General features: G+C 63.9%; 211 protein-coding genes, 3 tRNA genes and 3 rRNA genes (2 of these 217 cut by a window edge). 69 read left to right on the forward strand and 148 right to left on the reverse strand.

What is annotated here, in order from left to right; genetic code table 11:
* Nucleotides 1-137: the 3' end of a ribonuclease E activity regulator RraA gene (gene rraA / locus ACU4IU_RS02270; RefSeq protein ID WP_139907421.1), read on the forward strand. It extends 331 nt beyond the left edge of the window; 137 of the gene's 468 nt are visible here — the last part of the coding sequence; its start codon lies off the left edge, out of view; the stop codon is at nt 135-137.
* 12 nt (nt 138-149) lie between these two features.
* Here rraA and ACU4IU_RS02275 read toward each other — a convergent pair whose 3' ends face one another.
* The 14 genes from ACU4IU_RS02275 to ACU4IU_RS02340 all read right to left on the reverse strand — a co-directional run bounded on the left by ACU4IU_RS02275 (nt 150) and on the right by ACU4IU_RS02340 (nt 15203).
* Entirely contained in the window at nt 150-665 is a 516-nt protein-coding gene (locus ACU4IU_RS02275; protein WP_446655786.1) for a hypothetical protein, read from the reverse strand.
* 108 nt (nt 666-773) lie between these two features.
* Complete coding sequence (locus ACU4IU_RS02280; RefSeq protein ID WP_446655787.1) at nt 774-2291, reverse strand: aldehyde dehydrogenase family protein; 1518 nt, start codon at nt 2289-2291, stop codon at nt 774-776.
* Nucleotides 2288-3049: an HD domain-containing protein gene (locus ACU4IU_RS02285; RefSeq protein ID WP_446655788.1), complete on the reverse strand. Its 762-nt coding sequence runs from the start codon at nt 3047-3049 to the stop codon at nt 2288-2290. The genes ACU4IU_RS02280 and ACU4IU_RS02285 overlap by 4 nt, the downstream gene beginning before the upstream one ends.
* Nucleotides 3046-4362 (reverse strand): NAD(P)/FAD-dependent oxidoreductase, encoded by a 1317-nt coding sequence (locus ACU4IU_RS02290; protein ID WP_446655789.1) that lies wholly within the window; start codon nt 4360-4362, stop codon nt 3046-3048. The genes ACU4IU_RS02285 and ACU4IU_RS02290 overlap by 4 nt, the downstream gene beginning before the upstream one ends.
* A gap of 1 nt (nt 4363) precedes the next feature.
* Nucleotides 4364-4684, reverse strand: a complete 321-nt coding sequence (locus ACU4IU_RS02295) for a 2Fe-2S iron-sulfur cluster-binding protein (protein ID WP_446655790.1) — start codon at nt 4682-4684, stop codon at nt 4364-4366.
* 65 nt (nt 4685-4749) lie between these two features.
* Nucleotides 4750-5496 carry an SDR family NAD(P)-dependent oxidoreductase gene (locus ACU4IU_RS02300; protein WP_446655791.1) on the reverse strand — a complete coding sequence of 249 codons (747 nt, stop codon included), beginning with the start codon at nt 5494-5496 and terminating at the stop codon, nt 4750-4752.
* Nucleotides 5497-5499: 3 nt separating this feature from the next.
* Nucleotides 5500-7386, reverse strand: coding sequence for a PEP-utilizing enzyme (locus ACU4IU_RS02305; RefSeq protein WP_446655792.1), 1887 nt, complete (start codon nt 7384-7386; stop codon nt 5500-5502).
* A 64-nt stretch (nt 7387-7450) separates the two neighbouring features.
* The gene (locus ACU4IU_RS02310) at nt 7451-8548 is read right to left on the reverse strand and encodes a PEP/pyruvate-binding domain-containing protein (protein WP_446655793.1); all 1098 of its coding nucleotides are present in this window, start codon (nt 8546-8548) and stop codon (nt 7451-7453) included.
* An 11-nt stretch (nt 8549-8559) separates the two neighbouring features.
* Nucleotides 8560-9828 carry a cytochrome P450 gene (locus tag ACU4IU_RS02315; RefSeq protein WP_062241641.1) on the reverse strand — a complete coding sequence of 423 codons (1269 nt, stop codon included), beginning with the start codon at nt 9826-9828 and terminating at the stop codon, nt 8560-8562.
* A 278-nt stretch (nt 9829-10106) separates the two neighbouring features.
* The gene (locus ACU4IU_RS02320; RefSeq protein WP_446655794.1) at nt 10107-10901 is read right to left on the reverse strand and encodes an IclR family transcriptional regulator; all 795 of its coding nucleotides are present in this window, start codon (nt 10899-10901) and stop codon (nt 10107-10109) included.
* 66 nt (nt 10902-10967) lie between these two features.
* On the reverse strand, nt 10968-11939 hold the full coding sequence (locus ACU4IU_RS02325) for a cyclase family protein (RefSeq protein ID WP_446655795.1): 972 nt from the start codon (nt 11937-11939) through the stop codon (nt 10968-10970).
* Nucleotides 11926-12192 carry a hypothetical protein gene (locus ACU4IU_RS02330; RefSeq protein ID WP_446655796.1) on the reverse strand — a complete coding sequence of 89 codons (267 nt, stop codon included), beginning with the start codon at nt 12190-12192 and terminating at the stop codon, nt 11926-11928. The genes ACU4IU_RS02325 and ACU4IU_RS02330 overlap by 14 nt, the downstream gene beginning before the upstream one ends.
* 30 nt (nt 12193-12222) lie before the next feature.
* A complete protein-coding gene (locus ACU4IU_RS02335; RefSeq protein ID WP_139469605.1) occupies nt 12223-13644 on the reverse strand; it encodes a TRAP transporter large permease subunit in 1422 nt (473 codons plus the stop codon).
* Nucleotides 13641-15203, reverse strand: coding sequence for an RraA family protein (locus tag ACU4IU_RS02340; RefSeq protein WP_446655797.1), 1563 nt, complete (start codon nt 15201-15203; stop codon nt 13641-13643). Before ACU4IU_RS02340 ends, ACU4IU_RS02335 begins: the two co-directional genes overlap by 4 nt.
* Here ACU4IU_RS02340 and ACU4IU_RS02345 point away from each other — a divergent pair.
* Entirely contained in the window at nt 15181-15915 is a 735-nt protein-coding gene (locus ACU4IU_RS02345) for an IclR family transcriptional regulator (protein ID WP_446655798.1), read from the forward strand. The two genes, ACU4IU_RS02340 and ACU4IU_RS02345, sit on opposite strands and share 23 nt — an antisense overlap.
* A gap of 103 nt (nt 15916-16018) precedes the next feature.
* Complete coding sequence (locus ACU4IU_RS02350; RefSeq protein ID WP_446655799.1) at nt 16019-16969, forward strand: VOC family protein; 951 nt, start codon at nt 16019-16021, stop codon at nt 16967-16969.
* Between the two features lie 92 nt (nt 16970-17061).
* Here ACU4IU_RS02350 and ACU4IU_RS02355 read toward each other — a convergent pair whose 3' ends face one another.
* Nucleotides 17062-19179: a heavy metal translocating P-type ATPase gene (locus ACU4IU_RS02355; protein ID WP_446655800.1), complete on the reverse strand. Its 2118-nt coding sequence runs from the start codon at nt 19177-19179 to the stop codon at nt 17062-17064.
* A 145-nt stretch (nt 19180-19324) separates the two neighbouring features.
* On the opposite strand from ACU4IU_RS02355, the gene ACU4IU_RS02360 reads away from it, so the two are divergent.
* The 9 genes from ACU4IU_RS02360 (at nt 19325) to ACU4IU_RS02400 (ending at nt 31607) form a co-directional block, all read left to right on the forward strand.
* Nucleotides 19325-20386, forward strand: coding sequence for a 2,3-butanediol dehydrogenase (locus ACU4IU_RS02360; protein WP_446655801.1), 1062 nt, complete (start codon nt 19325-19327; stop codon nt 20384-20386).
* Nucleotides 20387-20603: 217 nt separating this feature from the next.
* Nucleotides 20604-22049, forward strand: a complete 1446-nt coding sequence (locus ACU4IU_RS02365; protein WP_180345667.1) for a GntP family permease — start codon at nt 20604-20606, stop codon at nt 22047-22049.
* Nucleotides 22046-23452, forward strand: coding sequence for a four-carbon acid sugar kinase family protein (locus ACU4IU_RS02370; protein ID WP_248284049.1), 1407 nt, complete (start codon nt 22046-22048; stop codon nt 23450-23452). The genes ACU4IU_RS02365 and ACU4IU_RS02370 overlap by 4 nt, the downstream gene beginning before the upstream one ends.
* Before the next feature lie 65 nt (nt 23453-23517).
* Nucleotides 23518-24564, forward strand: coding sequence for a 4-hydroxythreonine-4-phosphate dehydrogenase PdxA (gene pdxA / locus ACU4IU_RS02375; protein WP_446655802.1), 1047 nt, complete (start codon nt 23518-23520; stop codon nt 24562-24564).
* Nucleotides 24565-24630: 66 nt separating this feature from the next.
* Nucleotides 24631-25356, forward strand: coding sequence for a DeoR/GlpR family DNA-binding transcription regulator (locus ACU4IU_RS02380; RefSeq protein WP_139469611.1), 726 nt, complete (start codon nt 24631-24633; stop codon nt 25354-25356).
* Between the two features lie 162 nt (nt 25357-25518).
* Nucleotides 25519-26976, forward strand: coding sequence for an amino acid permease (locus ACU4IU_RS02385; RefSeq protein WP_446655803.1), 1458 nt, complete (start codon nt 25519-25521; stop codon nt 26974-26976).
* A gap of 352 nt (nt 26977-27328) precedes the next feature.
* The gene (locus ACU4IU_RS02390) at nt 27329-28174 is read left to right on the forward strand and encodes a transporter substrate-binding domain-containing protein (RefSeq protein ID WP_446655804.1); all 846 of its coding nucleotides are present in this window, start codon (nt 27329-27331) and stop codon (nt 28172-28174) included.
* Nucleotides 28175-28476: 302 nt separating this feature from the next.
* The gene (locus tag ACU4IU_RS02395; protein WP_420097183.1) at nt 28477-29859 is read left to right on the forward strand and encodes an MFS transporter; all 1383 of its coding nucleotides are present in this window, start codon (nt 28477-28479) and stop codon (nt 29857-29859) included.
* 131 nt (nt 29860-29990) lie between these two features.
* Nucleotides 29991-31607 (forward strand): NERD domain-containing protein, encoded by a 1617-nt coding sequence (locus ACU4IU_RS02400; protein ID WP_446655805.1) that lies wholly within the window; start codon nt 29991-29993, stop codon nt 31605-31607.
* Between the two features lie 42 nt (nt 31608-31649).
* On the opposite strand, the gene ACU4IU_RS02405 is transcribed toward ACU4IU_RS02400, so the two are convergent.
* On the reverse strand, nt 31650-32294 hold the full coding sequence (locus tag ACU4IU_RS02405; protein WP_446655806.1) for a TetR/AcrR family transcriptional regulator: 645 nt from the start codon (nt 32292-32294) through the stop codon (nt 31650-31652).
* A gap of 230 nt (nt 32295-32524) precedes the next feature.
* On the opposite strand from ACU4IU_RS02405, the gene ACU4IU_RS02410 reads away from it, so the two are divergent.
* Nucleotides 32525-33691: an acyl-CoA dehydrogenase family protein gene (locus ACU4IU_RS02410; protein ID WP_139907414.1), complete on the forward strand. Its 1167-nt coding sequence runs from the start codon at nt 32525-32527 to the stop codon at nt 33689-33691.
* A 12-nt stretch (nt 33692-33703) separates the two neighbouring features.
* Here ACU4IU_RS02410 and ACU4IU_RS02415 read toward each other — a convergent pair whose 3' ends face one another.
* Nucleotides 33704-34675, reverse strand: coding sequence for an NADPH:quinone oxidoreductase family protein (locus ACU4IU_RS02415; RefSeq protein ID WP_139469617.1), 972 nt, complete (start codon nt 34673-34675; stop codon nt 33704-33706).
* Between the two features lie 176 nt (nt 34676-34851).
* On the opposite strand from ACU4IU_RS02415, the gene ACU4IU_RS02420 reads away from it, so the two are divergent.
* The 4 genes from ACU4IU_RS02420 (at nt 34852) to ACU4IU_RS02435 (ending at nt 39757) form a co-directional block, all read left to right on the forward strand.
* Nucleotides 34852-35874: a phosphotransferase family protein gene (locus ACU4IU_RS02420; protein ID WP_446655807.1), complete on the forward strand. Its 1023-nt coding sequence runs from the start codon at nt 34852-34854 to the stop codon at nt 35872-35874.
* Nucleotides 35871-36665 (forward strand): SDR family oxidoreductase, encoded by a 795-nt coding sequence (locus tag ACU4IU_RS02425; protein WP_446655808.1) that lies wholly within the window; start codon nt 35871-35873, stop codon nt 36663-36665. Before ACU4IU_RS02420 ends, ACU4IU_RS02425 begins: the two co-directional genes overlap by 4 nt.
* Before the next feature lie 82 nt (nt 36666-36747).
* Nucleotides 36748-37953 carry an acyl-CoA dehydrogenase family protein gene (locus ACU4IU_RS02430; protein ID WP_139469620.1) on the forward strand — a complete coding sequence of 402 codons (1206 nt, stop codon included), beginning with the start codon at nt 36748-36750 and terminating at the stop codon, nt 37951-37953.
* 85 nt (nt 37954-38038) lie between these two features.
* Nucleotides 38039-39757, forward strand: a complete 1719-nt coding sequence (locus ACU4IU_RS02435) for a class I adenylate-forming enzyme family protein (protein ID WP_446655809.1) — start codon at nt 38039-38041, stop codon at nt 39755-39757.
* A gap of 99 nt (nt 39758-39856) precedes the next feature.
* On the opposite strand, the gene ACU4IU_RS02440 is transcribed toward ACU4IU_RS02435, so the two are convergent.
* From ACU4IU_RS02440 to ACU4IU_RS02450, 3 genes are read right to left on the reverse strand one after another with little or no spacing between them, the layout of a single operon-like run.
* Nucleotides 39857-40090: a hypothetical protein gene (locus tag ACU4IU_RS02440; RefSeq protein WP_446655810.1), complete on the reverse strand. Its 234-nt coding sequence runs from the start codon at nt 40088-40090 to the stop codon at nt 39857-39859.
* A 54-nt stretch (nt 40091-40144) separates the two neighbouring features.
* Nucleotides 40145-42748 (reverse strand): ATP-binding protein, encoded by a 2604-nt coding sequence (locus ACU4IU_RS02445; RefSeq protein WP_446655811.1) that lies wholly within the window; start codon nt 42746-42748, stop codon nt 40145-40147.
* Nucleotides 42745-43878 carry a metallophosphoesterase family protein gene (locus ACU4IU_RS02450; RefSeq protein ID WP_446655812.1) on the reverse strand — a complete coding sequence of 378 codons (1134 nt, stop codon included), beginning with the start codon at nt 43876-43878 and terminating at the stop codon, nt 42745-42747. Before ACU4IU_RS02450 ends, ACU4IU_RS02445 begins: the two co-directional genes overlap by 4 nt.
* Before the next feature lie 122 nt (nt 43879-44000).
* On the opposite strand from ACU4IU_RS02450, the gene ACU4IU_RS02455 reads away from it, so the two are divergent.
* The 3 genes from ACU4IU_RS02455 (at nt 44001) to ACU4IU_RS02465 (ending at nt 48093) form a co-directional block, all read left to right on the forward strand.
* Entirely contained in the window at nt 44001-44825 is an 825-nt protein-coding gene (locus ACU4IU_RS02455; RefSeq protein ID WP_139469625.1) for an ABC transporter ATP-binding protein, read from the forward strand.
* Nucleotides 44826-44910: 85 nt separating this feature from the next.
* Nucleotides 44911-45954, forward strand: a complete 1044-nt coding sequence (locus tag ACU4IU_RS02460) for an ABC transporter substrate-binding protein (RefSeq protein ID WP_446655813.1) — start codon at nt 44911-44913, stop codon at nt 45952-45954.
* A gap of 3 nt (nt 45955-45957) precedes the next feature.
* The gene (locus tag ACU4IU_RS02465; protein WP_446655814.1) at nt 45958-48093 is read left to right on the forward strand and encodes an iron ABC transporter permease; all 2136 of its coding nucleotides are present in this window, start codon (nt 45958-45960) and stop codon (nt 48091-48093) included.
* Nucleotides 48094-48253: 160 nt separating this feature from the next.
* On the opposite strand, the gene ACU4IU_RS02470 is transcribed toward ACU4IU_RS02465, so the two are convergent.
* Together ACU4IU_RS02470 and ACU4IU_RS02475 are read right to left on the reverse strand one after the other, a co-directional pair.
* On the reverse strand, nt 48254-49618 hold the full coding sequence (locus ACU4IU_RS02470) for an SLC13 family permease (RefSeq protein ID WP_139469627.1): 1365 nt from the start codon (nt 49616-49618) through the stop codon (nt 48254-48256).
* Between the two features lie 70 nt (nt 49619-49688).
* Nucleotides 49689-50822: a PrpF domain-containing protein gene (locus ACU4IU_RS02475; RefSeq protein ID WP_139469628.1), complete on the reverse strand. Its 1134-nt coding sequence runs from the start codon at nt 50820-50822 to the stop codon at nt 49689-49691.
* Between the two features lie 113 nt (nt 50823-50935).
* Between ACU4IU_RS02475 and ACU4IU_RS02480 the strand changes: the two genes are divergently transcribed.
* The gene (locus ACU4IU_RS02480; RefSeq protein ID WP_139469629.1) at nt 50936-51856 is read left to right on the forward strand and encodes a LysR family transcriptional regulator; all 921 of its coding nucleotides are present in this window, start codon (nt 50936-50938) and stop codon (nt 51854-51856) included.
* Between the two features lie 69 nt (nt 51857-51925).
* Here ACU4IU_RS02480 and ACU4IU_RS02485 read toward each other — a convergent pair whose 3' ends face one another.
* A complete protein-coding gene (locus ACU4IU_RS02485) occupies nt 51926-52837 on the reverse strand; it encodes a LysR family transcriptional regulator (protein ID WP_139469630.1) in 912 nt (303 codons plus the stop codon).
* A 64-nt stretch (nt 52838-52901) separates the two neighbouring features.
* Here ACU4IU_RS02485 and ACU4IU_RS02490 point away from each other — a divergent pair, with 64 nt between their 5' ends.
* The 7 genes from ACU4IU_RS02490 to iadA all read left to right on the forward strand — a co-directional run bounded on the left by ACU4IU_RS02490 (nt 52902) and on the right by iadA (nt 61028).
* Nucleotides 52902-54383: a malate:quinone oxidoreductase gene (locus tag ACU4IU_RS02490; RefSeq protein WP_446655815.1), complete on the forward strand. Its 1482-nt coding sequence runs from the start codon at nt 52902-52904 to the stop codon at nt 54381-54383.
* A 212-nt stretch (nt 54384-54595) separates the two neighbouring features.
* Complete coding sequence (locus ACU4IU_RS02495) at nt 54596-56158, forward strand: ABC transporter substrate-binding protein (protein ID WP_139469632.1); 1563 nt, start codon at nt 54596-54598, stop codon at nt 56156-56158.
* 2 nt (nt 56159-56160) lie between these two features.
* The gene (locus ACU4IU_RS02500) at nt 56161-57273 is read left to right on the forward strand and encodes an ABC transporter permease (RefSeq protein WP_248284051.1); all 1113 of its coding nucleotides are present in this window, start codon (nt 56161-56163) and stop codon (nt 57271-57273) included.
* Nucleotides 57270-58202, forward strand: a complete 933-nt coding sequence (locus ACU4IU_RS02505; RefSeq protein ID WP_446655816.1) for an ABC transporter permease — start codon at nt 57270-57272, stop codon at nt 58200-58202. Before ACU4IU_RS02500 ends, ACU4IU_RS02505 begins: the two co-directional genes overlap by 4 nt.
* Entirely contained in the window at nt 58199-58990 is a 792-nt protein-coding gene (locus tag ACU4IU_RS02510; protein ID WP_139469634.1) for an ABC transporter ATP-binding protein, read from the forward strand. Before ACU4IU_RS02505 ends, ACU4IU_RS02510 begins: the two co-directional genes overlap by 4 nt.
* A complete protein-coding gene (locus tag ACU4IU_RS02515; protein ID WP_259356565.1) occupies nt 58987-59823 on the forward strand; it encodes an ABC transporter ATP-binding protein in 837 nt (278 codons plus the stop codon). Before ACU4IU_RS02510 ends, ACU4IU_RS02515 begins: the two co-directional genes overlap by 4 nt.
* Nucleotides 59824-59873: 50 nt before the next feature.
* The gene (gene iadA / locus ACU4IU_RS02520) at nt 59874-61028 is read left to right on the forward strand and encodes a beta-aspartyl-peptidase (protein ID WP_446655817.1); all 1155 of its coding nucleotides are present in this window, start codon (nt 59874-59876) and stop codon (nt 61026-61028) included.
* A gap of 6 nt (nt 61029-61034) precedes the next feature.
* Here iadA and ACU4IU_RS02525 read toward each other — a convergent pair whose 3' ends face one another.
* Nucleotides 61035-61901 (reverse strand): DUF6597 domain-containing transcriptional factor, encoded by an 867-nt coding sequence (locus ACU4IU_RS02525; RefSeq protein WP_446655818.1) that lies wholly within the window; start codon nt 61899-61901, stop codon nt 61035-61037.
* A 51-nt stretch (nt 61902-61952) separates the two neighbouring features.
* Between ACU4IU_RS02525 and ACU4IU_RS02530 the strand changes: the two genes are divergently transcribed.
* On the forward strand, nt 61953-62375 hold the full coding sequence (locus ACU4IU_RS02530) for a VOC family protein (RefSeq protein WP_259356562.1): 423 nt from the start codon (nt 61953-61955) through the stop codon (nt 62373-62375).
* A gap of 29 nt (nt 62376-62404) precedes the next feature.
* Here ACU4IU_RS02530 and ACU4IU_RS02535 read toward each other — a convergent pair whose 3' ends face one another.
* The 11 genes from ACU4IU_RS02535 to ACU4IU_RS02585 form a co-directional block, all read right to left on the reverse strand.
* Nucleotides 62405-62989: a hypothetical protein gene (locus tag ACU4IU_RS02535; protein ID WP_446655819.1), complete on the reverse strand. Its 585-nt coding sequence runs from the start codon at nt 62987-62989 to the stop codon at nt 62405-62407.
* A gap of 1 nt (nt 62990) precedes the next feature.
* Nucleotides 62991-64529, reverse strand: coding sequence for a sodium/proline symporter (locus ACU4IU_RS02540; protein WP_446655820.1), 1539 nt, complete (start codon nt 64527-64529; stop codon nt 62991-62993).
* Nucleotides 64526-64732 (reverse strand): hypothetical protein, encoded by a 207-nt coding sequence (locus tag ACU4IU_RS02545; RefSeq protein WP_139469641.1) that lies wholly within the window; start codon nt 64730-64732, stop codon nt 64526-64528. The genes ACU4IU_RS02540 and ACU4IU_RS02545 overlap by 4 nt, the downstream gene beginning before the upstream one ends.
* Before the next feature lie 166 nt (nt 64733-64898).
* Nucleotides 64899-66494, reverse strand: coding sequence for a molybdopterin-dependent oxidoreductase (locus ACU4IU_RS02550; protein WP_446655821.1), 1596 nt, complete (start codon nt 66492-66494; stop codon nt 64899-64901).
* Nucleotides 66495-66517: 23 nt separating this feature from the next.
* On the reverse strand, nt 66518-66844 hold the full coding sequence (locus tag ACU4IU_RS02555; RefSeq protein ID WP_446655822.1) for a hypothetical protein: 327 nt from the start codon (nt 66842-66844) through the stop codon (nt 66518-66520).
* 53 nt (nt 66845-66897) lie between these two features.
* A complete protein-coding gene (locus ACU4IU_RS02560) occupies nt 66898-68415 on the reverse strand; it encodes an aldehyde dehydrogenase family protein (protein ID WP_446655823.1) in 1518 nt (505 codons plus the stop codon).
* Complete coding sequence (locus ACU4IU_RS02565; RefSeq protein WP_446655824.1) at nt 68412-69308, reverse strand: dihydrodipicolinate synthase family protein; 897 nt, start codon at nt 69306-69308, stop codon at nt 68412-68414. Before ACU4IU_RS02565 ends, ACU4IU_RS02560 begins: the two co-directional genes overlap by 4 nt.
* Before the next feature lie 217 nt (nt 69309-69525).
* Complete coding sequence (locus tag ACU4IU_RS02570) at nt 69526-70308, reverse strand: Bax inhibitor-1/YccA family protein (protein WP_259356861.1); 783 nt, start codon at nt 70306-70308, stop codon at nt 69526-69528.
* Nucleotides 70309-70525: 217 nt separating this feature from the next.
* Complete coding sequence (locus tag ACU4IU_RS02575; protein WP_446655825.1) at nt 70526-72109, reverse strand: AbgT family transporter; 1584 nt, start codon at nt 72107-72109, stop codon at nt 70526-70528.
* 299 nt (nt 72110-72408) lie between these two features.
* Nucleotides 72409-73494 carry an inositol-3-phosphate synthase gene (locus ACU4IU_RS02580; protein WP_101545123.1) on the reverse strand — a complete coding sequence of 362 codons (1086 nt, stop codon included), beginning with the start codon at nt 73492-73494 and terminating at the stop codon, nt 72409-72411.
* 152 nt (nt 73495-73646) lie between these two features.
* On the reverse strand, nt 73647-75239 hold the full coding sequence (locus ACU4IU_RS02585; RefSeq protein WP_101545124.1) for a peptide chain release factor 3: 1593 nt from the start codon (nt 75237-75239) through the stop codon (nt 73647-73649).
* Nucleotides 75240-75401: 162 nt separating this feature from the next.
* Between ACU4IU_RS02585 and ACU4IU_RS02590 the strand changes: the two genes are divergently transcribed.
* The gene (locus ACU4IU_RS02590; protein WP_446655826.1) at nt 75402-75770 is read left to right on the forward strand and encodes a hypothetical protein; all 369 of its coding nucleotides are present in this window, start codon (nt 75402-75404) and stop codon (nt 75768-75770) included.
* A gap of 178 nt (nt 75771-75948) precedes the next feature.
* On the opposite strand, the gene hrpA is transcribed toward ACU4IU_RS02590, so the two are convergent.
* From hrpA to ACU4IU_RS02605, 3 genes are all read right to left on the reverse strand, one after another.
* The gene (gene hrpA, locus ACU4IU_RS02595) at nt 75949-80256 is read right to left on the reverse strand and encodes an ATP-dependent RNA helicase HrpA (RefSeq protein ID WP_446655827.1); all 4308 of its coding nucleotides are present in this window, start codon (nt 80254-80256) and stop codon (nt 75949-75951) included.
* 51 nt (nt 80257-80307) lie between these two features.
* Nucleotides 80308-81630 carry an Nramp family divalent metal transporter gene (locus tag ACU4IU_RS02600; RefSeq protein WP_446655828.1) on the reverse strand — a complete coding sequence of 441 codons (1323 nt, stop codon included), beginning with the start codon at nt 81628-81630 and terminating at the stop codon, nt 80308-80310.
* Nucleotides 81631-81816: 186 nt separating this feature from the next.
* Nucleotides 81817-82404: a DinB family protein gene (locus ACU4IU_RS02605; RefSeq protein ID WP_420097526.1), complete on the reverse strand. Its 588-nt coding sequence runs from the start codon at nt 82402-82404 to the stop codon at nt 81817-81819.
* 51 nt (nt 82405-82455) lie between these two features.
* Here ACU4IU_RS02605 and ACU4IU_RS02610 point away from each other — a divergent pair, with 51 nt between their 5' ends.
* From ACU4IU_RS02610 to ACU4IU_RS02630, 5 genes are all read left to right on the forward strand, one after another.
* Entirely contained in the window at nt 82456-82848 is a 393-nt protein-coding gene (locus ACU4IU_RS02610; protein ID WP_139469651.1) for a YidH family protein, read from the forward strand.
* The gene (locus ACU4IU_RS02615) at nt 82848-83195 is read left to right on the forward strand and encodes a DUF202 domain-containing protein (RefSeq protein ID WP_101545131.1); all 348 of its coding nucleotides are present in this window, start codon (nt 82848-82850) and stop codon (nt 83193-83195) included. Before ACU4IU_RS02610 ends, ACU4IU_RS02615 begins: the two co-directional genes overlap by 1 nt.
* A 140-nt stretch (nt 83196-83335) precedes the next feature.
* The gene (locus tag ACU4IU_RS02620; protein WP_229663872.1) at nt 83336-83653 is read left to right on the forward strand and encodes a hypothetical protein; all 318 of its coding nucleotides are present in this window, start codon (nt 83336-83338) and stop codon (nt 83651-83653) included.
* 161 nt (nt 83654-83814) lie between these two features.
* Nucleotides 83815-84741, forward strand: a complete 927-nt coding sequence (locus ACU4IU_RS02625) for an AEC family transporter (protein ID WP_172168657.1) — start codon at nt 83815-83817, stop codon at nt 84739-84741.
* A 68-nt stretch (nt 84742-84809) separates the two neighbouring features.
* A complete protein-coding gene (locus ACU4IU_RS02630) occupies nt 84810-85994 on the forward strand; it encodes a TIGR01906 family membrane protein (protein ID WP_446655829.1) in 1185 nt (394 codons plus the stop codon).
* 199 nt (nt 85995-86193) lie between these two features.
* Here ACU4IU_RS02630 and ppk2 read toward each other — a convergent pair whose 3' ends face one another.
* Together ppk2 and ACU4IU_RS02640 are read right to left on the reverse strand one after the other, a co-directional pair.
* Nucleotides 86194-87096, reverse strand: a complete 903-nt coding sequence (ppk2, locus tag ACU4IU_RS02635) for a polyphosphate kinase 2 (protein WP_139469655.1) — start codon at nt 87094-87096, stop codon at nt 86194-86196.
* Between the two features lie 66 nt (nt 87097-87162).
* Nucleotides 87163-88449 (reverse strand): MFS transporter, encoded by a 1287-nt coding sequence (locus ACU4IU_RS02640; RefSeq protein ID WP_446655830.1) that lies wholly within the window; start codon nt 88447-88449, stop codon nt 87163-87165.
* Between the two features lie 90 nt (nt 88450-88539).
* Between ACU4IU_RS02640 and ACU4IU_RS02645 the strand changes: the two genes are divergently transcribed.
* Nucleotides 88540-88616 (forward strand) — tRNA-Leu (locus tag ACU4IU_RS02645).
* Between the two features lie 65 nt (nt 88617-88681).
* Nucleotides 88682-89125, forward strand: a complete 444-nt coding sequence (locus ACU4IU_RS02650; protein ID WP_139469657.1) for a hypothetical protein — start codon at nt 88682-88684, stop codon at nt 89123-89125.
* 124 nt (nt 89126-89249) lie between these two features.
* On the opposite strand, the gene ACU4IU_RS02655 is transcribed toward ACU4IU_RS02650, so the two are convergent.
* The gene (locus ACU4IU_RS02655; protein WP_219922142.1) at nt 89250-89645 is read right to left on the reverse strand and encodes a winged helix-turn-helix transcriptional regulator; all 396 of its coding nucleotides are present in this window, start codon (nt 89643-89645) and stop codon (nt 89250-89252) included.
* A gap of 118 nt (nt 89646-89763) precedes the next feature.
* On the opposite strand from ACU4IU_RS02655, the gene ACU4IU_RS02660 reads away from it, so the two are divergent.
* On the forward strand, nt 89764-90369 hold the full coding sequence (locus tag ACU4IU_RS02660; protein ID WP_139469658.1) for an NAD(P)-dependent oxidoreductase: 606 nt from the start codon (nt 89764-89766) through the stop codon (nt 90367-90369).
* A 116-nt stretch (nt 90370-90485) separates the two neighbouring features.
* Here ACU4IU_RS02660 and ACU4IU_RS02665 read toward each other — a convergent pair whose 3' ends face one another.
* The 5 genes from ACU4IU_RS02665 to ACU4IU_RS02685 all read right to left on the reverse strand — a co-directional run bounded on the left by ACU4IU_RS02665 (nt 90486) and on the right by ACU4IU_RS02685 (nt 95169).
* Nucleotides 90486-91859, reverse strand: coding sequence for an NAD(P)/FAD-dependent oxidoreductase (locus ACU4IU_RS02665; protein WP_139469659.1), 1374 nt, complete (start codon nt 91857-91859; stop codon nt 90486-90488).
* Nucleotides 91860-91950: 91 nt separating this feature from the next.
* Complete coding sequence (locus tag ACU4IU_RS02670) at nt 91951-93195, reverse strand: S8 family peptidase (RefSeq protein ID WP_229663870.1); 1245 nt, start codon at nt 93193-93195, stop codon at nt 91951-91953.
* Complete coding sequence (locus ACU4IU_RS02675; RefSeq protein WP_181270301.1) at nt 93192-94139, reverse strand: Ppx/GppA phosphatase family protein; 948 nt, start codon at nt 94137-94139, stop codon at nt 93192-93194. The genes ACU4IU_RS02670 and ACU4IU_RS02675 overlap by 4 nt, the downstream gene beginning before the upstream one ends.
* Before the next feature lie 8 nt (nt 94140-94147).
* Nucleotides 94148-94675, reverse strand: a complete 528-nt coding sequence (locus tag ACU4IU_RS02680) for a DUF501 domain-containing protein (protein ID WP_139469661.1) — start codon at nt 94673-94675, stop codon at nt 94148-94150.
* The gene (locus ACU4IU_RS02685; RefSeq protein WP_172168647.1) at nt 94675-95169 is read right to left on the reverse strand and encodes an FtsB family cell division protein; all 495 of its coding nucleotides are present in this window, start codon (nt 95167-95169) and stop codon (nt 94675-94677) included. Before ACU4IU_RS02685 ends, ACU4IU_RS02680 begins: the two co-directional genes overlap by 1 nt.
* Before the next feature lie 487 nt (nt 95170-95656).
* Here ACU4IU_RS02685 and ACU4IU_RS02690 point away from each other — a divergent pair, with 487 nt between their 5' ends.
* Nucleotides 95657-96754, forward strand: coding sequence for a DUF559 domain-containing protein (locus ACU4IU_RS02690; protein WP_446655831.1), 1098 nt, complete (start codon nt 95657-95659; stop codon nt 96752-96754).
* A 446-nt stretch (nt 96755-97200) separates the two neighbouring features.
* Here ACU4IU_RS02690 and eno read toward each other — a convergent pair whose 3' ends face one another.
* The 5 genes from eno to mfd form a co-directional block, all read right to left on the reverse strand.
* Nucleotides 97201-98481 carry a phosphopyruvate hydratase gene (eno, locus tag ACU4IU_RS02695; RefSeq protein WP_139907336.1) on the reverse strand — a complete coding sequence of 427 codons (1281 nt, stop codon included), beginning with the start codon at nt 98479-98481 and terminating at the stop codon, nt 97201-97203.
* 76 nt (nt 98482-98557) lie between these two features.
* Nucleotides 98558-99400: a tyrosine-protein phosphatase gene (locus ACU4IU_RS02700; protein WP_446655832.1), complete on the reverse strand. Its 843-nt coding sequence runs from the start codon at nt 99398-99400 to the stop codon at nt 98558-98560.
* Complete coding sequence (locus ACU4IU_RS02705) at nt 99397-99846, reverse strand: MazG nucleotide pyrophosphohydrolase domain-containing protein (RefSeq protein ID WP_229663869.1); 450 nt, start codon at nt 99844-99846, stop codon at nt 99397-99399. The genes ACU4IU_RS02700 and ACU4IU_RS02705 overlap by 4 nt, the downstream gene beginning before the upstream one ends.
* Before the next feature lie 63 nt (nt 99847-99909).
* Nucleotides 99910-100104, reverse strand: a complete 195-nt coding sequence (locus tag ACU4IU_RS02710) for a CsbD family protein (RefSeq protein ID WP_139469666.1) — start codon at nt 100102-100104, stop codon at nt 99910-99912.
* 120 nt (nt 100105-100224) lie between these two features.
* Nucleotides 100225-103827, reverse strand: coding sequence for a transcription-repair coupling factor (gene mfd, locus ACU4IU_RS02715; protein WP_446655833.1), 3603 nt, complete (start codon nt 103825-103827; stop codon nt 100225-100227).
* Nucleotides 103828-103924: 97 nt separating this feature from the next.
* On the opposite strand from mfd, the gene ACU4IU_RS02720 reads away from it, so the two are divergent.
* Entirely contained in the window at nt 103925-105403 is a 1479-nt protein-coding gene (locus ACU4IU_RS02720) for an arylsulfotransferase family protein (protein WP_446655834.1), read from the forward strand.
* A 122-nt stretch (nt 105404-105525) separates the two neighbouring features.
* Entirely contained in the window at nt 105526-106242 is a 717-nt protein-coding gene (locus tag ACU4IU_RS02725) for a rhomboid family intramembrane serine protease (protein ID WP_139469669.1), read from the forward strand.
* 43 nt (nt 106243-106285) lie between these two features.
* On the opposite strand, the gene pth is transcribed toward ACU4IU_RS02725, so the two are convergent.
* The 6 genes from pth to ACU4IU_RS02755 form a co-directional block, all read right to left on the reverse strand.
* Nucleotides 106286-106885, reverse strand: coding sequence for an aminoacyl-tRNA hydrolase (gene pth, locus ACU4IU_RS02730; RefSeq protein ID WP_139469670.1), 600 nt, complete (start codon nt 106883-106885; stop codon nt 106286-106288).
* A 188-nt stretch (nt 106886-107073) separates the two neighbouring features.
* Nucleotides 107074-107718, reverse strand: a complete 645-nt coding sequence (locus ACU4IU_RS02735; protein WP_139469671.1) for a 50S ribosomal protein L25/general stress protein Ctc — start codon at nt 107716-107718, stop codon at nt 107074-107076.
* Between the two features lie 148 nt (nt 107719-107866).
* Nucleotides 107867-108883 carry an alpha/beta fold hydrolase gene (locus ACU4IU_RS02740; protein ID WP_446655835.1) on the reverse strand — a complete coding sequence of 339 codons (1017 nt, stop codon included), beginning with the start codon at nt 108881-108883 and terminating at the stop codon, nt 107867-107869.
* 144 nt (nt 108884-109027) lie between these two features.
* Complete coding sequence (locus ACU4IU_RS02745) at nt 109028-109999, reverse strand: ribose-phosphate diphosphokinase (protein ID WP_025777652.1); 972 nt, start codon at nt 109997-109999, stop codon at nt 109028-109030.
* Nucleotides 109992-111449 (reverse strand): bifunctional UDP-N-acetylglucosamine diphosphorylase/glucosamine-1-phosphate N-acetyltransferase GlmU, encoded by a 1458-nt coding sequence (glmU, locus tag ACU4IU_RS02750; protein WP_139469674.1) that lies wholly within the window; start codon nt 111447-111449, stop codon nt 109992-109994. The genes ACU4IU_RS02745 and glmU overlap by 8 nt, the downstream gene beginning before the upstream one ends.
* A gap of 32 nt (nt 111450-111481) precedes the next feature.
* Nucleotides 111482-111553, reverse strand: a tRNA-Gln gene (locus ACU4IU_RS02755).
* A 64-nt stretch (nt 111554-111617) separates the two neighbouring features.
* On the opposite strand from ACU4IU_RS02755, the gene ACU4IU_RS02760 reads away from it, so the two are divergent.
* Nucleotides 111618-112010 carry a hypothetical protein gene (locus tag ACU4IU_RS02760; protein ID WP_139469675.1) on the forward strand — a complete coding sequence of 131 codons (393 nt, stop codon included), beginning with the start codon at nt 111618-111620 and terminating at the stop codon, nt 112008-112010.
* A gap of 121 nt (nt 112011-112131) precedes the next feature.
* A complete protein-coding gene (locus ACU4IU_RS02765) occupies nt 112132-114681 on the forward strand; it encodes a UvrD-helicase domain-containing protein (protein ID WP_446655836.1) in 2550 nt (849 codons plus the stop codon).
* A gap of 189 nt (nt 114682-114870) precedes the next feature.
* Here the strand turns inward: ACU4IU_RS02765 and ACU4IU_RS02770 are convergent, their stop codons facing one another.
* From ACU4IU_RS02770 to purN, 4 genes are all read right to left on the reverse strand, one after another.
* On the reverse strand, nt 114871-115053 hold the full coding sequence (locus tag ACU4IU_RS02770) for an antitoxin (RefSeq protein ID WP_139469677.1): 183 nt from the start codon (nt 115051-115053) through the stop codon (nt 114871-114873).
* 136 nt (nt 115054-115189) lie between these two features.
* Nucleotides 115190-115531, reverse strand: coding sequence for a hypothetical protein (locus ACU4IU_RS02775; protein WP_446655837.1), 342 nt, complete (start codon nt 115529-115531; stop codon nt 115190-115192).
* 1 nt (nt 115532) lies between these two features.
* The gene (purH, locus tag ACU4IU_RS02780; protein ID WP_446655838.1) at nt 115533-117077 is read right to left on the reverse strand and encodes a bifunctional phosphoribosylaminoimidazolecarboxamide formyltransferase/IMP cyclohydrolase; all 1545 of its coding nucleotides are present in this window, start codon (nt 117075-117077) and stop codon (nt 115533-115535) included.
* A gap of 48 nt (nt 117078-117125) precedes the next feature.
* Nucleotides 117126-117749 carry a phosphoribosylglycinamide formyltransferase gene (gene purN / locus ACU4IU_RS02785; protein ID WP_446655839.1) on the reverse strand — a complete coding sequence of 208 codons (624 nt, stop codon included), beginning with the start codon at nt 117747-117749 and terminating at the stop codon, nt 117126-117128.
* A 102-nt stretch (nt 117750-117851) separates the two neighbouring features.
* Between purN and ACU4IU_RS02790 the strand changes: the two genes are divergently transcribed.
* A complete protein-coding gene (locus ACU4IU_RS02790; RefSeq protein ID WP_101545186.1) occupies nt 117852-118304 on the forward strand; it encodes a hypothetical protein in 453 nt (150 codons plus the stop codon).
* 166 nt (nt 118305-118470) lie between these two features.
* Here the strand turns inward: ACU4IU_RS02790 and ACU4IU_RS02795 are convergent, their stop codons facing one another.
* A complete protein-coding gene (locus tag ACU4IU_RS02795) occupies nt 118471-119805 on the reverse strand; it encodes a cell division protein PerM (RefSeq protein ID WP_446655840.1) in 1335 nt (444 codons plus the stop codon).
* Nucleotides 119806-119920: 115 nt separating this feature from the next.
* On the opposite strand from ACU4IU_RS02795, the gene ACU4IU_RS02800 reads away from it, so the two are divergent.
* Complete coding sequence (locus tag ACU4IU_RS02800) at nt 119921-121729, forward strand: hypothetical protein (protein WP_446655841.1); 1809 nt, start codon at nt 119921-119923, stop codon at nt 121727-121729.
* A 137-nt stretch (nt 121730-121866) separates the two neighbouring features.
* On the opposite strand, the gene ACU4IU_RS02805 is transcribed toward ACU4IU_RS02800, so the two are convergent.
* From ACU4IU_RS02805 to clpS, 10 genes are all read right to left on the reverse strand, one after another.
* On the reverse strand, nt 121867-123285 hold the full coding sequence (locus ACU4IU_RS02805; RefSeq protein ID WP_446655842.1) for an amidase: 1419 nt from the start codon (nt 123283-123285) through the stop codon (nt 121867-121869).
* 49 nt (nt 123286-123334) lie between these two features.
* Nucleotides 123335-125224, reverse strand: coding sequence for a dipeptide ABC transporter ATP-binding protein (locus tag ACU4IU_RS02810; protein WP_446655843.1), 1890 nt, complete (start codon nt 125222-125224; stop codon nt 123335-123337).
* Nucleotides 125175-126128: an ABC transporter permease gene (locus ACU4IU_RS02815; protein ID WP_446655844.1), complete on the reverse strand. Its 954-nt coding sequence runs from the start codon at nt 126126-126128 to the stop codon at nt 125175-125177. Before ACU4IU_RS02815 ends, ACU4IU_RS02810 begins: the two co-directional genes overlap by 50 nt.
* The gene (locus ACU4IU_RS02820; protein WP_446655845.1) at nt 126125-127072 is read right to left on the reverse strand and encodes an ABC transporter permease; all 948 of its coding nucleotides are present in this window, start codon (nt 127070-127072) and stop codon (nt 126125-126127) included. Before ACU4IU_RS02820 ends, ACU4IU_RS02815 begins: the two co-directional genes overlap by 4 nt.
* 12 nt (nt 127073-127084) lie before the next feature.
* Entirely contained in the window at nt 127085-128590 is a 1506-nt protein-coding gene (locus tag ACU4IU_RS02825) for an ABC transporter substrate-binding protein (RefSeq protein WP_446655846.1), read from the reverse strand.
* 126 nt (nt 128591-128716) lie between these two features.
* Nucleotides 128717-129322, reverse strand: a complete 606-nt coding sequence (rdgB, locus tag ACU4IU_RS02830) for an RdgB/HAM1 family non-canonical purine NTP pyrophosphatase (RefSeq protein WP_139469688.1) — start codon at nt 129320-129322, stop codon at nt 128717-128719.
* Complete coding sequence (gene rph / locus ACU4IU_RS02835) at nt 129319-130041, reverse strand: ribonuclease PH (protein WP_139469689.1); 723 nt, start codon at nt 130039-130041, stop codon at nt 129319-129321. The genes rdgB and rph overlap by 4 nt, the downstream gene beginning before the upstream one ends.
* A gap of 58 nt (nt 130042-130099) precedes the next feature.
* The gene (locus ACU4IU_RS02840) at nt 130100-130921 is read right to left on the reverse strand and encodes an MBL fold metallo-hydrolase (RefSeq protein WP_446655847.1); all 822 of its coding nucleotides are present in this window, start codon (nt 130919-130921) and stop codon (nt 130100-130102) included.
* Nucleotides 130918-131496: a DUF2017 family protein gene (locus ACU4IU_RS02845; RefSeq protein WP_446655848.1), complete on the reverse strand. Its 579-nt coding sequence runs from the start codon at nt 131494-131496 to the stop codon at nt 130918-130920. Before ACU4IU_RS02845 ends, ACU4IU_RS02840 begins: the two co-directional genes overlap by 4 nt.
* A 3-nt stretch (nt 131497-131499) precedes the next feature.
* The gene (gene clpS / locus ACU4IU_RS02850) at nt 131500-131805 is read right to left on the reverse strand and encodes an ATP-dependent Clp protease adapter ClpS (RefSeq protein ID WP_101545203.1); all 306 of its coding nucleotides are present in this window, start codon (nt 131803-131805) and stop codon (nt 131500-131502) included.
* A gap of 52 nt (nt 131806-131857) precedes the next feature.
* Here clpS and ACU4IU_RS02855 point away from each other — a divergent pair, with 52 nt between their 5' ends.
* Nucleotides 131858-133177 carry a nicotinate phosphoribosyltransferase gene (locus tag ACU4IU_RS02855; RefSeq protein WP_139907319.1) on the forward strand — a complete coding sequence of 440 codons (1320 nt, stop codon included), beginning with the start codon at nt 131858-131860 and terminating at the stop codon, nt 133175-133177.
* Nucleotides 133178-133289: 112 nt separating this feature from the next.
* Here ACU4IU_RS02855 and ACU4IU_RS02860 read toward each other — a convergent pair whose 3' ends face one another.
* Nucleotides 133290-135083, reverse strand: a complete 1794-nt coding sequence (locus ACU4IU_RS02860; RefSeq protein WP_139469693.1) for a DEAD/DEAH box helicase — start codon at nt 135081-135083, stop codon at nt 133290-133292.
* On the reverse strand, nt 135084-135338 hold the full coding sequence (locus ACU4IU_RS02865; RefSeq protein ID WP_035320920.1) for a DUF3039 domain-containing protein: 255 nt from the start codon (nt 135336-135338) through the stop codon (nt 135084-135086).
* Between the two features lie 31 nt (nt 135339-135369).
* Between ACU4IU_RS02865 and ACU4IU_RS02870 the strand changes: the two genes are divergently transcribed.
* Nucleotides 135370-135885 (forward strand): flavin reductase family protein, encoded by a 516-nt coding sequence (locus tag ACU4IU_RS02870; protein WP_139907318.1) that lies wholly within the window; start codon nt 135370-135372, stop codon nt 135883-135885.
* A 278-nt stretch (nt 135886-136163) separates the two neighbouring features.
* Here the strand turns inward: ACU4IU_RS02870 and gdhA are convergent, their stop codons facing one another.
* A complete protein-coding gene (gene gdhA, locus ACU4IU_RS02875) occupies nt 136164-137510 on the reverse strand; it encodes an NADP-specific glutamate dehydrogenase (RefSeq protein WP_139907317.1) in 1347 nt (448 codons plus the stop codon).
* A gap of 195 nt (nt 137511-137705) precedes the next feature.
* Between gdhA and ACU4IU_RS02880 the strand changes: the two genes are divergently transcribed.
* Nucleotides 137706-138302 carry a GNAT family N-acetyltransferase gene (locus tag ACU4IU_RS02880; protein ID WP_420096493.1) on the forward strand — a complete coding sequence of 199 codons (597 nt, stop codon included), beginning with the start codon at nt 137706-137708 and terminating at the stop codon, nt 138300-138302.
* A 152-nt stretch (nt 138303-138454) separates the two neighbouring features.
* Here the strand turns inward: ACU4IU_RS02880 and rrf are convergent.
* The 4 genes from rrf to ACU4IU_RS02900 all read right to left on the reverse strand — a co-directional run bounded on the left by rrf (nt 138455) and on the right by ACU4IU_RS02900 (nt 145067).
* A 5S ribosomal RNA gene (gene rrf / locus ACU4IU_RS02885) occupies nt 138455-138573 on the reverse strand.
* A 186-nt stretch (nt 138574-138759) separates the two neighbouring features.
* Nucleotides 138760-141875: ribosomal RNA gene (locus tag ACU4IU_RS02890) — 23S ribosomal RNA — on the reverse strand.
* Nucleotides 141876-142293: 418 nt separating this feature from the next.
* A 16S ribosomal RNA gene (locus tag ACU4IU_RS02895) occupies nt 142294-143821 on the reverse strand.
* The 16S, 23S and 5S rRNA genes sit together here, the layout of an rRNA operon.
* Before the next feature lie 571 nt (nt 143822-144392).
* Nucleotides 144393-145067, reverse strand: coding sequence for an SOS response-associated peptidase (locus ACU4IU_RS02900; protein ID WP_446655849.1), 675 nt, complete (start codon nt 145065-145067; stop codon nt 144393-144395).
* Between the two features lie 52 nt (nt 145068-145119).
* Between ACU4IU_RS02900 and ACU4IU_RS02905 the strand changes: the two genes are divergently transcribed.
* The 5 genes from ACU4IU_RS02905 to ACU4IU_RS02925 all read left to right on the forward strand — a co-directional run bounded on the left by ACU4IU_RS02905 (nt 145120) and on the right by ACU4IU_RS02925 (nt 149907).
* Nucleotides 145120-145635 carry a MarR family winged helix-turn-helix transcriptional regulator gene (locus ACU4IU_RS02905; protein WP_139468528.1) on the forward strand — a complete coding sequence of 172 codons (516 nt, stop codon included), beginning with the start codon at nt 145120-145122 and terminating at the stop codon, nt 145633-145635.
* A 134-nt stretch (nt 145636-145769) separates the two neighbouring features.
* Nucleotides 145770-146936, forward strand: coding sequence for an acyl-CoA dehydrogenase family protein (locus ACU4IU_RS02910; RefSeq protein ID WP_446655850.1), 1167 nt, complete (start codon nt 145770-145772; stop codon nt 146934-146936).
* Between the two features lies 1 nt (nt 146937).
* Nucleotides 146938-147993, forward strand: coding sequence for an enoyl-CoA hydratase/isomerase family protein (locus ACU4IU_RS02915; protein WP_446655851.1), 1056 nt, complete (start codon nt 146938-146940; stop codon nt 147991-147993).
* On the forward strand, nt 147990-148766 hold the full coding sequence (locus ACU4IU_RS02920; RefSeq protein ID WP_139468531.1) for an enoyl-CoA hydratase: 777 nt from the start codon (nt 147990-147992) through the stop codon (nt 148764-148766). The genes ACU4IU_RS02915 and ACU4IU_RS02920 overlap by 4 nt, the downstream gene beginning before the upstream one ends.
* A gap of 169 nt (nt 148767-148935) precedes the next feature.
* A complete protein-coding gene (locus ACU4IU_RS02925; protein WP_229664274.1) occupies nt 148936-149907 on the forward strand; it encodes an NAD(P)H-dependent flavin oxidoreductase in 972 nt (323 codons plus the stop codon).
* A 109-nt stretch (nt 149908-150016) separates the two neighbouring features.
* On the opposite strand, the gene ACU4IU_RS02930 is transcribed toward ACU4IU_RS02925, so the two are convergent.
* Together ACU4IU_RS02930 and trpS are read right to left on the reverse strand one after the other, a co-directional pair.
* Nucleotides 150017-151066 (reverse strand): App1 family protein, encoded by a 1050-nt coding sequence (locus ACU4IU_RS02930; RefSeq protein ID WP_139468533.1) that lies wholly within the window; start codon nt 151064-151066, stop codon nt 150017-150019.
* A gap of 2 nt (nt 151067-151068) precedes the next feature.
* Nucleotides 151069-152067 carry a tryptophan--tRNA ligase gene (gene trpS / locus ACU4IU_RS02935; protein ID WP_139468534.1) on the reverse strand — a complete coding sequence of 333 codons (999 nt, stop codon included), beginning with the start codon at nt 152065-152067 and terminating at the stop codon, nt 151069-151071.
* A 243-nt stretch (nt 152068-152310) separates the two neighbouring features.
* On the opposite strand from trpS, the gene ACU4IU_RS02940 reads away from it, so the two are divergent.
* Together ACU4IU_RS02940 and ACU4IU_RS02945 are read left to right on the forward strand one after the other, a co-directional pair.
* Complete coding sequence (locus ACU4IU_RS02940) at nt 152311-154533, forward strand: carbon starvation CstA family protein (protein WP_446655852.1); 2223 nt, start codon at nt 152311-152313, stop codon at nt 154531-154533.
* Nucleotides 154530-154766, forward strand: a complete 237-nt coding sequence (locus tag ACU4IU_RS02945) for a CstA-like transporter-associated (seleno)protein (RefSeq protein ID WP_139907309.1) — start codon at nt 154530-154532, stop codon at nt 154764-154766. The genes ACU4IU_RS02940 and ACU4IU_RS02945 overlap by 4 nt, the downstream gene beginning before the upstream one ends.
* Before the next feature lie 109 nt (nt 154767-154875).
* On the opposite strand, the gene ACU4IU_RS02950 is transcribed toward ACU4IU_RS02945, so the two are convergent.
* The gene (locus tag ACU4IU_RS02950; protein WP_139907308.1) at nt 154876-155691 is read right to left on the reverse strand and encodes an exodeoxyribonuclease III; all 816 of its coding nucleotides are present in this window, start codon (nt 155689-155691) and stop codon (nt 154876-154878) included.
* Nucleotides 155692-155777: 86 nt separating this feature from the next.
* Between ACU4IU_RS02950 and ACU4IU_RS02955 the strand changes: the two genes are divergently transcribed.
* The gene (locus tag ACU4IU_RS02955; protein WP_139468538.1) at nt 155778-156266 is read left to right on the forward strand and encodes a GNAT family N-acetyltransferase; all 489 of its coding nucleotides are present in this window, start codon (nt 155778-155780) and stop codon (nt 156264-156266) included.
* A gap of 93 nt (nt 156267-156359) precedes the next feature.
* On the opposite strand, the gene ACU4IU_RS02960 is transcribed toward ACU4IU_RS02955, so the two are convergent.
* Nucleotides 156360-157241, reverse strand: a complete 882-nt coding sequence (locus ACU4IU_RS02960; protein WP_446655853.1) for a bifunctional methylenetetrahydrofolate dehydrogenase/methenyltetrahydrofolate cyclohydrolase — start codon at nt 157239-157241, stop codon at nt 156360-156362.
* The gene (gene glyA, locus ACU4IU_RS02965) at nt 157241-158515 is read right to left on the reverse strand and encodes a serine hydroxymethyltransferase (RefSeq protein WP_446655854.1); all 1275 of its coding nucleotides are present in this window, start codon (nt 158513-158515) and stop codon (nt 157241-157243) included. Before glyA ends, ACU4IU_RS02960 begins: the two co-directional genes overlap by 1 nt.
* A 168-nt stretch (nt 158516-158683) precedes the next feature.
* Here glyA and purU point away from each other — a divergent pair, with 168 nt between their 5' ends.
* The gene (purU, locus tag ACU4IU_RS02970; protein WP_420095749.1) at nt 158684-159535 is read left to right on the forward strand and encodes a formyltetrahydrofolate deformylase; all 852 of its coding nucleotides are present in this window, start codon (nt 158684-158686) and stop codon (nt 159533-159535) included.
* A gap of 119 nt (nt 159536-159654) precedes the next feature.
* Nucleotides 159655-161175 (forward strand): sodium/proline symporter PutP, encoded by a 1521-nt coding sequence (gene putP, locus ACU4IU_RS02975; protein ID WP_434594469.1) that lies wholly within the window; start codon nt 159655-159657, stop codon nt 161173-161175.
* Nucleotides 161176-161640: 465 nt separating this feature from the next.
* Here putP and rplQ read toward each other — a convergent pair whose 3' ends face one another.
* The 6 genes from rplQ to infA form a co-directional block, all read right to left on the reverse strand.
* The gene (rplQ, locus tag ACU4IU_RS02980) at nt 161641-162189 is read right to left on the reverse strand and encodes a 50S ribosomal protein L17 (protein WP_139468543.1); all 549 of its coding nucleotides are present in this window, start codon (nt 162187-162189) and stop codon (nt 161641-161643) included.
* A 23-nt stretch (nt 162190-162212) separates the two neighbouring features.
* The gene (locus tag ACU4IU_RS02985; protein WP_025777903.1) at nt 162213-163211 is read right to left on the reverse strand and encodes a DNA-directed RNA polymerase subunit alpha; all 999 of its coding nucleotides are present in this window, start codon (nt 163209-163211) and stop codon (nt 162213-162215) included.
* Nucleotides 163212-163364: 153 nt separating this feature from the next.
* On the reverse strand, nt 163365-163769 hold the full coding sequence (gene rpsK, locus ACU4IU_RS02990) for a 30S ribosomal protein S11 (RefSeq protein ID WP_025777904.1): 405 nt from the start codon (nt 163767-163769) through the stop codon (nt 163365-163367).
* Between the two features lie 51 nt (nt 163770-163820).
* A complete protein-coding gene (rpsM, locus tag ACU4IU_RS02995) occupies nt 163821-164189 on the reverse strand; it encodes a 30S ribosomal protein S13 (protein WP_025777905.1) in 369 nt (122 codons plus the stop codon).
* A gap of 212 nt (nt 164190-164401) precedes the next feature.
* Nucleotides 164402-164515, reverse strand: a complete 114-nt coding sequence (rpmJ, locus tag ACU4IU_RS03000; protein ID WP_009884960.1) for a 50S ribosomal protein L36 — start codon at nt 164513-164515, stop codon at nt 164402-164404.
* A gap of 58 nt (nt 164516-164573) precedes the next feature.
* Nucleotides 164574-164795: a translation initiation factor IF-1 gene (gene infA, locus ACU4IU_RS03005; protein ID WP_009379245.1), complete on the reverse strand. Its 222-nt coding sequence runs from the start codon at nt 164793-164795 to the stop codon at nt 164574-164576.
* Between the two features lie 367 nt (nt 164796-165162).
* On the opposite strand from infA, the gene ACU4IU_RS03010 reads away from it, so the two are divergent.
* Nucleotides 165163-166308 (forward strand): MalY/PatB family protein, encoded by a 1146-nt coding sequence (locus ACU4IU_RS03010; protein ID WP_376906952.1) that lies wholly within the window; start codon nt 165163-165165, stop codon nt 166306-166308.
* 58 nt (nt 166309-166366) lie between these two features.
* Here the strand turns inward: ACU4IU_RS03010 and ACU4IU_RS03015 are convergent, their stop codons facing one another.
* Nucleotides 166367-167251, reverse strand: a complete 885-nt coding sequence (locus ACU4IU_RS03015) for a PaaX family transcriptional regulator (protein WP_446655855.1) — start codon at nt 167249-167251, stop codon at nt 166367-166369.
* A gap of 78 nt (nt 167252-167329) precedes the next feature.
* On the opposite strand from ACU4IU_RS03015, the gene ACU4IU_RS03020 reads away from it, so the two are divergent.
* Entirely contained in the window at nt 167330-167569 is a 240-nt protein-coding gene (locus tag ACU4IU_RS03020; protein ID WP_139468546.1) for a hypothetical protein, read from the forward strand.
* 9 nt (nt 167570-167578) lie between these two features.
* On the opposite strand, the gene map is transcribed toward ACU4IU_RS03020, so the two are convergent.
* From map to rpsL, 27 genes are all read right to left on the reverse strand, one after another.
* On the reverse strand, nt 167579-168415 hold the full coding sequence (gene map, locus ACU4IU_RS03025; protein ID WP_446655856.1) for a type I methionyl aminopeptidase: 837 nt from the start codon (nt 168413-168415) through the stop codon (nt 167579-167581).
* Nucleotides 168412-168978 (reverse strand): adenylate kinase, encoded by a 567-nt coding sequence (locus ACU4IU_RS03030; RefSeq protein ID WP_446655857.1) that lies wholly within the window; start codon nt 168976-168978, stop codon nt 168412-168414. The genes map and ACU4IU_RS03030 overlap by 4 nt, the downstream gene beginning before the upstream one ends.
* A gap of 49 nt (nt 168979-169027) precedes the next feature.
* Nucleotides 169028-170329, reverse strand: a complete 1302-nt coding sequence (secY, locus tag ACU4IU_RS03035) for a preprotein translocase subunit SecY (RefSeq protein ID WP_446655858.1) — start codon at nt 170327-170329, stop codon at nt 169028-169030.
* A 348-nt stretch (nt 170330-170677) separates the two neighbouring features.
* Entirely contained in the window at nt 170678-171130 is a 453-nt protein-coding gene (gene rplO / locus ACU4IU_RS03040) for a 50S ribosomal protein L15 (protein WP_101546948.1), read from the reverse strand.
* A gap of 1 nt (nt 171131) precedes the next feature.
* Nucleotides 171132-171314, reverse strand: a complete 183-nt coding sequence (gene rpmD, locus ACU4IU_RS03045) for a 50S ribosomal protein L30 (RefSeq protein WP_025777914.1) — start codon at nt 171312-171314, stop codon at nt 171132-171134.
* On the reverse strand, nt 171314-171997 hold the full coding sequence (rpsE, locus tag ACU4IU_RS03050) for a 30S ribosomal protein S5 (RefSeq protein WP_446655859.1): 684 nt from the start codon (nt 171995-171997) through the stop codon (nt 171314-171316). Before rpsE ends, rpmD begins: the two co-directional genes overlap by 1 nt.
* Complete coding sequence (gene rplR / locus ACU4IU_RS03055) at nt 171994-172374, reverse strand: 50S ribosomal protein L18 (RefSeq protein WP_092015640.1); 381 nt, start codon at nt 172372-172374, stop codon at nt 171994-171996. The genes rpsE and rplR overlap by 4 nt, the downstream gene beginning before the upstream one ends.
* A gap of 2 nt (nt 172375-172376) precedes the next feature.
* The gene (rplF, locus tag ACU4IU_RS03060; protein ID WP_025777917.1) at nt 172377-172913 is read right to left on the reverse strand and encodes a 50S ribosomal protein L6; all 537 of its coding nucleotides are present in this window, start codon (nt 172911-172913) and stop codon (nt 172377-172379) included.
* A 17-nt stretch (nt 172914-172930) separates the two neighbouring features.
* Nucleotides 172931-173329 carry a 30S ribosomal protein S8 gene (rpsH, locus tag ACU4IU_RS03065; protein WP_025777918.1) on the reverse strand — a complete coding sequence of 133 codons (399 nt, stop codon included), beginning with the start codon at nt 173327-173329 and terminating at the stop codon, nt 172931-172933.
* A 67-nt stretch (nt 173330-173396) separates the two neighbouring features.
* Nucleotides 173397-173966 carry a 50S ribosomal protein L5 gene (gene rplE / locus ACU4IU_RS03070; RefSeq protein WP_039206325.1) on the reverse strand — a complete coding sequence of 190 codons (570 nt, stop codon included), beginning with the start codon at nt 173964-173966 and terminating at the stop codon, nt 173397-173399.
* Entirely contained in the window at nt 173966-174334 is a 369-nt protein-coding gene (gene rplX / locus ACU4IU_RS03075) for a 50S ribosomal protein L24 (RefSeq protein WP_139468550.1), read from the reverse strand. The genes rplE and rplX overlap by 1 nt, the downstream gene beginning before the upstream one ends.
* A 2-nt stretch (nt 174335-174336) precedes the next feature.
* Nucleotides 174337-174705, reverse strand: a complete 369-nt coding sequence (rplN, locus tag ACU4IU_RS03080; protein ID WP_025777921.1) for a 50S ribosomal protein L14 — start codon at nt 174703-174705, stop codon at nt 174337-174339.
* 144 nt (nt 174706-174849) lie between these two features.
* Nucleotides 174850-175137 carry a 30S ribosomal protein S17 gene (rpsQ, locus tag ACU4IU_RS03085; RefSeq protein ID WP_139468551.1) on the reverse strand — a complete coding sequence of 96 codons (288 nt, stop codon included), beginning with the start codon at nt 175135-175137 and terminating at the stop codon, nt 174850-174852.
* Nucleotides 175137-175388 carry a 50S ribosomal protein L29 gene (gene rpmC, locus ACU4IU_RS03090; protein ID WP_025777923.1) on the reverse strand — a complete coding sequence of 84 codons (252 nt, stop codon included), beginning with the start codon at nt 175386-175388 and terminating at the stop codon, nt 175137-175139. Before rpmC ends, rpsQ begins: the two co-directional genes overlap by 1 nt.
* A 2-nt stretch (nt 175389-175390) precedes the next feature.
* Nucleotides 175391-175807, reverse strand: coding sequence for a 50S ribosomal protein L16 (gene rplP, locus ACU4IU_RS03095; protein ID WP_025777924.1), 417 nt, complete (start codon nt 175805-175807; stop codon nt 175391-175393).
* Between the two features lie 3 nt (nt 175808-175810).
* Entirely contained in the window at nt 175811-176626 is an 816-nt protein-coding gene (gene rpsC / locus ACU4IU_RS03100; RefSeq protein WP_139468552.1) for a 30S ribosomal protein S3, read from the reverse strand.
* Nucleotides 176626-177012: a 50S ribosomal protein L22 gene (rplV, locus tag ACU4IU_RS03105; RefSeq protein ID WP_025777926.1), complete on the reverse strand. Its 387-nt coding sequence runs from the start codon at nt 177010-177012 to the stop codon at nt 176626-176628. Before rplV ends, rpsC begins: the two co-directional genes overlap by 1 nt.
* A 42-nt stretch (nt 177013-177054) precedes the next feature.
* Nucleotides 177055-177336, reverse strand: a complete 282-nt coding sequence (gene rpsS, locus ACU4IU_RS03110; protein ID WP_025777927.1) for a 30S ribosomal protein S19 — start codon at nt 177334-177336, stop codon at nt 177055-177057.
* A gap of 15 nt (nt 177337-177351) precedes the next feature.
* On the reverse strand, nt 177352-178188 hold the full coding sequence (gene rplB, locus ACU4IU_RS03115) for a 50S ribosomal protein L2 (protein ID WP_025777928.1): 837 nt from the start codon (nt 178186-178188) through the stop codon (nt 177352-177354).
* Nucleotides 178189-178218: 30 nt separating this feature from the next.
* Nucleotides 178219-178518: a 50S ribosomal protein L23 gene (gene rplW, locus ACU4IU_RS03120; RefSeq protein ID WP_025777929.1), complete on the reverse strand. Its 300-nt coding sequence runs from the start codon at nt 178516-178518 to the stop codon at nt 178219-178221.
* Nucleotides 178515-179168: a 50S ribosomal protein L4 gene (rplD, locus tag ACU4IU_RS03125; RefSeq protein WP_139468553.1), complete on the reverse strand. Its 654-nt coding sequence runs from the start codon at nt 179166-179168 to the stop codon at nt 178515-178517. Before rplD ends, rplW begins: the two co-directional genes overlap by 4 nt.
* Before the next feature lie 5 nt (nt 179169-179173).
* Nucleotides 179174-179848 (reverse strand): 50S ribosomal protein L3, encoded by a 675-nt coding sequence (gene rplC / locus ACU4IU_RS03130; protein ID WP_101546942.1) that lies wholly within the window; start codon nt 179846-179848, stop codon nt 179174-179176.
* Nucleotides 179849-179859: 11 nt separating this feature from the next.
* Nucleotides 179860-180168, reverse strand: coding sequence for a 30S ribosomal protein S10 (gene rpsJ / locus ACU4IU_RS03135; RefSeq protein ID WP_009379191.1), 309 nt, complete (start codon nt 180166-180168; stop codon nt 179860-179862).
* A gap of 511 nt (nt 180169-180679) precedes the next feature.
* A complete protein-coding gene (tuf, locus tag ACU4IU_RS03140; RefSeq protein ID WP_139468554.1) occupies nt 180680-181873 on the reverse strand; it encodes an elongation factor Tu in 1194 nt (397 codons plus the stop codon).
* Nucleotides 181874-181989: 116 nt separating this feature from the next.
* Nucleotides 181990-184095 carry an elongation factor G gene (gene fusA / locus ACU4IU_RS03145; protein ID WP_172173599.1) on the reverse strand — a complete coding sequence of 702 codons (2106 nt, stop codon included), beginning with the start codon at nt 184093-184095 and terminating at the stop codon, nt 181990-181992.
* A gap of 99 nt (nt 184096-184194) precedes the next feature.
* Nucleotides 184195-184665: a 30S ribosomal protein S7 gene (gene rpsG / locus ACU4IU_RS03150; protein ID WP_039206341.1), complete on the reverse strand. Its 471-nt coding sequence runs from the start codon at nt 184663-184665 to the stop codon at nt 184195-184197.
* Nucleotides 184665-185039: a 30S ribosomal protein S12 gene (rpsL, locus tag ACU4IU_RS03155; protein ID WP_025777935.1), complete on the reverse strand. Its 375-nt coding sequence runs from the start codon at nt 185037-185039 to the stop codon at nt 184665-184667. Before rpsL ends, rpsG begins: the two co-directional genes overlap by 1 nt.
* 556 nt (nt 185040-185595) lie before the next feature.
* Between rpsL and ACU4IU_RS03160 the strand changes: the two genes are divergently transcribed.
* Nucleotides 185596-186072, forward strand: coding sequence for a Fur family transcriptional regulator (locus ACU4IU_RS03160; RefSeq protein WP_446655860.1), 477 nt, complete (start codon nt 185596-185598; stop codon nt 186070-186072).
* Between the two features lie 120 nt (nt 186073-186192).
* Nucleotides 186193-188400, forward strand: coding sequence for a catalase/peroxidase HPI (katG, locus tag ACU4IU_RS03165; protein ID WP_139468557.1), 2208 nt, complete (start codon nt 186193-186195; stop codon nt 188398-188400).
* Nucleotides 188401-188498: 98 nt separating this feature from the next.
* Here katG and ACU4IU_RS03170 read toward each other — a convergent pair whose 3' ends face one another.
* The 5 genes from ACU4IU_RS03170 to ACU4IU_RS03190 all read right to left on the reverse strand — a co-directional run bounded on the left by ACU4IU_RS03170 (nt 188499) and on the right by ACU4IU_RS03190 (nt 195117).
* Nucleotides 188499-189311, reverse strand: coding sequence for a hypothetical protein (locus tag ACU4IU_RS03170; protein WP_446655861.1), 813 nt, complete (start codon nt 189309-189311; stop codon nt 188499-188501).
* Between the two features lie 91 nt (nt 189312-189402).
* Nucleotides 189403-190938, reverse strand: a complete 1536-nt coding sequence (locus ACU4IU_RS03175; RefSeq protein ID WP_446655862.1) for a sensor histidine kinase — start codon at nt 190936-190938, stop codon at nt 189403-189405.
* Nucleotides 190935-191651 carry a response regulator transcription factor gene (locus ACU4IU_RS03180; RefSeq protein WP_139468560.1) on the reverse strand — a complete coding sequence of 239 codons (717 nt, stop codon included), beginning with the start codon at nt 191649-191651 and terminating at the stop codon, nt 190935-190937. Before ACU4IU_RS03180 ends, ACU4IU_RS03175 begins: the two co-directional genes overlap by 4 nt.
* Before the next feature lie 15 nt (nt 191652-191666).
* A complete protein-coding gene (locus ACU4IU_RS03185) occupies nt 191667-193859 on the reverse strand; it encodes an ArnT family glycosyltransferase (protein WP_446655863.1) in 2193 nt (730 codons plus the stop codon).
* Nucleotides 193852-195117: a glycosyltransferase gene (locus ACU4IU_RS03190; RefSeq protein WP_446655864.1), complete on the reverse strand. Its 1266-nt coding sequence runs from the start codon at nt 195115-195117 to the stop codon at nt 193852-193854. The genes ACU4IU_RS03185 and ACU4IU_RS03190 overlap by 8 nt, the downstream gene beginning before the upstream one ends.
* Nucleotides 195118-195264: 147 nt before the next feature.
* Here ACU4IU_RS03190 and ACU4IU_RS03195 point away from each other — a divergent pair, with 147 nt between their 5' ends.
* Complete coding sequence (locus tag ACU4IU_RS03195) at nt 195265-195951, forward strand: DUF1707 SHOCT-like domain-containing protein (protein ID WP_446655865.1); 687 nt, start codon at nt 195265-195267, stop codon at nt 195949-195951.
* Nucleotides 195948-196973 (forward strand): ATP-dependent 6-phosphofructokinase, encoded by a 1026-nt coding sequence (locus ACU4IU_RS03200; RefSeq protein ID WP_139468563.1) that lies wholly within the window; start codon nt 195948-195950, stop codon nt 196971-196973. Before ACU4IU_RS03195 ends, ACU4IU_RS03200 begins: the two co-directional genes overlap by 4 nt.
* 170 nt (nt 196974-197143) lie before the next feature.
* On the opposite strand, the gene ACU4IU_RS03205 is transcribed toward ACU4IU_RS03200, so the two are convergent.
* The 3 genes from ACU4IU_RS03205 to ACU4IU_RS03215 form a co-directional block, all read right to left on the reverse strand.
* Nucleotides 197144-201016 carry a DNA-directed RNA polymerase subunit beta' gene (locus ACU4IU_RS03205; RefSeq protein ID WP_446655866.1) on the reverse strand — a complete coding sequence of 1291 codons (3873 nt, stop codon included), beginning with the start codon at nt 201014-201016 and terminating at the stop codon, nt 197144-197146.
* A gap of 68 nt (nt 201017-201084) precedes the next feature.
* Nucleotides 201085-204564: a DNA-directed RNA polymerase subunit beta gene (gene rpoB, locus ACU4IU_RS03210; RefSeq protein WP_139468565.1), complete on the reverse strand. Its 3480-nt coding sequence runs from the start codon at nt 204562-204564 to the stop codon at nt 201085-201087.
* A 226-nt stretch (nt 204565-204790) separates the two neighbouring features.
* On the reverse strand, nt 204791-205849 hold the full coding sequence (locus ACU4IU_RS03215) for a GNAT family N-acetyltransferase (RefSeq protein ID WP_446655867.1): 1059 nt from the start codon (nt 205847-205849) through the stop codon (nt 204791-204793).
* A 99-nt stretch (nt 205850-205948) separates the two neighbouring features.
* Between ACU4IU_RS03215 and ACU4IU_RS03220 the strand changes: the two genes are divergently transcribed.
* A complete protein-coding gene (locus ACU4IU_RS03220; RefSeq protein WP_446655868.1) occupies nt 205949-206749 on the forward strand; it encodes an MBL fold metallo-hydrolase in 801 nt (266 codons plus the stop codon).
* Between the two features lie 64 nt (nt 206750-206813).
* Here ACU4IU_RS03220 and ACU4IU_RS03225 read toward each other — a convergent pair whose 3' ends face one another.
* From ACU4IU_RS03225 to ACU4IU_RS03305, 17 genes are all read right to left on the reverse strand, one after another.
* Nucleotides 206814-208031: a hypothetical protein gene (locus ACU4IU_RS03225; protein ID WP_446655869.1), complete on the reverse strand. Its 1218-nt coding sequence runs from the start codon at nt 208029-208031 to the stop codon at nt 206814-206816.
* Nucleotides 208028-208837, reverse strand: coding sequence for a hypothetical protein (locus tag ACU4IU_RS03230; RefSeq protein WP_446655870.1), 810 nt, complete (start codon nt 208835-208837; stop codon nt 208028-208030). The genes ACU4IU_RS03225 and ACU4IU_RS03230 overlap by 4 nt, the downstream gene beginning before the upstream one ends.
* Complete coding sequence (locus tag ACU4IU_RS03235) at nt 208837-210072, reverse strand: hypothetical protein (RefSeq protein WP_446655871.1); 1236 nt, start codon at nt 210070-210072, stop codon at nt 208837-208839. The genes ACU4IU_RS03230 and ACU4IU_RS03235 overlap by 1 nt, the downstream gene beginning before the upstream one ends.
* Nucleotides 210073-210285: 213 nt before the next feature.
* Nucleotides 210286-210672 carry a 50S ribosomal protein L7/L12 gene (gene rplL, locus ACU4IU_RS03240; RefSeq protein ID WP_101546927.1) on the reverse strand — a complete coding sequence of 129 codons (387 nt, stop codon included), beginning with the start codon at nt 210670-210672 and terminating at the stop codon, nt 210286-210288.
* A gap of 59 nt (nt 210673-210731) precedes the next feature.
* The gene (gene rplJ, locus ACU4IU_RS03245; RefSeq protein WP_062244493.1) at nt 210732-211265 is read right to left on the reverse strand and encodes a 50S ribosomal protein L10; all 534 of its coding nucleotides are present in this window, start codon (nt 211263-211265) and stop codon (nt 210732-210734) included.
* Nucleotides 211266-211621: 356 nt separating this feature from the next.
* Complete coding sequence (gene adhP, locus ACU4IU_RS03250; RefSeq protein ID WP_139468571.1) at nt 211622-212641, reverse strand: alcohol dehydrogenase AdhP; 1020 nt, start codon at nt 212639-212641, stop codon at nt 211622-211624.
* A 128-nt stretch (nt 212642-212769) separates the two neighbouring features.
* The gene (exaC, locus tag ACU4IU_RS03255; RefSeq protein WP_172173627.1) at nt 212770-214293 is read right to left on the reverse strand and encodes an acetaldehyde dehydrogenase ExaC; all 1524 of its coding nucleotides are present in this window, start codon (nt 214291-214293) and stop codon (nt 212770-212772) included.
* 145 nt (nt 214294-214438) lie between these two features.
* Nucleotides 214439-215716 carry a helix-turn-helix domain-containing protein gene (locus ACU4IU_RS03260; protein ID WP_139907286.1) on the reverse strand — a complete coding sequence of 426 codons (1278 nt, stop codon included), beginning with the start codon at nt 215714-215716 and terminating at the stop codon, nt 214439-214441.
* 227 nt (nt 215717-215943) lie between these two features.
* Entirely contained in the window at nt 215944-216639 is a 696-nt protein-coding gene (gene rplA / locus ACU4IU_RS03265; protein ID WP_101555448.1) for a 50S ribosomal protein L1, read from the reverse strand.
* Between the two features lie 64 nt (nt 216640-216703).
* Nucleotides 216704-217141, reverse strand: coding sequence for a 50S ribosomal protein L11 (gene rplK, locus ACU4IU_RS03270; protein WP_025776636.1), 438 nt, complete (start codon nt 217139-217141; stop codon nt 216704-216706).
* A 425-nt stretch (nt 217142-217566) separates the two neighbouring features.
* Nucleotides 217567-218433, reverse strand: coding sequence for a transcription termination/antitermination protein NusG (nusG, locus tag ACU4IU_RS03275; protein ID WP_446655872.1), 867 nt, complete (start codon nt 218431-218433; stop codon nt 217567-217569).
* Nucleotides 218434-218515: 82 nt separating this feature from the next.
* Nucleotides 218516-218794, reverse strand: a complete 279-nt coding sequence (gene secE, locus ACU4IU_RS03280) for a preprotein translocase subunit SecE (RefSeq protein WP_101547325.1) — start codon at nt 218792-218794, stop codon at nt 218516-218518.
* Between the two features lie 95 nt (nt 218795-218889).
* A tRNA-Trp gene (locus tag ACU4IU_RS03285) sits at nt 218890-218962 on the reverse strand.
* A gap of 122 nt (nt 218963-219084) precedes the next feature.
* Nucleotides 219085-220734, reverse strand: coding sequence for a metallophosphoesterase family protein (locus ACU4IU_RS03290; protein ID WP_446655873.1), 1650 nt, complete (start codon nt 220732-220734; stop codon nt 219085-219087).
* A 10-nt stretch (nt 220735-220744) separates the two neighbouring features.
* The gene (locus tag ACU4IU_RS03295; RefSeq protein WP_446655874.1) at nt 220745-221854 is read right to left on the reverse strand and encodes a UDP-N-acetylmuramate dehydrogenase; all 1110 of its coding nucleotides are present in this window, start codon (nt 221852-221854) and stop codon (nt 220745-220747) included.
* On the reverse strand, nt 221851-222294 hold the full coding sequence (locus ACU4IU_RS03300) for a MaoC/PaaZ C-terminal domain-containing protein (protein ID WP_139907283.1): 444 nt from the start codon (nt 222292-222294) through the stop codon (nt 221851-221853). Before ACU4IU_RS03300 ends, ACU4IU_RS03295 begins: the two co-directional genes overlap by 4 nt.
* The gene (locus ACU4IU_RS03305) at nt 222291-222740 is read right to left on the reverse strand and encodes an FAS1-like dehydratase domain-containing protein (protein ID WP_139468577.1); all 450 of its coding nucleotides are present in this window, start codon (nt 222738-222740) and stop codon (nt 222291-222293) included. The genes ACU4IU_RS03300 and ACU4IU_RS03305 overlap by 4 nt, the downstream gene beginning before the upstream one ends.
* A gap of 184 nt (nt 222741-222924) precedes the next feature.
* Here ACU4IU_RS03305 and ACU4IU_RS03310 point away from each other — a divergent pair, with 184 nt between their 5' ends.
* The 3 genes from ACU4IU_RS03310 (at nt 222925) to ACU4IU_RS03320 (ending at nt 226830) form a co-directional block, all read left to right on the forward strand.
* Nucleotides 222925-224649, forward strand: a complete 1725-nt coding sequence (locus ACU4IU_RS03310) for a biotin carboxylase (protein ID WP_258041904.1) — start codon at nt 222925-222927, stop codon at nt 224647-224649.
* Nucleotides 224650-224800: 151 nt separating this feature from the next.
* Nucleotides 224801-226030: a serine hydrolase domain-containing protein gene (locus ACU4IU_RS03315; RefSeq protein ID WP_446655875.1), complete on the forward strand. Its 1230-nt coding sequence runs from the start codon at nt 224801-224803 to the stop codon at nt 226028-226030.
* Nucleotides 226031-226233: 203 nt separating this feature from the next.
* On the forward strand, nt 226234-226830 hold the full coding sequence (locus ACU4IU_RS03320; RefSeq protein WP_139468578.1) for a hypothetical protein: 597 nt from the start codon (nt 226234-226236) through the stop codon (nt 226828-226830).
* 24 nt (nt 226831-226854) lie between these two features.
* Here the strand turns inward: ACU4IU_RS03320 and ACU4IU_RS03325 are convergent, their stop codons facing one another.
* The 5 genes from ACU4IU_RS03325 to ACU4IU_RS03345 all read right to left on the reverse strand — a co-directional run bounded on the left by ACU4IU_RS03325 (nt 226855) and on the right by ACU4IU_RS03345 (nt 230318).
* A complete protein-coding gene (locus ACU4IU_RS03325) occupies nt 226855-227310 on the reverse strand; it encodes a twin-arginine translocase TatA/TatE family subunit (protein WP_139468579.1) in 456 nt (151 codons plus the stop codon).
* Complete coding sequence (gene tatC / locus ACU4IU_RS03330; RefSeq protein ID WP_248283959.1) at nt 227298-228122, reverse strand: twin-arginine translocase subunit TatC; 825 nt, start codon at nt 228120-228122, stop codon at nt 227298-227300. The genes ACU4IU_RS03325 and tatC overlap by 13 nt, the downstream gene beginning before the upstream one ends.
* On the reverse strand, nt 228119-228292 hold the full coding sequence (locus ACU4IU_RS03335) for a twin-arginine translocase TatA/TatE family subunit (RefSeq protein WP_139468580.1): 174 nt from the start codon (nt 228290-228292) through the stop codon (nt 228119-228121). The genes tatC and ACU4IU_RS03335 overlap by 4 nt, the downstream gene beginning before the upstream one ends.
* Nucleotides 228293-228316: 24 nt before the next feature.
* A complete protein-coding gene (locus ACU4IU_RS03340) occupies nt 228317-229264 on the reverse strand; it encodes an intradiol ring-cleavage dioxygenase (protein ID WP_139468581.1) in 948 nt (315 codons plus the stop codon).
* Nucleotides 229265-229358: 94 nt separating this feature from the next.
* The gene (locus ACU4IU_RS03345) at nt 229359-230318 is read right to left on the reverse strand and encodes a squalene cyclase (RefSeq protein ID WP_139468582.1); all 960 of its coding nucleotides are present in this window, start codon (nt 230316-230318) and stop codon (nt 229359-229361) included.
* 280 nt (nt 230319-230598) lie between these two features.
* Between ACU4IU_RS03345 and ACU4IU_RS03350 the strand changes: the two genes are divergently transcribed.
* Nucleotides 230599-230686, forward strand: the 5' end (the start) of a protein-coding gene (locus tag ACU4IU_RS03350) for a hypothetical protein (RefSeq protein ID WP_139468583.1). Its footprint extends 92 nt past the window's final position; the window shows 88 of its 180 coding nt (coding positions 1-88); the start codon lies at nt 230599-230601; its stop codon lies off the right edge, out of view.

Here is a 230686-nt window from a genome sequence, read left to right on the forward strand (position 1 = left end):
CTCTGGCCAGCAACCCGCGCAAGAGCGCGAAAGACAGTGCCGGTGAGATCGACGTGACCGTGGAGATCGGCGGCGCGACGATCCGCCCGGGAGCGATGGTCTTCGCCGACGCCGACGGCGTTGCAGTCGAGAAGTAGGGCGGCAGAGACTCAGCGGTGAATGGTGTCGAAGCTCTGTTCGGCTGAGTCCCAGATATCGGCAACAGTGATCTGACCATCAGCGGTGAGCTCTTCGACAGTCGACCGGTCGTAGAGGTACGCCCACTCCCCTGCCGACACGACTCCGGTGACCACGAGGATGTCATAGTCGAAACCTGCCCGTGACGTCGCCTGGACGATGAACGCCGTGGCTTCCAAGTCTTTGACTCTGTCCTCGGTCGAGGCGAAGTGGACATGAAGGCGTTCGGGTTCGGTCTCCTGGTTGAAGTCGGGGTTCGTCTCGGATTCGAGACTCACCTCGACGCCGTCCAAGGACTGCGCCACATAATCCGAGAGCTCGTCGAGGGAATCGAAGCCCTGCTCCACGACATCCAGAGTCGCCGTCGGCGTCGTTTCGGGTTCCGACGATGAGCCGGAATCGGAGCCGCAGCCGCTGAGAGCGATGAATGCGGCGGTCAGGAGCCCAGCGACGGCGAGAGCAGGGGCGGACTTCGATTCGAACCTCATGGCACCAGCCTATCGGCGGGCGCGCGTTGGTACCGCATCGCCTCGGTCGTACCGTGGGCGCTCACACCGGGCCCGGTCGCACAAGGCACAGTCGCACCGTGCTCGGTCTCACCGCTTCCGGTGGATCGATTTGTACGTGATGTACTGACTGAGCCCTTCGACGCCGTATTCGACGCCGAGGCCGGAGTCATGACGCCCGCCGAAGGGTGCCGAATGATTCGAACCGAAGAAGTTCACTCCCACCGATCCTGAATCGACCTGTTCGGCTACTGCCTGAGCGGCCTCTGCGTCAGCGCCGAAGACGATGCCGCCGAGTCCGAACTCCGTGTTGTTGGCCAGGGAGACGGCTTCGTCGGGGCCCTGCGAATCGTCGTAGCGCAGGATCGAGATCACGGGGCCGAAGATCTCCTCCCGCGCAATGCGCATCTGCGGGGTCACCTCGGTGAAGACCGTCGGTTGGATGAACATCCCAGCTTTTCCGTCAATGTCGACATCGGCGGCAGCTCCCCCGGTGACGGGAAGAGCGCCCTCCTCGTGAGCGGAGGCGATGTATTCCATGACGGTCTTGTATTGGGACCGCGATGCCACAGGCCCGAACACTGTGTCTTCGGCGAGCGGATCCCCTTGCCGCCCCTCGGCGATCGTCCGTCCCACCACCTCAGCGACCTCGTCGTACCGGGAAGCCGGTGCGATGATCCGGGTGGAGATATAGCAGGTCTGTCCGGTGTTGCGCATGCACGATCGCACGAGCACCCGCCCCATCGCCTCCAGATCGGCATCGGGCAGCACGATCGCCGAGGATTTGCCGCCGAGCTCCAGCGTCACCGGGCGCAGCAGTTCGCCACAGGCAGCGGCGATGCGCCGGCCCACCGGGGTCGAACCGGTGAACGCCACCTTGCTGATTCCCGGGTGGCAGACGAGGGCATCGCCGAATCGTCCGGGACCGGTGAGCAGGTTGACCACGCCGGCGGGCATTCCGGCGGCGGCGACGGCATCGATGATGAAGCGAATGGACAATGGAGTCACCGACGCTGGTTTGATGACTACGGCGCACCCGGCCAGAAGCGCGGGAGCGAGCTTGACGACGACGAGGTTGATCGGGAAGTTCCACGGTGCGATCAGTGCGCAGACTCCGATCGGATCCTTGCGCACCACCGAATAGGAGTCGGCGGCGGCAGGGAAGTCACGAATGTCCTCATCGTCGATCCACGCGGACAAGGTGGCGAAATGGCGGAAGATTCCAGCCGCATTCGCCGCCGCTCCCCGGGTCTCGGAGATCGGGGTGCCGTTCTCCAGTGTGTTCGTCCGTGCCAGGTCTTCGCTTCGCGCTTCGATCTCCTCGGCGATCCGTACCAGGTATTTCGCCCGCTTGACCGCGGTCAGGCTCGCCCATTCGTTCATCGATGCCTGGGCTGCGGTCACGGCTCGATCGAGTTCCGCCGAGGTCGCTGCCGGCACCGAGCCCCACACCTCGTCCGTCGCCGGATCGATGACCGGGTTCCGTTCGGAATCGGCGGCGGGCGTCCAGGCACCGTCGATGAAATGGTCATCGACGTGGCTGTAGGGCAGATCTCGGCGCAGGTCGGCTCGGGTCAGCGTCGGAGAGACGGTGTCGACGGTGCTCATCGGATGACCTCGGTGCGCAGCAGGTCCCGCTGACGGCGCAGGTCTGCTTCGGCCATGGTCACTGCTCCTTCGGTGATGAGTTCGGGGATGATCTCCCTCTCCAGCCGGTCGGTGTAGGTGGCCATATCCATGTCGAACCACGACGCGGACAGAGCGATTCCGGCCCTGTCGAATCGCCACTGACGGTCGGCGTCACGAACCAAGGCGTCCTCGAGGCTGAAGGCGACCGGGCGGGTGTCGTGGCCGTCGATGATCTCGCAGACGCGTTCGACGAAGTCCTCGGAATAGCCGAGGCCCGGCAGGACCCGGCGTGCGACGAGGCAGCCTTCCCGTTCGTGTTCGAACCGGATCGTGGCCTTGCGCCAGTCACCGCCGAAGCCTTCAGAGATGATCCTGGATTCGTCGACATGTGCCCAGCCAGTGTCGTGGAGGATGATCGTGACGAGCACGAGCTCACGGTCGGCCGAGGGGTAGGCGTCGCAGAGTCGCTCGGCATAGGCGGCCGAGATCGGCAGGTGCACATCGTTGCCGCGAGTGCGCGTCTCGGGTTCGATCTGCTTCCACAGCGCCTCGAATCCACTGCTCGGAGTCGAACAGATCGGCTGTGTGTCGACCGTCCCTTCCATCGGGATAGGGCGGACGGGGTAGTCGGTGGCGAAACGGACGGCTCGAGGGTCGTCGGCGGTGTCACCGGACTCCGCTGCCGCCCAGCTCGGATAGTCCTGTTCGCGGCTGCTGGTTTCGGTTCGGGTATTCATCGGGGATCCTCTCGGTCGACGGCGATGGATTTGAGCGTGACGCTCATATCGCCGGCCTGGTCGGCAGGTATCTGCTGGTTCTTGGCCAAAGCGGTGCGCACCGCCATGAAGTCCAGGGGAGCATTGACGCAGTCGGCTGCGATGATCTGGCCCTCGCGGTAGTACAAGACGCTGAACTTGCCTTTTTCGTCATCACGACGCACCACGGTGGAGTCGAAGCCCATCGACAGTCCGGCGATCTGCAGCTTCATATCGGCCTGATTCGACCAGAACCAGGGAATGCCGGCGTATTCTTCACGTCGACCTGAGACCGAATAGGCGGCGACCTTTGCATGTTCGATCGCATTGTTCACGCTCTCGAGGCGGATCCGCTCCCCCTCCGGCGCGTCCGGAAGCGGGTTGGGCATGTTCGCCACGTCTCCCACCGCGATGGTCGTACCATCGGAGGCGAGCGCATAGCGGTCGACGACGATTCCGTTCTCGGTCTTCAAGCCCATCTGCTCGGCCAGTCCGGTGTTCGGGATGACGCCGATGCCGACGATGACCAGCTGGGCCGGGACTACGGTCCCGTCGGCCAGTGCCACTCCGGACACGCGCCCGCTGCCGTCGTCGATCAGTGTTTCGACCCGGGAGTTGAGGATGATGTCGAGGTCCCGTTCTCGGTGCGCCTGGTAGAAGTACTCGGAAGTCTCCTCTCCGACGGCGCGCCCGATGAGGCGGGGGCCGTGTTCGAGCACGGTGGCGTTCTTGCCCATCCCGTGCAGGGAGCAGGCGACTTCGAGACCGATGAATCCGCCGCCGATGACGACGACATCGGTGAAGTCATCGAGGCTGCCTTTCAGCGACAGCGCGTCATCGGCGCTGCGCAGATAGGTCACTCCCGCAAGGTCGGCGCCGGGAACCTCCAGCGGTCTGGCTCGCGCTCCGACGGCGAGTGCCACACGGGCGAAGGGGTATTCCTCACCGTCGGTGGCGATGGCGACTCCGGAGCCGTCCGGGTTCTTGTCGATCTTCTCGATGCGCGTGTTCTTGACGAGTTCGATGTTGTGCTCGTCCCAGTATTCCGCGCTGCGGAAGATGAGGTTCTCTTTGTCGACTGTTCCCTGCAGAAACTCCTTCGACAGGGCCGGCCGCTGGTAGGGCCGATGGTCCTCTTCGCCGAGGAGGGTGATCGATTCGGTGAATCCGGTCCCCCGCAATGAGATCGCCAGCTGCACTCCGGCCTGGGAGGCTCCGATGATGAGCATCCCGGTCTGTGTGCGGGCCGGTCGATCCTGTGCGTCGGCCGGTGCCGTCTGCGTTGTCGTCGTCATGTCACACCTGGGTTTCCGGAGTGGTCACGTGCAGGTCGGTGTCATCAGTGACCTTGAGCTGGCAGGACAGACGGGAGTTGTCCTCCCGATCTTCGGTCGTGCCCCACAGCATCTCGTCTTCCATCTCCGACATCGGATCGAGCCCATCGAAGTCGGATTCGTCGACGAAGACGTGACAGGTGGCGCATGAGAGGGACCCGCCGCATTCGGCGACGATGCCGGGCACTCCGTTGCGCACCGCGGTCTCCATCACGGAGTCGCCGACTTTGGCGTCGATGTCGCGGGTGGTGCCTTCGGAATCGGTGAAATGTACGGTCGGCATGTCATTCCCTTTCCTACAGTGGTGCTGGTGGTCTGCGGTTGCGGTGTCGCCTGTGGCGTCAGTGTTCAGATGAACTGTCGGCCGCCGTCGACGACGAGTGTCTGGCCGGTGATGTATCCGGCGTCGGGTGAGGCGAGGAACATCGTGGCGCCGACGATGTCGTCGGGTTGGCTGGCACGGCGGATGGCGCCGCGGTCGACTCCGTAGGTCGCTGCATCGTCCATGAGCTCATAGCTGGCCTCGGTGAGCGTGAACCCGGGAGCGATCGCGTTGACCGTGATGTCCCTGGTGCCCAGTTCCTTTGCCAGCACCCTGGTGAGTGCGATGACTCCTCCCTTGGACGCCACATAGTGAGCCCATTGTGTGGATCCGGACATCACCGTGGCCGAGGACAGGTTGACGACTCTGCCGCCTGCCGGCAGATACGGGCTGACTGCCCGGGTCATCTGCCAGGGCCCCTTGAGGTTGACTCCCATCACGAGGTCCCATTCGTCTTCGGCGATGTCTTCGAAGGGAGATCGGGTGATCCCGGCGTAGATCGCGGCGTTGTTGATGACGACGTCGATGCTGCCTCCGCCGAAGTCGGCGGCAGCCTCGGCGAGGGCCTGCGTCGAGGCTCGGTCGGTGACGTCGACCTCGCATGCCAGGGTCTCCGCCGAGGCGGCGCGCAGAGACGTGGCCGTCTCCTCCGCGCCGGCGAGGTTGATATCGGCGACGATAACTCGGTCGCCGGCCGTTGCGAACCCTTCGGCGAAGGCGCGTCCCAGTCCCCCGGCGGCGCCGGTGATGAGCACGGTGCGTGGATCAGTCATCGTTCAGCTCGCTGCCGTGGCGTGGGCGTGGCTGTGGGCACCGGGGCCGCTGACTTCGGGGACCGAGTCCTCGAGGTCGAGGATCTCCACGGTGCCGCGGGTTCCGTCCACGCGCAGTCTCTGCCCCGTCCGGATCGTCGTCGAGGCATTGCCCGTGCCGGTCACGGCCGGCAGCGCGTACTCACGGCAGACGATGGCGGCGTGGCTCATCATGCCGCCGATGTCGGTGACGGTGGCCTTGAGTTTGCCGAAGATCGGCCCCCAGCTGGGTGCGGTGACCGGGGCGACGAGGATCTCGTCCTGTTCGATCTCGTGGATCTGTGACGCGTCCATGACGACGCGGGCCACTCCTTCGACGACGCCGGGTGAGGCGGCCATTCCGCGCAGACCGGTGACGTTGTCGGAATCGGCTTCGAGCCAGGACTGGACCTGCTCGGTGGTGATTCCCCACAGCATCCGTGTGAACGGTTCGGTGATGGCCTCCGGCGGGGTATTCAGCGCCGGCTGCGGACGAGCGGTCTTGAGGGCGGCGACGATCTTCTTGCGCTCTTCGATGATCGGCGGCCAGTAGGCCGGGGCGATCGGACCCTGTGGGGCGCCCACTCCCCACGCGGTGACGAGGTCGAAGAGGACATCACGGACTTCATTGCGGTTGAGGTAGAGGAAGTCGCCTGTTTCGGCGAAGACTCCGTGCTCGACGAGGGTCGCGGCGAGTTCGCGGACCTTGCGCCAGAACACGCCCATCGTCCAGTGCTCGATGTAGAAGTTATGGTTCTCCACATACGGGTAGGCGGTGGCGGCCAAGTGTCGTTTGGCTTCGAAGGTCGCACCCTGCTCGTCATCGAGAAGATCGCGATACTCGGAGACGATGCGCTCCTTCTCCTCGATGAGTGCTTCGGTCGGCCGCATGATCGTCTGCCCCTCGTCGAGGCGGCGAATGTAGTCGGCGATGAAGCCGAGCGGGATCGAGAAGTTCTCTTTCCAGTACTCGTCGTGGGCGTAGAAGCCGTTTCCGGTGGTGAAGTTGAACCAAGGGTCCTGAGCTTTCTCCCACTGGGCCAGCCATGCAGTGCCTCCATCGGCTGCGGCGATGGCCTCAAGCGTCGCCTCGGCGTCGTCGGTGTTGTCGAATGCAGCCTGCAGGCCGAGTTCGACGGCTGTGGTTGCCAGCTGTTTGAGTTCGTCGTCGGGGCGGAAGAGCTCCATGTCCACGCCCTGGACCATCGTTGCGATCGACTGGTCGGGAATGTCGGGGAAGATCTCCTTGCAGTAGTTGAAGAAGTCGAGATAGGCGATGTAGCCGAGGTTGAGGAACTCGAAGTGGTACTGCCAGTTCTGGTAGGCGAGCTGGATGAGGCGGTCGAAGTTCTCGAGCAGTCGCTCGGATCCGTCCTTGGCCTTGCCGGAGAGGATGTCATCCATGGGGACCATATCGGGAAGCTTCGAGAAGTCGAGCGCCTCTATCTCGTCGATGGTTCCCCGGACCTTCGTCTTCCACTGGTCCAGGAGCGGTTCCCAGTTGGCGAAGTAGTGGCCGATGCGGGCTTGGAACTCCGGCAGCCGAGCCTCGATCTGGTCTTCGGGCACGGGGATGGGCGACATGTAGAGGTAGCCCTGGTGGATGCGGAAGTCGATGCCGTTGGCATTGGGAATCATCAGGTGACGGGCGTTGTACTGGCCGAGACACTTGACGGCGAACTCTCCGCCGATGGTCTCGAACGGCTTGAACACGGTCGGCCAGTGCTGAGAATCGCAGAACCAGAACTTCTCGTCCTCAATCTCCTTCAGGCTGTCCTGGAATACGAGGTAGTAGGGGTAGATCCTCTCCCAGCCTTCGGCGCCGGCTGGGACGGGAAGATCGGAGGGACGGGGAAACGACTTCATTGACATTGTCTGCTCCATTGCATCGGTGGTTCGTGAGTTGGGTCGTAAGTGAGGTTCGCTGCGGCGGGGTTCAGCCGGTCTTCTTCATCAGGGAGGCAGTGATCGATCCGAGGTCGATTCCGCCGGTCGAGGCTGCCGCAGGCGCAGCCGGCTTCGTCGCGGCCGCGTGTTCTTTCTCGGTCTTCTTCTCTGCAGAGGAATGCACCGTCTCCGGTCGGGACTGCAGCAGGAGCAGGTTCTCACCCTCCGGCAGGTCCCGATCAATTGCCCATTCGATGTCCTGCGGGCATTTGTAGTGCTTCTCCGCCCGCTTGGCCAGGGTCGCCACTTCGGTGAGCTCCTCATCAGAGAGGCACCGGACTTCGGCGCGTTCGACCGGCACCTCGCGTTCGGCGAGCTCCCCGTCGGCGGGGACGAGTTCGATGTGCTTCTCTCCGATATGTTCGTTGACGACCTGGAGGGTGATTTTGTCCAGCAGAATGTTGTCGGGAGTGACGAGACCGGAGACGACGGTCTCTCCGACGCCCCAAGACGCGTCGATGGCGATCTTCGACCGGTCGCCGTTGGCGGGGTTCATCGTGATCGCCACTCCCGCGGTCTTCGCATTCACCATCTTCTGCACGACGACGGCCATCGACAGGCCCTCATCGGGAATGTTGTTCTTCAGCCGGTAGATGATGGCTCGGGACGTGTAGAGGGAAGCCCAGCACCGGCGGATGTGTTCGGTCACCGCCGCATATCCACTCAGCCACAGGTAGGTGTCCTGCTGGCCGGCAAAACTGGCGTCGGGCAGGTCTTCTGCCGTGGCCGAGGACCGCACAGCCATGGGTACTTCTCCCCCGCAGGCGGCAGCGAGCTCGTCGTAGGCGGTCTTCGTGGCGCTCCGAACAGCTTCGGGCACCTCGGAGCCGGTGAGCCGACGGCGGATGCGAGCGGAGATCTCGTCGACCTCAGTTACGTCATCGGGATTGAGAGCTCCGAGTTCGGTGACGATCTCCTCGGCGATGCCGGATTCGGAGACGAAGGAGTCGAAAGATTCGGTTGTGACGACGAATCCGGGTGGCATGGGCATTCCTGCCTGCGTCATGGTCACCAGCGAGGCACCCTTGCCGCCGAGGTCTTCCAGGCGGGGTTCGGACGTGGAGTCGAATGATTGTACGAAACTCATGGACTTCTCCTTCACCAGGTCACCGGGACGGTCTTGGGCACGCGGAACGAGAGGTTCTCCCGGAAGTCGATGTTCTCACCGTCGACGAGCTTGAGATTCGGTGCCAGGCGGGTGATCTCCTGCAGGCAGATCTTCGCCTGCAGCTTCGCGAGCATATTGCCCAGGCAGTAGTGGATGCCGAATCCGAAGGACAGATGTTCACGGGCGTTGGGTCGGTCGATGTCGAAGTCCTCTCCGCCGTCGAAGCGGGACTCGTCACGGTTGGCTGAGCCCATGAGCAGCAGCAGTTCGTCGCCCTCGGCGATCTTCACGCCTCCCACCTCGGCGTCCTTCAGCGCTTTGCGGCGCCAGCCGACGATCGAACCGGAGTACCTGAGGACCTCGTCGACCGCTTTGGGGATCTTCTTCTCATCGTCGATGAGCGCCTGCCATTGATCTGGATGGGCCAACAGCACTCGCAGGGTGTTGCCGATCAGCGTTGTCGTCGTCTCATGGCCGGCGAAGAGGAGCGAGTAGAGGACGGACGCGATCTCATGGTCGCTGATCTCCGCGCCTTCGGACTGTGCTGTGACCAGGTCGGCGGTCATCGAATCTCCGCCGTTCTCATGGGCGTCGGCGACGATGCTCAGACATTCCTGCCAATACTCGACGAGGTTGTGGGCGTGTGGGATCTGCTCCTCGTCCGACAGATCTCCCCACGTCATGGCGGCGCGGGAGTCGGACCAGCGTTTGTAGGTATCGACCTTGTCGATATCGGCACCGATGAGCGTGAGGATGGTGATGGTCGGGATGTCATAGGCGAGATCGCGGATTATCTCACCGTCTTTGTCAGGACGCGCAAGCATCGTTTCGATGCGGCTGACGACGTTGTCGCGGATCTCTGGTTCGAGCTTCTTGAAGCGTCGCGGCGTGAATGCCTTCTGCACGATCTCACGAATGCGGGTGTGCTCCGGCGGGATGCGTGCCGAGAGCCCGGAGTAGGCGGTGAAGCCTCCGTCTTTCATGATCTTCGTGGCCTGCGGTCCGCGTTTGCGCACCGGGGCCTGCGCGTTCTCCGAGGAGAAGGTCTCCCAGTCTTCGAAGACCGCTTTGATGTCGTCGTAGCGTGTCACGACCCAATAGCCGACTCGCTCATCGAACATCACGGGTTCTTCCTTGCGCATCTCGGCATAGGCCGGGAAAGGGTTCTTCATGTCGAAGGGTTCGTACCCGTGGTGAGAGCCTTCAGCCGCGCCGCTGTAGGGGCACTTGCCGGTCTCTGCTGCGGATTGCAAAGTCATTCCATCTCCTGTGATGCGAGTCACTGCTGACAGTGATGATCACCCTACAGGCACGAACGAGATTCTCGATGGCTCGGCTTCCATTCAACGGAAGCGAGTTGGAAGCGCCGAGTTTTCCACCCAGCGCAGCAGCGACTGCCCTTTTGACGAGGTCAGCGGCCTACCTTGGGAGTTAACGAAAAGTCTGCGAAGCCCATGTGGCCGATAGCGAGCGCAACCTCGGCGAAGCTACTGGCTGAGCCCCGGGGGTCAACAATGTGGCTTGCCGATCAGCACCCTCAGCGGTGAGAGCCCAGCAGCGTCTCGAGGGGGATCCTCGCGGTTGCCGCCTCGATGCGCTCACTGACTCCCTTGAGCGTCGCCAGATGGCGCGTCAGCGTACTGGCCTTCTCAGAGGCGACGACGAGGCCGATACTCGAACCGATGCGACCGGAATGGAAGACGGGGACCGCGATCGAGCAGGCACCGGGTCGCTGCTCTTCGTTGGTCACAGAGAACCCTTCGGTCCGGATCTGCTCGAGCTGCTCGGCAAGCAGCCCGGGATTCGTCACCGTCCGAGGCGCTACTTGGTCGAGTGGCTGCCGCAAGTAGGCCTCGGAGAGCCAGTCTTCTTCGAAGGCGAGCAGCACCTTTCCGACCGCAGTCGAATGCATCGGCAGTCGTCCGCCTACCCGCGAGGCCCGTGGGACCCTCTCGGTTCCGTAGACACGGTCGATGTAGAGCACCTCACGGCCGTCGCGGATGGCGAGCTGAGAAGTCTCGCCCGTGAATGAGTAGAGGTCCTGGATGAATGGTCGAGCCGTCTCTCGCAGCTGCCTGCCGACGTTCTGCCCCATCTCCCACAGTCGCAGGCCCAGCTGATACCGACCCTGCGGAGTGCGGGAGAGAAACTCCCAGTCGACGAGCTCGTTGACCAGTCGGTGCGCGGTGCTCAGGGGAATCTGCGCCGCCTCGGCGAGTTCGGTGAGCGTGAAGCTGCGCCGCGGCTCTTCGAAGGTCGTCAGCAGGCTGAGGACCTTGTGGGTGACGGTGCGGCCGTCCTTCGGCACCTCTGGACGCTGATTGTGCTCCATGACCGAGAATCTATCCGATCTGTCAACGATGCCATCGAGAAGATCACGGATGGCGGGTCGCCCGAATCACCGGATCGCAGTGGCGTTCGGAGGCGATCCGACTCCTCCGACGAGGTTGAGCGGCTTGATGATGCACATCGCATCCCAGCGGCCCGTCCGTTCGGAGTCCTTTAGCAACGACTCCAGGTTCCACAATTCCCCGAGCGGCACTCCGAGCTTGGCGATGAGCTCCTGATGCATCATCCCCTTGTCCTCGGGAGCCGATTCTAGGAAGTCGCTGTCGGCGACGACCGGAAGGACCTCAACGGCGAAGGTGTCGGTTGCGAAGGTCGCCACCTGGTGATCCCAGATCCATCGAGCCAGGTCCTTCGACTGCCGGAACCCCGTGGCCCTTCGCCCAGACCGCACCTCGTCGCGGACCTCGTTGGTGGATCCGATGAACCATGAGGACCAACCGGTGTGCACCATGACGATGTCGCCAGAACGAACGCTCACACCTTGCCGCGCACAGGCTCGCTCCAGGTGGTCGATCTCAAGGACGGGGCCGCCTCGGTGCTCCAGCGGTGTGCCCTCATCGGCGAGGAGGCCTGCGATATCGAGAAGGAGTCCCCGCCCGACGATCGGCCGTTCCGCCCAGGACTGGACACCGAGGTCGGGAACGCCGGCGCGGATCGATGCGTCGGCGACACCGTTGTAGAACCCGTAACCGGAGGCACGTCGATGTCGAAGACCATCGACCTGTGAGGTCGCCTGCAGGAAGAACTCATGGAGTACATCGTCGCGGGACTCCGAGTGCGTCGAGAGGATCTCGTGCTCCGGTGCGCGCCTGGCTCGAGCCATCGGCGGGTCGAACGCATTGAGTGAGTAGTCGAGGTTGAATACCTCTCCCCGGGTCACCGACGATGCTGCCTCACGGACTTCTGCATGGCCGGCGAAATTCGCCGTGCCCCGATCCGCGTCGGCGAAGACTCCCCACGATGATCCGGGCGGAGTGTGCGCCTCCAGTTGGGCGTAGGTCGGGTATTCAGTCTTCTCCATCTCTCGATGCTCCTTTGTGGAAATAGGTGAGGACGAAGGCCAGGAGCCCCGCGATCGAGGACACACCGAAGGCATACGGTCCGACCGCCTCGGCGACGTCCATAGCCATCAAGCCCTTCCCCACGACCATGAGGACGATCTGGCAGATGACAATCACAGCCCCGCCGAGGAGGAAGAGCACTGTCGAGGCGGCGAACAGATGAGAGCACACCGCCTCGAAGCGGCCGCGACTCTGATTCGTCGAAACATTCATTGTCCGATTCCTTTCTTGACTACTCGAGGCTCAGATCGGGAGGAACCCGAGGGCGATAAGCGTGCCGACGCCCAGCAACGGGACGCAGTAGTACTTGAGCAGCGGGACGAATGTCTTGCCGGGATTGACCTCAGCGATGCCCGCCGCCACGTAGATCGGAGCCCCTGAAGGCGGAGAGGCTCCCTCCGTCGAGGCGAAGATCAGGGCTGCCGCCGCTGCAACCGGCACGGGAATGCCCGTACTCGCCATCGTCATCACCGCGACGGGCCCGATCGCAGCCATGGTCGCGCTGGCGGTCAGCGGCACAGCAATGAGAATGATGATCACTCCGATTGCGATCGCCATCAGCCACTTCGGCACATCGAGATAGGACAGCAGCGCCTCGAGTTCGGCAGCCAGACCGATCTCCCCGAGGAGATTCGATGCGGAGAATGCCGCGAAGATCGTGATGCCGATGACGCCGAACGATGAGGCAGATCCCTCAATGAGCTTCCACCACCCCGAGGCCGATCTCGGCAGTGACTTGCGCCCGAGGATGAGCACGAAGACGATCATCAGCACCGGAATCCAGGTGAGCAGACTGACGACGTCCGGCATCGCCAGCGGTGTCGGATCAAGAACTGTGCCGTCAGCAAGAGTCTTGCCCGGTTCGGATTCTGCACTGACGCCAGTGAAGTCCGCGAGGAAATCCGCGAGCGGACCGAACGACAGGACCAGGGGAACGAAAATGGGAACCAGGAGCAGAATCGTCGTCCATCCCTGGGACAGACTCGTGCGGATGGGCAGTCGATCTTCAGACGGCACTGCCGGAATCTTGTATTTCCGAACTATCCAGAACGCCACGATCAGGCGGTAGACGAGCGCCCACAGCCCGGCGAAGAACAAGGGCATGACAATCTCATGGGACTCCATCGCTCCTTGCGCAACAAGGCCGCCGACGAGGATGAACATCGTTCCCGAAAATGGAAAGCTGACACCGAAGCCGGCAAGTCCCGATGCCACCGTAGCGGCGATCTCCGGTTTGACCCCGGACTTCTTCATCCAGGGAATCGTGATCGATCCGACTGCAGCGGTGATGGCAGCGCCGATATGTGCGATGGCGCCGAAGATCGCTCCGGCCACCGTGGTGGTGTAGAGGTGGCCTCCGCGGAATCGCCCTAGCAGGGAATTGAGCAGATCGACGAGCTTGGTGAGCACGGGAGTTCGCTCGAGCACATAGGACACGAAGACGAAGGCGAGCGCGGCGAACATGATCTCTTCCGTCAGAGCGTCGGAGACGGATGCCCAGATCATCGTCAGCACCGAGTCCTCGCCGGAGGGACCGGCGATGAAGGCGAAAACGCAGATGGAGAGGAAACCCAGAGTCATCGCCTCGCCGATGTTGCGACCGACGACGGCATTCCAGACGATGATGACGGCGATGAAGACGACGAGCGCGAGAACGGCCATCATGTCAGGTCACCTCCGATGATCTTCTGCCGCCGACCGGCTTCGTCCTCCTGGACGGCCAGCGCGAGGCCGAGAGTCTCGACGACCTCACCCCACGGCACGACGACGACACCGTCGTCATCGGCGACAACGAGGTCACCGGGTTCGACGACTACGCGCCCGATAGCCACGGGCACATCGATCTGCCCTGGACCATTCTTATACGGCCCTGCCGGATTCACCGCCCTGGCCCACGCGGGAAAGCCCATCTCTTCGAGGTCGCGAACATCGCGCAGAGCTCCGTCGGCCACGATTCCGACTGCGCCTCGCTTGCGGGCGCGCTCGGCCATCAGTTCTCCGAGCAGAGCGCGGTCGGCATGCCCCTGGCCGTTGACCATGAGGATTTCTCCGGGTTCGACCTCTTCGAGGGCTTGACGCAGAAGCAGGTTGTCTCCAGCAGGCACGATCACAGTCTTGGCTCGTCCCACTGCCCTTGCTCCAGGCCATAGTGCCTTGATTCCACCGTCGACCAGCCCCATCCGCTCGCGGGCATCACCGATATTGGCAGCTGGAACATTTGCATAGGCAGCCAGGATCTCGTCCGCCGGCATCTTCGACGAGGCAGCAATGAGCCGGTGCGAACGAGCGGCAGCGTGGGACATCGTTGACTGAACGCTGAGAGAGTCGATCATCTCCGCTGCTTCCGCCGCTTCGTGACCGCGCCTGTCGGCGTGCTTGACAGTGCCCGAAAAGAGCCGTTCAACGGCTTCGAATCCGCCCGAATGCTCAGCTGAGATCTGGTTGAGCGCCCAATCCCGGGCTCCCATGGCTTCACCGGCGCGCAGGGTTTCGACGATGAGTGCGCCGAGGCCTTTCATGAATGTGCTGCGAAGCAGTTTGCGCTTGGCCGCATCGCCTGGTTCGCCGCTGATATCTTCAACAGGCGCGCCGAGCTGGGAGAAGATCTTCGCCGCTGGCGCTGAGGCCTGACCACTGATGACCAGCGGGGTCCCTGCCCCGTGTTCGGGTACTGAGCCGACGACCGCAACGTCTGCGTAGCGGTGCGCCCCGACGCTCTCGGCGACTTCGTTCTTGACGGCGGCAGCGGCCGAGTTCATGTCGATGAAGATCGAATTCTCGGGCAGGAACTCCGCCACAGATTGCGCTGCGGGCACGGCGGCCCGTCCTCCGACCATGCACAACACCGCATCAGCGGTCTCCACCAGCGCTGCAGACGTCTCGGCTCGCACGGCTCCGAGTGGAGTCGGGACGTCCGCCGGGTCGTAACCGGTCACATCCCAACCGAGGGCCACAAGCCCCTGAGTGTAGAGCGCTCCTGCCTCACCCAAACCAATTACCGCTATATGCATCCTTGCACCCATTCTATGAGAATCTATATCGCAGTACGAAATATTGCAGGGCGCGAGAGTGATTGTCAACACCCGGAACTCATCAAATGAAAACGGAATATCATTTCCGGAAGGTAGAATCTCACTGCATGGGAGTCTGACGCACCCAACGGCCGACCGAAGGAATCGAATGCCCGCCCAGAAATCTCCGATGAGGTCACTCGAGAGAGCCATCGACGTCCTCGAGATCCTCGACAGTTCACGAGGACCGCTGCGCCTGAACGAAATCGCCCGGCGCGCCGGACTCCCGGTGGCAACGACTCAGCGAATCCTCGCCGTGCTCGAAGCCCGCGACAGAGTGGAGCGAGACAGCAACGGGTACCGCCCGGGCATCGCCCTCACGTTCGGCGCACATGCATTCTCAACGACAAACCCATTGATCCGCGCTGCCCGCCCCGTGCTTATCGAGCTCGCCTCAATCACCGGCCTGACCTCAACGCTGTATCGCGAGCACAATGGGCAGAGAGTCGCACTCTCCCGCGCAGGCATTGCCCGCAACTTCGGATACGAGCTCGTCGTCGGCTCCCGGCTCCCTCTCACCTCGGGCGGCGGCAAAGCCATCCTGGCCCAGCTCAAGGATGGCGACATCAAAAGCCTGCATCAGGAGCAGGAATCGAACTGCAAACAAGTTCCTGAGCTCGACGCTCTGATGCTCGACGTTGCCGGAATCCGAGATCGCGGCTATTCAATCTCGCGGGAAGAACGCGAGCCCGGGGTCGCCAGCGTCGCCGCCGCAATTCCGGGCGACTATGGAATCCTTGCCGCCATCCAGGTCACCGGAACAATCGACGACTTCCCCGAAGAGAAGACTCAATCGCTGGGCCGTCAGGTTCGACAGGCGGCAATCTCCATCGGCCACGGCCTCCCAGAACTACCGGGAAACTAGCCCGCTCCGACCTCCCGGAATAAGAACTACGGCATTATTGTTGAATGTTCAACTAACTAGATCTACACTGGATCTATCAGCACACCGTGTTCAGGAGAACCGCATGACCGTCACCGACACCCCCACTGCTACGACCGCCTCACCGGCCGCCAATGACACCACACTCAGCGCTGCCACCGGAATGGACGCTGTGACTTTGCGCGTCGGCGATCTCGAGAAGATGTCGAACTACTACTCGAACGCCCTCGCCATGGAGCCCCTCGAGGAGACCTCCCGCGACGGTGAGGTCCACCGCGTGCTCGGCCGCGGCACCACTCCCCTGGTCAAGCTCGTCGCAACCCCGGGCCTGCCCGGCGTCGACCCCAAGCAGGCCGGCTTGTTCCACACCGCGTTCCTGTTCGACACCAAGGAAGCCCTGGCAGCTACGGTCGCCCACGCCGCGCAGAACACCAACAGCACCTTCGTCGGCTCCAGCGATCACCTGGTTAGCCAGGCCTTCTACTTCACCGACCCCGAAGGCAACGGCATCGAGCTCTACATCGACCGAGCCCGCTCGGAATGGACTCACTCACTCGACGGTGAGGTCCAGATGGATACGCTCTACCTCGATCCGAACCGCTTCCTCGAACGCCACCTCAACCAGGACGTCCTCGCGAACACTGCCGCCGAACCCGGCATCGTCGGCCACGTCCACCTGCAGGTCGGCAATATCCCGCAGGCCCGCGAGTTCTACGTCGACGCCCTCGGCTTCGAACCCTCACTGTCGTCGATGCCCGGAGTCCTCTTCGCAGCGGCCGGCGGCTACCACCACCACGTGGCCATGAACACCTGGAACAGCCGCGGTGCCGGCCCCCGGGCGGCCAGCCTCGGCCTCGGGGATGTGGCGATCACCGTTCCCGGGCGCGAGGATCTGGATGCACTGGTCGCGCGTCTGCGTGCGCACAGCCTCGATTTCGCCGATGACGGACGTTCGGTGCGAGTCGTCGACCCGTGGGGCACGCAGGTCACTCTGGCCACCGGAACCAGCTCCATCGACGAGACGCTGGCGCGCTGACACTCCGCCGGTGCGAAGAGCTCCGCCGGTCAGAACACGCTGAGGCGGGTGATGCTCAACGGCATCACCCGCCTCAGTCGTCTCCGCCGAGATCAGCTCTTGAAATGCACTCGCTCGACAGCCGCCTGCGGATGAAGGTCGAGTCGACGCAGCAGCTGAGCGTTGAGGGCGACGACGATCGTCGAGATCGACATCAGGATCGCGCCCACGCTCATCGGCAGAACGAACCCGATGGGAGCGAGGATTCCTGCCGCCAACGGCACCGACAGCAGGTTGTATCCGGCCGCCCACCACAGGTTCTGCTTCATCTTCCGGTAAGCAGCGCGAGAGAGCTCGACGATCGAGAGCACTGAACGCGGATCGTCGGAGGCGAGGATGACTCCGGCAGAAGCGATGGCCACGTCGGTTCCCGCGCCGATGGCGATGCCGACATCGGCCTGCGCCAGAGCGGGCGCATCGTTGACCCCGTCACCGACCATCGCCACGCGACGCCCCTCCCCCTGCAGTTCGGAGACCTTCGCCGCCTTGTCAGCGGGATGGACACCGGCGTAGACACGGTCGATGCCTAGTTCGGAGGCAACGGACTGCGCGACCGCCTCGGCGTCTCCGGTGATCATCACGACCTGCGCACCGATGGCATGAAGCGCATCGACGGCATCGCGCGATTCCGGGCGGATCTCATCGGCCAGCCGCAGGGCACCGACAACGGCACCGTCGACGAGCACATGGAGGATGATGGCGCCTTCGGCCCTCCACGCTTCCGCGGCCTTCGCCTCGGGGGCGTCATGCGCCTCGAGCAGCCTGGGTCCACCGACCTCGACCGTTTCGCCTGCGATGACGGCTCTGACACCGACCGCAGGTGACGAGGAGAAGTCGGATGCACTCGGCACGTCGATCCCTCGATCAGCGGCTGCCTTGACGATGGCGGTGGCCAACGGGTGTTCGCTGTCGGCTTCGGCCGCGGCGGCCAGACCGAGCAATTCATCCTCGGTCCGCGCGGCCCCGTCGCTCGGTACAGCCTCGATGCCGGTGACTGTCGGCTCACCTTTCGTCAGGGTGCCGGTCTTGTCGAAGAGCACGGAATCGACCGTGCGCATCGTCTCGAGTGCGAGCCGGTCCTTGACGAGGACACCGGCACGGGCCGCGCGCTCGGTGGCGATGGAGACGACCAGAGGAATGGCCAGGCCCAGGGCGTGAGGACAGGCGATGACGAGCACGGTGATCGTGCGCACGACCGCCGAGTCAGGCATACCGATGAGCGACCAGACGACCGCGGTGATCACGGCAGCGCCGAGAGCGAACCAGAACAGCCAAGCCGAGGCCTTGTCGGCGATGCGCTGCGCACGCGACGAAGAGTTCTGAGCATAGGAGACCAGCTTCTGGATGCCCGCCAGCGTTGTGTCGTCACCGATCGCGGTGATCTCGACCCGGAGCCCGGAATCCGTGGCGACGGTGCCAGCCACAACGGCAGCGCCTTCGCCCCGTCGGACCGTGGCGGACTCTCCGGTGACCATTGACTCGTCCATATGGGCCGAACCGTCGATGATCCGACCGTCGGCGGGAACCGAGGAGCCGGGACGGACGAGGACGATGTCACCGACGACAAGCTCGCCCGGAGCGATGGCCACCGTCTCCCCATCGACGATCTTCTCCGCCTCATCGGGCAGCAGTGCGGCGAGACTGTCCAGCGCCGAGGTGGTCTGCGCCAGTGAGCGCATCTCCATCCAGTGACCGGCGAGCATGATCACGACCAGCAGGGCCAGCTCCCACCAGAAGTCGAGCTGCGGGTCGAGCAGGCCCAACGACGAGCCCCAGGAGGAGATGAAGGCGACCGTGATCGCCAAAGCGATGAGCAGCATCATGCCGGGGCTGCGCCCCTTGATCTCGTCGAGCCCGCCGGTCAGGAAGGGTTTGCCGCCCCAGACGTACATGACGGTGCCGAGGATCGGCGCGAGCCATCGGAGTGCACCGAGGATGCCGGTTTCGGGAACCTCATAGCCGACGAGGTGGCCGAACATCGGACTGAATGCGACGACGGGCACGGCGATGACGAGCATGATCCAGAACAGGCGGCGGAACTGCGCGACGTGATCGCCGTGACCCGCATGCCCTGCGTGCCCGCCGTGGCCCGAATGTCCGGAATGTCCCTCGTGACCAGAATGTCCCGGTTCATCGGGCCGCATATGCCGATGATTCTGCTGGTTGTCCATACCCCGAAGATATACCCCCTAGGGGTATAAATCAACGGTGAGTCCCCTCACGTGCAATCCCATGCAACCCTGGCTCTCATGTCGCAGGCGCTCTAGCGTCGAAGAACGCCGAACGGCCCATATAGGCCTCACGAAAGGACTCAACATGAGAGCAGCACGGTTCCACGCACGCAAAGACATCCGGATCGACGATATTCCAGAGCCCGAACTGCTACCGGGCACAGTCGCCATCGACGTGGCATGGTGCGGGATCTGCGGAACCGATCTCCACGAATATCTCGAAGGGCCGATCTTCGTCCCACCGGCGGGCCACCCCCACCCGATCTCCGGCGAATCCGCGCCGGTGACTTTGGGACATGAGTTCTCCGGCACGATCACCGAACTCGGTGAAGGTGTCAGCGATCTGGAGGTCGGCCAGAACGTCGTCGTCGAGCCCTACATCATCGCCGACGATGTCGACACCGGCCCCGGTCAGAGCTATCAGCTGTCCGAGAATATGAACTTCATCGGTCTCGGCGGTCGCGGTGGCGGGCTATCGGAGAAGATCGTCGTCCAGCGTCGCTGGGTGCACCCCATCGGCGACATTCCACTCGATCAAGCTGCACTGATCGAACCGTTGTCAGTCGCACACCACGCAGTTGTGCGATCTGATGCTGGAGCCGGCCAGATCGCCGTCGTCGGCGGCGCGGGTCCGATCGGCCTCCTCACCGCCGCCGTCCTCAAAGCCAAGGGGCTGACCGTCTACGTTTCCGAACTCTCTGAGGCGCGGAAGGAAATGGCCCTGTCGACAGGAGTTGCCGACGAGGTTTTCGACCCGCGTGAATCCGACGTCGCAAGTACCGTCCGCGAGCGCACGGACGGACGCGGAGCCGACGTGGGATTCGAATGCTCCTCCGTCCCCGTAGTGCTTGACATGCTCATCGACGCCGTCCGTCCCGGCGGAGTCATCGTCAACGTCTCCATCTGGGGACATAAGCCCGAAGTCGACATGCCGAAACTGGTCCTCAAGGAGATCGACCTCAGGGGGACGATCGGCTACTCCGGTGACCATCCCGAGACGATCAGACTCGCCTCCAGCGGAACCATCGATCTTTCGGCATTCATCACCGCACGCATCGGCCTTGATGAGCTCATCTCGGGCGGGTTCGACGAACTCATCAACAACAACGAGCAGCACGTGAAGATCATCGTCGACCCACGTGGCTGATTGCCCAATCAGCAAGGTCCAATCCCACGAACCCGACGCAGACTCGTTGGGACACTCCGCATACATTGCATAAATGCGCAGTTATGACACATACTTGCTCATACTGTTCAACTTCGATGCTGATCGTCGACTGCCCAACGGGCATCGCACATCAGGTCGAAGCCAATGAGAACCACACGCCCTGGCTCCCTGAGCCGGCCTCACTGCGGAGGACCATATGGACCTGCAACTCATCCTGGCGCTGGTCGCCGGAATCGCGACGATCGTCGTCATCGTGCTCGCGACCCGGCTCGACGCCTTCATCGCCCTGCTCCTGGCAGCGATCGTCACCGGCATCGTCGCCGGCCAGGACCTGCTCTCGATCGTCGACTCCATCACCACGGGCTTCGGCGACACCCTGGCCAGCATCGGCATCGTCATCGGACTCGGTGTCGGCATCGGCAAGATCCTCGAAGTCTCCGGTGCCGCCGACTCCCTTGCCCGCGCCTTCCTGCGCGCCTTCGGCAAAGGCCGTGAGCCCTGGGCAATGGGCACCGTCGGCTCCCTCGTCTCCATCCCCGTCTTCTGCGACTCCGGATACGTCATCATGAACCCGCTGGCCCGCTCGATCGCCCGCGTGAAGAAGGGCGGCTATGTCACCCTCGCCCTGGCTCTCGGCTGCGGAATGACGCTGACCCACCATATGGTGCCGCCGACGCCCGGTCCGCTGGCAGCCACCGGCATCCTCGGCGCCGATATCGGTGCAGTCATCCTCGCCGGTCTCGTGTTCACCGTCGTCCTTCTGCCCGTAGTCGTCGTCTACGCTCGCTGGATCGGACCGAAGCTCGAACCCGTCCTCAACGCCCAGGTCAAGCATGATGTCTACGCCGAGGCGGTCGCCGAAACCGCATCAGGTTCCGCCGGAGGCACCGTCCTCACCGCCGAAGGCGGAGACGCGACGGGACCCGATTCCGCTCCCGATTCGTCGAAAAAGCCGGGCGCCTTCCTCGGTTTCCTTCCGCTCATCGTCCCGCTCCTGCTCATCGTCGCCAACACCGTGAGCACCGCGATCGACAAGAACGCTCAGGGCGAACTTGCCGGAGACGCCTACGAGCCCTCCGCCTGGGTCGCACCTCTGGCCTTCCTCGGTAACCCCGTCGTCGCTCTGATCATCGGCCTCGTCCTCGCCGTCTACACGTTGCTGCCCCGCGTAACCCCACGCAACCAGGTGCAGAGTTGGCTGGCCGACGGCGCCGCCTCAGCCGGACTCATCCTGCTCATCACCGGCGCCGGGGGAAGCTTCGGACTGGTGCTGCGCGAGTCGGGCGTCGGTGATGCCCTCGCCGAGGCGATCGCCTCGATCAGCCTGCCGGCCCTCCTCGTCCCGTTCCTCATCGCCTCGCTCGTGCGTCTGGCTCAGGGATCGGGCACGGTCGCGATGATCACCGCCGCCTCGGTGACGGCTCCGCTCATCGCCCCGCTGGGACTCGACCCGCTGGTGGCCGTGATGGCCTGCACCGCCGGTTCGATGGTCTTCTCCTACTTCAACGACTCCTACTTCTGGGTCGTCACCCGGTTCACCGGCCTCGACGGAATCAATGCCATCAAGGGCTGGTCGGGAATCACCACCGCCGTGTGGATCTGTTCCCTTCCGCTGCTGTTCGTGCTCGACTTGGTCGTATGAGCGCCTCCCGAATGTCCGACTCCGAAACGACCGCAGCCGCCTCGGCCCAGGCGAGTCCGCGCATCCTCATCGTCGCCGACGACCTCACCGGCGGAAATGCGTGCGGAGCCCTGTTCGCCGAGGCGGGGCTGCGGACGATCACCGTCACCGATACCAGGCCGGCCGGCAACCTCGACATCAGCGGACTGCTCGATGACTTCGACGCGGTCGTCGTCAACACCGACTCCCGGCACCTGCCCGCACGGCAGGCAAGTGAGCTCTACACCGAGCTCATCGAAACCGCCGGGGCTGTCGACCTCGTAGCATGCCGAATCGACACCACCCTGCGCGGCAACGTCGGACCCGCCGCGGCCGCCGCCATCTCGGCCCGCAGACGATCTCTCGCCGCGACCGACGGGCCACGCCACCGCGTACTGGGCCTGTGCGTGCCGGCGTTCCCTGCCGCAGGCAGAACCACCGTGCAGGGGCGACAGCTGCTGGGCGGCCGACTGCTCGAACACACCGAGCTCGCCCATGACGTCCGCTCCCCCATGCGCACCTCCGTCATCGAGGACATCCTTGCCGCCGGCACGGATCTCAACAGCCGCCTCATCGATATCGCCACGGTGCTGGCCGGTCGGGATGCCGTACGCACCGCCGTACTCGACGCCATCGGCGAAGGAACGGACGTGCTCATCGCCGATGCCCTGACCACCGACCACATCGACCTCGTCGGGTCCGTCATCGCTGAGATCAGCCACGAGCTCGCCGAGGCGGCTTCCCCCGACATCCGCGACCGGGCAGGTCTGGCCGACGGTGAGCGGTTGGACTGGGTGACCATCGACCCCGGGCCCGGCAGCCTCGCCCTGGCTCAGTCTCGGCTGCCGGCTCGCGCCGACGGCATTCTGCTCGGCATTTCGGGATCGGCGACCGAGGTCACCCGTGCACAGCTTGCAGCAGTGGCCGAGGACCCCACGATCACGGTCCTGCGTGCACCTTTGGACGACGCGGGACTGCCCGATGTCGAGGCCGCACTCGCCCTCATCGATCGGACCGCCTCGGCGCGGGCGATCATCATCGCCACCGTCCTCGAGACCAGCGACCTGCGCGAACTCACCGACGCTGAATCCGAAGAGACGACACGGCGCCTGGCACTGATCGCCTCGGCGGTCATGTCCGCCATCCCGGTCTCCGGCCTCTACACCACCGGCGGGGACGTCACTGCCACGGTGATGCGCGAGCTCGGTGCGATGGGGATGGAGATCGACAAGGAGATCGTGCCTCTGGCCGTGGGCGGTCGCCTCGTCGGCGGAAGCGCTGACGGACTGCCGATCGTCACGAAAGGCGGGCTCATCGGTGACACCGGCACCGCCGTCGACTGCCTCGAATTCCTGTCGACGACTGCTCGCGTCAGGCGAGACTGAATCGTGCACGACGACCCCAGCACCCCACCCACCGACATCCATCCGAACCATCTGAGGAGACAGAAATGACAGCACCAGCACTCGCCGTGACCGTGGGTGACCCGGTCGGAATCGGACCGGAGATCACCGCCACGGTGCTTGCGGAGTTCGCCGGCAGAGACGATCAGCATGGAATCGCTGTGGCGGATCTGGCCGTGATGAAACGGGCCGTCGACGTCCTCGGACTCGACGTCGAACTGCGCTCCATCTCCGACTGGTCGACCCCGTCAGCCGGTGAAGGCGTCATCGACGTCTTCGATATCGGCGTTCTCGGGGAAGACCTTCCTGACTGGGGAGTCGTCGATGCCCGCGCCGGCAGGGCTTCGGTGGCCGCGATCGAGCTCGCCACCAAGGCGGCCATGGATCAGCAGGTCGCCGGCATCGTCACCGGCCCCATCAACAAGGAAGCCGTATGGAAGTCCGGTTCGCAGCACCTCGGGCACACCGAGATGCTCGGTGAGCTGACCGGAGTGACGAAGCAGGACACGATGTTCGTCGTGGAGAACACGAAGGTCCCCGACCACAAACTCCAGATCTTCTTCGCCACCCGCCACATGTCCCTGCGCAAGGCTCTCGACGCCCTGACCGTGGACACTCAGGTCGACTCCATCGAACGCGCCCATCGTGCCCTCCAGCTCTACGGCGTCACCTCGCCGAGACTGGCCGTCGCTGCTCTCAACCCCCACGGTGGCGAGAACGGCGCCTTCGGCGACGAGGAGATCGAGATCCTCCGCCCGGCCGTGGAGAAGGTCAATGCGGGTGGCGCCTTCGAAGTCGCCGGACCGATCCCGGCGGATTCCGTCTTCCACCAGGGGCTGACCGGCCGCTATGACGGAATCCTCTCTCAGTACCACGATCAGGGGCACATCGCATCGAAGACCTTCGACTTCGACGGCACCATCTCGGTCACCGTCGGATTGCCGATCCTGCGCACGTCGGTCGATCACGGAACCGCCTTCGACATCGCCGGTCAGGGAATCGCCGATGCGGGCACCATGCGCTCGGCCTACCGCGCGGCCATCGGCTACGCTCCGTTCGTCGACGGCATCCGCGCGGAGTACCTGCCGCAGTAGGCTGAGTCGTATCTCCGGCCGCGGCGTCGCTGCGGCCGGATCACTGCCGAATGAGAGGGAGAACAGATGGCGATCCGCTCAGGGACTCAGCGCCGCCGCGAAGCCATTCTCGGCCTGCTCAAAACCGGCTCGTGGAGCATACCTCGCCTGGCCGAGGCTCTCGAGACCTCGGAATCGACGATCCGCCGCGACCTGCGTGAGTTGGCCGCAGACGGCGAGATCATCCGCACCATCGGCGGAGCCGCAGCCGCCGGCTATGTCGAACCGCCTTTGGGCGAGCGCATGGAGCAGCAGGCGGAGGCGAAGGACACGATCGCCGCACGAGCGCTCGAACGACTCGACGACGCCCGAGTGCGCACCGTCTTCCTCGACGCGGGTTCGACGACCGTGCGTTTGGCCGAGCGGATCAGGGACCGCAAAGAGCTCACCGTGTTCACTCGCGGTCTCGAGATCGCGCTGGCCTTGGCTCATCCCGCCGGCCCCACAGTGATCATGGTCGGCGGCGAGGTCTCGACACTGTCGCACGGCACCACCGGCGCGCTGTCCGATCATGCGCTGTCGCGCATCCATGTCGACATTGCATTCCTCGGTGCCGATGCCGTGGATCCGGCACAGGGCCTCGGCGAACCGAGTCTCGACGAAGCACGCACGAAAGAGCTCATCGCCGAGCGGGCCGGAGCAGTCGTCGTCCTCGCCGACAGCTCGAAAGCCGGCCGCGATGTCGCCGCATGGGCACCGATGCCGCCCGGCTGGACGTGGATCGACGAGCACGCGTCCCACCGGCACGATTGACAATACTGCGCTGACAACTCCATTCGCCGACCACCGTGTGATCGACGACATCTGATTCTCGCGACTTCTGTGTAGAATCCCGGAGGCAGTTTCAACAGTGACTGCCTGGAGGCTCGGCATTCGTGCGAAATCCGAGCCCTGGTCTCACAAGGAGAAAGCTCTATGAGCGAACCCCACAACTCGGGTGCTGACACTGACAACGCCGCTGGGGGCGGCAAGCTGCGCAACCGGCACATCACCATGATCACGCTCGGCGGCATCATCGGTGCAAGCCTCTTCGTCGGATCCGGAAACGTCATCCGCTCGACTGGACCGGCTGCCATCCTCTCCTATCTCATCGGCGGACTTCTCGTCTTCCTCGCCATGCGGATGCTCGGTGAGATGTCGGCGCGACGACCTGCCGTCGGCTCCTTTATGGAGTACGCGAACGAGTCCTTGGGCGGGTGGGCCGCCTACCTCGTCGGCTGGCTGTATTGGTACTTCTGGGTCGGCGTCATCGCCTATGAAGCGGTCGTCGGCGGCGGAATCATGTCAGGCTGGTTCCCCGCGATTCCCACCTGGCTCTGGTCCCTCCTCCTCGTCATCGTCTTCATCGGCACGAACGTCCTCTCGGTCCGCGTCTTCGGTGAGGTCGAGTTCTGGCTCGCGAGCATCAAGGTCATCACGATCGTCGTCTTCCTCATCGTCGGTGCACTCTTCGTGTTCGGCGCCTGGCCCAACGCGACGAATTCCGTATCCAACCTGTGGGACCACGGCGGTTTCATGCCCATGGGCTTCAGTGCCGTGATGATCGGCGTGGCCACCGTCATCTTCAGCTACTTCGGCACCGAGATCGCTGTCATGGCATCGGCCGAGTCGGTCGATCCGGCTCGCGGCATCAACCAGGCCACTCGGACCGTCATCTGGCGGATCATGTTGTTCTTCGTCGGCGGCGTGCTCATCATCGTCACCGCGGTTCCCTGGGATGAGCTGCCCGATCCCGATACGATCGCTCCGTTCGCTCATGTCTACGGTCTCTTCGGTCTGCCGGGCGCCTCGGCGATCATGACGGTCGTCCTCTTCACCGCCGTCATCTCGGTGCTCAACTCCGGCCTCTATTCGGCCTCCCGCATGTTCGCTTCCCTGGCCGACAAAGGGTATGCGCCCGCGCTCATCCGCAAGCGCTCGAAGACGAACGTCCCAGTGGCCGCTCTCATCGCTTCGAGCCTCGGTGCACTGGCGGCAGTTGTCGCCAACTTCACCGTCCCGGCATCAGGGATCTTCGACTTCATCATGAACTCCGGCGGTCTCGTAGCCCTCTTCGTCTATGTCTTCATCGCCCTCGCCCAGTGGCGCATGCGTCTCAAACTCAGCCCAGCCGAGCGAGAAGCTCTGACCTTGAAGTCGTGGCTGACGCCGATCCTCAACATCTTCCTCATCATCGTCGTCATCGGCGTCGTCGTCATCATGCTCCTCAGCGAAGACGGCCGCGCGCAGGTGTGGACGAGTCTCGTCGCCACTGCGGTGCTCTTCGCCGTGTGGCCGTTGGTCAAGCGGCGTCTCAACGCTCGCGGGATCGATACGTCTCCGGCGATGGATCAGCGTGCAGCAGCCGCGGCAGAGGAATCTGCGGCATCCTGATCCAGCACCACCGTTCTGACACCTGAGCCATTCGGCCTGAGTCGATTGAGTGGAGGGACCGTGCATATGCGCGGTCCCTCCACTCATTCATCTGATCTCGACGTTTTCGATCCGATCTACGGCGCTCGGCGCAAAAACGAGGGTATCGTCCACCGGATGAGCCGGTGCAGGTGCCGTCGGCCGTCGGCTATGGGCACCGGCATCGGCGGAGGTGGGAACTGCCATGCGGATGAGATCGGTCGCCTTCCTGACCGCAGATAGACTAACCCGTCTCCCCGATGCATCGAGCTAGACTCTAATCACGCACGATCCTGCGAACCGACGCGCCCGCCTCACCTAGGACATCGAAGTCATGCAGTTCACAAGCAAATTCGCTCCCACCATCGCTGGAGTCTGTGCGATCTCTCTTGCACTTGCCGGGTGTACGTCAACCGGCGATTCCGATCAGAATGCTGCCGAAGGTCCGAAGCCGACAGAGTCGCACGGATCTTCCCCGACATTGAGCCGAATCGAATCGTCGGGAGTCGTGAAGATCTGTACTACCGGGGACTACCGTCCTTTCACCTATTTCGACCCGAAGGCGAAGGAATGGTCGGGCATTGACGTCGACATGGGTCGCACTTTCGCCGACGACCTCGACGCGAAACCAGAATTCGTCAGAATCGACTGGGACGAATTCCCATCTAAGATTCGAAAAGGCGCGTGCGACATAGGCATGGGAGGGCTCTCTATCACTACAGAGCGGGCCGCACAACTGTATATGTCGGATCCGACCACGCAGGACGGTAAGACTCCCATCACCCAGTGTGGGAAGGTGGACAAGTACGACTCGATTGACAAGATCAACGATGACGATGTTGAAGTCATCACGCCAAAAGGTGGCACCAACGAAGAGTTCGCCGCGGAGCACTTTCCCGAGGCCAAGGTCATCAAATGGGACGACAACAATACGATCTTCGACCAGATCATCAAAGGCAAGGCCGATGTCATGGTGACCGACGCACCAGAGACCAAGTGGGTAGCCCATGAAGAACCGGAACTCTGCGCCGTCAACCCGGACAAACCCTTGAACTTCAGCGAACAGGGCTATGCAATACGTTCAGGCGACGACCGGATGCTTGAATACCTCAACACTTGGCTGCGCATCACCCAGCACGACGGCACCTATGCCGGTGCCGAGAAGAAATGGTTCGGATAGCTCGAAAGAGAAGACTACTCTTTTCGCTTGCACAGACAAATTCGGTCATTGATTGAGTTTTCTGTCAACCCGATTGCCATAACGATAACTTCACTGTTCCCTGTGAAGACGACTTGCCGCGCCGATATTGGCGACGCAGAACGTTCCTCCAGGTCAGGTGCACCAGAACCGAATATTCTCCTAATGACACGCCGATGATTTGACAGGATTCTTCGATTGAGAAGCTGAGCACAGGCTCGTAACGTGGCTTCGGTTCGAAAGAAGGATCACTTCGACTGTGATCCGAATGACTGGAGGAATTCATGAGCATCCCCGATACCTCAGGATCCGCATCACCTGCTTCCCCGCCCGAACCCGATCTCAAGACGGTCCGCAAGGCCGTCGCCGCCTCCGCCCTGGGCAATGCGACGGAGTGGTTCGACTACGGTCTTTACGCCGTCTCAGTCACCTATCTCGCTCAGCACTTCTTCCCCGGCGAGCATGCTCAGCTGATGGCGCTGCTGACATTCGCCGTGTCCTTCATCTTCCGCCCTCTCGGCGGAATCATCTGGGGCCCGATGGGTGATCGCCTCGGCCGCAAACGCGTACTGGCGCTGACGATTCTGCTCATGGCCGGTTCCACCTTCTGCATCGCGCTGCTGCCGTCCTACGCCACGATCGGCGTCGCCGCACCCATCATCCTCGTTCTGCTCCGCGTCATCCAGGGCTTCTCCTCAGGCGGTGAGTATGGTGGTGCCGCCACTTTCATGGCCGAATACGCCCCGGACAACCGGCGCGGATTCTTCGGCAGCTTCCTCGAATTCGGCACTCTGGCCGGAATGGCGGCCGGTTCGCTGTTCGTCCTCCTTCTGCAGCTCGGGCTCGGCGAACAGACGATGACGGACTGGGCATGGCGGATTCCGTTCGTCTTCGCCGGTGTTCTAGGCGTCGTCGGCCTGTACCTGCGCTCGCAGCTCGACGAGTCGCCCGTCTATGAGGAACTTGATAGTGGCGACAACGACAAGACGGTCAAGGAAGTCTTCGCGACCCTGTTCGCGAATTACAAGAAGCAGCTGCTCGTCCTCGGCGGCATGGTCGTCGCGGTCAACGTGGTCAATTACACGCTGCTGTCCTACATGCCCACGTACCTGCAGGATCCCGTCGGCATGAGCGCGAACGCCTCGCTGACCGTGATGTTCCTTGCGCAGGCGTTCATGATGATCCTCATCCCGTTCGGAGGAATGCTTTCGGACAAGGTCGGGCGCAAGCCGGTCTGGTACTTCTCTCTCATCGGACTCTTCGTCGCGGCGATTCCGATGTTCATGCTCATGGCCAACGGCTTCGTGTGGGCACTCATCGGACTGGCCGTCCTCGGTGTCCTCTACATCCCGCAGATCTCGACCATCTCGGCGACCTTCCCAGCGATGTTCCCCGGACCTGTGCGCTTCGCCGGCTTCGCTATCTCTTACAACGTCTCGACCGCACTGTTCGGCGGCACCGCTCCGTCAATCAGCAGTGGCCTCATCGGTGCGACGGGCAACAACATCATTCCCGCCTACCTGGTTATGGCCGCTTGTACGATCGGCTTCGTCGCCACCATCTTCATGAAGGAGACAAAGGGTGCCTCGCTGCGCGGCTGCGGCCTTCCTGAAGAAGGTGCTGAAGTCATCATGGACGAATCGGAGCTCGTCGACGACGCGAAATGATCATCCTCAACGCTGACGCCCACGGCTGAGAGACTCGTCAGCCACGAGAAGGATGGCCGGCGGCACCGCAACGGAACTTCCGTTGCAGTGTCGCCGGTCTTCTGCGACCGAGTCTGGGTTAGTCTCGGATCATGGTCACGTTGATTCCCGAACAGCCAGATTTCAATGGGTCCACGGCCGAGGAGCTCGTGTGGAATGCTCTGTGCCGGCAGCTGCCCGATGCAGCGGCGATCATCCATGGTCAACGACTGACCGGCGATGACAAGGATGTCGAGATCGATTTCCTCATCCTGTGGCCGGGCGCCGGCATCGCCGTCGTCGAGGTCAAAGGCGGACGCGTCGACGTCGTCGACGGCGCTTGGTTCACCTCCGGCGCCCAGGGAAAGCGAAACCGACTGCCCACCTCTCCCCTCGAGCAGGCGATGATCGCCAAGCACACCCTCGTGGACTATCTGCGCCCGCGGCTCTCCCGCCTCCCCGGACCGATCAGCCACCTTGCGGTCCTCCCCTACACGGAACTGCCGAGCGACTGGGACCAGCCGGACGCGCCGAGGCGTCAGCTCGTCGACGGCACCGAGATCGGTTCCCTGGCATCGAAGATCGCCACTCAGCTGCGCTTCGACTTCGACCCCGAACGCCACGACCTCACGGCCGGCCACGAGTTCGTGCTGAAGAACCTCCGCAGGACCAACCAGGCGGTGGAGAATCTCAAGCTCAGAGCCTCCGAAATCTCTGACCGAGCCGATGCACTCAGCCGTGAGCAGGCGAAGCTCATCCGCATCCTCCGCCACCAGAATCGTGCCGAGATCAGCGGCGGTGCAGGATCGGGCAAGACCTATCTGGCCCTGCTCAAGGCCAGAGCGCTGACGCAGGAGGGGAAGAAGGTCGCCCTCATGTGCTATTCCCGCGGGCTCGGCCGCTTCCTCCAGCTCTTCACCGCACAATGGCCCGAAGTCGACCGGCCCGCGTTCGTCGGGCTCTTCCACGACCTGCCCATCAGCTGGGGTGCGCCCACCGGCAGCGACGACGACTCGGAGTACTGGGAACAGCGACTGCCCACGATGCTCAAGGAACTCGCCGACGAGCGTCCGCGCAAGAGACTCTTCGACGCCATCGTCATCGACGAAGGCCAGGACTTCAGCCTGCTGTGGTGGGAAGCCGTCCAATCCTGCCTGCGCAATCAGCTTGCCGACACCCTCTACGTCTTCACCGATGAGCGCCAACGGATCTTCGACCGTCACGGCGAATCACCGATCACGATGAACCCCATCCAGCTCGACGAGAATCTCCGCAATTCATCGCAGATCGTCGCCGGAATCGCCGACCTCGCGTTGGAACCGCCGATCGCACGCAACGGGCCCGGCGACGAAATCGAGTGGATCGACGTCGGCCTCGAGGATGCCGTAGCCGAAGCAGATGGGCAGGTCGAAGCACTCATGGATGCCGGGTGGAACGCCGGCCAGGTCGCACTGCTGACCACCGGATCCAGGCATCCGGAGCAGAAGAACATCGTGGAGAGCGAGGGGATCGCAGCCTACTGGGATCAGTTCTTCGCTGAAGAGGACGTCTTCTACGGGCATGTGCTCGGTTTCAAAGGACTCGAAAGGCCCGCCGTGGTGCTCTGCCTCAACGGGTTCAGAGACCCCCAGCGAGCCATCGACATGCTCTACGTCAGTATGTCGAGAGCGACGACTAAGCTCATCGTCGTCGGTGACCTGACCATCTTCGACGAGATCTACGGGAACTGATCGCTCAGGTTCTCACCGGGTTTCGTCGGTGGGTCTGCGATGTCAGTCCGGCGCCGCACCCAAGAGCAGGGTTCGCGCGGTCCGCTGCCAGGTGGTGAGCATCGGCTCCCGATGCGGGTCACGTCGGGAAAACATGTAGGTCACGGCCATTCCGCGCATGCTCGCGAAGATCATCGTGAAGACCTCATCGAACTCCGGGTTCCGCGTGACCGCCGGTCCGAAGAGCTCGCGGGCATTGTCCCTGACGCGTTCGAGGACGATCCTCTCGTGCTCACGGACGTTCCCGGCCAGTTCGTCGTCGGTGCGCGAAGCCGTCCACAGTTCGAGGGCAGAGAAGAAGCTGCCGTGCATCAGCCCCGTCCACAGGGTCCGAATCGTCCAATCGCTTCTGGCCTCGGCGTCGGCGGCGTCGGGTCGTTCCGTTTCCAGTATCCGACCGAATTCGTCGTCCTGGTCCTCCAGCCGTCGGCTGAGTCTCTGTTCGCCGAGGCGGCTGACTGCGGCCGTGAGCAGATCCTGCTTTGAGGGAAAGTGGTGGAGCAGACGCCCCCTAGTCACCCCCGCGATCGATTGGACTCTCACCGTCGTCGTCGCCGCATATCCTTCGCGCAGCAGGCATTCGATCGTGGCATCGAGGATGAGGTCGCGTGAGCGCGCAGTGCGTTCGGCCTGGTTGCCGGCATCCATCGCATCCCCTTCTGCCGTGTTCCGTTCTGGAGCTGTTCGACACCGCAGAACTGCGGTCGAAACGGGCTGCTTCCGACTATCTCACAGATCCAGTCTGTATTGACTGTTTTTCAGGCGGATGCCAGACTGAACGCACGCTCAGTGACCGAGCACACATCATCGCCTCGGCCCGAAGACCGGCCTGCCTACCCGCCCAGCGACAACCACTGCTTGAGAAGAGGACGCAATCGATGAAGAGGAATCTGTACAACGAGGATCACGAGGCATTCCGAGGATCGGTCGCTGCGTTCCTCGACCGCGAAGTCGTCCCCCACTTCGAGGATTGGGAGGAGAACCACCTCGTCGATCGGGAGATGTGGCGCAAGGCAGCGCAGTCGGGCATCATCGGCCTGGCCATCCCCGAGGAGTTCGGCGGTGGCGGCGTCTCCGACTTCCGGTTCGAGATGGTGCGAGCCGAAGAGATCGCCCGCCGTGGTGTCGGTGCGGCCACGAGCGGCTGGGGCGTCTCAGACGGAATCGTCCCCGGCTATCTCATGGAGTTGGGCACTCGGGCGCAGAAACAGAAGTATCTGACTGGACTGACCTCGGGCGCGATGATCGGGGCGATCGCCATGACCGAACCGGATGCCGGTTCGGATCTGCAGGGCATCACCACGAAGGCTGTCCGCGACGGCGACGATTGGATCATCAACGGCGCCAAGACCTTCATCACCAACGGCATCCACTGTGATTTCGTCATCGTCGTCGCCCGCACGAACCCGGAGGCGAAGGCGTCTCAAGGCACTTCGCTGTTCATCGTCGAGGCAGGCACACCTGGGTTCGAGAAGGGCCGCAAACTGAAAAAGCTCGGCCTGGACGCCCAGGACACCGCCGAACTCTCGTTCACCGATGTCCGGGTGCCGGCCGATGCCCTCCTCGGCGAACTCGATCAGGGGTTCATCCACCTCATGGTCAACCTCCCCACCGAACGCCTCCTCATCGGATCGGGAACCCTGGCATCGGCGCGGGCAGCGCTGGCATGGACGGCCGAATACGTCTTCGACCGCCCCGCTTTCGGTCAGACCATCGGCGACTTCCAGAACACTCGTTTCGAACTCGCCGAGCTCGAAACCCGCGTAGACGCCCTGGAGGCGTTCGTCGACCGCTGTGCCCTGGCTCTCAACGAAGGCGAACTCACCGCGGTCGACGCCGCCAAGGCGAAGTACTTGGGCTCGGACCTCGAGATCGAGGTCGTCAATCGCTGCCTGCAGCTCTTCGGCGGCTACGGCTATATGCTCGAGTTCCCCATCGCTCGCGCCTACAAGGACAACCGCATCCAGGCAATCTTCGGCGGAGCGAACGAGGTGATGAAGGAACTCATCGGACGCGATATCGCCAAGCGCAACCGCAAGAGGTGATAACGCCCGCGGCTACTCTCCCGCGACTTCGAGAACGACCTTTCCCATCACGGAACGGCCGTCGAGCTCCTTGATCGCCGAGGCAGCCTCGGTCAGCGGGTAGTTCGCGTGGATGCGCGGGTTGAGGTCACCTGCGGCAACGTGCCCGAGGACGACGTCCCACTGCTCGTGGATGAAGTTCGGGTGACCCCAGGCCGCCGCGCCCCAAGCGACGCCGTCGACAGAGATGTTCTTCAGCAACAGGCGATTGACCTTGATCGAGGGGATTTCACCGGCAGTGAAGCCGAGAACGAGAAGCCGACCGAACGGCGCGAGCACTCGTGTCGAATCGGTGAATCGGTCGCCGCCGACGGGGTCGAAGACGAAATCGACGCCGCCCGGACAGATCTCCTTCGCCGCGTCCTTGAAGCCGTCGGCGAGGACGACATGCGTGGCGCCGATCTCGCGAACCGCTTCAGCCTTCGCCTGGGTCGAGACGACGGCGATGACTTCGAGGCCCATCGCCAGACCCAGCTGCACTGCGGCCGAACCGAGACCGCCTGCGGCTCCGTGGACGAGGAGGCTCTGGCCAGGCTGGGCATTCGCGCGCACCCGCAGTGCGAAGTCAGCGGTGAGCACGTTCATCGGCATGCCTGCGGCATCGGCCAAGGAAACCGAATCCGGAACCTTCACGGTGGCCTCGTCACCGGCGACGAGGTATTCGGCGAAGGTACCCTTTCCGGTGATCGCAGCAACGCGGTCCCCGACGGAGTAGCGGGAGTCCGGACCCACCTCGGCGACGACGCCGGAGGCCTCGGAACCCAGAGTGAAGGGCAGGTCGTGCTTGACCTGGTACATTCCGCGAGTCTGCAGGACTTCGGGGAACGTCACGCCGGCATATGCGACCTTGATGAGCACCTGGCCCGGCCCCGGCGACGGGCGCTCCACATCGAGATGCTCCACATCATCGGGGCCGGTCAGAGCGGTGACGCGAATGGCTTTCATTGTTTCCTCGCTATCGTTGTGACGCACACGGAACACTCGAGCTCCGGTGTCGGCGGTCTTCTCACCTCTATCACACCGAGCGGCTATGACCGTGATCACTTTCACGGCTTGACTCCCCCGCTCGGGATGAATACTGTGAACTCTACTGAACGACTGTTCACTCGGGAAGGTCAAGGATGACACAATCACCGGCAGGGTTCGATGCGGACAGCATCGGCAGATGGATTGCGCGGAGATTCGGGATCAGCGATTTCGACGTCGAAGTGATGTCAGTCGGTCGGTCGAATCTGACGTTCACCATCCTCGTCGACGGCAACCCACGCTGGGTCCTGCGCCGCCCTCCCCTGGGCCACGAGGGCGGCAGCGCTCACAATGTCGCCCGCGAGGGCCGGATCATGGCAGCGCTCAATGACAGTGACGTTCCGGTGCCGACCGTCCTCGACATCGTCGACGACCCCGAGGTCCTCGACGTGCCCTTCGTGTTCATGGACCACTGCCCGGGATTCCCGATCAACACTCCCACCGAGTGGGAGTCCATCCCACCTGAGAACCGCCGCGACTGTGCATTCGGCATGGTCGACGCGCTGGCGGCGATCCATTCCGTCGACGTCGATGCTGTCGGATTGTCCGATCTGCGTCGACCCGGCGGACTCATCGACCGGCAGCTGCGTCGTTGGATCGGGCAGGTCGAGAAGATCGCGATGCGCGAGACTCCGATCATCCACGAGGTCCACGATGTCCTCCGGGAGGCCATGCCCGACCCTGCGGGCTCGCCCGTGGGAATCGCACACGGGGACTTCAAACCGAACAATATGATCTTCGCCCCTTCGGGGTCGGTCAACGCCGTCGTCGACTGGGAGCTGACAGCCATCGGCGAGGTGCTCACCGACCTCGGCTATTTCGTCGCCATGCTCACGGTGCCCGAACAGTACACCAGCATCTGGGTGCCCCGAGCCGACGACGGTTTCCCCACCACAGACGAACTCATCGACCGCTATCAGGAAGTCAGCGGGCACGAAGTCCACGATGTCAGCTACTACTCGGCGTTCGCGATGTGGAAACTGGCCTGTATCCGTGAAGGCGTCTACACACGACTGGCGACTGGCAAGATGGGCGACCTCGATCTCGACCCGGAAGAGGCCGGAGCCGGGGTCGAAGACCTCGCTCGCCAAGCCCTCGACCTGTTGGAGAGATCATGACCTCATCCCTGGCTGGCAAACGTGCAGTGGTCACCGGGGCCGCCGGTGGAATCGGCGCCGCCTTGGCCGCCGAGCTCATCGAACGCGGTGCGTCAGTCGTTCTCGCGGACCTCTCCCCCACGGTCGTCGACACCGCCGCCGAACTCGGCACCTCGGCATTCGCGTGGACGGGGGACGTGTCATCGGTCGAAGGAATCGGTGCGCTCATCGATTCTGCCGACGACCGCCTCGGCGGGATCGATCTGTACTTCGCCAATGCCGGAATCATCGGTCCGGCGATGCTCGGAGACTCCGACGCCGACTGGGACGCGATCATCGACGTCAACATGCGCGCCCATATCCGCGCCGCGCAGGCACTCGTCCCCCGCTGGCAGGAGGTCGGTTCCGGGTGTTTCGTCGCCACCGCCTCGGCGGCAGGACTGCTCACGCAGATCGGCTCGGCCGCGTATTCGGTGACCAAGCATGCGTCAGTCGGATTCGCGGAATGGTTGGCCATGACCTATCGCGATGACGGAATCCGCGCCTCGGTGGTCTGCCCGATGGGAGTGAACACGAATCTGCTCGACGACGCCGGATCCGCCGGCGGCGCCGCCCAGAAGGCCGTGACCTCAGCCGGAACCGTCCTGGAACCCGCCGAGGTGGCCGCCATCGTCCTCGACGCCGTCGAGAACGAGCAGTTCCTCATCCTGCCGCACCCCGAAGTCCTCGAGATGTACCGGATGAAAGGCAGCGACTACGACCGCTGGCTGCGCGGAATGTCCCGATACCAAGCCCGACTCAGCGAACAGTGACACCGATCCCACCACCGAGTGAGACTCACCCGAGACCAGACCTCACAGCAGTGTGAGACCCACCGAGAAGCAAGGAGCCCACGTGTTGGAAACCAGCGAACGCGGACGCGAGTATCAGGAGCGTCTGAACGCCTTCATGGACGAATTCGTCTACCCGGCCGAGCCGGTCTACGCCGAGCAGATGGCCGCGGCGGCCAGCCCCCACACACAGCCGCAGATCCTCGAAGACCTCAAAGCCGAAGCGAAGAAGCAGGGCCTGTGGAACCTCTTCCACCCGCACCCGGAATGGGGACCCGGGCTGACGAACCTCGAATACGCTCCATTGGCCGAGATCACCGGGCGCAGCCTGGAGATCGCCCCCGAAGCGATCAACTGCAATGCACCGGACACCGGCAATATGGAGGTCTTCACGGTCTTCGGCACGGATGAGCACAAGGAGAAGTACCTGGGGCCCCTGCTCGAGGGTGAGATCGCTTCGGCCTTCGCCATGACCGAGCCGGCCGTGGCCAGCTCCGATGCGACGAACGTCGAGATGAGCATGGAGCGCACCGACGACGGATTCGTGCTCAACGGCCGCAAGTGGTTTGCGTCGAACGCGATGCACCCGAACTGCCGGGTGCTCATCGTCATGGGCAAGACCGATCCCACCGCCGAGGTGCACCGTCAGCAGTCGATGCTCGTCGTGCCGATCGATGCCGCCGGAGTCACCGTGGTGCGCAACCTGCCCGTATACGGCTACGCCGACCGGGAGGGCCATGCCGAGATCATCTTCGAGAACGTGCTCGTGCCGTTCAAGGACATTCTCAAGGGCGAGGGCGAAGGCTTCGCCATCAGTCAGGCGCGACTGGGCCCGGGCCGCATCCACCACTGCATGCGTGCCATCGGAGCCGCCGAGCGCGCGCTCGAACTCATGGTCAAGCGCGCAGAATCTCGCGTGACTTTCGGTGAGAAGCTGTCGAACCGGGCGAACATCCAAGACTGGATCGCCGAGTCCCGGATCGAGATCGATCAGGCTCGGTTGCTGACCCTGCACGCCGCGGACATGATGGACAAGTACGGCAACAAGGTGGCGAAGAACGAGATCGCTGAGATCAAGGTCGTCGCACCGACGATGGCGCTGAAGGTCATCGATCGGGCGGTTCAGGTCCACGGCGGCGGCGGAGTCACCGAGGACTTCCCACTGGCCCGGATGTGGGCGCATATGCGCACCCTGCGTCTGGCCGATGGACCGGATGAAGTGCACAAGCGCTCCATCGCCCGCAATGAGATCAGGAAATACCGCGGCTGAGGTCGGCTCTTCCGCGATACAGTGAGACCCCACCGGGCCCGCAGCAGTGTGCACGGGTCCGGCACCGCCTGCGAAAGGATGTTCAATGACGAACAATTGGTTTGAGGATCGCCCATGGATCACCACTTTGGGCGATCTCGCTCAGGAGCCCTATGTGCTGCCGGATTCCACGCCCTTGGCCGACCTGGCTGCAACAGTCGACGCCCGTGGCGACGAGGAAGGCATCAACTACTACGGATTCACCCTGACCTGGGCGGAGTTCGACCGGTGGTCGACAGCTTTCGCTGCTTTCCTCTCGGCCCACGGGATCAAGTCCGGCGACCGTGTCGGCATCTATGATCAGAACACCCCCGCGTTCGTGATCTCCACCTATGGGGTCTGGAAAGCCGGAGGCACCGTCGTCCCCCTCAACCCCATGTACCGCGGCGAGCTCGAGCACATCTTCGCCGACTCCGAGGTCAAGGGACTCATCGTCTCTCAGGCTGCCTATCTCGACCGGGTCAAGGACTATACCTCGGACCTGCCGCTGGTTGTGCTCAGTGATGACCGGAGCTTCCAGACGGATGGCCCTGATGCGATCTATGCGATGTTCGACAAGCTGCCGCGCTTCGAGGACCTGCCGCCGGCCGAAGGACGTTTTGCGTTCGCAGAGGCGGTGGAGGACAACCTCGATACCGACTTCACCCCGTACTCCCCTGCTCCGTCGGACCTCGGTCTCATCGCCTACACGTCCGGCACCTCGGGACGGTCGAAGGGAGCGGCAGCGACTCATGCGAATATCTCGAGCAACTCGCGCTACTGCCTGCGCAACCCGATCCTGGGTCCCGGCGACGGCTACGTCTCACTGGCTCCCCTGTTCCACATCACCGGATTCATCTGCCAGTTCCTTGCGGCCGTGGCCGGTGGTGCCCGGCTCATCCTGAACTATCGTTTCGAACCCGGTTCGCTCATCGCTCTATGTGATCGGCAGAAGCCTGCGTACATGGCCGGCCCGGCCACGATATATACGGCGATGATGGCGCACCCCGACTTCAGCGCCGAGAAGTTCGCATCCTTCAAATCCCTCATGTCCGGCGGTGCACCGCTGCCGGAAGGACTGGTCAACAAATTCGAAGAGCGTGCCGATATCTATGTCGGTCAGGGCTACGGCCTGTCGGAGACCTGCGCCCAGGTCGCCACCGTGCCGCATGGATTCCAAGCCCCGGTCGACCCGGACAGCGGGAACCTCGCCTGCGGTCTGCCGCAGCCTGATGTGATGATCCGCATCCTCGATGACCACGGTCAGCCCATGGGCCCCGGGGAGGTCGGAGAGGTTGCGATCTCCGGACCGCAGGTGGTCTCCAGTTACCTCAACAACCCGCAGGCCACCGCGGAGCAGATCCCCAACGGCGAGCTGCACACCGGCGATGTCGGGTTCATGAATGAAGACGGGTGGCTGTTCATCGTCGACCGGAAGAAGGACATGATCAATGCCTCCGGCTTCAAGGTCTGGCCGCGGGAAGTCGAGGATGTGCTCTACATGCACCCGGCCATCCAGGAGGCAGCTGTCGTGGGCATCCCCGATGACTACCGCGGCGAGGATGTGTCGGCTTTCGTCACGCTGCAGCCCGGCACCGAGGCGACCGCTGAGGAGATCATGTCATTCTGCCGGCAGAAGCTCGCTTCCTATAAGGCTCCGCACCAGGTGACGTTCATCGATCAGCTGCCGAAGACGAGTTCCGGTAAGATCCTGCGACGGACCATCCGCGCCGATGCCGTCGAAGCCGCGCAGGCGGCGAAGCGGGCGGCCGCTCCCGCCGACTGAAGGCAGCTGCCTCGAGTCGCGAACGGTCCGTGCCGGATTCTGAGCAGAATTCGACACGGATCGTCCGCAACTCGATCATTCGGGTCACGTCAGCGTCCGTCAGGGGACGCGCGATGCCGGATACTTGTCTGCCTCGCTGATAATCTCCGGAGTCTGTTCGTCGTCCTCGACAATGCCTGCCATCTCCCATCGGCCGTGGACCGGGCAATATTGGAAGCGATACGCACCGAAGCGGATGGATTTGAATGACACCAGCGGAATCCAGCGAGTGCGGTAGTACCCGCCGCCGGAGCAGCGGACGATGACTTCATCGGCATAGGTCTTCTCGCTCATGACCCCCAGGTTAACGCATGCTTCCTTGTCGACGCCGAGACTGGACGCCGAGGTTCAGCCCAGGCTGACGGTTTCGGCGCCGCCGATGGAGGCGAAGCGGTCGGGCTGACAGGTGAGCAGAATGACCTGAGCCGTGCGGCCGACATTGCCGAGGATGACGTTGAGGGCGGCCAGGCGCTGCTCATCGGAGAAGCCGAAGGCATCGTCGAGGATGACCGGTGCTCCGGCTTCCGCATCGACGAGGGTGGCGACGGCGAGTCGGCCGATGAGCGCCAACTGTTCCTTCGTCCCACCCGAGAGCGCGTCGAAGGCCACGGTGCGTCCGTCGAGCGTGCGGGAGACGATTTCGAGGTTCTCGGAGATCTCCACCGACAGTCCCTGACCGAAGATCACCCGACCCAGCTTCTCGATCGCCTCCTTGAACGGGGCGACGTACCTCCGCTGAGCCTCTTCCTTGTGTGCGAGCACGGTGTCGCGCAGCAGTCGGATCGCATTTGCCTGCCGCTGCATGCGAGCCTGCTTCGACCGAATGGATTCCACGTTCTGCTCTGCAGCTTTGAGCTTGTCGTAGATGCCCTCGGCCGCACGGTCATCGATGAGAGCCGCGAGCTGATCGACCTCCTGCCGGTCCTTCTCCTGCTGCTTCTGTTTGCTGTCGACGAGCTGGAGAGCGTTCTGCAGTCGCATCTCGAGAGTCTCCGGATCGGCGGCCTCGTATGCGGAGCGTGCGGCAGCGGCTTCGTCCTCAGCCTGTGTCAGTGTCGCCGTGGCAGCGGTCAGTGCTTCGTCGAGGGACTCATCGGAGTTCGCTTCCCTGTCCGTGCTCAGGCGGGTGCTGAGGTTCTGCAGCGTCGTCGCCGCCTGTTCGCGCGTCGACTGTGCACGCACGGCTGCCACACGTGCCTCATCCCGGTCGGTGCGAATGCGTTCGAGCGTGGTTCTGGCCGTCTCGACTTGTGCGGTCGCATCGTCGACGGCTGCTGACGTCGATTCGACTCGTGCTTCGAGGTCGTCGATCGATGCGGCGGTTCCGCTCGTATCAGCGGGGTCCCCCGCCACGTGTTCGGCTCGGGTGAGCGCGGCATCGAGTCCGTCGCGGTCGTCGTCGCCGATGAGCACCCGCAGAGTCGATGAGGCTTCGGCCAGCACGGCCTCGGCATCGGTGCGCACCTCGCAGCGTTCGCTTGCCTGTTCTAGGGAGGTCACGCCGAGCCGGTCGAGTTCCGCGTCGAGAAAGGTCTGCGCGGAGTCGAGGGCCCGGTCGAGTTCGGCTGGTGACTGTCCCGGTCGCACAGTGATGTCGACGACGGAGTCGACGAGGATCTGCAGGTCCGAGGTGACGGCGAATTCCTCGGCGGACCCCTTGGGCACATCGGTTCCGTCGATGCTCACGGCGGTATCGCCGAGGCGGCGGGCGACGATCTGTGCGGCGGCCGCGGTCTTCGCGTTCTGCGCAATGCGCAGCTCGGTGAACAGTCCTCCGAGTTTCTCCACGTCTTTCGCGGTCACGGTGATCGACCCGATCGTCGCTTTCGCCTCGGCTGCTCTGCGTTCCTGGTCGCGGATGTCGGCCAGCCTCTTCCGCAGAGTGTCGACCTCTCTGCGTGCGCGGGCCCGAGCGAGATCGGCGGCTGCGGTCTTCGCTTCATCCTGAGCGGTGAGGAGTGCGGCCTGTTTGGCCTCGAGGCCCTTCTGCGCCTCGGCGAGAGACGAGTCCTCTTCCTGCTGTGCGGTCGTGACCGTCTTGAGTGCATCGTCGGCAGTCTTCACCGACTCTTCGGCCGCGGTGACCTCGGTGATGAGTGCCTGACGTCGGTCTCGCGCCTCCTCGGCACGCTGACGTTCTCTCTGTGCGACGCCCGCGCGTTCGAGAGCTCGATCGAGTTCGGTCTTGAGCCCGGACACGGACTGCACAGCCTGTTCAGCCTCTTCGCGTTCGGTCACGGCCGATGCCAGCTGAGTACGCCCATTCGTCAGCCGCTCGGCTGCTCGAGCATGCCGGTCGACGAGCCCGTCCATATCGGCGCTGCGAGCCTTCAGTTCACGATGCTGCTCTTCGGCGCCGGGGAGTTCTTCGGTGAGCCTTCGCAGCTCACCCGTCTCCTTGCCCTTTGCCGTGAAGAACCTCAGGAATTCGGTTTCGACTCTTTCGAGGAAGGCATCGTGGTCAGCCGGTTCCTTCCCGGCCTCGCCCAGAGCACCGTGCAGTGCCTTGATCTCGGCCAGGGAAGCCTGGTCGAGGCTCCGGCCCTGAGCGACGTCGAGAGCGTCGAGCAGGTCGACATCGACGGTTTCGTCGAGGATCGCCAAGAACCGCTCATGTGCTTCGCTGCCGCTGAGCTGTTGGGGGACAGGGTTGAGAATGCTCAGCTCGGTGAAGGGCTGTTTGATCCAGCGTTTGCGGTATCGGAGTTCGTAGTCCCCGGTGCTCAGGTGCAGTTCGACTTGCGGACCGACGTCGGAACCGACCGGTTGGGTGTCTTTGACGCTGGCCTTGCGGGAGCTGTCCTTGTCCTCGCGCAGCTGCGTGATGGCCTGATGGATCGAGGACTTCCCGACCTCGTTCGGGCCTTCGACGATCGTCACCCCGGAGCTGAAGTCGACGGTGGCGTCGCTGATCGCGCGGTAGTCGATGAGGCGGATGGAATGGAGTCTCATGAGCCGCTCCTGGCGAATCGGTAGAGCAGACCGAGTGCGTCTTGGGCCGTGACTGCTGAGTCGTCGTCTGCGGTGGCACGTGCGGAGAGTTCGTCAAGAGTCTCCTGCAGGTATCCGCTCAGTCCGAGATCGGCGAAGTCGTCGTCCGCAGCGACGACGGCCAGGTCCATGTGACGCTCCCAGAGTGAGACGAGCGCGAACAGGTCGGAGAAGTGGTCGAGCTGTTCGTCGAGTCGGGCCTTCGCCGCCGTCGGCAGAGTGCCGCGCAGGATCAGCCACACCGCCGTGCGGTCCTTGTCGGGAACGGCATTCATCCGCTCTTCGAAATCGGCGACATCCTCGGCGGAGTTGAGGTCGGCTTCGATGACTGTGAATGCCCATGTGCCGACGTGGACCTTCTCGACCTCGGCCCGGTGGGTGTCGGCATCGATGTCGACGAGGAGCACGTTGCCCGGATCGGTCTCCCGCCGAGAGGTCACTTCCGGTGCTCCCGGATACCAGATGCGGTCGGCGACCTCGAAGGTCGCGTGCCGGTCGCCGAGCGCGACGAACTGGGCCTGGTCGTCGCGCAGCAGTGCCTGCAGATGGTCGGTGTCGATGGTAGCCAGCGATTCCCGATCCGGGTCGAGGACGCTCACGGCTCCGTGGCCGGCGATGATCCGGATATCACCGGCAGCCACCTCGGCGAGGTCTTTCGTCGCTGTGGCGACGAGATCCCCTTGAGGATGTTTGGAAGACCAGGGGGCGCCGATGATCTCGACCCCGGAAACGACGGTGAACGGGTCGCTGCCGCGCAGGACATGCACATGCGAGGGCACCCGTGAGGAGAAGGCCGGGGAGTCATAGATCGATGCGGCGTCCAAGGGGTCATGGTTGCCGGGAAGCAGCACGACCGGCACGGTGAAAGCGTTGAGGACTTCGAAAGTCCGGGCGATGATCGCGCGGTCGAGCTGGTTGGTTTCGAACACGTCCCCGCAGACGAGGACGAACTCCGCGCCCGTCTCGGCGGCGAGCGCTCCGATGCGGGCAACGGCGTCGAGGCGGGCGCGGTGGAACCTGGGCCGGGCCTCGTCGCTGAGGTAGTGCGCGGTCATGCCGAGCTGCCAGTCCCCCGTGGCGATGAATCTCATCTGCTCCTCCTCAATCGGTCCCATCCTACGGTCGCAGGCCCACACTATCGGCAGGCACTGACGCGGGTGTTCTGCACCACACAGATACCCTCAACCGCTGACTTAGGTTAGGCTAAACATTTGTGAATGCGATTGCACTGACTGCCACCGGCCTCAATCTGGGCTACGACCGCACCGAGGTCGTCCATGACGTGAGCCTGACGATCGTCCCCGGACGGGTCACCGCCCTGCTCGGACCCAATGGGTCGGGCAAGTCCACCGTCCTGCGCTCACTGGCCCGGCTGCACCCGATCACCTCGGGCGACGTCGTCATCACCGAGGCCGACGCAGACACTCCATCAAGCACTCTGACGGCCAGAGAGTTCGCCCGGTTCGTCACCCTGCTGTCCCAGTCGCGCCCGCACCCGTCGGGCCTCAGTGTCCGTGAGATCGTCACCTTCGGCCGCCATCCGCACCGTAAGCGCTTCGCCGGGCTCACCGACGTCGATCGCGCTGCCATCGATCGCGGCCTCTCCCTCACCGGCACCATGGCGATGGCCGACCGTCCGGTCGACCAGCTCTCCGGCGGCGAGCTCCAACGCGTCTGGTTGGCGACCTGTCTGGCCCAGGACACCGGAGTCCTCCTGCTCGACGAACCGACGAACCATCTCGACCTGCGCTACCAGTCGGAGATCCTCGACCTCATGCGCGAACTCGCCGACGACCACTCCATCGCCGTCGGCGTCGTCCTCCATGACCTCGAACATGCCGCCACCGTCGCCGATCACGTGGTCCTGCTCGAACAGGGCCGCATCCGCTCGGTCGGCACCTGCGAAGACGTCTTCACCGCCGAGACGCTGAGCGAGGTCTACGGGCTGCCCATCTCGACCCGGATCGATGCCGACACCGGCCTGGTCCGGGTCGAAGCCCTCCACCGACGGACTCGTCGCCCGGCCGCAGCTCTCTGAGCACCCCACCGCACCTTCTGACAGTCACACCCAGAAATCGCACCACCTCATCTCCGATCGCCGATCGGTTCACAGAAAGAACACCATGACCAGAACACCTCTGTCACGCACCTCGTTCGCCGCCTTCGCCTCGGCAACGGCGGTCTGCGCACTGGCCCTGACCGGGTGCGGCACCACCGATACCGACGCCCCTGCTGATGCGAAGGGACAGACCTCCGCATCGTGCGCGGACGACTCGAGCACCACCTCGGCGGATCCGGTGACCGTCACCGACGACACCGGCCACGAGATCGAACTGGACAAGCCGGCGGCGAAGGTCGTCTCTCTCGAATGGCAGTACACCGAGGATCTTCTCTCGCTCTGCGTCGATCCCGCCGCCGTCGCCGATGCGAAGGGCTTCACCGCCTGGGACACGGCAGAGAAGCTGCCCGACTCCACCACCGACGTCGGCACTCGCCAGGAACCCAACGTCGAATCGATCCTGTCGGCCGATCCGGATCTCGTCATCATCGAAACGACGAACCGCAAGGACAAGATCGTCGGTCAGCTCGAGAAGCAGGGAATCCCTGTGATGGCAATGGCCGGCGCCGACGGCAAGGATCCCGTCAAGTACATGAAGGACACGTTCACCACCGTCGCCGAGGCGACCGGTCGCACCGAGCGCGCCGACACCGTGCTCGGCGATTTCGATGCGAAGCTCGAAGAATCGAAGAAGGCCATCGCCGAGGCGGACCCGGCCACCACCGAATTCGTCTACTTCGACGGCTGGGTCAACGGTTCGAATGTGGCGCTGCGTCCCTTCGGCCAGGGTTCACTCATCGGCGAACTCGGCGAGGAACTGGGCCTGAAGAACGCGTGGACCGGTGAGGTCGACCCCGCGTACGGACTCGGCCAGACCGATATCGAAGGCATCTCGAAGGTCGGTGACGCGAACTTCTTCTACACCGGGACCGAGGACCCTGAGTCCGAGGACTATGTGGAGCTGCTGAAGAAGAACGACATCTGGGCGAACATCCCCGCAGTGAAGGACGACCGCACCACGGCCTTCCCGGCAGGCATTTGGACCTTCGGCGGACCCAAGTCGTCCGAGCAGGCCCTCGACGCCTACGTCGACGCACTGACCAAGTAGACCGTGGCCTCTCCCCTGACCCGTCCGAACACCTCCCAGCAGACGGCTGCGGCACCGGAACCGACCATGGTTCCGGTCCGCGGCCGCGGAATCGTCGGTGCCCTGTCGACCGCCGCCGCACTGCTCGGCCTCATTGCCGTCCTCGTCATCGCCTCCGCCTGGCATATCACGCAGGGCACCTCGGGCATCGGCATCAGGGAACTGTTCACGGCCGTGACCGGCACGCTCTCCCCCGCCGAGGATGGCCCCAGTGCCCGTGACATCCTCCTCGGATCCCGGCTGCCGCGCGTGGGGGCGGGCATCCTCGTCGGCCTCGCCTTGGGTGTGGCCGGCGCCCTGTTCCAATCGCTGGCGCGCAACCCCTTGGCATCGCCGGACACGCTGGCGGTCACCGGCGGTGCGTACTTCGCCGTCACCGTGGTCACTGCCTTCGGCATTGCGATTCCGATCTGGGCCTCGGGAGGGGTCGCCTTCCTCGGCGGCCTGCTTGCCGCAGCCCTGGTCCTCGGCCTGGCCGGAGGCGCAGGAGCCTCGACGACTCGGCTCGTGCTGGCGGGCACGGCCACGGCGATGGCGCTGCAGGCGGCGACATCGACTCTGCTCATCCTCTTCGCCGAAGAGACGACAAGCCTCTTCTCCTGGGGTTCCGGCACTCTCAATCAGCTCGATGGCACCGCGGCCCTGCGCAGCATTCCCGTCATCGCCGTCATCGCCGGCGGTGCGATCCTGCTGTCGAGGCGTCTGGACCTGCTCGGTCTCGGCGACGACGCCGCCTCGGTGCTCGGGGTTCCGGTCAGGTCGACGCGGGCCATCGGGATCCTCCTCGCCGTCATGCTCACCGCCACTGCGGTGACCCTGGCCGGTCCGATCGGCTTCGTCGGCCTCTGCGCCCCGGTCATCGCCCGGCTCCTCGCCCGCGTCGTTCCGAGCCTCGGCCGTCATGCCGTGCTCTTTCCGACCGCCGGTCTCATCGGTGCGATCATCGTCATCGTCGCCGATGCCCTGCTGCGCGCGATCGTCGGCGCCACCGAGGCGATCACCCTCCCGTCGGGAGTGACGACGACTGTGCTCGGGGCGATCGTGCTCGTTCTTCTGGCGCGATCGATGCGCACGGCATCACCGGCCGCGGCCACCTCGGCGGCGAACTCGGCTGTGGTAGGTCCGCGACGGGCCGGCTTCGTCATCGGCATCGGCGTCGTGGTCCTCATCCTCGTCGCCGTGATCGGTCTGCTCACCGGGGAACGGTTCTACCTCCTCGGCGATGTGCTGCTGTGGTTCCAAGACCGGGCGGCACCCGTCATCGACTTCGCCTTCGACTCACGAGCGCCCAGGGTCACCGCTGCCCTGGCCGCCGGTGCCGCGCTGGGACTCTCCGGCACCCTTGTCCAGGCCAGTGCACGCAACCCCCTGGCCGAACCCGGCCTGCTCGGCATCACGGGTGGAGCCGGGCTGGGTGCCGTCTTCGTCGTCACCCTCATCCCCGGCGCCGGGGTCGGTCTCGTCTCCGGGGTCGGCATCGTGGGGGCCCTGGTCGCCTTCGCCATCGTCTACGGGCTCTCGTGGCGCGGCGGAATGAATACCGATCGTCTCGTCCTCATCGGCATCGGTCTGTGGTTCGGGTTCACCGCGCTGACCACACTGTTCCTCGTCCGCGCGAATCCCTGGGACACGCCTGCCCTCTTCACGTGGCTGTCCGGATCGACGTACGGAAGGGCGTGGGCGGATATCGCACCGGTCGCCCTCGCCCTGCTCCTCGCCGTACCGCTGGCGTTCGTGTGGACGCGCGAGCTCGACCTGCTCGCCCTTGATGATGACACCCCACGACTGGTCGGGGTTCCGCGTGAACCGGTGCGTCTGGCGGTGCTCATCACTGCCGCCGTGCTCGCTGCGGTGAGCGTATCGGCTGTCGGCGTCGTCGGATTCATCGGCCTCGTCGCCCCGCACGCTGCGCGCGCTCTGGTCGGCGCCCGTCATATCCGGGCCGTGCCCACGGCGATGCTGCTCGGTGCCGTGGGCCTTGTCGTCGCCGACGCCGTGGGGCGCACGGTCATCGCTCCGGCGCAGATACCGGCCGGTCTCATCGTCGCCCTCATCGGCGCCCCGTACTTCGTCTACCTGCTGGCACGCACCCGCGCCTGACATTGCGTGAGACTCGCAAGGTCCCGCGCTGCTCCTCGCCTGCCCGGTCGCCTTGCAATTCGATGTGCACTCTCCAGCCGATCCGAGTAACGATCAGCAGATGAAAGGTCGCCGCCGAGTCACGATGGCATTCGGCGGCGACCTGTGTATCGTTCGGTTGTCAGATGATTCCCGTCGGCACCAGCAGAGCCCACGCAAGAAGCGGGGCGATGAGGACGACGAACCCGGCGTAGATCATGAGGTCGCGCCAGATTGTTTTGGCTTCGCCGCCCTGTGTGTTGGCAATGATGAGCGCACCGTCTGTCGAGAACGGAGAGACATCGACGATCGTCGCCGATACCGCGAGCGCCGACATGACGGCTGTCGCGCTGAGGGCACTCTGCTCGAGCAGAGGGATGGACATCGGAATCAGGGCGGTGAGCAGCGCAGTCGAGGATGCGAAGGCAGAACTCACTCCGATGACGTAGCAGAGGACGATCGCGACGATGAGTGGAGCACCAATTGCCACCGCCATCTTCGAGAGCGAATCGATGACGCCGGCGTGGGTGAGCAGGCTGACATAGACGATCATGCCCGACACCAGAAGGACGGTCGACCACGAGATTCCTGAGACGAGGTTCTCGGAGCTCTTCAAGGAGGTGAACGCCAGCACGAGTCCGCACGCCAGTCCGAGGAAGCCGATCGGCAGCTCGAATCCGACCGCGCCGACAACCATGACGACGATGAGGCCTATGGTCAGCCACACCTGACGAGTCATCGGCGATGTCGCTGTGCGCACCTCGGTCTCTACTGCGACTGCCGTTCCAGAACCGCTTCCCTGCCGAGGCATCCTACCGTCAGAGTCGGGCCCTTTGCTTCCCACACCGGAGTCTCCATGAGCTCCCCAACTCTCAAGGTTGTCCGGGTCGGGCACTGTACGCAGTCGCCCGAGGGCCTTCATCACGACGACAGTGAGAATAGTGACCAACAAGTTGATGACATAGGCTGCGAGGAAGAGAGCCCCGCCGTTGATCTCGAAGCCATTGGCCTCGGCAATGTCACGAACAATGTTTCCGGACACGGAGATCGGTGAGAACCCACCGGCGTGTGCGCCGTTGATGACCATCGCTCCCATGACTACTCCGCTGTAGCCGGTCGAGGCACAGAAGCCCATGGCTGCCGGTGCCAGCAGAGCAACTGCGGCGGGAGAGAATGTGCCCATCGCTGTCAGCAGCGAGGAGACGACGAAGAAGATCCACGGCACGATATTGATACGACCCCGGACTGCGCGGATAGCCAGATCCACGAGGACCCTAATGGTCCCGTTCTTCTGGGCGATGCTGAAGAAGAAAGTCACGCCGACGATCGTCAGCACGATGCTCGCGGGAAACTCCTCAAGGATCTCCTTGTCATCCATGCCGAAAACGAAGGTGCCGAAGACGAAAGCCCCGACGAGGCCCATGATCCCGATATTGATGGGCCATTTGGTGGCGGCGATGAACATCACCACCAGCACCACGAGCATGAGTATCTGAACTAGGGACATGGGTGTTCCTCCAACTTCATTGTCAGCTGATCTTCCTTGAAAAGATTCAGGTATTCCTAGGGACGGTCGTTCATGAGACCAGGGGCAGATCTATGTCTGCGTGGGCAATCCGCCGCGCCACCCGTCTGACTCCGAGACGAGCGACTTGCCCCGACCCGGTGAGCTGAACTCGACAGACGATGACTCCGACGGGGGTGCCGATTCGGATAGCCACCTCGTCGTCGGCGTCGGTGTGCTGAAGAGCCCGCTTGTCGATGACGTCATTGACAAGACTTCCTTCCACGAATGAAGCCCGTGCCAGGGCGATCGCCGAAGTGATTCCGATTGCGGGATGCAGATCGAACATCGAAACCATCCGCGCAGAGATGTCGTAGTCTCCGGCGGAGATCCTCTCTCCGGAGATGCTGGTGTAGTCGGACGGCGGCGCGATGAGGCCCACCTTGGGTACGGCGGGGCTCGGCTCCTCGCCTTCGGCGCTCAGTCCCATTGACCTCGATGCGGCCGATCGAATCTCGACGAGCTCATTGAGTCTCAGACGGATCTCCGCGGTCGGCTCGGCCCCGGACAGTCCGAGCTCAGCGGCACTGACGAAGCAAGCCGGAGCACCGGCGTCGATGCAGCTGACGGTGATCGAAACTCCGTCGCAACTCACCTCGGTGGCTGCCTCTCCGGTCGGCAGCAGCTCGCCGGTTGAAGCACCGTCGACGTTTTCGAAGAAGACGTTGACCGGAATGCCCGGCATCGAGCTTCCCGGTATCGTTTCGGAGCCGTTCGATGGAATCTTCTTTCCGGGTGTAGCTACATGAGCGACCACGACGGAACGCGTATTCTCATTCACCATCCTCACCGGAGTGACTTCGCCGCCAGGTCGGACCAATCCGTTCTGGACCGCGTAGAGCGCGACAGCCGAAGCGCAATTGCCGCAGTTCGACGTGAACTCGACCGCCGACCGGCCGATTCCGACCTGCGCGAACAGGTAGCTGACGTCGATGCCGGGGATCGCCGACGGCGAAATGACGGCAGCCTTGGAGGTCGTCGAGGAAGCCCCACCGACTCCGTTGAGCTGACGGTCATCTCCCGACCCGAAGGCCGCAGACAAGGCTTGCGCGATCCCAGCTCTGTCCGCCGGCATCTCGTCATTGGCGAACAACCAGCACTTGGACGTTCCGCCTCTGTACCACTGTCCGTGGAGCTGACTTTCCACTCGCTTCTCCTTGGTCCATCGCCGCTGTCTGCGACGACGAACATCAAGTTTTCACATCGTCTAGTTAAGTTCAATCAACACTTGGTAACCTCTCTATAAGCTACGCTTAAACTATGAGTTCAGCGCCCTACAACGTCGACCGCCTCCTCCTGCTGCTTCTCGTCTTTCGGACAGGCAGCCTCTCCGCCGCCGCCGATGAACTCGCGTTATCGACCTCGGCTGTGTCGCAGCAGATCAGCAAACTGGAACGCGAAGTAGGCCTTCCGCTTGTCGTCCGTCACCCGAAGGGCATGCGCCTGACAGATGCCGGAGTCAAGCTCTCGTCTTATGCGGCGACCATCGACAATGCGCTCACGGCCGCAAGGAACGACATGTCCGCGTTTGCTCAGCTCGACCGAGGCGAAGTTCGGATTGCCACATTTCCGACCTTCGCCGCGTCGGTGATGCCGAAGATCCTTCAGCATTTCCATGAACTGCATCCAGACCTCGATGTGACGGTCAAGAGTTACCGTCTCGACCGCATCCAAGAGGCGCTCGAACGCCGCGAAGTCGATCTCGCGACAGTGTGGGACTACCCCTGGGCGCCGATCGACGACCAGATCCCCGTGACGACGACGCTGCTCAAAGAGCCCACGATGCTGCTTCTGCCATCAACTCACGCCTTGGCACGACGCAGAGTCGTGGAGCTCAAAGAGGTGGCGGACAATCCATGGATCACTCGCTCTTCCCACCCCGTGGCCTCGGTGCTCGGACGGATATGCAGTGATGCCGGGTTCGCGCCGCGCATCGTCTTCGAGGCCAATGACTACCAAGAGCTTCTGGGCATGGTCGCCGCCGGACTGGGGGTGGCCATCGCCCCTCGCCTTGCAGTCCATTTTCATAGCCCCGACGTGAAGGTCGTCTCCATCAGAGGAAATCCAGCGCCGAGACGCATCGTCCTTTCCCAACTGCCCGAACGAGTGCCATCACCGGCCGTGCTGTCTCTGGTTCGCGCATTCCGCAAGATCGCCAGCGCGAAGGAATGGCGGACCTAGCAGCTCCCTCCGACTCCAGGACCGAGCTTCCTCACAAGCGACGGCCTCAACGATGTACGCACTTTCGCTTCAGCCCCCGATTGCCCACGCGGCCGCGTGCTCGCGGATGAAATCACGCAGGCGCTCGACGACGCGGCCGGGCCGGCGTACAGCCGAACACAGCGCGATCTCACGCACGTATTCGGCCCCGTCCAGAGCCACCTCGGTGATTCCGTCGACCGGACGCACTGCGGGCGGGATCAATGCCACGCCCATTCCACGACCGACGAATTCGCGGATCGTCGAGAACTCTGTGACCTCGATCTTCACCTCCGGATCGAATCCGCTGGTCTGACACCAACGGTCGGTCAGCACCCGGAGGTTGTAACTCGCAGGGGTGGCGATGAATTCCTCGTCTGCCAGCCGATCCAGGGTGATGCTGCGGACACCTGCCAGCGGGTGCACATCGGGCAGCGCCGCGATGATCGTCTGTCGTGCGAGCACCTCGTGGCTGACCTCGGGCGGCGGCGGAATGATGATCGCCAGATCGAGAGTGCCCCGCTGCAGATCAGCGACGAGCTCGGCACCGTGGGCCTGTTTGAGATCGAGGCGGATGCCAGGATGAGCCCGGTTGAAAGCCGCGAGCAGGTCGGGCACCTCACCGGCGCCCATCGTCAGCGGAAATCCGAACCGAATCGTGCCGTGCTCGGGATCGGCCACCTCGGCGAGATCGGCTAGCGCCGCATCGATCTCCGTCAGCGGGGCACGCACCGCAGCCACGAGATCCAGCGCTGCCGTCGTCAGACCGATGGCGCGTCCGCGCGGAACGGTCAATGGCACCCCGAGGTGGCTTTCGAGGGCGCGGATACGTCGGCTCATCGTGGATTGGGGTATGCCGAGGGCGGCGGCGGCCTCGGTCAGATGCCCGTCCTGATCGGCCAGCTCGACGAGTTCCCGCAGCGCCGTCAGCGGCGCCGCGCGGGACTCGGATGATCGTTCCATATTCGGATCATACAGTTCCGATCGCGCATTGGACGGATGATTCATGGGGGCGCATGGTGAGAATATGACTGCGAACCCCAAGCACACCGACCAGCTGCCCGATGCCGATGTCGTCCTCATCGGCGCGGGCATCATGTCCGCGACTCTCGGTTCGATGCTGACTCTGCTCGATCCCGATCTGCGGATCCTCGTTCTGGAGAAGGCCGAAGACATCGCCGGAGAGAGCAGCGACCCGTGGAACAATGCCGGCACCGGGCATTCGGGGTACTGCGAACTCAACTACATGCCTGACCCCGCCGATGGCGCGAAACCGGCAGAGATCGCCGGACAATTCCACCTCACCCGCCAATGGTGGGCCCATCTCGTCCGACTCGGGCTCCTCGACCCAGCGGAATTCATCCACTCGGCCCCACACATGAACCTCGTCTTCGGGGACACGGACGTCACCTACCTGCGTCGACGCGTTGACACCCTGAAAGCCGACCCGCTGTTCTCCGCAATGGAGTACACAGAGGATCCGGACACTATCGCCCGGTGGGCTCCCCTGACGATGGAGGGACGAGCCGACAGCGACGAGCCCATGGCGGCGGCCCGTCACCCTCGCGGCACCGATGTCGATTTCGGCGCTCTGACTTCGGCACTGCTGAGCATCGGGTCCACCGAGGTGCGAGCGGGTCACACAGTGACCGGGCTCGAATCGCGCACATCGGGCTGGACGGTCAGCGGATCGACACCGGCGGGACCGTTCGCCGTGCACGCGAAGACCGTGTTCGTCGGGGCCGGCGGCTTCGCGCTGCGACTCCTGCAGAAAGCCAGGATCCCCGAAGTCCGCGGCTACGCCGTCCTGCCGGTCGGGGCCGCTTTCTACCGGTGTTCGACCCCGTCGGTCGTCTCCCGCCATGATGCGAAGGTCTATGGTCAGGCCGATGTGGGCGCCCCGCCGATGTCGGTGCCGCATCTGGACCGCAGAGTCGTCGACGGCAAGGAGCATCTGCTATTCGGCCCCTACGCGACCTTCAGCACGAAGCTGCTCAAGCACGGTCGCCTCTCCGACTTCTTCACGACGGTGCGGCCTGACAACCTGCATGTCATCGCGGCCGCCGGTCTGCAGAACCTCAGTCTCGTGTCGTTCCTCGTCAAGGAGCTCGCCGCCAGCCCGTCCCGGAAATTCGCGCAGCTGCGACGCTATCTGCCCCTGGCCCGACGCAATGAGTGGGCCCTGTTGCCGGCCGGGCAGAGGGCCCAGCTGGTCAAACCGGATCGGCAGAAGATCGGCGTCCTGCAGCAGGGCACCGAACTCGTCGTCTCCGCCGACGGCTCGATCGCGGGTCTGCTCGGGGCCTCCCCCGGAGCATCGACGGCGGTGCCGATCATGGTCGATCTGCTCAAGCAGGCCTTCCCCGCCCAATGGCACGACAGCTGGGGGTCCCAGATCGCCGAGGCGGTCCCCGACCTCGATCGCACCGACTGGACCGCCGAGGCGGTCGCTCGTTCCCACGCCACGACCGATGGAGCGCTCGGCCTGTCCCCGGTCAACTTCGCGTGACCCGCGCGGACTTCCGCTGCGCGTACTCGGCCAGCGGACGGCGAGGCAATCGCCTGTCGACATAAGCCGCAGATCAGAGACCTCATTCCACTGCTTGTGCCGTTGGCGGAAGTGCACAGTGGAAATCCGACAGCTTTGTGGCAGGTTGAATTGCATGGGAGGGCTTTCGACTCTAATGTGACTCACAACACTTACTGTTAGGGAGATCACACATGAGGCGTCTGACCCGCAATTTCGTCGCAATCTGCTCCACTCTCGCACTGACCGCCGGACTCGCCGCCTGCGGCAGCGGCTCCGACGAAGCCGGCGGCGCCGGCGACACGATCGTGGCCGAGACCGCCTTCAACCTCAAGACGATCGACCCGCATCGACAATTCGAGTTCACCGGTTCGACGATCGACAGCGCCATCTACCAGACGGCGCTCGAATTCGAGGACGGTGACCTCACCAAGCCCACCGATGGCCTCTGCTCATTCGAAATGTCCGAGGACAGCAAGGAGATGACGCTGACCCTCAAAGACGAGGATGCGAAATTCTCCAACGGCGATCCCGTCACCGCCGACGACATCGTCTTCTCCTTCGAACGCCTTCAGGGCATCAAGGGCAACCCCTCGTTCTTCCTCGACGGGGTCAAGGTGAAGAAGGTCGACGACAAGACGGTCACGCTTACCAGCGCAGAGCCCAACCCTGCACTGCCCTACATCCTCCCCAACTCCTCGATCGGCATCGTCAATTCGAAGGTGGTCAAGGAGAACGAGGGAACCACAGATGAGAAGGACGGCGCCGAACAGTTCCTCAATGAGAACTCACAGGGCTCGGGACCGTACAAGGTGGAGAAGTACGACGCCGACAGCCAGGTCGTGCTGACCGCGAACGAGCATTACAACGGTCCGGAACCGAAGTACAAGCGAGTGGTCCTGCGCAATGTCTCCGCAGAGACGCAGCTGACCGACATCCAGTCGGGCCAGGCGCAGGTCGCCTACGACCTCAACGCCGATCAGGCGAAGCAGATCGATGAGTCGATGGGCAAGATCTCCAGCCTGCCCTCGACTCGCAGCCTCTACATCTTCAACAACGCCGATGAGAAGATCGGCGGCCCCGCAGCGGACCCGAACTTCCGCAAGGCCGTCATGGCAGCGATCGACTACGACAAACTCATCGACCTCGCAGGGAAGGGATCCCAGCGCATGGCCAGTCTCGTGCCGAACGAGTTCGTCGGTGCCGTCCCGAAGGACGAGGCTCCTGAACGCGACCTCGAGAAGGCGAAGAAGCTGCTGAAGGAGGCTGGCTACGACGGAGAGAAGGTCCCCTTCCACTATTCGAGTGATCAGGCCGTCAATGGAGTCGACCTCGCACAGCTCGCCGAAACCCTGCAGGCGCAGCTGAAGGAGGCCGGCATCAACCTCGATCTCAAACCTGCTCCGAGCTCGACTCAGCTCGACGGCTTCCGCTCTGCCAAACAGCCGATGGGCATCGGAACCTGGGGCGCGGACTTCCCCGATCCGACGAACTACAACGTCTTCATTCCCGGCGGCGACGTTGCCGATCGCGTGAACTGGAGCGAGGACCCGAAGCTGAAGAAGCTTGCGGACGAAGCTGCCAAGGCGAAGGGTGATGCGCGCGATGCCGCCTACGCGAAGCTGTTCAAGGCGACCACCGACACCGCGGTGTGGATCCCGCTCGTCCAGCCGGTCAGCACCGTCGCCGTCGGTTCGAGCATTGAGAAGTTCGTCTCCAACGCCGACATCTCGTTCGACTTCGCAAAGGCAGAGTGAGGATGGCGGAAGCCACCACAGCGCCGCACGATACTGATGTCGCGTCCGCTTCTGGTGAGGCGGACGCGGCGCAGCGAGTCAGACCACCGAAGCTCCACCCACTGCTCCGGTTCATCCTCATCCGGATCGGGATTTCGCTCATTCTGATCTGGGGCGTGACCGTGGTGACGTTCCTGCTCACCAACCTCGTGCCCACCGATCCGGTCGCCGCCATCCTCGGTGACCGGGCCGCGGCAGATCCCGAGATCGTCGCGCAGACACGGGAGAAGCTCGGACTCGACCAACCGCTCCTCGTCCAGTACTTCACGTATCTGGGAAATCTGCTGCAGGGAGATCTGGGTGTCTCCAATCAGACCCGCACACCCGTGCTCGCCTCGATCGGACAGGTCTTCCCCGCATCGATCGAGCTTGGCATCGGAGCGATTCTCATCTCAGTGATCCTCGGACTGCTGCTCGGTCTGCTCAGTGCTCTCAAACAGAACAGTCTCGTCGACCACGCCATCCGCACCCTCAGCCTCATCGGCATCTCGGCACCGACTTTCTGGATCGCCACCGTCGCCTACTTCGTCTTCTTCTTCAGACTTCGAGTCGTCCCCGGCGCCGGTCGGCTCGACCCCTGGATCACCCCACCGCCGAAAGTGACCGGCCTCTACACGCTCGACTCGCTCTTGGCGGGTCAGATGGCGACTTTCGCCAATGCGCTGGGCCACCTCATTCTGCCGTCGTGCGTTCTCGCCCTCTTCACCATCGGCCTGCTCACACGTTTCAGCCGTTCGAGCGTCCTCGACATCATCAGGCTCGACTACGTCACCGCCGCCAAGGCGAAAGGGCTGCCGGCTCGGACAGTGGTCTTCAAATACATCTTCCGCGGCGCGCTGGTCCCGATCATCACCGTCGTCGGTCTGGCTTTCGGCTCCCTGCTCTCCGGAGCTGTGCTGACTGAGACCGTCTTCGCCTGGAACGGACTCGGCCAATATGCCTACCGGGGAGCGACAACGCTCGACCTGCCCGTCATCATGGGCGTCGGCCTCGTCATCGGCATCGTCTATATCCTCGTGAACTTCATCGTCGACCTGATCTACGGCTTCGTGGATCCGAGAGTGAGGGTGAGATGAGCATCGGCACCCCGAAACAGCCCGCCAATGCCCCCATCACCGAGGCGGCCCGCCGCGATCCCGTCGACCCCGGACTCAAAAGGTGGCAGATCCGCTTCCCGAAAGCCCTGCGCACTCCGCTGGGGATCGTGGGCGCTGGAATCCTCGTGCTCTGGCTGATCGCAGCGATCTTCGCACCGCTGCTGGCGCCGTTCGATGCTCTGGCGCAGAACTTTCCGAGGCTCTCGGCTCCCAACGGGGAGAATCTGCTCGGTACCGACACACTGGGCCGAGACGTGCTTTCCCGCATCCTCGTTGCTGCCCGCACCACCTTGCCCGCCGCGGTGTTCGTCGTCACCTGCTCTGCGCTGCTCGGCTCGGTCCTCGGGGCCATTGCCGGATACTTCGGTCGAGCCGTCGACGAGATCATCATGCGCATCGCCGATCTGGTGTTCGCCTTCCCCACGATCATCCTCGCCATGGTCATCGCAGCCGCCCTCGGTCCGGGCTTGAAGAACGCGATAATCGCGATCCTGCTCGTCTCCTGGCCGTCCTACGCGCGTGTCACCAGATCGCTGGTGATGACAGCGCGGGGCAGTGAGTACGTCATCGCCGGACGCCTGCTCGGATTCAGCGCGGGCAGATCACTGGCCCGCGAAATCGCACCGAACGTCATCTCTCCCGTCGTCGTGCTCGCCACCCTCGATGTCGGTTCGGCGATCCTCACCATGGCAGGACTGTCGTTTCTGTCTCTCGGTGCCGTTCCGCCGACCCCCGATTGGGGCGCAATGATCAGCGAAGGCGTCTCTCAGTTCGCTGCCTGGTGGATCGCCTTCTTCCCCGGCCTCTGCATCCTCACCATCGTCATGGCGTTCAACTTCATCGGCGACAGTCTGCGCGACACCCTCGATCCCCATACCGCCCAGGAAGTCGGTGAGACGACCTCATGAGCATGATCAGCATCAGAGACCTCAACCTGTCGGTCACTGCAGGCAAGAAGACCACTCATATCCTCAAAGACGTCTCGTTCGACCTCGAAGCAGGTCGCATCACCGGTGTCGCAGGTGCGTCTGGATCCGGCAAGACCCAGACCGGTCTGGCCGTCATGGGGCTCTCGCCCGCGGGCGCGGAACTGAGCGGAAGCATCGATTTCGACGGAGTCGAACTGGTGGGAATGCCCGCCAAGCAGCACAACCGCCTGCGCGGAGTGCAGCTGTCGATGGTCTTTCAGGATCCGGCCTCGGCGTTCCATCCCATGCTCACGGTCGGCGACCAGATCACCGACCACCTTCGACACCACCAGAAAGTGTCGAAGAAAGACGCCCTGGCCAAAGCCGTCGAGATCCTCGGCCGAACCAGGGTGCCGCACCCGAAGGAGGCGGTGAAGAAGTACCCGCACCAGTTCTCCGGCGGACAGCTGCAGCGAATCGCTTTCGCCTCGGCGATCATCTGCGATCCGAAGGTGCTCATCGCCGACGAACCGACCACAGCACTCGATGTCACCGTGCAGGCAGGCATCCTTCGGCTGCTGCGTGAACTCTGCGACGATCTCGACCTCGCCGTGCTGCTGGTCACCCACGACTTCGGAGTGCTCTCCTCGGTCGCGGACACCATCGTGGTCATGAAGAACGGCGTCGTCGTCGAAACCGGTGAACGGGAGGCGGTCATCACTGCTCCTCAACACGAATACACGCGTTCGCTCATCGAATCGCTGCCAGGAGCGGAGGTCTCCCCATGACATCGATCGACCAGGCCCCGGCCGCCGCCACCGCTCACTCCCCCGCAGCAGGGGCTCCGCTCCTGGAACTCGATTCCGTGGCATGCGAATACAAACTCGACGGCGGCGGCCGCTTCCGAGCCGTTAACGGAGTGTCTCTGCAACTGGGTCGTTCGGAGGTGCTCGGGCTCGTCGGCGAATCCGGCTGCGGCAAATCGACGCTGGCCAAACTCATCTGCGGGTTGGAGAAGCCGGCAGACGGCACCGTCACCTTCGACGGTCATCCGGTCAGAGCGCTCGGGCTGAAGAAGAGAGCGAAGGAACTGCTCGGCATTCAGATGGTCTTCCAGAACCCCTACGCGTCGCTCAATCCGCGCAGGCGGATCCGCGACCAGCTCGACGATGCGCTGGCCCTCAATCCTGACGGCGGTTGGACCGTCGAATCGCTGTTGGACGCCGTCGACCTGCCTGCCGACTCCGCACAGCGCTATTCGCATTCGTTCTCCGGCGGACAGAGGCAGCGCATCGCCATCGCTCGTGCCCTGGCGGCGGGTCCGAAAGTGCTCGTCGGTGATGAACCCATCGCCTCTCTCGATGCGTTCCTCCAAGCGCGGATCGCTCGGATGATGCGCGACCTCGCCATCGACTCCGGTGCCTCGATGATCTTCATCAGCCACGATCTCTCGGTCGTTCGCGATATCGCAGACAGGGTCGCAGTGATGGAAGCCGGACGCATCGTCGAAGTCGCCCCGACCGACCAGATCTGGAACGATCCGCAGCACCCGTATACGAAGAAGCTCCTGGCCGCGATTCCCCAGGTCGACGGCAAGGGAATCATCCCCGGCGGCGACTGATCTGCCAAGCAGCCGGCGGTCCCGAGCGACATCGAAAGGACACGAGAGTCATGGTCATCCTGATTCGCGGGGCGGAGATCTGTGCCCCCGAGCCGCTCGGAATGCGCGACATCCTCGTGGAGGGCTCACGTATCGCCCACCTCGGCCAGGTGGATCGCGACATAGTCGCGCAGTTGCCGGCTTCGGCAGTCATCGATGCCGACGGCCTGACTGCTGTGCCCGGTTTCATCGACCCCCATGTGCACATCATCGGAGGCGGAGGCGAAGGCGGATACGCGACCCGCACTCCCGAGATCGACATCGGCGACATCATCCGCGCAGGAGTGACCACTGTCGTCGGCTGCCTCGGCACCGACTCCATCACCCGCTCTCACCGCGGCCTCCTTGCCAAAGCACGAGGCCTCGAGGAAGAGGGCATCACGACATTCGTCTACACCGGCAGCTACCAGCTTCCGGCACGAACTGTCACCGGTTCCGTCGCCGACGACATCGTCCTCATCGACAAAGTGATCGGGGCCGGCGAGATCGCCATCTCCGAAAGGCGGTCGTTCCAACCGACGATCGAAGAACTCGCCGACATCGTCAGCCAATGCCATGTCGGCGGACTGCTCAGCGGAAAGGCCGGTGTCACTCACTTCCACGTCGGATCGCATTCGACTCGGCTCGCACCCCTGCATCGTCTCCTCGACGATTATCCGATTGCCCCGCCCGCCGTGTATGCCACCCACATCACCCGTGATGACGAGCTCATCGCCGAGGCGGTCGACCTCGCGGCCAAAGGCGCCTTCGTCGACATGACCGCCGGAGCGTCCACCGTCGAAGCGGTGAAGAAGTTCGTTGAATTCGGCGGCCATCTCGACCGACTCACCCTGTCCTCGGACGCCAACGGCAGCCTGCCGAAGTTCGATGCTCACGGACGTCTGACGGAACTCCAGGTGGCATACCAGACGACGCTGTACGACCAGGTGTGGGCGTGCGCTGATTCCAGCGGCCTGCCCCTGTCGCAGGCTCTTTCGTTCGTCACCGCCAACACTGCAGACGCCCTGAAGCTCCCACGCAAGGGACGAATCCGTCCGGGCGGTGACGCCGATCTGCTGCTCGTCGACGCAGAGCACTCAATCGAGCACGGATTCGCACTGGGCCGGCCGACCATCAGCAGGGGCGAGCTGCTGGTCAGAAGCACATTCGATCAGAGGCCAGGCTGAACCCGGTCAGCCTCGCGTGACCCGCGCGGACTTCCGCTGCGCGTACTCGGCAGGGCTGAAACCGGTGACGCGAACGAAATCCGTGCTGAAGTGCGATTGATCGAACCATCCGAAGTGCGCGCCGAGGTCGGCCAGAGTTCCGTCCCACCCGCGGTCGATCGCTGCGACCGCGTCGATGATCCGTGCCCTGGCCAAGACCTTCTTCACCCCGACTCCGCAGAAGCTGCTGAATATCCGCTGCAGCGTACGCTCACCGATATCGGCTCTCTCCGAGAGGACCTTCATGCTCACGACTTCGGGGTCGGACAGGATGTCGAGCACCCGCTTCAATCGTTCGAACGACGGGGTCATCTGCGGCCGCCAGGACAGCAGCCAGCTTTCCACCGATGCGGCCAATTCGCTGAAGTCGAACGCCCCGGCACTCTGCGACTGCGCAAACATCTCGGAGAGTCCGAGGTCGGCATCCAACCTCGGAAACCACAGTTCGGCAGGGACGGTCGAATCACGGATGCTCGCCGGCTTCTCCTCGGAGAACGCCAGTGTCGCACCCGGCTGAAAGTTCACGCCGAAGACTCCGCCGCGTCCGAAGATTCCCACATCGAAGCGCCGTTTGGTGACCGGACCGGTCACCCATGCCCCAGGCCCGTCCACGTGCGCCCGCCGGCTGTCGCCGAACTCGAAGGTCAGGTGGATGGTCGGTTCGGACAAGGTAGCCGTCTGATAGCTCTCGCCCTCCGGCAGATCCCATTCGACGGCCCAATAGCGTTTGACGAAGGGGCGCAGGCGCTCGGCGACGACACGAACGGACGAATAACGCGCATGCTCGAGCATCTCCCCCGGCTTGAGCACACGTCCGAAGAAGTGCTGCGGCATTGACGCATTTTTCCTAGTGACGTCGTCGTCCATGGCACAAGAATGTCAGACATGATCGAAACACAGAAGACCGACACCGCCGCGACCACCGCCGACAACTCCGCCCCATCACCCGTCGCCACACTGGCGATGGTCACTCTTGACGCCCCGAACGCTGCCGTTCTCGGAGAGTTCTACTCTTCCGTCCTCGGCTGGCCCATCGCCTATTCGGACGAGAACTATGCCATGCTCACCGGTCCCAGCCATGCACTGGGCATCGGCACGATCCCGGACTACCAGAGACCGAGCTGGCCCGACGACGGACACAAGCAGTTCCACCTCGACCTCGCCGCCGACGACATCCATGCGGCAGCCGATCGCTGCGTCGAACTCGGAGCCACCCGGGCCGAACCGCAGCCCGGTGAGACCTGGGTCGTGCTCCTCGATCCCGCCGGTCATCCGTTCTGCATCTCGGACGCAGAGAACTGGGGCTGAGCATCCCCGCAGACCTGACAGCCGAGCCCTCAGCTCCGCCCGACCTTGTCCACCCGCACAATGTAGTGAGACCCATCGAGACCATCGACGAGGATCGTGGCCTCATGCTTCGCATTCCCTCCGGAGACGATCCAGTTGGGTTTGAGCACTCCGCGCAGACCGCCCGCCGGAGCGATCTCGATGCCCATTCCGAGCTTCACCGTCTTGACGACTTTCGCACGCGCCACTGATCGCGCGGTCCGCTCCGCCTCGTCCTGAGTCGGCAGCGGTCCCGACTGCTCGCCGATCAGACGGGGCCACTCCGATGATCCCACCGTGGTGCCACGAGGGGTGAAGTCGGCGATCATGCCCCTACCCGACACTGCATTGACGAGCACATCCATGCGCTGCTCCGGCCCGGCTGCGCTCCGCCGGAGGAGTCCGCGAGTACGCACGTCGAGGGCGGCCCACCAGAACGGATGATGCACCGCTTGGACCTCGGCGAGCGCGTCAGGGAGTTTGCGCTGGAAGACGGCGAGCGCCTCGGCGGCGGTGACGTGCGGGTCCATCCGCACCGGATCCTCAGCCCGCGGATCCGGGCCGACCGGGCGCCCGGTTCCGATCTCGGCACTCATCTCAGACGTCCTTCGGAACCTGACCGGCCAGGGAATCGTTCTGACCGGTGAGCATGTGTGCTGGGATCGCGCCGATCTTGTCGGTCTCCTTCATCGCCTCGAGGACGTGGGCAGGCACCGGATGCGAACGTTGAGTGGCCAGGGAGACGAGGATGAGGGCCAGGGTCGAGCACACGATGCCGACTCCCATCGGGTCGACTCCGGTGACGTCGACGAGTCCCGTCAGCTGCCAGACGACGGACGACACGGTGCCGGCGATCATCGACCAGATCGCTCCGGGCACGTTCGCCTTCTTCCACCAGGCGGCGGCGATGTAGACGGGGACGAACGCGGCGCCGAGCACCGTGGTCGAGAAGATGACCACCTCGGCGACGGCCGGCGGATCATTCACGGCGACGAAGTAGCCGATGATCGCCAGCACGAGAACGGTGAACCGGGAGACCCAGACGGACTGCTGGTCGGACATGTCCTTCTTGAAGAATCGTTGGAACAGATCCTGGCTGGCGATCGTGCCCGACTGCAGCAGCAGAGCGTCGGCTGTGGACATGATCGCAGCCATGATTCCGGCCATGACGATGCCTACGGCGAAGTTCGGCAGCACAGTGTCTGCGACTTCGAAGACCGCGAGCTCCGGATTGTCCAGAGTCGGCAGCAGGATGAGCGCCATGATACCGACGATGTAGGGAGCGGGGATGAACAGCAGGTTGAAGCCGGTGGCGTAGAGGCTGGCGCGCCTGGCCACCGAGGGCCGCTTCATCGCCATATGGCTGACGTTGACATGCGGCCATCCCATATAGCCGATGGAGAAGACGAGGACGGCGCCGACGATGACTCCCCATTGGACGGATTCGATCCCGTCCGGTCCCCACATGGTCAGCAGGTTCGGGTTGATCTGTCCGACCGCCTCGTTGCCGGCTGTCCACCCGCCCACAGCCTGCAGACATCCGATGAGGATCCACACCATGCCGATGAGCATGATGATCGCCTGCACGAAGTCGGTGTAGGCCACGGCGAGGTAGCCGCCGAGGAAGGTGTAGAAGACGATTACGCCGACGGCGATGAGCAGCGCCCAGGCATATGGAATGCCGGTGACCATCTCGAGTCCGCGCCCGCCGGCGATGAACTGACTCATCACATAGAAGAAGATGCAGAATAGGGCGACCGGCGCGGCGATCGCGCGGATCCACTTCGACGGATACCGATGTTCGAGGTATTCGATCGAGGTGAGTGACCCGAGGATCTGGGAGAGCTTGCGCATCCGCCGACCCAGGATCGAGAGGTTGAGGACACCGCCGCCGATGTCGCCCATCGCGTACCACAGAGAGAAGTATCCCTTCGTATACGCCAGAGATCCCGCGCCGAGGAACATGTACCCCGACATCGACGACGACTGCAGGCGCAGAGCCGTGACCGCAGCGCCCAGGCTGCGACCGCCGAGCAGATATCCCTCGCTGCCCTTCGACCCGATCTTGAGCGTCCACACGCCGATGCCCGCCATGGCGAGGAAGTAGATGACGAGGAACCAGGTTTCGATGTTCATGCCGCTCCCCCGTTTCCTTTCGCCGAGGCGGCCCCACCGTCTCGTCCGTCCGCTCCGTTCGCGGTTCTCGCCAGGGCCTGATCCTCAGCCATGTCCTCGGCCTTCCAACCGCGGGAGAGGAAGACGAAGACGAGGGTGTAGATCACCCAGATCGCGGGGATGCCGACGATGATGACGACCGTCGCCGTCGGAAGACCGAACACGTTGACCACCTCGTTGTGATGCGGGAATACAGATGATGTGAGTGAGATTACAAGTTATCGCGAGAAGCCTGAGACTGCAGCGCCGAGTTCGCATGGTGGGAACGCGGGGCACGACTGTCTGACCGACCTGTCGGTTCGATGCGCGTGTCCGTTCCGCAGCGCGGGCTCACTCAACGGTGAACTGGCGCTCGTGGAGTCCCGTCGCGGCACCCGGAATGGCGGGCCGGCGTTCCGAGGTCTGCACGTTTCCGTCCTGGTCGACCGCGCGCACGCTGACCGTGTGCGTGCCGGTGCTCAGTCCCGTGTGCTCGCATCGCCACTGGCGCCAGGTGTCGGCGGTGAGTTCTTCGCTGAGTTCCGCTTCCGCCCAGTCGCCGTTGTCGATGCGCACCTGCACCTTCTCGATGCCTGTGTGCTGCGCCCAGGCCATGCCTGCGGTGACGACCCGGCCGCCGCTCTTGGGCGTGACAGTGGCCCCGGGGCGGGGCACGTCGATGCGCGAGGCCACCAGCACGGGTCCGTGCGTGGCCCAGCCGCGCGTCGTCCAATATGCCTCTTTGTCCGCGAACCGGGTGATTTCGAGATCGGTCACCCATTTCGTTGCCGAGACGTAGCCGTAGAGTCCGGGGACGACCAGGCGTGCCGGGTATCCGTGGTCGCGTGGCAGAGCATGACCGTTCATGGCCACGGCCAGCAGGGCCGCGCGATCGTCGGTGAGCACTTCGAGTGGGGTGGAGGCGGTGAAACCGTCATCGGAGCCCGAGAGCACCATGTCCGCACCGGAGTGCGGTTTCGCCCGTGCCAGCAGGTCCCGGATCGGATAGCCCAGCCATTTCGCATTGCCCACCAGGTCGCCGCCGACCTCGTTCGAGACGCAGGCCAGGGTCACATAGTGCTCCTGGAGCGGGAGGTCGAGGAGTTCGGCCATCGTGATCGTGTACCCGTGCTCGACCATGCCGTGGACGCGCAGCATCCACGTTCCTGCGTCGATCGACGGCGGGAAGAGCGCTGTGTCGATGCGGTAGAAATCCTGGGTCTCCGTGACCAGCGGGGTCAGTCCGGGAACGTCGAGTTCCGCTCCGGTGGGAATCTCCGGCGCCGAGGCGGCCGGTTGTGGGAGGACGAGCTTCGTCACCGTGCCTGCCGCACTGCGGGCCAGTGTGGCCGCGGACTGCCCGGCCGCGATGGCGGCGATGCCGACCGCGCTCAGTCCCGCGGCCAACCCGAAGAAGGCCCGTCGACCCGGCCTGGCCGGAGTTCGATGCTGCGTGTCGGCTCCGGCTTCCTCGGTGTCGGAGCGAGCCTCAGTGCCTCCATCGGTGAGAGCCGGGACAGTCGCGAGGTGGAGGAGGACGAGGAAGGCTGCGGCCCCGGCGGCGATTCCGCCGAGACTCGGCAGGGTGGCCACAAGCCCGGCACCGGAGCTGAAGCCGACGACGGCAGGCAGCAGGCCGAAACCGATGAGCAGGACGAGCGCCAGAGCGCGACGGCGAGCGCCGATCCACCCGATGATCGCACCGCACCCGGCACCGCCTGCCACGATGGTGATGACGAGGGCGAGTTTGTCGTGAGTGCCGAAGACCGCGATCGCGGACTTGATGAGCACGGTCGGCATCAGCGGGATGAGTGCCTGGCCGATGAGCAGAGCAGGAGCCGACGCCACGTCCAGGCTGCGGGCGATGAGTTCGGCCGTGCCGAAATAGATGAGCGTCGCGACGACCCCGGCGAGTACGGACGGCCAGGTGCGCTGAGTGCTCCCCACCAGGCCCTCCCTCTCCCTCATGTTCAGGCCAGGTTTCGACGCAGGCGCACGGCCGCCTCGGTGAGGGTGCTGATGCGGTTCTCGCGATCGGGTTCGGGCAGTGTCCGAGCCGAACGCAGTCCGTGTTCGAGGAGCACGACGACCTGATCGGCGAGGTTCTGATCTCCGAGTTCGGGGACTGGCCGGGCATCGGATCCGATCCATGAGAACTCGGCCAGGGCCTCACGGATGACAGCACGTCTGCTCGGTGCCGGTGGGGCCGCCTCGTCGAGTTGGGCAGTGGTCAGGGAGATGATCCGGATGCGCAGGCGGCGCACCTCGGTCTCGAGTTCCGCCGCTGCCGTGGTCATGGACTCATGATAGTCCTCGTCGATGGGAACAGCGGCGGAACCCCAGACGATGATCAGGTGTCGGCCACCCAGACGGTCATGGTTTCCTGATAGGTGTCCAGGGCTTCCGGGCCGTTGTCGCGGCCCCAGAATCCGGACTGTCGCAGTCCGCCGAACGGCGTGGCTTCGGTGCCTTCGCTGTAGCCGTTGATCGCGAGGGTGCCCACGCGGATCCGGCTCGCCCACCACCGCACTTGGGCGATATCCTCGCACCACACGCTCGACGCCAGCCCATAGGGTTCGCCGTTGATGAGGTCCACAGCGTCGTCGCGATTGGTGCGTCGCAGCAGCTGGGTCACGGGGCCGAAGATCTCTCCACGGCCGAGTTCGCTGGCATCGGGCACGCCTTCGATGACGGTCGGCGGATACCAGGTGCCGATGTCGGGGACGTCGGCACGGGTGTTGAGGATCCGCGCTCCCTTCTCCACGGCTTCGTCGACCCAGGCGGTGATGCGATCGCGGGCGCGAGCATTGATCACCGGGCCGACGTCCGTATCGGCGTCGAACGGATCGCCGACGGTGAGTGCCTCGGTCGCCGTGATGAGTGCGGTGCGGAACTCGGCGAACCTCTCGTCATCGTCGCCGACGTAGATCACCCGAGAGGCGGCGGTGCAGTTCTGGCCGCTGGTGCCGAAGGACGCACCGGCGATGTCGGCGGCGATCGCCTCGAAATCCGTGGCGTGTGCGGAGTCGACGATATAACCGGCCCGTCCGCCGAGTTCGAGGGACACCTTCTTGAGGTTCGAACGGGCCGAGGACTCGAGGAAGGACCTGCCGACGGGTCCCGAACCGGTGAAGGTGAGCACGTCGATGTCGTTGTGCAGACCCATCGCGGCGCCGATCGCTGAGCCGGTGCCGGTGAGGACGTTGAGAATGCCGTCGGGCACCCCTGCCTCGGTGGCGAGCCTGGCGAGGTGGAGGGCGCTGAGCGTCGAATCCTCAGAGGTCTTGACGACCATCGCATTGCCGGCGGCCAGCGCCGGGGCGATCTTCCAGCCGAGCATGGCCACGGGATAGTTCCACGGCAGGATCGCTCCGACGACCCCGCTGGGCACCTTCGTCACCCAGCCCCAACCGTCAGGATTCTGCAGGTAGCGTCCGTCGTCGCGCGAGATGAGGTCGGCGCTCAGTCTGAGGTTCGCGGCGACATCGGGGACGTCTTCCTCGACGCTGCCGAGGGCGACCTTTCCGGCTTCGATGCCGTCGAGGTAGGCGATCTCTGCGGCATCGGCTTCGACGAGGTCGGCGAGGCGACGCAGCACCCGCGCCCGCAGCTTCGCGTCTCCTGCCCAGTCGGCCTCGTTGAAGGCGGTGCGCGCTGTGGCGACGGTGTCATCGAGCTGCTGAACGCTGGCCGCGGACAGGCTTCCGATCACTGTTCCGTCGCTCGGTGAGATGAGACCGATCTCGTCGCCGGTGCCGGTGACGGCGCGGCCGCCGATCCACTGTCCGAAATTGCCGTCGATGATGGCCCGAAGCGCGGTTCGACCGCGGTCCATGAGGGTGTTGTCTGCTGAAGTCGTGGTGCTCATGCTGCGTGTTTCCTCTCCAGTTCGGCGATCGCGTCGCGCAGCGACGCCAATGAGTCAGGGCTGGCTGTCGGCAGGGGTGGACGCACCGGTCCCTGTTCGCGGCCGGTTCGGCCGAGCGCCTGTTTGATGAGTGAGATGAAGGCGGAGTCGCCCTCGATGAGTCCGAGGGCATGCCCGAGGCTTCTCCACAGGTCGACGGCCCCGGCCCAGTCACCTCTGTCGGCGAGCTCCCACAGTCTCTGGCAGTGCTCGGGCAGCAGCCACGCCGAGGCCGCCACCCAGCCGCTGGCGCCCTGGGCGAAGCCCTCGAGGGCGATTCCGTCGGCCCCGACGAAGATCTCGGTGTCCTCGCCGAGGCGGTCGCGCAGCTCCCGGACCCTTGTGGCTTCGCCGGAGGTCTCTTTGACGCTCCAGAGTCGGCCGGTCTGCTGGAGCGCGGCGAGGTGGTCCGGGAGCAGGTCGGTGCCGGTGGAGTGGGGATTGTTGTAGACCATGACCGGCAGTTCGGACGCGGTCAGCACCGGGTGCAAGGCGGCGATGACGGCGTCTGGTTCGAGTCCGCCGTAGAAGGGAGGGGTGACCATGACGGCGTCGGCGCCCCAGCCGGCGGCATCCGAGATCTGGGCCGACATCTGCGCCGGGGTGTAGGCCATACAGCCGATGACCACGTGCGCCCGACCGTCGACGGCGGAGACGATGGTCTTGATCTGTGCTTCCCGCTCAGCGGCGCTGAGTGCCAGCGCCTCCCCCGTGGCGCCGAGGCCGAGAAGCCCGGTCACTCCTGAGGCGAGCACCTCCTCGACGCGACTGCCCAGGGCGTCGAGGTTCTGGTCTCCGTCGTCGGAGTAGGGGGTCGTCGGAACGGCGAACACACCGCGCATCGGATTCGTCATCGAATCGTCCTCTCAGGCCATGAGGTCTCTGGTCCGCGCTTCATCGATGAAGACGGTCCGCCGACGCTTCTCGTCGGTATCTCTGACGATAGGCAGAAAAGTGATCACAAGCAATGGGCAGCTCGCAAAGCACGACGAAGGGCGGATCCCCTTCTCGGGGATCCGCCCTTCGTTCAGCGTTCGGCCGCGACCCACTTGCGTGGGGCGAGCACGTCTCTCAGTCTCTGAAGTAGGAGATCAGGCGCAGAATCTCAATGTAGAGCCAGATGAGGGTGACCATGAGGGAGAACGCGCACATCCAGGAGTACTTCTCCGGGATCTTGTGCTTGACCCCTTCTTCGATCATCTGGAAGTCCATGATCAAGGTCATCGCGGCGAGCACGGTGGCCACAAGACCGATGACGATGCCCAGAGGGATGCCGAAGATCTCCATGCTGCGGACCCCTCCGGTTCCGAAGGCCAACCCGAAGACGAGGTTGACGATCGAGAAGATCGCGTAGCCGCCGACGGCGATCACCATGAACTTCATCATCTTCGAGCCGTAGCGCACGCCCTTGAACTTGAAGAGGGCGAGCATGATCGCGAAGACGCTGAGAGTGGCGAGCACGGCCTGGACGACGATGCCGGAGTACAAGGACTCGAAGATCGCGGAGATGCCGCCGAGGAACACACCCTCGAACACGGCATAGCTGATGATCAGGGCCTTGTTCGGTTCCTTCTTGAAGGCGTTGACGAGGCCGAGGACGAGGCCGATGAGCATCGCCGGGAGGGCGAGGACAGGCACGAACCAGCCGACGACGGCACCGGCGAGGAGGATGGCGAAGAGCACACCGGTCTTCATCATCACATCGTCATAGGTCATCGCACGGTCGGCGACCTGGGGCCCGGCATTGCGGTTCTCCGCGGCAGGCTGGTTGAAGAGGTTGTTGAGCTCCTGATCGGACATGACCGGCTGGTTGCGTCCGGCCTGGGCGCCCTGGTTGATCGCCCGGTTCATCATGGGGTTACTCACGGTCGAGATCCTTTCGATCTGAGTAGAATGTGCGCAGCCGGGAGGCTGCACAGATGATCGTTCACGGTCACAGTCTAACCGGACGGTCTGGACGGGAACTGAGGATTCCCGCCTGCAGCGTCCGACGTTGCACGATCGTGATGCTGTGGTGGACAACACCTGATCGGGCGCGAGAATTCCCGGATCGGCCCATCGGGTGACCGACTCAGCCCATCTGATAGTGAGTGGCCGCGCCCGGTCCCCACGGAATTCCGGTGGCCCACCAGATGAAGAACAGCAGTCCCCAGAGGATGAACATGGCGAAGGACAGCGGGATCGTGAATGAGAGCACCGTACCGATGCCGGCGTCTTTCTTGTATCGCTGGATGAAGCCGAGGACGACGACGAAGTACGGGCTCATCGGGGAGATGATGTTCGTCGTCGAGTCACCGATGCGGTAGAGGGCCTGGGTGGTCTCCGGGGAGATCGACAGCAGCATGAACATCGGGACGAGCACCGGTGCCATGAGCGTCCACAGTCCCGAGCCGGAGGTGAGGAACAGTGCACCCACTGCGACGAGCAGCCATCCACCGAGGAGGATGACGAACGGTCCGGTGTTGAGCGCCCCGAAGACCTCGGCACCCTTGATCGCCATGATCTCGCCGAGGTTGGACATCTTGAACAGCGCGAGGAACTGGCTGGCGGCGAAGAACAGGACGATGACCGGTACGAACGGCAGCAGCCCCTTGCCCATCATCTCCGGGATATCGGCGGTGTGCTTGATCGATCCGGTGGCGTAGCCGTAGACGATGCCGACGATGAAGAAGCCGAAGCCGATGATCGCGGCGATTCCGGCCATCAGACCCGAATCGGGACCGAAGCCTCCGGCTTCATCGCGGAGGAATGACCCGGCGGGCCAGGCGAGGGCGAACAGCACCGCCGCGCAGATGACGATGGCGACGACGGCGATGATGATTCCGCGCTTCTCGTTGGCGTCGAGGGCCATCTTGACGTCGAAGTTGTCAGGATCGTCGTCGGTCTCCTCGTCGAGTTCGATCTGGTCGGCTCGCTTGGACAGAACCAGCTCGGTCACCAGGGTCACCGCGGCAGCGACGACGAACATGGAGATGAAGTTGAAGTAGAAGTTCGCGACCGGGCTGACGGAGTATTCGGCGTCGATGATCTGGGCGGCCGAGGTGGACAGGCCGCCGAGGATCGTGTCGAGCGAGTTGACCATCGGAGCCGCCGAATAGCCTCCCGAGGTCGCGGCATAGGCGACGAGGCAGCCGAGCAGCGGATTGCGGCCGACGGCTTTGAACGCGAGTCCGCCAAGAGGAATCATGATCATGTAGGACGCGTCCGAGGCGATCGATGAGGCGGTTCCGGCCAGGGCCACGATGAACGTGATCCACTTCGGAGAAGCACCTGCGATGGTTCCGCGCAGCATCGCCGGGATGAGTCCGGACTGCTCGGCCACGGCCACGCCGATGAGCACGATGAGGACGAGTCCCAGCGGCGGGAAGGTGACGAAGTTGTTCGTGGCCCCCGCGACGATCTCACGCAGCGACTCGGTGGAGAAGAGATTCGTCACCGTCACCTTCTCGTCCGTGGCCGGATTGACGGCGTTGAGTCCGGTGGACGCGAAGATCGCCGAGAGGATCATGACGATGACTGCCAGCGAGAGGAACAGCCAGAACGGGTGGGGCAGTTTGTTGCCGGCCTTCTCGATGATGACGAGGACGCGCATCAGCCAGCTGAGTTCTGACTTGTCGCTCTGCTTCTCATCGGTGGCAGCGGAGGTGCTCGCCATAGGGGTCTCCTCGGTCGTCTCGGCACCGATCGGTGCGCTGGGCCGTGTGCCGCACATGTGAGTGCGATCACGTCGAAGAGACAAGTATCGTGAACAATCCCCGTTGTGTCACGGCGGTCTCAAATACCGGATACACCGGGGTGGGGCGCCACCCGAACCCCGCCGAGGCGGTCGTGCGGTTCCGTTCTCACCGACGTCGGTGAATGTGCGAGGGCGCCGACCGCAGAATCTGCGATCGGCGCCCTCTCGACCGGCAGGCGACTCAGCACCTCAGAACAGGGTGGGCCGCCTCGGCGATATCAGCGCTCGAGGTCGCCGCGGATGAACGCTTCGACGGCTTCGTGGGCGGCGTCGTCGTCCTGCTGCTCCGGGGGCGACTTCATGAAGTACGAGGAGGCGGAGATGAGGGCTCCGCCGATTCCGCGGTCGAGGCCGATCTTCGCCGCACGTACGGCGTCGATGATGACGCCGGCGGAGTTCGGCGAGTCCCACACCTCGAGCTTGTATTCCAGGGACACGGGGGCGTCGCCGAAGTTGCGGCCTTCGAGGCGGACGAAGGCCCACTTGCGGTCGTCGAGCCATTCGACGTAGTCGCTGGGTCCGATGTGGACGTCGCGGTCGGACAGCTGGGCGGAAGTGTTCGAGGTAACGGCCTGAGTCTTCGAGATCTTCTTCGATTCGAGGCGCTGCCGCTCGAGCATGTTCTTGAAGTCCATGTTGCCGCCGACGTTGAGCTGGTAGGTCCGATCGAGGACGACGCCGCGGTCTTCGAACAGCTTCGCCATCACACGGTGGGTGATGGTCGCACCGATCTGGGACTTGATGTCGTCGCCGACGATCGGGACACCGGCGGCACGGAACTTCTCGTCCCATTCCTTGGTGCCGGCGATGAACACGGGCAGGGCGTTGACGAAGGCGACCTTCGCGTCGATCGCAGCCTGAGCATAGAACTCGACGGCCTTCTGCGAACCGACGGGCAGATAGCACACGAGCACATCCGCCTCGGCGTCCTTGAGAGCCTTGACCACGTCGACGGCCTCGCGATCGGATTCGACGATCGTGTCGCGGTAGTACTCGCCGAGCCCGTCGAGGGTGGGTCCGCGCAGGACCTCGATGCCGGTCGGCTCCACATCGGCGAGCTTGATGGTGTTGTTCTCGCTGGCAGTGATCGCCTCGGCGATGTCGACGCCGACCTTCTTGCCGTCGACGTCGAAGGCGGCAACGAAATCGATGTCACCGACGTGATAGTCCCCGAACTCCACGTGCATAAGGCCGGGAACCTTCGTCCCGGGCGACGCGTTCCGGTAGTACTCCACGCCTTGGATCAGGGACGAGGCGCAGTTGCCCAGTCCGGCAATCGCGACTCGAATCGATTTCGTTCCCACAATTCTCCTTTGTCTGTTTGGGTTTCACCGAGCGGCGGGAATGTCCCACGCGGGCGGTTCGCCCTGCGGGGCTTGGCTTCGGCCCCAACTATCCATAATAATCTCCGCGTCAAAATGCCGGACACCGGCATCCGATCGCGGCAGCGCTCGTCTCAGCTGACGACCAGAGGTTCGAGGACCAGGTCGGGGTGGTTCTTCTGCACGCCCTGCAGCCGCCACCGGTCGGAGAACAGCGCCAGCAGCTCTCCGTCGGAGCGGTGGAGGACCTCGACCGAGCGTTCCCGGGCCAGGGTCGGCACGCATTCGGGAGTGGTGCGTCGGGCGAGGGAGAAGTTGAGGCGCTCCAGGGTGCAGGGAGCGTTGAATTCGTTGGTCATCCGGTCTTCGGCGACTTCGAACTGCATGGGTCCGACGGCGCCGAGCACGGGTGCCTGATCACCGCGCAGGTCCGAACGCAGCACCTGGATGACGCCTTCGTGGTCGAGCTGTTCGATGCCGCGGCGGAACTGCTTGTACTTCGAGGAGTCCTTGGCACGGATGACCATGAAGTGTTCGGGTGAGAACGTCGGGATGCCGGGGAACTCGACCTTCTTGTCGAGGTAGAGGGAATCACCGACGCGCAGAGCGGAGGCGTTGACCAATCCGACGACATCTCCCGGGAACGCTTCGTCGACGACATCGCGGTCGCGACCGAAGACCTGCTGAGCGTATTTCGTGGCGAAGGGTTTGCCGGTGCTGGCGTGGGTGAGCACGGTTCCGCGTTCGAAGACTCCCGAGCAGACTCGGATGTAGGCGAGTCGGTCGCGGTGGTGGGAGTCCATTCCGGCCTGCACCTTGAAGACGAATCCGGAGAAGGGATCGTCGACGGGGCGGGGCTGGTCGTCCTTGTCCAGGCGGGCCTCGGCGGGTGGGGCGAGGTCGACGAGGAGGTCGAGGAGTTTGTGGATGCCGAAGTTGAGCACGGCCGAGGCGAACATCACCGGGGTCGACTTGCCGGCGAGGAAGGTCTCCTGGTCGTGGTTCTGGTCTTCCATCTCCAGCAGATCGGACTCATCGACAGCGGTCGTCCACGCATCGCCTTCGAGGTCGGCGGCCGCCTCGGACGTGTAGGTGTCCTCACCGGCGATCGTGGCGCCTCCGTCGGTGCGGGTGTATTTCGTGTACTCACCGCTGATGCGGTCGAGGACTCCGCGGAAGTCTCCGGACTGCCCGACTGGCCAGGTGATCGGGGTGGGCAGGAGGCCGGTGCGCTGCTGAACCTCGTCCATGAGTTCGAGCGCGTCGAGGCCGGGACGGTCCCACTTGTTGACGACCGTGATGATCGGAATATTGCGATGGGCACAGACTTCGAAGAGCTTCATCGTCTGCGCCTCGAGGCCTTTGGCGGCATCGATGAGCATGACTGCACAGTCGACGGCGGAGAGCACACGGTAGGTGTCCTCGGAGAAGTCGGCGTGGCCAGGGGTGTCGACGAGGTTGAACACGGCGTCGCGGTACTCGAACTGCAGGGCGGCGGAGGAGATCGAGATTCCGCGATCCTGCTCCATCTGCATCCAGTCGGAGACGGTGGCGCGGCGACCGGCCTTGCCGTGGGTGGCTCCGGCCTGGCCGATGGCGCGGGCGTGGAGGGCGAGCGCCTCGGTGGTCGTCGATTTGCCCGCGTCGGGGTGGGAGATGACAGCGAACGTGCGGCGGCGGGACGCCTCGTGTCGGATGTCCTTGACGGAATACTGGCCAGAAGTCACCGCAATATCCTATCGTTCTTCGCGCCCATCCGGCGTGTCCGCTCAGTCACAGTGTGGGGCCAGCTTGTGCCGGGCGTCCGGCGGCCGGAATCGTATGCGCGAGGAGGCCCGTGGGCGTTGAATCCAGCGTCCTGTCGGAATCGGCCCATATGCTGGGGGACGATGTCTGAGGAATTCGTCGAATACGCCGGCCGTTCGGAGCCGAAGGAACGCTGGCTCAAAGCCTTGCCGCTCATCGTCGCGGGAGTCCTGGGAGTACCGCTGCTGTGCGCGGTGATCTGGTTCTCCTGGCAGATTGCGCAGACGACGAAGTACCTCTTCGATCTCGGCACCTCCGGCACCGAGGCGGCCGGGATGGTGCTGCTCAGCCTGTCCGGGGCCTTCTGCCTCATCTTCTATCTCGCGTTCCTCTTCATCGGCACTCGCCGTCGCACGTGGAAGTGGCGCATCTGGTGGAGTGTCGCCACCCTTCTTGCCGCCGGAGCTCTGCCGTTGTGGTGGCTCTGCAGCGGCTTCTTCGCCGACGTCTGACCCTCACCCGCTGCCGAGACGGCCGCTGCCCCACACAGGTCCTCGCAATTCCTACGTTTGGCGGCAACACCTCCCGCTGGTGGCGCTTCCTACAGGTACTCGCGCGTCACTCACACTTCGTGACACAACGCCCCTCTGCAACGAGGTGTTGTGCCGCTGCCGGTGAGGGATGCTCGGGTCAGAGCTGGGCGAGAGCCTTCGCGATGCGCTTCTCCGACACCGGATGTGCCGTGCCCAGCGAATTCGCGAACAGCGACACCCGCAGCTCTTCGAGCATCACAACGACTTCGACCCATTCGGCAGGCAGCGACACGATCAGCTGCGGCCACTCGGCCTTCGCCAGTGCCGGGAATCGATTGCCGATCTTCTCGACCACATCGCTGCTGCAGCCGGTGACTCGATCCATGAGCTGCTTGTCACGGATCGGCGAGTCCTGCATTCCGCCGATGCGCACCACTTCGGCCTGCACCCAGCGGGGCAGCTCGCGCAGCATCTGCGGAGTCATCGCCGCAATGGCGGCTGCGGTCGTCCGGGAGGCTCGCCACGCCTGCACATCGGCGAGGTTGGACAGGATCGCCAACGAGGATGCCTTCGAAACGAGTTTGTCGAGCTCGGTCGCCGCCTGCAGCGCCTTCATCAGGGACGGCAGCAGCGATGAACAGGTCAGCGGCAGCTCGGCGTCGACGTCCTTTCGCAGCTGCGCGAACTCATCGGCGTTGGCCACCCATGACGTCTCGGCCGGCCCCAACCGGTCGGCGACGAGACCGCGGATCCCGACACGAATCAGTCCGACCAGGAGCTCGTCGGCGGTCTTCTGATGACCGGCGAGGATGAGCTTCTCCTGAGTGGTCAGCCCGTCCTGCAGGTACTTCAGTGCGTCAGACGTGTGCTGGCCCAGCAGGGTGGTGATCGCTTCTCGCGTGGCCAGGCGCGCTTGTGCTGCGGTGTCGAAGGCCACGAGGTCGACCGATGTCGCACGGTCCGCGAGCCCCGGAACGACACCGACTGCGGCCTGATCGGGATCGGCCAGCTCACCGAACGACCAGTCCGTCAGACCGGTCTTCGGGGTGAACGCGCTCTGCTTCTGGCGGGCCTTGCGCACCTGGGGTGTGGCTTTCGTTCTCAGAGCAGACAGATCCTCGCCGAGACCGACGGTCTTCTTTCCATCGACGACCCGGAAGGTCAGCCGCAGATGGGCGGGGATCCGCGATCGGTCGAAATCGTCGGCGGTGACCGTGATCGGCACGAGGTCGTTCAGCCCTCCCCCGCCGGCGCGTTCACTCAAGTACGCGGCGAGCACGTCCGGCAGGTTTCCCTGGTATGGGGTGAGCGCCGGCAGGATCTCGCGGGCGACGTCGGGAGCGGGAACGAAGTAGCGGCGTTTGCTCTTCGGCAATGACCGGATATAGGCGGCGACGAGTTCTTCGCGCAGGCCGGGGACCTGCCAGCTGAATTCGTCCGCGTCGACCGCGGGCACCGCCTCGGCGGGGATCTCCACGGTCACCCCGTCGTCGGTGCTACCGGGGTCGAAGGAGTAGCGCAGCTTCGCCCGCGTACCGTCGGTCAGTTCCCATTCCATCGGGAAATCCGAGGCCACCGAGGCGGTCAGCTCCTCACTGTCGTCGCTGAGCAGCACCGAGGTGGTGAGGTCGAGCAGGTGCGCGTCCCGTCGCTTCTGCTTCTTCCACCACCCCCGGAAATCCGCCGCCGAGGTGATCCCCTCCGGAATCCGTTCGTCGAAGAATTCGTAGAGGGCATCGTCCTGGTCGAGCACGCGACGGTTCCGTGTCCGCGAAGCCAGTTCCTCGGCCTCGTCGATGACGGCCGCGTTGTGTTCGAGGAAGCCGAAGCGTTCGTGCCAGTCGCCTTCGATGAGACCCTTGCGGATGAACGCGTCCCGGGCGGCCTCGGCGTCGATGGTGCCGTAGCCGACACGACGGTCGCTGACAAGAGTGACCCCGTAGAGGGAGATCTTCTCGTACACCATCGATGCGCCGGCCTTCGTCGACCAGTGCGGATCCGAATGTTGGCGGGTGACCAGGTCACCGGCGGCTCCGACGACCCAGTCCGGGTCGATCGCGGCCACGGTGCGGGCCCACAGGCGGGAGGTCTCGACGAGTTCGGCAGCCATGACGAAGTCGGGGTTGACCTTGAAGAGTCCGGATCCGGGGAAGATCGCGAATCGGGTGCCGCGAGCTCCCTGATAGTCCTTGTGCCGCTCCGACCGTGAGCCGATCATCGTCAGCAGACCGGTGAGCAGGGACCGGTGGATGGCGGCGGCATGCGGGTCGAGTTTGGCAGCCGCCACCTGCTTCCCGGTGTCCCCGGCCGGACCGGTCGCGCCCGGCTTCTTCGCGCTGCGTTTGGCGGCGCTGAGCTCGGCGAATCCGATCTTGCCGTTCGCACCTCGTCCGCCCTGAGCGCTTCCTTCGCCCCGACCGCCACGGGTGCCCTGACCGCCAGGAGCATTCTGCCCCTCACGACCACGACCACTGCGACCGCCTTGTCCACGGTCGGAGCCGTCACCGGGCCCGGCAGCATTCGTCTTGCCCCCGTCGCCATCGAGAGCGGATCCGGCCGTGTCGGCATCGTCGCCCGGCTGCCAGACGGATCTCTCGATGCGAATGCCGGCCGAGCCGAGCAGAGAGCGCAGCTGACCGACGAGGTCCTGCCATTCGCGGATGCGCACGAAGTTGAGGAACTCGTCCTTGCAGCGGCGCCGGAACTTCGAGGATCCCATGTCCGCCTGCAGACTCTGCAGGTAGTTCCACAGGTTGAGGTAGGACAGGAAGTCACTGCCTCGGTGGGTGAATCGGGCGTGCTTCTCATCGGCGGCGGCTCGGACCTCCGCCGGACGTTCCCGCGGGTCCTGGATGGACAGCGCGGCGACGATGACGGTGACCTCTCCCCCGCAGCCGGCCTCCGCCCCCGCGATGACCATTCGGGCCAGGCGGGGGTCGATCGGCAGCACTGTGAGTTTACGACCGATCTCGGTGACGTGGATCTTCCCTGCCGAGTCGCTGGTCAGCGCCCCGAGTTCGGTGAGCATCGTCCGTCCGTCACGGACGGCCCTGGCCTCTGGCGGGGTGAGGAATGGGAAGTCGAGGATCTCCTGATCGCTTGCGGCGAATCCCAGTGAGGCCATCTGCAGGATGACGCTGGCGAGGTTCGTGCGCAGGATCTCCGGATCGGTGAATTCGGGACGCGAGTCGAAGTCGTCTTCCGAGTACAGGCGGATGCAGATGCCGTCACTGGTGCGCCCGGAGCGGCCTTTGCGCTGGTTCGCACTGGCTTGGGAGATACGCTCGATCGGCAGTCGCTGCACCCGGGTGCGGTTGGAGTAGCGGGAGATGCGGGCGGTGCCGACGTCGATGACGTATTTGATTCCGGGCACCGTCAGCGAGGTCTCGGCGACGTTCGTGGCCAGGACGATGCGAGGTCGTGAATGGGGTTGGAATACCTTCTGCTGCTCCCCCGCCGAGAGTCGGGCGAACAGCGGCACGACCTCCCAGTTGCTCATCCGCGGACGTCTGCGCAGGTGGTCACTCAAGGCGTCGGCGGTGTCGCGGATCTCCCGTTCGCCGGAGAGGAAGACGAGGATGTCACCGGGTGCCTCGGCCGCGAGTTCGTCGACGGCGGCGATGATTCCGTCGGTCTGCTCCTCGACTCCGGTTTCGTAGTTCCCGGATTCGCCGGGCCCGTCGACATCGTCATCGGCAGGATCGTCCCCGAGAGGCCGGTACCGCACCTCGACGGGGAAGGTGCGGCCTTCGACGGAGATGATCGGAGCGTCATCGAAGTGAGCGGAGAACGATTCGGGGTCGATCGTCGCCGAGGTGATGATGACTTTGAGGTCGGGACGTCGGTCGAGCACTTCCTTGAGATAGCCGAGGAGGAAGTCGATGTTGAGGCTGCGTTCGTGTGCCTCGTCGATGATGATGACTTCGTAGTCGCGCAGCAGTTTGTCGCGCGAGAGCTCGGACAGCAGAATGCCGTCGGTCATCACCTTCACCCGAGTGGAATCGGCGACCTGCGCGGTGAACCGCACCTGGTAACCGATGGTGCTGCCGAGGTCCTCGTCGAGTTCGTCGGCGATGCGCTCGGCCACGGTCCGGGCGGCGATGCGCCGAGGCTGGGTGTGGCCGATGAGTCCGTCGACCCCGAGGCCGAGGTCGAGGCAGATCTTCGGCAGCTGGGTGGTCTTTCCCGATCCCGTCTCGCCGGCGATGATGACGACCTGGTTGTCCCGGATCGCCTCGGCGATCTCGTCCTTCGCCGCGGTGACCGGCAGATCCTCGGGGTAGGTGACGGTGACCGGATGGGCAGCGCGGGCGTCCTTGAGCCGGGCTCGGCGCTGCTGATGGTGCACTGCCGTGGTTCTGCGTCGCTGCTGCGAACGCCCACGTCCGTTCTTCCCGCGCCGAGGCGGCCGTCCTGGATTCGTGTTCGCTGGGGTGGTCGACGGGGTCGGGTTCTCTTCTGCCATTGCGTCTCCCAGCTTAGCGGCAATGCCCAGACTCGGCCCCGCCCAGGCGGGTTACTCCCCGCCGCCCCAGAGTGGGGCGAGCGCCGAGTAGAGCTGCTGGATGCCGAGGATGATGAACAGCAGTGCTGTGATCGCCAGAGCGATGTTCGTGTGCAGCTTGTTGGCCCATTCCTTGGGGATCTTCTTGCCGTTGAGGAGGCCGAGCAGAGTGACTGCGAGGAACGGCATGAACAGCGAGCCGAGGACGCCGTAGGCGAGGATGAGTCCGATCGGTTTGCCGAGGATGAACAGCAGCATCGGCGGGAACGTCAGCCACAGCACATAGAACTTGAAGTACTTGCCGCCGGTCAGGGTGTCGGGATGTCCGCCCGGCTTCTTGCGCATATGGCCCCAGAAGTCGGCGAACATCAGGGACACTCCGTTCCAGACTCCGATGATCGAGGAGAAGGAAGCGGCCCAGAATCCGACGAGGAAGCCTATGCCCACGACCTCGCCGTAACGGGCTTTGAGGACGTCGGCGAGGTCGAGCAGTCCCTTGTCCTCGGCAGAGATCGAGACTCCCGCGGCACGGACGACCTCGGCGCCGACGACGAGCATAGCGATGACGAAGATGCCGGTCATCACGTAGGCCATCGAGTTGTCGATGCGCATCACCCGCATCCACTTCGGAGTGTGCCAGCCCTTCTCACGCAGCCAGTAGCCGTAGGCGGCCAGGGTGATGGTGCCGCCGACTCCTCCGGCGAGCGCGAGCGTGTAGATCACTCCGCCCTCGGGGATGATGGGGATCAGCCCGGTGAGCATATCGGGAATGTTCGGCGCGGCGATGATCGCCAGCCCCACAACGGTGATGAACATGATCCCGACGAGAACGGCGGTGATCTTCTCGAACACGCCGTAGCGGCCGAACCACACCATGACGAAGCCGGCCAGGCCCATGAGCACCGACCACACTGTGAGGTTGAGGCCGGGGAAGAGCGCGGCCAGCGGCAGCGCCGCCGAGCTCATCGCCGTGGCTCCGTAGACGAAGCCCCAGATGATGATGTACGGCCCGAAGTACCACGTGGTCCAGCGGCCGAGCGATCGCCACCCCTCGAAGATCGTCTTTCCGGTCGCGAGGCTGAACCTGCCGGCTCCTTCGACGAGGACGATCTTGAGGATGACGCCGACGATCACTGCCCACAGCAGTCCGTAGCCGAACTGGCTGCCGGCCACCAGGGTCGCCACCATATCCGCGGCACCGACGCCGGTGGCCGCGACGACGAGGCCGGGACCGATGACCTTCCATTTGGCCGGGCCGGAGGCCTCTTCGATTCCGGAAACGGTCTCTGCGTCGCCCCCGTAGCCGGGGCCGGAACCGTTCGACTGCTCACTCATGGAGTTTTTCGCTTTCATCTTCGGCCGCGCACAGACTCACCGAGCGGTCGGGGATCCTCCATCGGGTTCTCCCGCATTTCGGCGGCGCAGCGGTCTCAGCATGTCCACAGTCATGATAGGTGACAACGGCGCTGTCGTGTCATCGGTCACCATCCCTCGCGACGGTCGGCCCCGTCCCGCCGCGCCTCAGAAACGGTCGGCGATGGTTCGCAGACGTTCGAGATACGTGTCGTGGTCGAAGTCCTCCGGCAGGTTCGGAGCTGCCTCGGAGAGTCCGGCGGCGCCGTCGATGCCTTCCCGGACAATGTCGATCTGGCCCACATGCCGGGTGAGGTCGACGAGGACGTGAACCATGATCTGTCCCAAGGTGGTCTCGTCGCGGCCCGTGGGCCAATGCGGCACCCGTCCCGGCGAATCCAGGCTGAGCGAGTCGATGGTCTCGTCGGCGAAGTCTGAGACGCGAGTGTAGAAGTCGAGCAGATACGCGGTCGTCTCGGACTCGGTCGCGCACCAGTCGGCCTGCGGATCGAGGTCGATGTCCGCGTCGCTGACGACCTCTTCCCGGTTCGGCCAGGTTCGGCCGAAAGTGTCGCCGAAGTAGACGATCTCGACCTGTGCCATGTGTTTGAGTGCGCCGAGGAGGTTGAATCCGGTCGGGGTGCGCGGCCACCTCAGGGACCTCTCATCGAGTCCGGACAGCTTCCATCGCAGGTTCGTCCGACCCCGGCGCAGGGACTCCTGCAGGAAGGACTTCATCGTCTCGTCGTCGCTCATGAGCATAGGCTTCCACACCATCTCTGCGCCGTCTACGGTTATCCTCGAAGGGTGAGTGAGAACAATTCGTCGCAGGACTCCCGCAGCCGCATCGCCCGACGGGTCTTCCCCGACGGAGTCGACCCCGATCCTCGCTTCACCCTGGCCAACGAGCGGACCTTCCTGTCCTGGATCCGCACCGCGTTGGCGTTCATCGGCGGCGGAATCGCCGTCGAGGCCTTCACCTCGGAGATCTTCGGCACCGGTCTGCGGGCGACCCTGTCGATCGTGCTCATGGTCATCGGCTTCATCCTCGCCGCCGGTGCCGCCGTCCGCTGGCATCGCATCGAATCGGCGATGCGTCGCAAGACCTCGCTGCCGCTGCCGCTCATCATCCCCATCGTCAGCCTCGCCTCGGCGCTGGGAGCCGGTCTCCTCGTCCTGGTGTTCGCCGGCCTACTGTGATGCCGACCCGCTCACCGCGACCGCAGCCGCATGACGATCCGGCTCTGCAGCCGGAACGCACCGTCCAATCATGGCTGCGCACGAGTCTGACGATGACGGTCGTCAGCCTCATCTTCATGCGCTTCATCCACGTCTTCCAAGGCTGGTCGGTGGCGCTCTTCGTCGTGTGCATGGGCATGGCTATCGTCGCCATCGCCATGCAGGTCAGACGCTACCGGCTAGGTTCGGTCTCGATTCGGGCCGAACGCGGTCGGCCGTCGCCGTGGGCGGTCATCTTCCTCACCACCTCGGTGTGCCTCATTTCGGTGCTGAGCATCGCCTCGGTCATCAAGATCAGCCTGTTCTGAGGCTCTCCACCCGCTCAACTTCCCAGACCTCCTGATCGGCATCCCACCTGCTCCCGCCCGACATCGCGCACACCTGCTGCGCATGCCGCCTTATGAGACCGCCGTCCGGTCCGCTGAACTGCACGCCTAAACTGGTGCGTATGAAGGATGCACGCGAAGTCTCCACCGCCCCACTCGTCGCCGTCGGCCTCATCGGCGGCTTCCTCACCGCCCGCGAGACCGGGATCCGCCCCCTCGGCGGAGTCGTCCTCGCCGCAGCGGGTGCCTACGCCGCCCGCTCCTGGTATGTGAAGAAGGGCTGGCCCGCCGCCACCGGACTGAGCTTGGCCTACCTCGGCGGGTTCGGTGCCTCCCATCCCCTGGCGAAGAAGATCGGCGCATGGCCGGCCGTGTTCGCCGTCAGTGCGGTCAGCGCCGCAGCCTCCTATGTCGTCTCCGATATCGCCGAGGCGGACTGACCCCACCGCCGAGGACGCCCGACCTCCGCACCCCGCCGCGGATTCCGCCCGGCGACGATCCCGACCGTCCCGAACTGATACCCGCTCTACGGGACTGACACCAGCCGCACCAGACTGACCGCGGCACTCCCAGACGCAGGAAGCGAGGAGCCGAGCAGCCCATGCTGGCCGTATTCGAAGGTTTCGCCGTCATCGCCGGAGTCATTCTGGTCGGGTTCGTCCTCGGCCGCTCCGGCGTTCTCGGTCCGCACGGTCAGCAGGTCATCGCGAAGCTCGTCTTCTACGCCGGCACCCCGACGCTGCTCTATGTCACAGTCTCCGAGACCGACCTCGGGCTGATCTTCAACACCGCGCTCTTCGCCACCGGCGGCTCGGCGCTCATCGTCGGTGCCGCTCTCTTCGTCCTCACGAAGTGGATCAGAAAGCGCAGCACCGGGGAGGCGATGTTCTCCGCGTGGGCGACCAGCTACGTCAACATCGGCAATCTCGGCATCCCGATCGCCGCCTATGTCCTCCGCGACATCGGCTATGTCGCCCCGGTCCTGCTCTTCCAGCTGCTCGTCCTCGCCCCCATCGGCATGGCCGTGCTCGACGGTGCGGGCAAGAAGCAGCATGATTCGCACTGGTACTCCGCGATCCTCCAAGTCCTCAAGAACCCCATCGTCCTCGGTGCTGCAGCCGGTGTGGCCGCATCGGCGACGGGCTTCGAACTGCCGCGCTTCGTCTTCGAGCCCATCGACATGATCGGCGCCACCGCGGTCCCGGGTGCCCTGTTGGCGTTCGGCATCTCGCTCAAGGACGGGTGGGGAATCCCCGTCAAGGGCAGCCGCGCACAGCTGAGCTACATCACCGGCGCCAAACTCATCGCTCAGCCGGTCATCGCCTGGGCCATCGGCGGCCCTCTGCTCGGCTACGACGGGGTCGACCTCTTCGCCATCGTCGTCACCTCCGCGCTGCCGACCGCGCAGAACGTCTACATCTACTCGATGCAGTACCGACAATCCGAGGCGCTCATGCGCGATGCCGTCTTCATCACCACCGTGCTCTCCGTTCCGGCTCTCGTCATCATCGCCGCCCTCCTCGGCTGACTCCGCGAAATCGGCCGCCGTGGCGTGTCCTCCCGGGCTAGGACCCTGTGGTCACTGACAATGGGGATGTGTCCAGAGACGAGAAGAACGAGACCGAAGACCTCCTGAGCAGGCGGATGAGTTCAGGGTCTGCCAATGCTGCCGATAAGCAGTCGCGGGCCCCTCTGGAGGCGGCCAATGATCCCTCGACCGACACCGAGGCGTTCGATCCGATCACGGATCCCATCGCCGAGGATACCCCCAAGCATTCCGCGGATGCGAAGCCCTCGACGGGCCCGGTGAGGGTGACTCCCGCCCACTCGACGAATCCGGCCTCTCAGCCCGCGAGCACGCGTACCGCCGATCACACCGCCGCGCAGAAGTCCGCCGGCACGGATTCGGCCGCCGTTGCATCGACAGCCGGGGCATCATCCTCGACCGATACCGGGACCACACGCGAGGTGCCGCAGAATGCGCGCACCGCAGTGATGAGCGAAGCCGATTGGGCCGCCGTGTCGAAGGCGGCGACGTCGACCGATGCCCGCGATCCCGAGGTGCCCGAGCGACGTCGGTCCGTGCTCGATGTCATCGGCACGATCTGGATCATGCTCGCCACCCCCTTCGTCCTGTTGGCTCTGGCAGTGCGCTTCGTCGCCTCGGGGATCTTCCTCAAGTTCGAGTACTTCCGGCCCGGCTTCCCGGCCGATCGGTTCGGCTTCAGTGCCGCCGACCGTGAGCACTATGGGACCTATGTCATCGACTACCTGCACAACTTCGATTCCCGGCGCTACCTCGCCGATATCGTCATGCCCAACGGAGAGCCGATCTTTATCTCCGACGAGCTCAGCCATATGGCTGACGTCAAGGGTCTGACCTCGCTGCTCTACCTCGTGGCTCTCGTCGGCATCATCGGATCTGTGCTGTTCGGCATCTACATGTGCCGCAAGAACGGATCGGGCATCCATGCAGGCGTGCGTCTGGGGTCGATCTTCAGCATCATCTTCATGGCCGCTGTCGCCGTTGTCGCCGTCCTCGGCTGGGACAGCTTCTTCCGCGGGTTCCACAAGGTGTTCTTCGCCGATGGGACCTGGGAGTTCTACGCCGATGATTCGCTCATCCGCCTCTTCCCGCCTCAGTTCTGGGTCGATGCGGGCATCGCCGGCGGCGGGCTCTTCGTGCTCCTGGCGATCATCCTCTTCCTGCTCAGCTTCACCGGGCACAAGAAGCGCCGGGCGCTGCGCAAGGCACGGAAGGACGCCGCCGCAGAGATCTGATTCGGTTTCGCCGCAGTCCGGAGCATCGGCCTCCGGCGGCACAGCAACACGTCACTGCACAGCGGGTTCGAGTCCCGCTCCACGGTTCCGGCCGGGTGGTCTTTCCCCTTCCACCCGGCCGAATTTCTGTCCGAAATCATCCGCGTATGAGACCAGCGATCTCCGAGCCCCCGCCTCGGTGACGGTGGACGACTGCTGACTAGTCGTCGACGGCGTCGCGGCCGCGGCGGACGAGCAACGGGTCGGCTTCGTAGACGACCGAGGGGTCTTTGTCCTCATAGTCGAACTGGTTGAGGAAGTAGCGCATCGCGTTGAGGCGGGCGCGTTTCTTGTCATTGCTCTTGATCGTGATCCACGGAGCGTGGTCGGTGTCCGTGCGGCGGAACGTCTCTTCCTTCGCCTCCGTGTAGTCGTCCCAGCGGTCGAGGGACTCGAGATCCATCGGTGAGAGCTTCCACCGCCGCACCGGGTCGATCTGACGGATCGCAAACCGGGTCCGCTGCTCTCTCTGGGTCACGGAGAACCAGAACTTCGTGACGTGGACTCCGGAGTCGATGAGCATCTTCTCGAACACCGGAGCCTGTTCCATGAAGGTCTCGTATTCGTCGTCGGTGCAGAATCCCATGACCCTCTCGACGTTGCCCCGGTTGTACCAGGAGCGGTCGAACATGACGATCTCCCCGCTCGTGGGCAGGTGGGAGATGTAGCGCTGGAAGTACCACTGTCCGGCTTCGCGGTCGGAGGGTTTGTTGAGTGCGACGACGCGGGCGGCACGCGGGTTGAGGTGTTCGGTGAAGCGTTTGATCGTTCCGCCCTTGCCGGCGGCGTCACGACCTTCGAAGACGATGACGTGTTTGGCGCCCGTGTCCTGACCCCAGTACTGGAATTTCAGCAGTTCGACCTGCAGTCTGTACTTCTCGAGTTCGTACTCTTCGCGGTCCATCTGTTCGTCGTACGGGTACCCTTCCCGCCACGTTTCGACGGCGCGACCCATGGGGTCGATGAGGTGCGGATCCGTGGTCTGACTGTCCTCGACGGTGTACCCTTCGAGACGGAGTTTGTCGATGTACTCCCGCAGATTCTCTTGGAACAGATTGTTCACGAGATCCTTCCCTTTCGCTGTCGACACCGGTTGTGCCTCGTGCACGATAATGTGCCGAGATGAATATCAGGTTATGCGATCGACGTCGCGTCGCGGGATGATTCCGACGCTCAACAGTGGGGCGATGGCGATGAGTCCGAAGGACAGCGGATAGCCGAATGCCGTCACCAGGGCACCGAATCCAGGGCCCAGCAGGGCCGACATGACGAACTGTCCCGTGTTCTGAGCTCCCAGCGCCTTGCCCGACCATCGTGGTCCGGCGGCTTCGGCCACCGAGGCGAAGGCCAGCCCGTTGTCGGCCACGGAGACGGCTGAGGCGAGGATGAAGACGACTGCGGCGACGGCGGGCAGCTCCGTCAGCGACAGGATGGCGATCGCCACGACGACGATCACGGCTACTACGGAGACGATGCGCATGAGGCCGACGCGGGATCCCGTGCGATCGGAGAGCGCGCCGACGACCATGCGGCCGACTGCTCCGACGATCTGCGCGATCGCGACGATCGCTCCGGCGGCGCCCGCGCCGATCCCCTGGACGACGATGAGCCAGACGAGTCCGTAGGTGGAGAAAGCGAACTGCGGAACGACGAGGAGCGCGGAGACCGCGTGGATGCGCCACAGGAAGGAATCGCTGCGGTAGGGATTGATCGCCGAGGCGGCGCCGGGCTTCCCCTCCCCCACCGAGGCGGTGCCCGGTTCGTTCCGACCGTGGCGTTCCGCCTCCGGTAGGGTGTCGCGGTCGGGGTCGGCCACCTCGGCGCGGGTGGGGGTCGGGTCCGGTGGGTTGCGGATGAGGGCGAAGCAGATGAGGGCGAGGACGCCGGTCACGGCGGCGACGAACCAGAGGTAGGCGGGGAATCCGCCGGCCGCGGCGATCGGTGGGATGGTCACAGCGGCCACGCTCGTGCCCAGTGGTTGGGACATCTGGCGAATGCCCATGGCCAGTCCTCGGCGGTGGCGGGGGAACCAGCCCATGACGACGCGGCCGGATGCAGAGTTGACCGAGGCGGCCGCGGCACCGGAGGCGGCGATGACAATGACCATCCAGATCGGCGAGTCGACGACGAGCACGGCGGCGGCCGAGAAGGCAGCCGTCAGTCCGATGCCCAATGTCATCGCCAGACGTTCGCCGAATCGGTCGGCGAATGCGCCCCAGGCGATGAGGGTGAGGATGAGTCCGAAGCTCGGTGCGGCCGCGACGGTGCCGGCCTGGGTGAGTGTGAACCCGAGGTCGGAGTGCATATAGGGGATGAGGAAGGCGGGTCCGGCGATCGCGATGGTCGCCGCCATCTGCGTGAGGACGCCGACGACGAGGATCACCCAGGCCTGCCGGGTGGGTCCGTTCGTCGTCATCGTTCCAGGTTAGCCGTGTGCCCGGATCGTCCGCGGAATGTCTCAGATCGCGGTGGCCGGGCTTTGCCGATAAAGTGTGTTCTGAGCATTCCCCCTATAGCCCAATCGGCAGAGGCAGTCGACTTAAAATCGATTCAGTGTGGGTTCGAGTCCCACTGGGGGGACCATTCTTCGTCGTCGTCGAGTACCGACCGAGATCGCCGAATCGCGTCGAGTGCGGCATGATCGTCCTATGCCGTTCCTTCTTCTCAGCCCAGGTCAGGCACCGTTGCCGATCGCCTCCGTCGACGATGATCTCGCCCGCAGCCAGCACGGTCCCGCCGTTATCATCACCGCCACCGAGGCGGCCTCCCCCACCGCGACAGACGACTCCACCGCAGCCGATTTCCCTCCGCTGGGTCGCCCGGTCGCCTTCCGTGAAGCTGGAGGCGACTGGACGGAGATCGGCTTCGAGGCAGCCGATCATTGGGTGCAGATGGGTTCGGACCTGCGCAGCCGCCTCGTCGAGGATCATCTTGCGACGCTCAACGTCGCCGAGTTCAAACAGGCGACGAACGGCGGCAGCGCCTCGATCATCACGAACAACTGGGTCTACTCCGGTTCACCTCGGGTCTATCGCGTCGCCGGAGAGCTGCGTGATTTCGTCACCGTGCTCGGACAGCTCTCGCGCGGCTGATCCCTATTGCTGCTCCTCCGCAGTACGAGTGTGACAGCATCCGCCACACTCGACTGGTCGACATGCGACCCATCGTCTCTGCCGAAACGCCCGCACCAGCCGCCGGTTGACCGTTAGGCTCCGGTCACCGGAACGCTCGCAATCCCGCGGACGCATGTGCCTCGTCATGGCGGTCCCGGTTCTCGACGATCTCCGCGACGTTGGCCTCCGCCCACTTCCGAAGCGCGGCCACAGGATCCTGCAGCGATCGCCCGAGATCGGTGAGCGAGTATTCCACCCGCGGTGGCACCTCGCCGAAGACCTCGCGCTCGATGAGGCCATCGGCGACAAGCGATCGCAGGGTCGAGGTCAGCACCTTCGGGGTGATCCCGCCGATGGCCAGCCGGATCTCGTTGAAACGCTTCGGACCGGAATCGAGAATGTCGACGATAAGCACCGTCCACTTGTCTCCGACGCGATCGAGAACCACTCGGGTCGGACATTCAGGGTCGAAGGCATCGCCTTCCCAGCGAACTTTCATACTCATAGCCCAATAGTATCCTTGAGGTACTCGATATCCAAAAGATACCTTAGGAGAGTCAGACTACGACATCCACCGTGCACCGCAGTCGCGCCGCACGAAGAACGAAGGGACTCTTATGAAGATCGCACTCTTTGGAGCATCGGGAATGATCGGCTCTCGCGTCGTCGCCGAGGCGGCCTCTCGCGGGATCGAGGTCACCGCCATCACCCGCTCCGGCACCGAGGTGGCCGGAGCGACCCGCTCAGTCGCCGGCGACATGGCCGATGCGGAGCTCGGAGCACGCATGGCCGCCGATCACGATGTCATCGTCTCCACCACCGGACCCAGCCGCACGGGCGGGGACCACCAGGAATGGCTCGAAGCTCTGTCGGCCCTGGCGAAGGCCAGCGGCGATACGCGACTGTTCGTCGTCGGCGGTGCCGGTTCCCTGTTCGCCGGGGACACGATGCTCAAGGACACCGAGGGCTTTCCTCCCGCGTACAAGGCTGAGGCAGAGACCGGCACGAAGGCCCTCGAGCTTCTTCGTGCCGCGAACCCGTCCCCGTGGACGCTCATCTCCCCCGCCCCGGAGATCGCTCCGGGTGAGCGCACCGGTTCCTACAATGTCGAGCTCGAGGTGCCCGCGGGCGACTCGATCTCGGCCGAGGACTTCGCCGTAGCCATGGTCGATGAGATCGCCGAGCCTGCGCACATCGACGCCCGCTTCACCGTGGCGAACTGAGCAGGACGCACTCGCAGCAGGGCCTGCAGATATGACTGACGCCGGGGATGCATCTGCATCCCCGGCGTCAGTCGTCTCATCAGGGCTTGTCGCCGGATGGCACCGGCTGCCTCAAGTCAGGCCTTGGCAGGCTCCTTCTTCGGAGCCGGCTTCGAGTTGGCGGCCTCGACGAAGTTCTTGCGCGGAACATCGAGGTCTGCCAGCGGCATGGCGTCGCGGCCGAGGACGGCGCTGACGAACCAGTTGCCGAAGACCCTGACCTTGCGGTCCATGGTCGGGATCGCGTAGCCGTGGTAGGCGCGGTGCATGAGCCAGGCGAGGAGTCCGCGGGCTTCGAAGTCACCCATCTGCGAAACACCCTTGTACAGGCCCAGGCCTGCGACCGTACCGATGGTCTTGTGGAAGTACTGCTTGAACTCGGTCTCTCCGCGCAGTGCGGCGAGCACGTTGGCAGCCAGCACCGGAGCCTGACGCACAGCATGCTGAGCGTTGGGCACGCAGAAGCCTGCCACTCCGCCGCCGGACAGGTCGGGAACCGCGGCGTTGTCGCCGGCAGCCCAAGCGCCCTCGACGACACCGTCATCGCCCTCGACCCGCAGGTCGGCGCGTACGGTGACGTTGCCGCGTTCGTTGATCGGCAGGTCGGAGTCGATGAGCATCGGGTTGGCCTTGACACCGGCGGACCACACAATAGTGTCGGCGTCGAACTCTTCGCCGTTCGAAAGCTTGACGTGCTTGTCGGTGCAGTCCTGGAGGAAGGTCTCGAGGTAGACGTCGATTCCGCGTTCGCGCATGTGCTCGACGACCCAACGGGCCTGAGCTTCGCCGACCTCGGGCATGACGCGGCCGAGGGCCTCGACGAGGACGAAGCGGACATCGGCTTCGGTCAGCGTCTCGTACTGGGCGATGGCCGAGCGGACCATGTCCTCGAGTTCGGTCAGCAGCTCGATGCCGGCGAATCCGCCGCCGACGAAGACGAAGGTCAGAGCCTTGCGACGCTCCTCGTCGTCCTCCATGAGTGCGGCGTCGGCGAGGCGGGAGAGGAGGTGGTCGCGCAGGGCGACGGCTTCCTCGATGCGCTTGAGCGCGATCGCATTCTCCTTCAGGCCCGGGATCGGCAGCGCACGGGCAACCGAACCGGAGGCGAGGATGATGTGGTCGTAGTCGAGTTCGAACGCTTCATCGTTCTCGGGTTCGATGGTGGCGAACTTCTCGGCGTGGTTGATCGAGGTGACCTTCGCGGTGATGACCTCGGCACCCGGCAGGTTGCGGCGCAGCGGCACCACAGCGTGACGAGGCTCGATCGACCCGGCTGCCACCTCGGGGAGGAACGGCAGGTAGGTCATGTACGGGTTGGGATCGACCACGGTGACGGTGGCTTCGCCCCGACCGAGGTTCTTCAGCAGATTCTGAGCGGCGAGCAGGCCGACCGAGCCGCCACCGACAACGAGGATTCGTGGACGCAGTTTTGAGTTTCTGATGAGTGCCATAATCCCATGCTAGACCCTTGTGAAAACTTTCACTAATTGTTTGTCCCACGGACTCGAACGCCCCAGATCAGAGCAGTTTCTGCACCTGGCCTCAGTGGCGACGGCGGGCGAAGGAGACGATCGAGATGATCATGAGGACCACGGCGATCAGGGCTCCGGCCCCGAGGACGGCGAAGCCGAGTGTCGGTGTCGACTGCGTGGCGACGATATCGGTCGGAGCGAGAGCCTTCGGGCTCTCGGTCTCATCCGGTGCGGCGGTTTCGGTCTCTTCTGACTTCGCATCCCCGCGACGATGCATCTTCACCCAATCCGCCAGCTCATCCTCGGCGGAGGAGACGTTCTTGGGCGCTTTCGCCTTGATGGCGCTCTGCGGGTCGACGCGCCCCCAGCCGACGATCGGGTCGGGCTTGCCCTTCTTGCTCACGCCCTTGTGACCGTCCACCGGTTTGGCACTCGACTGCAGTATGGCTCGCACCTCATCGGCGCTGAGGTCGGGGTTCTCGGAGCGGATGAGCGCTGCCACACCGGACACGACGGGTGAGGCGAACGAGCAGCCTTGGCCTTCGGCGTAGCCGCCGCTGTAGTACGGAATGGGAATGTCCTTGGCCGGACCCATGAGGTCGACGGCGGTGCCGGGTGCGGTGGAGTCGTCGAGGACCTTCCCGTTCTGGTCGAGTCCGCCCACCCCGATGACGCCCGGAACCGTCGACGGCGACCATGCCTGGGTCGCTCCCTGTGAGGCGTTGCCGACGCAGGCGACGACGAGCACGTCCTTCTTGTAGGCGTAGGCGAAGGATTCGTCCCAGCTCTCCGGCCAGCCCGGATCGTCCCATCCCAAGGACATGTTGATGACCTTCGCACCGGAGTCGACAGCCCATCGGATGGCTTCATCGGCCTGTTCTCGAGTCGATCCGGATTCCTTGGGGCGGTCGGGACCCAGCCACATCGATGCCGACAGGATCTCGGCGTCCGGGGCGACGCCGGTCGGCCCGGCACCGACTCCTCGGCCGGCGATGACTCCGGCCACGGCGGTGCCGTGGTGGATCGTGGTCTTCCCTCCCAGCGGGGTCTTTCCGTCCTTGCCCAGTCCGCTGAAGTCCTTGGACTTCTTCACGACGCCCTTGAGGTCTTCGTGGTCGGAGTTGACGCCGGAGTCGATCACTGCGACTTTGACGCCCTTGCCCGTGGATTTCTTCCAGACCTTGTCGATTCCGTAGTCTTTGATGAACCACTGGCCGGGTCCGGCCTTCGGCGCGGCCATGACGGGTTGGGTGGTACCGACGACGAGTCCGAGGACGACGGTCGTGACGGCGAGGAGTCGCGCGGCGGCTCTCACGAGCTCGTCAGCGCGAGGTCGAGCGCGGTCCCGTCGAGGATGTCGGTTTCGGAGATCCGAATATCCAGCGATCCTCCGGCGGCCGCCACGGCTTGGTCGAAGCGGGCGACGATCCTGGCGAAGAGCAGCGATCCGGCGCCGATGACGTCGACGCGTCCGGGATGCATATACGGCAGGTCCGTGCGTGCCTGGCGGTCCATGGCCAGAAGCTTTCGGGATTCGTCAGCGACGTCGGCGACGCTGATATGTGCTCCGTGGATGCGCTCTCGCTGGTAGCTTTCGAGTCCGAGGATGCCTGCGGTGATGGTGGTGACGGTGCCGGCGACTCCGATGAAAGTGCGCGGGGCCGCGAAGTCGACGATCTGCGCGGCCTGGTCGAGCTGGCCGTCTATATCGGCCAGAGCTGCCTGGATCTGGTCCTGGCTGGGAGTTTCGACCGGCATGTGCCGTTCGGTCAGACGCACCGACCCGATGTCCATGCTCACGGCCGCCTGGACATCGTCTCGGCCGAGGACGAGTTCGGTCGAGCCGCCGCCGAGGTCCATGACGACATAGGGTCCGTCAGCATCCGTGAGGCCGACAGTGGCGCCGAGGAAGGACAGCCGGGCCTCCTCTTCACCGGCGATGACGTCGGGGACGACGCCGAGGATCGAGAAGATCCCGGCGAAGAACTCATCGCGATTCTTCACGTCGCGGCTGGCCGAGGTCGCGACGAATCTCAGCTTCTCCGGCCGGTACTCGGCGGCCACCTCGGCGAATTCCTTCGCCACGGCGAAGGTGCGCTCGAGCGCCTCAGGTGCGAACTCGCCGGTGGCGTCGACACCTTGGCCGAGACGGACGATCCGGGTTTCGCGACGCAGGTCGGTGAGGGTGCCGTCGGCGGCGACATCGGCGATGAGCAGGCGCAGGGAGTTCGTCCCGCAGTCGAAGGCAGCAACACGCATGGCAGGTCCTAGTCGGTGGATTCGGTGGTGGCAGCGGTCTCGGCCAGCGGAGGCACATCGTTCATGAACGACAGTGCGCGGTCGCCGATGGGGTTGATGCCGAGCCCGGCGGACAGCGAGTGGCCGACGAGGGCGTGGAGGCATTTGACCCGGTTCGGCATTCCGCCTGCGGAGTAATCCTTGATCTCTTCAACTTCCGCCAGGCCCGCTGCGGAGCCGATCTCAGAGCGGACGTCGAGGTAGGCCCGGTGTGCGGCGGCGTAGGCGGCAGCGAGCTCTTCGTCTTCGCCGATCTCCGTAGTCCATTCGGCCATGATTCCCGAGGCTTCCAGCCGCGAGCATTCGGCCACGTAGGCAGGATGGGTGAGGTAGAAGGTCGTCGGGAACGGCGTGCCGTCCTCGAGGCGCGGAGCGGTGGCGACGACGAGGGGTTCACCGGATGCGCTGCGGGCGGCGATGCCGACGACGCCTCGGGGAATGCGCCCGAGTTGGTCTTGGAGGACAGCGAAATCCGCCTCGGTGCACTCTGTGATCATCAGCTCTTCTCCACGGTGTTGCCGGTCTCCTGAATGGACTCCAGCAACTCAAGGTACCAGGCCTGCTTGCGAACCGGCCGTTCGGGCTCGGATTCCTCGTCGACGGCCTCTTGATTCGTGACGATGACCGCGTTCTTGCCCTTTTCCACGTAGTACTGGTCTTCGCGGGCCTTGCGCTTGATGTAGGCGGGGTCTCTGAGGTTCTCGTTCTTCTCTTCGAGGCTCTTGACCTCGGCTTTCGTCGTCTCGATCTCGTTATTCAGGGCCGCGATCTGCTGGGCCTGTTTGAGTGCGGAGTTCAGGGGCGAGAGGAACGCGAGGAGGACGGCTGCGACGACGAGGAGGAAGATTCCCGTGCGCACCGACATGCGGCGGCCACGCGCCTCGGCGTCCGTGCCGGCATCGGCTTCGATGACCGGTTTCGGGCGTCGACGAGGGGTGGCTTTGCCAGGAGCCGATTTCGGGGCACTTCGTCTGGGCTTGCTCGGGACCATGCTTCTTTCCTCTGCGACTGGGGATCGGGGAAGAGTGTCGCAACATCTCCAAGTGTGCCGTGTCCGCATTCCCTGCGCGAGGATTTCGAGCTCGTGGCGTGTTCGATTCTCACGTATCCTCCGTCACGTCCGGTCCCGCCCACTCCTCCCCCGCGAGCATCTCTCACCTCAGCCCGTGCCCGCCCCAGGAGCCATCTCAGCCTCGCCTCCCGCAGGCATCTCACACCACTACTGCTTCCCCCTCCCCGCAGCCCCAACTCCTACACCCACGACGGCACCCCTCACTCTTGGCAGCAAACCACCTCGCTCCTGCGGTGCGTTATGCGCCTCGGGGTGACGGATGTCCGAAGATCGCCGCCGTCGATCACCTGACCTGCGACCAGTCATCTTGCGAGAGCTCCGCCCGATCAATGCCCTATCCACAGAGTTATCCACAGACAAGAGAGCGCTCATTACTGTTTGGTTGCGTTTATTGCATTTTAGATGCATGTATAAACTATTGAGCACCGATGACATCCTTCGGCTCGGATTCAACCATGGCGACATCAGGCGCGCCCGCAGATGTTGCCTCCGACGGCTGTCGCGGGGCACATATCTCGTCCGCCACGTCTGCGAACTGGACTTCCATCGCCCGCTCTGGGCGAGCATCGCCGAACAGGTCCACCAGGTCTTCATCGAGCACGGAGTCATCCGCGACGATATCAACGATCTCAACGCCTCGGTGATGGCTCACTTCGCACAACGTGCCGATCGGAGAACCGACGACGCGAAGTCGAACCCACCGGCGGAGATCTTCTCGCACATCTCTGCGGCACTAATCCACAATCTGCCCATCTCCCACCCTGTCGCCCACCAGGTCGAGGTCGTCCGGCGGGGCACCAACCGCAAATTCAAGACTATCCACGTCCGCGGCAGCATCATCCCGCAGAACCACCGCGCAACGATCAACGGCGCCGAGGTGACCACACTCGAACGCACACTCATCGACGTCGCCCGCAGCTACAACCTCGACGTCTCTGTGCCGATGATCGATGATGCGCTGCACCGAAAGCTGACCACCAGGGAGAAGATCCTCACGAAACTCGCTCAATGCTTGGAGAAGCGCAATTCCGCGAAAGTGCGACTGGCCATCGATCTGGCTGATTCTCGCCGCGAATCCCCCGCCGAGGCTGTCGCCGCGGTGCGATTCTACGAACACGGGATCACGGGGATGGAACCGCAGGTCACGTTTCACGCCGAATCATTGAGGCGCGATATCCGCGTCGACTTCTGTCACCGCCGGGCTCGTCTCATCATCGAGATCGACGGCATCGGCAAGCTCTATCTCGGTTCAGGTGTCCCCCGCGAGGAGCTCGAACAGGAACGCCGCCGCGAGCAGTGGCTGCGCGACCAAGGTTGGCAGGTGATTCGGATCAGTTGGAAGGAGCTGTTCGAGGAGGCGAAATTCTATGACATCCTCCGGTTCATCCGCCGTGCGCAGAACGCCACCGCCTGGTCCCCACCGCGGGCATCTGTGCCGCAGATGCATCGCGGACCGCAGCGCACCGCCGCGGACCGCCGCACCAGGCGGCACATCGCTGCATAGGGCGAGGCATCCCGCACCGCGGCTGTCGTTCACCCCTATTTCGTCGAGCACACCGTCTCCCATGGTGCGATTGGCAGAGTTTCATCCCGCACCGTTGCCGGCAACTCCTACAGGTGCTCGACCGTCCCTCACCCATAGAGACTCGTCAGAGTGGTGCAACGGTGCAAATTACGAGGAACGCGAGGGATAGTCGCCGGTGGGCGGATATGAGACCACCGGTGACAAATGGTGACGCAGTGAACCGGGCCCGGCAACGGAGAATCGTCGCGACGAGGAGACTTCGCGGTGAGAAATGCGGCCCCGGATGGAGGAAGGCCCGAAGGCGGGAAGACTCGAGACGAGAAGCCTCGGATGAGGGAGGTCCGAAGCTGGAAACCCCGAGGCGGGGCCGGGCGATCATTGTGATCGTCCGGCCCCGCCTCGGGGAGTTCAGAGCCCTGCTCGCCTCAGGCTTCGAAGCGCGGGAAGGCGCTGCGGCCCGCGTAGCGTGCGGCATCTCCGAGCTGCTCTTCGATGCGCAGCAGCTGGTTGTACTTCGCGACGCGCTCCGATCGTGCCGGGGCGCCGGCCTTGATCTGACCGGCGTTGGTCGCCACGGCCAAGTCGGCGATGGTCGTGTCCTCGGTTTCGCCGGAACGGTGCGAGATCATCGTGGTGTAGCCGTTCGTCTGCGCCAGAGACACAGCGTCGAGGGTCTCGGTCAGGGTACCGATCTGGTTGACCTTGACCAGCAGCGAGTTCGCCGTGGCGTTGTCGATACCGCGCTGCAGGCGCTCGGGGTTGGTCACGAACAGGTCGTCGCCGACGAGCTGCACCTTCGAGCCGATCGTCTCGGTCAGGGTCGCCCAGCCGTCCCAGTCGTTCTCATCGAGGGGGTCCTCGATCGACACGAGCGGGTACTTCGCCAGCAGCTCTTCGTAGTAGGCGGCCATCTCCTCGGCGGTCTTCTTGCTGCCTTCGAACTCGTAGGCACCGTCGGCGTAGAACTCCGAGGACGCCACGTCGAGGGCGACGGCGATATCGCGTCCGGGACGGTGCCCGGCGATGTCGATGGCCTCGATGATGAGGTCGAGCGCCGCGGCGTTCGAGTCGAGGTTCGGAGCGAATCCGCCCTCATCGCCGAGTCCGGTCGAGAGTCCGCGTTCCTTGAGCACTCCCTTGAGCGCGTGGTAGACCTCGACGCTCCACTGCAGCGCTTCGTGGAAGCTGGCGGCGCCGATCGGGGCGATCATGAATTCCTGGATGTCGACGTTCGAGTCGGCATGGGATCCGCCGTTGAGGATGTTCATCATCGGCACGGGCATGACGTGCGCATTCGGTCCGCCGAGGTAGCGGTAGAGGGGCAGATCCGCCGAGACCGCTGCCGCGCGGGCCACGGCCAGCGAGGTGCCGAGCATCGCGTTCGCGCCGATGCGGGACTTGTTGTCGGTGCCGTCGAGTTCGATGAGCGCCTGGTCGACGAGACGCTGGTCGTCGCTTTCGAGTCCGACGATGACTTCGTGGATCTCGTCGACGACAGCGTCGACGGCCTGGGTGACGCCCTTGCCCAGGTAGCGCTCGGGATCTCCGTCGCGCAGCTCCACGGCTTCGAATTCTCCGGTGGAGGCACCGGAGGGAACGCCGGCACGACCGACGGACTCATCGGCCAACAGCACTTCCACCTCGACGGTGGGATTTCCCCGGGAATCCAGGATTTCACGGGCGTTTGCGGCAACGATCTCGGCCACTGAGTACTCCTTAGCGTTTGGTTTCACATGGGGAACATGTGCCTGGAGGACAGCTTAATGCACCGCGCGCGCAGGCTCACCCTCGGTCCGGGCCCCGGTTGGGCTCGGATTCGAGCAGGCATTGCCGCAGTCGCCCGGGCGTGGCCGGGTCCATCCCGTGCGCGAGCAGGTAGGCTTCGACTCCCCCCGGCTGTCCCCCGTCCTTCGCCGAGGCGGTCCCGTGCTCGGCCTCGATCCGATCGAGGACCTCGTGCATGAGTTCGGGAGGAGCAGCGGTGGCGGTCTGGGCGAGATTGCCGGAGATCCCGGCATCGGAGAAGTTCCTGGTGATCGCCTCGAGGAAACCCCCGGACAGGTGGGTGGAGGTGATCGCGTATTCGTCGACGATCTCCTGCCGTCCCACACCGAGGAGGTCGAGCAGGAATGCCCCGATCACACCGGTGCGATCCTTTCCGGCAGAGCAGTGGAACACCACACCATCAGCGCAGTGTTCGGCGATCAGGTCGACGGCGGCGGCCAGCCGGTGACCGAAGTGCGTGATCATGAGTTCGTAGATGCGGCCGAGGCTCCGGTCGCTGAGATCCATTCCTGTCGCCTCGGCGGCGGCTTTCATCTCTTCCCTGCTCAATGGTCGGCTGGGGAAGAAGTGGTCGTCGAAGACGGGCAGCTCGATATGTCGGATGTCGAGGCCGTCGAGCGCATCCGGCAGTTTCGCCCTCTCGCCGATATCGCGCAGATCGATGACGGTGCCGATGCCGAGTTCGCCGATATCGGCGCGCGCCCGATCGCTCAGCTGCGCCAGACCGTCGGCGCGGAACACCTTCCCGGATCGCACTCGGCTCTCCCCCGCCTCGGCGGCGGGCCCTCCGAGGTCACGGAAGTTGAACGTGCCTTCGATCTCGAGCCTCTCCAGACTCATCGACTTCCGTCCTCTCCTCGCGCTGCGGCCTTCTCTTCCGCTTTGATCCGGCGGTACTCGCGTTCGACGTCTTCCAACGATGCCATCTCATCTCCGGGATCGTCGGTGAAAGCCAGGGGGTGACGACGGATGAGCTTGGCCTCGAGACCATCGATGATGGCGCCGAGGCTGTGACCGTAGTCTCGCCCGCTGCTTTCATCGAGCAGGGCGGAGTGGAAGAGCACTTGGTAGAACACGTCGCCGAGCTCGTCGACGACGGCCGCCCGATTCTCCGCAGTGGGTTCTGTCGCGAAGTCTTCAAGAGCGACGATGAGTTCATTCGTCTCTTCCCGTGCGTACTTCTCGAGGCTCTGATGATCTTGTCGGCTCGACCAGGGGCACCGTCGTCGCAGAGTCGCCATGGCTTCGATCACCGCTTGGAGTCCCGGTTCGTCACGTTCACCCACGAAATATCCTCCTGCCGGCACGAAAGACCCCCACCGCAGAAGCGGTGAGGGCCGATTCGTCGGTCACTTCGAGAATTTGTCCTTGACCGAGGCACCGAGGTCCTTGACCGACTCGCCGACGTCCTTGGCCTTGGCCTTGAGCTGATCGGTGGCACCTTCGGCCTTGAGCTGGTCGTCACCGGTCACATCACCGACGGTCTCCTTGGCACGGCCGCCGAGGTCTTCGGCCTTGTTCTCGAACTTGTCGTCAACACCCATGGGGATTCTCCTTAGTAGACAGCTGCGTGATTTGCACTTGCTGCGGATGTCTCCGCGTTTCGCACTCTACGCCACCGCCCTGGCTCGTGGGCCGAACAGCTGTGAACAGTCGGAGAGTTCTCAACCGTCCTTCGCAGCTCCGGCCTCCGTGACTTCCGCGGCATCCGACTCGACGACAGGCAGGATGGCGTCGAGGAACTGGTGCGCCCACCGCAGGATGTCCGAATCGGTCATCTCCTTGGAATCGAATCCGGTGCCCGCCATCGGCTTCGGGACGAGGATCGAACGCAGCGCCGGTTTGAGCAGAGACTTCGGGTACAGACGCTTGAGCCTGACCACCTGGGAGTCGGAGAGTTCGACGGGTCCGAAGCGGATGAAGTTGCCCTGCATGACGATGTCGTTGACCCCGGAAGCGCGGGCGCGGATGCGCAGCCTGGCGACATCGGCAAGGACACCGACGGGTTCCGGGTAGGGGCCGTAGCGGTCGATGAGCTCGTCGAGGACTTCCTGCAGCTGTGCTTCGTCGGTCGCCGCGGCCAACTTTCGGTAGGCCTCGAGACGCAGTCGTTCGTGATCGACATAGTCGGCCGGCAGGTGGGCATCGACGGGCAGTTCGATGCGCATGTCCGCCTCGGGTTCGGTCTCCTCGCCGCGGAACTTCGCCACGGCCTCTCCGACGAGTCGGACGTAGAGGTCGAAGCCGACGCCTTCGATATGGCCGGACTGCTGGCCGCCGAGCAGATTGCCGGCCCCGCGGATCTCGAGGTCTTTCATCGCCACCTGCATTCCGGCACCCAGTTCGGTGTGCGCGGCCAGAGTCGTCAGACGATCGTGTGCGGTCTCGGTCAGCTGAGTGTCCGGCGGGTAGAGGAAGTAGGCGTAGGCGCGTTCACGTCCACGTCCCACGCGTCCGCGCAGCTGATGCAGCTGGGAGAGCCCGTACTTGTCGGCGTTGTCGATGATCAGCGTGTTCGCATTCGCGATGTCGATTCCTGTTTCGACGATCGTCGTGCACACGAGCACATCGTATTTCTTCTCCCAGAAGTCGACGATGACCTGTTCGAGTCGGGTCTCATTCATCTTGCCGTGGGCGATGGCGATTCGCGCCTCTGGCACCATTTCGGCGATGTGTCCGGCGACTGCTTCGATATCGCGGACCCTGTTGTGGATGTAGAAGACCTGTCCTTCGCGCATGAGCTCGCGTCGGATCGCAGCCTTGATCTGCTTGTCTTCGCGTTTGCCGACATAGGTCAGCACCGGGTGCCGCTCTTCCGGAGGTGTGGCCAGGGTCGACATCTCGCGGATGCCGGTCACCGCCATCTCCAGGGTGCGCGGGATCGGGGTCGCCGACATGGCGAGGACGTCGACGTTCGTCCGCAGCGCCTTGAGAGTCTCCTTGTGTTCGACGCCGAAACGCTGCTCCTCGTCGATGATGACGAGTCCGAGTTCTTTGAACCGCACCTCGCCGCTGAGCAGTCGGTGGGTGCCGATGACGAGGTCGAGCTTGCCGGCGGCGAGATCCTCCTTGACCTTCTCCGATTCCTGTTTGGTCTGGAACCGGGAGAGGGCGCCGATGGTGACGGGGAATCCCGAGTAGCGTTCGGCGAAGGTCTCATAGTGCTGTTGGACGAGCAGAGTGGTCGGCACGAGCACGGCGACCTGCTTGCCTTCCTGGATCGCCTTGAACGCGGCACGAACCGCGATCTCCGTCTTCCCATAGCCCACATCGCCGCAGATCAGACGGTCCATCGGCACGGTCTTCTCCATGTCCGATTTGACCTCGTCGATGGTGGTCAGCTGATCGGCCGTCTCGACATAGTGGAAGGCGTCTTCGAGTTCACGCTGCCAGGGAGTGTCCGGCCCGTAGGCGTGGCCGACGGTGGCCTGGCGGGCCGAATACAGTCGGATGAGCTCCCCGGCGATCTCCTTGACGGCCTTGCGGGCTCTCGCCTTCGTCGACTGCCAGTCGGCGCCGCCCATCTTGTTGAGGTTCGGGCTCTCCCCGCCGACATAGCGGGTGACCTGGTCGAGAGCATCGCTGGGAACGTAGAGGCGGTCACCGGGCTGTCCGCGTTTGGCGGGCGCGTATTCGATGATGAGGTATTCGCGGGTGTGCTTGTTCGCACCTCGCCCTGTGGTCCGCTGGGTCATTTCGACGAATCGTCCGACGCCGTGCTGGTCGTGGACGACGTAGTCGCCGGGAGCCAGGTTGAGCGGGTCGACCTGGTTGCGTCGACGACGGGTGGGCAGCTTGCGCATATCCCGCGTCGAGGTGGCCGCAGCCCGACCGAGCACATCCGCCTCGGTGAGCACGGCGAGTTTGAGATCGTCGAAGACGAAGCCGCCGAAGGACGCGGCCGTCGTCACGGTCACCAGGGCTTCGGGCAGATCGGTCGGGTCGTCGACGAAGGAGGCGGGCACTCCGGCTTCGGAGAACACCTCGACCATGCGTCGGCCCGGGCCCTGGCCTTCGGTGAGCACGAGGATGCGCCACTTGTCGTGGATGAGTGCCTTGACGTCGGCGAGGATCGCCTCGACGTCTCCGGCATAGCCCTTCGGGATGCGGGCAGGGACGGAGAAGATGTTCTCCTCGGGACCGGCGAGCTCCTCGTCGGTGGCGAATCCGCCGATCTCCCACCAGGCCAGGCCGATGAGGCGAGCGCCTTCGGCCATCTCGGCCACGGTGCGGAAGCTGGCGGCAGACAGGTCGATCGGGGTCTCTCCCCCGCTGGCTGCTCCGGTCCAGGCGGCCTCGAGGAATTCGTTCGTCGTCTCCACGAGGTCCGTGGCACGGGCGTCGACGCGTTCGGGTTCGGTGATGATGATCTTCGATCCGGCCGGCAGCAGAGCGATCATCGGCTCCATTCCGTCGGCGAGGACGGCGGAGAGCGATTCCATCCCTTCGACGGCGACTCCGCCGGCGATCTTGTCGAGCATATCTGCGGCGCTGGGCACATCCTCGGCGAGTTCCGCGGCCCGCTTCCGCACCGAATCGGTCAGGAGCAGCTCCCGGCACGGCGGTGCCGACAGTCGCAGGGGTTCGTCACCGTCGTCGGTGGGGATGGAGCGTTGGTCGCTGACGGAGAATTCGCGGATCTCGTCGACCTCATCGCCGAAGAACTCCACACGCAGCGCTCGCTCCGAGGTGGCCGGGAAGATATCGACGATTCCGCCGCGCACAGCGAATTCGCCGCGTCTGGAGACCATGTCGACTCGGGAGTAGGCGAGTTCGGTGAGCCGTTCGGCGAGGTCATCGATCTCGTATTCGTCGCCGACGGCGAGCTCGACCGGTTCGATGTCGCCGAGCCCCTTGGCCAGGGGCTGGAGGAAGGCGCGCACGGGCGCGATGATGAAGGTCAGTTCCCGGCCGGGAGTGGGGTGGGCGAGGCGGCGCAGCACCTCGAGGCGCTGGCCGACGGTGTCCGACCGCGGCGACAGCTTCTCGTGCGGCAGGGTCTCCCAGCTGGGGAAGATCGCGATCGACGCCGACGGCACCCAGTCGGCCAGCGCCTGGGCGAGGTCTTCTGCCTCACGTGTCGTGGCGGTGACGATGAGCTGAGGCCCCGAGGCGGCCCCGTCGGTGGTGACGGTGCGGCGCAGGATCGACGGCCACAGTCCCTTGATCGCATCGATCGTGCCACCGTCGGTGTTGGCGTCGTTGAAGGCCGCGACGAGTTCGGTGATGGTGGGATTCCGGCGGGTGAGATCGAGTCCGTTGAGCACCCGAACAGTCTAGGCCACGCGGCTGACACGACCCATTCGGCGCCCTCTCGACAAAGCCCGAGGACCACGGGAGTCGAAAACGTGTGAGGATGAGCATATGGCCATGAAGAGAACCGTCCTTGCAGGTTTGGCTGCGGCGACGCTCCTGCTCGCAGGGTGCACGGCCGATGCCGATGACGACATCGCCGTCGCCGAACGGTGGGACTTCCATTCCCGCCCCGAACTCGCCCCGCCGAAGGTCGATATCGACGCCGGGGCCTTCCCCGACGACAACGGAGACCTGGAGACCTTCCTCGCCCCGAAGGGACAGACGCAGACCGATGACACGTCCTGGGTGGGCGGGCTCATCCTCGACTCCGCCGGTGACCCGGTGTGGATCAGAGACGACTCCGAGGCGCTGTGGGATCTGCGCGTCCAGGAATATCAGGGGAAGCCGGTGCTCACCTGGTGGGAGGGACTGGCCGAGACTCCGCACACCGCCGGCGAGGTTGTCGTCCTCGACGACTCGTATCAGGAGATCGCCCGTGTCGGCATGGGCGGCGAGCTTCCCAAGGACACGTCCGACCTGCACGAGACGACGATCACCGCCGATGACACAATGTTCCTCATCTCCTACGTGAAGACGCAGACGGATCTCAGCTCAGTCGGCGGAGCCGAGGACGGCTGGGCCTGGGAGGGCATCGTCCAGGAGGTCGACATCGCAAGCGGTGATCCCCTGTTCGAATGGCGCTCCCTCGACGCCGTGCCCATCGATCAGACCGAGACGGAGCTCAAGGAAGGCGAGGGCACGAAGGACGAGCCCTTCGACTACATCCACCTCAACTCCGTGTCCGAGGACGATGACGGCAGGGCTCTCCTCGTCTCGGCGCGCAATACCCACGCTGTCTACCAGCTCGACCGGAAGAGTGGCGATCTCAACTGGGTCCTCGGCGGCAAGGCCTCGGACTTCGAGATGGGCGAGAGCGCACAGTTCGCCTGGCAGCACGATGCCCAGCGCCGCTCCGATGGGACGCTGACCCTGTTCGACAACCACGCCGCGCCTCGGCTCGGCGACACCCGCGGTCTGCGCCTCGACGTCGATGAGAAGAGGAAGCGCGCCGAGGTGGTCACGGAGTATCCCGCCCCCGACGACCGTTCGTCGGGCAGTCAGGGCAACTTCCAGGAGCTGCCGGGCGGCAACGTCGTCCTCGGCTGGGGTTCGGAGCCCTACATCTCCGAGTTCTCCAAGGACGGAAAGCTGCTCGCCGACCTCAGCTTCACCGGCGGATCGAACTACCGCGCCTACCGCTTCGACTGGCATGCCCAGCCGACTGCTCCCCCGACGGCCACGAAGTCACAGCCGCAGTCCGACATCACTCGGGTGCACATGAGCTGGAACGGTGCCACCGAGGTGGCTTCGTGGAGGGTGCTCAGCGGTGACGACGAGGAGCACCTCGTCGAGAACACCGAGGTCGAGCGCAGCGGTTTCGAGACGGCGGCGGACATCACCCCGAACGGTTCGACGATCATCGTCGAAGCTCTCGACGCGGACGGCAAGTCCCTCGGGTCGACCAGAGCGGAGCCTCAGAACAGATAGTTTCGGGAGTTGGACCGGTCGTGAATATTTCGAGGCGATAACGGGCCTAACGGAACGATCACGATTGCCCGGAAGGCCCGGATGTTCGGGGTTCTCCAATCTTCATCACCCACAATTGGAACATGACCGACCACTCCCCCCGTTTCTCCGCCGAGGAATCCCGACTCCTCTTCGGCCCTGACTCCACCGACTCCGGATCTCCCCACTCCGGCCGTTCCGCGAATCCCCCGGTTGCGCACCTGAACACCACCGTCGACCGGCCGCATCTGCTTTCCCGGTTCGCTCCGGTGCTGATCGTCCTGGCCGTCATGTGGGTCATCGAGATCGTCGATGCGATCCTCCCTGTCGACCTCGACGTCTTCAGTCTGGAGTCATGGAATCCGCTCTCGCTCTACGGCCTGGTCACCTCGCCGCTGCTGCATTCGGGATTCGGCCATCTGCTGGCCAATACTTTCCCGTTCCTCGTCCTCGGCATCGTCATCGCCTTCGAAGGCAAGCGTCGTTTCTGGACGGTCACGGGCATCACCGCGCTGAGCTCCGGGCTCGGTGCGTGGCTGACCACGCTGCCCGGCCAGCACATCGTCGGGGCGTCCGGCATCGTCTTCGGATTCTTCGGCTACCTCGCGCTGCGCACCTGGTTCACCGATGACCTGCTGCGCAAGATCATCTACTTCACCATCGGCCTGTTCATCTTCGTCACCTACGGCGCATCGATGATCTTCGGCATGCTGCCGCAGACGAACGACATCTCCTGGCAGGGCCACCTGTTCGGATTCGCCGGCGGCATCTTCGCCGCATGGTGGCTGCACCGTCGCCCGGAGAAGCAGAAGACGGCCTGAGTCCCGGGCAGCGCCCGCTGCTTGGTCAGCACCCGAGGTGCGATCAGCGAGAGTGGAACTTCTGCTGCATGTCGGTGAGCCCGCTGACGATGACCTCTTCGACGGCATCGGCGAGGTCGGAGACGAACATCGGCAGGATCGTGCGCTCGTCCTTCGAGAACGGGCGCAGCACATAATCGGCGGTGTCCTGTCTCCCCGGAGGGCGTCCGACTCCCGCTCGCACCCGCAGATAGTCCTTCGTCCCCAGCACCGAGGTCATCGAACGCAGACCGTTGTGCCCGCCCTCTCCCCCGCCGAGCTTGGCTTTGATGGCATCGAAGGGGATGTCCACATCGTCATGGACGGCGATGATCCGGTCGGTGGCGATTCCGTAGAAGTCAGCCAGCGCGCGCACCGGTCCGCCGGATTCGTTCATATATCCCGTCGAGGTGGCCAACACCACCCGCGGACCGGGCAGTCCCGGGACGCTGCCGCCGGGCAGCCGCCCGGTGCCGACGTTCGCACGCAGCTTCGTCCGCGTCAGCGTGGTTCCGATGCGGGAGGCGAGTTCGGCGATGACCATCTGTCCGATGTTGTGCCGTGTCGCTTCGTACTTGGGGCCGGGATTGCCCAGTCCGAAGACCAACCATGCTTCGTTCGACATTGCCGTCCTTGTCCGTCCTGTCCGCGCCCGCTGACCGAGTGGTGGGGCTTCTGCTCGCCGCGGGGCGAGAGGTGCGCCGGGTTCGCTCTTGAGAAACGCATTCGGTGGGCCGCCCAACAGGCGGCCCACCGAACAGCGTAGTCAGTCAGTGCTCCTCACGGCACGTTGAGTGCCGGGAGGAGAGAAGATCACTCCTCTTCGGAGGTCTCTTCCTCACCGGACTCCTCAGCGGCCTCTTCCTCGGTCGACTCTTCAGCAGTCTCTTCCTCGGCGTCGGACTCGGTGTCCATCTCGATCTCTTCGGAGACGTTGACGATGAGCTGCTCTTCGTCGGCGATGAGCTCGACGCCTGCAGGCAGTTCGACCTGACCGGCCAGAACGTGCTCGCCGGCGGGACGGCCTTCGATGGAGACCTCGATGAGCTCGGGCAGCTTGGTCGCATCGGCCTTGACGGCGATGGTCGACTCTTCCTGCGAGACCATGGTGCCGGGGGCGGCTTCACCGATGACGTGGACGGGCACGTCGACCTCGATCTTCTCGCCGCGCTTGACGATGATGAGGTCGAGGTGCTCGATATCACGACGGACGGGCTCGATCTGGACGTCGCGCGCAATGGCGAGGACGTTCTTCGATCCGTCGGTGCTTTCGATCTCGAGCAGCGCGTTGGCGTGCTTGAGAGCCAGCATGGTGGCGTGGCCCTCGAGGGACACGTGCACGGGGTCTCCGCCGTGGCCGTAGATGACAGCGGGGATGCGTCCTGCGCGGCGGATGCGGCGCGCTGCGCCCTTGCCGAACTCGTTGCGAGCTTCGGCCAGAAGTTTGAAGTCAGCCATTTTCTCTCCTTCGTGGTGAACTTACCTTCGAGCACCACGGCGAAACAGCCTGAGCACCCACGCGAATCACGAACCCGATGGGTTCGTTTCGTGGGGCAGGACCGCGTCGATCACGGAGACATCAGCCTCCCTCGCCGAGGCAACCCGACTAGTCTACGGCACCGTCCGTTTCGGCACCAATCCGAGAGGTCACGGCTGCAGCGCACGCATCGATTCCGGTTTCGGTGAGGAGGATGTCGTAATGGTTCGTCCCCTGCACATCGACGATGTCCATCTGCGGCCATTGCCGAGCGAAGTCGTTGGTCGTCTCCGGCGGGTACAGGCCCGGTTCGGCGGCGACGAGGTCGCGCTCGGCGAAGAGGAAGACCACTTCGGACTGGGTTCCGTCACTGCCCATGATCGTCTCCAGGGCATCACGGTAGGCGGAGCCGGTGTACATGTCGGCCGAATCGGCCTGCATCGCCTCCACCGACGTCGACGGTTGGAACGAATGGTCGTCCTTGGCCGCCAGATCGTAGACGAAGCTCTCGGTCGCCACGGTGTCGAGGCCGTCGACGAAAGCGGGGTGAGCGGCGAAGAACGCCAAGTACTCCTCGACGCTGCCGAAGGTCATCGACAGCCGCTCGGCGGCCGGGCCGAGGACGGCGGCGATGAGATCATCGGTGTCGAGGTCCTCATCGTTGAGGTCGTCGACGGGGCCGTCTCCGTGGGGCTGCCCCACTGGCAGGGGAAGTCCCCCGTCGATGAGGACGGGGCCACGGAAACGGCGGGCCGCCTCGGCGCCGGTGTCGACGTTCGGCTCAGCCGACATTCCGGCCAGGGTCATGGCGACGAAACCGCCCATGGAATGACCAACCAGGGTGACCGGCCCCTCCGGGGCGAAGGCATCGAGCACGGCGGTGACATCCTCGGCGTGGGCGGCCATCCCGAACGGGCCGGGCAGGGTGCGCGAGTCGGCTCGTCCGCGCAGGTCGGGCCCGATGATGCGGACGCCGGGCAGTGCGGAGACGAGGCCCGCGAAGAACAGGTGGTTGGAGGTGATGCCGTGGATGACGCACACGGTGGGCACGCGCCCGGGGCCGCTCGCCACCGGCTCCCACACTCCCACGGACAGCTGCCCGCCGGGGACGTCCACGCGGTACCGGTTGTAATCGTGTGAGGACATCGTCCCTGATCCCTTCGCCGAAGTCTTGCCTCCAGTGTAGGACCTCACGGCAGTCCAGACGATGCGAACCCCGAGCCGCATCGACTCGGGGTTCGCATCAGATCCGGCGCGATTGCGCGGATCACGGGGCCTCAGCCTTCGGGATCAGACCTCGAAGAGACTCGTGACCGATCCGTCTTCGAAGACCTCGTGCACGGCACGAGCGATGAGCGGGGCGATCGAGAGCACGGTGAGCTTGTCGAAGATCTTGTCTTCGCTCAGCGGCAGAGTGTTCGTGACGATGACCTCTTCGGCCACGGAGTTCGACAGGCGTTCGACGGCCGGGCCGGAGAACACGGCGTGGGTGGACACGACGATGACGCCCTTCGCGCCGGCGGCCATGCAGGCATCGGCGGCCTGCACGATGGTGCCGCCGGTGTCGATCATGTCGTCGACGAGCACGCAGGTGCGGCCCTCGACCTCACCGACGACGCGGTTGGCCTTGGTCTCGTTCGGTCGGGTGATGTCGCGGGTCTTGTGGATGAAGGCCAGCGGCACTCCGCCCAGCGAGTTCGACCAGTTCTCCGCGACCTTGATGCGGCCGGCGTCGGGCGAAACCACGGCTAGGTCGCCGGGGTACTTGTCCTTGACGTAGCCGGCGAGGATCGGCATCGCGATGAGGTGGTCGACGGGACCGTCGAAGTAGCCCTGGATCTGCGCGGTGTGCAGGTCCACGGTGATGATGCGGTCGGCACCGGCGGTCTTGTACAGATCGGCGACGAGGCGAGCGGAGATGGGCTCGCGTCCGCGGTGTTTCTTGTCCTGCCTGGCGTACGGGAAGAACGGTGCGATGACGGTGATGCGCTTGGCCGATGCACGCTTGAGGGCGTCGACCATGATCAGCTGCTCCATCAGCCATTCGTTGATGGGAGCGCAGTGGGACTGGAGGACGAAGACGTCGCTGCCGCGCACTGACTCGGAGTAGCGGACGTAGATCTCGCCGTTCGCGAAGTTGTAGATGTCGGTGGGGAGGAGTTCGGTCCCCAGATTCTCCGCGACTTGCTCGGCGAGTTCGGGATTTGCCCGACCGCTCACCAGGACGAGCTTCTTATCGCCCGCCGTCGTTATCTCATTCACTGATCCGTTCCCCTTCGGATGCGTTTTCGGCCGCCTGCGCTGCAGGCGTGCCCGGACGGTTTGTCTGAACCCAGCCCTCCAGGTTGCGCTGTGGGGCCACCGAGATGGCCAGCGCTCCTGCAGGGACATCCTTGCGCACCGTCGTGCTCGCACCCGAATAGGCGCCGTCGCCCACGGTGACAGGGGCGACATACATATTGTCCGAGCCCATGCGTGCATGCTTGCCGATGACGGTGCGGTGCTTGTTGACGCCGTCGTAGTTGACGAACACCGAGGCGGCTCCGATGTTCGAGCCCTCCCCGATCTCCGCATCGCCGACGTAGGAGAGGTGGGGTACCTTCGCACCCTTGCCGATATCGGCGTTCTTCGTCTCCACGAAGGTGCCGATCTTTCCGGACTCGCCGAGCTTGGTGCCCGGACGCAGGTAGGCGAACGGTCCGACGTTGGCTTCCGGGCCGACGACGGCGAGTTCACCGTGGGTGCGCACGACCTTGGCGTTCTCCCCCACCTCGGTGTCCTTGAGGGTGGTGTCGGGGCCGACGACGGCGCCGGCGCCGATGTCGGTGGCGCCCAGCAGCTGGGTGCCGGGCAGGATCGTCGCATCGGCGGCGATGGACACGTCGACGTCGATCCACGTGGTGTCGGGGTCGATGATGGAGACACCGGCACGCATGAACTTCTCGCACTGCCGGCGGTTGAGCTCCTTGCCGAGGTTCGCCAGCTGCACGCGATCATTGGCTCCCTCGACCTGCCACAGGTCGTCGGTGGCCGTGGCGGCGACGGGGCGGCCCGCCTCACGGGAATGTCCGATGACGTCGGTGAGGTACTTCTCACCCTGCGCGTTGTCGGTCGTCAGCGAGGCCAGGCCCTCCTTGAGCGCCGCGGCGTCGAAGGCGTAGATGCCGGAGTTGATCTCACGGATGGCCCGTTCTTCGTCGCCGGCGTCCTTCTGCTCGACGATGCGCAGCAGGGATCCGTTCGCGTCGCGGACGATGCGGCCGTACCCGGTCGGGTCGTTCACCTCGGCGGACAAGACGGTCACGGCGTTGGCGTTGGATTCGTGGATCTCGACGAGGCCGTTGATGGTCTCCGTCGTCAGCAGCGGCACATCGCCGTAGGTGACGACGACGGTTCCGCTGAGGTCCTCGGGCAACTGGGTGAGCGCACATTCGGTGGCGCGGCCGGTGCCCGGAACCTCATCCTGATCGGCGATGAGCAGGGTTCTCTGGGAGGACACGGGAAGGGAGTCGAGGTGGGCGACGAGCTGATCGCGCTCATGGCGGACGACGACGATGAGGTGCTCGGGAGAGGTTCCGGCCGCCGCGGCGACGGAGTGATGGAGCAGGGAGCGTCCGCCGATGGGATGCATCACCTTGGGAAGAGCCGACTTCATTCGAGTGCCTTGGCCCGCTGCCAGAACGATGACGGCGGTCGGATGAGTCTGCGACATAGTTGAATCCTTCGCATGTCGGGTTGGGCCAGCTCCGCCCATAGGATTCGAACCTATACTGCACGGCTCCAAAGGCCGGCGTGCTGCCATTACACCAGGGCGGAACAGCGTGCACCAGTAGAGGGGCCCGCGCTCACGAGACACCATCATGCCACTACGATTAACTGTATGGAAATTCTACGCGAGATTCTTCTGACCCTGCATCTGCTGGGTATGGCCATCATCGTCGGCGGCTATTTCACCGTCATCCGCTCCCCCAAAGTGATGCCCGGAATGCTCCACGGCGCCTATCTGCAGCTGGTCACCGGCCTGCTGCTCATGGGGCTGGCCGAGATGGGCGATGGCGACGTCAACCATATGAAGCTCGGCATCAAACTGGTCGTGGCGATCCTCGTCACTGTCTTCGCGTTCATCGGCAACAAGAAGCAGAAGGCCTTCGCCGCCTCTGCGCCTGCAGAGGGCGGGGCAGGCGTGAAGGTGGCGAACCCGTCGGCGACCATGGCACACCTGGTGGTGGCCTTCGCGGTCATCAACGTCATCGTGGCCGTCTTCATCCACTGACCTTCCCCAATTACTACCTGACGGCGGCTCAGCAACCTCGCGCGAGGTTGCTGAGCCGCCGTCAGGTAGTTCTGAGGGGTGTGAGCTCGTGTCCGAGGCTGACGGTATCGTTGGGGGCGACATGACTGCTGCAGCTGAACACACCGACCATGCCGCCGGCGCCGACTCCCGAGCGGCCGAACTCCTCACCGGACTCAACCCCAGGCAGCGCGAGGCCGTAATCCATACGGGATCCCCGCTGCTCATCGTCGCCGGAGCCGGATCGGGCAAGACGACCGTGCTCACCCGACGCATCGCCTACGCCTTGGCCACCGGTCGCGCCCACCCCGGCGAAGTCCTGGCGATCACGTTCACGAACAAGGCCGCGAAAGAGATGGCCGAACGCGTGTCCTCGATCGTCGGCCCTGCCTCCCGCGCCATGTGGGTCTCGACCTTCCACTCCTCGTGTGTGCGCATTCTCCGCCGCGAGGCGAAGGTGCTGGGCATGAAGTCGAATTTCACGATCTACGACGCCCAGGACGCCCAGCGACTCGTCGCTCAGATCCTCAAGGAGCTCGGCCTCGACACGAAGAAGTACGCCCCGCGGGCCATCCTGCACCGAATCTCGAACCTCAAGAACGACCTGCAGACCCCCGACGACTTCATCCCGCGGCCCAACAATCCCGCCGACGAGGTGCTCGCCGACGTCTTCAAGCGCTACACCTCCCGTCTGCGCCTGGCCAATGCCTTCGACTTCGACGACCTCATCGCAGAGACCGTCCACCTCTTCGGCGCCTTCCCCGAGGTGGCCGATTCCTACCGTCGCCGGTTCCGCCATATCCTCGTCGACGAGTACCAGGACACGAACCCAGCACAGTACGCCCTGATCAAAGCCCTGGCCGGTGACGGCGCAGGAGGGCCGACGGGTGCCGAACTCACCGTCGTCGGCGACGCCGACCAGTCGATCTATGCCTTCCGCGGCGCCACGGTGCGCAACATCGTCGAGTTCGAGAAGGACTTCCCGAACGCGGACACCATTCTGTTGGAACAGAACTATCGGTCGACGCAGAACATCCTCGACGCCGCCAATGCCGTGATCGCGAACAACGACGACCGCCGCGAGAAGAAGCTGTGGACCTCGGAGGGTTCCGGCGAGCAGATCGTCGGCTGGGTGGCCGAGAACGAACAAGGTGAAGCCCGGTTCATCGTCGACCGCATCGATGACCTCATCGACGAGGAGAAGTACACCTATGGTGACTTCGCCGTGTTCTACCGCACGAACGCTCAGTCGCGCGCCATCGAAGATGCGCTGGTCCGGTCCGGAATCCCGTACAAGGTCGTCGGCGGCACCCGCTTCTACGAGCGCAAGGAGATCAAGGACGCCCTCGCCTACCTGCGCGTCGTCGCCAACCCCGATGACGACGTCAATCTGCGCCGCATCCTCAATGTGCCCAAACGCTCCATCGGCGACCGCACCGAGGGCATCATCGCCGACTTCGCCGACCGGGAGAACATCAGCTTCTTCACCGCCCTGGGCCGCCTCGACGAGATCCCGCACCTGAGTTCGCGCGCCCTGACCTCGGTGCAGAAGTTCTACGACCTCATGCAGGATCTGCGCTCCACCGCCGAGTCCTCCCCGCTCTCCCGGGTCATCGAGGCGATCCTCGAACAGTCCGGTTACCTCGAATCGCTGCAGAAGAGCACCGATCCGCAGGACGAGTCCCGTGTCGACAACCTCGCCGAACTCGTCGCCGTGGCCGAGGATTTCGTCGCCACTCGGGAGGCTGCCGCGGTTGCGGAACCGGACACCCCGGATGACAACGACACCAACACAGACACCGGCACTGAGGCGACCGCCGTGCCTGAGACGACCGATACAGAGGCCGAAACCGCCGCCGAGGCGGTCGACCCCGACGTCGATGACGTCGGTTCCGCAGACGCCTCCGCTGCGCCGGGCGTCGGCGCGGCGGCCATCGATCAGTTCCTCGAGCAGGTGGCTCTGGCCTCGGACACTGATCAGATCCCCGATGCCGAACTCGGTCAGGTCACACTGATGACTCTGCACACGGCTAAGGGACTCGAGTTCCCGGTGGTCTTCCTCACCGGGCTCGAAGACGGAGGATTCCCGCATTCGCGTTCCTTCGAGAATCCGCAGGAGCTGTCGGAGGAGCGGCGTCTGGCGTATGTCGGGCTCACGCGTGCTCGGCAGCGTCTGCTCGTCACTCGCGCCGAGACCCGGAGCATGTGGGGTCAGCCTCAGTACAATCCGCCGAGCCGGTTCCTGTCCGAGATCCCGGAGAACCTCATCAATTGGGAGAACACGGGCAGCTTCTCCGGCGGGTTCGCTTCGGGCGGCTTCGGTTCCGGAGGTTTCGGCTCCGGCGGCTATTCGTCCGGATACTCGGGAGGATCACGCGGCTTCGGGTCGTCACGGTCGTCCGGTGGCGGCTCCCGCTCACGCTCGAGTGCGAGTTCGTCGACACCGGTTGCCGGATTCCCCAATCGGATCCGACCCAATCGTGAGGTCATCTCCGTCGAGGTCGGCGAGAAGGTCTCGCACGAGTCCTTCGGGCTCGGCACCGTCACCGAAGTCAACGGTGTCGGAGACAAGACCGTGGCCGTCGTCGACTTCGGTTCGGCCGGATCGAAGCGGCTGCTGTTGCGCTACGCCCCGATCGAAAAACTCAGCTGAGGCAACGGTGCAGGTGGATGCACGGCCAAGCCGTGCATCCACTGCACTGAGCCGTTCTCTCGCGCAGCGAAGCCACTCGTGCCCCGATAGTTGGTATCGACTGACGCTAGCCAGAACACAAGAAAGCGCCGAGGAGAATCACATTCTCCTCGGCGCTCATCCATGCCGGACGCGGCTATGGATTAAAGATCATTCGTTGCCGAGCTTGTCATCGGCTCCGTCGCGACCCTGATTGATCTGGTCTTCGAACTTTCCACCGGTGACATTGTTGGCTGCGTCCGAGGCCTTGTCCAGGCCCTGGTCGCTGATCTCTTCACCCTTATCGCTATTCAAGGCGTCCTTGGCTTTGTTAGTAAGATCGTCGAGTCCCATGCTGTCTCCTTTCATCGGAAAAGGTTCGAAGCGAACCTCTGACGCCACTCACCTTGCCACTATTGTCGACGTGACGACACCTGCGCGTCCCATTTCTCAGCGAATGCACATAAAGAGCGTCGCCGAGACCGACTCCTCAGCGGGTCAGCGGTACGAGGAACGCCAGCCCGACCAGCAGTCCGGCGAACAGCAGACAGGTCGTGATGTCGACGACCTTCGACCGATTCGCCCACACTTCGGTCCACGGCGGCGGCATCGCTCGGAACCCGGCGAGACCGGCGGGGACGACCGCGAGGACGACAGCACCGAGGCGGAAGTCGATGACGGAGCACGCCGCGGCGGCGGCGACGCCCAGGAGACAGCCGAGCAGCACCCAGTCACGCCGGGTGGGATGCGCGTATCGCCGTTTCCAGTAGATCCATCGCTTCGCGATCGGTCCTCTCCCCCGCCGTGCATGGCGGGGGTGAGGTCGCTTCATCTCAGTGGAAGAAATGGCGGCTCCCGGTCAGGTACATCGTGATTCCTGCCGCCTCCGCGGCCGCGATGACCTCCTCGTCGCGGATCGATCCGCCGGGCTGCACCACGGCGGTGACTCCTGCGTCGATGAGGATCTGCAGACCGTCGGGGAACGGGAAGAAGGCGTCGGAGGCTGCGACCGCACCGGTGGCGCGTTCGGCTCCGGCACGTTCGACAGCGAGTTTGGCCGAGTCGACGCGGTTGACCTGCCCCATGCCCACACCCACCGAGGCTCCCCCCTTGGCGAGCAGGATCGCGTTGGACTTCACAGCCCGTCCGGCCTTCCACGCGAATTCGAGATCCGCGAGGACCTCGGGTGCAGCTGCCGGACCAGCGGCCAGGGTCCAGTTCTCGACGGAGTCGCCGTCCGCCTGGAAGGCGTCGCGGTCCTGTACGAGGAACCCACCGCTGATCGGCTTGACCTCGTCTGTGGGCACATCGATGTCGCCGAGTTCGAGCAGTCGCAGGTTCTTCTTCGTCGTGAGGATCTCAAGTGCCTCGGCGCTGAACGACGGAGCGGCCAGGCATTCTGTGAAGATCGGCTTGATCGATGCTGCGAGCTCTGCGTCGACCTCGCGGTTCGTGGCGATGACACCGCCGTAGGCCGACAGCGGATCGCATTCGTGGGCGGACTTGTGCGCAGCGGCAGCGGTCTCACCGACGGCGATTCCGCAAGGGTTCGCATGCTTGATGATGGCGACGGCCGGCTGCTCGAAGTCGAATGCCGCGCGGATCGCGGCATCGGTGTCCGTGTAGTTGTTGTACGACATCGCTTTGCCGCCGAGCAGTTTCGCACCGGCGATTCCGGCGGTGCCGTCGGAGTACACGGCAGCAGCCTGGTGCGGGTTCTCTCCATAGCGCAGGTCGGCGATCTTCTCTCCGGTGAGGCCGGCGAATTCGGCCTTCTCATCGGTGGCGAGTTCCGCGGCGAACCAGGAGGCGACGGCCGCGTCGTAGGCCGCAGTGTGGGCGAAGGCGCGGGCGGCGAAGATGCGGCGGGCATCGATATCGAAGCCGTCTCCGGAGGCTGCGTCGAGCACGGCCGAGTAGTCGGCCGGATCGGTCACGACGGTGACCGTAGGGTGGTTCTTCGCCGCCGCACGCACCATCGAGGGTCCGCCGATGTCGATCTGTTCGATGCAGTCATCGAAGCCGGCTCCGCTCGCGACGGTGTCGGCGAAAGGATAGAGGTTGACGACGACGAGGTCGAAGGGCTCGATCTCGAGTTCGGACAGCTGTTCCAGGTGCTCAGGCTTGCGGGAGTCGGCGAGGATGCCGGCGTGGACGCGCGGATGAAGGGTCTTGACCCGCCCTTCGAGGCATTCGGGGAACCCGGTGAGGTCTTCGACCTTCGTCACCGCGGCTCCCGCCTCGGCGATCTTCGCTGCCGTGGATCCGGTCGACACGATCTGGACTCCGGCGGCGTGGAGGCCGCGAGCCAGCTCCTCCAGCCCGGTCTTGTCGTAGACGCTGATCAGCGCTCTCTTGATCGCGCGGGTTCCTGTCACAGATCCTCCTCGAGGTTCGGTTGCCGGTCGGTTCTTCTCACGGCGGGGTCAGTGGGCGGTCATCGCCGAGGCGACATATCCGCGGACATGTCGCCCTTCGACGACGAGGTCGGTGTGGGCCAGATGTGCCAGCAGACGCACGAGCTCTTCGCGTTCCCGGGCTTTGATGTTCTCGTGCACGGTCTCCTCGGTGTCGTCATCGCCGACGGGCACAGCGTACTGAGTGATGATCGGCCCGGTGTCGACTCCGGTGTCGACGATGTGGATGGTTCCGCCGGTCAGCTTCACCCCGTGGGCGAGCGCGTCGCGGACCCCGTGTGCACCCGGGAACGACGGCAGCAGCGCCGGATGGGTGTTGATGATCCGGGACGGGAAGGCCTCGACGAAGCTGGGACCGAGGATGCGCATGAAACCGGCGGAGACCACCCAGTCCGGGGCGAGCTCGGCCACCGTGTCCTTCAGCGCCAGGTTCCACTCGTCGCGGTCGGCGAAGTCCTTGGGCCGGACGACGAAGGAGGGAATCTCATGCTGTTCGGCTCGGGTCAGGACCCCTGCGGTGGCCGAGTCGGCCCCGATGGCGACGATGTCGACTCCACGGGTCCCGTCGGCGAAAGCGTCGATGACGGACTGCGTGAGGGTACCGGATCCTGATGCCAGAAGAACGATGCGCACCCGCACAGTCTAACGTCTGCAGCACATGGACGATGCCCTGCTGTCATCGTGCGGACACGGCCCGCCGAGGCATTTGTCAGTCGACTGTGAGAAACTGATCCGGTGACGTCACCGCAGAATACCGAAGAGAAGAAGGCACCGACTCCCGAAGAGGAGGCACAGGCCGCACCGGCACGACACGGGCTCGTCCTGATACTGCTGATCCTCGCCTCGGTGCTGACGTTCACGTATCAGCTGCCGTTCAAGCTCGCCGCCATCGGCTTCGCCATCGCCGCAGTCGTCTGGTCGGTGAAGTACATCGTCGCCGTCGTCAAGACCAAGCAGCGCCGGAACATGTCCTTGGGCATCCTCGGCGGTCTGCTCAGCATCTACCTCATCTTCTCCACGATGTCCTCGGTCATCCTCTGGCCGGTGCAGTCGAAGTACGAGGAATGCCTGCGCGACGCGATCACGCAGCAGGCGCAGCTCTCGTGCTCGAGTGAGTATCAGTCGGGTCTGGGTGACTGGTTCAAGCAGGTCACCGGCCAGGATCTCGATCTGCCCGGCACCAAGTGATCCACGGGGCCAGGGCCCTGATCATTCAGCGCTGATCCCCTCACCGAGGATGTCCTCGGTTCACGCCTGCCCCGTCACCGAGGCGGACTTCTGTTCACGCCACAGCCGCGGTGAGTACGCTGCCTCACCGAGGCAGCCCAATCCGTCACCGAGGCGGCGCCCTCGTCTAACGCGGTTCGTCTTCGTCGACGATGTCGTCGGCGAGCGATTCCGGTTCGTCCTCATCGAACGCATCCGTTGTGCGGTCCTCTTCGAACGCGCCCGCTGTGGCATCCTCGTCGTCGGGGTACTCTTCGTCTTCCTCGGCGAATTCGGAATACTCGGCGTGCAGACCGGAGAGTCTGATCAGCAGAAGGCCGGCGGCCATTCCCACACCGATCCACCCAGTGATCGCCAGCGCCGACGTCAGGGCCGAGGGTCCGAACCCGGAGAGACCCAGCGGGCCCAAGGCCCCACCGGCGAACAGTGCGAGCACCTCGAGGGCGACGAACAGTATCCCGATTGCAAGCCCCAGTCCCATCCACGACTGTGCGGCGATGTCACGGGCTCGGTCGCGGCCGAGGATGACGCACAGCAGACCGAGCAGCACGAGAAGCGCCGGTGCGGCCGCCGTCCAGGCGGGATAGTCACCGTCCAACAGCTGCAGCACGTGCACATCGGGCACGGGCGCTGAGGTCGAAGTGAATGCAGAGCTCGTCCCGGCCCCGCCGATGCTCACTCCCGTCCCGGCGGTCCACGACAGGGCTGAGAAGAGGATGCTCGGGGCGAAGAGCGCCTGAACGACGATGAGGCCGATGCCTGCGGCGACCGGTGAGCTGTAGACCTGCACAGTGTCGGCGACATCGCTCCAGCGGATCACGATTCCGACGACGAGCACGATCGCACCGAGTGCCGCAGCGGCCCACAGCAGACGGCGTGCGAGTCCGACGGAGACAGTCCAGGTGTCATCGGCGATCACGGCCAGTCCGGGGATGTCACCGATTCCTCGCACCCGAATGAAGGCCCACGCCACAGCCGTGACGAGGAAGAGGAAGAGCCGAAGGAATCCGAGCGGAGTCACCGTGGCCTGGCCGACCAGGATCGCCACGACGAGCAGAGGAGCGGCGTAGGCCACGACGAAGGTGCCCAGAGCTGTACCCATGAGCGCCCACCATCCGCCGGGATCGTCGTCGCTCTCGGCCGGGCTGTCCGCTGCCGTGCTGCGGGCGACTCGTTTGGCCCCCGTTGCCACCAGCAGCCACAGGCCGACAGTCACGAGGCTCGGCGCCAGCGAGAAGTCGAATCCGAGGGACGAGACACTCAGTCCTGACACCGTCGCCCACAGTGCGAACGCCCATTCGGGAATCGCCGAGTACGGCAGCTGCGAGCCGAGCCCGATGATCCAGAAGACGATGGCGACGACGAATCCCGCGGGAACGACGATGAGGTCGATCTTCACGACTTCCATGAGGGCTGCGAAGATCGTCCGACGGTAGGGCTGAGGGTGAGGAGAAGTGTGCATCAGGACCATTTTCGCCTAACCCGCCTCGGCTTCCCGGTATTGACCACGCGATTCCCTGCTCCGGGAAGTACAATTGCGCCAGGACAGGCTTGTACACGCAAAGGATGACCCCACGATGAGCAACGGGAACGATCACCCCAATTTCCCGCCACCACCCAGCGAGCCTCCGGAGAACGGCGGGTCGAAGCCCGAGTCGGAGTTGCCGACGGATGAGGGCCTTCCGGGTTCGGTCTCCGATGACGCCCCCACCGCAACCGGCGGTTCGGCTCAGTCCGGAAGCGGTTCCTCGGTGCCCGATGACCAGGCACCACCCTTGGGAGCTCCGGGCAACGATGCGCCGGAACGACCGACGGTCGCTCCGGCTGCTTCTCAGCAGAACGAACCGCCTCAGTATTCGGGCCCCGGCGCCCAGAACGATCAGTCCTTCAACTCTGGCCAGCAAGGCGGAGCCAACGTTCAGGGCGCCCCACAGGCGGGTCCCTATCCCGGTGCCCCGTCTCCGAGTGACCAGCCTCAGAACGGGCAGTATCCGAACAACCAGTACCAGAGCCCGCAGCAGCCGAACGGCGGCTACCCCGGGGCTCAATCGCAAGGCGCTCAGCCGCAGGGCGGCCAACAGCCAGGCGGTCAGTATTCGAATGCGGCATATCCGGGGGCGTCTAATCAGCCGTACCCCGGCGCTCAGGACCAGCCGGGCCAGTTTAACTCCGCCCAGAACCAGTCCGGGCAGTATCAGACGGGGTCGGGGCCGAACGCCCAACAGACCGGTTCCGGTCCATCCCAGGCAATTCCGCAGCCTGCACCGGCTCCGGGTTTCGCCGGCGGTCAGAGCACCGCGACGCGTGCCGACAATCGCCCCGATAAGAAGAAGAGCAAACTTCCGCTCTTCATCACCCTCGGTGCGGTCGCGCTGGTCATCATCCTCGTCCTCGTCGGGTTCTTCGTCATCGGCAGCGTGAACAAGAACAAGTACGGACCCGACAAGGTCGCAGAGGACTACGTCGAAGCCCTGAACAAGGGTGATTTCGCAGCCGCGGAGAAGATCGCCCCCTCGACGCGGCCTGAGGGCACGAACCTCGATCTGCTGCAGAAGGAATTCACCGATTCCTCATCGGCGAAGATCGAGAAGGCCAAGGTCGAATCGTCGAAGACCGACGGGGACAAGGGCACCGTCGTCGTGTCCTACGAGCTCGACGGCAGCCCCTACAATGTGGAGCTCTCTGCGACGAAGGACGGCAAACAGGACCTGTTCTTCGACAAGTGGACGATGAAGGGCCCCGACCTCAACGTCATCTCCCTCGATATCCCCGCTGCCGACGGTCTCGCCGTCAACGGCAAGGACTACAAGGCGAAGTCCGGCACCACGTCGTTCGCTGTCTACCCCGGCAGCTACGACTTCACGATTCCGAAGAGCAAGTGGATCTCCGAAGCTTCCGATACGGCCAAGGTGAACTTCCCGAAGGCCTTCGCCCCCGGCGGACAGCCGAACAAGGGCCAGGTGTCCCCCACCACCCTCAACCTCGATCTGTCCCCGACCGGCGCCTTCGACAAGGAAGTTCAGAAACAGGTCGAGAAGGAGCTCCAGAAGTGCTTCGACAACAAGAGCATCGAGCCGAAGTGCGACTTCATCAAGTACGACCCGACCGAGATCCCAGTCGGCGGTTCGGACAAGAAGCTCGATGATCTGGCCAAGAAGAACACCGCCAAGTGGGACATGAAGGAGATGCCGAAGGTGAAGGCCAGCTTCGGCGCCGGAGACACGAACACCGGCTCGTTCTTCACCGAGAAGCCAGGCAAGTTCAACTTCTCCGTCGACGGCAAGAGGGCCGGCTCCTCGTACTTCTCCAACGGCAACTCCCTGTCGGTGTCCGGAAGCGTGAAGATCGACGGAGACAAGCTCTCGGTCGAATTCTTCGACTTCTGACCCCAGGGTCCACCGCCGACACGGTGCACCTCACCTCCCCGAGGTGAGACACCCACCGTCACCGAGGCGACGTCCAAGTCACAGCGGGCCTGTGACGACCGATTCCCGGTCGTCGCAGGCCCGCTGTCGTCGTTCTCTCAGACTCCGACCGACCGAGTCGGCAGCTCGAGGTCGGCCGCGGCTTCGAACCAGGCACCGGCGGCCATGACGAGTTCGTCGGCGAACCGTCGTCCGGCGATCTGCACTCCGATGGTCCGACCGTCGTCCATGGATCCGGCCAGCACCGTCGCCGCAGGCTGTTCTGACATGTTGAACGGCATGGTGAACCCGATATGCCCCATCGGTTCGTGCACCTGCGGGTACGGCATCGGCTGCTCGGCCGGGAATGCCGCGTCCGGAGCTGTCGGCGAGATGACCAGGTCGAACTCGGCAGTTGCTCCGACCGTCCGCCGCCGGATCTCCTGAACGCTGTGATAGCAGCGCATCAGGTCGACTCCGCTGGTATCGGCTCCGTCCTGTGCCCACTGCTGGATATAAGGCAGAATGAGCGCCTGTTCGTCGACAGGCAGCGCCTTGAGGTCGGCCCACGACCGGACCCGCCAGAACAGATCCATGTCGCGGAGGAGATCATCGTCGATGAAAGGATCGACCGTGACGATTTCTGCACCGGCCGCAGAGAACCTCTCTGCCGCCTCGGTGACGGCCGAGCGCACCTGCGCCGCTGCGGCGACCCCGCACCCGGCGTCGAGCTGCACGCCGATGCGCAGTCCCCGCGGGTCGAGGGCTCCAGCCGAGTCGCTGCCCGGCAGAGACTGCGCATCATCGGCGGCGAAGCGCGGCAGCCGCGAATAGTCGCGATCGTCCGGGGCGGAGATGATGTCCATAGCGGCTTTGACGTCGGCCATCGTCCGCGCCAGCGGTCCCGCACATCTGCCCAGGTAGGGGGCGTCGAGAGGCACGCGGCCGAAGCTGGGCTTGAGCCCGGCCAGACCGAGCCACGTGCATGGCAGGCGGATGGATCCGCCGATGTCGGAGCCGATGTGGATGGGTCCGTATCCGGCGGCTGCCGCGGCTCCGGCTCCGGCGCTCGACCCTCCGGTCGTCAGGCTCGGGTCCAGCGGTGAACGGGTGATTCCGTGCAGAGAGGACACTCCTGAGGAGAGCATTCCCCAGTCGGGCATCGTCGTCGACCCGAGGATGACGGCTCCGGCTTCTTCGAGACGCTCGGTGATCGGGGCATCGTGGCCGGCCACCGGCATCTCCACCCAGGCGTGGCCGCTGGGCAGCGGAACTCCGCGGCGGGCGATGTTCTCCTTGATCGTCACGGGCACCCCGTCGAGGTCGCTCAACGGTCGTCCCTCTCGCCAGCGTGCTGCGCTGGCAGCGGCGGCGTCCCGGGAGCGTTCGTCGTCGCGGTGGAACAGGGCGTTGATGGTCGGTTCGCAGTCGTCCATGCGGTCGACGACCGCGGAGTGCACCTCGATCGGGTCGAAGTCCCCGCCGGCGAATCCGGCTGCCATTTCGGCCGCACTGCGGTCGGCAAGCGATGTGGTCATATGCTGCCCTTTCTCTCGATGGTTCGTGGCGCCCTGCGCGCGAGCCGGTCTATCCGGCCGCGAGTGCTTCGGCCAGGCTCGGGGTGGCGGCGATGAGGCGCCGCGTGTACTCGTCCTGCGGGTTCGCGTAGATGTCCTCCGTCGCACCCGATTCGACGATCTGTCCGGCTCTCATGACGATGACCTCGGAGCACAGGTGTTTGACGACGCCGAGGTCGTGGGAGACGAAGAGGAGAGTCAGCGCGTACTCGTCGACGAGGTCGGTGAGCAGGTTGAGGACCTGCGCACGCACCGAGACGTCGAGGGCGGAGACCGGTTCGTCGGCGACGAGGATCTGCGGCCTGGTCACGAGGGCCCGGGCGATCGAGATGCGCTGTCGCTGCCCGCCGGAGAACTGGTGCGGGTACCGGCGCAGGGAGTCCTGGTCGAGGTCGACGGCGGCGATCATCTCCTCGACTCGTGCTGCGCGTTCGTCCTTGTCGACTCCGGCGGCGATGAGCGGTTCGGCGACGATGTCGGCGATGCGCATCCGTGGGTCGAGCGAGGCGAACGGATCCTGGAACACGATCTGCAGGTTCTCGCGCAGGCGGCGCAGAGCCTGTGAGCTCGCGGCTTCGACCTGGATGTCACCGACACGCACATGCCCGGTGGTCGGTCGGTCGAGGCCGGAGAGGATGTTCAGCAGCGTCGACTTCCCCGATCCCGACTCCCCCACGATGCCCAGGCGGGCTCCGGCCGCGACGCTGAAGTCGATCCCGCCCAGGGCGGTGACGTCCGATCGTCTGCGACCGAAGAATCCGCGTCCGCGGAAGATCCGGGTGACGTCGGAGACCTCGATGAGCGGTGCCGATTCCCTCACCGAGGGGGTCCGGTGGTCATCCCTCACAGAGGCGGCTCTGGCCCCGTCCCTCGCCGAGGTGGTCCTGACGCTGTCTTCGTCCGTCGACCCCGCGACGGACATGCCGGTGTGATCCGGTCGGGTCGAGATCTGCGGTTCGTCACGAAGATCCCCCGGCTCCCCCACATCGACCGAAGCCTCTGCTTCGCCGATCTGCGGCCCCGAGTAGGCGAGCGCGGTCTTGAGCGTGAAGAGTCGGCCGCGGTCGTCTGTGGCTTCGAGATCCGAGGATGCCAGGAGCCCTCGCGTGTACTCGTGTTTGGGCGCGGTGAAGATCTCGTCGACGCTGCCGGACTCGACGATGCGGCCGCGGTACATGACGATGACCCGATCGCAGACTCCGGCGACGACCGCGAGGTCGTGAGTGATGAACAGCAGTCCAGCCTCCACCGCCGAGACCCTCTCGGCGATGAGGTCGAGCATATGCTTCTGCACGGTGACGTCGAGGGCGGTGGTGGGCTCGTCGCAGATGAGCAGCCTCGGCGAATTGGCCAGGGCGATCGCGAGCATGACCCGCTGCCGCTGCCCGCCCGACAGCTGGTGCGGGTAGGCGAACCGGGCGCTGTCGGGGTCGGGCATGTGGACGTCGCGAAGCAGTTCGAGCACACGCGTCGGAATCTGCCCCCGCGGCGCCTTGCCATGGAGGCGCAGCACTTCGGCGATCTGGTCGCCGATGCGCATGAGCGGATTGAGGGCGCTCATGGGTTCCTGGAACACCATGGACACGATGTCCGAGCGCAGCCCGGCCAGGGTCTTCTCGTTCGCTTCGAGAAGGTTCCCGGAGTGCCCCTGCAGGTGCACCTGGCCACGGGCGTGCAGCTCTTCTGGCAGCAGACCCATCACGGACTGGGCGGTCAGCGATTTCCCCGACCCGGATTCGCCGATGAGTCCGACCCGCTCGCCCGGCGCCAGGCTGAGTCTGACATCGTGGAGCACCGGAGCGTCCGCTCCGGCAGGGGTGATGGTGAGGTCACGGACCTCGAGCAGGTTCTCAGGCACCTCGCGCCTCCATCTTCGGGTCGAACCGGTCGCGCAGCCCATCGCCCAAGAGATTGAATCCGAGCACCGCGAGTGCAATGAACACTCCCGGCCACAGAGCGAGCTCGGGGTGGGTGGACAGGTACTGCTGGGACTCCTGCAGCATCCGGCCCCACGACGGGGTCGGGGCCTGGGTACCGAGTCCGAGGAAGGACAGCCCTGCCTCGGCGAGGACGGAGATCGCGAAGGCCACGGACGCCTGGACGATGACCATTCCGGCGATGTTCGGCAGCACGTGGACGACGGCGATGGCCGGGATCCGACGGTTCGAAGCTCGCGCGGCGCGGACGTATTCGGAGCCGAGCACCTGCAGCGTGCCGGAGCGTGCGACGCGCGCGAAGCCGGGGATCGCGGCGATGCCGACGGCGACCATGGCCGGTCCCGTCCCCGGCGAGTAGACGGCAGCGAAGATGATCGCCAGCAGCAGCGCGGGGAAGGCCAACAGGATGTCGTTGGCCCGCATGATCACCGCGTCGAGCCACATTCCCCACGGCTGTTTCGCGAAGAAGGCGGAGATTATTCCGATCGGGGTGCCGATGAGCAGGGCGATGCCGACGGCGACGACCCCGACGAGCAGCGTGATCCGCGCCCCGACCATCACCCAGGTCAGCGTGTCCCGTCCGAAGGTGTCGGTGCCGAACGGGTGGGTGAGGCTGCTGCTCTGCAATCGGGCGGCGGGGTCGATCGTGGTCGGGTCGTACGGGGTCCACACGAAGGAGATGAGAGCGAGTCCGACGATGAGCACGACGAGGCCCGCGCCGATGATCATCGATGCGTTCGCCCGCCGTCCGCTCCTGCGGGACCGGCCCGGCCGGATCTTCGCCGAGGCGGTCGTGTCTCTCGCGTCGTGAGCGACGGGATCGACGTGGTCGCTGGGGCTCTGGGCACCGGTCGGGGTCGGGTTCATGCGGCGTTCCTGATCCGGGGGTCGACGATGGGCACGAGGATGTCGACGATGAGGTTGATGATGAGCACGAGCAGGACGAGGACCATGACGATGCCCTGCACCGCTACGAGGTCACGATTGGCGACGGCGCGGACGAGCTCGGAGCCGATTCCGGGCAGAACGAAGATCTGTTCGATGATCACGGCCCCGACCAGCAGGGTGGCCAGTTGGACTCCGGCGACGGTGATGACGGGAATCGCGGCATTGCGCAGTCCGTGCGCGAACAGCGCCTTCGTCTTGGTCAGTCCCTTGGCGCGGGCGGTGCGGATATAGTCTTCCCGCATCACATCGAGCACGGCCGAACGAACGTAGCGGGTGAGGATCGCCGCCTGCACGAGAGCAAGCGACACGACCGGCAGGACGAGACGGACAAGGAAGCCGCCGAGGCCCTCGATCGGAGCCATCCAGCCTTGGGACGGGAACCATCCGAGGGTCAGAGAGAAGATGATGACGAGGATGATCGCGGCCAGGAAGTTCGGTATCGCGATGCCGACCTGGCTGATCGCCGAGATCGTCACGCCGATCCAGTTGCGCTGCTCGAGGGCGGCGAAGGTGCCCAGGGGCACGGCGATGAGGATGGACACGGCGATGGCCGCGATGACGAGGATCGCCGTGACCTGGACGCTGTCGACGATGGCGGGAGTGATCTCGGCACCGGTGACGTAGGAGGTGCCGAAGTCTCCGGTGAGCATTCCTCCCAACCAGTCGAAGTACCGGATGAGTGGCGGCCGATCAAGCCCGTATTGAGCTTCGAGCGACGCTACTGCCTCCGGGGTGGCGTTCGTTCCCAGCGCCACCTGTGCCGCATTGCCCGGCAGCAGGCTCATCAGGGCGAAGATCACCACCGAGGCGACGAGGAGGGACAGCGCGAACTGGATCGCGCGGTTGATTGCGTAGGTGAGCATCGACGTGCGCGGTCAGGACCAGCTGAGGTCGGCGATCTTGAATGCGTCGGAGACGCGGTTGGCGGGTATCCCCTCGACTCCGGACTTGGCGATGACGAGATTCGGGAACAGGAACAGGAAGTCCGAGGCAGCATCCTCGGTGATCGTCCGCGCGATCTTCTTCATTCCCGAGATGTACTCGTCTTCGGTTCCGGTATCGGCTTTGTCTGCCAGCTCCTTGATGGTCGAATCGTCGTAGCCGATGTAGTAGTCCTTCGAGAACACGGTGAGGATGTCGCGCGGTTCGGCATGGTTGATCACCGACATGTCGTAATCGTGTTCGGTGAAGGTCTTGTCCAACCACACGGCGGGGAACTCCTGAGTCGAGATCTTCGCCTTCAGTCCGACCTCTTCGAGCTGCGCGGAGACGATCTCGGAGATCGCCTTCGCGTACGGCAGGTTCGGCACAGTGAAGGCGAATTCCTCGCCCTTGATCCCGGCTTCGTCGACGAGCTGCTTGGCCCTCTTCGGATCGTACTTCCACACCCCGGTGAGGTCTTCGTAGTACGGGTCGGTCGGGGGCACCATCGAGCCGATGAGCTCGCCGTAGCCCGCCCAGGCCGTGTCGAGGACGGCCTTGCGGTCGATCGCGTGCATCACGGCTTCACGGGCCTTCTTGTCTTTGAAGATGCCCTCGGCGTTGTTCATCGACAGCACGACTTCGCCGTTCGTAGTGCCGGAGACGATCTGATAGTCGTCGCTTTGGAACTCTCCGGCCAGTTCGGGGGCCTGGAGGTTGGAGACGAGGTCGATCTCTCCGGACTTCAGGGCGTTCGAGGCCGAAACCGCGTCTTTGAAGTATTTGAACTGGACCGAGTTCAGGGACGGCTTCTCGCCCCAGTAGTCGTCGCGGGCGGCGAAGTCGATGGACTGTCCGCGTGTGAATTTCTCGATCGCGAAGGGACCGGTGCCGACGGCTTCGTTCGCCAGGTCGTCGGTGCCTTCGGTGTCGAAGACGGCTCCGACGAGGCTGGTGAGGTTGAACAGCCAGGTGTTCGACGGTTTCTTCAGTTCGATCGTGACGGTGGAGTCGTCCGGGGTCTCGATGGACTCGACGATGTCCATCTTCGACTTCAGCGCGTTCTTCCAGTCCTTCTGCACTCTTTCATAGGAGTACTTGACGTCTTCGCTGGTGAAGTCCGCACCGTTGGAGAACTTCACACCATCCTGGAGTTCGAAGGTGTAGGTCTTGCGGTCATCGGACAGTGTCCAGTCCTTGGCCAGTGCGGGCTGGATCTCCCCCTCGCCGTCCAACCGGACGAGCGATTCGTAGACGTTCTCCATCAGCGCTTCGGGAATGGCGACTCCCGAGGTGGAGGTGAAGTCGAGGTTGACCGGTTCGGCGGTGAAGGCAATCATCATCGAGTCCTTCTTCTGCGCATCGCCTCCGGTGTCGGAGGCTCCGGCCGAACAGCCTGTGATCAGCAGGCTCGTGGCGGCCGCTGCCGCCACCCACGTCATGATGCGCGGAGTCTTCATTGTTCTCCTCGATTTCGCCGACCACGAAGAGGGTCGTTCGCCAACACTCAAGCATCGTCAGTGTATCCGAAGTTCTCAGCTGGTGAGGCGGCTGTGTTCAGATGCTGAGCGTTTCGAGGAGGAGGTTCAGAGATTCGATTCGTCGGCGAGAATCGCGGCCAGTGCGTCGAAGGCGAATCGGCGGTGGGAGCGTGAGTTCTTCTCCTCAGGCGTCATCTCGGCGGCACTGAGTTCGGAACCCTCGGGGACGAAGATCGGGTCATATCCGAAGCCGTTCTCGCCCTTGGGTTCGGTGGCCAGGCGCCCGGGCATGACTCCTTCGGCGGTGAACTCACGTCCGTCGGCGGTCACAGCGGCCGCCGCGCAGCGGAACTGCGCTCCGCGGTGTTCGGCCGCGATGTCGCCCAGCTGAGCGAGCAGGAGTTCGAGGTTCGCACGATCGTCTCCGTGCCGGCCGGACCAGCGAGCGGAGAAGATGCCCGGTGCACCGCCGAGCACGTCGACGCTGATTCCCGAGTCGTCGGCGATGGCGGTGTGCCCTGTCGCAGCGGCCGCGGCACGCGCCTTGATCAGCGCGTTCTCGGTGAACGTGACTCCGGTTTCGGCGACATCGCCGAGTCCCGCCTCGGCGGCGGTGAGCACCTGGGTGTCAGCACCGAGGACGGGCCCGAGGATGGTCAGCAGCTCGCGCTTCTTGCCCTCGTTGTGAGTGGCCAGGACGAAGGTCGTCATCCGGCGAGCACTTCGGACTGGATGCGGGTGAGTTCGGTGCACCCGTGGCCGGCGAGGTCGAGCAGCTTGCCGAGTTCGTCGCGGTCGAACGGTGCGCCCTCCGCGGTGCCCTGGACTTCGATGAACTTTCCGGACCCGGTCATGACGACGTTCATGTCCGTCTCGGCGCGGGAGTCTTCGACGTACGGCAGGTCGAGGAGGGGCTCTCCGTCGATGATGCCGACGCTGACGGCCGCCACTGAGTCGATGAGCGGCTGGTGGGCGGCGGGGATCAGCCCAGTCGAGCGCCCCTTGTCGATGGCCTTCGCCAGCGCAACGTAGGCACCGGTGATCGAGGCGGTGCGGGTGCCGCCGTCGGCCTGGAGGACGTCGCAGTCGAGGACGAGGGTGTTCTCTCCGAGCTTGTCCATGTCGATGACGGCGCGCAGGCTGCGACCGATGAGACGGGAGATCTCGTGAGTGCGTCCGCCCTGTTTGCCCTTGACCGATTCGCGGGTGCTGCGGGAATCGGTGGCGCGCGGGAGCATGGCGTATTCGGCGGTGACCCAGCCGCGGCCCTGGCCCTTGAGCCAACGGGGCACGCCTTCGGTCAGTGAGGCCGCGCAGAGGACGCGGGTGTTGCCGAATTCCACCAGCGCGGACCCTTCGGCTGTGTTGATCCAGTCCGGAGTGATCCGGACTTCACGGAGTTCGTCTGCTGCACGGCCGTCTGCTCGCACTGTCTGCCTCTTTCGTCTCGGTGGTGGTGTCTGCTGGTCGCCGGCGATCGTCGCCGGCTCACACGGTCCAGGTGGCTCCGGGCTTCGCCAGCTCGATGGGTCCACGGTACTCCCCGGCCGCCTCACCGCGAACGATGGAGCAGTCGGTCCAGACCGGGATGTGGGTGAGCACGAGCGCGGACGCTTCGGCGTTCTGCGCCACCCGTCCGGCGCGCTTGCCGGTGAGGTGGATGCCGCGCGCAGTGTCGCGGTCTTCCTGGAAAGCGGCTTCGCAGAGGAAGAGGTCGGCGTCTTTCGCCGCTGCGACGAGGTTGTCGCACTCATCGCTGTCGCCCGAATACGTGATGACCTTGCCGGCCGCATCCGTGATCCGCAGCGCATAGGCCTCGACGGGGTGGTCGACGAGGAAGGATTCGATGGTCAGGGAGCCGATCTGGTGGCGACTGCCGTGGTCGATGTCGGTGAACTCGAAGGCGTGGTCGAAGTCCGAGTCGTCTCCCCCGTTGGCCACCGGAGACTTTCCGGGATCCGTGTAATAAGCCCGGGACAGGCGTTCCTTCGCACCGGCCGGAGCGAACACCGGAGTGCGCGTGCGGATCGTTCCCGTGTCGGAGATGTCGCCGTTGAAGAACTTCGGGTCGAAGCAGTGTTTGACGTAGAGGCCGGTCATGTCCATGCAGTGATCCGGGTGGAGGTGGCTGAGCACGATTCCGGAGAGGCGATCGGTGTCGATCGTCTCCTGCAGGGGACTGAGCGCACCGGACCCGAGGTCGAGGATGATGCGAGTGGGTGTGTCCTCATCGGTTTCGATGAGGTAGCAGCTGGCGAGGGCGCCGCGCCCCGGGAAGGAGCCTGCGGTGCCGATTGCGGTGAGTCTCATATCTCGTCATCCCCTTGCGTCTGGTCGAGCAAGGTCGTCGTCAGTCGGTCCTGAATCCACGTCAGGAAGTCGTACAGGGTCAGGGTGAGGTCTTCGGATTCGGAGAGGTCCTCACGGTGGGCGTACTTCTCCTCCTGCGCCTCCTCGGTGTCGATCCCGAGGCGGACAGCGAGGACGAGTCGCAGATCGTTGAGGCCCTTCATCCAGGCGAGCACCTCGTCCCGTGTCAGGGAGATGTCATTGCCCTTGCTCAGTCCCAGCAGCACGATGCGCACATTGTGCGCTTTGGCCTGTTTGAGATCGAACTCGGTGAGGCGGCGGAACTCCGCTGAACGCTCATCGTCCTCGGGATCGACGTCGGGCAGCAGCCGCAGCAGCGCCGGGTCCTCCGGACGGGGACGGTCGACGAGTCCGAGCCGGGCTTCCCAGTTCTCCGAGTCCGGACGGTCGTCATCGCTGTCGTTGTCTTCGGCCAGCAGAGCCGCAAGATCGGTGAACACCGTGAGCATGAGCGAGCGTTCGTTGTCTTGCAGGGTGAGGACGACGTCGTCCCCTCGTGCGTCGATAGCGGCCATGTGTCAGTCGGATCCTGAATCGGGTTGGCACGCGGCCCACAGGCCGTATTCGTGCATCGCTTGGGTGTCTCGTTCCATGGCTTCGCGGCCTCCGGTGGCAACGACGGAGCGCCCGTTCTCATGGACTTCGAGCATGAGTGAGTGGGCTTTCTCCTCGGAGTAGCCGAAGTAGGTCTGGAACACGAAACTGACATAGCTCATGAGGTTGACCGGGTCGTTGAAGACCACGGTCCGCCAGGGCTTGGCCAGGTTCTCGGAGGGTCGGACGTCGACCTCCGGCTCCAGGACTGGTGTCGTTGGGTTGCTCACGTTTCCACCATACGGCAGAACACTGACGCTGTCGTGACGTAAGATCGCGCCTATGAGTGATCTCACACGGACCGATTCGACGGCTTTCTTCACGGATCAGTACGAATTGACGATGGTGCAGGCGGCCCTGGAATCCGGTGCCGCTCACCGGAAAAGCCTCTTCGAGGTATTCGGCCGCAGCCTTCCCGCAGGTCGCCGCTACGGTGTCGTCGCCGGCACCGGTCGGATCCTCGAGATGATCCGCGACTTCCGCTTCGACGATGCCGAGCTCTCGTTCCTCAGCAGGGAGAACATCGTCGACAAGCGCACCATCGACTGGTTGGCCGACTATCGGTTCTCCGGCAATATCCGCGGCTATGCCGAGGGAGAGATCTACTTCCCCGGCTCACCGCTGCTGACGATCGAATCGACGTTCGCCGAGGGCGTCATCTTGGAGACGCTCATCCTGTCGGCGATGAACTATGACTGTGCGGTCGCCTCGGCGGCGTCCCGAATGGCTCAGGCGGCCGGCGATCGCCCCTGCGCGGAGATGGGCGGGCGACGCACGAACGAGCATGCGGCTGTGGCTGCGGCTCGGGCCGCGGTCATCGGCGGCTTCGCCTCGACGTCGAACCTGGCGGCCGGTCTGCAGTACGGTCTGCGCACGATCGGCACCTCGGCCCACTCGTTCACCCTGCTCCACGATTCCGAGCGGGAGGCCTTCGCCGCTCAGCTGAAGTCGCTCGGCACCGATACGACTCTGCTCCTGGACACCTATGACGTCGAGGAGGCGCTGACCACGGCGATCGAGCTGGCCGGGCCGAACCTCGGCGGAGTGCGCATCGATTCCGGCGATCTCATCGAACAGGCCAGTGAGGTGCGCGAGAGCCTTGACCGCCTCGGCGCCCGTGATACGACGATCACCGTCACGAGCGATCTCGACGAGTATGCGATCGCCGCATTGGCCGCCTCCCCCGTCGACTCCTACGGTGTCGGCACGCGGGTGGTCACCGGTTCAGGTGCCCCGGCCGCCGGCCTGGTGTACAAGCTCGTGGCTCGCGCCGATGAGGCCGGCGAGTGGACTTCGGTTGCCAAGAACTCCTCCGGCAAGCCCTCACGCGGCGGACACAAGGAAGCGCTGCGCCTCATCGACGGTCCGATCGCCGTGGAGGAAGCCGTCGGCATTCCGAGCCTGCCCGATGATCTCGGCGAAGGCCGTCGGCTCAGCGTCGATCTCGTCGTCGACGGTGAGGTCGATGAGTCGTTCATCGGCGCGGCAGGAGTGAAGAAGGCCTGCGCCCGACATGACGAGTCTTTGGCGGAGCTGCCGCGTTCGGCCAGGCGCCTGCAGGACGGCGAGCCCGCCATTCCCACCGTGTTCTACTCCGCCTGATCCACACCCGGCCCACCGCGAATCGACGAAGCCGCCGAGGCAGACAGTGCGTCTGCCTCGGCGGCTTCGTCAGCCTCATGCCGACAGGGTCTCCCCTGCCGACATCCGGTGCTCACTTCTTGCCGACGAACCAGCCCTGCAGCTTCTTGATCCGAGCCTGGATCTGCTCCCGCGTGGCTTGAGCGACGGCCGGTCCCCCACATGCCTTGCGCAGTTCGACGTGAACGTTCTGGTGCGGCGTTCCGGTACGTCTGGACCAAGCGCCCACGAGGCTCTGGAGCTGGTTGCGCTCTTCCTTCATCGCTCGGTGCTCGAGCTCGCTCGTCTCCGTCTCAGGGGCCGGAGGAGCCGCCGCGGTCTTGCGCTTCGCCTGCCGGGCCTGCTGAGTGCTCAGCAGCTCACGCACCTGATCGGGTTCGAGCAGGCCGGGGATGCCGATGAAGTCGAGTTCATCCTCGGAGCCGATGGCTCCGCCGGTGCCGAATTCACCGCCGTCGTAGAGGACACGGTCGAACAGGGCTTCGGCGCCGAGCGCTTCGAAGGAGCCGAGCTGGTCCGACGAGGCGCCCTCGTTGCGGTTCGCCTGCTCCATGGCCTGATCGTCGAAGACGACGACATCGTTCTCGTCCTCGTTCTTCGGGCGATCGAGGGCATGATCGCGTTCGGCTTCCATCGAGTTCGCCAGGGCCAGCAGCACGGGCACCGAGGGCAGGAACACCGAGGCGGTCTCGCCGCGTTTGCGGGCACGCACGAAGCGCCCGATGGCCTGCGCGAAGAACAGCGGCGTCGACGAGGAGGTCGCGTAGACGCCGACACACAATCGGGGAACGTCGACGCCTTCGGAGACCATCCGCACGGCGACCATCCACCGGTCGGTCGAGTTCTGGAACTGTTCGATCCGCTCCGAGGCTCCCGCCTCGTCGGAGAGCACAACGGTCGGCTTCTCACCGGTGATCTCGTGCAGTCGTTTGGCGTAGGCTCGGGCCGCCTCTTGGTCGGTGGCGATGACGAGGCCGCCGGCGTCGTGGACGGTGCGTCGGACCTCGGTCAATCGCATATCTGCGGCTTTGAGGACCGCCGGGATCCAGTCGCCCTTCGGGTCGAGGGCCGTGCGCCAGGCCTGCGAGTTGATGTCCTTCGTCGTCTCCTCGCCCAGGACGTGCGACATCTCGTCGCCGGCCTTGGTCCGCCAGGTCATGGCGCCGGCGTAGGCGAGGAAGAGGACCGGGCGGACGACGGAGTCCTTGAGCGCTCGACCGTAGCCGTAGGAATAGTCCGCCACCGAGGTGCGGATGCCGTTCTCGTCGGGTGCGTAGGTGACGAATGGGATCGGTGAGGTGTCGGAACGGAACGGTGTTCCGGTCAGGGACAGCCGACGGACCGCGGGGCCGAAGGCCTCTCGCACGGCATCGCCCCACGACAGGGCGTCACCTCCGTGGTGGACCTCGTCGAGGATGACCAGAGTGCGGCCGGCGGCCGTCCGGTTGTGGTGGAGAACGGGTTTGGCAGCGACCTGCGCGTAGGTCAGAGCCACTCCGTGGTAGCCGGGTGCGTGTTTGCCCTGGGAGTTCTTGAAGTGCGGGTCGAGCTTGATGCCCACGCGTGCTGCCGAGTCGGCCCACTGCACCTTGAGGTGTTCGGTGGGAGCGACGACTGTGACACGGTTGACGACTCGCTGGGCCAGCAGTTCGGCCGCCAGCCGCAGAGCGAAGGTGGTCTTACCTGCTCCTGGGGTCGCGACCGCGAGGAAGTCCTTGGGCTGCTTCTGGAAGTAGAGTTCGAGAGCCTCAGCCTGCCAGGCACGCAGCTTTCCCGCCGTTCCCCATGCTGCGCGCTCGGGGAATGCCGGTGGAAGCTGTTCTGCCGCGGAGGTCCCTGGTGCTGTTGGGAGACGATCCGCGGACATCTACTCCTGCGGTCCTTCGGACATCGTCTCGTAGATCTCTTTGCACTTGGGGCAGATCGGGAACCGCTCGGGGTCGCGCGTGGGGACCCACACCTTTCCGCACAAGGCGATCAGCGGAGTCCCGGTCACCATGGACTCCATGATCTTGTCCTTGGGCGCGTAGTGGCTGAAGCGCTCGTGATCGCCGGGCTCGACTAGCTGCTCGGACTGCTCGCGCTCGATCGTTGCTGAACCGCCTGAAGCTGGAATGGTCATGGCTCCATTGTAGTTCCCTAGAATGAGAGTCATGGACCAGGCCTACGACGATTCCCTCACAGAACGCTACCGCGAGCTCAGCGACGACATCGCTGCGGCGGTCGCCGTGGTCTCCGCTACCCGTGGCAGTGCCCTGCATGCGATCACCGTCGATTCGTTTCTCGACGTGTCGTACGATCCCCCGACGATGGCCGTCAGCGTCTATTCCGGCTCTCGGATGATGGAGACTCTGGAGACGAGTTCCCACTTTGCGATCTCGCTGCTCAACTCCGACCAGCGCGACATCTCCGAACGCCTCGGCGCTTCGGGCCAACCACTGTACGGATCGCTCAAAGGCATCGACACTTTTCCCGCCCCTCATGCCGGACAGCCGGTGCTCACCGAGGCAATCGCCTGGTTCGAGCTCAAGCTCACCGAGGTGCTCGAGGTTGCGACCCACAATCTCGTCGTCGGGGAGGTGGTGTCCATGGGCGCGGGCGCCGATGCGGGAACGAGTCGTCCCCTGCTGCGTTGGCGAAAAGGCTACGGAACCATCGGAAAGCGCTGACCTTCTCGTCTGGATCTGACCGGTCCCTGATCACGAACCCACACAGCACGGTCGACACGGACCGACAGGCGGACACAGCTATCGGGGTCGATCGCGGGCTCACAGCGTACGACAGAGGCTCTGCTCAGGACCGACGGCTTCGTGGAGAAGTTCACGGGTTCTGAGCAGAGCCTGTCTTGTCGTTTGGGTTGTCAGCCTCGGCTATCAGCGCTGATCGCGGCCGTCCTGTCGGCTGTGCACATGCGCTTTGGTCGCCCGGCCGCCGATGGACCAGACGATCAGACGACTCCCTGGGCGAGCATTGCCTCGGAAACGCGGATGAAACCTGCGATGTTGGCACCGGCGACGTAGTCTCCGGGCTGGCCGAACTCGTCGGCCGCAGCCGCGCAGCTGTCGTGGACATCGCCCATGATCTCGGCCAGGCGCGCCTCGGTGAAGTCGAAGTCCCACGAGTCGCGGCTGGCGTTCTGCTGCATTTCGAGCGCACTGGTCGCGACACCGCCGGCGTTTGCGGCCTTGCCGGGGGCGAAGAGGACGCCGGCCTCGGAGAAGATCTTCACGGCTTCCGGCGTGCAGGGCATGTTCGCGCCTTCGGCGAGGGCGATGACTCCGTTCTTGACCAGAGTCGCAGCCGAGTCCCCGTCGAGCTCGTTCTGAGTCGCACATGGCAGTGCGACGTCGACCTCGACGTCCCAGACGTTTCCACCCTCGTGGTAGGTCGCGCGTCCCCCGCGCTGCTCCACGTATTCGGAGATGCGTCCCCGCTCTTCGAACTTGATGCGCTTGACGAGTTCGGTGTCGATTCCGTCCGGGTCATGGATGAAGCCGGCCGAGTCGGACATCGTGATGACGGTGCCGCCGAAGGCCGTGACCTTCTCTGCGGCGAATACTGCGACATTTCCCGAACCGGAGATCGAGACAGTGCGACCGTCGATGTTCTTCTTCGCGGCGGCGAGCATGTCCTTGAGGAAGTACACGACGCCGAAGCCGGTGGCTTCGGTACGGACCATGGAACCGCCGTAGGACAGTCCCTTGCCGGTGAGCACACCTGCTTCATAGGAGTTCGTCATGCGCTTGTACTGGCCGAAGAGGTAGCCGATCTCCCGACCACCGACGCCGATGTCACCCGCGGGCACATCGCGATACTCACCGATGTGACGGTACAGCTCGGTCATGAACGACTGGCAGAACCGCATGACTTCGCGGTCGCTGCGGCCCTTCGGGTCGAAGTCAGATCCGCCTTTGCCGCCGCCGATGGGCAGGCCGGTGATGGCGTTCTTGAAGATCTGCTCGAAACCGAGGAACTTGACGATGCCGAGGTTCACCGAGGGGTGGAACCGCAGACCGCCCTTGTAGGGGCCGAGAGCCGAGTTGAACTGCACGCGGAAGGCGCGGTTGATCTGCACGACTCCGGAGTCATCGATCCAGGGAACCCGGAAGATGATCTGGCGTTCGGGCTCGCAGAGCCGCTCGAGCGCGGAGAGTTCCAGGTATTCGGGGTGCTTGTCCACGACGGGGCCCAGGGAATAGAGAACTTCCTGTACCGCTTGGTGAAACTCCGACTCTCCAGGGTTACGTTGGAGCACTGTGTCGAAGATTGGCTGCAGTGATGGATGTAGACTCATGCGCACAAACATACCGTGACCCGTATAACAACAATCCGAGCGACCAGATAATGGACAGCGCTGTCCGGTCACTTCAAGTGGGATATAAGTCTTCCGCGCAGTTCCAGGGCCACTGAACACGAAAGAATGGGCACAAGGCACATGGACATCTCAGAGATCTGGCCGCCGTTCGCACTTCATCTGCGATCAGATGATATGGAACTCTCACCCGTAAGAGAGGCCGATATTCCGGAACTCGCACAGATCGCGCGAGGCGGAGTGAGACGTGATGGAATCGAAGCCTTCCTCGTCAATTGGGACTCGGGCACCGATGAGCAGGTAGCACGAAGCCTCGCGCAATACCACTGGTCCACTAGAGCGAACTTCACCGTAGATGAGTGGACGATCGAGTTCACGGTCAGGGTCAATGGCCGCGCCATCGGAGTTCAGGGTGTGACCGGACGTCGGTTTCCACTCACGAGGACAGTCTCGACAGGATCATGGTTGGCGCTGCCTGAACAGGGCTGCGGATACGGCACCAGAATGCGAAGGATGATCATCGAAGCCTTCACCAGATACTTCGGTGCCGCACGATTCGACACAGCATACTTCGACGGCAATGACGCCAGCCGGCGGGTATCGGAGAAGCTCGGCTACTCCCCCAATGGTGATCGAAGCGCTGTCGGTCAGAACGGCACGGTCCTGACCGAACACCGCATGGTGCTCCGCGCCGAGGACTACGTCCACACAGACAGTGACCTACAAGTCACCGGCGCCGAAGCCTTCCGAACCTTCCTCACTATTACTACCTGACGGCGGCGCAGCAACCCCGCGCCAGGTAGCAGTACCCCCATCAGGTAGCAACAAGCACCAGCTCTCACACCCACACGTGAACGCATTCGTTCGTGAATACAGTAATGGCCCCGCCCAACACAGTCGGACGAGGCCATCACCACTAAAAAATATTGCGGCAGTCACTTACTCTCCCACAACCACCAAGTTGCAGTACCATCAGCGCGAATGGGCTTAGCTACCGGGATCGGAACGGTTAACCGGGCGTTTCCCCACCACTATCACCACCGCAAAACCAACAAACCACCACCACAACCCACAAAGGATTGTCAGCGGTAGTGGTCCAAGAACCGCACAGCGAACGCGAACACCAAAAACTATGTCATGCACACCCCACAAAACGGGGCGCATTCTCTCATCACAACCAGAAAGGCGAATAAAGACTCTTCGCACACACCAACCCCACTAAAGGGAAAAAGTTGATGAGTGATCGGTGTATTAGTACCAGTCAACTCCACACCTTACAGTGCTTCCATACCCGGCCTATCAACCCCATCATCTATAGGACACCTCCCCCAACAAAAGTTGGTTGGAAATCTCATCTCGGAGCCGGCTTCCCGCTTAGATGCTTTCAGCGGTTATCCATCCCGAACGTAGCCAACCAGCCATGCTCCTGGCGGAACAACTGGCACACCAGAGGTTCGTCCGTCCCGGTCCTCTCGTACTAAGGACAGACCTCCACAAATTTCCTACGCACGCAGCGGATAGGGACCGAACTGTCTCACGACGTTCTAAACCCAGCTCGCGTACCGCTTTAATGGGCGAACAGCCCAACCCTTGGGACCGACTCCAGCCCCAGGATGCGACGAGCCGACATCGAGGTGCCAAACCATGCCGTCGATATGGACTCTTGGGCAAGATCAGCCTGTTATCCCCGAGGTACCTTTTATCCGTTGAGCGACCACGCTTCCACAAGCCATGGCCGGGTCACTAGTCCCAGCTTTCGCTCCTGCTCGACACGTCCGTCTCACAGTCAAGCTCCCTTGTGCACTTACACTCGACACCTGATTGCCAACCAGGCTGAGGGAACCTTTGGGCGCCTCCGTTACTCTTTAGGAGGCAACCGCCCCAGTTAAACTACCCATCAGGCACTGTCCCTGAACCCGATCAGGGTCCGAAGTTAAGGAATCCACTATGGTCAGAGTGGTATTTCACCGATCGACTCCACCCCAACTAGCGTCAGGGCCTCACAGTCTTCCACCTATCCTACACAAACCACACCGAATCCCAATACCAAACTATAGTGAAGGTCTCGGGGTCTTTCCGTCCTGCTGCGCGTAACGAGCATCTTTACTCGTAATGCAATTTCGCCGAGTTCGTGGTTGAGACAGCAGAGAAGTCGTTACGCCATTCGTGCAGGTCGGAACTTACCCGACAAGGAATTTCGCTACCTTAGGATGGTTATAGTTACCACCGCCGTTTACTGGGGCTTAAATTCTCCGCTTCACCCTTACGGGTTAACAGGTCCTCTTAACCTTCCAGCACCGGGCAGGCGTCAGTCCGTATACATCGACTTACATCTTCGCACGGACCTGTGTTTTTAATAAACAGTCGCTTCTCTCTGGCCTCTGCGACCACCACCAGCACATCCCCACGCATGGTGGGTTCACCGGGATGGTCCCCCTTCTCCCGAAGTTACGGGGGCATTTTGCCGAGTTCCTTAACCACGATTCTCTCGATCACCTTAGTATTCTCTACTCGACCACCTGTGTCGGTTATAGGGTACGGGCAACACACACCCTCACGTCGATGCTTTTCTCGGCAGCAGAGGATCACCAGATCACCCCACCAATGTGGGGCGCCCATCAGCTCTCACACTCTATGCGGGGACGGATTTACCTACCCCCACGTGCTACAACCTTAGACCGTGACTACCATCGCACGGCCTGGCTACCTTTCTGCGTCACACCTCACGCTTACCGACTCCACACTCAGGTCCCACCCGCAACCCCAACATCAAGTCCGAAGACTCAAAGGAGGAATTGGATGGTTAGTATCGTGTGTTTTGGTACTGTCGGTTGTGTGTCGGTACCAGAATATCAACTGGTTGTCCATCGACTACGCCTGTCGGCCTCGCCTTAGGTCCCGACTTACCCAGGGCGGATTAGCCTAGCCCTGGAACCCTTGGTCATCCGGTGGACGGGTTTCTCACCCGTCTTTCGCTACTCATGCCTGCATTCTCACTCGAATCGCCTCCACCACTCGTTCACACGGCAGCTTCTCCGGCAACTCGACGCTCCCCTACCCAACACCACACCATTACGGCGATTGTGGTGCTGCCACAACTTCGGCGGTGTACTTAGCCCCGCTACATTATCGGCGCTCAATCACTTGACCAGTGAGCTATTACGCACTCTTTCAAGGGTGGCTGCTTCTAAGCCAACCTCCTGGTTGTCTTCGCAACTGAACATCCTTTCCCACTGAGCACACGCTTAGGGGCCTTAGTTGATGGTCTGGGCTGTTTCCCTCTCGACAATGAAGCTTATCCCCCACTGTCTCACTGCCACGCTGAACCTTGACTGGCATTCGGAGTTTAGTTGACGTCAGTAACCCGGTAGGGCCCATCAGCCATCCAGTAGCTCTACCTCCAGCAAGAACCACGCAACGCTGCACCTAAATGCATTTCGGGGAGAACCAGCTATCACAGAGTTTGATTGGCCTTTCACCCCTAACCACAGGTCATCCCCTCCATTTTCAACTGAAGTGGGTGCGGGCCTCCACGCGCTCTTACACACGCTTCACCCTGCCCATGGCTAGATCACTCCGCTTCGGGTCTAGGACACGCGACTAGGATCGCCCTATTCGGACTCGCTTTCGCTACGGCTACCCCACACGGGTTAACCTCGCCACGCACCGCTAACTCGCAGGCTCATTCTTCAAAAGGCACGCCATCACAGTCATCTAGATACTGCTCTGACGGATTGTAAGCACATGGTTTCAGGTACTCTTTCACTCCCCTCCCGGGGTACTTTTCACCATTCCCTCACGGTACTTATCCGCTATCGGTCATCAGGAAGTATTTAGCCTTACCAGGTGGTCCTGGCAGATTCACACGAAATTCCACGAGTTCCGTGCTACTCGGGCATGCACACACTGCGAACAGTCAGCGTTTCGTCTACGGGACTCTCACCCACTCCGGTCCTGTTTCCCACCAGGTTCGACTACACCAACAACACTCACAGACCGGCCATGCTGGACCGGACCACGTACACCCCACAACACCACTGCAGCAACACCAGCACGCTTGACACTGCACAGGTTTAGGCTCATCCAGTTTCGCTCGCCACTACTCCCGGAATCATTGTTATTTTCTCTTCCTGCGGGTACTGAGATGTTTCACTTCCCCGCGTTCCCTCCACATGCCCTATATATTCAGACACGGGTCACCACCCTCACGAGTGGCGGGGTTTCCCCATTCGGAGACCCTCGGATCAACGCCTGTTTATCGGCTCCCCGAGGCTTATCGCAGATTTCCACGTCCTTCATCGGCTCCTGATGCCAAGGCATCCACCATGCGCTCTTACACACTCACCCAACCCCCAAAAGGGCCGGCTTCATGTGCGCGAAAAATATTGCTTCATTCACCTTAACTAGATGATGACAAGAAAAATCACATTACATAAACACCACACAAATATGGTGTTTGATGCTCGCGTCCACTATACGATTCTCAAACCACTACCAAACACCCACCACCACACACCCACACTGTGGCTGCCTGTTGGTCGGGTTGGTCCTGTTGGTTGAAACCACACCCACACAATCGTGTGGGGTTTGTGATTCCAGGACCCAATAACGTGTTCGTTCTAGCCCACCCGATCACTCACCGCACCCGGGGCATTGACCCCAGCCGGGCTGTGTGGGCGAGCGGAAGAAGTGATGTTCCACCCTTGAGCTCTCATGATGACCACATACGGGTCATACCATGAGGATCTTAATGTGTGCTCCTTAGAAAGGAGGTGATCCAGCCGCACCTTCCGGTACGGCTACCTTGTTACGACTTAGTCCCAATCACCAGTCCCACCTTAGACGGCCCCCTCCCACAAGTGGGTTGGGACACCGGCTTCGGGTGTTACCGACTTTCGTGACTTGACGGGCGGTGTGTACAAGGCCCGGGAACGTATTCACCGCAGCGTTGCTGATCTGCGATTACTAGCGACTCCGACTTCACGTAGTCGAATTGCAGACTACGATCCGAACTGAGACTGGCTTTAAGGGATTCGCTTACCCTCACGGGTTCGCCTCTCTCTGTACCAGCCATTGTAGCATGCGTGAAGCCCAAGACATAAAGGGCATGATGATTTGACGTCATCCCCACCTTCCTCCGAGTTGACCCCGGCAGTCTCCTATGAGTTCCCACCATCACGTGCTGGCAACATAGAACGAGGGTTGCGCTCGTTGCGGGACTTAACCCAACATCTCACGACACGAGCTGACGACAACCATGCACCACCTGTACACCAGCTCCAAAGAGAAGAACTGTTTCCAGAACGGTCCAGTGTATGTCAAGCCTTGGTAAGGTTCTTCGCGTTGCATCGAATTAATCCGCATGCTCCGCCGCTTGTGCGGGCCCCCGTCAATTCCTTTGAGTTTTAGCCTTGCGACCGTACTCCCCAGGCGGGGCACTTAATGCGTTAGCTACGGCGCGGAGAACGTGGAATGTCCCCCACACCTAGTGCCCAACGTTTACGGCATGGACTACCAGGGTATCTAATCCTGTTCGCTCCCCATGCTTTCGCTCCTCAGTGTCAGTTACAGCCCAGAGTCCCGCCTTCGCCACCGGTGTTCCTCCTGATATCTGCGCATTTCACCGCTACACCAGGAATTCCAGACTCCCCTACTGCACTCTAGTCAGCCCGTACCCACTGCACGCGCAACGTTAAGCGTTGCGTTTCCACAGCAGACGTGACCAACCACCTACGAGCTCTTTACGCCCAATAATTCCGGACAACGCTCGTACCCTACGTATTACCGCGGCTGCTGGCACGTAGTTAGCCGGTACTTCTTCTGCAGGTACCGTCACTTTCGCTTCTTCCCTGCTGAAAGCGGTTTACAACCCGAAGGCCGTCATCCCGCACGCTGCGTCGCTGCATCAGGGTTTCCCCCATTGTGCAATATTCCCCACTGCTGCCTCCCGTAGGAGTCTGGGCCGTGTCTCAGTCCCAGTGTGGCCGGTCGCCCTCTCAGGCCGGCTACCCGTCGTCGCCTTGGTAGGCCATTACCCCACCAACAAGCTGATAGGCCGCGAGCCCATCCCCGATCGAAAAACTTTCCACCAACCCTCATGCGAAGATTGGTCATATCCGGTATTAGACCCAGTTTCCCAGGCTTATCCCGAAATCAGGGGCAGGTTACTCACGTGTTACTCACCCGTTCGCCACTCATCCACCAACAGCAAGCTGTCGGCTTCAGCGTTCGACTTGCATGTGTTAAGCACGCAGCCAGCGTTCGTCCTGAGCCAGGATCAAACTCTCCATAAAAAACTTTATGTTACGAATGAATCCCAGCAAGACAGCCAACCCCTCACGGGGTGAGAAGGTTGACCACAAAATAACTGACCAAACACACCATCCACCCATGTGATAGCGGGAGGTTCGGCGAAGAACCACCCACCACAGGTGAACCAATGTTTGGCCAGATGATTGTCTTACCAGAAAATAAAAATGTTCTGGCATCACAACTTGTTCAAACAAACACGCTATTGGATTCTCAAACCACAAACACACACCCATCACCACACCACACAAATACGCAGCATGTTCACTGGGGGTATCAGTTTCTGTTTGCACTTTTCGTCTTGCGACTCGCTGTGCCAGCGGATGTCTACTCTACATGGTTGTTCCGATCCGCGCAACTCGAAGTTCATCTTCGGTTTGCCCGTATCGTTCCCGATCAGAGCGACTGTTGCCGTTCCTTGCGGCCTGGCAACCTGGACAACAATACACACATCTTCGGCCACCTGCAAAACCGCTCCGCACGTGCCCACTCCCCCACTCCGAAAGACCCCGAGATCTCGGGCGAACGTCTCCGCCGCACAGCGTTAAGAGAGACCTACGCCACGGGTTCGGCGAGTTCGGGAGAATCGTTGCGGACGTTTCCGACCGCTTTGCCGACCTTGTGCCGAGTGACGCTGGCGGGATCAACCTGATCAAGTGTCGCCGCCAACAGGTCCGGCACATCATTCGTCAGGACTCCAGGGTCGATCCAGTCACTGATCTGGTCGCGCCCGAGGAACACGGGCATCCGATGGTGGACATCGATGAGGTGCCCCGCGGACTCCATCGTCAGGATCGTCGTGGAGACCAACCAGGTCTCATCCGGCTGTTTCCAGAACTCGAAGAGTCCCGCCATGAAGAGGGGGTCCTCGCCGGCAGCGGTCATCATCCATGGCTGCTTGCCGTCTTCTGTGTTCTCCCATTCGTAATAGCCCGGAATCGGCAGCGCACAGCGACGACGTCGGATGGCCTGCCGGAACATCGGCTTCTCGAGCACTGTCTCGGAACGGGCATTGAATGCCTTGAAGCCGATTTTGGGATCTTTCGCCCATGCTGGCACCAGTCCCCAAGACGCGGTTTCGAGACGGCGATGAAGCTGACCATCCTCGTCGAGTCGTTCGACGACGATCGGCACGAATGATCCCGGGGGCACATTGAAGCGCGGCGCGTAGTCATAGGAGACGACATCCAACCGCAGCTCATCAGCGAGATCCGCCGGATCGAGAGACATATTGAGTCGACCGCACATGCGCCCATCTTCTCACTTCACTACACTGTCGACAATGGCGGCAGAAGAGAATACAAGTACGGGGTTCGACCCGATCGAAGAGTCCCGTCGACAATGGCTGGCCCACGGATGGGACGATGCAGCCGATGGAATGACGACAGTGATCTCAGTGATGAGGATCCACCAGCTGTTCCTGGCCCGAGTCGATGCCGCCCTCAAGCCCTTCGCGCTGACGTTCTCGCGCTATGAGGTGCTCACTCTCCTATCCTTCACACGAGCCGGGACCCTGCCGATGTCGAAGATCTCCGCTCGACTGCAGGTGCATGCGACCTCGACGACGAACTCTGTCGACCGCCTCGAGAAGGCCGGCCTCGTCGCCAGACGCAGCCACCCCGATGATCGCCGGACGACGCTCGTCGACCTCACTGATGCCGGTCGCGAGCTCGCCGCTCAAGCAACGAAGGCGCTCAACGCCGAGGTCTTCTCCTCCCCCGATTTCTCCGGTATCGACCTCGACTCTCTGCTCCCCCACCTCGAAACACTGCGCTCGGGACTCGAAGCCGGCGCCTGAGCCGACCGAAGCCGGCCGCCGAACGGGCCATCGGTCATCGGGGCCGCCTCGGCGAGAAATTAGTTGGATGTCCAAGTAATATGGACGTATCGTGGTGTCGATCACCGAATAAGCGTCCGATTCTTGGAGGAATCATGTCCCGCAGTACAGCCGCTGCCCTACCTTTCGGTCTCACCGACGAACAGCAGACCGTCGCCGGGATGGTGCGTGAGTTCGCCGATACCGAAGTCGCCCCACACGCCCTCCAATGGGATGCCGAACACTTCTTCCCCGTCGACGTCATCAGGAAGTCTGCCGAACTCGGAATGGGAGGCATCTACGTCAGCGAGGAGTCCGGCGGAACCGGAATGGGCCGGATGGACGCAGCGCTGATCTTCGAAGCGATGTCGACCGGATGCCCCTCCGTCGCCGCCTATATCTCCATCCACAACATGGTCGCGTGGATGATCGACAAGTTCGGCAACGACGAGCAGAAGACGACGTACCTCGAGAGGCTCGTCTCCATGGAGCACCTCGGCAGCTACTGCCTGACCGAGCCCAATGCCGGCTCCGATGCGGCCGCCCTGCGCACCTCCGCCCGTGAGGACGGCGACCACTATGTGCTCAACGGAGTCAAACAGTTCATCTCCGGCGCCGGCACCTCGGATACCTACCTCGTCATGGCCCGCACAGGCCAGGACGGAGCGCGTGGAATCTCCGCCTTCATCCTCGAGAAGGGTATGGAGGGTCTGAGCTTCGGCCCCAATGAGCAGAAGATGGGCTGGCGCGCACAGCCGACCCGACAGGTGATCATGGAGAACGTGCGGGTTCCGAAGGAGAACATGCTCGGCGCGCCCGGCCAAGGCTTCAAGATCGCGATGTCCGGACTCGACGGCGGACGTCTCAACATCGGCGCCTGCTCGCTCGGCGGCGGTCAGGCCGCGCTCGAGAAGGCCATCGCCTATATGGGTGAGCGCCAGGCCTTCGGCACCGAGCTCTCCGGATTCCAGGCTCTGCGCTTCGAGGTCGCGCAGATGCAGGCCGACCTCGAGGGTGCTCGCTCCCTGCTGTGGCGGGCCGCAGGAGCCTATGACGCAGGCGATCCGAACACCTCTCTGCTCTCGGCCATGGCCAAGCTCAAGGCCACCGACACCGGTTTCGATGTCGCGAACAGGGCACTCCAGTTGCACGGCGGCTACGGCTATCTGACAGAGTATGGAATTGAGAAGCTGGTGCGTGACCTGCGAGTCCACCAGATTCTGGAAGGCACCAACGAAATCATGCGCGTGATCATCTCGCGCAAGAGCACAGGAGTGGGCTGATATGACAGAACCTTCGGCAGAGCAGGCGGACGCCTCCGTCATCACCTCGGTAAACAACGGGGTCGGCCGAATCGAACTCAACCGACCGAAGCTGATCAATGCGCTCAGCCAGGACATGGTGGGTGCCATCGATGACGCCCTCAACGCATGGCGCGACGACGAAGCGGTCAACCTCGTCCTCGTCACCGGTCGCGGGGAACGCGGTCTGTGTGCGGGCGGCGACATCAAGGCCGTGTACAACGACATCGTGGCCGGCAGCGACGAGAACGCGAGATTCTGGAACCGCGAATACAAGATGAACTTCGCAATCTCTGAGTTCCCCAAGCCCTACGTCGTCATCATGAACGGCATCACGATGGGCGGCGGAGTCGGCATCTCCGGACACGGATCGCACCGCATCGTCACCGATTCGACGAAGGTCGGAATGCCGGAGACCGGAATCGGGCTCTTCCCAGACGTCGGCGGCACCCACCTGCTGGCCAACGCCCCCGGAGAGCTCGGCACCCACCTTGCGCTGACCGGGCAGCCCGTCGGGGCCGGCGCTGCGATCGCACTGGGCCTCGCCGACTACTTCGTCCCTGACGCGCAGATCCCCGATCTCATCGCCGAGCTCACCGATGGCGAGGACCTCGACGCGGTCATCGGCCGATATTCGTCCGATGTTCCGGACAACGAACTCGCCGAGGCGGCCGACTGGATCAACGCCTGCTACGCCGGCGACGACGCCGAAGCCATCGTCGCGGCTCTCGCCGCGCACGAGAACCCCGAGGCCCGGGCCACCGCTGAGCTCATCGGCACGAAGGCCCCCACCTCGGTGAAGGTGACCCTGGCTGCGATCAGGAAAGCCGCATCGATGAACCTGGCCGACGTCCTCGAACAGGACTACCGGGTCGCCGTCACGCTCACCGGCCTGCCGGACCTCAAGGAGGGTATCCGCGCGCAGGTCATCGATAAGGACCGCAACCCGCAGTGGAGTCCCGCCTCGCTGGCCGAGGTCTCCGACGAACAGGTCCAGTCCATCCTCACCACCGACCACGAAGACAAGGTGTTCTCATGAGCGAATTCGAAACCATCCTGACCGACGTCGCCGACGGCGTCGCCACCATCACGATCAACCGACCGAAAGCGCTCAACGCGCTCAATCTGCAGGTGCTCACCGACATCACAGATGCCGCGACGGCCTACGACGCAGACGATTCGATCAAAGCGATCATCATCACCGGCAGCGAGAAGGCCTTCGCCGCCGGCGCAGATATCAAGGAGATGTCGAGCCTCGACTTCTCGACCGCATACAAAGCTGACTGGTTCGCCGGTTGGACCCGGCTGACCGATGTGCGCAAGCCCGTCATCACCGCCGTCGGCGGCTACGCCCTGGGCGGCGGCTGCGAACTGGCGATGATGGGCGACATCCTCATCGCGTCGACGAAGGCGAAGTTCGGACAGCCCGAGATCAACCTCGGCGTGCTCCCGGGCATGGGCGGATCGCAGCGACTGACCCGCGCCATCGGCAAGGCCAAGGCCATGGACATGTGCCTCACCGGCAGGATGATGGGCGCCGAGGAGGCCGAACGTTCCGGACTCGTCGCCCGCATCGTCGAACCCGAAGCGCTCCTGGACACGGCGAACGAGATCGCGCAGACGATCGCGTCGAAGTCCCGCATCGCCTCGGCGATGGTCAAGGAAGCGGTGAACACCGCATTCGAGACGACCCTGGAGCAGGGACTGCGCTACGAGCGCCGACTCTTCCATTCGTCCCTGGCCACGAATGATCAGTCCGAGGGCATGGCCGCCTTCGTCGAGAAGCGGGACCCGAACTTCACGGATTCCTGATCCAGCTTCTTATCACTGCCGAAGGCGCAGACTCCTCAGAGAGTCTGCGCCTTCGTCGTCTGATCAGCCGAAATGCGGGCCAGGAGACGAAAGAGACTGTGTTCCGTATCGCATTTAACAATCGTTCAGTTAGAGTGAGTGTATGCATTCATCTTCGCAAGGAGGCACCGTGACAAGCTTCACCGATCTGCGCTCCCAACTCCGTCTGCCCGTCGTCGGCTCCCCCATGTTCATCGCCTCGGGCCCCGAATTGGTCAAGGCCCAGTGCCAGGCCGGAATCGTCGGATCCTTCCCATCGCTGAACGCCCGTCCCGCCTCGCAGCTGACCGACTGGCTCGATGAGATCTCCGAGTCGAACGCCGCCCACACTGCGGCGAATCCGCAGCAGCCCGCCGCTCCGTTCGCAGTCAACCTCATCGTCCACCGGTCGAACAATCGCCTCGAGGAGGACCTCGCCGAGGTGGTCCGCCACCAAGTGCCGATCGTCATCACCTCGCTCGGTGCCCGTGAGGAGGTCAACGAAGCCGTCCACTCCTACGGCGGTGTCGTCCTCCACGACGTCATCAACAACCGCTTCGCCAACAAGGCCGTCGAGAAGGGCGCCGACGGCGTCATCGCCGTGGCCGCCGGTGCCGGCGGGCACGCCGGGGCGCAGTCGCCGTTCGCCCTGGTCCAGGAGATCCGCTCCTGGTTCGATGGTCCCCTGCTGCTGTCGGGCGCCATCGCCCACGGCCGGTCGATCCTTGCGGCTCTGGCCGCTGGTGCCGACTTCGCCTACATCGGCTCGGCCTTCCTGTCCACGCCCGAGGCGAATGTTGTCGACGACTACCGGACGATGATCGTCGAATCCGGCGCCGACGACGTCGTGTACTCGAACTACTTCACCGGTGTGAAGGGCAACTACCTGCGCGGATCCATCGTCGCCTCGGGCCTCGACCCGGACAATCTGCCCGACGCCGATCCCACGAAGATGGACTTCAGCTCGTCTTCGGGTTCGGACTCGAAGGCCTGGAAGGACATCTGGGGCTCGGGACAGGGCATCGGTGCGCTCGGCCAGCAGCGGACGACCGCAGAGCTCGTCGAGACATTCGCTGCTCAGTTCGACGAGGCGAAGCAGCAGCTGCAGGCGCAGCTGGGCTGATCCGACCGAGCGCCTCAAAGACCACTCCAGCCCCAATTGCTACCTGACGGCGGCCCAGCAACCTCGCGCGAGGTTGCTGGGCCGCCGTCAGGTAGCGGTGAGGTTCCGTTCAGATCGTCGAGATGATTCCTCGTTCCGTCAGACGAGAGGCCAGACCGGCACCGTCAGGGGCGTAGATCCACGGCACGCCTTGGCCGCGACCGTGGCGCTTCGACCGTCCACCGGCCCACACGGCCTCACCGACGGTGAGCTGTCGGATTGCCACGGCGGCGACATTCTTCGGATGATTCTCGACGAACTCCCCGTAGATCTCCTCGTCGTTCTGCCCGTCGTCACCGATGAGCAGCCACTTCATCCATGGGAACTCCCTGGCCAGACGTTCCAGCGAATTGCGTTTGTGCTCCTTGCCTGACCGGAACACCCGAGTCGTCGTCGGACCCCAGTCGGTGAGCAGCAGCGGGCCCATCGGATAGAGGTTGCGGGACAGGAAGCGCTTGAGCGTCAAGGCAGAGTTCCACGCCCCCGTCGACAGATAGACCATCGGAGTGTCCGGGCGCATGAAGGTGATCCGGTCATAGAGCACGGCCATTCCCGCCACCGGGGACCTCGCATGCTCGCTGAGGACGAAGGTGTTCCACGCGGCGAGGAAGGGACGCGGCAGCGAAGTGACCATGACCGTATCGTCGATATCGGAGATGATGCCGAAGGTCGAGTCCTCGCCGATGATGCGCACAGCGGCAGAGTCGACGAGCGAGCCGTCGGTCCACAGTTCGATCTCCGTCTCCCCCGGCTCGAAGTCTCCGGGGATCACGGTGTCGATGATTCCTCCGCGATCGGAGGTGACCATATGCTCTTCGTCGTTCACGCGCACCCATGCGGTGTCATTGGGCAGAGGCACACTGACGAAGGACTTCCACCCGCGGATGCTCGCGTGGACATCGGCGGCCGGCTGACCGTTCGGGGTGAGCACCAGGCGTCCGAGCACCCGCACCCAACCGGTCCCGCCGTAGGTGTCGTAGGCGATGACGGTGCGATGATAGGCGTGGTCTGTGGCCCGATTCTGGATCCAGCCGTTGAACCGGTCCTCCACCCGCGCAGCAGTGTGGAGCATATCCGGTGTGAGGTTGAGCGGCCCCTCTTCGGGTTTCTTCTTCGCCACGATCAGATGAAACCGATCTTGTCATAGACCTCGCGCAGGGTCGCCTCGGCGATGGCGCTGGCCTTCTCCGCCCCGCGATCGAGGATCGCCTGCAGCTGGGTCCGGTCCTCGAGGAGCTCCAGCGTCCGCTCCCGCACCGGTGTCAGGGTCTCCACAGCCACCTCGGCGAGGTCGACCTTGAGGTGACCGTACATCTTTCCTTCGTACTCGGCGACGATTTCGTCGACCGAACGTGAGGTCAGGGAGGAATAGATCGTCAGCAGATTCGACACTCCCGGCTTGTTCTCCGGGTCGAAGGCGATCTCGGTTCCGTCGTCGGTCACGGCGGACTTGATCTTCTTCGTCAGGGCCTTCGCATCGTCGAGGATGTCGATGCGTCCCTGCGGGCTGGGCTGGGACTTCGACATCTTCGCGCCCGGATTCTGCAGGTCATAGATCTTCGCGGTCGCCTTGAGGATCTGCGCCTCGGGGACGGTGAAGGTCTTGCCGAACCGATAGTTGAAGCGTTCGGCGAGGTTGCGGGTCAGCTCGAGGTGCTGGCGCTGGTCCTCACCGACGGGAACAAGCTGCGGGTTGTACAGGAGGATGTCGGCGGCCATCAGCGCCGGGTAGGTGAGCAGCCCCAGGGACACATGCTCCTGCTTCGCGGACTTGTCCTTGAACTGGGTCATCCGGCTGGCCTCACCCATCGAGGTGGTGCATTCGAGGACCCAGGACAGCTGCGGATGGGCGGGCACCTGGGACTGGACGAAGATCGTCGACTTCTCCGGATCGAGACCGGCGGCGATGAACTGCGCGGCCGTGCGCAGGGTGCGTTCCCGCAGTTCGGCCGGGTCCTGCTCGACGGTGATCGCGTGCATGTTCGCGATGAAGTAGAAGGCATCGTGCGACTCCTGGTGAGTCACGAACTGCTGCAGGGCTCCGATGTAGTTGCCGAGATGAAGGGAATCGGAGGTGGCTTGGATACCTGAGACAGTGCGTGGCTGTGAAGAGTTCGTCATAGTCCTATGATGCCATCTCCCCTGTCGGGTCTGTTCAGGCGTCCGGTCTGGTGTCGGAGATCACGCTCGGCCGCGGACCAGCGGTATAGTTCGTACCAGATCACATGATTCGCCAAGGTGTCTCCCAGTTCTCGAACATCTGTCGAGCAGCGGCCAGCGAAGGTCTGATCATGCTGAGAACTCAACAATCCCGACGCGTCATCTCCTACGGACCTGATGCGTCGTCTCTCAAGGAGGAGGACTATGTCGGTCGAATACATCAAGACCGAGGGCGACCTTCCGCCGGTCGCCGTGGTCGAGAAGCCACGCTGGACACCGGCGAAGATCGTGCTGTGGGTGGCCATCGCCCTCATCGCCGGCGCGGGCTGGTCGATGATCGCGTTCGTGCGCGGTGAAGAGCTGTCGGCCAGCTGGTTCGTCGCCGCAGCCGTCGGCAGCTACCTCATCGGCTTCCGCTTCTACGCGAAGCTCATCGAATGGAAGATCTGCCGCCCGAACCCGAAGCGAGCCACCCCGGCAGAACTCAACGACAACGGCCGCGATTTCGCGCCGACCGACCGCCGGGTCCTGTTCGGCCACCACTTCGCCGCGATCTCCGGTGCCGGCCCCCTCGTGGGACCGATCCTCGCAGCCCAGATGGGCTACCTGCCCGGAACCCTGTGGATCGTCTTCGGCGTCGTACTCGCCGGCGGTGTCCAGGACTATATGGTGCTGTTCTTCTCCATGCGCCGCAACGGCCGATCGCTGGGACAGATGACTCGCGATGAGCTCGGTCGAACGGGCGGAATCATCGCCTCCATCGGCATCATCCTCATCATGGTCATCCTCATCGCGGTCCTCGGCGTCGTCATCATCAACGCGCTGGCCGAAAGCCCCTGGGGCGTCTTCTCCATTGCGATGACCATCCCGATCGCTGTGTTCATGGGCATCTACATGCGCTACCTGCGCCCCGGCAAGGTCGTCGAGACCTCGGTCATCGGCATCGTGCTGCTCGTCATCGCGATCATCGCCGGCGGTTGGGTCCACAGCTCGCCGTTCTGGTCCGAGATCTTCCACCTCGACAAGGTGACTCTGGCCTGGTGCCTGATGATCTACGGATTCCTCGCCGCCGTGCTTCCGGTGTGGGTGCTGCTGGCACCGCGCGACTACCTGTCGACATTCATGAAGATCGGCACCATCGTGCTGCTGGCTGTGGGCATCCTCATCGTCAACCCGACCGTGCAGATGCCTGCGCTGACCGAATTCGCGTTCAACTCGGCCGGTCCGGCGTTCGCCGGTGCCCTGTTCCCGTTCCTGTTCATCACCATCGCCTGTGGAGCTTTGTCGGGCTTCCACGCTCTCATCTCCTCAGGCACGACTCCGAAGCTCATTGAGAAGGAGACGCAGGCTCGCCTCATCGGCTACGGCGGCATGCTCATGGAGTCCTTCGTCGCCATCATGGCGCTGGTCGCCGCGATCTGCCTCGACAAGGGCCTCTACTTCGCGATGAATGCCGCCGAACCGCTCACCGGCGGAACAGTGCAGGGCGCAGCGGACTTCATCAACAACTCCTTGGGCATGTCCGGGGTGGAGACGAGTCCGGAGATCCTCGATCAGGCGGCCAAGGACGTCGGTGAGGAGAGCATCGTCTCTCGCACCGGCGGCGCCCCGACGCTGGCGATGGGAATGGCGCACATCCTCCACAACGTCTTCGGCGGGCCGGCCTGGATGTCTTTCTGGTACCACTTCGCCGTGATGTTCGAGGCCCTGTTCATCCTCACCACGATCGATGCGGGTACCCGCGTGGCCCGTTTCATGCTCTCGGATGCGCTCGGCAACTTCTCGAAGAAGTTCCGGGACCCCTCGTGGACTCCAGGTGCGTGGCTGACGACGGCCATCATGGTGGCCGCCTGGGGATCGATCCTGCTTATGGGAGTCACCGATCCCCTCGGCGGAATCAATACGCTGTTCCCGCTCTTCGGCATCTCGAATCAGCTGTTGGCCGCGATTGCCCTGGCCGTCGTCTTCGCCATCGTGTGCAAGATGGGTCTGGCCAAGTGGGCGTGGATCCCCGGCATCCCGCTGGTCTGGGATCTGGTGGTCACGATGGTCGCCTCGTGGCAGAAGATCTTCTCCTCCGACCCGAAGCTCGGCTACTGGGCTCAGCACTTCGCATACAAGGACGCGCTGGCCGCCGGAGAGACCTCGATGGGCAATACCGAGGGCGTCGCGGCGATGAGCGCAGTCGTGCGCAACACGTTCGTCCAGGGCACCCTGTCGATCGTCTTCGCACTTCTTGTCGCGATGGTCGTCGTCATGGCAGTCTGGAAGTCCATCGAGGCCATCAGGAAGGGGTCCCTGCCGACGACGGAGGAGCCCTTCGTCGAGACGAAGATGTTCGCTCCGGCCGGTCTCATCGCTCGCAAGCCCGAGCGTGAGCTGCAGGCGCAGTGGGACGAGCATGCAGCAGGAAGGCAGAAGGAATGAGCACCGCACATCCGCTCGCCCGCATCGCCAGCGATCCGTGGGGATCCCTGCGCCGAGGCGGGGCCTGGCTCCACTGGTACATCAAGGAGATCATGGGCGAGAACGCCTATATCCACTACCTCGAATCCTACGAGCGCCGCCACGGCACCCGGGAGGGGGCGATGGAGGAGAAGGCCTTCTGGCGAGATCTCACCGATGAGCAGGACCGCAATCCCAAGGCCCGCTGCTGTTGAGACTCTGAAGCTGCCTGCGTCTCTGAACGCAGAGAGGACAGCAAAGAGCCCGGGGCTCAGGACATTTCGTCCTGAGCCCCGGGCTCTTCGTCTGTCGTTCGGTCTGCGGTCAGGCCTGGACGGACGGGAGGTCGTAGTCGATGACCAGCGGAGCGTGGTCCGACCAGCGTTCGGCCCAGCTGTCGGCTTTGTCCACGGTGGCCTTGACCGCGGTTTCGGCCAGGGCCGGAGTGGCCATCTGATAGTCGATGCGCCATCCTGTGTCGTTGTCGAAGGCCTGACCGCGCATCGACCACCAGGTGTAGGGCCCGTCGATATCGCCGCTGAGTTCGCGGTGGACGTCAACATAGCCGATCTCACCGAAGAACTTGTCGAAGTAGGCTCGTTCCTCCGGGAGGAATCCGGACTTCTTCCGGTTGGCTTTCCAGTTCTTCAGGTCGCGTTCGGTGTGGCAGACGTTGAGGTCGCCGGTGATGAGCACATGGTCGGCGGTCTTCGCCAGCTGCGGCATCCGTTCGATCATGCGGTCGAGGAACCGGTACTTGTCGTCCTGTTTGGGGGTGTCGGCCTCACCGGAATGGACGTACGCGGACACAAGGGTCAGAAGCGATCCGTCGCCGAGGCGGAAGTCCGTCTCCACCCAGCGTCCGGCCCGGTCGAAGTAACCGTCGTCGCCGAGTCCTTCGCGCACCGCCTCGGGTTCGGTGCGGGCCATCACGGCGACGCCGGCGCGGCCCTTCGCCTCGGCATCATGGCTGATCGTGGTGTATCCGGTGTCGGCAAGGACACCGTGCGCGATATCGTTCGCGGCGCGCACTTCTTGGAGGGTGATGAAGTCCGGTTTCGCTGCATCGACCCAGGTGGGCATCCCCTTTCGCCATGCTGCGCGGACTCCGTTGACGTTGACTGAAGCAATCCGAATCATGTGATCTATGATGACATGGAGCGCACTATTCTTCCGGGACGGGGCGTTATAGAGTGAGGGTAAGTACGAACACATCAGGAGGCGCAATGGCCGTTGACGAAACTATCGACACCGAGCAGCTGAGCATCAGTCCGCTCGATGAGGTCGACGCCCGCGAGATGCGCGAATTCCTGCTCGACGCCCAAGCCAACTTCTGGGGAGACCGCGATCTCAGCGGTGACCATGATGCCTACTGGTTCCGTCAGTTCGTCACCTCGGGGCTCGTCGCCCGCTACCGTTCGGAGATCGTCGGATACCTGCTCGGCGTCATTCCCCATGATGGTCCTGCCTACATCCACCTGGTGGCAGCGCGGTCGGATTTCCGTCACCAGGGAATCGGCCGTCATCTCTACCAGCACTTCATCGACCATTCCCGTCAGCTCGGTGCCTCCTCGGTTCAGGCGACGACGATGCCGGAGTCCTCGGGTGCGATCTCGTTCCACTCCTCCATGGGCTTCAGCGGAGAGCTCATCGAGGACTATGCCGGCCCGGGCAACCCGCGCGTCTTCTTCGAGCTCAAGTTCCCCGAGGACTGAGCACCCGGCACCGCCCACCCTCCCAGAACTACCTGACGGCGGCCCAGCAACCTCGCGCGAGGTTGCTGGGCCGCCGTCAGGTAGTAATAGGGGTCAGTTGGCTGAGCGTTGGGCGGTGTCGACGACATTCTTGAGCAGCAGGGCTCGAGTCATCGGTCCGACGCCTCCGGGGTTCGGTGAGACCCAGGACGCCACCTCGGCGACCGCCGGATCCACGTCTCCGACGATCTTCGACTTCCCCGTCTCCGGGTCCGTCTCACGCGAGACTCCCACGTCGAGGACGATCGCTCCGGGTTTGACCGCCTCCGCCTTCACGATGCGAGCCGCCCCGGCGGCCGCGACGATGACATCGGCCTGAGCCAACAGCTCATCAAGATCGCGCGTTCCGGTGTGCGTCAGAGTCACGGTCGCATTGTGCTCACGCCGAGTCAGCAGTGCACCGATGGACCGGCCCACGGTGACCCCGCGACCGATGACCACGACATGCTTGCCGGCCAGATCGATGCCGTTGCGGGTGATCAGCTCGATGACACCGCGCGGAGTGCACGGCAGCGGAGTGGTAATCTCCGAGTTCACGTTGAGCACGAGTCGGCCGAGGTTGGTCGGATGCAGGCCGTCGGCGTCCTTAGCCGGATCGATGGCTTCGAGGATCGTGTCCGTGTCGATATGGTCCGGCAGCGGAAGCTGCACGATGTAGCCGGTGCAGGCGTCATCGTTGTTGAGCTCGTCGATGACCGCCAGCAGCTCTTCCTGGCTTACCGACTCGGGCAAGTCGCGGCGGATCGAACTGATTCCGACCTCGGCACAGTCACGGTGCTTGCCCGCGACGTACCACTTCGAACCGGGGTCCTCCCCCACCAGCACTGTGCCGAGGCCCGGAACGATTCCGGATTCTGCCAGGGTCGCCACCGCCTCGGTGAGTTCGGCCTTGATCTGCTTCGCGCAGGCTCTGCCGTCGAGGATCTGTGCACCCATCAGTACTGCTCCAGTCCTTCGTAGAGGGGGAAGTCGTCGCTCAGCTTCTTCACGCGTGAGGCGAGTGCCTCGACGTCGGCACCGGGCTTGAGCGCCTCGGCGATGACGTCAGCGACCTCGGTGAATTCGTTGTCGCCGAATCCGCGGGTGGCCAGTGCCGGGGTGCCGATGCGCAGCCCCGAGGTGACCATCGGCGGACGCGGGTCGAAGGGCACGGCATTGCGGTTGACGGTGATGCCGACCGAGTGCAGAAGATCTTCGGCCTGCTGTCCGTCGAGGGCGGAGTTGCGCAGGTCGACGAGCACGAGGTGGACATCTGTGCCGCCGGTGAGCACGGTGGCTCCGGCGTCAGCGACGTCGGAGGCCAGCAGGCGCTCAGCCAGGATCTGAGCACCGCGCACGGTGCGTTCCTGACGTTCCTTGAACTCGGCAGAGGCCGCGAGCTTGAACGCCACGGCTTTCGCGGCGATGACATGCATGAGCGGTCCACCCTGCTGTCCCGGGAACACGGCGGAGTTGAGCTTCTTCGCGTACTCCTCCTTGCCGAGGATGAAACCGGACCGGGGCCCGCCGATGGTCTTGTGCACCGTCGAGGACACGACATCGGCGAACGGCACCGGGTTCGGGTGCAGACCGGCGGCGACGAGTCCGGCGAAGTGGGCCATATCGACCCACAGCTTCGCACCGACTTCGTCGGCGATATCGCGGAAGGCCTGGAAGTCCAGCTGACGAGGGTAGGCCGACCAGCCGGCGACGATGACCTCGGGGCGGTGTTCGAGAGCCTTCTCGCGCACCTTGTCCATATCGATGCGGTAGGTATCGGGGTCGACCTCGTAGGAGGCGACATCGTAGAGGCGTCCGGAGAAGTTGATCTTCATACCGTGGGTGAGGTGCCCGCCATGGGCCAGGGACAGCCCGAGCATCTTGTCACCCTGACGGGCCAGAGCGTGCATGACAGCGGCGTTGGCCGAGGCACCGGAATGGGGCTGGACGTTCGCGTAGTCGGCGCCGAAGAGGCTCTTGGCGCGGTCGATGGCGAAGTCCTCCGCGACGTCGACGTATTCGCAGCCGCCGTAGTAGCGCTTGCCGGGATACCCCTCGGCGTACTTGTTCGTCAGCACCGACCCCTGTGCTTCCAGCACGGCGCGCGGGACGAAATTCTCCGAGGCGATCATCTCGAGCGTCGACCGCTGGCGGCCCAGCTCGAGGTCGAGGACTTCGGCAATCTGCGGGTCGATGTCGGCAAGCGAAGCCTGCATCGAGTTTTCGGTCATGAGTACTCTCCTGTGGCATCCGATGATGGGAGCGAGGCAGCGCGCAAACCGCGGCCGTCACCCGGCACCATGCTAACAGCGACGCCGCTTGCTTCCGGGGCCGCGACCGCCATCCGGATGCCGACTCGGAGTGGGCGTTGAGCGCAGCCACCGATTAGGATCGAGTCCATGAGCTGCGAATGGATCCTGAGAGTCACCTGCCCCGATTCGACCGGCATCGTCCACGCCGTGACCGGGGTGCTCGCGGGCCTGGGCGGCAACATCACCGAATCCCAGCAGTTCTCCTCCCCCGATTCCCGTCAGTTCTTCCTGCGCCTGCAGTTCTCGACGCCTGCAGAGACCACGGCCCAGACCGTGGAAGAGGCACTCGCCGAGGTGGCTCCCCGGTTCGCGATGACTGTGAGCCTGCAACCGGTGGAGAAGAAGACCCGCACCCTGATCATGGTGTCCAAGGCCGCGCACTGCCTCAACACTCTGCTGTTCCGGCATTCGGCCGGTCAGCTGCCCATCGACATCGTCGGCGTCGCCGGCAACCATGCCGATCTGCGTCCGCTCGCCGAATTCCACGGCCACGATTTCCACCATATTCCGATCACCCGGGAGACGAAGGCCGACGCCGAGGCGAGGCTCTCGACTCTCGTCGATGACCTCGAGGTCGAACTCATCGTCTTGGCCCGATACATGCAGATCCTCTCCCCCGACCTCTGCGCCCGCCTCGAGGGCCGGGTCATCAATATCCACCATTCGTTCCTGCCGAGCTTCAAGGGCGCAAAGCCCTACCATCAGGCGCATGCCCGAGGCGTGAAGATCATCGGCGCGACTGCCCACTACGTCACCAGTGACCTCGACGAGGGGCCGATCATCGAACAGGATGTGGCCCGCGTCGATCACAATCAGGCGATCGCCGATTTCGTCCGGCACGGTCAGGACGTCGAAGCGGCCGTGCTCGCTCGGGCCGTCGCTTGGCATGCCGAAGGCCGCGTGCTCATGGACGGCCATCGCACCGTCGTCTTCGACTGAGCCTGCCGCTCCAGCAGTGTCGCTGTGTACTCTCGCAACAAGGAGGTGCACAGGAAATTCACACCTGCGACCTCTTGTCCTGTAAGGTCGGCTCGGCCTATCGAAGGAGCTGAGCTCAAATGTCGGAAACCACTTTCCGCACGATCGCGATCGTCCTCTACTTCATCGGCATGCTGGCCATCGGCTGGTTTGCCTACCGCAAGACGAAGAACAACCTCGACGACTACATGCTCGCGGGACGTGGACTGCGACCCAGCGTTGCCGCGCTGAGCGCCGGCGCCTCCGATATGTCGGGGTGGCTGCTCATGGGTCTGCCCGGCGCCATCTACGTCTCCGGGCTCATCGAAGCCTGGATCGCTATCGGCCTGACCGTCGGCGCCTGGGTCAACTGGAAGATCGTCGCGCCTCGGCTGCGTGCGTTCACGGAGAAGGCCGGCGACTCGATCACGATCCCCAGCTTCTTCGAACAGCGGCTCAAAGACCGGACACGACTGCTGCGCATCGTCTGCGGCATCATCATTCTGGTCTTCTTCACCTTCTACGTCTCGTCGGGCATGGTGGCGGCCGGCAAATTCTTCGAGTCGAGCTTCGGACTCAACTACCTCGGAGGAATGCTCCTCGTCGCCGCGATCACGATGATCTACACCCTCTTCGGCGGATTCCTCGGCGCGACTCTCACGGATGTCGCCCAGGGTCTGCTGATGTTCGCTGCTCTGGTGGCTGTGCCGATCGTCGCCGTCATCAACGCCGGCGGGCCGACGACGGTAGTCAACAACGTCACCGAAATCGATCCCGGTCTGCTCAGCCTCTTCGGCTCAGACGAATTCTGGACCTTCGCGACGATCGCGTCGATCGTGTCCGCCCTGGCCTGGGGACTGGGCTACTTCGGCCAGCCGCACATCATCGTGCGCTTCATGGCCCTGCGCACTCCCGCCGATGCCACCGTCGCTCGGCGCATCGGCGTCGGCTGGATGGCGATCTCGGCGCTCGGTGCCGTCGCCACCGCCATCGTCGGCATCTCCTACTTCTCTCAGCACGCGGATATGGAACCCGCAGACGCCGAAACCGTCTTCCTCGACCTCGCGCAGATCCTCTTCCACCCGTTCATCGCCGGCCTCGTCTTGGCTGCGGTACTGGCAGCCATCATGTCGACGATCTCCTCGCAGCTCGTCGTCACGTCGTCAGCGCTCATCGAGGATCTGTTCAAGATCGTCGCCCTGCGCACCGGATCCACGAGAACGCTGCAGGACAAGACCTACGTACTGCTCGGCCGCCTCGGCGTGCTCGTCGTCGCCGTCATCGCAGTCGTCCTCGCGATCTCACCATCGAACAGCATCCTCGACCTCGTCGCCTTCGCGTGGGCAGGCTTCGGCGCCTCCTTCGGGCCGATCGTCCTGCTCACTCTGTTCTGGAAGCGTCTGAGCAACTGGGGCGCCCTGTTCGGTCTGCTCTCCGGCGCGGTCGTGGCCTTCGTCTGGGGCCAGGTGAGCACCCCGATGACGGATGCGATCTACGAGATCATTCCCGGCTTCATCGTCAACCTCATCGTCGCCGTGGTCGTCAGTCGCTTCACCTACAAGCACGATGAGGCCTCTGACATCGAATTCGACGAATCCGTGGAACTCTCCCGTGTGAGGTGAGAACCGACGCGTGAAGCGAGAGCCGACGCGAACTGATCGAGGGCCGGGACACGACGGTGTTCTGGCCTTCGTCATATCGAGACGTCAGTTTGGCCCATGGCTTACTTACCGTCGGCGCACTGAACGGATCGCGGTACGTCTGCAGATGCCTGCCCGATCAGACGGGGCGCCGGTCACTCATGCGGTGACATCACATTGCGTTGAGAACCTCAGGTTGCGTACCGGAGTAATCGCTCTTCGTTCCAATCATCTGAATCGAAACCGATGATTGGAACGAAGAGCAATCAATCACGCCGAGGTGGTCGGACAGGTGCGTGAAAACTGACCCCACCGAGGCGGCCTGCACGTCCTCGTCGATCCTCGCGCCAGCGGTGAATACACTTCAGGCGGGCACCTGTGACGGTGCCCGCCTGAAGTGTGTGACTCACGGCTGCGGAGATCCGAGCCGTGAGTCGGTCGAGGAGCTTACTTCTCCTCGGCAGCCTCGGAGGACTCTTCAGCGGTCTCGGCGTCAGCCTCGGCTGACTCTGCCTCGACTGCGGCGTCTTCGGCCGGAGCCTCGTCGACGACCTCAGCCTCAGCCGGTGCCTCTTCTGCCGGAGCGGCAGCGGCGGTGGCCTGTTCGGCTTCCTTCACGGTTGCCTGCTTCGGCGAGTAGGGCTCGAGGACCAGTTCGATGACGGCCATCGGGGCGTTGTCGCCGGGACGGGGGCCGATCTTGGTGATACGGGTGTATCCACCGGGACGCTCGGCCATCGTTTCGGCGATCGAGGTGAAGAGCTCGTGCACGATCGACTTGTCGGAGATCTGGCCGAGCACGCGACGACGTGCGGCCAGGTCACCCTTCTTGGCGTTCGTGATCATGCGCTCGGCAACCGGACGCAGGCGCTTGGCCTTCGTCACAGTCGTCTTGATCTGCTTGTGCTCGAACAGCTGGGCTGCCAGGTTGTTGAGCATCATGCGCTCGTGTGTGGGCGAACCGCCGAGGCGGGGACCCTTGGTTGGGGTTGGCATTGTCAGTTACTCCTAGGTCTTAATCAGTACTGTTCGTCTTCGACGTAGGACTGGTCCTCATCAACGAGACCGGCTTCGAACCCGGCAGGACTGTCCTTGAGGCTCAGGCCGAGCTCGTTGAGCTTCGCCTTGACCTCGTCGATCGACTTCGAACCAAAGTTGCGGATATCCATCAGGTCGGCTTCGCTGCGAGCAACGAGTTCGCCGACGGTGTGGATGCCTTCGCGCTTGAGGCAGTTGTAGGAGCGCACGGTCAGGTCGAGATCTTCGATCGCCAGCGCCAGGTCGGCGGCGAGTGCCGCGTCCACAGGCGAGGGTCCGATCTCGATACCTTCAGCTTCGACGTTGAGCTCTCGAGCCAGGCCGAAGAGTTCGACCAGGGTCTTGCCCGCAGATGCGATGGCATCGCGCGGGGTCATCGAGGGCTTGGTTTCGACGTCGAGGACCAGACGATCGAAGTCGGTGCGCTGTTCGACACGCGTGGCTTCGACCTTGTAGGTGACCTTGAGAACCGGGGAGTAGATCGAATCGACCGGAATCCGGCCGATCTCTGCATCCGCGTTCTTGTTCTGAGCGCTCGAAACGTATCCGCGTCCACGTTCGATGGTCAGTTCCATGTCCAGACGACCCTCACCATTCAGTGTGGCGATGTGCAGGTCCGGATTGTGGATCTCGACCCCGGCAGGAGCAGAGACATCGGCAGCGGTCACGGTGCCAGGTCCCTGCTTGCGCAGGTAGGCGACGACCGGTTCGTCGAATTCGGACGATACGACCAGGGACTTCAGGTTGAGGATGAATTCTGTGACATCCTCTTTGACTCCCGGCACGGTGCTGAACTCGTGGAGCACTCCGTCGATCCGGATGGACGTGACGGCGGCACCAGGGATCGAGGACAGCAGGGTCCGGCGAAGCGAGTTGCCGAGGGTGTAGCCGAATCCGGGCTCGAGCGGTTCGATGGCGAACCGTGAGCGGTTATCGGAGACGACTTCTTCCGTGAGCGTTGGGCGCTGTGCAATGAGCACGTGGGCTTCCTTTCAGCGAACATCCGCTATATGACGTTCGCACTGCACGTCATGGCCTTAAAGGCCATGAAGAACGGTTCGGGTTATCTGGGAATCCGTTCTGCGACCGATGTCGGGATCTCACCCGTCATCCGTTGCAGTTCCACGGAAGGATCAGCCGCGGCGGCGCTTGGGGGGACGGCAGCCGTTGAACGGAACGGGAGTGACATCCTGGATGGTTCCCAGTTCCAGGCCGGCGGCCTGCAGCGAACGGATGGCGGTCTCGCGGCCCGAGCCCGGTCCCTTGACGAACACGTCGACCTTCTTCAGGCCGTGTTCCTGCGCCCGGCGAGCAGCCGATTCAGCAGCCATCTGAGCGGCGTACGGGGTCGACTTGCGCGAACCCTTGAAGCCGATCTCACCTGAGGAGGCCCAGGAGATGACAGCACCGGTCGGATCGGTGATCGACACGATGGTGTTGTTGAAGGTTGATTTGATGTGGGCCTGGCCGGCAACGATATTCTTCTTCAGCTTGCGGCGAGGCTTGCGCACTGTAGCGGCGCGTGACTTGGGAGGCATATGTCCTACTCCTGATCGAGGTGGTTGGCCTCAGCCAACCGAGTGAGCGTGTTACTTCTTCTTACCGGCCACGGTGCGCTTCGGTCCCTTGCGGGTACGCGCATTCGTCTTGGTCCGCTGACCGCGAACCGGCAGACCGCGGCGGTGACGCAGGCCTTCATAGCTTCCGATTTCGACCTTGCGGCGGATATCGGCGGCCACCTCACGACGGAGGTCACCCTCAACCTGGAATGTGCCCTCGATGTAGTCACGCAGCTGGACGAGCTCTGCGTCGCTCAAGTCCTTCACACGGGTATCAGGGCTGATTCCCGTTTCGGTCAGGGTCTGGCGCGCACGGGTGCGGCCCACACCATAGATGTAAGTCAAGGCGACTTCCACGCGCTTTTCACGCGGGATGTCGACTCCGGCAAGTCGTGCCATGGGTACTGTCTCCTGTTGTTGTTTCGGAGGTGCTGATGCAAACCTGTCCTTGGTCTCCCAAGGTCTCCGGCCCCCGACCGGAGGTATCGTCCTGTGTCCGTTCCCCGGAAGCTCTCACTTCTCATGGCTCCGAACGCAGATGGCGAGGTTTGCGCGGGTGTGGTGCTGCTGAGGCTCCGCTGTGGAGCCTCGATCTGCTCGAAACGAGCTGCTCAGCCCTGGCGCTGCTTGTGGCGCGGGTTGGAGCAGATGACGATGACCCGGCCGTGACGGCGGGTAATCTGGCAGTTCTCGCAGATCTTCTTGACGCTGGGCTTAACCTTCATCGTTTTTCCTTCTTTCGGTCCCTGCCCGGCCGGACAGGACGCGAATGATCGAAGATCCTTACTTGTAGCGGTAAACGATTCGTCCGCGCGAGAGATCGTATGGAGACAGCTCCACAATGACCCGGTCCTCGGGAAGGATGCGGATATAGTGCTGACGCATCTTTCCGGAGATATGTGCGAGCACCTTGTGCCCGTTGCTCAGCTCAACCCGAAACGATGCGTTCGGCAGAGCCTCGACAACGGTGCCTTCGATCTCAATGACCCCTTCTTTTTTGGCCATATCGTTCGCTAACCTCGTATTCCCGCGAAACCTTCGCGTTCGACGTAATCGTGTATCACCGACTCAATGCCGGTGACCCCTCGGTCTGCAGTCCTCGTCACCACATAAAAGAAGTGGATGGCAGAAGCCGCCCACATCTGAAAAAGGGTGAGTTGAATGAGAACAGACCAATCATCAACCCTACACTACGGAGAAAGAATCTTCCACACGGTGTTCGCTTCTGAGCGTGAAGTCCCTTACAATCCCATCTTCGCCGAGGCGGCGCACCGTTCCCATGTCCCCTGACGACGAATGGACCGCACCTCGGCCGCCCCGACTGCTAGCGTGAGAACCGCACCCGACGCAGTCCCCGAAGAGGAGTACAGAGATGTCCGATTTCGATGCCATCACCGAGGAGTCCCTTGTCGCGAAGGGCGGCCGCAAGTGGTCGTCCTTCCCCGGCTCCATCGGCGCCTTCATCGCCGAGATGGACTTCGGGGTGGCTCCCGCGGTGCGGCAGTCGCTGCAGACCATCGACGATCGCGACCTCTACGGCTATGCTCCCGCCGACCTGACCGCTGACTTGAGAACATCGACCTCGCGTTTCTGCTCCGAGCACTACGGGTGGCGGATCCCCGTCGGTCATATCGAACCGGCCAGTGATGTGCTGGCCGCGTTCCTCGGCGTCCTCACCCACCTCACCCCACCGGACACTCCGATCGTGCTGCCGACACCGGCTTATATGCCGTTCTTCGATGTCGCGCGAGTGACCGGCCGCGAGCTCATCGAAGTCCCGATGCTGCGATCGGAGTCCGGCTGGTCATTCGACCTCGATGCCATCGCCTCTGCCCTCACTCCCGGAGCCACGTTCGTCCTGTGCAATCCGCACAACCCGATCGGCAAGGTCTGCACCGAGGCCGAACTGCTGGCCCTCGCCGACGTCGTGGAGAAGGCCGGTGCCCGGGTGTTCTCCGATGAGATCCATGCACCGGTCGTCTACGCCCCCGCGCGGCACATTCCGTATGCCACTCTCACCGAGGCGACCGCCGCCCACACCGCCACCGCGACAGCCGCATCGAAGGCCTTCAACATCCCCGGCCTCAAATGTGCCCAGCTCATCCTCACCTCCCCCAGCGACCGTGAGGTCTGGGCGAAGAAGGGACAGTTCGTCTCCGGAGCCGCGTCGAACCCGGGGATACTCGCCACCACCGCCGCCTACACGCATGCGAATGACTGGCTGAGCGAAGTCACCGGCTACCTCAAAGGCAACCGCGACCACTTCACCGATCTCGTCGGGTCACTGCTGCCGGGTGCCGCCTATATCGAACCGGAAGGCACTTATCTGGCCTGGCTGGATCTGCGCGGCTATGGACTGGAGTCGAACCTGTCCGATCACATCCGATCCCGCGCCGAGGTGGCCGTGACCGAAGGTCGACTCTGCGGTGAGGTCGGGGCCGGACATATCCGCTTCAACTTCGCACTCCCCCGACCTCTGCTCACCGAAGCGGTCAAGAGGATCGCCCGGATACTCTGACCACCATGCCCTGGGCCCTCTGACCGACATGTCCAATGGCCTCCACAACCGACACTGATCAGTCTTCGGGCAGCCATTCGATGAGTTCGAAGGATGAGCTTGCTCCCGCGCACTCGCGGATCAGCCGATCGAAGCGCAGATAGTATTCGAGATTGCACTGCCGCATCAGCGCACGGAACCGCAAAGCCGGCTGAGTCCCGTCGACGAGAGTTTCCGGCAGCAGCGGGTGGGTCATCACTGCACGGGCGACGTCGTAGTACAGATCGAAGAAGCTTCCCAGGCTCAGCCCTGCGCAACCCGTGCCGGGTGCCGAACCCCCCGAACTCAATGCGTTCATGCGCTCTTCCAGAGGCGGCAGCTGGGCGAGAGCCGCGTCGAGTTCGAATGCCCGAGTCGTCATCCTGCGTGCCGCCGCGAGGGACTCGGGGGTCAGCACTCCGGCCTCTGACCAGCCGGGAACAGGGATGTGGGGCAGTCTCTTCGAGAGCAGTCTGGACTGGTCTGCGAAGCCGATGAGGATTCCCGGTCTCAGCTGTCTGTATCCCAAGCTCCGCGCAATGTACTGCAGTCGGTCGCGCAGTCCGCGTTCAGCTTCCGGAACCGAATACACGATGGTGTGGAAGCGCCCCGCATAGTCGGGGAAGACGTGATCGCCTGCGATGTCACCGAAATCTGAGAGGATCTGTTCGCTCAGACGGTAGATGGAGACCCGCCCGATTCGTTCGCTGCTGATGATGCCTCGTTGGACCATCCGTACGAGCTGATTGTGAACGCTCGAGGAGGAATACCCGTGTTCACGCAGCACGCTGACGATGACGGGTCCCGGCAGTCCACTGGCTTGCAGGCACCCGAAAACGGAGACCACGTCGAAGGCGATCCGCGTCATCCGATACCGATCGCCCACATCTGTCCGACGTTTCGGGACATTGTGGACACTCGTCATGGCCGGATTCTACCGTGAAGACACAAGGATCGGTGCCGACAGGACCGAGATCGCAGCCAAGCGACGAGGAGCCACGACATGGATGACGAGAAGCACACACTGGATCAGCGCGCCTACCAGACGGCCCGCACCTCCGGACTGCTGGCGGGAGCGATCACGGCTTTCATCGCCTTCTGCGCATTCCAGATCTTCGGATTCACCATCGCCGAGACGGCCACGTGGATGTTCGCACTCGCACTGATGGCGGCGTCCGGAACCTTCGCCGCAGTCTACTTCGTCGGCAGGTCTGCCCTGAGAAAGCAGATGCCGGCCGCCTGAGTTCTCCCCTCAGGCGTCTTTCGGAGCCACGGGAGTGATTCCGAACGGCGCCAGCCCGGCCGCTCCCCCGTCGGCGGCTGTGAGTACCCAGACTCCCCCATCATGGCGGGCCACGCTGTGTTCCCAGTGGCTCGCCCGTGACCCATCCGCCGTCACGACAGTCCAGTCGTCGGCGAGAGTGCGCGTGTCCGCACCTCCCGTGGTGAGCATCGGCTCGATCGCCAGGCACATTCCGGGCTTGATCTTCGGGCCGTTCGAGCGTGCACGGTAGTTGAGGACCTCAGGCGCCATGTGCATGGAAGTGCCGATGCCGTGTCCGGTGAATTCCTCGACGAGGCCCAGGTGGGGGAATGATTCGGAGACGAAGTCATCGATGGCGTCGCCGATGTCGCTGACCTTCGTACCGGTCGCGAATGCCGCGATGCCTGCCCACATAGCCGCCTCGGTGGCAGACGACAGCTCACGGTCGGCTGCAGTGCCTGCTTCTTCGCCGCCGACGATCATCGTCAGCGCCGAGTCCCCGTGAAAGCCGTCGACGACGGCGCCGCCGTCGATCGACACGATGTCCCCGGCGTTGAGGACACGGGATCCCGGGATGCCGTGGACGATCTCCTCGTTCACGGATATGCACACGACCGCAGGGAATCCCTGATAGCCCTTGAAGTTCGAGCGGGCGCCGGCGGCGTCGATGACGGCTTCCGCAGCGGCGTCCACCTCGGCGGTGGTGGCTCCGGGAACGGCCGCGGACCGGGCCGCTGAGAGCACTTCTGCTGTCAGCTGCCCGGCCCGATGCATGAGCTCAAGCTCTGCGGGAGTCTTCAGCTCGATACGTGGTCCGAAGATCATCGAATGGTCGAGAGGATGCGCTCGGTGATGTCGTTGACTTCGCCGAGTCCGTCGACCTGGCGAAGCAGACCGCGGCTGCGGTAGATATCGGTCAGCGGTTGGGTCTGCTCTTCGTAGACGTCGAGGCGATGGCGGATGACGTCTTCGCTGTCGTCGCTGCGGCCCTCGGTCTGAGCACGCGCGAGGAGACGAGCGACGACCTCGTCGGTGTCGGCGGTGAGCTCGACCACGTGCTCGATCGCCTTATCCTCTGTAGCGAGGATCCTGTCGAGTTCGTCGACCTGGGCGCTGGTGCGGGGATACCCATCGAGGAGGAAGCCTTCGGCTGCGTCATCCTGTGCCAGTCGATCGGCGACCATCGAGTTCGTGACCTCGTCGGGCACGTACTCGCCGGCATCCATGTAGCGCTTGGCCAGCTTGCCCAGTTCGGTCTCACCCTTCACATTCGCCCGGAAGATGTCTCCGGTCGAGATGGCCGGGACGCCGAGCGCCTCGGACAGGCGTGCGGCCTGGGTGCCCTTGCCGGCGCCGGGAGGGCCGATCAGGATGATGCGTGAACTCATAAGGTGTCCTTCCAATGGGATGTCCGCTGAACGTCAGCGTCCGGTCGAATCAGCGCAGCAGACCCTCGTAGTGGCGCTGCTGCATCTGCGCGTCGATCTGCTTGACCGTTTCGAGGCCGACGCCGACGACGATCAGCAGTGAGGTGCCGCCGAACGGGAAGTTCTGGTTGGCGTTGATGAGCACCAGAGCGATCAGCGGAATGAGGGCGACGAAAGCCAGGTAGAGCGAGCCGGGGAAGTTGATGCGGCTGAGTACGTAGCTGAGGTACTCGGCGGTCGGGCGACCGGCACGGATACCGGGGATGAAGCCGCCGTACTTCTTCATATTGTCCGCGACCTCTTCAGGGTTGAAGGTGATCGCTACGTAGAAGTAGGCGAAGAAGATCGTCAGCAGCGCATACACGGTGATGTAGAGAGGATGGTCACCGCGGGTGAAGTAGGTGTTGATCCATTCGACTGCCTTGGATTCCGGGTCGAGGAACTGCGAGATCAGATTCGGCAGGTAGAGCACCGAGGAGGCGAAGATGACGGGGATGACACCGGCCATATTCACCTTGATCGGGATGTAGGTCGACGTTCCGCCGAACATCCGACGTCCCACCATGCGCTTGGCGTACTGGACGGGGATCCTGCGCTGCGACTGCTCGACGAAGACGACGAGGGCGATGAGGACGAGTCCGACGGCCATGACGATGATGAAGATGTCGACACCCTGCTCGCGGAAGATCGCACCGAGCGAGGACGGGAAGGCAGAAGCGACGGACGTGAAGATGAGCAGCGACATTCCGTTGCCCACACCGTGTTCGGTGATCTGCTCGCCCAGCCACATGATCAGGCCGGTTCCTGCGGTCAGGGTGAGGACGAGGACGGCAATGCCCCACCAGGTGTCGTTGGCGATGAGATCCTGGCAGTTCTGGACGTCGCCGAACAGTGCACCGGAGCGCACGGTCGCCACGAGGGTCGTCGAGTTGAGGATCGCGAGGCCGATGGTGAGGTAGCGAGTGTACTGAGTCAGCTTCGCCTGGCCAGAGGCACCTTCCTTATGGAGGGCTTCGAAGCGAGGAATGACCACTCGCAGCAGCTGGACGATGATGCTCGCGGTGATATACGGCATGATGCCCAGGGCGAAGATCGACAGCTGCAGCAGCGCGCCGCCGCTGAAGAGGTTGATCATGGCGAATCCGCCCTCATTGAGCTGAGGCGAAGCCACGCACTCCTGCACCTTGGTGTAGTCGATTCCAGGCGAAGGAATGAACGAGCCGAGTCGGAAGATGACAAGAATGCCCAGGGTGAAGAGGAGTTTCTTCCTCAGGTCGGGCGTTCTGAAGGCCCTCCGGATTGCGCCGATCAAGCGTCCTCCTCGTTGGGGGATGAAAAGTCAGAGTCGTGGTCGCGACCTGGCGATTGAGACAAATACCTGCAAAAGACTACCAGGGTATGCCCTCCAGGCCGAAACCGGCGAAGCCCCGCGGCGACTCGGCGCAACCTGTGTTCGAGGCGGTCACAGAGCGGTTTCAGACAGGGGTTGAGATCGCATCGGAGCGGTTTCACGCGGTGTTCGAGAGGGCGTCTGGCCGGTCTCGGCCTGGTATGCGGACCACCGCCGCCGGCGTTCAGGGATGCAGAAGGGGGCGGCCACCGAAGTGACCGCCCCCTTTGACCAGCGTTGAAGCCGGGAATCCGTTCCGAGTGGAACGGATCAGGCCTCGTTGGTGCTTCCGCCTGCAGCCTTGATCTTCTCGGCTGCGGAGCCGGAGAACTTGTCTGCAGTGATGTTCAGGGCAACGGTGATCTCACCGGTGCCGAGAACCTTGACGGGCTGCTTTGCACGCACAGCGCCCTTCTCCACGAGATCGGCGACGGTGACGTCTCCGCCCTCGGGGAACAGGCTGGACAGCTTGTCGAGGTTGACAACCTGGAACTCCACCTTGGCGGGGTTCTTGAATCCACGCAGCTTGGGCAGACGCATGTGCATCGGGGTCTGGCCGCCCTCGAAGCCGTGCGGAACCTGGTAGCGGGCCTTCGTGCCCTTGGTTCCGCGTCCGGCGGTCTTACCCTTCGAAGCCTCACCACGACCGACACGGGTCTTGGCGGTCTTGGCTCCGGGAGCAGGGCGCAGATCGTGCAGCTTCAGCGAGTCGTTGTTCGACATATCAATCGACCTCTTCCACAGTCACGATGTGGCGGACAGCGTTGATCATTCCCCGGATCTCGGGGCGATCTTCCTGCACCACAACGTCGTTGGTCCGCTTGAGACCGAGCGAACGCAGCGTGTCACGCTGGCTCTGACGGTATCCGATTGCGGACTTGCGCTGAGTAATCTTGAGCTTTGCCATCAGGACTTCGCCCCACTTTCAGCAGCTGCTCGCAGCAGTGCGTGCGGAGCAACTTCGTCGACGGGCAGGCCACGGCGAGCCGCGACCTCTTCCGGACGCTCAAGGCCCTTCAGCGCGGCGATCGCAGCGTGCACGATGTTGATCGCGTTCGCCGAGCCCAGCGACTTGGACAGGACGTCCTGGACGCCTGCCGCATCGAGGACCGCACGAACGGGTCCACCGGCGATGACACCGGTACCCGGAGCGGCCGGACGCAGCAGGACGACGCCTGCGGCTTCCTCGCCCTGGATAGGGTGCGGAATGGTCTTCTGGATGCGGGGAACGCGGAAGAAGTTCTTCTTCGCTTCCTCGACACCCTTGGCGATGGCGGCAGGAACTTCCTTCGCCTTGCCGTAGCCCATGCCGACCATGCCGTCGCCGTCACCGACCACGACGAGAGCCGTGAAGGAGAACCGACGTCCACCCTTGACGACCTTCGACACGCGGTTGATCGTGATGACGTGTTCGATGAACTGGTTCTTGTCTTCACGGTCGTTGCGACCACCGCGTCCACGGCCTTCGCCGCGTCCGCGACCCTGACCGCCCTGTCCACCCTGGCCGCGGCCACGGGAGGAACGGTCACCGCTGTTGTCGGTGCGGGTCTCAGCAGTTGTCTGCTGTTCCTTGTTCTCTTCAGTGCTCATAGGGCCAATCCTCCTTCACGGGCACCTTCGGCGATTGCCTGCACACGGCCGTGGTAGGCATTGCCTCCACGGTCGAAGACGACGGAATCGATTCCGGCGTCCTTGGCGCGCTGAGCAACCAGCTCGCCCACCTTGCGGGCTTTGCCGGTCTTATCGCCTTCGAATGTCCGCAGGTCGGCTTCCATGGTGGAGGCCGAGACCAGGGTCTTGCCGACGGTGTCGTCGATGACCTGGACGAAGACGTGGCGCGTGGAGCGAGTCACTGAGAGGCGAGGGCGCTCGGTCGTGCCGCTGACATGCTTGCGCAGTCGAGCGTGACGACGCTTGCGAGCAGCTGCCCTGCCTTTGCCGTAGCTTTCCTTCTTGCCAAAGGCCATCGTTACTTACCAGCCTTTCCGACCTTGCGACGGACGATTTCGCCGGCGTAGCGCACACCCTTGCCCTTATAAGGCTCGGGCTTGCGCAGCTTCCGGATGTTGGCAGCGGTCTCACCGACGAGCTGCTTGTCGATTCCGTGGACAGCAACCTTGGTCTGACCGTCGACGCTGAAGGAGATTCCCTCCGGCGGTTCGACGACGATCGGGTGGCTGTAGCCGAGGGCGAACTCGAGGTTCGATCCCTTGGCCAGGACACGGTAACCGGTTCCGACGATCTCGAGGGCCTTGGAGTAGCCATCGGTCACACCGACGATCATGTTGTTGATGAGCGTGCGGGACAGTCCGTGCAGAGAACGCGATTCGCGCTCTTCGTCCGGACGGGCAACCGTGATGACACCGTCTTCGAGCGATACGGTGATCGGCTCGGCGATGGTGACGGACAGCTCGCCCTTAGGTCCCTTGACGGCGACATCCTGGCCGTCGACCTTGACCTCGACGCCGCTGGGAACGGAGATCGGGTTCTTGCCAATACGTGACATGTTCTTCTCTCCTTCCTTTACCAGACGTAGGCGAGGACTTCCCCACCCACACCCTTCTTGGCGGCCTGACGGTCCGTCAGGAGGCCTGACGAGGTCGACAGGATGGCGATGCCGAGGCCGCCGAGAACCTTGGGCAGGTTCGTGGACTTCGCGTAGACGCGCAGTCCCGGCTTCGACACACGGCGCAGGCCGGCGATCGAACGTTCCCGGTTGGGTCCGAACTTCAGGTCCAGGAGCAGAGTCTTGCCGACTTCGGCGTCTTCGACGCTCCAGCCGGTGATGTAGCCCTCGGTCTTGAGGATCTCGGCGATGTTCGACTTGAGCTTCGAGAACGGCATACTGACGTCCTCGTGATAAGCCGAGTTGGCGTTGCGCAGACGCGTAAGCATGTCTGCGACTGGATCAGTCATTGTCATTTGGGCACTTGCCCTTCCTCGTTACGGTTTCCGCCCACGTACTGTGCTTGGACCTGCAACGTAGCGATTATTTTTGTTTGAACGGGAACCCGAGGTGACGCAGCAGTGCACGTCCCTCGTCGTCGGTTGCCGCGGTGGTGACGACGGTGATATCCATACCGCGGACGCGGTCGATCCGGTCCTGATCGATCTCGTGGAACATGGACTGTTCGGTGAGGCCGAAGGTGTAGTTACCGTTTCCGTCGAACTGACGATCCGAGAGTCCGCGGAAGTCGCGGATACGCGGCAGTGCCAGAGTGATGACGCGGTCGATGAACTCCCACATCCGGGCTCCACGCATGGTGACGTGGGCGCCGATGGGCTGACCTTCGCGCAGCTTGAACTGTGCGATGGACTTGCGGGCACGGGTCACGACAGGCTTCTGACCGGTGATCAGAGTCAGGTCGTTGATCGCGCCTTCGATCATCTTGGAATCGCGTGCTGCGTCACCCACACCCATGTTCACGACGACCTTGGTCAGTCCGGGAACCTGCATGGGGTTGGCGTAGTTGAACTCTTCCTGCAGCTTCGCAACGATCTCTTCGCGGTAAATCTGCTTGAGACGCGGTGCGGGACGGCTGGTGGTTGTTTCCGTCATCAGATCTCCTCCCCGGTGCGACGCGAGATGCGAACCCGAACGGTCTTGGTGCGACCGTCGCGCTCGACGCTCTCTTCGCGGTATCCGACGCGGGTGGGCTTGTTGTCCTTGGGATCAACGAGCGCCACGTTGGACACGTGGATGGGGGCTTCGTGGGTCTCACGGCCACCAGCGGTGCCGCCGGCCTGAGTCTGCGTAGCCTTCTTGTGCTTGATCACGCGGTTGACGCCCTCAACGAGGACGCGGTTGCGTTCGGGGTAGACGGCAAGAACCTTGCCCTGCTTGCCACGATCGCCACCACGGGACTGCCGAGCGCCGGCGATGACCTGGACGAGGTCGCCCTTCTTGATCTTGAGCTTGTTCGCCATGCTCACAACACCTCCGGTGCCAGGGAGACGATCTTCATGAACTTCTTGTCGCGGAGTTCGCGTCCCACGGGCCCGAAGATACGGGTTCCGCGTGGTTCCTCATCGTTCTTGAGGATGACAGCTGCATTCTCATCGAACTTGATGTAGGAGCCGTCGGGACGACGACGTTCCTTGGCAGTGCGAACGATGACGGCCTTGACGACGTCACCCTTCTTCACATTGCCGCCAGGGATTGCATCCTTGACGGTAGCCACGATGGTGTCACCGATCGAGGCGTAGCGCCGACCGGAGCCACCCAGGATCCTGATTGCCAGGATCTGCTTGGCGCCAGTGTTGTCGGCGACTTTGAGTCGCGACTCTTGCTGAATCACTATTTTCTCCTGTCGTCGCGCTGGTTCTCACGCCTGAGCGCGAGCCTTGCGGAACGGATTCATTGACATTTCACCCCGTTCCCGGTAGCCGCCCACGGCCTGCAGGAGGCCGCGGGCGGGACCGGGTGGGTGGGGTGGCGTTGACTACTTGGCGCGTTCGACGATTTCGACGAGCCGCCAACGCTTCGCGGCCGAAAGGGGCCGCGTCTCGGCCACGAGGACGAGGTCGCCGATGCCGGCGGTGTTCTCTTCGTCGTGAACCTTGTACTTGACCGACTTGCGCATGACCTTGCCGTAGAGGCGGTGCTTCATGCGCTCCTCAACCTCGACGACGATGGTCTTGTCCATCTTGTCGGATACGACGTAGCCACGTGCGGTCTTGCGGGAGTTGCGTTCCGCAGCAGTGGACTCGGTGTTCGTGGTCTCCGCCATCACTTGCTCTCTTCCTTGGCATCAGCGGGGTTCGGACGGATGTCCAGCTCCCGTTCGTTGAGCACGGTGTAGATACGAGCGATGTCGCGACGCACGGCCTTGAGGCGACCGTGGCTCTCCAGCTGGCCGGTGGCCGACTGGAAACGCAGGTTGAACAGCTCGGCCTTGGCCTTCTTGAGCTCTTCCTGCAGACGCTCGTTGTCGTAACCGTCAAGCGCGTCGATGGAAAGGTTCTTCGAACCGATAGCCATTCTCACTCACCACCTTCGCGGGCCACGATACGGGCCTTCAGCGGAAGCTTATGGATCGCCAGGCGCAGAGCCTCGCGAGCAACTTCCTCGGACACACCGCCGAGTTCGAACATGACTCGACCGGGTTTGACATTGGCGATCCACCACTCCGGCGAACCCTTACCGGAACCCATGCGGGTTTCGGCAGGCTTCTTCGTCAGCGGGTGATCAGGGTAGATGTTGATCCACACCTTGCCGCCGCGCTTGATGTAGCGGGTCATGGCAATACGTGCGGCCTCGATCTGACGGTTGGTGACGTAAGCCGGCTCGAGAGCCTGGATGCCGTAGTCACCGAAGGACACCGTCGTGCCTCCCTTGGCGGCGCCGCCCCGGTTGGGGTGGTGCTGCTTGCGGAATTTCACTCGACGAGGGATCAGCATTTCTCAGCCCTCCGATCCGGCCTCAGCCGCGGGGGCTTCGGCGCTGTTCTCAGTATTACGGGCCTGGTCGCCACGGCGCGGTGCGCCTTCCTGACCACGTCCGCGGCCTCCACGACCGCGCCCACGGCCACGCGGGCCACGAGCAGCAGGAGCCTTGGCCTGCTCGGCGGCAAGCTCCTTGTCGGTCATGTCGCCCTTGTAGATCCACACCTTGACGCCGATGCGTCCGAAAGTGGTGTGGGCTTCGTGAACGCCGAAGTCGATGTTCGCGCGCAGGGTGTGCAGCGGCACACGACCTTCGCGGTAGAACTCGGACCGGCTCATCTCAGCACCGCCGAGGCGGCCCGAGCACTGAACGCGGATGCCCTTGGCACCTGCGCGCTGGGCGCTCTGGATCGCCTTGCGCATCGCGCGGCGGAAGGCCACGCGGCTGGCGAGCTGCTCGGCAACACCCTGGGCGACGAGCTGAGCGTCGACCTCGGGGTTCTTCACCTCAAGGATATTGAGCTGAATCTGCTTGCCGGTGAGCTTTTCGAGCTGACCGCGGATGCGGTCTGCTTCGGCTCCGCGACGGCCGATGACGATGCCCGGGCGTGCGGTGTGGATGTCGACGCGGACACGGTCACGCGTGCGCTCGATGTTGACCTTCGAGATGCCGGCCCGTTCGAGGCCGGTGTTCATCATCTGGCGGATCTTGACATCTTCGAGCACGTAGTCGCGGTAGCGCTGCCCCGGCTTGGTCGAGTCAGCGAACCACTTCGACTTGTGATCCGTGGTGATTCCGAGTCGGAATCCATTCGGATTGATCTTCTGGCCCATTAACGGTTCCCCTTCCGGCTCTTGCGCTGAGGCAGGTCGTCACCGCTGGCCAGGACCACTGTCACGTGGCTGGTGCGCTTCTCAATGCGAAAAGCGCGACCCTGGGCACGCGGACGGAACCGCTTCATGGTCGGCCCCTCGTCCACGAAGGCTTCGGAGATGACCAGTTCGTTCTCGTCGAACGCAACGCCTTCCTCGTCGGCCCGGACACGCGCATTGGCGATGCCGGAGGCCACGAGCTTGTAAATCGGATCTGATGCCGACTGTTCTGCAAACTTCAACACTGCAAGTGCTTCGGTCGCCTGCTGACCACGAATGAGGTCGATGACGCGCCGAGCCTTGCGAGGCGTAACGCGCAGGTACCGCGCCTTAGCCTTGGCTTCCATCGCTTCCTTCTCTCTTCTCTAGGATCGAAAGAGTGCCCCGCCTCAGCGGCGGCGACCCTTGCGATCGTCCTTTTCGTGGCCACGGAACGTCCGTGTCGGTGCGAACTCGCCGAGCTTGTGTCCGACCATCGACTCAGTGATGAAGACGGGGACATGCTTGCGTCCGTCATGTACTGCGATGGTGTGTCCCAGGAAGTCCGGGATGATCATCGAGCGACGAGACCATGTTTTGATGACATTTTTGGTGTTCTTCTCGTTCTGACGAGCCACCTTCTGGAAGAGGTGTTCGTCGACGAAAGGACCCTTTTTGAGGCTACGAGGCATAAGTCAGTACTCCAATCAGCGCTTCTTGCCGGTCCGGCGACGGCGCACGATGTACTTGTCGCTCTCTTTGTTCGGCCGGCGTGTGCGGCCCTCCAACTGACCCCACGGGCTGACTGGGTGACGACCACCCGAAGTACGGCCCTCGCCACCACCATGCGGGTGGTCGATCGGGTTCATCACGACACCGCGGACGGTCGGGCGCTTGCCCTTCCAACGCATGCGGCCTGCTTTGCCCCAGCTGATGTTCGACTGCTCGGCATTGCCGACCTCGCCGATCGTCGCACGGCAGCGCGCATCGACGTTGCGGATCTCGCCCGAAGGCATCCGCAGCTGTGCGAAACGGCCGTACTTCGCCACGAGCTGCACGGACGAACCGGCAGAGCGAGCGATCTTGGCACCGCCACCGGGACGCATTTCAACTGCGTGCACCACGGTGCCGACTGGGATATTGCGCAGGGCAAGGTTGTTGCCCGGCTTGATGTCTGCACCCGGACCGGCTTCCACCTGTGCGCCCTGCTTGAGGTTCTGCGGGGCGATGATGTAGCGCTTCTCTCCGTCTGCATAGTGCAGCAGAGCGATGCGAGCCGTACGGTTCGGGTCATATTCGATGTGTGCGACCTTCGCCGGAACGCCATCTTTGTCATGGCGGCGGAAGTCGATGACACGGTACTGACGCTTGTGACCGCCGCCCTGATGGCGGGTGGTCACGCGTCCCTGGCTGTTGCGGCCGCCGCGCTTGGGCAGCGGGCGCAGAAGCGACTTCTCCGGTGTAGACCGGGTCACTTCGACGAAGTCGGCGACCGACGAGCCACGGCGGCCCGGGGTCGTCGGCTTGTGCTTACGGATTCCCATGAGTCTTGTCCTTCTTTGACGAAGGATCGCTTAGAGCGATCCACCGAAGATGTCGATCGATCCGTCCTTGAGGGCGACAATGGCACGCTTGGTGTCCTTGCGCTTTCCCCAACCGGTGCGGGTGCGGCGGCGCTTGCCCTGACGGTTCAGGGTGTTGACCTTGGCGACCTGCACATCGAAGATCGTTTCAATGGCTTGCTTGATCTCGGTTTTGTTCGAGTCCTGGTCGACGAGGAAGGTGTACTTGCCTTCGTCCATCAGGCTGTAGGTCTTCTCCGAGACGACCGGTGCGACGATGATGTCGCGCGGGTCCTTGAAGTTCAGACTCATGATGCGTCCTCCGATTTGCGGTTTCCGCTCAGGAACGCGGCAAGAGCTGCCTCGGTGAACACGATGTCGTCGGCGAGCAGCACATCATAGGTGTTGAGCTGATCGGCGGTGAGCACGTGGACGTGGGGCAGATTGCGCACGCTCAGGTAGGTGAGCTCGTCGTCACGATCGAGCACCACGAGGGTGTTCTTGCGTTCGGACAGACCGGCCAGTGCGGCCTTCGCCTGCTTGGTCGACGGGGCGTCGCCGGTGACCAGGTTCTTCATCACGAAGACCTGATCGAGGCGTGCACGATCCGACAGGGCTCCGCGCAGAGCGGCGGCCTTCATCTTCTTGGGGGTCCGCTGCGAGTAGTCGCGCGGGACCGGTCCGTGCACGATTCCACCGCCGTTGTACTGGGGAGCGCGGATCGAACCCTGACGGGCGTTGCCGGTTCCCTTCTGACGGTAGGGCTTGCGACCGCCACCGCGAACTTCGGAGCGGGTCTTCGTCTTGTGCGTACCCTGACGGGCCGCAGCCAGCTGTGCAACGACGACCTGGTGGATCAGGGGCACATTGGTCGGCACACCGAAGACCTCGGCGGGCAGATCAACGGAGCCGGCCTTGGCACCAGCGGCATCGATGACGTCGACTGTCTTGACATCAGTCATGACGTTCAGGCCTCCTTCGCGGCCGAGCGAACGAGGACGACTCCACCCTTGGGGCCGGGAACGGCGCCCTTGATGAGCAGGAAGTTGTTCTCGTTGTCCACGGCGTGGATCGTGAGGTTCTGGGTGGTGTGCTTGACAGCGCCCATACGGCCGGCCATGCGCATACCCTTGAACACGCGACCAGGTGTCGCGGCTCCGCCGATCGAACCTGGCTTGCGGTGGTTGCGGTGCTGACCGTGGGAGGCACCGACACCGGAGAAGCCGTGACGCTTCATGACACCGGCGGTTCCCTTGCCCTTGGTCTTCGCGGTCACATCAACCTTGAGTCCGGCTTCGAACGTGTCGACGCCGAGTTCCTGGCCGAGCGCGTAGTCAGCAGCATCTGCAGTGCGCAGCTCGACGAGGTGACGGCGTGGGGTCACACCGGCCTTCTCGAAGTGGCCTGCAGTCGGCTTGTTGACCTTGCGAGGATCGATCTCGCCGAACGCGATCTGCACAGCGGGGTAACCATCGGTTTCCTCGTTGCGGACCTGGGTTACGACGTTGTTACCGGTGGCCACCACGGTCACCGGCACGAGGTTGTTCTGCTCATCCCAGACCTGGGTCATGCCCAGCTTGGTTCCCAGAAGGCCCTTGACCTTGCGGGTGGTCGGGAGAGCGGATGAACGAGTGTTCGCCATTGCTGCCTCCCTTAGAGCTTGATCTCGATGTTGACGTCGTCAGCGAGGTCGAGACGCATCAGCGAATCGACTGCCTTCGGCGTCGGGTCGACGATGTCGATCAGACGCTTGTGCGTGCGCATCTCGAAATGCTCACGGCTGTCCTTGTATTTGTGCGGCGAACGGATGACGCAGTAAACGTTCTTCTCCGTTGGCAACGGCACGGGGCCCACAACAGTCGCACCTGCGCGAGTGACGGTGTCCACGATCTTGCGTGCAGCACTGTCAATCACAGCGTGGTCGTACGACTTGAGCCGAATGCGGATCTTCTGTCCCGCCATGGCGTCGTCTCTTTCTTTAGTTGCTTCCGGCCATCAACTCGCAGAGTGTCGGAGACTCTCTGCCGTCTGTGCCGGCTGACCATGACCGACCCCCGAGGTCGGGCGTGTCGGCTGGTTCTGGCGGAGAAATTCTCACTTCTCCCCCAAGCGCCGACGGCGCTTCTACTCATTGGCTGCTCGGTCCGAACCCGCATCATGCAGATTCATCGATCCGATAGTGTTTCAGGCTGTTCGCGGTATCACTACCGCAGTGCAGGGGTCAACGCCCAAAACGCAACTTCACTATCTTGTCATAGAGCACTTCACCCGCGCAATTCCGGGGACGGCGGCTGTGAGGGAACTCTCAAGGACGGCGCGAACCCGAATCATGCCGGTCCCCATTCTGACGGCGCTGCGGAACTTCCCCAAACTGCATCATCCTACCGGTGCTCGGCTGTTACGGTCCGAACATGCGGAAGGGCCGCAGTTCCGAAGAACTGCGGCCCTAGCCGGTGGTACTCAGTGAGTCAGATCAGGCGTTGATCTTGGTGACTCGACCGGCGCCGACGGTGCGTCCACCCTCGCGGATAGCGAAGCGGAGGCCGTCCTCCATAGCGATCGGCTGGATGAGCTCGACCGACATGTCGGTGTTGTCGCCGGGCATGACCATCTCGGTGCCCTCAGGCAGCGTGATGACGCCGGTGACGTCCGTGGTCCGGAAGTAGAACTGCGGACGGTAGTTCGAGTAGAACGGGTTGTGACGTCCGCCCTCGTCCTTGCTCAGGATGTAGACCTGAGCTTCGAACTTGGTGTGCGGGGTGATCGAACCCGGCTTCACGATGACCTGACCGCGCTCCACGTCTTCGCGCTTGGTGCCGCGCAGAAGCAGACCGACGTTCTCACCTGCACGGGCATCCGGCAGGGTCTTGCGGAACATCTCGATGGCGGTGACGGTCGTCTTGGACGACTTCTCCTTGATGCCGACGATTTCGATTTCGTCGTTCGGCAGGAGGACGCCGCGCTCGACACGACCGGTGACGACGGTTCCACGACCGGTGATCGTGAAGACGTCCTCAACAGGCATGAGGAACGGCTTGTCGACATCGCGCTCCGGCTCGGGAACGTTCTCGTCGACGGCTTCCATGAGTTCCTGAACGCTCTTGACCCACTTCTCGTCGCCTTCCAGCGCCTTGAGAGCGGACACCGGGACGACAGGAGCGTTGTCTCCGTCGAATTCCTGGCTGGAGAGCAGATCGCGAACCTCGAATTCGACGAGCTCGAGGAGCTCTTCGTCATCGACCATGTCGGACTTGTTCAGAGCCACGACGATGTAGGGAACGCCGACCTGACGAGCGAGCAGCACGTGCTCACGGGTCTGGGGCATCGGGCCGTCGGTGGCGGCAACGACGAGGATCGCACCGTCCATCTGAGCGGCACCGGTGATCATGTTCTTCACGTAGTCGGCGTGACCCGGGGCATCGACGTGAGCGTAGTGACGCTTCTCCGTCTGGTACTCAACGTGCGAGACGTTGATGGTGATGCCGCGCTCCTTCTCCTCAGGTGCGTTGTCGACCTGGTCGAAGGCGCGAGCCTCGTTGAGATCCGGGTACTGATCCGCCAGGACCTTGGTGATCGCAGCGGTCAGGGTGGTCTTTCCGTGGTCAACGTGGCCGATGGTGCCGATGTTGACGTGCGGCTTAGTCCGTTCGAAACTAGCCTTTGCCACTGGGTTCCTCCTCGTGGTTGTCAAAAGATATGCGGTTCATATCTTAGACCTTTTGTTGGTTATCTTTCATTCCGGCGACCATGTTCTTGATCACCGGGGCGACCGGAATTCGGAGATTACTCTCCGCCGCGCACCTTCTGGATGATCTCCTCGGCAACAGCCTTCGGGACCTCCGCATAGCTGGAGAACGTCATCGAGTACACCGCACGGCCCTGGGTCTTCGACCGCAGATCACCGATGTAACCGAACATCTCCGAGAGCGGGACCACAGCCTTGACGACCTTCACACCGGAAGCATCGTCCATCGACTGAATCTGTCCACGCCGGGAATTCAGGTCGCCGATGACGTCACCCATGTATTCCTCAGGGGTACGCACCTCGACGTCCATGACCGGTTCGAGAAGAACCGGGTTCGCCCGCTGGACAGCCTCCTTGAAGACCATCGAGCCGGCGATCTTGAATGCCATCTCCGAAGAGTCGACATCGTGGTAGGCGCCGTCGACCAGAGTGGCCTTGACTCCCACCATGGGGTAACCGGCGAGGGCACCGAACTGCATGGCGTCCTGGATGCCGGCGTCGACGCTCGGAATGTACTCGCGCGGAACGCGTCCGCCCGTGATGGCATTCTCGAACTCGTAAATCGTATCGCCTTCGACCTCGAGGGGCTCGAAGGTGACCTGGACCTTCGCGAACTGTCCCGATCCACCCGTCTGCTTCTTGTGGGTGTAATCATACTTCTCGACAGTGCGACGGATGGTCTCACGGTAGGCGACCTGCGGTTTGCCGACGTTCGCCTCGACCTTGAACTCGCGACGCATGCGGTCGACGAGGATGTCGAGGTGCAGCTCGCCCATTCCGCGGATGACGGTCTGGCCGGTCTCGTCGTCAAGCTCGACCTGGTATGTCGGGTCTTCCTTGACGAACTTCTGGATGGCCGAGGACAGCTTCTCCTGGTCGCCCTTGGTCTTCGGCTCGATGGCCACGGAGATCACAGGCTCCGGGAAGGTCATCGATTCGAGAGCGATCGGGTTCGCCGGGTCGCTCAGGGTGTCGCCCGTCGTGGTCTCCTTGAGACCGATAAAGGCGTAGATGTGACCTGCGAATGCCTCTTCGACAGGGTTCTCCTTGTTGGAGTGCATCTGGAAGAGCTTCCCGATGCGCTCCTTCTTGCCCGACGAGGTGTTGAGCACCTGATCACCGGACTTGACGTGACCGGAGTACACGCGCACGTAGGTCAGCGATCCGAAGAACGGGTGCGAGGCGACCTTGAAGGCCAGAGCCGAGAACGGCTCGTCCGTCGAAGGCTTGCGGGTCAGTTCCTCTTCATCGTTGTTCGGGTTGTGTCCGATCATCGGAGGCACGTCGAGCGGCGACGGGAGGTAGTCGATGACCGCGTCGAGCATGGGCTGCACGCCCTTGTTCTTGTACGCGGAACCGCACATGACCGGGAAGGCCTCGGACTTGATGACGAGTTCGCGGATGCCGGCCTTGACGTCAGCCGTCGTGAGCTCTTCGCCCTCGAGGTACTTCTCCATGAGCTCCTCCGAGCTCTCGGCGACGTCCTCGACGAGCTGCGCACGGTACTGAACAGCCTTGTCCTTGAGATCCTCGGGGATCTCGATCTCGGTGATGTCCTGACCCATCTTGGTCTCATCGGGCCAGACATAGGCCTTCATCTCAAGCAGATCGACGATACCGGCGAAGTCGCTTTCGGCACCGATCGGCAGCTGAATGACCAGCGGCTTCGCGCCGAGACGTTCCTTGATGGTGTCGACGGTGAAGTAGAAGTCAGCACCGAGCTTGTCCATCTTGTTGACGAAGCAGACGCGCGGAACGTCGTACTTGTCGGCCTGACGCCACACGGTCTCGGACTGGGGCTCAACGCCCTCCTTGCCGTCGAACACAGCGACAGCGCCGTCGAGGACGCGCAGCGAACGCTCGACCTCGACCGTGAAGTCAACGTGACCGGGGGTGTCGATGATGTTGATCTGATTATCGTGCCAGTAGCAGGTCGTCGCGGCCGACGTGATCGTGATGCCGCGCTCCTTCTCCTGGTCCATCCAGTCCATGGTGCCGGCGCCGTCGTGGGTCTCGCCCATCTTGTAGTTCACGCCGGTGTAGAAGAGGATGCGTTCGGTCGTAGTTGTCTTACCGGCATCGATATGGGCCATGATGCCGATATTACGGACCTTGTTCAGGTCGCTGAGCACGTCAAGTGCCACGGTGTCTCTCTCTCAATCGATGATTTGCTCGACTCCCCTGCGCTGCCGGCCGACAGAACTCGCGGACGAGGTCCGCCGACCGGCGCACAGGGCAGGCGATTACCAGCGGTAGTGGGCGAAGGCCTTGTTGGACTCGGCCATCTTGTGAGTGTCCTCGCGGCGCTTGACTGCTGCGCCGAGGCCGTTGCCGGCGTCCAGGATCTCATTCATGAGTCGTTCGGTCATGGTCTTCTCACGGCGCTGGCGGGAGTATCCCACGAGCCACCGCAGAGCCAGGGTGGTCGAACGAGCCGGACGAACATCAATCGGCACCTGGTAGGTCGCGCCGCCGACACGGCGGGAGCGGACCTCGAGGGACGGACGGATGTTGTCGAGAGCCTTCTTCAGGTTGACAACGGGGTCGTTGCCGTTCTTCTCGCGGGTGCCTTCGAGGGCACCGTAGACGATCCGCTCTGCGGTCGAGCGCTTGCCGTCGAGCAGGATCTTGTTGATCAGCTGCGTGACGAGCGGTGAGCTGAAGACCGGGTCAACGACGATCGGTCGCTTGGGTGCAGGACCTTTACGTGGCATTACTTCTTCTCCCTCTTCGCACCGTACTTGCTGCGGGCCTGCTGGCGACCCTTGACACCCTGGGTGTCGAGCGAACCGCGGACGATCCGGTAGCGAACACCGGGCAGATCCTTGACGCGGCCACCGCGCACGAGCACGATCGAGTGCTCCTGCAGGTTGTGTCCCTCGCCCGGGATGTATGCGGTCACTTCGATCTGGCTCGAAAGCTTGACACGAGCGACCTTGCGAAGAGCCGAGTTCGGCTTCTTGGGGGTAGTGGTGTACACACGGGTGCACACTCCACGACGCTGCGGGCTGCCCTTGAGGGCAGGAGCGTCCGATCCTGCTGTATTGACATGCCGTCCCTTGCGGACGAGCTGTTGGATAGTCGGCACTAAGCGTTCTCCATTTGCTTCTCGATAGACCTAATTCCCAATTCCGGCCACGACCGCAGTCGTCTCTGTGAACCGTGGGACATATCCGACCGGACACCGGGTGAAGCTTGGCTCCCGATGCCAGTAACCACGCGAGTCATCGACCCCTGCGCCCGGGTGTGTCGCAAGGACACGGAAGAGCAGCGACGACTTCTCGGCGGCCTGCAGCGACGACTTCTCTCAAGGATTCCGGGCCTCACAGAACACCCGGCAGGATCGATCGACGACGCAGATAACACAATCAGTCGCCTACCAGAATATCTCTCTCGAGCACGTCTGGTCAAAATGGCGATCATGCATCCTACCCCGCCCTGCCGCGGAAATCACGCTCCAGATGGTTCACCCCGAGGATCACGCCTCTCACCTCGGACGACTCAGAACCACGTGATGTTCCTCAACTGCCGTCGAACCGCACCACCCGGACACCGGCACCCGCAGCGCGACCCGACGGCCGCCTCGGTGAGAACCTGTCATCACTTTCCTTGACTCGTTCAAGAGAAGCAGGCATTCTGGTGCTGTGAACGGGACGAAGCATGAACACGACGAAGACGCCCCCGCAGCTCTGCGGCAGACGTCGCTGCGTGTGACGAAACAGCGGGTCGCAGTCCTCGATGCCGTGCGGGATCACCCGCATGCGGATACCGAGACCGTGATCCGCTCGGTGCGGGAATCGCTGCCGGCGGTCTCCCACCAGGCTGTCTATGACTCGCTCCACACTCTCACCGAGGTAGGGCTCCTCCGCTGCATCAAGCCTTCGGGCTCGGTGGCTCGGTACGAGCGCCGGATCGGGGACAATCACCATCATCTGGTGTGCCGGTCATGCAGTCTCATCGTCGATGTCGACTGCACGATCGGTCAGGCTCCGTGCCTGACGCCGTCCCACGATGCCGGCTTCGTCATCGATCAGGCCGAAGTGACATTCTGGGGCCTGTGCCCCGACTGCACGGCCGCCGGTGCTCAGCTGACCGGCGACGATCAGTTCTCGGCCGTGTGACCCCGGCTTCCGTTCACCACCACCCGTCCTCTTTCGAGGACACGACTATGCCCTTTCTGCGAGGGTTGCCCATCCCGTCATCCGAGTCGTCGAACGCGACTCGACTGTGAAAGGAACACGATGACCCAGACGACCACCGGCGGCTGCCCGGTCGCCCACACTTCCACGGAGCCGGCCGCGGCGCCGGATTCCGACCAGCTGGTCAACCCCGTCCAGGGTGATGCCAACGCTCAGTGGTGGCCGAACCGCCTCAACCTCAAGATCCTCGCCAAGGGTCAGCCGGCACGCGACCCCATGGACCCTGACTTCGACTACGACGCGGAGTTCAACAGCCTCGACTACTTCCAGCTCAAGGCCGACATCGAAGCCCTGCAGAAGGACAACCAGGACTGGTGGTCCGCTGATTTCGGACACTACGGTCCGTTCATGATCCGCATGGCCTGGCACTCGGCCGGCACCTACCGCGTGCAGGACGGCCGCGGAGGCGGCGGCGAGGGTCAGCAGCGCTTCGCACCTCTGAACTCCTGGCCCGACAATGTCTCGCTCGACAAGGCTCGCCGTCTGCTGTGGCCGGTGAAGAAGAAGTACGGCAAGAAGATCTCCTGGGCCGACCTCTTCATCCTCGCCGGCAACGTCGCGCTCGAGTCGATGGGCTTCAAGACCTTCGGCTTCGCCGGCGGACGCAAGGACGTCTGGGAACCCGACAATGATGTGTACTGGGGCTCCGAGACCGAATGGCTGGGCACCGACAAGCGCTACGTGGGCAACCGTGAGCTGCAGAAGCCCCTGGCGGCGACGACCATGGGCCTCATCTACGTCAACCCCGAGGGCCCCGAGGGCGAACCCGATCCGGTCAAGGCCGCGATCGACATCCGCGAGACCTTCGGACGCATGGCCATGAACGACGAGGAGACCGTCGCCCTCATCGCAGGCGGACACACCTTCGGCAAGACGCACGGTGCCGGTCCCGAATCGCACAAGGGAGCCGACCCGGAAGCCGCTCCGCTCGAAGAGCAGGGCCTGGGCTGGAAGTCCGATTTCGGCACGGGGCAGGGCAACGACTCCATCGGCTCGGGCATCGAGGTCACGTGGACCTACCACCCGACCCGCTGGGACAACGAGTTCTTCCACATTCTCTTCGCCTACGAGTGGGAGGTCTTCGAGAACGAAGGCGGACACCTGCAGTGGCGTCCCAAAGACGGCGGCGGGGACGATATGGTCCCCATGGCCCAGGGCGACGGACGTCGCGAGCCCCGTATGCTCACGACCGACCTGTCGCTGCGCTTCGACCCGGCGTACGAGAAGATCTCGCGCCGCTTCAAGGACGACCAGAAAGCGTTCGAAGATGCTTTCGCTCGCGCCTGGTTCAAGCTCACCCACCGCGATATGGGCCCGGCGACCCGTTACCTCGGCCCCGAAGCTCCGAGCGAAGAGCTCATCTGGCAGGACCCGGTTCCGGCCGGCACCCCGCTCGATGACGCCGGCCTCGAAGCCGTCAAGTCCGCCGTCCGCGAGTCCGGGTTGACCGTCTCGCAGCTCGTGTCGACGACATGGGCCGCGGCCTCGTCGCACCGCGTCTCGGACATGCGCGGAGGCGTCAACGGAGGTCGTCTCCGTCTCGAACCGCAGCGCAGCTGGGAGGCCAATGAGCCTGCCAAGCTCGCCGAGGTGCTTCCCGTGCTCGAGGGCATCGCCGAGTCCACCGGCGCATCGTTTGCCGATGTGCTGGCGATCGCCGGTGCTGTCGGCGTCGAGACCGCTGCCGCGGCGGCCGGTCACTCGATCACGGTTCCGGTCTCCACCGGACGCGGCGACGCCACCCAGGAGCAGACCGATGTCGACTCGTTCGGCTACCTCGAGCCGACCCACGACGGTTTCCGCAACTACCTCACCGAGGGACTTCCGCTCAAGGCCGAGTACCTCCTGCTCGACAAGGCCAGCCTGCTGGGTCTCACCCCGCCGGAGCTCACGGTCCTCATCGGCGGGCTCCGCGTCCTCGGTGCGAACTACGAAGATTCCGAGCTCGGTGTCTTCACCGATCGCCCCGGCGAGCTGACGAACGACTTCTTCGTCAATCTGCTCGACCTCGGCAACGTCTGGAAGCCCGTCGGACCGTCAGAGACGGCCAATGTCTACGAGTGCTTCTCCCCCGAGGGCGAGAAGCTGTGGACCGGCAGCCGGATCGACCTCCTGTTCGGAGCGAACTCCGAACTGCGTGCGATCGCCGAGGTCTACGGCTCGGATGACGCGAACGAGAAGTTCGTCGCCGACTTCGTCAAGGCCTGGACGAAGCTCGTCGAAGCCGACCGCTTCGACCTCAAGCGCTGATCCGGCGTCGGTCACCGAGGTGACCGACGCGTCAGCATGACGATGCCCCCACCGATCGGTGGGGGCATCGTCTTTGCTGCGCCGATATCAGACAGCGTTCACTCCTCCCGGTTGAGGACGGCGAATCCGGTGAAGATCCGGTCGAAGTGCGTGACGGCTGCGTTCTCGATCGTCGTCTCGTCGGTGTCCGCCGACGTGGTGCCAGCGCTTGCGTCCGATCCGTCGGAGTCAGAGGCGCTGCCGTCCGAGCTGGATCCGTCAGAGCTGGATCCGTCAGAGGAGCTCCCGGAGTCGGCGCTGCCGCTCTGATTACCCTGCATTCCGTTGGCCTGTCCGCCGGGCATGCCTCCGCCGTTCGATTGTCCTCCGGGCATTCCGCCGCCATTCGACTGTCCGCCGCCATCCTGAGCACCGCCCTGTTGGCCGCCCATTCCACCGGGTCCGTTCTGGCCTCCCGGCCCCTGACTCGTCCCCGAATCGTTCGTCGCCATGGCCGCCGATGCACCGATCGCTCCTCCCGCGAGACCGCCGACGACGAAGAGAGCCGATCCGGCGAGCACTGCGGGGATGAGCGGGACGCGTCGCTTCTGCTTACGTGGCCCCTCGGAACCGCCGGACTGGGCGATCGGAGCGGACCGGTCATAGGGGTTCACCCACGGCCGCTGTCCCTCCGGGCTCCCGGCCCGCGGATCGGGTGCCGAGCGGGTCGTCTGCTCGCCCCATTCGTTCGCCCTGCCCTGGACTCCCGGATCCGATTGCATCGCCCAGTTGGGTCCGGCATGAGGTCCTGCCGTGCCCTCCTGAGCTTCGACCCTGCGGGTGCTGTCTGCGGCGTTCGGGCCCGACGCTGTGTTCTCCGCGTGGTTGCGGTCCGGATCGGGGTTCTGGTCGGGGTTCTGGTTCTCGGTCATGGAATCTCCTCTGGTTGTCGGTGATTCCACTCTCCGCCGACTCGCTGTAGCCCCTCCCAGTCGTGCCTGTGGCCAACCTGTGCGACTCGCCTCAGGCGGCAGGCAGGCGCAGCTCGAAGCTCGTACCAGCGTCCGTGGTCGACATCGAGATGCCGCCGCGCATGAGTTCGACGAGTCCGGCGGCGATCGACAGTCCCAGCCCCGAGGAACCTCCCTTGGCTCCGTCCTGCCGTGCCCGCGAGGGGTCTCCACGCACGAAGCGGTCGAAGACCCGGTCCCGGATCTCGGGCGGAATGCCCCCACCGTCGTCGCTGATGCGGATCGCCACGACATCGCTGGGCAGCTGCCCGGAGACCGGCTTCCGGGCCGCCAGTGCCTCGACGTGCACGCTGGTGCCCGGGGGCGTGTGCACACAGGCGTTGGTGAGCACGATCGACACGACCCGACGGACCTGATCGGCTGCTCCGCGCACCTCGAGGGCCTCCGGGGGAACATCGAGGGAGATCGAATGGTCGGGATTGACCACATGGGCGTCCTCGACGAGTTCGACGAGCAGGGAGGAGACGTCGACGGTGTCCTCCCTCGTCGGCTGGCGGCCGGCTTCGAGTCGGGCGAGGAGGAGGAGATCATCGACGAGGGAGGACATCCGCATCGCTCCTGAATCGATCTTGCCCAAGGAGGTGGCCACCTCGGCGGGCAGATCATCACGGTACGGGCGGGTGAGGTCGGCCCAGCCGCGGATCGTCGCGATCGGAGTGCGCAGCTCATGGGAGGCGTCGGCGACGAAGCGGCGCATCTGCTCCGTGCCGCGGTAGCGCTCTTCGAGGGCGGAGCCGACGTGGTCGAGCATCCGATTGACCGAGGCTCCCACATCGCCGACCTCCGTGCCCGGCACCGCCAGCTCGGCGGGAACCCGCAGCGCGAGCTCGGGTTTGCCGGCGCTCAGCTCCAGGTCGGCGACCTCCCTGGCAGTGCGGGCGACGTCGCGCAGGTCCCGCAGCTGGCGGTGGATGATCACCGCCATGAGCGCAGCCGTGGCGATGACGCCGATGAGGACGACGAACGCGGTCGTCCAGGCGGTGCGTTCGAGCGCGGAGTCCACGCTGCCCTGCGGGACACCGTAGACGGTGGTGGTTGCGCCGTCATCGAAGGCCACGACCCGGTAGGCGCCGAACCCGGGCACCCGCACGGACTCATGGGCGGATTCGCCGCCGTGAGCATCGACGTCGAGCAGGGCATCGATCGCTTCGGCGGACAAAGAGCGCGGACGGGTCAGCCCCGCCTCGGCGATGAGCCCCTCTCCCCCGTCGCCGGAATCGACGACGACGAGAGCTCCGTCGCCGACCCCCGGCTGGAAGAGATAGCGCAGAGCCGAATCGACCGCCGCCACCGAGTCGTCGCCCCCACCGGAGGTGCCCGGATTGCCGCTCGTCCCGGGGCCCGCACCGGGGCCGTCACCCGAGCGTGCATGCGAGGTCATCGACGTCAGCTGGGCGTCGAGGTCGGTCATCAGAGATCCGCGCACGCTCAGCCAGGAGGCGGTGCCGATTCCGGCGCCGACGAGGAGGAGGACGAGATCGGCGAGGACGATGAGCCTCGTCTGCAGCCGCCAGCGACGCAGAGTCACTGTTCCGCCCGCATGATGTAGCCGGCCCCGCGCTTCGTGTGGAACAGGTTCGGCAGGTCCGGGAACGGCGCGTCGATCTTCTTCCGCAGATAGGAGACGTAGAGTTCGACGATGTTGCCGTTGCCGCCGAAGTCGTAGTCCCACACGCGGTCGAGGATCTGGGCCTTCGACAGCACCACCCGCGGATTGCGCATGAACAGCAGCAGCACCTCGTATTCGCGAGCCGTCAGCTCGATCGGATGACCGGCGCGGGTGACCTCGTGGGAGCGTTCGTCGAGTTCGAGGTCACCCACGCGCAGCACATCATCCTCATCGACCGGACCGTTCGAGGCCCCCCGGCGCAGGCGCACCTCGATCCGGGCGATGACCTCATCGAGGTTGAACGGCTTCGTCACGTAGTCGTCCCCGCCCAGCCGCAGACCCGTCAGCCGGTCATCGACCTCGTCTCTGGCAGAGAGGAAGACCACCGGAGTGTCGATGCCCTCGGCTCGGATCTTCTCGATCACGGCGAACCCGTCAAGGTCGGGCAGCATGACGTCGAGGACGATCGCGTCGAAGCGTTCGCTCCTGGCCAGCGCCACGGCCTCGCGGCCCGTGCCGACTCCCTCGGCTTCCCAACCTCTGACGTGGCAGGCCATGACGAGGAGCTCGGAGAGGTTCGCCTCGTCGTCGACGATGAGGATGCGCGCCGGCGGATTCGCTGTCGGGTTCATAGCTCGATTATCCCCTCAACCCGCACTGAGATCGTAGAGCGAAACGGAGTCGACGGTCGTCACCTCATAGTTCGCCTCCACCCAGGCCGCGATCTGGGACGAGGCGGAGTCCTCGTTCCCGCCGCCTGGACCCTGACCGCCGCCGGAGCCCGATCCGATGTAGTAGTGGATCTTGCCGTCGGCCACGAGCTGTTTGAACTCGGCGAGGGTGGGCGATGGATCGGTGCCGTTGAACCCGCCGATCGCCATCACGGGCTCTTCGAGCGCGAGTTGGTATCCCGCCGCCTGATTCGCCCCCGTCGTCGCAGCCGCCCACGTGTAGTCCGCGGCATCCTCTTCGAGCAGCTGCGTGAGTTCGTCGGAGGGTTCGGAGGCGCCCAGCAGACCGCCCATCCCGCCTCCTCCGCCGGGCATCCCCCCGGTGCTGCCCCTGCCGGCTTCGGAATTGCGTGTCCCACCGGGCGTGCCACCGGTCGTGCCATCCGTGCCGCCGGCGCCTCCGCCGGGTCTGACGCCGCCGCCGGGCATTCCGCCACCGCCGGGTCCACCGCCCATGCCCGAGCTCGTGCCGGCGATCGTGACGATCGATCCCTGCGTCGTCCCGGCGATCGTGCGCACGGCCAGCTGAGCCGGAATCGCAGCGCTGCCGAGGATGGCCAGCGCGACGAGCACCGAGGCGAGCGCCGTGCCGATCCGCCGGTGCGCGGTGACGATGAGGACCAGAGCGCCGAGGATCGAGACGATGAGCACGCACCAGCGCAGGACGCCCGGGACCCCGGTCATCTGCGAGCTGATGATGAACTGCCACGCTCCGGTCAGGGCCCAAGCCACCGCCAGCAGCAGACGTGGGAGGAATCCGTCACGGGCGAGCAGCACCGCGACGCCGAGGCCGATGACGGCGGCGATCGCGGGAATGAGCGCAACCGTGTAGTACTCGTGGACGATCCCGTTCATATTCGACAGCACGAGCCACGTGACGATCAGCCATGCACCCCACATGAGCAGTCCCGCGCCGAGGCTGCCCCCGCCGATTGCGCCGGACGCGCGCACCGCGAGGCCGGCGTCCTTCTCACCGTCCGTGACGGTGTCCGGGATGGTGTCCGTCGAACGTGTTCCGGTCGGAACGGTTCCGTCCGTGACGGTGGGGACACGGCGACGGCGGGCCGCCTCGGCGAGGATGAGGAGAACGATCGTCACGATCAGGAGGAACAGTGCGGTGGGCAGGAACCACGACACCTGCTGGCCGAAGCTGCCGGTGAACAGGCGGGTGACGCCCGTCTCGCCCCATCCGCCGCCCTGGCCGCCGCCTCCTCCGCCGACGGACCCGGTCTCGTTGCCGGTCAGCCGTCCGAAGCCGTTGTAGCCGAAGGTGAGCTCGAGGAAGGAGTTCGACTGCGAGCCGCCGACGTAGGGTCGGGAGCCTGCAGGGGTGAGCTCGACGAGGGCGATCCACCAGCCGGCGCTGACGATCATCGACCCGAGCGGGACGAGCAGCCACAGCAGACGGCGTGGCCAGGAGGTGCGGGCGAAGAGCACCCAGGACACAGCGAGGCCGGGGACGATGAGGAGGACCTGGAACTGTTTGGTCAGGAACCCCAGGCCGAGGCAGACTCCGGCGAGGATGAGCCAGCCGGCGATGCGGCGGGACGGGCGTCGCCGGTGGGCCTCGGTGAGCGTGCGCAGGGCGTGCTGTGTCGCGACGACCGCACCGATCATCAGGGTCACGAGCAGCGCGTCCGGGTTGTTGAACCGGAACATCAGCGCCACGACCGGGGAGAACGCGAAGATCACGCCGGCCCCCAGAGCGGCGGCCTTCTCAAGCCCTGGTCCGACATGGGACCGCAGGCTCAGCCGCACCGAATGGACGATGAGGAGCTCACTCACCCCGGCCAGGAGGACCTGGGGCAGGAGCATCGAGAACGAAGAGAAGCCGAAGACCCGGGCGCTCAGGGCCATCAGCCACAGGGAGGCCGGGGGTTTGTCGACGGTGATCGCGTTCGCCGAGTCGAGGGAGCCGAAGAGGAACGCCTCCCAGTTCTCCGATCCGGCCTGCACAGCCGCCGCATAGAAGGAGTTCGCCCACCCGTTGGCCGTGAGGTTGGCGAGGAACGCCGCGATCGTGCCGAGTGTGAGCACGGTGAGTGTGATCGGGTACCAGTGCCGTCGCAGTCCGCGGGTGCGGGCATATCGGGTGGGGGTCTCAGACATGGTCGCTGTCCTTGTCGTTCGGGAGCGCCGTTCCGGCTGCAGCAGTCGTGGTGGCGGGGTGGACGCCCTGGTGGGAACCGCGGGCGAAGACCCATGTGCGCATGAGCACGAACCGGACCACGGTGGCGGCGAGGTTCGCCGCCGTCAGCACGGCGAGCATGCCGACAGTTGCCCAGGGTCCGGTGAATCCATCTGCGACGGCCAGACCTGCCGAGGTGAAGGCCAGGCACAGGCCGAAGGCCGCCAGACCCTTCAATTGGGAGGTCAGTCGGCGGTGCGGGGATCTCACCCCGAAGGTGTGGTCCCGGTTGAGGGCGGTGTTCGCGATCGTCGAAAGGAGCAGCGCAATGATGTTCGCCGTGGGTTCCGAGACGAATTGGATGCCGACGAGGAACAGCACGGCGTAGAGCACGGTGCTGATGATCCCCACGTCGATGAAGTGGAGGATCTGCGCCCCGGTGTTCGGTGCCGGGACTTCGTGACTGGTCCGGATGCGTCCGCCCGTGCGCAGCCGGACGATGCCCTTGATGTCCTTCCACGCCGTGCTGACCACGTCGACGGAGGAGTCGGGGTCATCCGTCCAGTCCGTGCCGAACTCGTGGATGCGGTACCCGGCCCACTCGGCGAGAGCGAGCAGCTCCGTGTCGAAGAACCACTCGCTGTCCTCAACCTGCGGGAGCAGGTCTCTCGCCGCACGCTGCGACAGCGCTTTGAAACCGCATTGAGCGTCGCTGAACCTGACACCGAGGCTGAGCTTGAGCAGTCGGTTGTAGCAGCGGGAGATGATCTCGCGTTTGATGCCCCGCTCGACCGCAAGACCGGGCTGCAGACGGGACGCGATGGCCACATCGGCCAGTCCCGAGCGGATCACCTCGACCATCGGCTCGAGGACTCGGATGTCGGTGGCGAGATCGACATCCGTATAGGCGACGATATCCGCCGTCGAGGACTGCCACACCCGGGACAGTGCGCGCCCGCGGCCTTTCTGCTCGAGCCGCACGTATTCGACGTTCGGGTGTTCGGCCGCTAGCGCTGCGGCGATTCTCGGGGTCGAATCGGTGCTCGCATTGTCGGCGATGATGATCGTGACCTCGATTCCGCGACCGGTATCGGCGGCGAGGAGAGTCTCGATCGAGACAGCCAGCGAAGCCTCCTCGTTGTAGACCGGGACGACGAGGTCGACGGTCGTGGGCGTTCGCAGGGACGGGGCTGCTGGGTGCGCTGCGGGCTGGTTCCCGGCGCTGCTCTCGTATCTCATGGAGACCACATTCGCGTCCTTGCTTAGGCCCACCATCGGTCGCAGCTGTGGCCCGGCTGTGGACGGGACGACACGACACAGCGCCCTGTCCGACCGCCTCGGCGGAAGGCCCGGTCCGTGCGGGTGATTCCCGCTACACTGGTGGCCATGGCCGAAGATGACTCCCCTGCCCCGAAGCGCCGGATCCGTGCCTCCGACAAGGACCGGGACGAGGTCCTCTCCGTGATCACGGAGGCGGTGACGAACGGACGCCTCGACCCCGAGGAGACCGCGCAGCGGCAGGATGATGCCATCTCCGCGAAGTTCCTCGACGACCTCATGCCGCTGATCGACGATCTGCCGGAGGGCCACCGACTCCACCAGAGGCTCGCCCGCCAGACCGGTCATGATCAGGAATCGGGCCCGGGGTCGGCTCTGCAGCGACGGGGACCGGCCGAGCTCAGCCCGGGCGTCGATCCTGGTTCCGCCCCACCCACGAACTCGGTGGCCATCATGTCCGGTCGTGAGATCGACGTGGCACCCGGCACCGGACAGGTCACCACATATGCGCTCATGGGCGGGGACAATATCGATCTGTGCGCCGTCATGGGACCGGGCGTGACCGTCGAACTGGTCTCCTACTCTATGTGGGGCGGCAACGACATCTACGTCCCGCCGGGTGTGCGCATCCGCGACGAGACGATCAACATCATGGCGGGCAATGAGGTCCGTCAGTCCGCGCGGGGCGACGGATCGAACGGCACCGTCGTCCTCAAGGGCTTCTCACTCATGGCCGGACACGATGTCCATCTGGCCAAAGGCTACCGAGCAAAGGATCAGGGTCAACTGGAATGAAGATCGGCGTACTCACATCGGGCGGAGACTGCCCGGGCCTCAACGCTGTCATCCGCGGCATCGTCCGCAAGGGAATCCGCACCCACAATGCCTCATTCGTCGGCATCCGCGATGGCTGGCGTGGCCTGCTCCACGACGACATGTTCGATATGACCATGCTCGATGTCCGAGGCCTCTCCGGGCGCGGCGGCACCATCCTCGGCACCTCACGCACCCACCCGTATGAGGACGGCGGTCCCGAGCGCATGCGCGAGGTCATGGCCGCCCACGGCATCGATTCGCTCATCGCCATCGGCGGCGAAGGCACACTCGCAGGGGCCTCGCGTCTGGTCAACGAGGAGGGTCTGCACATCGTGGGCGTGCCTAAGACCATCGACAACGATCTCGGCAACACCGACTACACCTTCGGCTTCGACACCGCTCAGTCCATCGCCACGGAAGCGATCGACCGGCTGCGCACCACCGCCGAATCGCACCACCGCTGCATGGTCATCGAGGTCATGGGACGCAACGTCGGTTGGATCGCCCTGCACGCGGGCATGGCTGCGGGTGCCCATGCGATCCTCATGCCCGAGTTCCCCGTCGACTTCGACCAGATCGCCGAATGGGTGACCTCGGCCAAAGATCGCGGACGCGCACCGATCGTCGTCGTCGCAGAAGGGTTCGTTCCCGAGGGGTTCGATTCCCAGGTCGCCGACCACGGCGTGGACAACAAGGGCCGGGTCCGCCTCGGCGGGATCGCGAACTACCTCGCTCCGAAGATCGAAGAGATCACCGGCATCGAATCCCGAGCCACGATCTTGGGACACCTGCAGCGAGGCGGCTCCCCCACTGCGTACGACCGCGTACTGTCCACGCGGCTGGGCATGGCGGCGGTCGACCTCGCCCAGCATGGCCACTGGGGGAAGATGGCCAGCCTCAAAGGCACGGACATCGTCTCCGTGGAGATGTCCTCGGCCGTGCACAGTCTCAAATCGGTGCCGCTGCATCGCTGGGAAGAGGCGCAGGTGCTCTTCGGCTGAACGCTCGCGACATCTTCATCGAGAAACGGGTGGAGTGTCGAGATACGGGCACACGCCCGTGTTTCGACACTCCACCCGTTTCTCGATGCCGCAGACATGAATGGCGGGAGGGGCACCCACCGAATGGTGGATGCCCCTCCTGTCTGCCTTACGGCCGGGAGATCAGCTGATCAGCTGAATGCTCCGTAGTCGTAGTCTTCCAGCGGGATGGCGGAACCGGAATCGGCTCCGATGCCTGCGTAGAAGTCGCCGTAGCTGTTGGTGAACATCTCGGCCTTGGCCTCTTCGGTCGGCTCCACCACGAGGTTGCGGTGGGTCTGCAGGCCGGTGCCGGCAGGGATGAGCTTACCGAGGATGACGTTCTCCTTCAGCCCCATGAGCGTATCGGACTTGCCTTCCATGGCCGCCTCGGTGAGGACGCGGGTGGTCTCCTGGAAGGACGCGGCCGACAGCCACGACTCGGTGGCCAGCGAAGCCTTCGTGATGCCCATCAGCTCGTCACGAGCCGATGCCGGCTGGCCGCCTTCGGCGACCACACGACGGTTCTCCGCCTGGTAGCGGCCGCGGTCGACGAGCTCACCGGGCAGCAGGTTCGTATCGCCCGACTCGATCACGGTCACGCGACGCAGCATCTGCCGCACGATGACCTCGATGTGCTTGTCGTGGATGCCCACGCCCTGCGAACGGTAGACCTTCTGAACTTCCTCGACGAGGAAGCGCTCGGCCTCACGGCGACCGCGGATGCGCAGCACCTGCTTCGGATCGACGGCACCGACGATGAGCTGCTCTCCGGCCTTGACGTGCTGACCGTCCTCGACCATGAGACGGGCACGCTTGGACACTGCGTGCTCGATCTCTTCGCTGCCGTCATCAGGGGTGATGATGACGAAGCGGGTCTTGCGGCTGTCGTCGATCTTCGCCCGTCCGGTCGCCTCGGCGATGGGGGCGAAGCCCTTCGGTGTGCGAGCTTCGAAGAGCTCGGTCACACGCGGCAGACCCTGCGTGATATCACCTGTCGAAGCGGCGGCACCACCGGTGTGGAACGTACGCATCGTCAGCTGGGTACCGGGCTCACCGATCGACTGTGCTGCGACGGTGCCGATGGCCTCGCCGATGTCGACGAGCTGGCCGGTCGCCATCGAGCGACCGTAGTGCTCGGCGGAGATCTGCGCATCGGAATCGGCAGTCAGCACGGAGTGGACCTTGAGCTCCTCGATGCCGTTGGCCACGAGCATGTCCACCACTGCACCGGTGACATCGGACTTGGCCGGAAGGAGCACATTGCCCTCGGCGTCGGTGACATCGGAGACGGTGAGACGACCGTAGACGCTGGTCTCGGCGTACTCGTGCGGAACCAGGTTGCCCTCGTGATCGCGTTCGGCGATCGGCAGGGTGATGCCCTTGTTCGACTCGGCCTCTGCCGCGCGGATGATGACATCCTGCGAGACGTCGACGAGACGACGGGTCAGGTAACCGGAGTCAGCGGTACGCAGAGCGGTATCGGCCAGACCCTTACGAGCACCGTGCGAGGCGATGAAGTACTCGAGCACGGCGAGTCCCTCACGGTAGTTCGACACGATCGGACGCGGGATGATCTCACCCTGCGGGTTCGTCACCAGGCCGCGCATACCGGCCAGCTGACGCACCTGCATCCAGTTACCGGAGGCACCGGACTCGACCAGACGCAGCACCGAGTTCTCCTCGGGGAAGTTCGTGCGCATGATCTGGTCGACCTTCTCGGTCGTCTCCGTCCACAGCTTGACGAGCTCGTTGCGGCGCTCGTCGTCGGTGAGTGCACCGAGTTCGTACTGCTGCTGAACCTTCGTGTCGATGACCTCGGCATCGTTGATGATCTCGGTCTTCGCCTCGGGCGAGACGACGTCCGACATCGCAATGGTGATGCCCGAGCGGGTGGCCCAGTGGAAGCCGCCGGCCTTGAAGTTGTCCAGCGTGTGTGCGACCTCGACCTTCGGGTACTCCTCGGCGAGGTGGTTGACGATCCGGCTCAGGGCCTTCTTGTCGATCGTGGAGTTCACGAACGCGTAGTCGGCAGGCAGGTATTCGTTGAACGTCGCGCGTCCCAGAGTGGTCTGCACGTCCAGCGGGTCGCCGGCCTCCCAGCCCTCGGGAAGCTCCATGTCCGCGTTGGGAACGACGTCTTCCAGGCGGATGGTGATCGGCGAACCGAGGTCGAGCTCTCCGCGGTCGAAGGCCATGATGGCTTCGCCCATGCCGGAGAACGCACGGCCCTCGCCGGCCAGTCCCTTGCGCTCGGAGGTGAGGTGGAACAGACCGATGATCATATCCTGCGAAGGCATGGTCACGGGCTTGCCGTCCGAGGGCTTGAGGATGTTGTTGGCCGAGAGCATGAGGATGCGGGCCTCGGCCTGCGCCTCGGGGCTCAGCGGCAGGTGCACAGCCATCTGGTCACCGTCGAAGTCCGCGTTGAACGCCGAGCAGACGAGCGGGTGCAGCTGGATGGCCTTACCCTCGATGAGCTGCGGCTCGAACGCCTGGATGCCCAGCCGGTGCAGGGTCGGTGCACGGTTGAGCAGCACGGGGTGTTCGGTGATGACCTCTTCGAGGACATCCCACACCTGCGGATGCTGGCGCTCGACCATGCGCTTGGCCGACTTGATGTTCTGAGCGTGGTTGAGATCGACCAGGCGCTTCATCACGAAGGGCTTGAACAGCTCGAGAGCCATGGTCTTCGGCAGACCGCACTGGTGCAGGTGCAGCTGCGGACCGACGACGATGACCGAACGGCCCGAGTAGTCCACACGCTTACCGAGCAGGTTCTGACGGAAGCGTCCCTGCTTGCCCTTGAGCATGTCCGACAGCGACTTGAGCGGGCGGTTGCCCGGTCCGGTCACCGGACGTCCGCGACGTCCGTTGTCGAACAGCGAGTCCACGGCCTCCTGCAGCATCCGCTTCTCGTTGTTGACGATGATCTCGGGAGCACCGAGATCGAGCAGACGCTTGAGACGGTTGTTGCGGTTGATGACGCGACGGTAGAGGTCGTTGAGGTCCGAGGTCGCGAAGCGTCCACCATCGAGCTGCACCATCGGGCGCAGCTCCGGCGGGATCACCGGAACGACGTCGAGGACCATGCCCTCGGGGTTGTTGTCGGTGGTCAGGAACGCGTTGACGACCTTGAGGCGCTTGAGCGCACGGGTCTTGCGCTGTCCCTTGCCGGTGGCGATGAGCTCACGCAGCTTGTCGGCTTCGCCTTCGAGATCGAAGTCGATGAGGCGCTTCTGGATGGCTTCGGCGCCCATGGCGCCGGTGAAGTACAGACCGAAGCGGTGGAACATCTCGCGGTACAGGCTCTCGTCACCTTCGAGGTCGTTGACCTTGAGGTTCTTGAACCGGTCCCACACCTGCTCGATACGGTCGACCTCGCGGTCGGCGTTCTTGCGCAGCTTGTCCATTTCCTTCTCGGCGGTGTCCCGCAGCTTCTTCTTGGCCTGGGCGGTTCCGCCTTCGGCCTCGAGCGCGGCGAGATCCTCTTCGAGCTTCTTGGCACGACGGTCGATGTCGGCGTCACGGCGGGTGCCGATCTGCTGCTTCTCGACGTCGATCTTGTTCTGCAGGCTGGGCAGATCACGGTGACGGGAATCCTCGTCGACCGAGGTGATCATGTAGGCCGCGAAGTAGATGACCTTCTCGAGGTCCTTCGGAGCCAGGTCCAGCAGGTAGCCCAGACGCGAGGGCACACCCTTGAAGTACCAGATGTGGGTGACGGGAGCGGCGAGCTCGAGGTGGCCCATCCGCTCACGACGCACCTTGGCACGGGTCACCTCGACGCCGCAGCGTTCGCAGATGATGCCCTTGAAACGGACTCGCTTGTACTTTCCGCAGGCGCACTCCCAGTCACGGGTGGGGCCGAAGATCTTCTCGCAGAAGAGTCCGTCCTTCTCCGGCTTCAGGGTGCGGTAGTTGATGGTCTCAGGCTTTTTCACCTCACCGTGTGACCAGCCGCGGATGTTCTCCGTGGTGGCAAGACCGATGCGCAGTTCATCAAAGAAATTGACGTCAGGCACGTAAATCCTCTTTCCTGGCGATGAACGAATCGTTCATCAAAAAGTTGTGTCGGTTGAAGTGGAAGTACTCAGACTTCTTCTACGGTCTGTGCTTCGCGGCGGGAGAGGTCGATGCCGAGCTCTTCGGCGGCGCGGTAGACCTCGTCCTCCGACTCGCCCATCTCGACATGGCCTCCGTCGGAAGACAGGACTTCGACGTTGAGGCACAGGGACTGCATCTCCTTGATGAGGACCTTGAACGACTCCGGGATTCCCGGGTCGGGCAGGTTCTCACCCTTGACGATGGCTTCGTAGACCTTCACACGGCCTGGGATGTCATCGGACTTGATCGTCAGAAGCTCCTGCAGGGTGTAGGCGGCGCCGTAGGCCTCGAGGGCCCAGACTTCCATCTCACCGAAGCGCTGACCACCGAACTGCGCCTTACCACCGAGCGGCTGCTGGGTGATCATCGAGTACGGTCCGGTCGAACGCGCGTGGATCTTGTCGTCGACGAGGTGGTGGAGCTTGAGCATGTACATGTAGCCGACCGAGATCGGGTACGGGAACGGCTCACCGGAGCGTCCGTCGAACAGCTGGGCCTTGCCCGAGGAGTCGATGAGGCGGTCCCCATCGCGGTTCGGGGTCGTCGAATCCAGCAGTCCGCGCAGCTCCTGCTCGTGCGCACCGTCGAAGACCGGGGTGGCCAGGTTGGTGCCGGCCTCGGCTTCGCGAGCGGCGTCGGGCAGCTCGGCAGCCCATTCGGGGTTGCCCTCGATCTTCCAGCCCTGCTTCGAGATCCATCCGAGGTGAACCTCGAAGACCTGTCCGATGTTCATACGACGGGGAACACCGTGCGGGTTGAGGATGACGTCGACAGGGGTGCCGTCGGCGAGGAACGGCATGTCCTCGACCGGCAGGATCGTCGAGATGACGCCCTTGTTTCCGTGACGGCCGGCCATCTTGTCACCGATGGTGATCTTGCGGCGCTGAGCCACGTAGACGCGGACCATCTGGTTGACGCCGGGCGAGAGCTCGTCGTCGTCCTCGCGGTCGAAGACGCGCACACCGATGACGGTGCCGATCTCGCCGTGGGGAACGCGCAGCGAGGTGTCGCGGACCTCACGGGACTTCTCACCGAAGATCGCGCGCAGCAGGCGCTCTTCCGGGGTCAGCTCGGTCTCACCCTTCGGTGTGACCTTGCCGACGAGGATGTCACCGTCGGTGACCTCGGCGCCGATGCGGATGATTCCGCGATCGTCGAGGTCGGCCAGGGCATCGGGCGAGATGTTCGGGATGTCCCGAGTGATCTCTTCGGCACCGAGCTTGGTGTCGCGCGCATCGACTTCGTGCTCTTCGATGTGGATCGAGGAGAGCACATCGTCCTGGACGAGACGCTGCGAGAGGATGATCGCATCCTCGTAGTTGTAGCCTTCCCAGGACATGAACGCCACGAGGAGGTTCTTGCCCAGAGCCATCTCACCGTTCTCGGTGGACGGTCCGTCGGCGAGGACGGTGCCGGCCTCGACGCGGTCGCCTTCGTCGACGAGGATGCGCTGGTTGTACGAGGTGCCGTGGTTCGAACGCTTGAACTTCGCCGCCTTGTAGGTCAGCTGGGTTCCGTCGTCGGCGAGCACAGTGACGTAATCGGCCGAGACCTCGGTGATGACACCGGACTTCTCAGCGGTGATGACATCGCCGGCGTCGACGGCGGCACGGTATTCCATGCCGGTGCCCACGACCGGGGATTCGGCCATCACCAGCGGCACGGCCTGACGCTGCATGTTCGCACCCATGAGGGCGCGGTTGGCGTCGTCGTGCTCGAGAAACGGAATCAGAGCCGAAGCCACAGACACCATCTGACGTGCGGAGACGTCCATGAAGTCGATCTGGTCGTGCTGGACCAGTTCGGCCTCACCGCCGCCGCCCTTCGGACGGGCCAGGACCTCGACCTCTGCGAAGCGCTGGTCGTCGGTCAGCGGTGCGTTGGCCTGGGCGATGTTGAACTCGAGCTCGTCATCGGCGGTCAGGTACTGCGTCTCATCTGTCACGACACCGTCGACGACCTTGCGGTAAGGCGTTTCGATGAAGCCGAAGGGGTTGATGCGAGCGTAGGACGCCAGCGAACCGATCAGACCGATGTTCGGACCTTCGGGGGTCTCGATCGGGCACATGCGGCCGTAGTGCGAGGGGTGCACGTCACGGACTTCCATGGCGGCACGGTCACGCGAGAGACCGCCGGGTCCCAGTGCTGAGAGACGGCGCTTGTGGGTCAGACCCGCGAGCGGGTTGTTCTGATCCATGAACTGCGAAAGCTGCGAGGTGCCGAAGAACTCCTTGATCGCAGCCACCACGGGGCGGATGTTGATCAGGGTCTGCGGGGTGATCGCCTCGACGTCCTGAGTGGTCATGCGCTCACGCACGACGCGCTCCATCCGGGACAGACCGGTGCGGATCTGGTTCTCGATGAGCTCACCGACGGCACGGATGCGGCGGTTGCCGAAGTGATCGATGTCGTCGAGCTTGACGCTGATCTCGACCTCTTCACCGTCACGGGTGCCCTTGGCCGTGTCCACTCCAGCGTGCAGAGACACGAGGTAGCGGATGGTGGCGACGACGTCCTCGGTAGAGAGCACCGAGTCCGACAGCGGGGCTTCGACGCCGAGCTTGCGGTTGACCTTGTAGCGGCCGACCTTGGCCAGGTCGTAGCGCTTCGGGTTGAAGTACAGGTTGTTGAGCAGGTTGCGAGCGGCCTCAGCGGTCGCAGGCTCTGCCGGGCGCAGCTTCTTGTAGATGTCGAGCAGCGCTTCGTCCTGCGTGGTGACGGTGTCCTTGGCCATCGTCTCGCGGATCGATTCGAACTCGCCGAACTCTTCGAGGATCTTCGCTTCGGACCAGCCGAGGGCCTTGAGCAGAACAGTCACGGACTGCTTGCGCTTGCGATCGAGGCGAACACCGACCTGGTCGCGCTTGTCGACCTCGAACTCCAGCCAGGCACCGCGGGACGGGATGATCTTCGCGGTGAAGATGTCCTTGTCCGTGGTCTTGTCGACGCTGGATTCGAAGTAGGCGCCGGGCGAACGCACGAGCTGGGAGACGACGACGCGCTCGGTGCCGTTGACGATGAACGTGCCCTTGTCGGTCATGAGGGGGAAGTCACCCATGAACACGGTCTGGCTCTTGATCTCGCCCGTGTTGTTGTTCATGAACTCGGCGGTGACGTACAGCGGCGCCGAGTAGGTCATATCGCGTTCCTTGCACTCATCGATCGAGTACTTGGGAGCTTCGAACCGGTGCTCGCGGAACGACAGCGACATGGATCCGCCGAAGTCTTCGATCGGCGAGATCTCTTCGAAGATGTCTTCGAGTCCCGAGGTGGTTGCGACGGAGTCGTCCCCGATCTCGATGGCCTCGGCGACGCGGTCCTGCCACGCCTCCGATCCGATCAGCCAGTCGAAGCTGTCCGTCTGCAGACCGAGCAGATCGGGAACCTCGAGGGGCTCGCGAATCTTCGCGAAGGAAATTCTCTTGGGGGGATTAGCGGTCCTGGTGTTGTCGTTGGCGGCGGCCAATTGGTTCCTTCCGAGTGCTTCACCATCTGATACTTCGTCTGCCCACTCGCTCCGGCGACGTCCGGACATCTCCGACATACACGGGGTGTGTCAGATTTCGACTCCCGGCGTCGGCATGGTTCACTTGAGTGGAAATGCTGTGCCCACCGCTATATGAAGGCACACCACAGGCAGAACGATGCAAATATCAAGCTTATAGCATCTGGTCAAGTCTGGCAAGACGGTTTCAGTGCAGATTCTTCGTCCACATCCCCACCCATGCCCACGTGGCGAATCCCGCCTGATCGTTGATTGCCAGCATCCACGAATTCTCCACCGCATTCCACGTGTACACCCGCTCGACAGCCGAATACTCAGCGAGGCTGCGATGATTGGCGATCTTGAGTCGGGCGCCGAGGCGGTGGCCGCGATGGTCGATGATGACGAGGGTGCCGTACTGCCATCCGATCTCCGGCTGCTCGGCCGAAAATCCGACCTGGGTGTATCCTGCCGGCTCATCGCCGAGGAGGGCGAGCGCCGTGGCCATGGTCTCCCCCTTCGCAATCTTTTCGGCGTCGCTCGAGCGGACCCGCTCGGCGTCCCAGCTCTCCTCTCCCCCGTACTTCTCAGCCCCAGGCACATCGGTGCTCATTCGACGCCGAAGAAGCGCGATGTGGTCGAGGCGGTTCTCCGGGACGGGCCCCAACCACGTCTCGATGACGTAGTCGTCGGCCTTGGCACCGAGGTCGAGCTCGGCCGCAGTTGCGGTCGGAGCGACGGAGCACCGTTCGATCTGAGCGAGCCCGTATCCGCGAGCGCTGAGGAACGACACTTCCGGCAGAGCGACCGGCAGCGTCCCGGCACCGGTATCGGCGGCAAGATGGGCCCCGCGCAGATCGGCAGTTCTGACAGACTCCGGGATCTCACAATAGGTCGACAGCGCGGTCCGTCCGTCTGCCGCCAGATCGGACTCCATCTGCTCGAGCAGGGCCGCGCCCAGTCCTCGTCGGCGCAGATCGGGTCGGACCGCGCACCAGAGCTCTGCGGTGTCGGTGTTGCTCGTCAGACGCAGGTCGGCAGTGCCCCTGGCGACGATGTCTCCGTGGTTGCGACCGATCCAGGTGAGCGTGGCCCGGTACTCGCTCCTGCTGGTCAGCGAGTGCCGCAGGTCTTCGGGAATCGGGTCGAAGTCCTCCCCCAGCCCGGATGCTCGATTGATGACAGTGTCGAAAGCCAGCAGCTCGGGTATCAATGCCTCGATTGCCGCCGGGTTGCCGTGTCCGGACCTGATCCGAGTGATCTCCATCTGTGGCCTCTGTCGTCGCTGATGGCCGCCTCGCATTGCAATGTCTCTTTCGCGCATCGTCGCGCTGACAGCCGGTGGGAGACATTCTAGACTGCGACCATGACACGAGTGAGTATCCTCAGCTTCGATCCGGCCGCAGTCAACTGCGGAATCATCGTCGGCACCGATCGCTCTCTGCTCGTCGACGCGGGCCCCGGCCCCGCGGCCGCCGCACATCTGGTGGAGCGGGCGGGCCGCCTCGGCGAGGAGATCGGAGGCAGCCATCCCCGCGCGATCGAGCTCGCGATCACCCATGATCATTGGGATCACTTCTTCGGCGCCGCCGCAGCCGTCTCAGCCGGGGTCACCGCCGTGTACGCATCGTCATCGTTCGCCGCCGATCAAGAGGCCACGGCCTGGATCGCTCTCGACGGAGTCGCGGTCGGTGACTTCCCGGCTGAATATCGGTCGAGCCTACCCACGGATCCCGGTGAGCTCATCGTCGACGTCTCGCCCGTCGATCCGACACCCGGTGATGTGTGGCACCTCGACCTCGGTGGCTGTCCGGTCGAGTTCCATGTGCTCGGAGGACATTCGACGGCCGACCTCGTCGTCCGACTGCCCGAGCTCGGCATCGTCTTCACCGGCGACCTCGTCGAAGAGGCGGATGCACCTCAGGCCGGGGCCGATGCTTCCTTGAGCGAATGGGCATCGAGCCTGCACACCCTGCTGGCGTATCCTGAGGCGAGGACCTTCGTTCCCGGTCACGGGACCCCGGTCGACCGTGATTTCGTTTCCCGTCAGCTCGCCGATATCGAGGGGATGAGGGTCGATCAGGGAGACGCCGAGGTGGCTCTGCCCGCCCGCTCCATGCCGGGTGACCATGATCGGACGATTCCCCGGGAGCACCGCCTGGTCTGATTCCGGACCCGCTTGAGCAACGGTCGGACGTGCACTGACTGAGTGGACTCAGCCGGCCGGTTCCCTAGGAGCCGTGCCGGTGCAGGGCGGTGACGAGATCGCCGCCGATCGCTCCGAACAGCGTCTGTGCCCAAACGCTGCGGCCCTCGACGTAGGGTCGGTCGCCGTCGAAGATCCACTGCAGTTCGCGGCCGGAGTGCAGATCGGACAGGCAGCTGCTGCAGACGGGGACGCGAACGCTCTTTCCCGCCAAGTGTCCCTTGCGCTCGGTGCTCACCAGCTGATTCGATCGCGCCTCTCCGTGGAGAGGGTTGACCGTGCACAGACTCTGCGGGAGTCCCCGCGTCTTTGCTGACTTCGTCGAGCCAGCAGAACGGGCAGAATCGGATTTTCCGGTCCTCGCCCCGCGCTTGGTCGATCTGTGCAGCTTCACCTCGGCGATCTCGCGTCCGGCCTGACGCAGCAGCACCATGGCCCCGGCGAGGTCGATGCGTTCGGCCTCGGTGTCGTCGACGATGGATCTGGCCATCTGGTAGGCGTCGAGCGCTCTTTCCACTCCCTCGGCATCTGTGGTGCTGAGGTCCTGGGTCTGCAGCTGCGTGATCTCGTCGGCCAGCTCTGTCGTGTCCTCGTTCAGTCCTTCTCGCAGGGTCTTCCGCTGCAGGTCATCGACTCGGTCGAGCAGTCGTGCCGGCAATTCGAAGCGGCGGCGGGTGCGGGCGGCATTCGCCCGCTCTCGCCGTGACCTGGCGAACCAGATGACGGCGATGACCAGCGCCAGCACCAGAACCGCTCCCCCGAGGAACAGAGTGGCTGTCGAGTTCGAACCGTCGACCGTCTGCACCTCGCTGCCCGAGGCCTCCTGTCCGGTTTCGTACTCGGGTGCCTCCTGCGGATCGGCGTAGAGGTCGAGGAGCATGTTCAGCTTCGTCTGCGACGGAGTGCTGTGGCTCCATTGTTCGCGCCCGACGGACATCTGCTCCATCACCTGCATCTGCAGATCGTGCTGGTCCTCGAAGGTGTAGTCGACGGCGAGGTCGGTGTTCGTATCGATCATGATGAACGCACCCTCATCGCCGTTGAAGACCTTGACCTGCTCGAGCAGATCCCTATCGGCACCCTCGCCTCCGGTGATGATGACGTAGACATCGAAGTCGAGGCTGTCGATCTTCGTCTCCGCCTTCTGCAGCAGCGTTTCGTTGATCTCCCCCTTCGCGGCATTCGTCACGTAGACGGGATCGGTGTTGAGCGCCTCGGCGATCGTCTGGGCCTGTTGGGTCACTGCTTCGCTGTCCGTTTCTTCAGTGCGCGGCGGATGAAGTATGTTCCGACGACGATTCCCGCGCCGACGAGGGTGCCGAAGACGGCTCCGGCCACAGCGCCGCCGGTGCTGTACGACAGCGTGTGCGGGTCCTTCGTCGTGTCCTCGGAGGTCACCTCCGGGTTCCCGTCGTCATCATGACGGTGCGAGTAGCGCGATTCGACGTTCTCGGTCTCGGCAGCACTGATCTTACGCACTCCCGCGAGCGCGGCATCGGAGTCGCTGTCGTCGAAGTCCCCCGACAGAGTCAGCAGCGAAGGTCGGATGAGGCCCTTCTCCGCCAGTCCCATGCGCCCGGTGGCATCGACCGTGAGCACTGCAGCCTCGGGGTCATCCATCTCGGTGACGATCCGAGCCGCCAACAGATCGAGGTCTCCATCGGCGTCGTCAAGATCCGAGACGTTGAGGAACGCCACATAGATCGGGCTGTCGGCCTCGGCGATCTCCGCGCGGATTGAGTCGACATCGCCCTCGTCGATCTCGAACTCCGGGTAGCCGTCGAAGTAGACGGGATCTGCTGCGAAGGACGTCGCGATCGCCTGGTAGCGGTCTGTTGCGTAGTTCGGATCATGGGCGCCTTCGATGCGGTCGTCGTAGATCGAGTCGACGACGATCGCGTCACTGTCGGCTGCGGTGATCCTCTCGGCCTTCGCCTGATCGAACAGATGTGTGCTCAGCAGAGTGGCGCCGATCGACACTGCAGCGACCGCGACGACGGCGATGAGCCAGTCGAGTGGGGTCTTCGAACGCACGCTTCCGGCGGCCATCATCGGCTCCTTCCGACAGCGGCGGAGCGCTGAGGGCTCATTTCATCCAGCACCGCCTCGTCGAGAGGTTGGAAGCTGCCGAAACCAGAGAGTGCGTAGGCGTCATCGCGTTGGAAGTACGGAACTGCACGGGTGGAGCCGGGACGTTTGGGCACCATCAGTCGTTCCGGGTCGTGGCCGGTCGCCAGCTCCTGACGACAGTCGGCGCACAGCCCTACGGTGAGACCGCGGCCCGACTGTTTGAGCACATGGTCCTCAATGTCCTTGCGATGATGCGGGAAGAGGAAGCAGAAGCGCGGTTCGTCTTCGACTCGGCTGGAGCGCCTGCGCAGCTGTCGGCGCAGCCAACGGTCGAGGGCGACGAGGACGAACACGCCGTTGCGGTGGGCGAAGTCGACCGATTCTGCCCAATCCGGGTGGGCCGCGGTCAGAGCCGCCAGCGCATCCTGGATTCGTCTGCCTCGGTCATGCAGGGCCCACGTGTCGTCATCGGGATGGTCGGGTTCGGGGATCGGGGCGGCCGCCTCGGTGACGGCCTTCTTCAGCTTGTGCGACGTGACCAGTTCGGGTTTCGTGGTCAGCTCAGACCGCCAGGAATAGCGATGACGGCGATGCAGCAGCCACAGGGTCGCACCGAGGGCTGCGACCGCCGTGGCGCCGAAGACGAGCGTGTCTGGGTCGGAGTTGTCGAGGCCGAAGCGTTCGATGTAGTCCTCATCGCGGTCACCGATGTCGCGGGTGTCGAAATCCGGTGCCTGGGGAGGTTCGGTGCCCTTGGCGGCGGCGACGAGGACCTGCAGATAGTAGGGCACGGCGAGTTCGACAGAGATGAAGTCGTCGCTGCTGGACTTCATGAGTTCCGGGGCACCTGTGGGGACGACGGGTCCGTTGTCGGTGACGAGGTAGGCGAACGAGCGGGCGGAGGTCTCGCCTTCACTGAAGAGGACGAGGGTCTGCTTCTCCCCCGATTCCTGATGCATGTCGAAGGCGAAGTCGGAGGTGAACTTCGCCCAATCGCCGTAGCCCATGGTCAGGAGTCCGGGGACGATCGCGAGGTAGTGGGTGAGACCGGTGTCCTCGGTCTGCTGTGAGGCTTGCCGAATGGCCTTGATCTGATTCTCGGTCAGTCCGGGCCTGATGATCTCGTCGATGTAGAGAGGATGCTGCGCCCAAGTTCCGCGGATGCGTTCGCGCAGCTGCTGCTGTGCGCGGGCGTAGCTCGTCGTCTCAGTCACCAGTCAAGAATAGTTCAGCTTCTGCCCGGCCCCTGTCGATCGGTGTTCCGAATCGGTCACATCGACATGGGACGGGCGAACATCCTCGGCGAATGAGGGCATTCCTAGGGCATTCCTGTTGGAGTGGGCATTCCCGGTGGGGATGCAGAGAACCCCCACGGCGGACCGTGGGGGTTCGAAGCCTATGCAGCAGTCAGGCTGCTGCGCAGAAGATCACTTGAGGGTGACGGTGGCGCCGGCAGCCTCGAGGGTCTCCTTGGCCTTCTCGGCGTCTTCCTTCGAAGCGCCTTCGAGGACGGCCTTGGGAGCTCCGTCGACGAGGTCCTTGGCTTCCTTGAGTCCGAGGGAGGTGAGTCCACGGACTTCCTTGATGACGGGAACCTTCTTCTCGCCGGCCGATTCGAGGATGACGTCGAATTCGGTCTGCTCTTCAGCAGCGGCTTCGCCGGCTCCGCCAGCGGCAGGAGCAGCGGCGACGGCGGCCGGAGCGGCAGCCTCGACGTCGAATTCTTCTTCGAACTTCTTGACGAACTCGGACAGTTCGATGAGGGTGAGCTCCTTGAAAGCCTCGAGGAGCTCGTCGGTGGTGAGCTTAGCCATGGTGGCTAGTCCTTCCTGTTTTGGTCACGATCAGCGACCGGTTCGGTTTGTGGTGATGCTCAGGCGTCGGAGGCAGGAGCGTCGTCCTGCTTCTCGCGGAGGGCATCGACAGTGCGCACGGCCTTGACCAGCGGAGCGGTGAAGAGGTAAGCCGCCTGGTGGAGGCTTGCCTTCATGGCACCGGCTGCCTTTGCAAGCAGCACTTCGCGGGATTCGAGGTCGGCGAGCTGGTTGACCTGTTCGGGGCTGAGCGCGGCTCCATCGAAGTAGCCGCCCTTCACCACGAGCTTGTCGTTCGCCTTGGCAAAGTTACGCAGAGCCTTGGCAGCCTCAGGTGGTTCGCCGTTGACGAACGCGATCGCGGTGGGCCCATTGAGGTGCTCATCGAGACCGGTGACTCCGGCTTCCTTGGCTGCAATCTTGGTCAGCGTGTTCTTTACCACGGCGTAGCTGACGTTCTCACCGAGAGAGACGCGCAGTTCTTTCATCTGCGCGACGGTGAGACCGCGGTACTCGGTCAGCAACACAGCGTCGGAGTTCTCAAACTGCTGTTTGATCTCCTCGACTGCGGCTGCCTTGTCTGGCCTCGCCATGGTGTTCCTTTCATAAGTCGTCCGGTCTGTCCCGACAACAGAAAAAGCGCTCCACGCAGGAAGGCGTGAAACGCTTGGCCGTCGATTCCAGAAGAATCCGACGGAAGGATTTCGGCTCACCTGCGCGGGTCACTCACTAGGAGTCTTCGTCTGCGGGCACCGGGATTCGATGGCGAATTCCGATGATTCCACAGAGACCGACGGTCTTGGGTGGTTCAAGTCTAACGAAGTCCGTCCCGGCAAGTCCAATCCGACCACCGAGACCCCTCCCACACTAGCTGACGGCGGCGCAGCAACCTGGCGCGAGGTTGCTGCGCCGCCGTCAGGTAGTTCTGGGGCGCGGGTGGACAGGTTCGTCAGTATTCGATGACGACGCGGCCGTCGATCTTGCCGTGTTCCATCTCGTCGAAGATCGCGTTGATGTCCTCGAGCGGTCGCTTCGTGAACGTCGGATGGATCTTTCCGGCGGCATAGAATTCCAACGCCTCGACCATGTCCTGTCGGGTGCCGACGATGGAACCGCGGATCGTCAGGCCCTTGAGCACGATGTCGAAGATCGGTGCCGGGAAGTCACCGGGCGGCAGTCCGTTGAAGACGATGGTGCCGCCTCGGCGAGTCATTCCGATCGCCTGACCGAACGCCGCGGGGTGGACGGCGGTGACGAGGACTCCGTGTGAGCCGCCGATCTTGTCCTGGATGATCTCGGCCGGGTCCTCGGCGAAGGCGTTGACGGTGATTTCGGCACCGTGCTTCTTCGCAAGCGCCAGCTTGTCGTCGGCGACATCGACGGCGACGACGCGCATGCCCATAGCGACGGCGTACTGGACGGCGATGTGTCCGAGTCCGCCGATTCCGGAGATGACGACCCATTGGCCCGGCTGAACCTCGGTGCGTTTGAGTCCTTTGTACACGGTGACGCCGGCGCAGAGGACCGGGGCGATCTCATAGGGATCAGCACCGTCGGGGATGATGGCGGCGAACTTCGTGTCGACGAGCATGTACTCGCCGAAGGAGCCGTCGACGCCGTAGCCGCCGTTGACCTGGGATTCGCAGAGGGTCTCCCATCCCTGACGGCAGTGCTCACAGGTCCCGCATGCGGTCCACAGCCAAGCGTTGCCGACCATCTGTCCGACCTCGACATCGGTGACGCCCTCGCCGACCTTTTCGACGATGCCGACTCCTTCGTGTCCCGGGATGAGCGGCACCTTCGGTTTGACCGGCCAATCACCATGGGCGGCGTGGAGATCGGTGTGACAGACGCCGGAGGCGACGAGCTTGACCAACGCCTGCCCCGGGCCGGGGTCGGGAATCGCATTGTCCCCGACGACGAGTTCCTGGCCGAAACCCTCGACTACTGCAGCTTTCATTGCGGACATCATTCTCTCCTTTGTGATGATGGTTCACGAAGCGATGCGGGGTTTGAACTTGAGATGGAAGAACTACCCGACGGCGGCCCAGCTACCTGGCGCGAGGTTGCTGCGCCGCCGTCGGGTAGCAATTCGGGTCAGAAGAAGCCTTGGGCGTTCTCCGAGTAGCTGACCAGCAGGTTCTTCGTCTGCTGGTAGTGGTCGAGCATCATCTTGTGGTTCTCGCGTCCGATGCCCGAAGCCTTGTACCCACCGAAGGCCGCATGGGCCGGGTAGGCGTGGTAGTTGTTCACCCACACACGCCCGGCTTGGATCTCACGACCGGCCCGGTAGGCAGTGTTGCCGTCACGGGACCAGACTCCGGCTCCGAGGCCGTAGAGCGTGTCGTTGGCCGTGGCCAACGCGTCGGCGTAGTCGGAGAACGTCGCGACCGAGACGACGGGCCCGAAGATCTCCTCCTGGAAGATGCGCATCTTGTTCGTGCCTTTGAAGATCGTCGGCTGCACGTAGAATCCGCCGGCCAGATCTCCGTCAAGCTCGGCCTTGGCGCCGCCGGTGAGCACCTCGGCGCCTTCCTGGCGGCCGATGTCGAGGTAGGACATGATCTTCTCGAACTGGTCGTTCGAGGCCTGGGCGCCCATCATCGTGTCCGTGTCGAGCGGGTTGCCCTGGACGATCTTCTTCGTCCTGGCCACGACCTTCTCGAGGAAGGGATCGGCGATCGATTCCTGGATGAGCGCACGCGACGGGCAGGTACAGACCTCACCCTGGTTGAGGGCGAACATCGTGAAGCCCTCCTGGGCCTTGTCCGCGTACGAGTCGTCCTTGGCCAAAACATCCTCGAAGAAGATGTTCGGCGACTTTCCGCCGAGTTCGAGGGTGACCGGGATGATGTTCTGCGAGGCGTACTGCATGATCAGGCGACCGGTCGTCGTCTCCCCGGTGAACGCGATCTTCGAGATCCGCTTGTTCGACGCCAGCGGCTTGCCGGCTTCGAGACCGAAGCCGTTGACGACGTTGAGCACGCCCTCGGGCAGCAGGTCGGCGATGAGTTCGACGAGGACGAGGATCGACGCCGGAGTCTGCTCGGCGGGCTTGAGCACGATCGCATTGCCCGCGGCCAGCGCCGGAGCGATCTTCCACACGCCCATGAGGATCGGGAAGTTCCAGGGAATGATCTGACCGACCACGCCGAGCGGCTCGTGGAAGTGATACGCCACCGTGTCCTCGTCGATCTGCGAGAGTCCGCCCTCCTGCGCCCTGATCGCTCCGGCGAAGTAGCGGAAGTGGTCGACTGCCAGCGGCAGGTCGGCGTTGAGGGTTTCGCGGATCGCCTTGCCGTTGTCCCAGGTCTCGGCGACGGCGAGCGTCTCGAGGTTCTCCTCGATGCGATCGGCGATCCGATTGAGGATGTTGGCCCGTTCGGCCACCGCCGTCTTGCCCCATGCCGGAGCCGCCTTGTGCGCGGCGTCGAGAGCGAGTTCGATATCCTCGGCGGTGCTGGCCGGGACCTCCGTGAAGGTCTTGCCGGTGACCGGACTGGGATTCTCGAAATAGTTGCCCTTGACCGGCGGCACCCACTGACCGCCGATGAAGTTCTCGTAGCGGGACTTGAACGTGACGAGCGACCCGTCCTGACCAGGCTGTGCGTAGACAGTCATTGCAACTCCTTTGATGCGTCTGATTCCACCGGATTGTCTCCGTGTGACCACGACGCTACCGAGCGCAACGTTGCATGTGGGTTGCATCATATCGCCGAGGCGGTCGAACCGTCCCGCACGCCGAACCGCGATGGGTTCGCCGAATTCAGAGACCCAGCGCCTCCAGACGCACGACCGCGGCGTTGCGTTCGGCAGCCTCGGGCGGGGCCAGACGCAGCACGGTCATGAGGACTTCGACGTCGTCACGGAAGTCCGGGAGATCTGCAAACCGCCACAACTGCTGCCAGGTTCCGTCCTGCAGCAGGGTCTCGCGCATGAGTGCGTTGACTTCCGCTCCGATCTCCCGCACTCCCGGAGCATCGGAGTCCGGCAGGACGGTTCCGATGAACTGTTCGAGGGCCGAATCCGCGTCACCGTTGGCCAGCGCCTGAACGGTTCGCTCAAGATCCGAATCGACGTCCCCGCGAAGTCGATAGGGGCGCGCGTCGATGCGCAGATCGCCGAGGCTGTCGATCGTTCTGCGAAGACGATTGATCTCCGCCCGGACCGTGACTTCGCTGCCGCCGACCGTCCACAGCCGCTCCACCAGCCCGGCTCCGCTGATGCCGTCGGGATACCGGTGCAGCAGAAGCAGGATCTCGGCGTGCCTGCGGGTCAGCGGGATCCGGGTGCCGTTCGGGCCTTCCAGGGCGGGGCTGGGACCGAGCACGGTGAGTCTGGTTCCGGCCGCCTCGGTGTCGGTGTGCATCTGCTGCGGGGTGAAGAGCTGGGACAGCTGGGCACCTGCGGCTTTGGCTGTCGAGGACAGCAGCGGCAGCACGATGGAGGACACGGCGTCGTCTCCCCCAGTGACATCGATGATGCCGATGACCTGCCCGGTCAGAGGGTGGGTGACGGGGACCGCGCTGCAGCTCCAGGAATGGACGTCGGGGGCGAAATGCTCGGCGCGGCTGACCTGCACCGGACGGCCCGAGCGCAGGGCCAGCGCCGGGGCGGAAGTGCCCATGACCTCTTCGGACCAGTCCGAGCCGGAGACGAATCCCATGGCTTCGGCGCGGTTCCGGACGCCTCGCTCCCCCTCGACCCAGAGCAATCGCCCCTGTTCGTCGCCGAGGGCGGCGAGCAGACCGGCATCCTTGGCGGGTTCGATGAGGTGGGATCGCAGCAGCGGCATGATCGCGTGGAAAGGATGGCGCCGGCGCACCTCGGCGAGGCGATCGGCTTCGAACGGGACTTGGACCTCCACGCTGTCGGGGTCGCGCAACCGGGCAAGAGACCGGTCCCAGGATTCCAACACCGAGGCGCGCACACCAGGCTCCGACGATGGTGCAGGGAGGAGAGGATCCGATGGCCCGGCCAGACGCTCATGTGCGCGGCGAACGGCACGCTGATAGGTGTCTTCGAGCAGCAGCGTCGAATCCATGGCGGACGGTCCACCTCCATCGGCGGGTGTCGGAAGAGAGCCTCAACTGCTCATAATCTAATCGCGAACCCGCCCGCGGACAAGAGCCCGTCCACTCCCCGAACTACCTGACGGCGGCCCAGCAACCTCGCGCGAGGTTGCTGGGCCGCCGTCAGGTAGTAATTGGGAAGGAAGAGGGCGGGAAGCGAACGAATCGCTTCCCGCCCTCTGCCGGTGCATCGATCAGATCAGATGCGCAGACCCGAGTGGTCGACCGGAACGGCTGGGCCGTTCGAGGTCGTGATCGTGGCCTTGCTGATGTAGCGGCCCTTCGAGGAGGACGGCTTCAGACGCAGGATCTCTTCGATCGCAGCATCGAAGTTCTCCTGCAGAGCTTCCTCGGAGAAGGAGACCTTTCCGATGATGAAGTGCAGGTTCGAGTGCTTGTCGACGCGGAATTCGATCTTTCCGCCCTTGATGTCGTTGACGGCCTTGGCGACATCCATGGTCACGGTGCCGGTCTTCGGGTTCGGCATCAGGCCGCGGGGACCCAGCACCTTACCGAGACGACCGACCTTGCCCATCATGTCGGGGGTCGCAACAGCGGCATCGAAGTCGGTGAACCCTCCGGCCACCTTCTCCAGCAGGTCATCGGAGCCGACGTAGTCAGCACCTGCTTCACGGGCAGCTTCTGCACGGTCGCCGGCAGCGAACACCAGGACCCGAGCGGTCTTACCGGTACCATGCGGAAGGTTGACGGTGCCGCGCACCATCTGATCCGCCTTGCGGGGGTCAACACCCAGGCGGAGAGCGACCTCGACCGTGGCGTCGTACTTCGCCACGTTGGTCTCTTTGGCCAGGGCGATCGCCTGAGCCGGTTCGTAGTTCACATCTGCGGCGATCTTCTCAGCCGCGGCCTGATAGGCCTTCGAACGCTTTGCCATCTGCTTTACTCCTTGCAGTCGTGGTGTGGGCTGCGTGGGCCCTGCCACTGTGTGGGGTGAGGTCTCAGACCTCGATGTCGGTGGTGATGCCCATGGAACGCGCGGTTCCGGCGACGATGCGGTCGGCCTGATCCAGGGTGTTGGCGTTCAGGTCGGGCATCTTCGTGGTGGCGATCTCGCGCACCTGGTCGGCGCTCAGGTGAGCGACCTTGACGGTGTGCGGAGTAGCCGAACCCGACTTCACTCCGGCGGCCTTCTTGATCAGCTCGGCTGCCGGCGGGGTCTTGAGCACGAAGTCGAACGAACGATCTTCGTACACGGTGATCTCGACGGGAACGATGTTTCCGCGCTGGGATTCTGTGGCGGCGTTGTAGGCCTTGCAGAATTCCATGATGTTGACGCCGTGCTGGGCAAGCGCCGGACCGATCGGAGGAGCCGGGTTAGCGGCACCTGCCTGAATCTGGAGCTTGACGAGGCCGGCTACCTTTTTCTTGGGAGGCATGTACGGTCCTTAATCTTGAGGTTTCGATGTGCCAGACATATACAGCACATCGTTCGACAGCGGCCTTCCGATAAGGGCCGCAATCAAACCACACCAGTATTCCATGCGCGCCCGCCTGCGGGCAAATGCTCGTGAGGGGCATCACCCGATCATTCCCTCGCCGAGGCGGGACAGCGTCGTCGGCTGATGAGACCACCTCGGCGCAGCCACCTCGGCGCCGTCGTTCAAGCGCGGGCCCGGGTATCGCCCCGTAGACGGTTCGACAACTGCGCTCCGCCTTGATCGGCACAATCCCTTCCCCAACGACACAGTCCCCTCGCCGAGGCGGCCGAACCAGTGAACGCGGGAACGCCGAAGGGGCCCGGAGAATTCCGGGCCCCTTCGGTCACGATCGCGTCGAGGCGATCAGTGAAACTATGCGGCGATCAGAGCTTCGAGACCTGGTCGAAGCCGAGTTCGACGGGAACATCGCGTTCGAAGATCGACAGCAGCACGGTGAGCTTCTGCGATTCCGGACGGATCTCCTGGATCGTCGCGGGGTGGCCCTCGAAGGAGCCCTCCTTGACGAGCACGGACTCGCCGACCTCGAACTCCACCTCGGTGATGGGCGCGGACTTCGCAGCAGCCTCGGCGGCGGGGCCTTCGGCAGCGGCGGCTTCGGCCTGGCGCTCTTCGAAGATCGGGGCGAGCATCGAGAAGACCTCGTCGATCGACAGCGGAGTCGGGTCGTAGGCGTTGCCCACGAACCCGGTGACACCCGGAGTGTGGCGGACGGCGCCCCACGACTCGTCGGTCAGTTCCATGCGTACGAGCACGTATCCGGGGATGCGCACACGACGGACCTGCTTGCGCTGTCCGTTCTTGATCTCGACAACGTCTTCCATCGGCACCTGCGACTCGAAGATGAACTCTTCGAGGTTGAGGCTGACGGTGCGGTTCTCGAGGTTCTGCTTGACGCGGTTCTCGTAGCCTGCGTAGGAGTGGATGACGTACCAGTCACCCTCCTGCATGCGCAGCTCGGCCTTGAATTCTTCGGCCGGGTCGACCTCGTCGGCGGCGGCGACGTCTTCGGCAGCATCGTCCTGCTCGCCGTCGGCTTCGTCAGCCGAATCGGCCGCGTCAGCGGAGTCAGCAACTTCTGCGGAGTCAGCGTCAGCGGACTCGACGGTGGCGGTCGCCTCGGCGTCGATGGCCGCCTCTTCGGTTTCGGGCACCACTGCGGCACCCGACTCCTCGGGAGTGACGTCCTGGGTCTCAGGGGTCTCCTGCTCAGGTGAGTTGGTTTCCGACACCGATCAATTCCTCGCTTCGCGTTTTGTGATTCCCGGTAGGGAGTGAAGTTTGAGCTTGGGGTGGTTCACGGCTGAGGCCGTATCACCACAGGGGCCACAGCGGAGTTCCGCCGAACACCCAGCCGACGAGCTTGCCGAAGACCAGGTCGAGGCCCGTGACGAGAAGCATCATGAACAGGATGAAGCCCAGCACGACGAGCGTGTAGTTGAGCAGCTGCTTCCGGGTCGGAGTGACGACCTTCTTGAGCTCTGCCACCACTTCGCGGAAGAACTGCAGGATTCGTCCGAAGAATCCGAGCTTCTTTGGACCGGAGGCACTGTTGGGTGCGCTGCCAGTCTGCTTTGCCGGTGTGTCGCTCACACATCCTCACTCGGTCGGTTTCGTTTGGCTTCACAATTGTTCGTGCCGGTCGAGGACGGCGCCTGGCCGATGAGACTTCGGCAGAGTCAACTGCGCAGGGGTGACAGGACTCGAACCTGCAACCTACGGTTTTGGAGACCGTTGCGCTACCAATTGCGCCACACCCCTCTGATCGGACTTGAGCGATCGTGTCGATCCCTGTGGTGTCCGACCACGAGAAACGAGCATACCGTGCTCGACCGTTATTCGTCGAACCGAGTGCCGAAGCAAAGTCTCGAACGTGTCGACGCTCACTCACCCACCGGCTCATCGACAGGCGGCTGGCCCACGAGGGGCCTGGGTTCGGGGAATCTCACCCAGGGGTCGATCTGCACCTGTCTGTCGGGTGTGACGGTGATGATCTGCACGTCGATGGGGCGCTTCGTCTCATTGTCGACGCGGATGATGCTCAGTTCCGCGTTCATCTTCAGCGGTCCCGGTGTCAGGGCGTTCGCCAGTGCGCCCCCGGTCGTCGAGCTGACGTAGCGGGTTCCCGAACCGAAGTTCTCCGGTCCGACCCGTCGGTGCCAGTGTCCGCTGAGAGCGTAGTCGGCGCAGCCCGAGCGCAGGCTCGGTCCGCCGACGGCGGGATCGTGGATGAGCATGATGTCGAAATCGGCCCGGCAGGCTTCGTCGCGCAGCCGCTGCGCGTACTGGTCGGCGGTGAGGTCGGTCTCCAGCTGCGGACCGGACCCGAACACGGTCCGGCGCGGGTCGGCGGCACCGAAGAAGGTCACCCCGGCCATCTCTGCGCTGGAGTCCTCGAGCACGTTCCACCCGCGCGCCCTCGCGTGCCGCGTCGTTTCCATGGAATCGTGGTTGCCTTTGACGAACATGCGCGGCAGCTTCTCCGGCAATTCGTCGTCGACGACGTCGAGGCAGTAGTTCTCGGCCGAGGTGCCCGTCATGGAGATGTCTCCGCCGTCGATATAGGCATCGGCCCGACTCATCTCCGCCACCGCACCGACGACGCGGGCCATTCCGATATTGCAGTGGATATCGGAGCCGTAGACGAACGTGGACACACCCTTCTGCCCTTCGCCCTCGCCGCCGTCGGCAGCGGGTGCGCCGACTCCGGCAGTCGGGACGAGTCCCCGATCGGTCCAGTTCCCGGTGATCGGGCGGTCGTTCCATTGCGCCCGCAGGGCTGCGAGTACCTCGTCGTAGAAGGCGTCGTTGTCGTCGGCGAAGTCCTGCACCGCACCGAATGCGGTGTCGATGATGCCGCCGAGGCGGCCCGTGACCTGGGATCCGGCCAGTGGCGTGCCCTCGAACGCCGGATCGGCCGCGATCGGCTTCGGGCGATTGAGAACGACGGTGCCCAGTCCGGTGAGGACGAGCACGAGCACCAGTCCGATGCCGAGGAGTTCCTTGCCGACGAAGGCGCGGATGATGGTGTCGACCCGGGCGGGCCCGAGGAAGAGGGCCAGACCGACGAGTCCCCCGGTGATGATGCACACTGCCAGCGCCCATCGCGTGAGGATCTCCTGGCTGAGTCCGTCGATGACCTGGTCGATCTGCGCCTGCGGGGCCGAGAACAGCGAGGCATAGGAGGCGATGTCGCCGCCGAGGGCGTCGACGCTTCCCCCGCCGGGGTCCGCCACCTCCGCGGGATCGGCCGCAGGTCGCTCGTCGTCACCGGAATCACCCGATACGGGGATCTCTCCGATGTCGACGTGCAGTCCCAGTCCGAGAGGGATGACATCCTCGGTGGGGACGAGCAGTCTGCCCAGGGGGCCGAAGTCGACGGTGAGTCGGGAATCCGCGGTGATCCGGTACTGCGCCTCATGCGGGCCGAAGGTGAGATCGGCGCGCGAGGTGAACAGCGCCCAGGGCAGGGTCACAAGCGCAACCGCAGTCAGGGTGATGACGAGTGCGGTGATTCTCCGTCGTGATGACACGGCCACCAGTCTAAGGACGTTTCCCGTCGTCGATGGAGCAGCCGATGAAGGTCGGTTCGGGTTCGAGGGTGATGCCGAAGGCGTCCTCGACGCCGGCGACGACGGTCGACGCGAGATCGATCACATCGGCCGTGCTCGCGTGTCCCCGATTCGTCAGCGCCAGGGTGTGCTTAGTCGACAGCGAAGCCAGTCCCGCACCGAGGCTGAAGCCCTTGGAGAACCCCGCATGCTCGATCAGCCAGGCCGCTGAGGTCTTCGTCTTCCCTTCGATCTTCGCTCCGCTGAGCGGGTCGGTCACCGGGTAGCGAGGAGCTTCGGCGGGCAGGATCTCGGCGTTCTCGACGATGGGGTTCGTGAAGAAGGATCCCGCCGACCAGGAGTCGTGATCGGCTGGGTCGAGGACCATGCCCTTCGATCGGCGCAGCGCGATTACGTTCTCGCGCACTCGTAGGGCCGGGACGCGGCTGCCGATCTCGACGTCGAGGGTCGAGGCGAGCTGGGCGTAGCGCACGGGCAGCGACTCGTCGCTGCGCTGGAGGTCGAAGGTCACCGAGAGCACGACGTACTGCGGGGTTCCGGCTGCGATCTGGGCGCGCTTGAGCGCCGAGGTGCGGTAGCCGAATTCGAGTTCGACTGCGGTGAGGTGGCGGATCTGACCGGACACCCGGTCGAAGACCTCGACGGAGGAGATGAGCTCGCCGACCTCCGTGCCGTAGGCGCCGACGTTCTGGATCGGGGTCGCACCGACCGACCCGGGGATCCCGGACAGTGCTTCGAGCCCGGACAGCCCCAGGTCGAGGGTGTGGGCGACGAAGGCGTCCCAGTCCTCCCCCGCCTCGGCGGTGACCCGGGTGTCGGTCGTCGTGGTCTGGGTCGTCTCCACTCCGGTGGTTCGGACCACGCAGACCGCACCGTCGAATCCGGCATCGGCGATGAGCAGATTCGATCCGCCGCCGATGAACAAGACGCGGGACCGTTCCTGACCGTTGAGTTCGAGCGGGTGGGCGGCGCAGAAATCGAGCAGTTCGTCTCGGGTGTTCGCAACCGTGACCTGCGGGGCCGGTCCGCCGAGGCGGAAGGTGGTGAAGCCGGAGAGTTCCTGCGGGTGGGCTTCGGTCACGCCGAGATCCGAACCTGCGTGCGGCTGAGGACATCTGCCTCGCCGGACTTCACGGAGATGTCGATGCGGGCCGTGCCGACGGCAGGGTCGACGGCGCCGACGGTGGCGGTGAGCTTGAGCGAGGTCGTCGGGGTGGCCGGTGATCCGGAATCGGCATCGGGGACGACGACGGGGGCGGAGAAGCGGGTCCGGTAGTCGACGATCGCACCCGGGTCGCCGAGCCATTCGGCCACCGGAGCGATGACCGCCGCCATCGAGAGCATCCCGTGGGCGATGACATCGTCGAGGCCGACTTCGCGGGCAAAACGTTCGTTCCAGTGGATCGGATTGTGATCGCCCGAGGCTGCGGCATAGTCGACGAGGGAGGCACGCGACAGTGGGATCTCCGATTCCACGACGGTGTCTCCGATGGTCAGTGTGGAGAAGTCGATGGCGCTCATTCTCCGTCTCCTCTCACGACGATGGTCGAGGTCACGGTGACGACGGGCTGCTCCGCGACATCGGTGATCTCGGTGCGGGTGGTGATCATGGCGTTGCTGCCGGCGGCCCGGACTCCGTCGACGTGAGTGACGGCGGACAGGGAGTCACCTGCGACGATGGGACGGTTGAACGAGAACTGTTCGGAGCCGTGGACGACCTTCGAGAAGTCGATGCCCGATTCCGGGTCGGAGATATAGGCGGCTTCCGATTTCTGCGCGATGATCACGGCGAAGGTGGTCGGGGCGACGACGTCGCGGTAGCCCAGCGCGGTGGCCGCCTCGGCGTCGAAATGGTAATCGGCCTTCGCTCCGGTGGCGAGCGCGAATTCCGCGATCGCCTCCCTGGAGACCTCATAGGGCTGAGGCAGGGAGAACGTGGCCCCCTGCTTCTCCGTATTCACCGGCATATGCGCTCTCTCTTCCACTGGGGTCGGTATCGACACCAGCCTAAAGCACGGCCTCAGGATGAGGCTCACCGGCGAAGAATTGATCGCGCGTTCGTATCCGGTTCACACAATTGCTGCACCATCGGGCTCATGGCTTCGAAACTGGTATATGTTGTCCACATCACATTTGGTAAGGAGTAGTGCGATGACGAACGAATCCCCCAGCGCTGACCCGAAGAGTCCCGAGGCACAGACGGTGACGCCCGGCGCACGAGTCAAAGACGCAGTCGCGGTCCCCTCACCGCACACACCTGGCCCCGGCGCCCCCGCTGCGCCTGCACCAGCAGCCGGCGGTTCTGATCCGGCACCGGCACCCGCCGACGTCGACCCGCCGCAGGTCGAAGTGGCGGTGGCCACCGACGCCGCCTACGCCGGCAAAGAAGCCGACAGAGTTCAGCTGCGTCGACCGCTGCGCAACGTCTCCGAGGTCCGGCACTTCTTCCGCACGAATCAGACCCCGATCTTCTTCGTCGGAGCCACTCCGTTCAACCTGCTCGGTCTCGACCGGTGGGTGCGCAACTTCTCGTACATCACCTACTACGACGGCTGGGACGGCGGACATCCGCGTGTCTTCTCCCCGCGCTACAAGCCCTATGTCGAGTTCGAATCAGGTGAGGCGATCAACAACTGGCTGCTGCTCAACGCCGAGGTGCGCGCCCATATGACGCGCAACGTCCCCCATGGTGAGCGGGTCAAGGTCGCGATGGTCTTCTTCGACGAGGAGACCGAGCGGATCTGCCGAGAGCTCGGCTACGACCTCATCCTGCCGTCGGCAGCCCTGCGCAATCAGCTCGATTCGAAGATCGAGACGACGAAACTCGGCAATGAGGCCGGTGCGTTCTCCGTCCCGAACGTGCTGACCACCGCCGACACCTATGAAGAGCTCAATGAGCGGGCCGCCGAGGCGGGGCTGGGCACGGATCTCGTCGTGCAGACTCCGTATGGCGATTCCGGGAAGACGACGTTCTTCATCTCCGATGCCTCGGGCTGGGAGGCGCACAAGGACGACATCATCGGCGAGCAGCTGAAGGTGATGAAGCGGATCAACAACACTCCGGTCGCCGTCGAGGCGGTCATCACCTCCAGCGGTGTCGTCGTCGGTCCGTATCTGACAGAGCTGGCCGGCTTCGCCGAGCTCACCCCGTACAAGGGTGGCTGGTGCGGCAACGAGATGAAACCCGATGTCCTCAACGCAGAGCAGCGGGCGCAGACCCGTGAGCTCGTGCGCAAGATGGGCGAAGGCCTGCGCAAACGCGGCTATCGCGGGTTCTTCGAAGTCGATGTCCTCGTCGATCTCGACAACGACGACTGCTACCTCGGTGAGCTCAATCCGCGCATCTCCGGGGCCTCGGCGATCACGAACGTCACGGCAGGCGCCTATGCCGATGTGCCCCTGTTCCTGTTCCACCTGCTCGAATACCTCGACGTCGAATTCGATCTCGATGTCACCGAGATCAATGAGCGGTGGGAGGAACTCTCCGGCGCCGACGAGTGGAGCCAGATGATCATCAAGGAGACGGCTCCGATCACCGAGTACATCACGCATTCCCCGCTGACCGGTCAGTACTATCTCGACCAGTACGGGACGCTGACGTACAAACGTGCGGCACTCGACTGGCACCCCCTGCAGAACGGCAGCGAGGTGTTCTTCCTGCGTATCTTCGGGGCCGGGGACTACCGGTGGAAGGGCGCGGACCTCGGAGTCCTGGTGACGAAGAATCCGCTGCAGACGAACGTCGGCGGACCCGATGCGCTGAGCATCCGGGCCAAGCACTTCATCGATTCGATCAGGGCGATGTACGCCGGAGTTCCGGTCGTCGCCGACGATCCGTCGCCGGCCCTCGGCGGACCCGGAGCCAAAGGCGACTGAGCCCGGCGCCGCCCCCTTGTACGCGAAGGGCAGATATACGCGAAGCGCGGAGCCGCCTCGGTGATAATCTCAACACGACCCGAGGCGGCTCTCAGCTGCCGTCCGCGGAGCCGTTCCGCGGACAGACCGATGCGAGAATCAGAGGTGAAGAGTGATCGAACCGTCACCGGACCAGCCCGTGACCCCATCGGCTCCCGTCGATCCGGCGGCCGGAATCGACCGGGACAACTGGCAGGATCCCGACAATGTGCGCTGGTCGTTCCAGAACGTCGCACGGGTCCTTCCCACGACGCCGATCTCCCGCGGCACCGGTCCTGTGGCCGACCTGCCCGCCGATCCACAGGATCTCGGCGAGGTCGAGGTTCCCGCGACGGAGTACTCGGAGGCCCGCAGCGTCCGCAGCGTCATCGAATCCACCGACACGGATGCCTGGATGCTCATGCACAACGGGACCGTGCTCACCGAGGAGTACTTCGGGGAGATGACCGCGTCGACCGAGCATCTGCTCATGTCGGTGTCCAAATCGCTCGTCGGCACTGTCGCCGGGGTGCTCGCCGGTTCGGGTGACCTCGACCCTAACCGCCTCGTCACCGATTATGTGCCCGAACTCGCCGAGTCCGGCTATGCGGGGGCGACCGTGCGCCATGTCCTCGATATGCGGTCGGGCATCCGCTTCTCCGAGGACTACCTCGACCCGAAGTCCGAGGTCCGGCAGATCGAAGAGTCGATCGGCTGGTCCGAGGCGAAGCGGGAGAACCCGGGCATCGGCATGTACGAGTTCCTCACCACCCTGGAGGCGAAGTCCGAGCACGGCGGGGTCTTCGAATACCGGTCGTGCGAGACCGATGTGCTCGGATGGGTGTGCGAGAAGATCGCCGGTGAGAGTATGCAGTCGCTCATGTCGCGGGTGCTGTGGTCTCGGATCGGCGCCGAACAGGACGCGATCATCGCCACCGACCAGTACGGGGTCGGGATGTTCGACGGCGGAATCAACACCACTCTGCGCGATCTCGCCCGATTCGGCTACGTCTACACCAACCGCGGGCAGTCGCTGACCGGACAGCAGGTGGCGCCGACGACGTGGATCGGCGATACGCTGACCACCTCCGAGGATGTGCGTCAGGCGTTCGCCGATGGGCCCGGAGACAATCGGATGCCGGGCGGGGCGTATCACAACCAGTTCTGGTTCCCGTTCCCCGATTCTCATGCGTTCCTCGCCCTCGGCATCCACGGGCAGATGATCTATATGAACCCGGGTGCCAACGTCCTCGGCGTCAAGCTCTCGAGCTGGGGGCTGCCGCAGGATGCGACGAAGCTGTTCCCGACGATCCGCGCATTCGAGGCTCTCGCGAAGGCCGTCAACTCCCCTGCCGCGGAGTAGCCGGAGCCGATCGCCGTGGAGCAGGCCGGACCCGGCTCCCTCCCGCCACCGGACCCGGGGCCATCTCCCGGTGCGGATGTGCCCGAATCGCCACAGGTGTCGCCGGATCCGCACACCGAACCGGGGTTCGCGGCAACCGGCCGTGGCAGAATCGTGGTGTATCGACAACGTTTGTGATCGCCTGAGTGCGAAGGAGAAACACGATGACCCCGATTCGCCGGTCCACCTGGATGCCCCGCCTGCTGACGGCCACCGCTGGAACCGTTCTCGCCTTGTCCCTGACCGCCTGCGGAGGCTCCGGAGGGGACAAGCCCGCCGAGGATCAGAAGTCCGAGGCCCCGCAGACCGAAGAAGGCGGATTCGGCGGAGGTGCTGTCGAATCGAAAGAGGCCGAGGCCCCGGGATCCGAACCCGCCGAGGCGGAGCCGACCGACACGAAATCGACCGATCCGTTCGCCGATGCTGCGAAGACGACGAACTGGGCCAGCGACGACGGGATGAAGATCGACAAGAAGGGCAACGGCATCGTGCCCGCCTCGTCGATCGAGGCCGACCTCATCGACCTGTTCGAGAACAAGCTCGATTGGAAGGTCAAAGAAGCCAAGTGCGATTCCGATATGGAGCTCCGCGAGTGGTACGGCTTCAAATCGTGCCAGGTCACCGTCAAGGACAAGGACGCGTACAAAGGCAGGAAGAAGTACTTCGGCACCGTGAAGATCGTCGATCACAAGGATCAGATGATCAAGTACGAACTCATGTTCCCCGGCATCGACAAGGAAGACTTCGACTTCAAGGACTGATCACCGGGGCGGCCCCTCCCCTGGTCATCGATCGGTTCCTGAGGTTGCGACTGCACGCTCATCGTCGCCCGTACGACCTTCGGCCGTGCGGGCGACGAATCGTCTCCGCGGATGTCCGGACGAACCGGTGATGACAACGCTGCCGGCCGCCTCGGCGAGGGATCGAGTGTTCCCGCCCGGGGCACGTTCGGAATGCTCAGTCGAACCCGGGGCAGCAGTCTCCGAGCTCCGGGCGCTGCCCGGTTCGTCCAGCGCCTCTCGGATGATCCGGCGCGGATCGTACTGTCGCGGATCAAGAGTTCTCCAGTCCTCGGCGCCCATCGATTCGGCGGCCCGAGTCCGCGCCGTATCGACCTGGGCACGGAGCAGGCGGGCGAACTCGCCGAGCTTCTGCGCGTAGTGGGGCAGCCGCTGTGGGCCGATGACGATCACAGCGAAGATGCCGACGATGATCAGTTTCTCGAAACTCAGGCCGAACATGTCCGAGTCCTTTCCGTTGGCGGGATCGGCACTCGCCCGGACCGTTCCTCCTCCACGTGCGGATCACCGACCATCCGGCCGTAGCCTCGGGTCCGGTCGTGGATGCACGCGATGACGAGCGCAGCGAGGAAGAGCAGCGCCATCGGGGCCGCGACTAAGAACATGGAGAGCACGTCGGCGGCCGGGGTGATCAGTGCGGCGAAGATCACGATGGCCACGATGGCGGCTCGCCAGGCCTTCGCGATCGATCGTGCAGGGAGCAGGCCGATGAAGTTGAGGACGACGAGGAAGACCGGGAGGACGAAGGAGACGCCGGTGGCGATGACGATCTTGAACACGAAGTCGAAATAGTAGGACGCCTGCAGGATGGTGCTGTCCTCGCTCGCGGCGAACGAAGTGAGCACTGCGACCATCCGGGGGAAGACGTAAAGGCCGGTGAGGCAGCCGGCGACGAAGAGGGGTACTGCGGCACCGAGGAAGCCGAACGTCACCTTCTTCTCCTTCGCCGTCAGTCCCGGGGTGAGGAATCCGAAGATCTCTCCCAGCCACACCGGGCTGGAGAGGACGATCCCGGAGTACACGGCGATGCGCAGCTGAAGGTCGAAGGCGCCGGTGACGCTGTCGTAGTTGAGCGAAGCGCTGCGGGACTCGGCGAGCTCGGTGATCGGGGCCCGGAGGACGTCCATCACGAAATCCGAGGTGAGATATCCGATGACCGTGCCGATGAGCAGCGCCACCGCCGCGCGCACCGCCCGTGTCCGCGCCTCCCGAAGGTGCGCGGACAGCGGCATCTTCTCCGCGGCGGTGCTCATGAGTGGGGTTCCGTCTCATCACCCGCCCGTGAGTCGGATGATTCGTCCTTGAGGATGCGCACAGACTGCCCGAGGCTCTTGGCGAGTGCAGGCAGCTTGGCTGCGCCGAAGACGAGGATGATGATGGCGAGGATGACGAGGGCGTGCCAGCCCGTGAGGTTGTGCAGCATGATGGTGAGCCTTTCTCGGAGTTGTCAGGGCTTTTCGGGGGCGCCGTCGGGTGGAGCTTGTCCTTCACCGCCGCCTCCCGGGGCTGCGCCGCCGGTCGGTTCGGTGTCGGTGTCGACGGGAACATCGAGCGTGGCGGTGTATCCGGAGTCCGTGTCGCCGCTGATCGTGGCGAGCTGGTGCTCTCCTCCGTCGTCACCGAAGACGTTGTCGTCGTCGAGGGAGATGGCAGAGAGGTTCTTCGCCGATCCGTCGTAGGTCTCGAGGGCGAAGACTGCGTTGCAGGCGTCTTCGGGCAGGGCCATCTGCGAGGTGGCGATGGCGTTCTCGGCATCGGTGATCGAATCGACGTCCGGGTAGACCTCGAAGTGGATGTGGGTCCAACGACCGGAGTAGCAGCCGGGGAAGACGGAGGTGAAGGTGACTTCTCCTGCTGAGTCGGCGACCTGGACGCCGCGCAGCCAGGTCGCGTCTTCGACGCCGTCGGAGTACATCGAGTAACGGCCCTGAGCGTCGCAGTGCCAGGCGTAGACGGCTGCGCCTTCGAATGGAGCATTGTCACCGGCCATATCGGTGACCTTGAGGGTGAATGTCAGGGGCACACCGTCGACGGTGTCGGTCCCGTCGATGTTCGAGCGGATGTCCGAACGCACGATTCCGGAGTCTTCGAGGATGTCCGGTCCGTTCGATCCGTCCGCCGGATACGGACCGGCCGTTTCGTCGGGGATCTCGGTGACCGATCCGCTGCCGCTCGAACTCGATTTCGTCGATCCCGCGGCCCCGGAGGTGCAGGCGGCCAGGGCCATGGTGCCGACGCCGGCGCCGACGAGCCCGAGTACTCCTCGTCGGCTGAAGAGGGTGCGGATGTCGAAGGAGGCGCCTTGGTCGACGACCTCCTCGTCGGGACGGTCGAGGAGCCTGCCTTCGTAGGCGGGTCCGTTGGGGGTCTGGTCCGGTTCGGGTACGCGAGCCATGAGCTGTCCTTCCTTCGATGATGTGTGATGACACCATCGTGGTGACCGGCTCTGGCGTGGGACTGTGGCGTTTCTGGGCCGCGGCTGTGGATGCTCAGTCGGTTTGTGTTCCGTCCCACCAGTCGAGGACTCGCTGGGCTTGCAGGGTCACCCATTTCGAGGGTTCGCCGACCGGAGCGTCGACGTGGAACCAGACGTCGCCGTCAAGGCGGTGGTCCTGAGTCCAGGTGCCGTCGTCGGAGCGTCTGGCTCGGACCTTCCCGATTGCCTCTTCCATTCGCGGGTCAGGGGCGCTTCCGTCCGCGCTCGTCGCTTCGCGGAAGTAGTCGAGTGCGGGCAGGATTCCGTAGAACCAGCGTCGGGGGTGGAAGAGAGCGAGGGCACGGCCGTCGAAAGGATCACCGGTGCTGCGCGTGCGGAACAGGTCCCGCGACAGCAGGTACTCCTCTCCCCTGGCTCGGGCCTCCTGCACACGGGCGGCGTCGCGCGTAGCCAGCTGATAGTCGAGCAGCGCGACGAGGGCGTTGAGGGTGGAGTGGAACGACGAGACCTTCGAGCCTTCGACCCATTCGCAGTTCCATCCGCCGTCGGGCTGCTGGTGGCCCAGGAACCAGTCGACGATGCCGTCGACATCGGCGCCGAGCCACAGGCCGTTCGACAGCGTCCAGGAATTGATGCAGACGTCGACTTCACCGCCCCAGTAGGGCAGGTTCTCGTATTCCCAACGTGCGGATTCGAGTTTCTCTGCCGTTCCCTCCAACGCCGAGGAGGTCAGTCCCCACTCGCGCAGGTCCTTCAGAGCCCACGTCGTCGCAGTCCACGGCTGTGATCCCTCGTCGTCGAATGCGAAGTCGGAGGGGAAGAAGGCCCCGCCTGCCCATTGTCCGTCCGGGTCTTGATAGGCCAGCAGCTCTGCGCCGAAGCCTTCGTGTTCCACGCGTGCGCGGGTCTCCTGCCAGGTCGTCTCCTCTGCTCCGAGCAGGTCACGTTCGACCTGCCAGCGCAGGGCCGGGTCCGAGTCGAGGAGCCAATCGGACAGTTCTGTGCTGATCATCGTCGATCTCCCACGTCGGTCGAACAGTCACTTCGAGAGTAGGCGCCGAATCGCGTGAAGACCATACCCCGGGTCCGTGGAAGACAGATGAATGATTCATCGCCGAGGCGGCGCTTGGTGCCGTGCTGACACCGCTGAGCACGCCCGATCACCCTTGCGAGCTGCGACCGGCAGTGGCACAGAACGAATTCTTCGGGATATCCCCATGGAAGGGCAGTCCCAAGCGCAGTATCGTCGGCGGTGTTGATCGCATCAAGCTGTTACACAGCGAAGGAGTGAAATGACCCTCTCAATCGGAATCATTCTTCTCATCCTCCTCGGCCTCGCGGTGCTCATCGGACTGATCCTATTCATCGCGATGATCGTCA

This window comes from Brevibacterium sp. CSND-B09 (assembly GCF_052906525.1).

Excerpts from the sequence above, each read along its gene's own strand:
- ACU4IU_RS02275 (WP_446655786.1), bottom strand. The coding sequence starts at position 665 with ATGAGGTTCGAATCGAAGTCCGCCCCTGCTCTCGCCGTCGCTGGGCTC.
- ACU4IU_RS02280 (WP_446655787.1), bottom strand. The coding sequence starts at position 2,291 with ATGAGCACCGTCGACACCGTCTCTCCGACGCTGACCCGAGCCGACCTG.
- ACU4IU_RS02285 (WP_446655788.1), bottom strand. The coding sequence starts at position 3,049 with ATGAATACCCGAACCGAAACCAGCAGCCGCGAACAGGACTATCCGAGC.
- ACU4IU_RS02290 (WP_446655789.1), bottom strand. The coding sequence starts at position 4,362 with ATGACGACGACAACGCAGACGGCACCGGCCGACGCACAGGATCGACCG.
- ACU4IU_RS02295 (WP_446655790.1), bottom strand. The coding sequence starts at position 4,684 with ATGCCGACCGTACATTTCACCGATTCCGAAGGCACCACCCGCGACATC.
- ACU4IU_RS02300 (WP_446655791.1), bottom strand. The coding sequence starts at position 5,496 with ATGACTGATCCACGCACCGTGCTCATCACCGGCGCCGCCGGGGGACTG.
- ACU4IU_RS02305 (WP_446655792.1), bottom strand. The coding sequence starts at position 7,386 with ATGTCAATGAAGTCGTTTCCCCGTCCCTCCGATCTTCCCGTCCCAGCC.
- ACU4IU_RS02310 (WP_446655793.1), bottom strand. The coding sequence starts at position 8,548 with ATGAGTTTCGTACAATCATTCGACTCCACGTCCGAACCCCGCCTGGAA.
- ACU4IU_RS02315 (WP_062241641.1), bottom strand. The coding sequence starts at position 9,828 with ATGACTTTGCAATCCGCAGCAGAGACCGGCAAGTGCCCCTACAGCGGC.
- ACU4IU_RS02320 (WP_446655794.1), bottom strand. The coding sequence starts at position 10,901 with ATGGAGCACAATCAGCGTCCAGAGGTGCCGAAGGACGGCCGCACCGTC.
- ACU4IU_RS02325 (WP_446655795.1), bottom strand. The coding sequence starts at position 11,939 with ATGGAGAAGACTGAATACCCGACCTACGCCCAACTGGAGGCGCACACT.
- ACU4IU_RS02330 (WP_446655796.1), bottom strand. The coding sequence starts at position 12,192 with ATGAATGTTTCGACGAATCAGAGTCGCGGCCGCTTCGAGGCGGTGTGC.
- ACU4IU_RS02335 (WP_139469605.1), bottom strand. The coding sequence starts at position 13,644 with ATGATGGCCGTTCTCGCGCTCGTCGTCTTCATCGCCGTCATCATCGTC.
- ACU4IU_RS02345 (WP_446655798.1), top strand. The coding sequence starts at position 15,181 with ATGAGGTCACTCGAGAGAGCCATCGACGTCCTCGAGATCCTCGACAGT.
- ACU4IU_RS02340 (WP_446655797.1), bottom strand. The coding sequence starts at position 15,203 with ATGGCTCTCTCGAGTGACCTCATCGGAGATTTCTGGGCGGGCATTCGA.
- ACU4IU_RS02350 (WP_446655799.1), top strand. The coding sequence starts at position 16,019 with ATGACCGTCACCGACACCCCCACTGCTACGACCGCCTCACCGGCCGCC.
- ACU4IU_RS02355 (WP_446655800.1), bottom strand. The coding sequence starts at position 19,179 with ATGGACAACCAGCAGAATCATCGGCATATGCGGCCCGATGAACCGGGA.
- ACU4IU_RS02360 (WP_446655801.1), top strand. The coding sequence starts at position 19,325 with ATGAGAGCAGCACGGTTCCACGCACGCAAAGACATCCGGATCGACGAT.
- ACU4IU_RS02365 (WP_180345667.1), top strand. The coding sequence starts at position 20,604 with ATGGACCTGCAACTCATCCTGGCGCTGGTCGCCGGAATCGCGACGATC.
- ACU4IU_RS02370 (WP_248284049.1), top strand. The coding sequence starts at position 22,046 with ATGAGCGCCTCCCGAATGTCCGACTCCGAAACGACCGCAGCCGCCTCG.
- pdxA (WP_446655802.1), top strand. The coding sequence starts at position 23,518 with ATGACAGCACCAGCACTCGCCGTGACCGTGGGTGACCCGGTCGGAATC.
- ACU4IU_RS02380 (WP_139469611.1), top strand. The coding sequence starts at position 24,631 with ATGGCGATCCGCTCAGGGACTCAGCGCCGCCGCGAAGCCATTCTCGGC.
- ACU4IU_RS02385 (WP_446655803.1), top strand. The coding sequence starts at position 25,519 with ATGAGCGAACCCCACAACTCGGGTGCTGACACTGACAACGCCGCTGGG.
- ACU4IU_RS02390 (WP_446655804.1), top strand. The coding sequence starts at position 27,329 with ATGCAGTTCACAAGCAAATTCGCTCCCACCATCGCTGGAGTCTGTGCG.
- ACU4IU_RS02395 (WP_420097183.1), top strand. The coding sequence starts at position 28,477 with ATGAGCATCCCCGATACCTCAGGATCCGCATCACCTGCTTCCCCGCCC.
- ACU4IU_RS02400 (WP_446655805.1), top strand. The coding sequence starts at position 29,991 with ATGGTCACGTTGATTCCCGAACAGCCAGATTTCAATGGGTCCACGGCC.
- ACU4IU_RS02405 (WP_446655806.1), bottom strand. The coding sequence starts at position 32,294 with ATGGATGCCGGCAACCAGGCCGAACGCACTGCGCGCTCACGCGACCTC.
- ACU4IU_RS02410 (WP_139907414.1), top strand. The coding sequence starts at position 32,525 with ATGAAGAGGAATCTGTACAACGAGGATCACGAGGCATTCCGAGGATCG.
- ACU4IU_RS02415 (WP_139469617.1), bottom strand. The coding sequence starts at position 34,675 with ATGAAAGCCATTCGCGTCACCGCTCTGACCGGCCCCGATGATGTGGAG.
- ACU4IU_RS02420 (WP_446655807.1), top strand. The coding sequence starts at position 34,852 with ATGACACAATCACCGGCAGGGTTCGATGCGGACAGCATCGGCAGATGG.
- ACU4IU_RS02425 (WP_446655808.1), top strand. The coding sequence starts at position 35,871 with ATGACCTCATCCCTGGCTGGCAAACGTGCAGTGGTCACCGGGGCCGCC.
- ACU4IU_RS02435 (WP_446655809.1), top strand. The coding sequence starts at position 38,039 with ATGACGAACAATTGGTTTGAGGATCGCCCATGGATCACCACTTTGGGC.
- ACU4IU_RS02440 (WP_446655810.1), bottom strand. The coding sequence starts at position 40,090 with ATGAGCGAGAAGACCTATGCCGATGAAGTCATCGTCCGCTGCTCCGGC.
- ACU4IU_RS02445 (WP_446655811.1), bottom strand. The coding sequence starts at position 42,748 with ATGAGACTCCATTCCATCCGCCTCATCGACTACCGCGCGATCAGCGAC.
- ACU4IU_RS02450 (WP_446655812.1), bottom strand. The coding sequence starts at position 43,878 with ATGAGATTCATCGCCACGGGGGACTGGCAGCTCGGCATGACCGCGCAC.
- ACU4IU_RS02460 (WP_446655813.1), top strand. The coding sequence starts at position 44,911 with ATGACCAGAACACCTCTGTCACGCACCTCGTTCGCCGCCTTCGCCTCG.
- ACU4IU_RS02470 (WP_139469627.1), bottom strand. The coding sequence starts at position 49,618 with ATGTCCCTAGTTCAGATACTCATGCTCGTGGTGCTGGTGGTGATGTTC.
- ACU4IU_RS02480 (WP_139469629.1), top strand. The coding sequence starts at position 50,936 with ATGAGTTCAGCGCCCTACAACGTCGACCGCCTCCTCCTGCTGCTTCTC.
- ACU4IU_RS02485 (WP_139469630.1), bottom strand. The coding sequence starts at position 52,837 with ATGGAACGATCATCCGAGTCCCGCGCGGCGCCGCTGACGGCGCTGCGG.
- ACU4IU_RS02490 (WP_446655815.1), top strand. The coding sequence starts at position 52,902 with ATGACTGCGAACCCCAAGCACACCGACCAGCTGCCCGATGCCGATGTC.
- ACU4IU_RS02495 (WP_139469632.1), top strand. The coding sequence starts at position 54,596 with ATGAGGCGTCTGACCCGCAATTTCGTCGCAATCTGCTCCACTCTCGCA.
- ACU4IU_RS02500 (WP_248284051.1), top strand. The coding sequence starts at position 56,161 with ATGGCGGAAGCCACCACAGCGCCGCACGATACTGATGTCGCGTCCGCT.
- ACU4IU_RS02505 (WP_446655816.1), top strand. The coding sequence starts at position 57,270 with ATGAGCATCGGCACCCCGAAACAGCCCGCCAATGCCCCCATCACCGAG.
- ACU4IU_RS02510 (WP_139469634.1), top strand. The coding sequence starts at position 58,199 with ATGAGCATGATCAGCATCAGAGACCTCAACCTGTCGGTCACTGCAGGC.
- ACU4IU_RS02515 (WP_259356565.1), top strand. The coding sequence starts at position 58,987 with ATGACATCGATCGACCAGGCCCCGGCCGCCGCCACCGCTCACTCCCCC.
- iadA (WP_446655817.1), top strand. The coding sequence starts at position 59,874 with ATGGTCATCCTGATTCGCGGGGCGGAGATCTGTGCCCCCGAGCCGCTC.
- ACU4IU_RS02525 (WP_446655818.1), bottom strand. The coding sequence starts at position 61,901 with ATGCCGCAGCACTTCTTCGGACGTGTGCTCAAGCCGGGGGAGATGCTC.
- ACU4IU_RS02530 (WP_259356562.1), top strand. The coding sequence starts at position 61,953 with ATGATCGAAACACAGAAGACCGACACCGCCGCGACCACCGCCGACAAC.
- ACU4IU_RS02535 (WP_446655819.1), bottom strand. The coding sequence starts at position 62,989 with ATGAGTGCCGAGATCGGAACCGGGCGCCCGGTCGGCCCGGATCCGCGG.
- ACU4IU_RS02540 (WP_446655820.1), bottom strand. The coding sequence starts at position 64,529 with ATGAACATCGAAACCTGGTTCCTCGTCATCTACTTCCTCGCCATGGCG.
- ACU4IU_RS02555 (WP_446655822.1), bottom strand. The coding sequence starts at position 66,844 with ATGACCACGGCAGCGGCGGAACTCGAGACCGAGGTGCGCCGCCTGCGC.
- ACU4IU_RS02560 (WP_446655823.1), bottom strand. The coding sequence starts at position 68,415 with ATGAGCACCACGACTTCAGCAGACAACACCCTCATGGACCGCGGTCGA.
- ACU4IU_RS02565 (WP_446655824.1), bottom strand. The coding sequence starts at position 69,308 with ATGACGAATCCGATGCGCGGTGTGTTCGCCGTTCCGACGACCCCCTAC.
- ACU4IU_RS02570 (WP_259356861.1), bottom strand. The coding sequence starts at position 70,308 with ATGATGAACCGGGCGATCAACCAGGGCGCCCAGGCCGGACGCAACCAG.
- ACU4IU_RS02575 (WP_446655825.1), bottom strand. The coding sequence starts at position 72,109 with ATGGCGAGCACCTCCGCTGCCACCGATGAGAAGCAGAGCGACAAGTCA.
- ACU4IU_RS02590 (WP_446655826.1), top strand. The coding sequence starts at position 75,402 with ATGTCTGAGGAATTCGTCGAATACGCCGGCCGTTCGGAGCCGAAGGAA.
- hrpA (WP_446655827.1), bottom strand. The coding sequence starts at position 80,256 with ATGGCAGAAGAGAACCCGACCCCGTCGACCACCCCAGCGAACACGAAT.
- ACU4IU_RS02600 (WP_446655828.1), bottom strand. The coding sequence starts at position 81,630 with ATGAGTGAGCAGTCGAACGGTTCCGGCCCCGGCTACGGGGGCGACGCA.
- ACU4IU_RS02605 (WP_420097526.1), bottom strand. The coding sequence starts at position 82,404 with ATGAGCGACGACGAGACGATGAAGTCCTTCCTGCAGGAGTCCCTGCGC.
- ACU4IU_RS02615 (WP_101545131.1), top strand. The coding sequence starts at position 82,848 with ATGCCGACCCGCTCACCGCGACCGCAGCCGCATGACGATCCGGCTCTG.
- ACU4IU_RS02620 (WP_229663872.1), top strand. The coding sequence starts at position 83,336 with ATGAAGGATGCACGCGAAGTCTCCACCGCCCCACTCGTCGCCGTCGGC.
- ACU4IU_RS02625 (WP_172168657.1), top strand. The coding sequence starts at position 83,815 with ATGCTGGCCGTATTCGAAGGTTTCGCCGTCATCGCCGGAGTCATTCTG.
- ACU4IU_RS02640 (WP_446655830.1), bottom strand. The coding sequence starts at position 88,449 with ATGACGACGAACGGACCCACCCGGCAGGCCTGGGTGATCCTCGTCGTC.
- ACU4IU_RS02650 (WP_139469657.1), top strand. The coding sequence starts at position 88,682 with ATGCCGTTCCTTCTTCTCAGCCCAGGTCAGGCACCGTTGCCGATCGCC.
- ACU4IU_RS02655 (WP_219922142.1), bottom strand. The coding sequence starts at position 89,645 with ATGAAAGTTCGCTGGGAAGGCGATGCCTTCGACCCTGAATGTCCGACC.
- ACU4IU_RS02660 (WP_139469658.1), top strand. The coding sequence starts at position 89,764 with ATGAAGATCGCACTCTTTGGAGCATCGGGAATGATCGGCTCTCGCGTC.
- ACU4IU_RS02665 (WP_139469659.1), bottom strand. The coding sequence starts at position 91,859 with ATGGCACTCATCAGAAACTCAAAACTGCGTCCACGAATCCTCGTTGTC.
- ACU4IU_RS02675 (WP_181270301.1), bottom strand. The coding sequence starts at position 94,139 with ATGCGTGTTGCTGCCTTCGACTGCGGGACGAACTCCCTGCGCCTGCTC.
- ACU4IU_RS02680 (WP_139469661.1), bottom strand. The coding sequence starts at position 94,675 with ATGATCACAGAGTGCACCGAGGCGGATTTCGCTGTCCTCCAAGACCAA.
- ACU4IU_RS02685 (WP_172168647.1), bottom strand. The coding sequence starts at position 95,169 with ATGGTCCCGAGCAAGCCCAGACGAAGTGCCCCGAAATCGGCTCCTGGC.
- ACU4IU_RS02690 (WP_446655831.1), top strand. The coding sequence starts at position 95,657 with ATGTATAAACTATTGAGCACCGATGACATCCTTCGGCTCGGATTCAAC.
- ACU4IU_RS02700 (WP_446655832.1), bottom strand. The coding sequence starts at position 99,400 with ATGAGTCTGGAGAGGCTCGAGATCGAAGGCACGTTCAACTTCCGTGAC.
- ACU4IU_RS02710 (WP_139469666.1), bottom strand. The coding sequence starts at position 100,104 with ATGGGTGTTGACGACAAGTTCGAGAACAAGGCCGAAGACCTCGGCGGC.
- ACU4IU_RS02720 (WP_446655834.1), top strand. The coding sequence starts at position 103,925 with ATGGCCATGAAGAGAACCGTCCTTGCAGGTTTGGCTGCGGCGACGCTC.
- ACU4IU_RS02725 (WP_139469669.1), top strand. The coding sequence starts at position 105,526 with ATGACCGACCACTCCCCCCGTTTCTCCGCCGAGGAATCCCGACTCCTC.
- pth (WP_139469670.1), bottom strand. The coding sequence starts at position 106,885 with ATGTCGAACGAAGCATGGTTGGTCTTCGGACTGGGCAATCCCGGCCCC.
- ACU4IU_RS02735 (WP_139469671.1), bottom strand. The coding sequence starts at position 107,718 with ATGGCTGACTTCAAACTTCTGGCCGAAGCTCGCAACGAGTTCGGCAAG.
- ACU4IU_RS02740 (WP_446655835.1), bottom strand. The coding sequence starts at position 108,883 with ATGTCCTCACACGATTACAACCGGTACCGCGTGGACGTCCCCGGCGGG.
- glmU (WP_139469674.1), bottom strand. The coding sequence starts at position 111,449 with ATGTCGCAGACTCATCCGACCGCCGTCATCGTTCTGGCAGCGGGCCAA.
- ACU4IU_RS02760 (WP_139469675.1), top strand. The coding sequence starts at position 111,618 with ATGGAAATTCTACGCGAGATTCTTCTGACCCTGCATCTGCTGGGTATG.
- ACU4IU_RS02765 (WP_446655836.1), top strand. The coding sequence starts at position 112,132 with ATGACTGCTGCAGCTGAACACACCGACCATGCCGCCGGCGCCGACTCC.
- ACU4IU_RS02770 (WP_139469677.1), bottom strand. The coding sequence starts at position 115,053 with ATGGGACTCGACGATCTTACTAACAAAGCCAAGGACGCCTTGAATAGC.
- ACU4IU_RS02775 (WP_446655837.1), bottom strand. The coding sequence starts at position 115,531 with ATGAAGCGACCTCACCCCCGCCATGCACGGCGGGGGAGAGGACCGATC.
- ACU4IU_RS02795 (WP_446655840.1), bottom strand. The coding sequence starts at position 119,805 with ATGCACACTTCTCCTCACCCTCAGCCCTACCGTCGGACGATCTTCGCA.
- ACU4IU_RS02800 (WP_446655841.1), top strand. The coding sequence starts at position 119,921 with ATGAGCAACGGGAACGATCACCCCAATTTCCCGCCACCACCCAGCGAG.
- ACU4IU_RS02805 (WP_446655842.1), bottom strand. The coding sequence starts at position 123,285 with ATGACCACATCGCTTGCCGACCGCAGTGCGGCCGAAATGGCAGCCGGA.
- ACU4IU_RS02810 (WP_446655843.1), bottom strand. The coding sequence starts at position 125,224 with ATGGGCTGCGCGACCGGTTCGACCCGAAGATGGAGGCGCGAGGTGCCT.
- ACU4IU_RS02815 (WP_446655844.1), bottom strand. The coding sequence starts at position 126,128 with ATGAACCCGACCCCGACCGGTGCCCAGAGCCCCAGCGACCACGTCGAT.
- ACU4IU_RS02820 (WP_446655845.1), bottom strand. The coding sequence starts at position 127,072 with ATGCTCACCTACGCAATCAACCGCGCGATCCAGTTCGCGCTGTCCCTC.
- ACU4IU_RS02825 (WP_446655846.1), bottom strand. The coding sequence starts at position 128,590 with ATGAAGACTCCGCGCATCATGACGTGGGTGGCGGCAGCGGCCGCCACG.
- rdgB (WP_139469688.1), bottom strand. The coding sequence starts at position 129,322 with ATGACGACCTTCGTCCTGGCCACTCACAACGAGGGCAAGAAGCGCGAG.
- ACU4IU_RS02840 (WP_446655847.1), bottom strand. The coding sequence starts at position 130,921 with ATGAGACTCACCGCAATCGGCACCGCAGGCTCCTTCCCGGGGCGCGGC.
- ACU4IU_RS02845 (WP_446655848.1), bottom strand. The coding sequence starts at position 131,496 with ATGGCCGCTATCGACGCACGAGGGGACGACGTCGTCCTCACCCTGCAA.
- ACU4IU_RS02855 (WP_139907319.1), top strand. The coding sequence starts at position 131,858 with ATGAGTGATCTCACACGGACCGATTCGACGGCTTTCTTCACGGATCAG.
- ACU4IU_RS02860 (WP_139469693.1), bottom strand. The coding sequence starts at position 135,083 with ATGTCCGCGGATCGTCTCCCAACAGCACCAGGGACCTCCGCGGCAGAA.
- ACU4IU_RS02865 (WP_035320920.1), bottom strand. The coding sequence starts at position 135,338 with ATGACCATTCCAGCTTCAGGCGGTTCAGCAACGATCGAGCGCGAGCAG.
- ACU4IU_RS02870 (WP_139907318.1), top strand. The coding sequence starts at position 135,370 with ATGGACCAGGCCTACGACGATTCCCTCACAGAACGCTACCGCGAGCTC.
- gdhA (WP_139907317.1), bottom strand. The coding sequence starts at position 137,510 with ATGAGTCTACATCCATCACTGCAGCCAATCTTCGACACAGTGCTCCAA.
- ACU4IU_RS02880 (WP_420096493.1), top strand. The coding sequence starts at position 137,706 with ATGGAACTCTCACCCGTAAGAGAGGCCGATATTCCGGAACTCGCACAG.
- ACU4IU_RS02900 (WP_446655849.1), bottom strand. The coding sequence starts at position 145,067 with ATGTCTCTCGATCCGGCGGATCTCGCTGATGAGCTGCGGTTGGATGTC.
- ACU4IU_RS02905 (WP_139468528.1), top strand. The coding sequence starts at position 145,120 with ATGGCGGCAGAAGAGAATACAAGTACGGGGTTCGACCCGATCGAAGAG.
- ACU4IU_RS02910 (WP_446655850.1), top strand. The coding sequence starts at position 145,770 with ATGTCCCGCAGTACAGCCGCTGCCCTACCTTTCGGTCTCACCGACGAA.
- ACU4IU_RS02915 (WP_446655851.1), top strand. The coding sequence starts at position 146,938 with ATGACAGAACCTTCGGCAGAGCAGGCGGACGCCTCCGTCATCACCTCG.
- ACU4IU_RS02920 (WP_139468531.1), top strand. The coding sequence starts at position 147,990 with ATGAGCGAATTCGAAACCATCCTGACCGACGTCGCCGACGGCGTCGCC.
- trpS (WP_139468534.1), bottom strand. The coding sequence starts at position 152,067 with ATGACGAACTCTTCACAGCCACGCACTGTCTCAGGTATCCAAGCCACC.
- ACU4IU_RS02940 (WP_446655852.1), top strand. The coding sequence starts at position 152,311 with ATGTCGGTCGAATACATCAAGACCGAGGGCGACCTTCCGCCGGTCGCC.
- ACU4IU_RS02945 (WP_139907309.1), top strand. The coding sequence starts at position 154,530 with ATGAGCACCGCACATCCGCTCGCCCGCATCGCCAGCGATCCGTGGGGA.
- ACU4IU_RS02950 (WP_139907308.1), bottom strand. The coding sequence starts at position 155,691 with ATGATTCGGATTGCTTCAGTCAACGTCAACGGAGTCCGCGCAGCATGG.
- ACU4IU_RS02955 (WP_139468538.1), top strand. The coding sequence starts at position 155,778 with ATGGCCGTTGACGAAACTATCGACACCGAGCAGCTGAGCATCAGTCCG.
- ACU4IU_RS02960 (WP_446655853.1), bottom strand. The coding sequence starts at position 157,241 with ATGGGTGCACAGATCCTCGACGGCAGAGCCTGCGCGAAGCAGATCAAG.
- glyA (WP_446655854.1), bottom strand. The coding sequence starts at position 158,515 with ATGACCGAAAACTCGATGCAGGCTTCGCTTGCCGACATCGACCCGCAG.
- purU (WP_420095749.1), top strand. The coding sequence starts at position 158,684 with ATGAGCTGCGAATGGATCCTGAGAGTCACCTGCCCCGATTCGACCGGC.
- putP (WP_434594469.1), top strand. The coding sequence starts at position 159,655 with ATGTCGGAAACCACTTTCCGCACGATCGCGATCGTCCTCTACTTCATC.
- rplQ (WP_139468543.1), bottom strand. The coding sequence starts at position 162,189 with ATGCCAACCCCAACCAAGGGTCCCCGCCTCGGCGGTTCGCCCACACAC.
- rpsK (WP_025777904.1), bottom strand. The coding sequence starts at position 163,769 with ATGCCTCCCAAGTCACGCGCCGCTACAGTGCGCAAGCCTCGCCGCAAG.
- rpsM (WP_025777905.1), bottom strand. The coding sequence starts at position 164,189 with ATGGCACGACTTGCCGGAGTCGACATCCCGCGTGAAAAGCGCGTGGAA.
- rpmJ (WP_009884960.1), bottom strand. The coding sequence starts at position 164,515 with ATGAAGGTTAAGCCCAGCGTCAAGAAGATCTGCGAGAACTGCCAGATT.
- infA (WP_009379245.1), bottom strand. The coding sequence starts at position 164,795 with ATGGCCAAAAAAGAAGGGGTCATTGAGATCGAAGGCACCGTTGTCGAG.
- ACU4IU_RS03010 (WP_376906952.1), top strand. The coding sequence starts at position 165,163 with ATGTCCGATTTCGATGCCATCACCGAGGAGTCCCTTGTCGCGAAGGGC.
- ACU4IU_RS03015 (WP_446655855.1), bottom strand. The coding sequence starts at position 167,251 with ATGACGAGTGTCCACAATGTCCCGAAACGTCGGACAGATGTGGGCGAT.
- ACU4IU_RS03020 (WP_139468546.1), top strand. The coding sequence starts at position 167,330 with ATGGATGACGAGAAGCACACACTGGATCAGCGCGCCTACCAGACGGCC.
- map (WP_446655856.1), bottom strand. The coding sequence starts at position 168,415 with ATGATCTTCGGACCACGTATCGAGCTGAAGACTCCCGCAGAGCTTGAG.
- ACU4IU_RS03030 (WP_446655857.1), bottom strand. The coding sequence starts at position 168,978 with ATGAGTTCACGCATCATCCTGATCGGCCCTCCCGGCGCCGGCAAGGGC.
- rplO (WP_101546948.1), bottom strand. The coding sequence starts at position 171,130 with ATGTCGAACAACGACTCGCTGAAGCTGCACGATCTGCGCCCTGCTCCC.
- rpmD (WP_025777914.1), bottom strand. The coding sequence starts at position 171,314 with ATGGCAAAGCTCAAGATTACTCAGCGCAAGTCCGCAATCGGATACCGT.
- rpsE (WP_446655859.1), bottom strand. The coding sequence starts at position 171,997 with ATGAGCACTGAAGAGAACAAGGAACAGCAGACAACTGCTGAGACCCGC.
- rplR (WP_092015640.1), bottom strand. The coding sequence starts at position 172,374 with ATGGCCTTTGGCAAGAAGGAAAGCTACGGCAAAGGCAGGGCAGCTGCT.
- rplF (WP_025777917.1), bottom strand. The coding sequence starts at position 172,913 with ATGTCACGTATTGGCAAGAACCCGATCTCCGTTCCCAGCGGCGTCGAG.
- rpsH (WP_025777918.1), bottom strand. The coding sequence starts at position 173,329 with ATGACAATGACTGATCCAGTCGCAGACATGCTTACGCGTCTGCGCAAC.
- rplE (WP_039206325.1), bottom strand. The coding sequence starts at position 173,966 with ATGACGGAAACAACCACCAGCCGTCCCGCACCGCGTCTCAAGCAGATT.
- rplX (WP_139468550.1), bottom strand. The coding sequence starts at position 174,334 with ATGGCGAACAAGCTCAAGATCAAGAAGGGCGACCTCGTCCAGGTCATC.
- rpsQ (WP_139468551.1), bottom strand. The coding sequence starts at position 175,137 with ATGGCGGAGACCACGAACACCGAGTCCACTGCTGCGGAACGCAACTCC.
- rpmC (WP_025777923.1), bottom strand. The coding sequence starts at position 175,388 with ATGGCTATCGGTTCGAAGAACCTTTCCATCGACGCGCTTGACGGTTAC.
- rplP (WP_025777924.1), bottom strand. The coding sequence starts at position 175,807 with ATGCTGATCCCTCGTCGAGTGAAATTCCGCAAGCAGCACCACCCCAAC.
- rpsC (WP_139468552.1), bottom strand. The coding sequence starts at position 176,626 with ATGGGCCAGAAGATCAATCCGAATGGATTCCGACTCGGAATCACCACG.
- rplV (WP_025777926.1), bottom strand. The coding sequence starts at position 177,012 with ATGGAAGCCAAGGCTAAGGCGCGGTACCTGCGCGTTACGCCTCGCAAG.
- rpsS (WP_025777927.1), bottom strand. The coding sequence starts at position 177,336 with ATGCCTCGTAGCCTCAAAAAGGGTCCTTTCGTCGACGAACACCTCTTC.
- rplB (WP_025777928.1), bottom strand. The coding sequence starts at position 178,188 with ATGGGAATCCGTAAGCACAAGCCGACGACCCCGGGCCGCCGTGGCTCG.
- rplW (WP_025777929.1), bottom strand. The coding sequence starts at position 178,518 with ATGAGTCTGAACTTCAAGGACCCGCGCGACATCATCGTCGCACCGGTC.
- rplD (WP_139468553.1), bottom strand. The coding sequence starts at position 179,168 with ATGACTGATGTCAAGACAGTCGACGTCATCGATGCCGCTGGTGCCAAG.
- rplC (WP_101546942.1), bottom strand. The coding sequence starts at position 179,848 with ATGGCGAACACTCGTTCATCCGCTCTCCCGACCACCCGCAAGGTCAAG.
- rpsJ (WP_009379191.1), bottom strand. The coding sequence starts at position 180,168 with ATGGCGGGACAGAAGATCCGCATTCGGCTCAAGTCGTACGACCACGCT.
- rpsG (WP_039206341.1), bottom strand. The coding sequence starts at position 184,665 with ATGCCACGTAAAGGTCCTGCACCCAAGCGACCGATCGTCGTTGACCCG.
- katG (WP_139468557.1), top strand. The coding sequence starts at position 186,193 with ATGACCCAGACGACCACCGGCGGCTGCCCGGTCGCCCACACTTCCACG.
- ACU4IU_RS03170 (WP_446655861.1), bottom strand. The coding sequence starts at position 189,311 with ATGACCGAGAACCAGAACCCCGACCAGAACCCCGATCCGGACCGCAAC.
- ACU4IU_RS03180 (WP_139468560.1), bottom strand. The coding sequence starts at position 191,651 with ATGAACCCGACAGCGAATCCGCCGGCGCGCATCCTCATCGTCGACGAC.
- ACU4IU_RS03185 (WP_446655863.1), bottom strand. The coding sequence starts at position 193,859 with ATGTCTGAGACCCCCACCCGATATGCCCGCACCCGCGGACTGCGACGG.
- ACU4IU_RS03190 (WP_446655864.1), bottom strand. The coding sequence starts at position 195,117 with ATGAGATACGAGAGCAGCGCCGGGAACCAGCCCGCAGCGCACCCAGCA.
- ACU4IU_RS03195 (WP_446655865.1), top strand. The coding sequence starts at position 195,265 with ATGGCCGAAGATGACTCCCCTGCCCCGAAGCGCCGGATCCGTGCCTCC.
- ACU4IU_RS03200 (WP_139468563.1), top strand. The coding sequence starts at position 195,948 with ATGAAGATCGGCGTACTCACATCGGGCGGAGACTGCCCGGGCCTCAAC.
- ACU4IU_RS03215 (WP_446655867.1), bottom strand. The coding sequence starts at position 205,849 with ATGGAGATCACTCGGATCAGGTCCGGACACGGCAACCCGGCGGCAATC.
- ACU4IU_RS03220 (WP_446655868.1), top strand. The coding sequence starts at position 205,949 with ATGACACGAGTGAGTATCCTCAGCTTCGATCCGGCCGCAGTCAACTGC.
- ACU4IU_RS03230 (WP_446655870.1), bottom strand. The coding sequence starts at position 208,837 with ATGGCCGCCGGAAGCGTGCGTTCGAAGACCCCACTCGACTGGCTCATC.
- rplL (WP_101546927.1), bottom strand. The coding sequence starts at position 210,672 with ATGGCTAAGCTCACCACCGACGAGCTCCTCGAGGCTTTCAAGGAGCTC.
- rplJ (WP_062244493.1), bottom strand. The coding sequence starts at position 211,265 with ATGGCGAGGCCAGACAAGGCAGCCGCAGTCGAGGAGATCAAACAGCAG.
- adhP (WP_139468571.1), bottom strand. The coding sequence starts at position 212,641 with ATGTCCGCAATGAAAGCTGCAGTAGTCGAGGGTTTCGGCCAGGAACTC.
- exaC (WP_172173627.1), bottom strand. The coding sequence starts at position 214,293 with ATGACTGTCTACGCACAGCCTGGTCAGGACGGGTCGCTCGTCACGTTC.
- ACU4IU_RS03260 (WP_139907286.1), bottom strand. The coding sequence starts at position 215,716 with ATGGATTCGACGCTGCTGCTCGAAGACACCTATCAGCGTGCCGTTCGC.
- rplA (WP_101555448.1), bottom strand. The coding sequence starts at position 216,639 with ATGGCAAAGCGTTCGAAGGCCTATCAGGCCGCGGCTGAGAAGATCGCC.
- rplK (WP_025776636.1), bottom strand. The coding sequence starts at position 217,141 with ATGCCTCCCAAGAAAAAGGTAGCCGGCCTCGTCAAGCTCCAGATTCAG.
- ACU4IU_RS03300 (WP_139907283.1), bottom strand. The coding sequence starts at position 222,294 with ATGAGCGCCATCGACTTCTCCACACTGACCATCGGAGACACCGTCGTG.
- ACU4IU_RS03305 (WP_139468577.1), bottom strand. The coding sequence starts at position 222,740 with ATGCCGGTGAATACGGAGAAGCAGGGGGCCACGTTCTCCCTGCCTCAG.
- ACU4IU_RS03310 (WP_258041904.1), top strand. The coding sequence starts at position 222,925 with ATGACGAACGAATCCCCCAGCGCTGACCCGAAGAGTCCCGAGGCACAG.
- ACU4IU_RS03320 (WP_139468578.1), top strand. The coding sequence starts at position 226,234 with ATGACCCCGATTCGCCGGTCCACCTGGATGCCCCGCCTGCTGACGGCC.
- ACU4IU_RS03325 (WP_139468579.1), bottom strand. The coding sequence starts at position 227,310 with ATGTTCGGCCTGAGTTTCGAGAAACTGATCATCGTCGGCATCTTCGCT.
- tatC (WP_248283959.1), bottom strand. The coding sequence starts at position 228,122 with ATGAGCACCGCCGCGGAGAAGATGCCGCTGTCCGCGCACCTTCGGGAG.
- ACU4IU_RS03335 (WP_139468580.1), bottom strand. The coding sequence starts at position 228,292 with ATGCTGCACAACCTCACGGGCTGGCACGCCCTCGTCATCCTCGCCATC.
- ACU4IU_RS03340 (WP_139468581.1), bottom strand. The coding sequence starts at position 229,264 with ATGGCTCGCGTACCCGAACCGGACCAGACCCCCAACGGACCCGCCTAC.
- ACU4IU_RS03345 (WP_139468582.1), bottom strand. The coding sequence starts at position 230,318 with ATGATCAGCACAGAACTGTCCGATTGGCTCCTCGACTCGGACCCGGCC.